General features: G+C 69.8%; 205 protein-coding genes (2 of these 205 only partly in view). 70 read left to right on the top strand and 135 right to left on the bottom strand.

The window, feature by feature from the left end:
- The 5 genes in view from ACFY3V_RS16835 to ACFY3V_RS16815 are tightly spaced (at most 1 nt apart) and all read right to left on the bottom strand, a layout consistent with a single transcriptional unit that may run on beyond the window.
- A protein-coding gene (locus ACFY3V_RS16835) for a type II secretion system protein (RefSeq protein ID WP_362896295.1) crosses the window boundary here: on the bottom strand, positions 1 to 336 show its 5' end (the start). It extends 600 nt beyond the left edge of the window; only the first 336 of its 936 coding nucleotides appear in the window; its start codon is at positions 334 to 336; its stop codon lies off the left edge, out of view.
- Complete coding sequence (locus ACFY3V_RS16830; RefSeq protein ID WP_350946397.1) at positions 329 to 1,216, bottom strand: type II secretion system F family protein; 888 nt, start codon at positions 1,214 to 1,216, stop codon at positions 329 to 331. Before ACFY3V_RS16830 ends, ACFY3V_RS16835 begins: the two co-directional genes overlap by 8 nt.
- Positions 1,213 to 2,514, bottom strand: a complete 1,302-nt coding sequence (locus tag ACFY3V_RS16825; protein WP_362896293.1) for an ATPase, T2SS/T4P/T4SS family — start codon at positions 2,512 to 2,514, stop codon at positions 1,213 to 1,215. Before ACFY3V_RS16825 ends, ACFY3V_RS16830 begins: the two co-directional genes overlap by 4 nt.
- Positions 2,511 to 3,350, bottom strand: coding sequence for a hypothetical protein (locus ACFY3V_RS16820; protein ID WP_389774113.1), 840 nt, complete (start codon positions 3,348 to 3,350; stop codon positions 2,511 to 2,513). The genes ACFY3V_RS16825 and ACFY3V_RS16820 overlap by 4 nt, the downstream gene beginning before the upstream one ends.
- Position 3,351: 1 nt before the next feature.
- Entirely contained in the window at positions 3,352 to 4,053 is a 702-nt protein-coding gene (locus ACFY3V_RS16815; RefSeq protein WP_362502529.1) for a hypothetical protein, read from the bottom strand.
- Between the two features lie 562 nt (positions 4,054 to 4,615).
- On the opposite strand from ACFY3V_RS16815, the gene ACFY3V_RS16810 reads away from it, so the two are divergent.
- Positions 4,616 to 9,220, top strand: coding sequence for an FtsK/SpoIIIE domain-containing protein (locus tag ACFY3V_RS16810; protein ID WP_389774110.1), 4,605 nt, complete (start codon positions 4,616 to 4,618; stop codon positions 9,218 to 9,220).
- Positions 9,221 to 9,350: 130 nt separating this feature from the next.
- On the opposite strand, the gene ACFY3V_RS16805 is transcribed toward ACFY3V_RS16810, so the two are convergent.
- Complete coding sequence (locus ACFY3V_RS16805) at positions 9,351 to 9,623, bottom strand: WXG100 family type VII secretion target (RefSeq protein ID WP_350946392.1); 273 nt, start codon at positions 9,621 to 9,623, stop codon at positions 9,351 to 9,353.
- Between the two features lie 463 nt (positions 9,624 to 10,086).
- On the opposite strand from ACFY3V_RS16805, the gene ACFY3V_RS16800 reads away from it, so the two are divergent.
- Both ACFY3V_RS16800 and ACFY3V_RS16795 read left to right on the top strand, forming a co-directional pair.
- Positions 10,087 to 11,844 (top strand): acetyl/propionyl/methylcrotonyl-CoA carboxylase subunit alpha, encoded by a 1,758-nt coding sequence (locus ACFY3V_RS16800; protein ID WP_389774107.1) that lies wholly within the window; start codon positions 10,087 to 10,089, stop codon positions 11,842 to 11,844.
- A gap of 263 nt (positions 11,845 to 12,107) precedes the next feature.
- Positions 12,108 to 13,478, top strand: coding sequence for a hypothetical protein (locus ACFY3V_RS16795; protein WP_389774104.1), 1,371 nt, complete (start codon positions 12,108 to 12,110; stop codon positions 13,476 to 13,478).
- Positions 13,479 to 13,828: 350 nt separating this feature from the next.
- Here ACFY3V_RS16795 and ACFY3V_RS16790 read toward each other — a convergent pair whose 3' ends face one another.
- From ACFY3V_RS16790 to ACFY3V_RS16780, 3 genes are all read right to left on the bottom strand, one after another.
- Positions 13,829 to 14,818, bottom strand: coding sequence for a LacI family DNA-binding transcriptional regulator (locus ACFY3V_RS16790; protein WP_362896283.1), 990 nt, complete (start codon positions 14,816 to 14,818; stop codon positions 13,829 to 13,831).
- 11 nt (positions 14,819 to 14,829) lie between these two features.
- Complete coding sequence (locus tag ACFY3V_RS16785; protein WP_389774100.1) at positions 14,830 to 17,625, bottom strand: glycoside hydrolase family 3 C-terminal domain-containing protein; 2,796 nt, start codon at positions 17,623 to 17,625, stop codon at positions 14,830 to 14,832.
- A 325-nt stretch (positions 17,626 to 17,950) separates the two neighbouring features.
- Positions 17,951 to 19,156, bottom strand: coding sequence for an ROK family transcriptional regulator (locus tag ACFY3V_RS16780; protein WP_350946387.1), 1,206 nt, complete (start codon positions 19,154 to 19,156; stop codon positions 17,951 to 17,953).
- 214 nt (positions 19,157 to 19,370) lie between these two features.
- On the opposite strand from ACFY3V_RS16780, the gene ACFY3V_RS16775 reads away from it, so the two are divergent.
- From ACFY3V_RS16775 to ACFY3V_RS16765, 3 genes are read left to right on the top strand one after another with little or no spacing between them, the layout of a single operon-like run.
- A complete protein-coding gene (locus ACFY3V_RS16775) occupies positions 19,371 to 21,065 on the top strand; it encodes an extracellular solute-binding protein (RefSeq protein ID WP_389774097.1) in 1,695 nt (564 codons plus the stop codon).
- Entirely contained in the window at positions 21,058 to 22,092 is a 1,035-nt protein-coding gene (locus ACFY3V_RS16770) for an ABC transporter permease (protein WP_389774094.1), read from the top strand. Before ACFY3V_RS16775 ends, ACFY3V_RS16770 begins: the two co-directional genes overlap by 8 nt.
- Positions 22,089 to 22,988 (top strand): carbohydrate ABC transporter permease, encoded by a 900-nt coding sequence (locus ACFY3V_RS16765; RefSeq protein ID WP_362896275.1) that lies wholly within the window; start codon positions 22,089 to 22,091, stop codon positions 22,986 to 22,988. The genes ACFY3V_RS16770 and ACFY3V_RS16765 overlap by 4 nt, the downstream gene beginning before the upstream one ends.
- A gap of 78 nt (positions 22,989 to 23,066) precedes the next feature.
- Here the strand turns inward: ACFY3V_RS16765 and ACFY3V_RS16760 are convergent, their stop codons facing one another.
- The 11 genes from ACFY3V_RS16760 to ACFY3V_RS16710 all read right to left on the bottom strand — a co-directional run bounded on the left by ACFY3V_RS16760 (position 23,067) and on the right by ACFY3V_RS16710 (position 33,334).
- Entirely contained in the window at positions 23,067 to 23,390 is a 324-nt protein-coding gene (locus ACFY3V_RS16760) for a MerR family transcriptional regulator (protein ID WP_350946384.1), read from the bottom strand.
- 154 nt (positions 23,391 to 23,544) lie between these two features.
- Entirely contained in the window at positions 23,545 to 24,000 is a 456-nt protein-coding gene (locus tag ACFY3V_RS16755) for an Hsp20/alpha crystallin family protein (protein WP_362896273.1), read from the bottom strand.
- A gap of 125 nt (positions 24,001 to 24,125) precedes the next feature.
- Positions 24,126 to 24,992: an aldo/keto reductase gene (locus tag ACFY3V_RS16750; protein WP_362896271.1), complete on the bottom strand. Its 867-nt coding sequence runs from the start codon at positions 24,990 to 24,992 to the stop codon at positions 24,126 to 24,128.
- Positions 24,993 to 25,143: 151 nt separating this feature from the next.
- Positions 25,144 to 25,578: a DUF86 domain-containing protein gene (locus ACFY3V_RS16745; protein ID WP_362896269.1), complete on the bottom strand. Its 435-nt coding sequence runs from the start codon at positions 25,576 to 25,578 to the stop codon at positions 25,144 to 25,146.
- Positions 25,568 to 25,864: a nucleotidyltransferase family protein gene (locus tag ACFY3V_RS16740; protein WP_362896267.1), complete on the bottom strand. Its 297-nt coding sequence runs from the start codon at positions 25,862 to 25,864 to the stop codon at positions 25,568 to 25,570. The genes ACFY3V_RS16745 and ACFY3V_RS16740 overlap by 11 nt, the downstream gene beginning before the upstream one ends.
- Before the next feature lie 129 nt (positions 25,865 to 25,993).
- Positions 25,994 to 26,809, bottom strand: coding sequence for a carbohydrate ABC transporter permease (locus ACFY3V_RS16735; RefSeq protein WP_362896265.1), 816 nt, complete (start codon positions 26,807 to 26,809; stop codon positions 25,994 to 25,996).
- The gene (locus tag ACFY3V_RS16730; RefSeq protein WP_362896263.1) at positions 26,806 to 27,684 is read right to left on the bottom strand and encodes a sugar ABC transporter permease; all 879 of its coding nucleotides are present in this window, start codon (positions 27,682 to 27,684) and stop codon (positions 26,806 to 26,808) included. The genes ACFY3V_RS16735 and ACFY3V_RS16730 overlap by 4 nt, the downstream gene beginning before the upstream one ends.
- A 216-nt stretch (positions 27,685 to 27,900) precedes the next feature.
- Positions 27,901 to 29,205, bottom strand: a complete 1,305-nt coding sequence (locus tag ACFY3V_RS16725) for an extracellular solute-binding protein (protein ID WP_350943503.1) — start codon at positions 29,203 to 29,205, stop codon at positions 27,901 to 27,903.
- 10 nt (positions 29,206 to 29,215) lie between these two features.
- The gene (locus ACFY3V_RS16720) at positions 29,216 to 31,531 is read right to left on the bottom strand and encodes a TIM-barrel domain-containing protein (protein ID WP_389774085.1); all 2,316 of its coding nucleotides are present in this window, start codon (positions 31,529 to 31,531) and stop codon (positions 29,216 to 29,218) included.
- A 284-nt stretch (positions 31,532 to 31,815) separates the two neighbouring features.
- Complete coding sequence (locus ACFY3V_RS16715; protein ID WP_389774082.1) at positions 31,816 to 32,640, bottom strand: permease-like cell division protein FtsX; 825 nt, start codon at positions 32,638 to 32,640, stop codon at positions 31,816 to 31,818.
- Between the two features lies 1 nt (position 32,641).
- A complete protein-coding gene (locus tag ACFY3V_RS16710; protein ID WP_389774079.1) occupies positions 32,642 to 33,334 on the bottom strand; it encodes an RNA polymerase sigma factor in 693 nt (230 codons plus the stop codon).
- A 239-nt stretch (positions 33,335 to 33,573) separates the two neighbouring features.
- Here ACFY3V_RS16710 and ACFY3V_RS16705 point away from each other — a divergent pair, with 239 nt between their 5' ends.
- Positions 33,574 to 35,583: a beta-galactosidase gene (locus ACFY3V_RS16705; RefSeq protein ID WP_389774076.1), complete on the top strand. Its 2,010-nt coding sequence runs from the start codon at positions 33,574 to 33,576 to the stop codon at positions 35,581 to 35,583.
- 65 nt (positions 35,584 to 35,648) lie between these two features.
- Here ACFY3V_RS16705 and ACFY3V_RS16700 read toward each other — a convergent pair whose 3' ends face one another.
- Complete coding sequence (locus ACFY3V_RS16700; RefSeq protein WP_389774073.1) at positions 35,649 to 36,449, bottom strand: hypothetical protein; 801 nt, start codon at positions 36,447 to 36,449, stop codon at positions 35,649 to 35,651.
- 316 nt (positions 36,450 to 36,765) lie between these two features.
- Here ACFY3V_RS16700 and ACFY3V_RS16695 point away from each other — a divergent pair, with 316 nt between their 5' ends.
- The 3 genes from ACFY3V_RS16695 to ACFY3V_RS16685 all read left to right on the top strand — a co-directional run bounded on the left by ACFY3V_RS16695 (position 36,766) and on the right by ACFY3V_RS16685 (position 40,366).
- Entirely contained in the window at positions 36,766 to 36,912 is a 147-nt protein-coding gene (locus ACFY3V_RS16695; RefSeq protein WP_362896251.1) for a hypothetical protein, read from the top strand.
- A gap of 144 nt (positions 36,913 to 37,056) precedes the next feature.
- The gene (locus ACFY3V_RS16690; protein WP_362896249.1) at positions 37,057 to 38,304 is read left to right on the top strand and encodes a YcaO-like family protein; all 1,248 of its coding nucleotides are present in this window, start codon (positions 37,057 to 37,059) and stop codon (positions 38,302 to 38,304) included.
- A 259-nt stretch (positions 38,305 to 38,563) separates the two neighbouring features.
- Positions 38,564 to 40,366 (top strand): hypothetical protein, encoded by a 1,803-nt coding sequence (locus ACFY3V_RS16685; RefSeq protein ID WP_362896247.1) that lies wholly within the window; start codon positions 38,564 to 38,566, stop codon positions 40,364 to 40,366.
- A 143-nt stretch (positions 40,367 to 40,509) separates the two neighbouring features.
- On the opposite strand, the gene ACFY3V_RS16680 is transcribed toward ACFY3V_RS16685, so the two are convergent.
- Both ACFY3V_RS16680 and ACFY3V_RS16675 read right to left on the bottom strand, forming a co-directional pair.
- Positions 40,510 to 40,839: a hypothetical protein gene (locus ACFY3V_RS16680; protein ID WP_389774069.1), complete on the bottom strand. Its 330-nt coding sequence runs from the start codon at positions 40,837 to 40,839 to the stop codon at positions 40,510 to 40,512.
- A gap of 116 nt (positions 40,840 to 40,955) precedes the next feature.
- Positions 40,956 to 42,002, bottom strand: a complete 1,047-nt coding sequence (locus tag ACFY3V_RS16675) for an SIS domain-containing protein (RefSeq protein ID WP_389774066.1) — start codon at positions 42,000 to 42,002, stop codon at positions 40,956 to 40,958.
- Positions 42,003 to 42,103: 101 nt separating this feature from the next.
- Here ACFY3V_RS16675 and ACFY3V_RS16670 point away from each other — a divergent pair, with 101 nt between their 5' ends.
- The 5 genes from ACFY3V_RS16670 to ACFY3V_RS16650 all read left to right on the top strand — a co-directional run bounded on the left by ACFY3V_RS16670 (position 42,104) and on the right by ACFY3V_RS16650 (position 46,682).
- A complete protein-coding gene (locus ACFY3V_RS16670; RefSeq protein ID WP_389774245.1) occupies positions 42,104 to 42,865 on the top strand; it encodes an ATP-binding cassette domain-containing protein in 762 nt (253 codons plus the stop codon).
- Positions 42,866 to 42,975: 110 nt separating this feature from the next.
- A complete protein-coding gene (locus ACFY3V_RS16665) occupies positions 42,976 to 43,878 on the top strand; it encodes an ABC transporter permease (RefSeq protein WP_389774063.1) in 903 nt (300 codons plus the stop codon).
- 24 nt (positions 43,879 to 43,902) lie between these two features.
- Positions 43,903 to 44,886 carry an ABC transporter substrate-binding protein gene (locus ACFY3V_RS16660; protein ID WP_362896237.1) on the top strand — a complete coding sequence of 328 codons (984 nt, stop codon included), beginning with the start codon at positions 43,903 to 43,905 and terminating at the stop codon, positions 44,884 to 44,886.
- Between the two features lie 127 nt (positions 44,887 to 45,013).
- Entirely contained in the window at positions 45,014 to 45,778 is a 765-nt protein-coding gene (locus ACFY3V_RS16655) for a DeoR/GlpR family DNA-binding transcription regulator (RefSeq protein WP_362896235.1), read from the top strand.
- A gap of 1 nt (position 45,779) precedes the next feature.
- A complete protein-coding gene (locus ACFY3V_RS16650) occupies positions 45,780 to 46,682 on the top strand; it encodes an ROK family protein (RefSeq protein ID WP_389774058.1) in 903 nt (300 codons plus the stop codon).
- A 76-nt stretch (positions 46,683 to 46,758) separates the two neighbouring features.
- On the opposite strand, the gene ACFY3V_RS16645 is transcribed toward ACFY3V_RS16650, so the two are convergent.
- Positions 46,759 to 47,562, bottom strand: a complete 804-nt coding sequence (locus ACFY3V_RS16645) for an ABC transporter permease (protein WP_362896231.1) — start codon at positions 47,560 to 47,562, stop codon at positions 46,759 to 46,761.
- A 67-nt stretch (positions 47,563 to 47,629) separates the two neighbouring features.
- Entirely contained in the window at positions 47,630 to 48,607 is a 978-nt protein-coding gene (locus tag ACFY3V_RS16640; RefSeq protein ID WP_389774054.1) for an ATP-binding cassette domain-containing protein, read from the bottom strand.
- Between the two features lie 100 nt (positions 48,608 to 48,707).
- Here ACFY3V_RS16640 and ACFY3V_RS16635 point away from each other — a divergent pair, with 100 nt between their 5' ends.
- From ACFY3V_RS16635 to ACFY3V_RS16625, 3 genes are read left to right on the top strand one after another with little or no spacing between them, the layout of a single operon-like run.
- Complete coding sequence (locus ACFY3V_RS16635) at positions 48,708 to 49,853, top strand: TetR/AcrR family transcriptional regulator (RefSeq protein WP_389774051.1); 1,146 nt, start codon at positions 48,708 to 48,710, stop codon at positions 49,851 to 49,853.
- The gene (locus ACFY3V_RS16630) at positions 49,850 to 50,482 is read left to right on the top strand and encodes a transcriptional regulator (protein WP_362896225.1); all 633 of its coding nucleotides are present in this window, start codon (positions 49,850 to 49,852) and stop codon (positions 50,480 to 50,482) included. The genes ACFY3V_RS16635 and ACFY3V_RS16630 overlap by 4 nt, the downstream gene beginning before the upstream one ends.
- Positions 50,479 to 52,161, top strand: a complete 1,683-nt coding sequence (locus ACFY3V_RS16625) for a pyruvate, phosphate dikinase (RefSeq protein WP_389774048.1) — start codon at positions 50,479 to 50,481, stop codon at positions 52,159 to 52,161. Before ACFY3V_RS16630 ends, ACFY3V_RS16625 begins: the two co-directional genes overlap by 4 nt.
- Before the next feature lie 140 nt (positions 52,162 to 52,301).
- Here the strand turns inward: ACFY3V_RS16625 and ACFY3V_RS16620 are convergent, their stop codons facing one another.
- On the bottom strand, positions 52,302 to 53,027 hold the full coding sequence (locus ACFY3V_RS16620; RefSeq protein ID WP_389774045.1) for an alpha/beta hydrolase: 726 nt from the start codon (positions 53,025 to 53,027) through the stop codon (positions 52,302 to 52,304).
- A gap of 309 nt (positions 53,028 to 53,336) precedes the next feature.
- A complete protein-coding gene (locus tag ACFY3V_RS16615; protein WP_389774043.1) occupies positions 53,337 to 53,924 on the bottom strand; it encodes a histidine phosphatase family protein in 588 nt (195 codons plus the stop codon).
- A gap of 367 nt (positions 53,925 to 54,291) precedes the next feature.
- Here ACFY3V_RS16615 and ACFY3V_RS16610 point away from each other — a divergent pair, with 367 nt between their 5' ends.
- Positions 54,292 to 55,488: a pentapeptide repeat-containing protein gene (locus ACFY3V_RS16610; RefSeq protein ID WP_362896217.1), complete on the top strand. Its 1,197-nt coding sequence runs from the start codon at positions 54,292 to 54,294 to the stop codon at positions 55,486 to 55,488.
- 43 nt (positions 55,489 to 55,531) lie between these two features.
- Here the strand turns inward: ACFY3V_RS16610 and ACFY3V_RS16605 are convergent, their stop codons facing one another.
- A complete protein-coding gene (locus ACFY3V_RS16605; RefSeq protein ID WP_362920193.1) occupies positions 55,532 to 56,926 on the bottom strand; it encodes an NAD(P)H-quinone dehydrogenase in 1,395 nt (464 codons plus the stop codon).
- A 153-nt stretch (positions 56,927 to 57,079) separates the two neighbouring features.
- On the opposite strand from ACFY3V_RS16605, the gene ACFY3V_RS16600 reads away from it, so the two are divergent.
- The 4 genes from ACFY3V_RS16600 (at position 57,080) to ACFY3V_RS16585 (ending at position 61,693) form a co-directional block, all read left to right on the top strand.
- The gene (locus tag ACFY3V_RS16600; RefSeq protein WP_350943474.1) at positions 57,080 to 57,532 is read left to right on the top strand and encodes a gamma-glutamylcyclotransferase; all 453 of its coding nucleotides are present in this window, start codon (positions 57,080 to 57,082) and stop codon (positions 57,530 to 57,532) included.
- Between the two features lie 310 nt (positions 57,533 to 57,842).
- Positions 57,843 to 59,042: a chromate efflux transporter gene (gene chrA, locus ACFY3V_RS16595; protein ID WP_362896215.1), complete on the top strand. Its 1,200-nt coding sequence runs from the start codon at positions 57,843 to 57,845 to the stop codon at positions 59,040 to 59,042.
- 189 nt (positions 59,043 to 59,231) lie between these two features.
- Entirely contained in the window at positions 59,232 to 60,035 is an 804-nt protein-coding gene (locus tag ACFY3V_RS16590) for a purine-nucleoside phosphorylase (protein ID WP_362896213.1), read from the top strand.
- A 14-nt stretch (positions 60,036 to 60,049) separates the two neighbouring features.
- Positions 60,050 to 61,693: a phospho-sugar mutase gene (locus tag ACFY3V_RS16585; RefSeq protein WP_389774036.1), complete on the top strand. Its 1,644-nt coding sequence runs from the start codon at positions 60,050 to 60,052 to the stop codon at positions 61,691 to 61,693.
- 55 nt (positions 61,694 to 61,748) lie between these two features.
- On the opposite strand, the gene ACFY3V_RS16580 is transcribed toward ACFY3V_RS16585, so the two are convergent.
- The 11 genes from ACFY3V_RS16580 to ACFY3V_RS16530 all read right to left on the bottom strand — a co-directional run bounded on the left by ACFY3V_RS16580 (position 61,749) and on the right by ACFY3V_RS16530 (position 73,674).
- The gene (locus tag ACFY3V_RS16580) at positions 61,749 to 62,546 is read right to left on the bottom strand and encodes a hypothetical protein (protein ID WP_362896209.1); all 798 of its coding nucleotides are present in this window, start codon (positions 62,544 to 62,546) and stop codon (positions 61,749 to 61,751) included.
- Between the two features lie 32 nt (positions 62,547 to 62,578).
- Positions 62,579 to 63,658, bottom strand: a complete 1,080-nt coding sequence (locus ACFY3V_RS16575; protein WP_389774032.1) for an adenosine deaminase — start codon at positions 63,656 to 63,658, stop codon at positions 62,579 to 62,581.
- 179 nt (positions 63,659 to 63,837) lie between these two features.
- On the bottom strand, positions 63,838 to 64,194 hold the full coding sequence (locus ACFY3V_RS16570; RefSeq protein ID WP_389774029.1) for a cupin domain-containing protein: 357 nt from the start codon (positions 64,192 to 64,194) through the stop codon (positions 63,838 to 63,840).
- Between the two features lie 56 nt (positions 64,195 to 64,250).
- On the bottom strand, positions 64,251 to 64,889 hold the full coding sequence (locus ACFY3V_RS16565; RefSeq protein ID WP_389774026.1) for a hypothetical protein: 639 nt from the start codon (positions 64,887 to 64,889) through the stop codon (positions 64,251 to 64,253).
- 165 nt (positions 64,890 to 65,054) lie between these two features.
- Complete coding sequence (locus ACFY3V_RS16560; protein ID WP_389774023.1) at positions 65,055 to 66,335, bottom strand: thymidine phosphorylase; 1,281 nt, start codon at positions 66,333 to 66,335, stop codon at positions 65,055 to 65,057.
- 2 nt (positions 66,336 to 66,337) lie between these two features.
- Positions 66,338 to 66,814, bottom strand: coding sequence for a cytidine deaminase (locus ACFY3V_RS16555; protein WP_389774020.1), 477 nt, complete (start codon positions 66,812 to 66,814; stop codon positions 66,338 to 66,340).
- Between the two features lie 36 nt (positions 66,815 to 66,850).
- Positions 66,851 to 68,134 (bottom strand): ABC transporter permease, encoded by a 1,284-nt coding sequence (locus ACFY3V_RS16550; RefSeq protein WP_362896197.1) that lies wholly within the window; start codon positions 68,132 to 68,134, stop codon positions 66,851 to 66,853.
- The gene (locus tag ACFY3V_RS16545; RefSeq protein WP_362896195.1) at positions 68,131 to 69,279 is read right to left on the bottom strand and encodes an ABC transporter permease; all 1,149 of its coding nucleotides are present in this window, start codon (positions 69,277 to 69,279) and stop codon (positions 68,131 to 68,133) included. The genes ACFY3V_RS16550 and ACFY3V_RS16545 overlap by 4 nt, the downstream gene beginning before the upstream one ends.
- A 127-nt stretch (positions 69,280 to 69,406) precedes the next feature.
- Positions 69,407 to 70,930, bottom strand: coding sequence for an ABC transporter ATP-binding protein (locus ACFY3V_RS16540; RefSeq protein WP_362896417.1), 1,524 nt, complete (start codon positions 70,928 to 70,930; stop codon positions 69,407 to 69,409).
- A gap of 122 nt (positions 70,931 to 71,052) precedes the next feature.
- Positions 71,053 to 72,132 carry a BMP family ABC transporter substrate-binding protein gene (locus tag ACFY3V_RS16535; RefSeq protein WP_362896193.1) on the bottom strand — a complete coding sequence of 360 codons (1,080 nt, stop codon included), beginning with the start codon at positions 72,130 to 72,132 and terminating at the stop codon, positions 71,053 to 71,055.
- A 300-nt stretch (positions 72,133 to 72,432) separates the two neighbouring features.
- Positions 72,433 to 73,674, bottom strand: coding sequence for a M20 family metallopeptidase (locus tag ACFY3V_RS16530; protein ID WP_362896191.1), 1,242 nt, complete (start codon positions 73,672 to 73,674; stop codon positions 72,433 to 72,435).
- 537 nt (positions 73,675 to 74,211) lie between these two features.
- Here ACFY3V_RS16530 and ACFY3V_RS16525 point away from each other — a divergent pair.
- Positions 74,212 to 75,627: a peptide ligase PGM1-related protein gene (locus ACFY3V_RS16525; protein WP_389774014.1), complete on the top strand. Its 1,416-nt coding sequence runs from the start codon at positions 74,212 to 74,214 to the stop codon at positions 75,625 to 75,627.
- Here the strand turns inward: ACFY3V_RS16525 and ACFY3V_RS16520 are convergent.
- Entirely contained in the window at positions 75,586 to 75,804 is a 219-nt protein-coding gene (locus ACFY3V_RS16520; protein ID WP_350943452.1) for an SCO4848 family membrane protein, read from the bottom strand. The two genes, ACFY3V_RS16525 and ACFY3V_RS16520, sit on opposite strands and share 42 nt — an antisense overlap.
- 87 nt (positions 75,805 to 75,891) lie before the next feature.
- Between ACFY3V_RS16520 and ACFY3V_RS16515 the strand changes: the two genes are divergently transcribed.
- Entirely contained in the window at positions 75,892 to 77,100 is a 1,209-nt protein-coding gene (locus ACFY3V_RS16515) for a D-alanyl-D-alanine carboxypeptidase (protein WP_362896189.1), read from the top strand.
- A 233-nt stretch (positions 77,101 to 77,333) separates the two neighbouring features.
- Here the strand turns inward: ACFY3V_RS16515 and ACFY3V_RS16510 are convergent, their stop codons facing one another.
- The 5 genes from ACFY3V_RS16510 to ACFY3V_RS16490 all read right to left on the bottom strand — a co-directional run bounded on the left by ACFY3V_RS16510 (position 77,334) and on the right by ACFY3V_RS16490 (position 82,408).
- Positions 77,334 to 78,515: a hypothetical protein gene (locus ACFY3V_RS16510; protein ID WP_389774010.1), complete on the bottom strand. Its 1,182-nt coding sequence runs from the start codon at positions 78,513 to 78,515 to the stop codon at positions 77,334 to 77,336.
- Positions 78,512 to 78,865 (bottom strand): PadR family transcriptional regulator, encoded by a 354-nt coding sequence (locus ACFY3V_RS16505; RefSeq protein ID WP_362896185.1) that lies wholly within the window; start codon positions 78,863 to 78,865, stop codon positions 78,512 to 78,514. The genes ACFY3V_RS16510 and ACFY3V_RS16505 overlap by 4 nt, the downstream gene beginning before the upstream one ends.
- 64 nt (positions 78,866 to 78,929) lie before the next feature.
- Complete coding sequence (locus ACFY3V_RS16500; RefSeq protein WP_362896183.1) at positions 78,930 to 79,862, bottom strand: YihY/virulence factor BrkB family protein; 933 nt, start codon at positions 79,860 to 79,862, stop codon at positions 78,930 to 78,932.
- A 182-nt stretch (positions 79,863 to 80,044) separates the two neighbouring features.
- Positions 80,045 to 81,049, bottom strand: a complete 1,005-nt coding sequence (trpS, locus tag ACFY3V_RS16495) for a tryptophan--tRNA ligase (protein WP_362502675.1) — start codon at positions 81,047 to 81,049, stop codon at positions 80,045 to 80,047.
- 45 nt (positions 81,050 to 81,094) lie between these two features.
- Complete coding sequence (locus ACFY3V_RS16490; protein ID WP_362896181.1) at positions 81,095 to 82,408, bottom strand: hemolysin family protein; 1,314 nt, start codon at positions 82,406 to 82,408, stop codon at positions 81,095 to 81,097.
- Positions 82,409 to 82,530: 122 nt separating this feature from the next.
- Between ACFY3V_RS16490 and galE the strand changes: the two genes are divergently transcribed.
- A complete protein-coding gene (gene galE / locus ACFY3V_RS16485; protein ID WP_350943445.1) occupies positions 82,531 to 83,490 on the top strand; it encodes a UDP-glucose 4-epimerase GalE in 960 nt (319 codons plus the stop codon).
- A 94-nt stretch (positions 83,491 to 83,584) separates the two neighbouring features.
- On the opposite strand, the gene ACFY3V_RS16480 is transcribed toward galE, so the two are convergent.
- From ACFY3V_RS16480 to ACFY3V_RS16470, 3 genes are all read right to left on the bottom strand, one after another.
- A complete protein-coding gene (locus tag ACFY3V_RS16480) occupies positions 83,585 to 84,433 on the bottom strand; it encodes a hypothetical protein (RefSeq protein ID WP_389774004.1) in 849 nt (282 codons plus the stop codon).
- Positions 84,434 to 84,684: 251 nt separating this feature from the next.
- Positions 84,685 to 85,662, bottom strand: a complete 978-nt coding sequence (locus tag ACFY3V_RS16475) for a malate dehydrogenase (protein WP_362896175.1) — start codon at positions 85,660 to 85,662, stop codon at positions 84,685 to 84,687.
- A gap of 292 nt (positions 85,663 to 85,954) precedes the next feature.
- A complete protein-coding gene (locus ACFY3V_RS16470; protein ID WP_389774001.1) occupies positions 85,955 to 88,408 on the bottom strand; it encodes a protein kinase in 2,454 nt (817 codons plus the stop codon).
- 248 nt (positions 88,409 to 88,656) lie between these two features.
- Between ACFY3V_RS16470 and ACFY3V_RS16465 the strand changes: the two genes are divergently transcribed.
- On the top strand, positions 88,657 to 90,258 hold the full coding sequence (locus ACFY3V_RS16465) for a hypothetical protein (RefSeq protein ID WP_362896171.1): 1,602 nt from the start codon (positions 88,657 to 88,659) through the stop codon (positions 90,256 to 90,258).
- 151 nt (positions 90,259 to 90,409) lie between these two features.
- On the opposite strand, the gene ACFY3V_RS16460 is transcribed toward ACFY3V_RS16465, so the two are convergent.
- From ACFY3V_RS16460 to ACFY3V_RS16450, 3 genes are all read right to left on the bottom strand, one after another.
- A complete protein-coding gene (locus ACFY3V_RS16460; protein WP_350943440.1) occupies positions 90,410 to 91,624 on the bottom strand; it encodes an NADP-dependent isocitrate dehydrogenase in 1,215 nt (404 codons plus the stop codon).
- A gap of 113 nt (positions 91,625 to 91,737) precedes the next feature.
- Complete coding sequence (locus ACFY3V_RS16455; protein WP_362896168.1) at positions 91,738 to 92,028, bottom strand: DUF3017 domain-containing protein; 291 nt, start codon at positions 92,026 to 92,028, stop codon at positions 91,738 to 91,740.
- Between the two features lie 147 nt (positions 92,029 to 92,175).
- On the bottom strand, positions 92,176 to 93,297 hold the full coding sequence (locus ACFY3V_RS16450) for a citrate/2-methylcitrate synthase (protein ID WP_389773997.1): 1,122 nt from the start codon (positions 93,295 to 93,297) through the stop codon (positions 92,176 to 92,178).
- Between the two features lie 181 nt (positions 93,298 to 93,478).
- On the opposite strand from ACFY3V_RS16450, the gene ACFY3V_RS16445 reads away from it, so the two are divergent.
- Positions 93,479 to 94,135: an FHA domain-containing protein gene (locus ACFY3V_RS16445; RefSeq protein ID WP_350943436.1), complete on the top strand. Its 657-nt coding sequence runs from the start codon at positions 93,479 to 93,481 to the stop codon at positions 94,133 to 94,135.
- A 302-nt stretch (positions 94,136 to 94,437) separates the two neighbouring features.
- Here the strand turns inward: ACFY3V_RS16445 and ACFY3V_RS16440 are convergent, their stop codons facing one another.
- The 3 genes from ACFY3V_RS16440 to purN form a co-directional block, all read right to left on the bottom strand.
- Positions 94,438 to 94,620 (bottom strand): hypothetical protein, encoded by a 183-nt coding sequence (locus tag ACFY3V_RS16440; protein WP_350943434.1) that lies wholly within the window; start codon positions 94,618 to 94,620, stop codon positions 94,438 to 94,440.
- Between the two features lie 151 nt (positions 94,621 to 94,771).
- Positions 94,772 to 96,316: a bifunctional phosphoribosylaminoimidazolecarboxamide formyltransferase/IMP cyclohydrolase gene (gene purH / locus ACFY3V_RS16435; RefSeq protein WP_362896164.1), complete on the bottom strand. Its 1,545-nt coding sequence runs from the start codon at positions 96,314 to 96,316 to the stop codon at positions 94,772 to 94,774.
- 46 nt (positions 96,317 to 96,362) lie between these two features.
- The gene (gene purN, locus ACFY3V_RS16430; protein ID WP_362896162.1) at positions 96,363 to 96,983 is read right to left on the bottom strand and encodes a phosphoribosylglycinamide formyltransferase; all 621 of its coding nucleotides are present in this window, start codon (positions 96,981 to 96,983) and stop codon (positions 96,363 to 96,365) included.
- Between the two features lie 79 nt (positions 96,984 to 97,062).
- Between purN and ACFY3V_RS16425 the strand changes: the two genes are divergently transcribed.
- A complete protein-coding gene (locus ACFY3V_RS16425) occupies positions 97,063 to 97,473 on the top strand; it encodes a hypothetical protein (protein WP_389773992.1) in 411 nt (136 codons plus the stop codon).
- A gap of 240 nt (positions 97,474 to 97,713) precedes the next feature.
- Here ACFY3V_RS16425 and ACFY3V_RS16420 read toward each other — a convergent pair whose 3' ends face one another.
- The 4 genes from ACFY3V_RS16420 to ACFY3V_RS16405 all read right to left on the bottom strand — a co-directional run bounded on the left by ACFY3V_RS16420 (position 97,714) and on the right by ACFY3V_RS16405 (position 102,292).
- Positions 97,714 to 99,375, bottom strand: coding sequence for a DUF6350 family protein (locus ACFY3V_RS16420; RefSeq protein ID WP_362896158.1), 1,662 nt, complete (start codon positions 99,373 to 99,375; stop codon positions 97,714 to 97,716).
- Positions 99,376 to 99,562: 187 nt separating this feature from the next.
- Entirely contained in the window at positions 99,563 to 100,438 is an 876-nt protein-coding gene (gene sucD / locus ACFY3V_RS16415; protein ID WP_350943426.1) for a succinate--CoA ligase subunit alpha, read from the bottom strand.
- The gene (gene sucC, locus ACFY3V_RS16410) at positions 100,438 to 101,619 is read right to left on the bottom strand and encodes an ADP-forming succinate--CoA ligase subunit beta (protein WP_350943424.1); all 1,182 of its coding nucleotides are present in this window, start codon (positions 101,617 to 101,619) and stop codon (positions 100,438 to 100,440) included. The genes sucD and sucC overlap by 1 nt, the downstream gene beginning before the upstream one ends.
- 265 nt (positions 101,620 to 101,884) lie before the next feature.
- Positions 101,885 to 102,292 carry a cobalamin B12-binding domain-containing protein gene (locus tag ACFY3V_RS16405; RefSeq protein WP_350943422.1) on the bottom strand — a complete coding sequence of 136 codons (408 nt, stop codon included), beginning with the start codon at positions 102,290 to 102,292 and terminating at the stop codon, positions 101,885 to 101,887.
- Positions 102,293 to 102,756: 464 nt separating this feature from the next.
- On the opposite strand from ACFY3V_RS16405, the gene ACFY3V_RS16400 reads away from it, so the two are divergent.
- On the top strand, positions 102,757 to 103,638 hold the full coding sequence (locus ACFY3V_RS16400; RefSeq protein WP_350943420.1) for a hypothetical protein: 882 nt from the start codon (positions 102,757 to 102,759) through the stop codon (positions 103,636 to 103,638).
- A gap of 472 nt (positions 103,639 to 104,110) precedes the next feature.
- Positions 104,111 to 105,019, top strand: coding sequence for a hypothetical protein (locus ACFY3V_RS16395; RefSeq protein WP_350943419.1), 909 nt, complete (start codon positions 104,111 to 104,113; stop codon positions 105,017 to 105,019).
- 277 nt (positions 105,020 to 105,296) lie between these two features.
- On the opposite strand, the gene pcrA is transcribed toward ACFY3V_RS16395, so the two are convergent.
- The gene (pcrA, locus tag ACFY3V_RS16390) at positions 105,297 to 107,561 is read right to left on the bottom strand and encodes a DNA helicase PcrA (RefSeq protein ID WP_389773985.1); all 2,265 of its coding nucleotides are present in this window, start codon (positions 107,559 to 107,561) and stop codon (positions 105,297 to 105,299) included.
- A 118-nt stretch (positions 107,562 to 107,679) separates the two neighbouring features.
- Here pcrA and ACFY3V_RS16385 point away from each other — a divergent pair, with 118 nt between their 5' ends.
- Positions 107,680 to 108,399, top strand: a complete 720-nt coding sequence (locus ACFY3V_RS16385; protein WP_350943416.1) for a PIG-L deacetylase family protein — start codon at positions 107,680 to 107,682, stop codon at positions 108,397 to 108,399.
- Between the two features lie 102 nt (positions 108,400 to 108,501).
- Here the strand turns inward: ACFY3V_RS16385 and ACFY3V_RS16380 are convergent, their stop codons facing one another.
- The 6 genes from ACFY3V_RS16380 to ACFY3V_RS16355 form a co-directional block, all read right to left on the bottom strand.
- Entirely contained in the window at positions 108,502 to 109,521 is a 1,020-nt protein-coding gene (locus ACFY3V_RS16380; RefSeq protein ID WP_389773981.1) for a CPBP family intramembrane glutamic endopeptidase, read from the bottom strand.
- 127 nt (positions 109,522 to 109,648) lie between these two features.
- Positions 109,649 to 109,927, bottom strand: coding sequence for a WhiB family transcriptional regulator (locus ACFY3V_RS16375; RefSeq protein ID WP_362896150.1), 279 nt, complete (start codon positions 109,925 to 109,927; stop codon positions 109,649 to 109,651).
- Positions 109,928 to 110,186: 259 nt separating this feature from the next.
- On the bottom strand, positions 110,187 to 110,861 hold the full coding sequence (locus ACFY3V_RS16370) for a neutral zinc metallopeptidase (RefSeq protein ID WP_362896148.1): 675 nt from the start codon (positions 110,859 to 110,861) through the stop codon (positions 110,187 to 110,189).
- A 55-nt stretch (positions 110,862 to 110,916) separates the two neighbouring features.
- Positions 110,917 to 112,386, bottom strand: coding sequence for a glutamate-cysteine ligase family protein (locus ACFY3V_RS16365; protein ID WP_389773976.1), 1,470 nt, complete (start codon positions 112,384 to 112,386; stop codon positions 110,917 to 110,919).
- A gap of 51 nt (positions 112,387 to 112,437) precedes the next feature.
- Positions 112,438 to 113,076, bottom strand: coding sequence for a response regulator transcription factor (locus ACFY3V_RS16360; protein WP_350943408.1), 639 nt, complete (start codon positions 113,074 to 113,076; stop codon positions 112,438 to 112,440).
- 67 nt (positions 113,077 to 113,143) lie between these two features.
- Positions 113,144 to 114,358 (bottom strand): PspC domain-containing protein, encoded by a 1,215-nt coding sequence (locus ACFY3V_RS16355; protein ID WP_350943406.1) that lies wholly within the window; start codon positions 114,356 to 114,358, stop codon positions 113,144 to 113,146.
- Positions 114,359 to 114,500: 142 nt separating this feature from the next.
- Between ACFY3V_RS16355 and ACFY3V_RS16350 the strand changes: the two genes are divergently transcribed.
- From ACFY3V_RS16350 to ACFY3V_RS16325, 6 genes are all read left to right on the top strand, one after another.
- Positions 114,501 to 116,159: a PspC domain-containing protein gene (locus ACFY3V_RS16350; RefSeq protein ID WP_389773972.1), complete on the top strand. Its 1,659-nt coding sequence runs from the start codon at positions 114,501 to 114,503 to the stop codon at positions 116,157 to 116,159.
- Positions 116,149 to 116,355 (top strand): hypothetical protein, encoded by a 207-nt coding sequence (locus ACFY3V_RS16345; RefSeq protein ID WP_350943403.1) that lies wholly within the window; start codon positions 116,149 to 116,151, stop codon positions 116,353 to 116,355. The genes ACFY3V_RS16350 and ACFY3V_RS16345 overlap by 11 nt, the downstream gene beginning before the upstream one ends.
- 156 nt (positions 116,356 to 116,511) lie before the next feature.
- On the top strand, positions 116,512 to 117,087 hold the full coding sequence (locus ACFY3V_RS16340; RefSeq protein WP_350943401.1) for an ABATE domain-containing protein: 576 nt from the start codon (positions 116,512 to 116,514) through the stop codon (positions 117,085 to 117,087).
- Between the two features lie 450 nt (positions 117,088 to 117,537).
- Complete coding sequence (locus tag ACFY3V_RS16335) at positions 117,538 to 117,981, top strand: VOC family protein (RefSeq protein WP_362896135.1); 444 nt, start codon at positions 117,538 to 117,540, stop codon at positions 117,979 to 117,981.
- On the top strand, positions 117,982 to 118,962 hold the full coding sequence (locus ACFY3V_RS16330; protein WP_389773967.1) for a pyridoxamine 5'-phosphate oxidase family protein: 981 nt from the start codon (positions 117,982 to 117,984) through the stop codon (positions 118,960 to 118,962).
- 179 nt (positions 118,963 to 119,141) lie between these two features.
- The gene (locus ACFY3V_RS16325; RefSeq protein WP_362896131.1) at positions 119,142 to 120,152 is read left to right on the top strand and encodes an SRPBCC domain-containing protein; all 1,011 of its coding nucleotides are present in this window, start codon (positions 119,142 to 119,144) and stop codon (positions 120,150 to 120,152) included.
- Between the two features lie 115 nt (positions 120,153 to 120,267).
- Here the strand turns inward: ACFY3V_RS16325 and ACFY3V_RS16320 are convergent, their stop codons facing one another.
- The 5 genes from ACFY3V_RS16320 to ACFY3V_RS16300 all read right to left on the bottom strand — a co-directional run bounded on the left by ACFY3V_RS16320 (position 120,268) and on the right by ACFY3V_RS16300 (position 123,380).
- Positions 120,268 to 120,474, bottom strand: a complete 207-nt coding sequence (locus tag ACFY3V_RS16320) for a DUF397 domain-containing protein (protein ID WP_362502782.1) — start codon at positions 120,472 to 120,474, stop codon at positions 120,268 to 120,270.
- A gap of 154 nt (positions 120,475 to 120,628) precedes the next feature.
- The gene (locus ACFY3V_RS16315; protein ID WP_362896129.1) at positions 120,629 to 121,117 is read right to left on the bottom strand and encodes an AAA family ATPase; all 489 of its coding nucleotides are present in this window, start codon (positions 121,115 to 121,117) and stop codon (positions 120,629 to 120,631) included.
- Positions 121,118 to 121,378: 261 nt separating this feature from the next.
- Complete coding sequence (locus ACFY3V_RS16310; protein WP_389773962.1) at positions 121,379 to 122,008, bottom strand: DUF4276 family protein; 630 nt, start codon at positions 122,006 to 122,008, stop codon at positions 121,379 to 121,381.
- Positions 122,005 to 123,168: an AAA family ATPase gene (locus ACFY3V_RS16305; RefSeq protein ID WP_389773959.1), complete on the bottom strand. Its 1,164-nt coding sequence runs from the start codon at positions 123,166 to 123,168 to the stop codon at positions 122,005 to 122,007. Before ACFY3V_RS16305 ends, ACFY3V_RS16310 begins: the two co-directional genes overlap by 4 nt.
- A complete protein-coding gene (locus tag ACFY3V_RS16300) occupies positions 123,168 to 123,380 on the bottom strand; it encodes a hypothetical protein (RefSeq protein WP_362896123.1) in 213 nt (70 codons plus the stop codon). Before ACFY3V_RS16300 ends, ACFY3V_RS16305 begins: the two co-directional genes overlap by 1 nt.
- A gap of 314 nt (positions 123,381 to 123,694) precedes the next feature.
- On the opposite strand from ACFY3V_RS16300, the gene ACFY3V_RS16295 reads away from it, so the two are divergent.
- Both ACFY3V_RS16295 and ACFY3V_RS16290 read left to right on the top strand, forming a co-directional pair.
- A complete protein-coding gene (locus ACFY3V_RS16295; protein ID WP_389773955.1) occupies positions 123,695 to 126,490 on the top strand; it encodes a CDP-glycerol glycerophosphotransferase family protein in 2,796 nt (931 codons plus the stop codon).
- Positions 126,487 to 127,662, top strand: coding sequence for a glycosyltransferase (locus ACFY3V_RS16290; protein ID WP_389773952.1), 1,176 nt, complete (start codon positions 126,487 to 126,489; stop codon positions 127,660 to 127,662). The genes ACFY3V_RS16295 and ACFY3V_RS16290 overlap by 4 nt, the downstream gene beginning before the upstream one ends.
- A 114-nt stretch (positions 127,663 to 127,776) precedes the next feature.
- Here ACFY3V_RS16290 and ACFY3V_RS16285 read toward each other — a convergent pair whose 3' ends face one another.
- The 4 genes from ACFY3V_RS16285 to ACFY3V_RS16270 all read right to left on the bottom strand — a co-directional run bounded on the left by ACFY3V_RS16285 (position 127,777) and on the right by ACFY3V_RS16270 (position 134,497).
- Positions 127,777 to 128,820, bottom strand: coding sequence for a sulfotransferase (locus ACFY3V_RS16285; RefSeq protein WP_350943384.1), 1,044 nt, complete (start codon positions 128,818 to 128,820; stop codon positions 127,777 to 127,779).
- 1 nt (position 128,821) lies between these two features.
- On the bottom strand, positions 128,822 to 129,832 hold the full coding sequence (locus ACFY3V_RS16280) for a sulfotransferase (RefSeq protein WP_350943382.1): 1,011 nt from the start codon (positions 129,830 to 129,832) through the stop codon (positions 128,822 to 128,824).
- A gap of 25 nt (positions 129,833 to 129,857) precedes the next feature.
- Positions 129,858 to 130,844 (bottom strand): CDP-alcohol phosphatidyltransferase family protein, encoded by a 987-nt coding sequence (locus tag ACFY3V_RS16275; RefSeq protein ID WP_389773947.1) that lies wholly within the window; start codon positions 130,842 to 130,844, stop codon positions 129,858 to 129,860.
- 164 nt (positions 130,845 to 131,008) lie between these two features.
- Complete coding sequence (locus ACFY3V_RS16270; RefSeq protein ID WP_389773944.1) at positions 131,009 to 134,497, bottom strand: CDP-glycerol glycerophosphotransferase family protein; 3,489 nt, start codon at positions 134,495 to 134,497, stop codon at positions 131,009 to 131,011.
- Positions 134,498 to 134,987: 490 nt separating this feature from the next.
- Between ACFY3V_RS16270 and ACFY3V_RS16265 the strand changes: the two genes are divergently transcribed.
- The 3 genes from ACFY3V_RS16265 (at position 134,988) to ACFY3V_RS16255 (ending at position 140,643) form a co-directional block, all read left to right on the top strand.
- On the top strand, positions 134,988 to 136,505 hold the full coding sequence (locus ACFY3V_RS16265) for an NAD(P)/FAD-dependent oxidoreductase (RefSeq protein WP_389773941.1): 1,518 nt from the start codon (positions 134,988 to 134,990) through the stop codon (positions 136,503 to 136,505).
- 122 nt (positions 136,506 to 136,627) lie between these two features.
- On the top strand, positions 136,628 to 139,510 hold the full coding sequence (locus ACFY3V_RS16260) for a CDP-glycerol:glycerophosphate glycerophosphotransferase (protein ID WP_389773938.1): 2,883 nt from the start codon (positions 136,628 to 136,630) through the stop codon (positions 139,508 to 139,510).
- Positions 139,507 to 140,643 carry a glycosyltransferase gene (locus tag ACFY3V_RS16255; protein ID WP_362896108.1) on the top strand — a complete coding sequence of 379 codons (1,137 nt, stop codon included), beginning with the start codon at positions 139,507 to 139,509 and terminating at the stop codon, positions 140,641 to 140,643. The genes ACFY3V_RS16260 and ACFY3V_RS16255 overlap by 4 nt, the downstream gene beginning before the upstream one ends.
- 201 nt (positions 140,644 to 140,844) lie before the next feature.
- Here the strand turns inward: ACFY3V_RS16255 and ACFY3V_RS16250 are convergent, their stop codons facing one another.
- Positions 140,845 to 142,389, bottom strand: a complete 1,545-nt coding sequence (locus ACFY3V_RS16250) for a hypothetical protein (protein WP_389773935.1) — start codon at positions 142,387 to 142,389, stop codon at positions 140,845 to 140,847.
- 275 nt (positions 142,390 to 142,664) lie between these two features.
- On the opposite strand from ACFY3V_RS16250, the gene ACFY3V_RS16245 reads away from it, so the two are divergent.
- Positions 142,665 to 143,501, top strand: coding sequence for a polysaccharide deacetylase family protein (locus ACFY3V_RS16245; protein ID WP_389773932.1), 837 nt, complete (start codon positions 142,665 to 142,667; stop codon positions 143,499 to 143,501).
- 10 nt (positions 143,502 to 143,511) lie between these two features.
- Here the strand turns inward: ACFY3V_RS16245 and ACFY3V_RS16240 are convergent, their stop codons facing one another.
- From ACFY3V_RS16240 to ACFY3V_RS16215, 6 genes are all read right to left on the bottom strand, one after another.
- On the bottom strand, positions 143,512 to 144,717 hold the full coding sequence (locus ACFY3V_RS16240) for an acyltransferase (protein ID WP_362896102.1): 1,206 nt from the start codon (positions 144,715 to 144,717) through the stop codon (positions 143,512 to 143,514).
- Positions 144,718 to 144,798: 81 nt separating this feature from the next.
- Complete coding sequence (gene guaA, locus ACFY3V_RS16235) at positions 144,799 to 146,370, bottom strand: glutamine-hydrolyzing GMP synthase (RefSeq protein ID WP_389774241.1); 1,572 nt, start codon at positions 146,368 to 146,370, stop codon at positions 144,799 to 144,801.
- Positions 146,371 to 146,521: 151 nt separating this feature from the next.
- Entirely contained in the window at positions 146,522 to 147,421 is a 900-nt protein-coding gene (locus tag ACFY3V_RS16230; protein ID WP_389773929.1) for an SDR family NAD(P)-dependent oxidoreductase, read from the bottom strand.
- Between the two features lie 202 nt (positions 147,422 to 147,623).
- The gene (locus ACFY3V_RS16225; protein WP_389773926.1) at positions 147,624 to 148,379 is read right to left on the bottom strand and encodes a hypothetical protein; all 756 of its coding nucleotides are present in this window, start codon (positions 148,377 to 148,379) and stop codon (positions 147,624 to 147,626) included.
- 213 nt (positions 148,380 to 148,592) lie between these two features.
- Entirely contained in the window at positions 148,593 to 149,138 is a 546-nt protein-coding gene (locus ACFY3V_RS16220; protein ID WP_389773923.1) for a GNAT family N-acetyltransferase, read from the bottom strand.
- The gene (locus ACFY3V_RS16215; RefSeq protein ID WP_389773920.1) at positions 149,135 to 150,457 is read right to left on the bottom strand and encodes a helix-turn-helix domain-containing protein; all 1,323 of its coding nucleotides are present in this window, start codon (positions 150,455 to 150,457) and stop codon (positions 149,135 to 149,137) included. The genes ACFY3V_RS16220 and ACFY3V_RS16215 overlap by 4 nt, the downstream gene beginning before the upstream one ends.
- A 60-nt stretch (positions 150,458 to 150,517) precedes the next feature.
- Here ACFY3V_RS16215 and ACFY3V_RS16210 point away from each other — a divergent pair, with 60 nt between their 5' ends.
- The 4 genes from ACFY3V_RS16210 to ACFY3V_RS16195 all read left to right on the top strand — a co-directional run bounded on the left by ACFY3V_RS16210 (position 150,518) and on the right by ACFY3V_RS16195 (position 154,339).
- On the top strand, positions 150,518 to 151,057 hold the full coding sequence (locus ACFY3V_RS16210; protein WP_389773917.1) for a hypothetical protein: 540 nt from the start codon (positions 150,518 to 150,520) through the stop codon (positions 151,055 to 151,057).
- Between the two features lie 763 nt (positions 151,058 to 151,820).
- Complete coding sequence (locus ACFY3V_RS16205; protein WP_389773914.1) at positions 151,821 to 152,921, top strand: radical SAM protein; 1,101 nt, start codon at positions 151,821 to 151,823, stop codon at positions 152,919 to 152,921.
- Positions 152,922 to 152,929: 8 nt separating this feature from the next.
- Positions 152,930 to 153,523, top strand: coding sequence for a dTMP kinase (tmk, locus tag ACFY3V_RS16200; protein ID WP_389773911.1), 594 nt, complete (start codon positions 152,930 to 152,932; stop codon positions 153,521 to 153,523).
- 12 nt (positions 153,524 to 153,535) lie between these two features.
- Entirely contained in the window at positions 153,536 to 154,339 is an 804-nt protein-coding gene (locus ACFY3V_RS16195; protein ID WP_389773908.1) for an endonuclease/exonuclease/phosphatase family protein, read from the top strand.
- Here the strand turns inward: ACFY3V_RS16195 and cyaB are convergent.
- The 3 genes from cyaB to ACFY3V_RS16180 all read right to left on the bottom strand — a co-directional run bounded on the left by cyaB (position 154,336) and on the right by ACFY3V_RS16180 (position 157,477).
- Positions 154,336 to 154,890 carry a class IV adenylate cyclase gene (gene cyaB / locus ACFY3V_RS16190; protein ID WP_362896090.1) on the bottom strand — a complete coding sequence of 185 codons (555 nt, stop codon included), beginning with the start codon at positions 154,888 to 154,890 and terminating at the stop codon, positions 154,336 to 154,338. The genes ACFY3V_RS16195 and cyaB overlap by 4 nt on opposite strands.
- 170 nt (positions 154,891 to 155,060) lie before the next feature.
- Entirely contained in the window at positions 155,061 to 156,596 is a 1,536-nt protein-coding gene (locus ACFY3V_RS16185; protein WP_362896088.1) for a DUF885 family protein, read from the bottom strand.
- A 47-nt stretch (positions 156,597 to 156,643) separates the two neighbouring features.
- On the bottom strand, positions 156,644 to 157,477 hold the full coding sequence (locus tag ACFY3V_RS16180) for an NAD(P)H-binding protein (protein WP_389773903.1): 834 nt from the start codon (positions 157,475 to 157,477) through the stop codon (positions 156,644 to 156,646).
- Positions 157,478 to 157,561: 84 nt separating this feature from the next.
- Here ACFY3V_RS16180 and ACFY3V_RS16175 point away from each other — a divergent pair, with 84 nt between their 5' ends.
- Positions 157,562 to 157,969, top strand: coding sequence for a helix-turn-helix domain-containing protein (locus tag ACFY3V_RS16175; protein WP_362896084.1), 408 nt, complete (start codon positions 157,562 to 157,564; stop codon positions 157,967 to 157,969).
- Between the two features lie 50 nt (positions 157,970 to 158,019).
- Here the strand turns inward: ACFY3V_RS16175 and ACFY3V_RS16170 are convergent, their stop codons facing one another.
- The 4 genes from ACFY3V_RS16170 to ACFY3V_RS16155 form a co-directional block, all read right to left on the bottom strand.
- Positions 158,020 to 158,655 carry an RloB family protein gene (locus ACFY3V_RS16170; protein ID WP_389774238.1) on the bottom strand — a complete coding sequence of 212 codons (636 nt, stop codon included), beginning with the start codon at positions 158,653 to 158,655 and terminating at the stop codon, positions 158,020 to 158,022.
- 213 nt (positions 158,656 to 158,868) lie between these two features.
- The gene (locus ACFY3V_RS16165; RefSeq protein ID WP_362896080.1) at positions 158,869 to 159,993 is read right to left on the bottom strand and encodes an AAA family ATPase; all 1,125 of its coding nucleotides are present in this window, start codon (positions 159,991 to 159,993) and stop codon (positions 158,869 to 158,871) included.
- A 341-nt stretch (positions 159,994 to 160,334) separates the two neighbouring features.
- Positions 160,335 to 162,026 carry a GMC family oxidoreductase N-terminal domain-containing protein gene (locus tag ACFY3V_RS16160; RefSeq protein ID WP_389773899.1) on the bottom strand — a complete coding sequence of 564 codons (1,692 nt, stop codon included), beginning with the start codon at positions 162,024 to 162,026 and terminating at the stop codon, positions 160,335 to 160,337.
- A 161-nt stretch (positions 162,027 to 162,187) separates the two neighbouring features.
- Positions 162,188 to 163,735, bottom strand: coding sequence for a succinic semialdehyde dehydrogenase (locus ACFY3V_RS16155; protein WP_389773896.1), 1,548 nt, complete (start codon positions 163,733 to 163,735; stop codon positions 162,188 to 162,190).
- A gap of 122 nt (positions 163,736 to 163,857) precedes the next feature.
- Between ACFY3V_RS16155 and ACFY3V_RS16150 the strand changes: the two genes are divergently transcribed.
- A complete protein-coding gene (locus ACFY3V_RS16150) occupies positions 163,858 to 166,074 on the top strand; it encodes a beta-propeller domain-containing protein (protein WP_389773893.1) in 2,217 nt (738 codons plus the stop codon).
- 204 nt (positions 166,075 to 166,278) lie between these two features.
- The gene (locus tag ACFY3V_RS16145) at positions 166,279 to 169,191 is read left to right on the top strand and encodes a M36 family metallopeptidase (protein WP_362896072.1); all 2,913 of its coding nucleotides are present in this window, start codon (positions 166,279 to 166,281) and stop codon (positions 169,189 to 169,191) included.
- 174 nt (positions 169,192 to 169,365) lie between these two features.
- On the opposite strand, the gene ACFY3V_RS16140 is transcribed toward ACFY3V_RS16145, so the two are convergent.
- On the bottom strand, positions 169,366 to 171,108 hold the full coding sequence (locus tag ACFY3V_RS16140; protein ID WP_362896070.1) for a glycerol-3-phosphate dehydrogenase/oxidase: 1,743 nt from the start codon (positions 171,106 to 171,108) through the stop codon (positions 169,366 to 169,368).
- Positions 171,109 to 171,438: 330 nt separating this feature from the next.
- On the opposite strand from ACFY3V_RS16140, the gene nagA reads away from it, so the two are divergent.
- The gene (gene nagA / locus ACFY3V_RS16135; RefSeq protein WP_362896068.1) at positions 171,439 to 172,575 is read left to right on the top strand and encodes an N-acetylglucosamine-6-phosphate deacetylase; all 1,137 of its coding nucleotides are present in this window, start codon (positions 171,439 to 171,441) and stop codon (positions 172,573 to 172,575) included.
- Between the two features lie 31 nt (positions 172,576 to 172,606).
- Here the strand turns inward: nagA and ACFY3V_RS16130 are convergent, their stop codons facing one another.
- From ACFY3V_RS16130 to guaB, 3 genes are all read right to left on the bottom strand, one after another.
- The gene (locus tag ACFY3V_RS16130; protein ID WP_389773888.1) at positions 172,607 to 172,750 is read right to left on the bottom strand and encodes a hypothetical protein; all 144 of its coding nucleotides are present in this window, start codon (positions 172,748 to 172,750) and stop codon (positions 172,607 to 172,609) included.
- An 89-nt stretch (positions 172,751 to 172,839) separates the two neighbouring features.
- A complete protein-coding gene (locus ACFY3V_RS16125; protein ID WP_362896063.1) occupies positions 172,840 to 173,955 on the bottom strand; it encodes a GuaB3 family IMP dehydrogenase-related protein in 1,116 nt (371 codons plus the stop codon).
- 206 nt (positions 173,956 to 174,161) lie between these two features.
- Positions 174,162 to 175,643 (bottom strand): IMP dehydrogenase, encoded by a 1,482-nt coding sequence (gene guaB, locus ACFY3V_RS16120; RefSeq protein ID WP_389773885.1) that lies wholly within the window; start codon positions 175,641 to 175,643, stop codon positions 174,162 to 174,164.
- 482 nt (positions 175,644 to 176,125) lie between these two features.
- Between guaB and ACFY3V_RS16115 the strand changes: the two genes are divergently transcribed.
- On the top strand, positions 176,126 to 177,136 hold the full coding sequence (locus ACFY3V_RS16115) for a helix-turn-helix transcriptional regulator (RefSeq protein WP_362896056.1): 1,011 nt from the start codon (positions 176,126 to 176,128) through the stop codon (positions 177,134 to 177,136).
- Positions 177,137 to 177,333: 197 nt separating this feature from the next.
- Positions 177,334 to 177,711, top strand: coding sequence for a DUF5319 family protein (locus ACFY3V_RS16110; RefSeq protein WP_350943341.1), 378 nt, complete (start codon positions 177,334 to 177,336; stop codon positions 177,709 to 177,711).
- On the opposite strand, the gene ACFY3V_RS16105 is transcribed toward ACFY3V_RS16110, so the two are convergent.
- The 4 genes from ACFY3V_RS16105 to groES form a co-directional block, all read right to left on the bottom strand.
- The gene (locus ACFY3V_RS16105) at positions 177,672 to 177,875 is read right to left on the bottom strand and encodes a hypothetical protein (protein WP_350943339.1); all 204 of its coding nucleotides are present in this window, start codon (positions 177,873 to 177,875) and stop codon (positions 177,672 to 177,674) included. The two genes, ACFY3V_RS16110 and ACFY3V_RS16105, sit on opposite strands and share 40 nt — an antisense overlap.
- Before the next feature lie 82 nt (positions 177,876 to 177,957).
- Positions 177,958 to 178,596: a sigma-70 family RNA polymerase sigma factor gene (locus tag ACFY3V_RS16100; protein ID WP_329090055.1), complete on the bottom strand. Its 639-nt coding sequence runs from the start codon at positions 178,594 to 178,596 to the stop codon at positions 177,958 to 177,960.
- Between the two features lie 279 nt (positions 178,597 to 178,875).
- On the bottom strand, positions 178,876 to 180,495 hold the full coding sequence (groL, locus tag ACFY3V_RS16095) for a chaperonin GroEL (protein ID WP_350943337.1): 1,620 nt from the start codon (positions 180,493 to 180,495) through the stop codon (positions 178,876 to 178,878).
- 90 nt (positions 180,496 to 180,585) lie between these two features.
- Complete coding sequence (groES, locus tag ACFY3V_RS16090; RefSeq protein ID WP_030912806.1) at positions 180,586 to 180,897, bottom strand: co-chaperone GroES; 312 nt, start codon at positions 180,895 to 180,897, stop codon at positions 180,586 to 180,588.
- A 244-nt stretch (positions 180,898 to 181,141) separates the two neighbouring features.
- On the opposite strand from groES, the gene ACFY3V_RS16085 reads away from it, so the two are divergent.
- Together ACFY3V_RS16085 and ACFY3V_RS16080 are read left to right on the top strand one after the other, a co-directional pair.
- Positions 181,142 to 182,308 carry a methyltransferase domain-containing protein gene (locus ACFY3V_RS16085; RefSeq protein WP_389773879.1) on the top strand — a complete coding sequence of 389 codons (1,167 nt, stop codon included), beginning with the start codon at positions 181,142 to 181,144 and terminating at the stop codon, positions 182,306 to 182,308.
- A 214-nt stretch (positions 182,309 to 182,522) separates the two neighbouring features.
- On the top strand, positions 182,523 to 183,800 hold the full coding sequence (locus ACFY3V_RS16080) for a hypothetical protein (RefSeq protein ID WP_362896045.1): 1,278 nt from the start codon (positions 182,523 to 182,525) through the stop codon (positions 183,798 to 183,800).
- 182 nt (positions 183,801 to 183,982) lie between these two features.
- Here ACFY3V_RS16080 and ACFY3V_RS16075 read toward each other — a convergent pair whose 3' ends face one another.
- A complete protein-coding gene (locus tag ACFY3V_RS16075; RefSeq protein WP_362896042.1) occupies positions 183,983 to 184,585 on the bottom strand; it encodes a MarR family transcriptional regulator in 603 nt (200 codons plus the stop codon).
- A 110-nt stretch (positions 184,586 to 184,695) separates the two neighbouring features.
- Between ACFY3V_RS16075 and ACFY3V_RS16070 the strand changes: the two genes are divergently transcribed.
- Positions 184,696 to 185,754, top strand: coding sequence for an alkene reductase (locus tag ACFY3V_RS16070; RefSeq protein WP_362896039.1), 1,059 nt, complete (start codon positions 184,696 to 184,698; stop codon positions 185,752 to 185,754).
- A gap of 284 nt (positions 185,755 to 186,038) precedes the next feature.
- Here ACFY3V_RS16070 and tsaD read toward each other — a convergent pair whose 3' ends face one another.
- From tsaD to glmS, 12 genes are all read right to left on the bottom strand, one after another.
- Positions 186,039 to 187,070 carry a tRNA (adenosine(37)-N6)-threonylcarbamoyltransferase complex transferase subunit TsaD gene (gene tsaD, locus ACFY3V_RS16065; protein ID WP_350943328.1) on the bottom strand — a complete coding sequence of 344 codons (1,032 nt, stop codon included), beginning with the start codon at positions 187,068 to 187,070 and terminating at the stop codon, positions 186,039 to 186,041.
- Positions 187,063 to 187,515, bottom strand: coding sequence for a ribosomal protein S18-alanine N-acetyltransferase (rimI, locus tag ACFY3V_RS16060; protein ID WP_389773874.1), 453 nt, complete (start codon positions 187,513 to 187,515; stop codon positions 187,063 to 187,065). The genes tsaD and rimI overlap by 8 nt, the downstream gene beginning before the upstream one ends.
- Positions 187,512 to 188,195, bottom strand: coding sequence for a tRNA (adenosine(37)-N6)-threonylcarbamoyltransferase complex dimerization subunit type 1 TsaB (gene tsaB, locus ACFY3V_RS16055; RefSeq protein ID WP_350943568.1), 684 nt, complete (start codon positions 188,193 to 188,195; stop codon positions 187,512 to 187,514). The genes rimI and tsaB overlap by 4 nt, the downstream gene beginning before the upstream one ends.
- 31 nt (positions 188,196 to 188,226) lie before the next feature.
- On the bottom strand, positions 188,227 to 188,787 hold the full coding sequence (locus tag ACFY3V_RS16050) for a class F sortase (protein ID WP_362896031.1): 561 nt from the start codon (positions 188,785 to 188,787) through the stop codon (positions 188,227 to 188,229).
- Positions 188,788 to 188,793: 6 nt separating this feature from the next.
- Positions 188,794 to 189,450, bottom strand: a complete 657-nt coding sequence (locus tag ACFY3V_RS16045) for a hypothetical protein (protein ID WP_350943324.1) — start codon at positions 189,448 to 189,450, stop codon at positions 188,794 to 188,796.
- A gap of 169 nt (positions 189,451 to 189,619) precedes the next feature.
- Positions 189,620 to 190,072 carry a tRNA (adenosine(37)-N6)-threonylcarbamoyltransferase complex ATPase subunit type 1 TsaE gene (tsaE, locus tag ACFY3V_RS16040; RefSeq protein ID WP_362896026.1) on the bottom strand — a complete coding sequence of 151 codons (453 nt, stop codon included), beginning with the start codon at positions 190,070 to 190,072 and terminating at the stop codon, positions 189,620 to 189,622.
- 134 nt (positions 190,073 to 190,206) lie between these two features.
- Positions 190,207 to 191,280: an alpha/beta fold hydrolase gene (locus ACFY3V_RS16035; protein ID WP_389773868.1), complete on the bottom strand. Its 1,074-nt coding sequence runs from the start codon at positions 191,278 to 191,280 to the stop codon at positions 190,207 to 190,209.
- A gap of 20 nt (positions 191,281 to 191,300) precedes the next feature.
- Positions 191,301 to 192,428: an alanine racemase gene (alr, locus tag ACFY3V_RS16030; protein ID WP_389773865.1), complete on the bottom strand. Its 1,128-nt coding sequence runs from the start codon at positions 192,426 to 192,428 to the stop codon at positions 191,301 to 191,303.
- Positions 192,425 to 194,053: an NAD(P)H-hydrate dehydratase gene (locus tag ACFY3V_RS16025; protein WP_389773862.1), complete on the bottom strand. Its 1,629-nt coding sequence runs from the start codon at positions 194,051 to 194,053 to the stop codon at positions 192,425 to 192,427. Before ACFY3V_RS16025 ends, alr begins: the two co-directional genes overlap by 4 nt.
- Before the next feature lie 10 nt (positions 194,054 to 194,063).
- Positions 194,064 to 194,414, bottom strand: a complete 351-nt coding sequence (locus ACFY3V_RS16020; protein ID WP_350943315.1) for a holo-ACP synthase — start codon at positions 194,412 to 194,414, stop codon at positions 194,064 to 194,066.
- Between the two features lie 46 nt (positions 194,415 to 194,460).
- Complete coding sequence (locus tag ACFY3V_RS16015) at positions 194,461 to 195,876, bottom strand: alkaline phosphatase PhoX (RefSeq protein ID WP_362896018.1); 1,416 nt, start codon at positions 195,874 to 195,876, stop codon at positions 194,461 to 194,463.
- A 177-nt stretch (positions 195,877 to 196,053) separates the two neighbouring features.
- Positions 196,054 to 197,901 carry a glutamine--fructose-6-phosphate transaminase (isomerizing) gene (glmS, locus tag ACFY3V_RS16010; protein WP_350943566.1) on the bottom strand — a complete coding sequence of 616 codons (1,848 nt, stop codon included), beginning with the start codon at positions 197,899 to 197,901 and terminating at the stop codon, positions 196,054 to 196,056.
- Between the two features lie 306 nt (positions 197,902 to 198,207).
- Here glmS and coaA point away from each other — a divergent pair, with 306 nt between their 5' ends.
- Positions 198,208 to 199,143, top strand: coding sequence for a type I pantothenate kinase (gene coaA / locus ACFY3V_RS16005; protein WP_389773857.1), 936 nt, complete (start codon positions 198,208 to 198,210; stop codon positions 199,141 to 199,143).
- Positions 199,144 to 199,425: 282 nt separating this feature from the next.
- Positions 199,426 to 200,199 (top strand): MerR family transcriptional regulator, encoded by a 774-nt coding sequence (locus ACFY3V_RS16000; protein ID WP_389773854.1) that lies wholly within the window; start codon positions 199,426 to 199,428, stop codon positions 200,197 to 200,199.
- 157 nt (positions 200,200 to 200,356) lie between these two features.
- Here ACFY3V_RS16000 and ACFY3V_RS15995 read toward each other — a convergent pair whose 3' ends face one another.
- Together ACFY3V_RS15995 and ACFY3V_RS15990 are read right to left on the bottom strand one after the other, a co-directional pair.
- Positions 200,357 to 201,136, bottom strand: coding sequence for a class I SAM-dependent methyltransferase (locus ACFY3V_RS15995; protein WP_362896012.1), 780 nt, complete (start codon positions 201,134 to 201,136; stop codon positions 200,357 to 200,359).
- A 179-nt stretch (positions 201,137 to 201,315) separates the two neighbouring features.
- Positions 201,316 to 202,506 carry a cytochrome P450 gene (locus ACFY3V_RS15990; protein WP_389773850.1) on the bottom strand — a complete coding sequence of 397 codons (1,191 nt, stop codon included), beginning with the start codon at positions 202,504 to 202,506 and terminating at the stop codon, positions 201,316 to 201,318.
- Between the two features lie 552 nt (positions 202,507 to 203,058).
- On the opposite strand from ACFY3V_RS15990, the gene ACFY3V_RS15985 reads away from it, so the two are divergent.
- The 8 genes from ACFY3V_RS15985 to ACFY3V_RS15950 all read left to right on the top strand — a co-directional run bounded on the left by ACFY3V_RS15985 (position 203,059) and on the right by ACFY3V_RS15950 (position 210,079).
- On the top strand, positions 203,059 to 203,640 hold the full coding sequence (locus ACFY3V_RS15985) for a hypothetical protein (protein WP_389773847.1): 582 nt from the start codon (positions 203,059 to 203,061) through the stop codon (positions 203,638 to 203,640).
- A 112-nt stretch (positions 203,641 to 203,752) separates the two neighbouring features.
- Complete coding sequence (locus ACFY3V_RS15980) at positions 203,753 to 204,703, top strand: DUF389 domain-containing protein (RefSeq protein ID WP_350943306.1); 951 nt, start codon at positions 203,753 to 203,755, stop codon at positions 204,701 to 204,703.
- An 84-nt stretch (positions 204,704 to 204,787) separates the two neighbouring features.
- Positions 204,788 to 205,693: an ABC transporter ATP-binding protein gene (locus tag ACFY3V_RS15975; RefSeq protein WP_350943304.1), complete on the top strand. Its 906-nt coding sequence runs from the start codon at positions 204,788 to 204,790 to the stop codon at positions 205,691 to 205,693.
- A complete protein-coding gene (locus tag ACFY3V_RS15970; RefSeq protein ID WP_362896006.1) occupies positions 205,686 to 206,576 on the top strand; it encodes an ABC transporter permease in 891 nt (296 codons plus the stop codon). The genes ACFY3V_RS15975 and ACFY3V_RS15970 overlap by 8 nt, the downstream gene beginning before the upstream one ends.
- Entirely contained in the window at positions 206,573 to 207,487 is a 915-nt protein-coding gene (locus ACFY3V_RS15965) for an ABC transporter ATP-binding protein (protein ID WP_350943301.1), read from the top strand. The genes ACFY3V_RS15970 and ACFY3V_RS15965 overlap by 4 nt, the downstream gene beginning before the upstream one ends.
- Before the next feature lie 2 nt (positions 207,488 to 207,489).
- A complete protein-coding gene (locus tag ACFY3V_RS15960) occupies positions 207,490 to 208,206 on the top strand; it encodes an ABC transporter permease subunit (RefSeq protein ID WP_362896003.1) in 717 nt (238 codons plus the stop codon).
- A gap of 62 nt (positions 208,207 to 208,268) precedes the next feature.
- Complete coding sequence (locus ACFY3V_RS15955; RefSeq protein WP_389773840.1) at positions 208,269 to 209,609, top strand: AAA family ATPase; 1,341 nt, start codon at positions 208,269 to 208,271, stop codon at positions 209,607 to 209,609.
- Positions 209,610 to 209,611: 2 nt separating this feature from the next.
- A complete protein-coding gene (locus ACFY3V_RS15950) occupies positions 209,612 to 210,079 on the top strand; it encodes a hypothetical protein (protein WP_389773837.1) in 468 nt (155 codons plus the stop codon).
- A gap of 69 nt (positions 210,080 to 210,148) precedes the next feature.
- Here the strand turns inward: ACFY3V_RS15950 and glmM are convergent, their stop codons facing one another.
- The 3 genes from glmM to rplM all read right to left on the bottom strand — a co-directional run bounded on the left by glmM (position 210,149) and on the right by rplM (position 212,543).
- Positions 210,149 to 211,504 (bottom strand): phosphoglucosamine mutase, encoded by a 1,356-nt coding sequence (gene glmM, locus ACFY3V_RS15945; protein ID WP_362895997.1) that lies wholly within the window; start codon positions 211,502 to 211,504, stop codon positions 210,149 to 210,151.
- A gap of 3 nt (positions 211,505 to 211,507) precedes the next feature.
- Complete coding sequence (rpsI, locus tag ACFY3V_RS15940) at positions 211,508 to 212,029, bottom strand: 30S ribosomal protein S9 (protein WP_350943295.1); 522 nt, start codon at positions 212,027 to 212,029, stop codon at positions 211,508 to 211,510.
- A gap of 70 nt (positions 212,030 to 212,099) precedes the next feature.
- Positions 212,100 to 212,543, bottom strand: coding sequence for a 50S ribosomal protein L13 (gene rplM, locus ACFY3V_RS15935; protein ID WP_344746717.1), 444 nt, complete (start codon positions 212,541 to 212,543; stop codon positions 212,100 to 212,102).
- Between the two features lie 564 nt (positions 212,544 to 213,107).
- Between rplM and ACFY3V_RS15930 the strand changes: the two genes are divergently transcribed.
- From ACFY3V_RS15930 to ACFY3V_RS15920, 3 genes are all read left to right on the top strand, one after another.
- Positions 213,108 to 213,857 (top strand): CAP domain-containing protein, encoded by a 750-nt coding sequence (locus ACFY3V_RS15930; RefSeq protein ID WP_362895995.1) that lies wholly within the window; start codon positions 213,108 to 213,110, stop codon positions 213,855 to 213,857.
- A gap of 35 nt (positions 213,858 to 213,892) precedes the next feature.
- Positions 213,893 to 214,831, top strand: a complete 939-nt coding sequence (locus ACFY3V_RS15925; protein ID WP_362895993.1) for a hypothetical protein — start codon at positions 213,893 to 213,895, stop codon at positions 214,829 to 214,831.
- A gap of 94 nt (positions 214,832 to 214,925) precedes the next feature.
- The gene (locus ACFY3V_RS15920; protein WP_389773830.1) at positions 214,926 to 217,565 is read left to right on the top strand and encodes a hypothetical protein; all 2,640 of its coding nucleotides are present in this window, start codon (positions 214,926 to 214,928) and stop codon (positions 217,563 to 217,565) included.
- Here the strand turns inward: ACFY3V_RS15920 and truA are convergent.
- The 21 genes from truA to rplE form a co-directional block, all read right to left on the bottom strand.
- Positions 217,555 to 218,475: a tRNA pseudouridine(38-40) synthase TruA gene (truA, locus tag ACFY3V_RS15915; RefSeq protein ID WP_389773827.1), complete on the bottom strand. Its 921-nt coding sequence runs from the start codon at positions 218,473 to 218,475 to the stop codon at positions 217,555 to 217,557. The genes ACFY3V_RS15920 and truA overlap by 11 nt on opposite strands.
- 277 nt (positions 218,476 to 218,752) lie before the next feature.
- Positions 218,753 to 219,292 (bottom strand): 50S ribosomal protein L17, encoded by a 540-nt coding sequence (rplQ, locus tag ACFY3V_RS15910; protein WP_362762924.1) that lies wholly within the window; start codon positions 219,290 to 219,292, stop codon positions 218,753 to 218,755.
- A gap of 153 nt (positions 219,293 to 219,445) precedes the next feature.
- A complete protein-coding gene (locus tag ACFY3V_RS15905; protein ID WP_089210160.1) occupies positions 219,446 to 220,462 on the bottom strand; it encodes a DNA-directed RNA polymerase subunit alpha in 1,017 nt (338 codons plus the stop codon).
- 101 nt (positions 220,463 to 220,563) lie between these two features.
- Complete coding sequence (rpsD, locus tag ACFY3V_RS15900; RefSeq protein ID WP_350943285.1) at positions 220,564 to 221,190, bottom strand: 30S ribosomal protein S4; 627 nt, start codon at positions 221,188 to 221,190, stop codon at positions 220,564 to 220,566.
- 20 nt (positions 221,191 to 221,210) lie between these two features.
- The gene (gene rpsK, locus ACFY3V_RS15895; protein ID WP_012887860.1) at positions 221,211 to 221,615 is read right to left on the bottom strand and encodes a 30S ribosomal protein S11; all 405 of its coding nucleotides are present in this window, start codon (positions 221,613 to 221,615) and stop codon (positions 221,211 to 221,213) included.
- Between the two features lie 45 nt (positions 221,616 to 221,660).
- On the bottom strand, positions 221,661 to 222,041 hold the full coding sequence (gene rpsM / locus ACFY3V_RS15890; RefSeq protein WP_306859572.1) for a 30S ribosomal protein S13: 381 nt from the start codon (positions 222,039 to 222,041) through the stop codon (positions 221,661 to 221,663).
- Positions 222,042 to 222,251: 210 nt separating this feature from the next.
- Positions 222,252 to 222,365: a 50S ribosomal protein L36 gene (gene rpmJ / locus ACFY3V_RS15885; protein WP_003956441.1), complete on the bottom strand. Its 114-nt coding sequence runs from the start codon at positions 222,363 to 222,365 to the stop codon at positions 222,252 to 222,254.
- A gap of 25 nt (positions 222,366 to 222,390) precedes the next feature.
- Positions 222,391 to 222,612, bottom strand: a complete 222-nt coding sequence (infA, locus tag ACFY3V_RS15880; protein ID WP_012887858.1) for a translation initiation factor IF-1 — start codon at positions 222,610 to 222,612, stop codon at positions 222,391 to 222,393.
- A gap of 596 nt (positions 222,613 to 223,208) precedes the next feature.
- Positions 223,209 to 223,688 (bottom strand): hypothetical protein, encoded by a 480-nt coding sequence (locus tag ACFY3V_RS15875; RefSeq protein ID WP_350943283.1) that lies wholly within the window; start codon positions 223,686 to 223,688, stop codon positions 223,209 to 223,211.
- A 111-nt stretch (positions 223,689 to 223,799) separates the two neighbouring features.
- Positions 223,800 to 224,246, bottom strand: a complete 447-nt coding sequence (locus tag ACFY3V_RS15870) for a DUF1707 domain-containing protein (RefSeq protein ID WP_362895984.1) — start codon at positions 224,244 to 224,246, stop codon at positions 223,800 to 223,802.
- A gap of 32 nt (positions 224,247 to 224,278) precedes the next feature.
- Entirely contained in the window at positions 224,279 to 225,097 is an 819-nt protein-coding gene (gene map, locus ACFY3V_RS15865; protein ID WP_350943281.1) for a type I methionyl aminopeptidase, read from the bottom strand.
- Between the two features lie 142 nt (positions 225,098 to 225,239).
- The gene (locus ACFY3V_RS15860) at positions 225,240 to 225,890 is read right to left on the bottom strand and encodes an adenylate kinase (protein ID WP_350943280.1); all 651 of its coding nucleotides are present in this window, start codon (positions 225,888 to 225,890) and stop codon (positions 225,240 to 225,242) included.
- Positions 225,890 to 227,209, bottom strand: coding sequence for a preprotein translocase subunit SecY (secY, locus tag ACFY3V_RS15855; protein ID WP_350943279.1), 1,320 nt, complete (start codon positions 227,207 to 227,209; stop codon positions 225,890 to 225,892). Before secY ends, ACFY3V_RS15860 begins: the two co-directional genes overlap by 1 nt.
- Positions 227,210 to 227,388: 179 nt before the next feature.
- Positions 227,389 to 227,844: a 50S ribosomal protein L15 gene (gene rplO, locus ACFY3V_RS15850; protein WP_350943278.1), complete on the bottom strand. Its 456-nt coding sequence runs from the start codon at positions 227,842 to 227,844 to the stop codon at positions 227,389 to 227,391.
- 2 nt (positions 227,845 to 227,846) lie between these two features.
- Positions 227,847 to 228,029 (bottom strand): 50S ribosomal protein L30, encoded by a 183-nt coding sequence (gene rpmD, locus ACFY3V_RS15845; RefSeq protein WP_012887849.1) that lies wholly within the window; start codon positions 228,027 to 228,029, stop codon positions 227,847 to 227,849.
- A 3-nt stretch (positions 228,030 to 228,032) separates the two neighbouring features.
- Positions 228,033 to 228,665 (bottom strand): 30S ribosomal protein S5, encoded by a 633-nt coding sequence (gene rpsE / locus ACFY3V_RS15840; protein ID WP_329089955.1) that lies wholly within the window; start codon positions 228,663 to 228,665, stop codon positions 228,033 to 228,035.
- Positions 228,666 to 228,738: 73 nt separating this feature from the next.
- On the bottom strand, positions 228,739 to 229,122 hold the full coding sequence (rplR, locus tag ACFY3V_RS15835) for a 50S ribosomal protein L18 (protein WP_344913778.1): 384 nt from the start codon (positions 229,120 to 229,122) through the stop codon (positions 228,739 to 228,741).
- A 2-nt stretch (positions 229,123 to 229,124) separates the two neighbouring features.
- Complete coding sequence (rplF, locus tag ACFY3V_RS15830) at positions 229,125 to 229,667, bottom strand: 50S ribosomal protein L6 (RefSeq protein ID WP_350943277.1); 543 nt, start codon at positions 229,665 to 229,667, stop codon at positions 229,125 to 229,127.
- 17 nt (positions 229,668 to 229,684) lie between these two features.
- The gene (gene rpsH / locus ACFY3V_RS15825) at positions 229,685 to 230,083 is read right to left on the bottom strand and encodes a 30S ribosomal protein S8 (protein WP_350943276.1); all 399 of its coding nucleotides are present in this window, start codon (positions 230,081 to 230,083) and stop codon (positions 229,685 to 229,687) included.
- A gap of 146 nt (positions 230,084 to 230,229) precedes the next feature.
- Entirely contained in the window at positions 230,230 to 230,415 is a 186-nt protein-coding gene (locus ACFY3V_RS15820; RefSeq protein WP_068896544.1) for a type Z 30S ribosomal protein S14, read from the bottom strand.
- Between the two features lie 2 nt (positions 230,416 to 230,417).
- Positions 230,418 to 230,686 carry the final stretch of a 50S ribosomal protein L5 gene (rplE, locus tag ACFY3V_RS15815; RefSeq protein WP_350943275.1) on the bottom strand. It continues 310 nt past the right edge of the window, so only the last 269 of its 579 coding nucleotides appear in the window; its start codon lies off the right edge, out of view; the stop codon is at positions 230,418 to 230,420.

Raw genomic sequence — 230,686 nt, 5'->3', positions numbered from 1 at the left:
CGGGAACGCGAGCAGCCCGGAGACCGCGAGCAGCACCTTGGTGGCGAGGAAGCCCTCGAACGACCTGCCGAGCAGCGCGAGGTCGGCTCTCGCCGAGCGGGCCTCCCAGCCCCGCGCGGCGTAGAAGCGGGCCATCCGCTCCCCCAGGCCGCGCCGGAACGCGCTCACCTCCTCGTCGGGCAGGATGAGCCGCGCGCGGGGCGCGTCGGTGCCCTCCCTGGCGGCATCGAGCGCCATCAGGCGCGTCACCAGCCCGGGACGGGCCGGAAACAGCGCCCGCAGCAGCAGGAACAGGCCCATCCCGAGCACCGATCCCGCGAGCAGCGCCTCAGTCATCGCGCACCTCGCCTCCGGAGGGCAGGCCGAGCAGGCGTGCGGGCTTGTCGAAGCGGGCCAGGCGGCGCATCCAGGCGAACCCGGCGCCGAAGAATCCCGCGACCACCACGAGCACCGCCTGGCCGAGCGTGTTGTCGTACTCCTCGACGTAGGAGGGGTTGAACACGACGAGCATGACGGCGAAGGCGAGGGCCGTACCGACCACGATCTGCACGCTGCGACGGGTGGAGCGGCGCTCGGCCTCGACCCGGCGGCGCATGTCGAGCTCCTCGCGGGCCGACACGGCCAGCGCGCCGAGCACGTCGCGCAGGCCGGGGCCGCGCAGCTTGGAGTTGAGGATGAGGGCGGCCACGACCAGGTCGGCCGAGGGGTCGTCGAGCTCGTCGGCGAAGAGCCTGAGCGCGTCGGGCAGCGCCATCCTGGTATGCAGGCGGTCGACCATGGACCGCAGGTGCGGGCGCAGGGTGGGGGCGGCCGCCCGGATCGAGGACGGGATCGCCTGTTCCAGTCCGGACGCCCCGGCGATGGTGTCGCGGAGCGACTCGGTCCAGGCGGCCAGGGCCTCCAGCCGCCGCATCGCGGTCCGTTCCTCCGCGGCGCCGCCGGACAGGCCGCGCCAGGCCAGCGCGAGGAGCACGGCCCCCACCGCCATGACCGGCCACCCGGTCACCACGAGCACGAGCACCCCGGCGATGACCCCCACCGCCGACCGGGTGGACAGCGCGCGCAGGAACTCGCGCCTGCCCGCCGACCTGCCGGGGGTGGCCGGCCGGACGGGCACCCCGTACAGGGAGAGGAAGAGCAGGAAGAGCCCGGCGCCGAGCGCGAGGCCGGAGAGCAGCACCAGCGGGTCGAACAGGCCCGGAGGCAGGGAGGTCATGTCCAGCCTCCCGGGTCGTAGCCGAAGTGGGCGAGCTCCTCCAGGCACGACAGGGGAGCGTGCGGTATCACCCGGCCGTCGGGCGCCGTCGCGAACACCTCGGAGGAGAGCACCCGCCCGTCCACCCCGGCCACCTCGCGCACGCTCGACACGAAGCGGCGCAGCCTGCCGCCCACCGCGTAGTCGTTGCGCTTCTCGATGAACACCACGAAGTCGATCGCCCCGGCGATGAGCATGTGGGTGGCCTCGATCGGCAGGCGCTCCGAGGCCTGGAGGGCGTAGGTGGCGATGCGGTTGAAGACCTCCATCGAGGAGTTGGCGTGGATGGTCGACAGCGAGCCGTCGTTGCCCTGGGTCATCGCGTTGAGCATGGTGACGATCTCGTCGCCGAGGACCTCACCGACGATCACCCTGGACGGGTTCATGCGCAGGGAGCGGCGGACCAGCTCCGCCATGCTGATCTCGCCCTGGCCCTCGGAGTTGGGGAGCCTTTGCTCGAAGGCGACCACGTTGGGGTGCAGCTCGGGAAACTGGTCGAGGCCGAGTTCCAGCGCGCGTTCGACGGTGATGAGGCGCTCGGACGGCGGGATCTCGTTGGCGAGCGCGCGCAACAGGGTCGTCTTCCCCGCGTTCGTCGAACCGGAGATCATGATGTTCTTCCTCGCCGCCACCGCGGCCGCGAGGAACCGTCCCAGCTCGGGGGTGAGGGTGCCGTTTCCCACGAGGTCGCTGAGGAACACCTTGCCCAGCCGGGATCGGCGGATGGAGATGGACGGGCGCACCGTCACGTCCATCACGGCCGAGAGCCGGGAGCCGTCGGGCAGGCGCAGGTCGAGCTGGGGGTTGGCGGTGTCGAACGGCCTGCTGGACAGACCGCTGTATGCGGCGAGGATCTGGATCAGCTCGACCAGCTCCTCGTCGGATTCGGCCACCGGCTCGCGCATGAGCTCCTGGCCGTCGGCGTAGCCGACGAACACCCGGTCGCAGCCGTTGATGTCGATGTTCTCGACCTCGGGGTCGTCGAGCAGCGGCTGGAGGCGGCCGACGCCGAACAGGGCCGCGTGGATCCCCGCGGCCAGCGCCTCCTCCTCCTCGGCGGTGGGCGGCGTCCTGCCGACGCCGATCTCGCCGCGGGCGAACTCCTCGAGGATCTGGGCGATCAGCGCGCGGGCGAACTGGCGCTCGTCCTCGCCGCTCATCGGTGGCAGGCCACTCGCCTGGTCGAGGCGGCGCTGGTGGGCGAGCCTGTCGCCGACGTCCTGCCGGAAACGCTTCACCAGCGTGTGGTCGATGGTCACGGCCTCGCTCCGCTCGACGGCTCGGCGGGCTCGGCGGGCTTGACCGGCGAGCGTGCGGCCTGCTCCCGTGCGCGGAAGGCCGACTCCGCCGACTCCTGGGCGCGGAGCTGAGCGTCGAGACGGCCGCCCAGCTCCCTGGCGGTGCGGATCAGCAGGGAGCGGTCCAGACGTCCGCCCCACTGGCCGCGCAACAGCTCGGCGCCCTTGGGGTCGTGCGCGAGCCCGCTCACGAAGGCGATGTGCCTGCCGGTGCCCGCGACGATCCGGCGCACCTCGTCGATGGTCGTGCGGTACTGGCGGGGGTCGGCGATCACCACCACGCCCACCTGGGGCTCGCGCGGCATGATCTGCAGGCGTTCGCGCAGGTGGGCGACGTGGTCGAGGCTCGCCCTGGTGAACAGCACCACCAGCGCGGCCTCAGCGGTCAGCTCGGCGAGCTGCGGGTGTCCGCCGAGACGCCCGCAGTCGGCGAGCACGTCGGCGTCGGGCAGTGTGGCCAGCGCCCGGCCGAGCGGACCCCAGAGCCAGGTCAGCCCGGACGCCTGCTCGCCGTGGGTGAGCCCGGCCAGCACGTCCAGACCACCGACGATCTTCTGGGTGTGCTCGTGGATCTGGTCGGGGTGCAGGCCCCTGCGGGCCGTGGCCCCCAGGGTGAGCAGTCCGCGCGCGGGGTTGAGCACGCCGCCGTCGGCGGCGGGCAGGCGGTAGGCGAGGTCGCCGCCCGCCGGGTCGCACTCGGCGAGCAGCACCGGGCGCGGCCAGATCGCGCCGAGCGCGGTGGCCGCCGTGGTCACGCCGGGCGCGCCCTTGTCGGCGGCCAGCACGATGAGCGCCACGTCAGCGCGCTCCCGGCAGCTCGGCGAGGGCGATCTCACCCGCGGAGGCGTACGCGACGATCTGCGGCGAGACGGAGCTGTCCACGATGATGGTGACCAGGCCGTTCGCCCCCGTCCTGCCCGGCGTGCCGATCTGGTGGACGAGGGCGCTCTGCGCCAGCACCCGGCTCTCCCGGTCGGCGCCGCCGCCCTTGCTCGGCACGTGGACGACCTGGACCCGGTCGCCGCGCTCCAGGGTGCCCGGTGTCTGGCCGGGTTTGAGCGCGAGGCCGACCTGGGCCTTGCCCGGGCCGAGCTCCCTGCTGGAGGAGACCACCATGTCGCGGGTGAGGAGCGTGCCGGGCAGGAGGGTGACGCGGGCGAAGTTCTCGGTGACGCGGGCGCGCTGGGACCAGGCCACGTAGCCGATGCCGGTGTCGGCGATCTGGACCTCCTTGAGCATCGCCTCGGTGAAGGGCTGTCCGGCGCCGATCTGCTGGGAGACGGCGATCGCCGAGACGCGGTCGCCGCTGCGCAGGACGAGCAGCGTGGTGGCGAGGGCGCCGCCCAGGATGAGGAGGACGGCGAGGGCGGCGAGGGCGGGTTTGCGCTCGCGTGGGGGCACGGGGAGCTTGCGCGACGCCGGACCCGACAGGGCGCCCGCCGAGGTCTGACGCTCGGCGTTCACCGGGACGCGGCCCGTTGGCTTCTCACTGGTCCTCATGGGTTAGGGGGACTCCCAGAGTGATCAAAATATGGGGAACTACTGGTCGAATTTACGCCATTATGCGCACCATGCGGACGGGCTGTAGGACAAAAGCCAGGACCCATGCTCGTTTGATAGGAACACCGCTGTCAACGCCACTTCAGAAGAAGATGTCCGTTTGGCTAGCTGACGGGAGGCTTATCCGGGTGATATGGACGGTAATTAACTCTCGCACCAATCACCCCAGCTTTTTCACCCCTCATTCCCGTGTCCGGCATGCCCGCCCCGCAAGGGGATGCCGCCGGTTTCCGGATCCGGAGCGGAGCGCGCGACTTCCCCCCGGTTCTCCGAACAGGTTTTCCACAGCCCCGCATCACGAGCAGGTCACCGCCCCGAAGCCTCTGCGGCGACAAATGCCCACTTGAGACGGTATAACCGGCCATCATCCCCAGGCAGTTATCCACAGGCTTTACCGTTTTCCACATACCGGCGGTGAGTCACGACATTGCCGCGAACACTCCCACCGGGATGGTTTTCCCTCTGTACGGTGGACCCGCGGCCCGACCCGAGGAGAGCGGCGATGCGAATCATGCTCACCGTGCTCAGCGAGCACGCCGACCGCGATGTCGTGGTCGAGGGCGACGAGACGACCACGGTGGCACGACTCGCGGAGTCCCTGGCGGGCCAGGGCGGCGAGCGACCGAGCAACGTGGTGCGGCTGACGCGCAGCAAGGCCCCGTACGGGCTGGATCGCGACTCCGCCGGGGCCGAGCCCCCGACGCTGTGGATGGACGGCCGCCCCCTCGACCCCGCCGCCCCCGCGCTCGGCCTGCTCCGCGACGGCGACCTCGTCACCCTCGACCGCTCCCTCGCGACGGCCACCCTCGCCGAGGAACCCGGCGGGATCGTGGAGATCCGGGTGGTCGGCGGACCCGCCGCGGGCTCCGTGCACCGCCTCAGCCTGGGCGTGCACACCATCGGCTCCGACCCCGCCTGCTCGGTCTCCGTGGCCGACCCCCGGCTGCCCGCGCGGGCCGCGGTGGTACGGCTCACCCCGGACGCCATCACCGTGGAACCCGGGGAGGGCACGGCGCCCCTGCTGGGCCGCGACCCCCTGGAAGGCCCGCTGCCCTGGCCGGAACACGCCCTGCTGAGCTGCGGCGGCACCGTGCTCACCCTCAAGGCGGTGGAGCCGCCCGACGCCCACCTGGACGCGCAACCCGACGGCGGGCTCGCCTACAATCGGCCGCCCAGGTTCCGGCCACCGGGCGGCGCGCGGCGCTTCGAGGTCCCGGCCGAGCCCAGGCGGGCGGAGACGATGCGGCTGCAGCTGCTCACCGCGTTCCTGCCCGCCGCGCTGGGCGTGGGCCTCGCCATCGCCCTCAAATCGCCGTACTTCCTGCTGTTCGCGTTCATGACACCACTGATCATGATCGGCCAGTGGTGGAGCGACAGGCGGCACGGCCGCAAGCAGTACCGCCAGCAGCTCAAGGAGTACAAGCAGCGGCTGGAGGTCTTCGAGGCGGCCGTGGACCGGGCGCGCGCCGACGACGAGACCGCCCGCCGCGCCGCCGCGCCCGACCCCGCCGAGGTGCTGCTCACCGTGACCGGCCCCCGGCGGCGGCTCTGGGAGCGGCGCGACCACGACCCCGACGCGCTGCGGTTGCGGGTCGGCCTCGCCGACCTCCCCGCCGACCTGGAGTTCACCCCCGAGCGCTCCGCACCGGCCGACGCCCCGCTGCCCGCCCCGCCCACCTGCCAGGCGGTACCGGTGGCGCTGGCCATGCGCCGCCTGGGCGTCGCCGGCCTCACCGGGCCGAGGAACACGACGGCGGGGGTGGCGCGCTGGCTGGTCGGCCAGGCCGCCGCCCTGCACAGCCCGCGTGACCTGGCGATCGTCGTCCTGTCCGCGCACGGCGACGGCGAGGAACGCTGGAACTGGGTCCGCTGGCTGCCGCACTGCGCCCCGCGCGGCGGCGAGGACTGCGTGGCCCTGGTCGGCGCCGACCCGGAGAGCGCGGCCCGCCGGGTGAGCGAGCTAGCCGCGCTGATCGACGAGCGCCTCGGCGACGACGCCGCCGCGGGTCCCGCGGCCAAGCTGGGCCGCATCCCGGCCGGCTGGGGCGACCTGGGCGGCGGCGCGGGCACCGGCGCCGACCAGTTGTACGCCGCCCCCGTCTACGACGAGCGCCCCTACGACGTGCTGGTCGTGCTCGACGGCGCGCAGGCGCTGCGCGCCCTGCCCGGCATGCCCCAGGTGCTGCGCCAGGGGCCCAGGGCGGGCGTCCACACCCTGGCCGTCGACGGCGACCAGCGGCTGCTGCCCGAGGAGTGCGCCACCGTCGCCGCCGTGGAGGCCGACGGCACGGTGCGGCTGCGCGGCGGCGGCCTGGACGACCTCGGCGAGATCCTCGCCGACCAGGTGACGTCCGCCTGGTGCGACAGGCTGGCCCGCTCGATGGCGCCGATCCGCGACGTCAGCCGCGACGACGCCGGACTCGCCCTGCCGGACTCCGCGCGGCTGCTGGACCTGCTGGAGCTGCCCTCGCTCTCCGGCGCGGCCCTGACCGGGCGCTGGGGACGGGCCACCGAGGCCGTGGTGGGCGTGGGCCCCGAGGGGCCGTTCTCCGTCGACCTGCGCAGGGACGGGCCGCACGCGCTCATCGCGGGAACCACGGGCGCGGGCAAGTCGGAACTGCTGCAGACCCTGATCTCCTCGCTCGCGGTGGCGAACCGGCCGGACGAGATGACGTTCGTGCTCATCGACTACAAGGGCGGCGCCGCGTTCAAGGAGTGCGTGCGGCTGCCGCACACCGTCGGCATGGTGAGCGACCTAGACGGCCACCTCACCCAGCGGGCCCTCGCCTCGCTCGCCGCGGAGATCCGCCGCCGCGAGCGCCTGCTGCTCGCCGCGGGGGCGAAGGACATCGAGGACTACCACGAGCTGCGCGACACCCGCACCGCCCGCGCCTCCCGCGACCTGCTCGTCGCCGGAGGCGGCCCCCAGGTCAGGGCGCTGCGCGGGCGCACAGCGGCCTCGGCGACCTCTGCGTCCTTGGAGCCCCCGCCGCCGCTGCCCCGGCTGGTGCTGGTCATCGACGAGTTCGCGGCCATGGTGAGCGAGCTGCCCGACTTCATGACCGGGCTGGTCGACATCGCCAGGCGGGGACGCTCGCTGGGCATCCACCTCATCCTCGCCACCCAGCGGCCCGGCGGTGTGGTGACCGCCGACATCCAGGCCAACACCTCCCTGCGGATCGCCCTGCGGGTCACCGAGGCGTCGGAGTCGGCCGACGTCATCGACCGCCCCGACGCCTCGTACATCCCCAAGTCCGCGCCCGGCCGCTGCTACGTGAAGTCGGGCGCGGGAGCGGCGACGTCCGTGCAGACCGCGCGGATCGGCGGCCGGAGTCCCGGCGCCTCCGGAGGCGAGGTGAGGGTACGGGTGACGGAGGTCGGCTGGCAGGCCCTGGGACGGCCCAGGCCGGTCCACGCCGGGGCCGAGAGCGGCCACGTCACCGACCTCTCCCTGCTCGTCGACGCCCTGGTCGAGGCGGCCCGCCTGGAGGGGGTCGCCGAGCAGCCGAGTCCCTGGCTCGAACCGCTCCCCGACCTCGTGACCGTCCCCGTCCTTCCCGCGACGCCCGTGCTTCCCGATGAGGCGCCCCGCGCCCTGCCGTACCGCGCGGGGGTCGAGGAGGTGCCGCCGCTCGCCTTCGGGATCACCGACCTGCCCTGGGCACAGGACCGGCGCGCGCTCGCGCTCGACCTCGCCCACGGGGGGCACCTGCTCGTCGCGGGCGCCTCGCGCAGCGGTCGCTCCACCGCGCTGCGCACGCTGGCCGGGGCGATCGCCGCCGGAGCCTCCCCCGACGACGTCCACCTGCACGCGATCGACTGCGGCTCGGGATCACTGCTGCCCCTGGTGGCGATGCCGCACTGCGGGGCGGTGGTGACCCGCGACCAGCTCGACCGGGTGGAGCGGCTGCTGGCCAGGCTCCGCGCGGAGGTGGGACGGCGCCAGCAGCTCCTCGCCGAGGCCGGGTACGCCTCGCTCGCCGAGCTGCGCGCCGCCGAGGACGGGCCGCGGCTGCCGTGGCTGGTCCTGATGCTCGACCGGTGGGAGGGGTTCGTCGCCGCGTTCGAGGCGTACGACTACGGGCGGCTGATCGAGTCGCTGATGCAGCTGCTGCGCGAAGGCCCCGCGGTGGGACTGCGGGCCGTGGTGACCGGCGACAGGTCGGCGCTGATCGGGCAGATCTCCACGGTCTTCGACGACCGGCTGATCCTGCGGCTGGCCGACCCCACCGACTACGGCCTGGCCGGGCTGTCCATCAAGGACCTGCCGGCCACCCTCGCGCCGGGCCGCGCGCTGTCCACCGGCGAGCACGGCACGATCGAGAGCCAGATCGCGCTGCTGTGCGACGACCCCTCGGGACCGGCGCAGGTCGCCACGCTCCAGGCACTGGCCCGCTCGGCGCCGAAGATCACCGCGGAGCCGCCGATGCGGGTGGACGCGCTGCCGATGCGCGTCACCGCCGCGCAGGTCCTGGACCTCGTGCCCTCCTTCCGGCCCCCCTCACCGCTGTGGGCGCTGCTCGGCGCGGGAGGCGACTCGCTGGCACCGCTCGGCGTCGACCTGCTCGCGCACGGCCCGGCGGCGGTCGTCGCCGGTCCGCCCAGGTCGGGCAGGTCGACGGCCCTGCTGACCGCCACCCACTCGCTGCTCTCCCACGGCACCCCCGCGGTCCTCGTCACCCCTCGGCGCAGCCCCCTGTGCACGCTGGTGGACACCCCCGGCGTGCTGGCCGTGCTGGACTCGAACGGCGACCTGCACGAGGCCGTCGCGGGGCAGGACCGCTACGTCGTGATCGTCGACGACGCCGAGCTGATCTCCCCCGACTCCCCCCTGGGTACCGCGCTGGAACAGGTGCTGCGCAGCGGCAGGGACGGCGAGCACGGCCTGCTCGTCGGCGGCACCACCGGCGATCTGACCACCGCCTACCGGGGGTTCGCGGCCGAGGCCCGCAAGGGTAGGACGGGCCTGCTGCTCGCGGTCCAGAGTCCCGCCGACGGCGACCTGTTCACCGTCCGCCTGCCCCGCGGCGCGGTCGGCGGCCCTCCCGGCCGCGGCCTGCTCGTGACCCTGGGCTCGGTCACCCCCATCCAGGCCGCCGTCACATGAGAGGCCGCCGTCGTACGACGGTTCGTCATCGCACGAGAGGCCCTCGTGTCGGCGCACTCTCCGCTGCCGATGCGTCCAGTGCGGAAATGCCCCGTCCCTTGTGGGACGGGGCATTTCGGCGGACCGTTTTCTAGCGCGTGGCGGACTCGATATTGCCGCGGTAGGTGTTGATGACCCGAGAAGCCTCGGACAGCTCCTCGGACATGCGCTGGAAAGCGGCGCGGTAGTTCTGCCAGGCCTCGCTGAAACGCTGGGCACCGGGCCCCGTCCAGGCGGTGCCGACCTTCGCGGCCTCCCGGTCGAGGGCGGCCACGGTGGCCCTCACCTGGTCGGCCTGCTGGGTGAACTGGGTGGCCATCTGCTGCATTTCCGCGGGATTGCCGCCGAGCAAGTTCTGGCTCATGCCAGTCTCCTTAGGATCGGTGTCGGGGAGAGTCGGTCGCCAAACGAAAACACGATAGGCGCAAGGATCACAGAGGTGCCCGGGTTATGCCAAGCGGCTATGGACGTTCCCTCGGTGGCCGAGAGGCTAAACGTTCTCCATTGCTGTGATTTTTCGTAATTCAGATGGGTTATAGGACTGTTATGCGAGATCGCGGTGAAGGGCAGTACCTCGGGAGCGGCCGGGCGGGGCTCCTCCGCGCCCCGGCCGGGGCCGAGACCGGGACGAGGACCACGACCGAAGCCGAAACCGGGGCCGGGGCTGAGAGCAGGGGCAGGGGCAATATCGGAAACGGGACCCGGGGGCATGACCAGGACTGCGGGACCCACCCACCCCTTGCCGTCAGGCGACGCCTACACTCCGTTGAAGGCCCGCCAGTCCTCTCCTCCGCACGTACTGGCACGTACTGAAGGGAACGACGTCGGTGCACAAGGTCCTGATCGCCAACCGTGGTGAGATCGCCGTACGAATCGCCCGTGCCTGCAAGGACGCCGGGCTGGCCAGCGTCGCCGTCTACTCCGACCAGGATCTGGACGCGCTCCATGTCCGGGTCGCGGACGAGGCCCGCGCGCTCGGCGGCGAGACTCCCGCGGAGACCTACCTCGACGTCGGCAAGCTGCTGGGCGTCGCCGCCGAGGCCGGGGCCGACGCCGTGCACCCCGGCTACGGCTTCCTCGCCGAGAACGCCGCCTTCGCCCAGGCCGTGATCGACGCGGGTCTGACCTGGATCGGCCCGCCGCCGGCCGCGATCACCGCGCTCGGCGACAAGGTGCAGGCCCGGCACATCGCCCAGAAGGTCGGCGCGCCGCTCGTGGCGGGCACCACGGATCCGGTCTCGGGGAGCGAGGAGGTCGTCGCCTTCGCCGCCGAACACGGCCTGCCGATCGCGATCAAGGCCGCGTACGGCGGCGGCGGGCGCGGGCTGAAGGTCGCGCGCACCCTGGAGGAGATCCCCGACCTGTACGACAGCGCGGTCCGCGAGGCCGTCACCGCCTTCGGCAGGGGCGAGTGCTTCGTCGAGCGCTACCTGGACCGGCCCCGGCACGTGGAGACCCAGTGCCTCGCCGACGCCCACGGCACCGTGGTCGTGGTGTCCACCCGCGACTGCTCGCTGCAGCGCCGCCACCAGAAGCTGGTCGAGGAGGCACCGGCCCCGTTCCTGTCGCCCGAGCAGCTCGACCTGCTCTACACCAGTTCCAAGGCGATCCTGCGCGAGGCGGGTTACGTCGGCGCCGGCACGTGCGAGTTCCTGGTGGGCCAGGACGGCACGATCTCCTTCCTGGAGGTCAACACCCGTCTGCAGGTCGAGCACCCGGTGACCGAGGAGGTAGCGGGCATCGATCTCGTACGGGAGATGTTCCGCATCGCCGACGGTGAGGAGCTCGGCTACGGCGACCCCGTGGCGCGCGGCCACTCGATCGAGTTCCGCGTCAACGCCGAGGACGCCGGGCGCGGCTTCCTGCCCGCCCCCGGCACGATCACGAGCATGAGCACCCCCTCGGGTCCCGGGGTGCGCCTGGACGCCGGCTACGAGGCGGGCATGACCGTCCCGCAGTCCTTCGACTCGCTGGTCGCCAAGCTGATCGTGACCGGTGCGACCCGGCGGCAGGCACTGGAGCGCTCGCGCAGGGCCCTGGCGGAGTTCGAGATCGGCGGCATGCCGACCGTGCTGCCCTTCCACCGGGCCGTGGTGGACGACCCCGCGTTCACGGGCGAGCCGTTCTCGGTGCACACCCGGTGGATCGAGACCGAGTTCGACACCGTGATCCCGCCGTACGAGGGAGAGCCGGGCACGGCCGGGGAGCCGGGCGAGCGGGAGCGGATCACCGTCGAGGTGGGCGGCAAGCGGCTTGAGGTGGTGCTGCCCTCGGGATTCGCCGTCGGCAACGCCGCGGGGGCGGGCCGCGCGGCCTCGAAGGCGCCGCGCCGGAGCGGCGGCGGGGTGGCGGGGAAGGCCGCGAGCGGCGACTCCCTGATCAGCCCGATGCAGGGCACGATCGTCAAGATCGTCGTCGCCGACGGCGACACCGTCGCGGCCGGTGACACGATCGTCGTGCTCGAGGCGATGAAGATGGAGCAGCCGCTCGCCGCCCACAAGGCGGGCACCGTCACGGGACTGGCGGCGTCGGTCGGCCAGACCATCTCCTCCGGCGCCACGATCTGCGAGATCAAGGACACCTGAGCGCGCCCGCGGGCCACGGCCCGGTGGGCCGCGGTTCGGTGGAGCGGGAAAAGGGGCCCCGCGAACCCGCGCCGGGCCGGGGACGCGTGCGCGTACCGGGTCGAACCGGGCGAGGACGGGCGCCAGGCCGGGAGGGGCAGGGTGACGATCCCCTACCGAGGTGGGCGGGGGACGCCTGACCCGGCCCTGAAGGGGATACGGTCGATGAGTAGGGAACTCTGTCGTCCACTCATTCGTCTTCAGGACGAAGGAGGCTTTCTGCCGTGACCATCACAAAAGCCGCGCCAGGTCGTTTCGGTGCCATGATCATGGCATTGTTCGTCGGGCTACTGGCCATGTCCATGATCGCCCCGGCGGCCCACGCCGCGGCGCCAGACCCCAGTGCGATCGTCTCTGAGCTGACGGACGGGGACAACTTCTACGCCGATCCCGCTGCGGGTCTGCCCACCGATGCCGTCGACGCCATGCGCAAGGCTGCCGACGAGACTTCCTCCGTCTACGTGGCGCTGCTGCCCAAGGGCTCGATCAGCAGCCAGTCCCAGGCGAGGACTCTGTTGAGTTCGATCCTCAAGGGCGTCGGTTCCAAGTCCGTCGTCCTGGTGATGAGCGGCACCACGCCGTTCGGCGTCACCAACATCAAGGGCGTCGACGTCGACGAGCTGCTCGGGCGGGCGAAGACCGCCTCCAGCCCGACCGACAACGTGATCAACTTCGTCAAGCTGGCCGACGCGGCGGCCGTCGGTGGCGGTGCCCCGTCCGGCTCCTCTGACTCCTCCTCCGCTTCCTCCAGCCCTTCCGGCGGTTCCAGCACGGGCGTGCTGGTCGGCATCCTGGTGCTCGCCCTCGCCGGTGGCGCGGGCATCTTCTTCTACTCCCGCAAGAAGAAGAAGCAGCGCGAGGAGCGCGAGGCCGCCGAGCTGGCCGCGGTCAAGCAGACCGTGGACGAGGACGTCACCAAGTTCGGTGAGGAGATCACCGACCTCGACACCGACGTCAAGCTGCTCAACGACGGCGCCGACCACCAGCAGGACTGGCAGCGCGCCCTCGACTCCTACGAGCGGGCCAAGCTGGAGCTCGCGGCGGTCAACCGCCCCGACGAGCTCCGTGGCGTGACCACCGCGTTGGAGGAGGGCCGCTACGCCCTCGCCTGCGTGAAGGCGCGCGTCAACAACCAGCCGCTGCCCGAGCGACGCTCCCCGTGCTTCTTCAACCCGCAGCACGGCCCCTCCGTCCGCGACGTGCGCTGGGCCCCGCCCGGCGGTGCGCTGCGCGACGTGCCCGCCTGCGCGGCCGACGCGGAGGCCGTCGAGCGCGGCTTCGAGCCGCAGGCGCGTGAGGTCATGGTCAACGGTCAGCGCCGCCCGTACTACGACGCGGGCCCGGCCTACCAGCCCTACGCCCAGGGCTACTACGGCGGCTTCGGCGACGTCATGACCGGCATGCTGGTCGGCACGATGATCGGCAGCATGATGAGCGGCGGCTTCGGCGGCTACGGCTATGGCGGCTACGGCGGCGGCGACAGCAGCGGCGCCACCGACTTCGGCGGCGGAGGCGACTTCGGCGGTGGGGGCTGGGGTGACTTCGGCGGCGGAGGCGACTTCGGTGGCGGTGACTTCGGCGGCGGCGACTGGTAGTCGTTCCGCGCGGAACACCCGGCAGAAGCCGAACAGGTAGGACAGTACGCACGCAAGACCGGCGGGCGCGTTTCCCTTGGGGGAGCGCGCCCGTCGCCGTTGAGAGGAAACAGGGGGTTCGCCGGGAAAACCTTGGCGGGAAGCCGCCGGGTCGGGCGCCTCAAGAGCCGTCGAGGACGGTGAGAACCTCGGCGCAGGGCGCCTCGGATGCCGTCGCGGGCGGTGGGGCCTCGGGGTGCGGGGAAACCGTCGGAAGGCAGCGCCTCAGATGCCGTCGTGGATGGCGATGACCTCGGCGAAAGACACCTCAGGAGCCGTCGGGAACGGCGAGGACCTCGGCGAAAGGCACCTCAGGTGCTGTCGCGGACGGTGAGCCTCGGCTGGAGCAGGGTACCGTCGGGGACGGCGCGGCCTTCGAGTTTCTCCATGAGCAGCCGGACCGCCTGGCGGCCCACCTCCTCGGCCGGGATCAGCACCGAGGTGAGCGGCGGACTGGAGCGTTCCGCGATGTCGTCGGGGCAGATCGCCACCACGGCGACGTCGTCGGGCACCCGCCTGCCGTACTGGCGCAGCGCCCCCAGCACGTGACCGACCGCGGCCTCGTTGTGCACGACCAGCCCGGACAGGCCCGGCCTGCTGTCGAGAAGCTCGGCGATCGTGGCGGAGACCTGGTCGAAGTTCTCCTCGCACGGCAGGGCCACCCCGGTCAGGCCGGTCTCGTCCACGGCCGCGACGAAGCCCTCCCTGGTGCGGCGGGCGAAGCCGGTGCCCCGGTCGTAGACGACCGAGGGGGCGCCGAGCAGCGCGACCTCCCGGTGCCCGCGCTCGGCCAGGTGCTCCACACAGAGCGCGCCCGCCCGCGCGAAGTCGAGGTCGACGCAGGTGAGGCCGGCCGAGTCGGCGGGGAAGCCGATCAGCACGCTGGGTTCCGCGAGATCCCTGAGCAGCGGTACCCGGCTGTCGTGGAGCTCCACGTCCATCACGACCAGCCCGTCGACCAGGGCGCTCGCCGCCGCCCTGCGCAGCCCGTCGGAGCCCTCGTCGGCGGTGAGCAGCAGCACGTCGTGGTCGTACCTGCGCGCGGCGGTGACCACCGAGGTGGCGAACTGCATCAGCACCGGGACGTGCACGCCCGCCCGAAGGGGCAGTACCAGTGCGATGACGTTGGCCCGCTTGCTGGCCAGGGCCCTCGCACCGGCGTTGGGGTGGTATCCGAGGACCCGCACGCTGTCGAGCACCCGGCGCCGGGTGTCGGCCGAGATCGCGCGCTTCCCGCTGAGCACGTACGAAACCGTGCTCACGGCCACTCCGGCGTGCCTGGCGACCTCGCTGATCGTCACCGCCCGCCCGCTCACGTGACCGCGCCGAAGCTCAGGGAGGCGAGGGTGATCCCCGCGTTCTCGAACACCACATAAAGATCGTGGACTCCTCCGGCCTCCGCAAGCCCGGCGCGTATCTCGGCGAGGTCGTAGCGGCCCGCGCGGGGAACGGGGAGGTCGCCGACGACGGGCCCGTAGAGGGGGTCGTCCAGGCGCAGGGTGAGCACGCCGCCCTCGGCGCTGGTCGCGGTGGCCGAGCAGGACGCGGCCCCCTCCCCCAGGTCGACCGAGCGGAACACGATCCACGCGCCCTCGGCGGTGGACCGTACGGCGTCACCCGAGACCCTGGCCGCGTCCACGAACGCCACCGAGTCGTACTCGTCGTGGTCCACGGCGGCGATCGGGCCCGCGAAGGCGTCGCGCGGCGGGATCCGCTCGCCGTCCACGTGGAAGGGGGCGCACAGCCGGATGTCCCGCGCGGAGCCACCGACCATGACCTTGTGGGGTGCGTCCTCGACGACGAACCGGCCCCTGGTGACGTCCCAGAAGGCCAGTTCCGCGATGTCGAGCCCCCAGTCGACCCGGGTGCTCTCGCCGGGGGCGAGACGCACCTTGACGAAGCCCCGCAGGTGGCGCAGCGCCTGCTTGACCCGGGAGCGCCGCTGGCGGGTGTAGATCTGGACGACCTCCACCCCTTCGCGGGAGCCGGTGTTGGTGACGGTGACCGAGGCGGTGAGCCTGCCGCCCTCCACCGAGACGGCCAGGTCGGCGTACTCGAAGGTGGTGTAGCCGAGACCGTGCCCGAAGGGGTAGAGCGGGGTCCCCCTGAAGTACTGGTAGGTCGCGTCGGTGGCGATGATGTCGTAGTCGAGCAGGTCGGGCAGCTCGCTCGCCGAGCGGTACCAGGTCTGGGTGAGTCTCCCCTCGGGGTCGGCGTCGCCGAACAGCACCTCGGCCAGCGCGTGGCCGTACTCCTGGCCCCCGTGCGAGGACCACAGCACCGCGGGCGGGTCGTCGCCGTCCCAGCTCACCGGGTAGCCGCTGCTGATCACCATCACGGTTCTCGGGTTCGCCTCGCGCACCGCCCGCACCACGGCCTGCTGCGCGGCGGGCAGCGCGAGGTCGAGGCGGTCCTCGGTCTCCCTGCCGTTGACCAGGGGGTGGTCGCCGACGACCACCACGGCCACGTCCGCGGTCGCGGCGAGCGCGGCGGCGGCCTCGGCGCCGCTCACCACCCGCTCCACGGTGAGCCAGGCCGCGGCGTCGGCGTCGTCGGCGAGACGGAAGGCCTCACCGTCGAAGGCGAGGTAGCGGCCGGTGGAGATGTGCCGGAGCGCGAGCGCGCCTCGGGGGCGGTCCTCGGTGCGGAAGGTCTGGCGTACCTCCCAGCCGTTGGGACCCGGCTGGTCGTTGACCAGCACTCCCTCCTCGTCGACGGACAGGTGGCGGCCGGTCGTCACGGCCCGCAGGGCGTAGCAGCCGCCGCCCCAGTCGAACAGGTCGAACAGGTCGGGCTCGCCGCCGAGCCCGAGCGGCCCGCCGTCGGGGTCGGCGACGACGAAACGGCCGTTCGTTCCTTCCGCGCCACCGTCCACCGAGATGGTGATCCGGTCCACGGCCTCGCAGAAGACGGTCTCGCACCGCTCGGCGAGCCCGGCGCGGGCGGTGACGGCGTACGGGAGGGTCCCCGAGTACCAGTCCTCCATGAGCGTGTCGCCGAGCTGGCCGATGACCGCGATCCTGCGCACCGAGGCGTCGAGCGGCAGGAGGCCGTCGTTGCGCAGCAGCACGATCGAGCGCCTGGCGGCCTCGCGGGCGAGGCTCTGGTGCTCGGGGCAGTTGACGACCGCCTCGTCGATGTCGTCGTGCGGGGTGGTGGGGTCGAACTCGCCCAGCCGGAAGCGGACGGACAGCGCGTGCCCCACGGCGGCGTCGACGTCCTCCTCGGTGAGCAGGCCGCGCTCCAGCGCGGCGCGGATGTGGCCGAGGGTGGCCTCGGAACGACCGTCGTCCTGGGTGAAGCTGTCGAGCCCGGCCCTGATCGCGTGGGCGTACGCCTCGGGCAGGTCGTCGTGGTATCCCTGCGCGCCGGTGAGGTTGCCCGGCGCGTACGCGTCACTGACGACGAGGATGTCGTCGGGCGCCCATGCCCGCAGCACCTCCTCGATCAGCGGGCTGAGGTGGGCGGGGCGGCCGTTGACCAGGTTGTAGGAGGGCATCACGGCGACCGCGGCGCCGCTCTCCAGCGCGGGCCGGTAGGCCGGGAGTTCGTACTCGCGCAGCACCCGGGGCGGCAGCTCGCTGGAGGTGACGCAGCGGTCGGTCTCGTTGTTGTAGCCGAGGAAGTGCTTGAGGGTGGGCGCGGTCTTCAGCACCGCGGGATCGCTCCCCCGAAGGCCGGACGCGTACGCCGTCGCCATGAGGCCGGTCAGCCACGGGTCCTCGGAGTAGCCCTCCTCGTTGCGGCCCCAGCGGGGGTCGCGCAGCGGGTTGACGACCGGAGCCCAGACGTTGAGCCCCGCCCCCGTCGGATCCTTGTGGTGGAAGGCGAGGACCTCGTCGCTCGTGGCCTCGCCGACCCGCCGGACCAGATCGGGGTCCCAGGTGCTGGCCAGCCCGATCGCCTGCGGGAACACCGTCGCCGGACCGAGCCAGGCGAGGCCGTGCAGCGCCTCGGTGCCGGTGCGGAACGGGCCGACCCCCAGGCGGGTCACCGGCTGCTGGTACTGGTGCAGCAGCCCGACCTTCTCCTCCAGGGTGAGCCTGCCTCGCAGGTCTGCGATCCGCCGCGCGAGGGGGAGTTCCGGGTCACGGAACGGTTCGTTCATCGGGGACCATCCCTTTGAGAGCGTCGAAGCGCTTCGACTTTCCGGCGTGGAAGGGCGCTTCAGTCGAAGCGCTTCGATAATCGGTCCGGGAAAACTCCGTCGTCACCCGCGCGCCCCGGTCTTCGTTACGCGCGTGTTTCGAACGGAGCTTCCCTGAAGGGTGCACTCCTGTGCGGCCGAGGTCAAGAGTTACTCGGCAAACGGCCCGAATCCACCCGGATCCGGATCGAAAGAACGCCTGCCGACGACCGGAAATCCCCGGATCCGGGTCAGCGGATCTCCTGAAAACAGCATGAATCCAACGGGCCGTCCGCCCGGACGCGGATCACGAGACCCGCGGCAGGTGACCGGCGTCCACGGAGTCGAGCACCCGGGCGGCGCCCCCCAGCGCGGCCGCCCCGTACCCGAGTGTGGAGGCCACCACCCGGCAGCCCCCGGCGTCCGGCGCGATCGTGCGTCCCGCGATCTCCGCCTCCACCGCGGGCAGCAACCACGGCGCGAGCGGCACGTAGTAGCCGCCCAGGATGACCACCTCGGGGTTGAGCAGGTTGGCCAGCAGGGCCACGCCCTTGCCGAGGTTGTGGCCCACGGTGCTCAGCACGGCGAGCGTGCGCTCGTCGCCCACGCGGGCAAGTCGCGCCACCTCTTCGAGCTCGGTCTCGACCTCGGCGGGCGAGATCGCGGCGTGTTCCAGCACGGCGCCGATCCCGGCGACGGCCTCCAGGCAGCCCAGGCGTCCGCAGCGGCACTCGGCGCCGAGCGGGTCGATCTGGATGTGACCGATCTCCCCGCCGTATCCCTGGCCCCCGCGGCGCAGCCGTCCGTCGAGGATGATCCCGGCCCCGACCCCGATCTCGCCGGTGAGGTAGACCAGGTTCGCCGTCCCCGCGTGCGGGCCGAAGCGGTGCTCGGCCAGGGCCGCGAGGTTGGCGTCGTTGTCGACCTGCACGGGGAAGCCCGGGTCGCGCAGGGCCTTGGTGAGGTCGCCGCAGAGGTCGGCGTCACGCCAGCCGAGGTTGGGGGCGACGCGCACGGCGCCGTCGGTGCCGATCAGTCCTGGCACGCCCACGGTGAGCCCCAGGACCTGGCGCTCCTCCTTCGCCATCCGGCTCACCACCCGGCGGACGATTCCGGCGACGGTGGCCATCGCCTGGCCCGCCGTACCGGCCGCGCCGGGAAAGGACCGGCGCCAGGACAGCAGCTTCTCCCCCGACAGGTCCACCGCGACCGCGGTGACGTAGTCGACGTTCACCTCGATGCCGATCGCCGCGTACGGCGAGCCGTCGAGCACGAGCATCGTGGCGGGGCGGCCGACGCGGTTCTCCGTCAGGCCGGTCTCCCTGACCAGCCGGCGGTCGATCAGATCGGCGACCAGGCTCGACACGGTCGCCTTGTTGAGACCGGTGGACGCCGCGATGTCGGCCCGCGAGCACGGCGCGTGCCCGCGTACGAACCTCAGCACGACGGCGAGGTTGGTGGCCCGCACGTCGGCGAAGTCCGCCGGCCGCGGGTCAGTCGTAGATGTGATCAAGGTGAGTCCCGCTCCCGCTCGGCCAGGCTGGCCCCATCATGCCCCATCGTTCACCAATCCGTGACCGCTCCCCCGTGCCCCGCGATCGGCGGTCCCTTGTGGCGGCGGCCACCCTCGACTAATTTGTTTGGTCGAAAGACGAACTAATTCTACCCCGGAGCCATCCTCCACGACACCCCCCCGATCCACCACGAACCAACGAAGGGAGCGCCCCGTGAACGACCTTCCCCAGGGCGCGTTGACCAGCCGCCGCGGATTCCTCGGGCTGGTGGGGCTCACCGCCGCGATGACCGCGGGCGGCGGCCTGCTCGGCGCGTGCTCCGCGCCGAGCGGCCCCCGGCCCGGCAGCGGAGGCGCCACGGCCGCCGCGGCGGACAAGCTCACGTCCCTCACCCCCACCTACACCGCCTTCCCCGGGCTCAAGCCCGACATCCCCGGCACGATCTCCACCCATCCCGGGGTACCCGACGTCAGCGGCGGCTTCACCTCCTACCCGGCCACCCCCCTCCCGGCGCTCACCCAGAAGGCGGGCAAGGGCGGCACCTACAAGGCGATGACCCCGCTGTGGGGCCCGCCGCCGCCCGGTCTGTCGAGCAACTCCTACTTCCAGGCCGTCAACGCCGACATCGGCTCCACCGTGGAGTTCCAGATCGCCGACGGCAACGTCTACGTCGACAAGGTCATCGCCAGGCTCGCCGCCGGGGACATCCCGGAGATCATGTGCATCCCCAGCTGGGAGATCGACAAGATGGCGGACTTCAACACCGCCGTCGACAAGGCCTTCGAGGACCTCACCCCCTACCTGCAGGGCGACAAGGTCAAGCCCTACCAGCTGCTGGCCAACCTGCCGACCGCCGCGTGGCAGTGGTCGGTCTGGAACGACAAGCTCATGGCGGTGCCGTTCCCGACCGAGCCGTACCCCCTCGCGCTGCTCTACCGCAAGGACCTGTTCGACAAGAACGGCTGGAACACCAACCCCAAGACCGCCGACGAGCTGTTCGAGCTCGGCAAGGAGATCACCGACGCCAAGGCCAAGCGCTGGGCGTTCGGCGCCATCCACGAGATGATGTGGCCGACCTTCCGCATCCCGCAGGAGTGGCGGTACGAGGGCGGCAAGCTCGTCCACAAGTACGAGACCCCCGAGTACGAGCCGATGCTGGAGTTCATGCGGAAGGTCTTCAAGGAAGGGCTGGTCCACCCGAGCGTCGTCGGCAGCAAGGGCGCCAACGAGAAGGAGCTGATGGGGAGCGGGCAGATCCTGATCTACCGCGACGGGCTGGCCGGCTGGAAGGAGCTCCTGCAGCAGCACCGCGGCAGGAACCCCGACTTCGCCCTGGACGCCTTCCCGCTCTTCGCCCACGACGGCGGCACCCCGCTGATGTACCACAACAACGCGGCGGGCCTCTTCACCTTCGTCAAGAAGGGCCTGCCGAAGGAGCAGGTGGAGGAGATCATCTCCATCCTCAACTGGTGCGCGGCGCCGTACGGGACCAGGGAGTACGAGCTCGCCAACTTCGGTGTGGAGGGCAAGCACTTCAAGCGGGACGCGAAGGGCATCCCCGAGGCGACCGACCTCGGCCGCAAGGAGGTCGCCTACACCTACGGCTTCCTCGGCGGGCGCCCGATCTACGTGGACTGGGCCTTCCCCGACGCCGTCAAGCTCAACATGGAGTGGCAGAACGCGAGCTTCCAGTATCTGGAGAAGGGTCCTTTCGACGGGATCAGGATTCAGAAGCCGTCGAAGTACTCCGGGCTGCAGGTTCCCACCGAGGACAAGTTCACCGACATCATGCGGGGCCGGCGACCGGTGAGCGACGCCAAGCAGATCGTCACGGAGTGGCGGCGGGACGGCGGGGACGAGGCCCGCGAGTTCTACATGAAGGTCCTGCGGGACAACGGCCGTGCTTAGGACCGCCCCCGAAGACAGCGAAGGGACCGGGCCGGCGGGTGACCTGACCTCACCCGCCGGCGCCGGCACCTCCAAGGATGTCCGCAAAAGGGGTCCGAGGACAAGCCGGGCGCGCCCGCAACCCTTCGGATCGCGACTGAAACGTGACTGGCAGCTGCTGCTGATGACCCTGCCCGCCATCGGGCTGCTCATCCTGTTCCACTATGTCCCGCTGCTCGGCAACGTGATCGCGTTCCAGGACTACTCGCCGTACGTGGGCATCGGGGACAGTCCGTGGGTGGGGTTCGCCAACTTCCACTGGCTGATGTTCGACGCGAGCTTCTGGGACGCGACGATCAACACCCTCACGATCACCACGTTTCAGCTGATCTTCTACTTCCCCATACCGATCCTGCTCGCCGTACTCCTGGACAGCGTGGTGCGGCCCCGGCTGCGGCTGTTCATCCAGAGCATCGTCTACATGCCGCACTTCTTCTCGTGGGTGCTGGTGGTCACGCTGTTCCAGCAGATGTTCGGCGGCGCGGGCCTGCTCGCGCAGACGCTGCGGGACCACGGGTACGACGGCATCGACATCATGACAAATCCGGATACGTTCATCGTGCTGGTCACGGCGGAGACGGTCTGGAAGGACGCCGGCTGGGGAACGATCATCTTCCTCGCCGCGCTCGCCGCCATCAACCAGAACCTCTACGAGGCCGCCGCCGTCGACGGCGCGAGCCGCTGGCGACGGCTGTGGCACATCACCCTGCCCGGCCTGCGCCCGGTCATCGTGCTGCTGCTCATCCTGCGCCTCGGCGAGGCGCTGAACGTCGGCTTCGAGCAGTTCTTCCTGCAACGCGACGCGGTCGGCAGGGAGGCCGCCGAGGTGCTGGACACGTTCGTGTACTGGCGCACGCTGCTCACCGGCGAGTGGAGCTACGGCGCGGCGGCCGGTCTGGTGAAGGGCCTGGTGGGACTGGTGCTGATCCTGGTGGCCAACAAGGTCGCCCACCGATTCGGCGAGCAGGGAATCTACAAACGATCATGACGACTCTTCCCCCCTGGGCCGAGCGGCCCAGCCGCGTCGGCGGGCTCCTCAAGGGGTTCGTCCTCACGCTCATCGTCGCGTGCGTGCTCTTCCCGATCTACATGGTCGTGCTGACCAGCCTGTCCACCCAGGAGGCGGTGACGGAGGCCGGCGGCCTGGTCACCGTGCCGAACGGGCTGTCCTTCGCCGCGTACGAGGAATTGTTCGCGGGCGGCGTGGTGACCAGGTCGGTGATGGTGAGCCTCGGCGTCACCCTCGTCGGCACCGCGATCAGCCTCACCGTCACCGTGCTCGCCGCCTACGGCCTGTCACGGCCCGGCTCGCTGCTGCACCGGCCGATGCTGTTCCTGGTCCTGCTCACCTTCCTGTTCGGACCGGGGCTGATCCCCAACTATCTGCTGGTCAGCTCGCTGGGACTGATCGACACCTACTGGTCGCTCATCCTGCCGGGCGCGGTCACCGCGTTCAACCTGGTGGTGATGCGGGCGTTCTTCATGAACATCCCCGACGAGGTGACCGACAGCGCCCGCATCGACGGCGCGAGCGAGTTCCGCATCCTGCGGACGATCGTGCTGCCCATGTCGAAGGGCGTCACCGCCGTCATCGGCATGTTCTACGCGGTCGGCTACTGGAACTCGTTCTTCAACGCCGTCCTCTATCTCAACGACAACGCCAAGTGGCCGCTGCAGGTGGTGCTGCGGCAGTACGTGCTCCAGGGCCAGTCGCTGATCGTCGGACAGACCGGCGTCGGCACCATCGCCGGGCAGTCACCACCGCCGAGCCTCGCCATCCAGATGGCCATCGTCGTCCTCGCGCTGCTGCCGGTGCTGTTCCTCTACCCGTTCGTCCAGCGGCACTTCACCAAGGGGGTCATCATCGGCGCCATCAAGGGCTGAGCGGATCCTGCCGCCCCTGCCGCTCGGCGGAGCGCTCCTCTCCTCGGGCGGCACGCCCCCTGGCAGGCTCCTCCCGTCCTACCGCTCGGCGGAGCGCTCCTCCTGCCGGGCGGCACGCTCCCTGGCCAGTTCCTCCTGCAGGTCGCGGACCTGCTGCTGCAGGGTGAAGATCCGGCGTACGGCGGCGAGGCTCATACCCTCGCCGACGAGCCGGATGGCGTCCTGCAGGTCACCGATCTCGTGGCGGGTGTAGCGCCGCTGGCCGCCGGTGGAGCGGGCCGGGCTGACCACGTCGTGCTCGTCGAGCCTGCGCAGGAACGCCTGCTCGACCTCGAGCATGTCGGCGACCTGGCCGACGGAGTACAGCGGGGCGTGCTCGTCGTCGAAGGGTAACCGGGCCATCACCGCTCCTTTCCCTTGCGGGGTCATGGGGTTCCCTTACGGGGTCGTGGGGTTCGTGGATGGTTCCCCAGGAGGGGACGGGGCGGGAAACGCGCGGGGTGGGTGCCGGAACCGGCACCCACCCCGAGGAGGTTCTGCGGTCAGACCCTGGACCTCACGCCTTGATCGACTTCTGGTCGGCCGTGCTCTCGGCCTTCTGGATCGCGACCTTGCGGGGCTTGGCCCGCTCGATGACCGGGATGCGCACCGCCAGGACCCCGTTGGAGTAGGCGGCGTCGACCTTGTCGCTGTCGAGGTGCTCGGACAGGTAGACGCGGCGGGTGAAGGTGCCCATCGGGCGCTCGCGGACGAACAGGCGGTCCTCCTCCCCGTACTCCTCCTCACGACCGGCGCTCACCGAGAGCACCCCGCGGTCGACGGTCACCTCGATGGTGTCGGGGTCGATGCCCGGGAGGTCGAACTTCAGGAGGACGTCGTCCTTGCGGCGGACCCCGTCGAGCGGCATGGCCACCCGCGCGGCCCCCTCGCCCGACCCCAGGACCTGGCGGGAGAGCCGGTCGAACTGGCGGTCGAACTCCTGGATGAACGGGTCGATCGACGTCAGCAGCATCGGTAACCACCTCCGTGTGAACTGGCAGGTATCCTCAAGCCTGCCTTCTCGGAAACCTCTTACTCCAGTTATAGGTTAGCGGCTCTTCGGTTCGCAAGTATCCTCGGGAAAATTCTCAGCAATCCTCAGACGCCCCTGGTCAGAGCGTTGAACTCCTCGTCGGTCAACCGGACGGCCGCGGCGGCGACGTTGTCCTCCAGGTGGGCGACCGTCGAGGTGCCGGGGATCGGCAGCATCACCGGGGAACGGCGCAGCAGCCACGCCAGGGCGAGCTGCGAAGGGGTGGCGCCGTGCTCCCTCGCCGCCGCGGCGAGCGGGCCGCCCTCCGCCGCCAGCCTGCCGGTCGCGAGCGGGAACCAGGGGATGAAACCGATGCCGTTCGCCTCCGAGTACTCCAGCAGGGGCTCGGCGTCGCGGTGCGCGAGGTTGTAGAGGTTCTGCACCGAGACGATCGTCGCGGACTTCCCCGCCTCCTCGACGTCCTCGACGCTCACCTCGCTGAGGCCGATGTGGCGGATCTTGCCCTCCCGCTGCATCAGCGCGAGCTCCCCGACCTGGTCGGCGACGGGGACGGCCGGGTCGATGCGGTGCAGCTGCAGCAGGTCGATCCGCTCGACGCCGAGGTGGCGCAGGCTCAGCTCGACCTGCTGGCGCAGGTACTCGGGACGGCCGACCGGCGTCCAGAGCCCGGGACCCTGCCGGGTGAACCCCGCCTTGGTCGCGATCACCAGGTCGTCGGGGTAGGGGTGCAGCGCCTTCTTGATGAGCAGCTCGGCGACGAACGGGCCGTAGGAGTCGGCGGTGTCGATGAGGTTCACGCCGAGCTCGACCGCCCTGCGCAGGACCCGGACGGCCTCGTCGGGGTCGCGTGGGTCTCCCCACACTCCCTCGCCGGTGAGCTGCATCGACCCGTAGCCCAGGCGGTTGACGGTGAGGTCGCCCCCGATGGTGAACTGCCCGGAGGCCTCGGCGGGACGCGTCGTGGTCGTCATGATGTCCTCCTGGAATTCGGTCTGCGTTCATGATTCGCAACAGGGTGTCGAAGTGACCGATTCCCCCCGCACCCCGCGTCACTCGTAAACCTTCCGGCACGCACTCGCAAAGCACCTCGGATGAGGATGCGGCAGCGATTTTGCCGGAGAGCTAAGAAGCCGAACCCGTTGAGGGTTCGGTGCGCGCATCCTCAGGAGGAGCGGATAAGGTGCGTGCCTCCTCTTGCTCCAGACGCTCGAAGAGGTCCGGGTAGGCGCGCTGAAGCAAGTTTCGTACTTGGCGCTCCAGGTCGGGGACGTTCACCGTGGCGGCGCTGTGCACGATCTTCCAGTCGACGCTGAAGTAACGGTGAACCACGTTGTTACGCAACCCTCTGATCAGTTTCCACGGGATCTCAGGGGTGGAAGCTCGGGTCTCGTCCGAAATCCCTCCGACGGCCTCACCGATGATGGACAGCTGCCAGATGACCGCATCACGGCGCATCGAGTCAGCCGACCACATCTCAGGCGAGACACCTTCGAGGTACGAAGCGATCTTTCTGGCGGCTTCCACGATGTCCACCAGATACAGGCCCTCACGCTGCATACAACACCTGGGCGTCGTTGAGGACCTGATCACGAATGACCCAGTGGAGCCCTTCCTTGGAGACCACATCGACCTTGCGGCCCAGAAGCTCCTCCAACTCCTCCTGGAAGCCGAAGAACTCGATCCCAATGTCACTGCCAGGTTTCAGAACATAGAGGAGGTCGACGTCGCTCCCCTCCCCGTCCTCACCACGGGCGACTGAGCCGAAGACAGCCAACTCGACGACACCGTACTTCTCGCACAATTCAACTAACCCTGTGTAGACGGTTGTGAAGTCAACGCTCATGACACCTCCCGCCCTTCATGCTGTCACCTCAGTCGGGCCACCGCACCATTTGGAGCTAGCCTTCCCCCATCTCGACATCCCGAAATCCGTAAAAAGGAAGCATGAGGTCGAACGGGAGGCGAGGTGCGGTCATTTGACGGCGCCCACGGTCACGCCGCGGGTGAGGGTCCGCTGGAAGATGAGGAAGAAGGCGACCGCGGGCAGGATGCCGAGCAGCGCCGAGGCGCTGGACATCGTGGCGTCCATCATCTTGTCCCCCTGCAACACCCCGAGCGCGACCGGGACGGTCTGGTTCTCGTTGGAGATGAGGAAGACGAGAGGCAGGAAGAACTCGTTCCAGGTCCAGATGAAGAAGAAGATGAGCAGCACGCTCAGCGTCGGCCTGCTGATCGGCACGACGACCTGCCACAGGGCCCGCCATTTGCCCGCGCCGTCCAGGGCCGCCGCCTCCAGGATCTCGCGCGGGAAGCGGCCGAGCACCGAGGCGAGCAGGTACGTCCCGAAGGCGCTCTGGATCACCGTGAAGATGATGATCACACCGAGCCTGGTGTCGTACAGTCCGACCTGCTTGGCCAGGTAGTACAGCGGGTAGACCAGCGCCTCCTGCGGCAGCGTGTTCGCCACCAGGAAGACGACGAGGATCCACACCCGCCCGCGCACCCTGCCGATGCCGAGCGCGTAGGCGTTGAGCACAGAAAGGACCGTGGCGAACACCGCGACCGAGCCGCTGATCAGCAGGCTGTTCCACAGCTTGCCGCCGAAGTCGACCCGGTTCCAGAAGTCGACGATCCCGTCGAGATACAGCTCGCTCGGCAGTCCCAGCGGCCCGCCCGAGGAGTAGTCGGCCGGGGACTTCACCGCGTTGAGCGTGACGATGGCGAACGGCACCAGCATCGCGACGGCCAGCACGACCAGCGAGACCAGGACCGAGTATTTCCGGATCATGATTCCCTGTCCTGAACCCGCAGGAAGAACACCGTCACCGCGATGATCACGAGGGTGAGCACGGTGGCGATCGCCGCCCCGTACCCGACGTTGGCCTTCTCGAAGAAGTTCTGGTAGCTGAAGTAGGACGGCACGAGCGTGGCACCGCCGGGACCGCCCCTGGTCAGCACGAAGATCGGCCCGAAGACCTTGAGCGCGGCGATCGTGCAGGTGAGCAGGACCACGTAGATCTCCGGCCGGATCTGCGGGATCGTGATGTGCCAGAACCGCCGCCACCACGAGGCGCCGTCCATCTCGGCGGCCTCGTACAGCGCGGGATCGACCCGCTGCAGCCCCGCCATGAAGATGACGACCGGGTAGCCGATCTGGAACCACACCATGATCGCCATCACGCTCGGCAACGCCCAGGCCGGGTCACCGAGCCAGTTCCTCGGCTCCATCCCCAGCAGCCCGAGCAGGTCGTTGAGCGCCCCGAAGCGCGGGTGCATGATCCAGCCCCAGACGATCCCGGCCACCGCGACCGGCAGCACCTGCGGCAGGTAGTACGCGGCCCGCAGCACGCTGGCCGCACGGGGACCGACCTTCTTGCCCACGTAGTCGAAGAGCGTGGCGGCCAGGACGAGGCCGATGAGCGTCGGGACGATCGCCATCGCCACGATGAGCGCGACGTTGTTGCGGAAGGAGGACCAGAACCGCTCGTCGGCGAGGAGGCGGGTGTAGTTCTCCAGCCCGATCCACCTCGGGTCGCCGATCCCCTGCCAGCGGGTGAAGCCGATGCCGACGTTCATCAGGAACGGCACGACGATGACCGCGGTGAAGAGCACGGCGCTCGGCAGCAGGAACACCCAGTACCCGCGGTCGCGAGACCTCGGCATCGGAGGTCTCCTTTCTCTGTTCTGTGCGTACGGCTTTCTCTGTTCCGTGGGCACGCTCTGCTCCGTGCGCGTGTCCCGCGCACGTGTTCTGTGTTCTGCGCGCACGCTCTGCTCCGTGCACTGCTCCGTGCACTGCTCCGTGCGCGGGCCGCGTGTTCGGTACGCGCGGCCCGCGCCGTGACACCGTGATCGTCACGGCGCGGGCCGTGGGAGACGTCAGTTGCCGATGTCGGCGAGGTTCTCCTCGTACGGAGCGGCGATCTCGTCCAGGACCGCGTCGGGGGTCTTGGTGCCGTTGATGAGGTTCTGCACGCCCGAGACGAGCACGTCGTAGTAGCCCGGCGCCGGCCAGTCGGGGTAGAAGGCCAGCCCGTCGGAGGTCGAGAGCCTGTTGAAGTTCTCGATCAGCTCCTTGCTCTTCTCGTCGGTGATCGCGTCCGTGTCGGCGGCGACCGGGATGCCGCCGGAGTTGCCGAGCAGGTTCTGGATGTCCTTCTTCATCGTGATGTCGATGAAGTCGTAGGCGAGATCCTTGTTCTTGGCGTTCTCGGGGACGACCCAGATGTTGCCGCTGGATCCGGCGCTCATCGTGTTACCCGGCCACAGGAACGAGCCCCACTCGAAGTCCTTGACGTCGCTGGCGAAGCGTCCGTACCACCAGCTGCCGGAGACCAGGATCGGATACTTGCCGCCGATGAAGGAGGTGCCCATGTCCTCGGCCTTGATCGCGGCGGAGTCCTTGTCGACGTAGCCCTTCTTGACCCAGTCGGCGAAGGTGTCGGCCGCGTACTTGAACTCGGGTCCCTTGAAGTCGACCTTGCCCTTGTAGAGCTGGAAGGCGTCCACCCACGGTCGCTGCGCCTTGCTCAGCGCGAGCTGGTAGAAGATCTGCTGCGCGGGATACTCGGCGCCGCCGACCGCGATGGGGGTGGTCCCCGCCTTGACGAACGTGTCGAGCGCGGCGGTGAACTCCTCGAAGGTGGTGGGTACCTCGACGCCCGCCTTCTTGAAGGCGTCCTTGTTGTAGTAGACCATCACGTACTCGGCGTAGTTGGGGACGCCGTACCACTTGCCCCCGCCCATCACCCCGCGCTCGTCGTATCTCGCGGTCGTCTGGATCGAGGGGCTGAGCAGCTTGTCCCAGCCGCGCTTGGTCACCTCGGGGGTGAGGTCGGTGAGCAGACCCTGCTTCGACAGCAGACCGGCCGTGGCGTTGCCCTTGTTGTACTCCATCACGTCGGGGGCCTCGTCCGAGTTGAGGATCATCCCCGCCGACTGGCGGATCTGCTCGAACGCCTTCTCCTCGAACTTGACCGTCACGCCGGGGTGCGAGGCCTCGAACTGCTTGACGGCCTCGGCCCACGCCTTGCCCATCGCGCTGTCGGCGCCTTCGTAGTGCCAGAGCTTCAGGACACGGGGGCCCTCCGCGGCGGGGGTGTCCGCCGCGGGTTCGGTGCCGCCGCAGGCGGCGAGCGCCATGAGCGCCGCCACCGCGGCGACACCGACTTTCAGGTTGAACATGGTCTTTCTCCTAGATGGTGGTGATGACGAGTGGTATGTCGGCCCCCACCAACTCGACGCCCGCGATCCGCGCGCTCCCCGAGACGGTCACCCGCAGGCCCTCCCCCTCGGGGACCGCGGTGATCACGGTGTCCCCGTCGAGGTCGGAGACGACGGTACGGATCTCGCCGCTGTCGGCTCCGACTCCGTACGCGATCAGGGTGATCTCCCCGAACGGCCCGTCCCCGACGGTCCCGCCCGCCTCGGTCCCACCCCGCTCGGTGAGAACGGGGACGACGGCCCCGCGCCGGACGTACAGCGGAACGCGGTCCAGCGGCGTGGCGGCCGTGACGTACCGGCCGCCGGACAGGATCTCGCCCGTCCAGTGGTCCACCCACTCCCCCTCGGGCAGGTAGACCTTCCTCACCTGCTCGGGCGAGGTCATCGGCGCCACCAGCAGGTCGCGGCCAAGGAGATACTGCAGGTCCGCCTGCCAGGCCACCGGGTCGTCCGGGTAGTCCACGCACAGCGCCCGCATCATCGGGGCCCCGGTCCTGGCCGCCTCGACGGCCGCCGTGTAGATGTACGGCATGAGCCGGTAGCGCAGCCTCAGCGCCTCGACCGCCTCCGCCTCGACCTCGGGAAACTCCCACGGCTCCCTGCTGGTGGTGCCGTGCAGGCGCAGCAGCGGGGAGAGCGCGCCGAACTGGGTCCACCTGACGTACAGGTCGTCGGTGGGGCGGCCGGTGAACCCGCCCGCGTCGTGGCTCCAGAACGGGACGCCGGACAGGCCGTGCGCCAGCCCGCCGCGCAGCGTGCTGCCCATCGCGGCGTAGCTGGTGTAGGTGTCGCCGCTCCACTGCGCCGAATGCCGCTGCCCGCCGAGGAACGACGAGCGCGCCCAGACCATGCCGTGCCCCGCGACCTCCTTGGTCACCTCGGAGACGGCGTCGTTGAACAGCAGCGTGTAGACGTTGTGCAGGTCGGTGCCGGACATGCCGTTGGCCGCGACCGCGTCGTGCGGCACGCCCTCGGCGAAGTCGGTCTTGAAGACCTGGACGCCCTGTTCGAGCAGCGGGCGCAGCAGTCCCTTGAACCACTCGGTGGCGGCCGGGTCGGTGAAGTCGACGATGCCGCAGGCCGGGTAGGAGCCGTGCCAGCAGTCGGCGACATAGACCTCGCCATCAGGCTTCTTCAGGAAGTATCCACTCTCGGCCGCTTCAGCGAAGATCGGGCTGAGGTGGGAGATGTACGGGTTCATCCACAGGCAGACCTTGAACCCCATCTCCTTCAGCTCGGCCAGCATGCCGGTGGGGTCGGGGAAGCCCTCGGCGTCCCAGCGCAGGTCGGACCAGTGGCCGTCGGTCTGCCAGTACGTGTCCAGGTGCAGCACGTCACACGGGATGCCGCGCTCGCGGATCCTCCGCGCCCGCGCCATCACCCGCTCCTGGGTGTCCACGAAGAACCCCGAGGAGATCCAGGTGCCGAACGCCCACTTCGGCGGGAGCAGCGGCCGGCAGGTCAGCAGGTCGAACCGCTCCAGCACCTCCGACGGGGTCGGCCCGGCGATCACGTAGTAGTCGATCAGGTCGTCCGGGACCACGATCTGCACGCAGCTGTGCGTGGACTGGCACACGTCGAACTCCACCGGCGTCCCGCTGTCCACCAGCACGCCGTAACCCCTGCTGGACAGGTAGAACGGGATGTTCTTGTACGCCCGCTGCGACTCGGCGCCAAACGCGTCGAAGTTCCACATCACCGGCCGCTGGCCGCGCTTGTCGAGCCGGGTGAACGACTCGCCGAACCCGCTGAACGCCTCGTCGGCGGGGGCCACGAAGCTCTCGTGGTAGCCGACCACCGCGCCACCCGAGCTGGAACGGCCGAACGGCAGCGTGCGCAACCGGCCGCTGATGTCGGTGTGCCCCCGGTCCTGCTCGAGCAGCGGCGCCCCGCTCGCGTCGGTGAACCTCAGGTGCCAGGGAGCCAGGGTGATCTCCGCGCGCAACGAACCCGCGTCCAGCAGGATCGTCCCCTCGCGGCTCTCCACCCGAGCCCCGGCGAACTCGCCCGGCGTGACCATCGAGATCGCCGCGGCCGACCGGGTCCGCGCGTCCGCGTCCTGCCCGAGCCGGACCCGGATCACCCCCTCGCCCGCCACACTCAACTGGACTAAAAGCGTCTCCTCGGCCGATGTCACGGCCTTCAGGATCACCCCTGCCGCATCGGAGGCGACCGGCTCAGCCGAGATCAACGCCGACAGGCCCCCCTCACCGTGCGAGCGTACGGGCAGCTCAGGCGGGTCGGCGACGAAGTACTCGTGCGCGACCAACGGGGGACGGTAAGGCATGGGAACTCCAGCGCTCGGGCCTGCATCTGCCGAGTTAGTTTTACGTCCAAACCAACAAACGTCAATGCCTGCACCTGCCGGAGCTCACCTGGACCCCCCTCTTCGGACCCGTACGCACCTCGCCTCGAATGCGACCCGTCATCCCCGAAGCCGCGCCTCACGGGCAGGACGGGCGGGCCGGATGCCCGTCCGGCCCGCCCGTGACGCCCCCTGGCACCGCGACGTCATCGAACGCCGCGCTCACCCACCGGCACGGGTTCGGTCGGTCCTCGGTCGGTCCTCGGTCAGTCCCCGTAACCACCCGAAGCGCACAGGGTCCTGTCCCTCTCGACGATCTCCCGGGCGTTCTCGGTGCGGCACTTGCGGTTGACCACGTTGGCCACTCCCCGCAGCGTCTCGGCCTTCTCGATCACGGCATTCCAGTCGGTGCCGGGCCGCATCTTCAAGGTGAACGACTCGTTCATGTCCTCCACGTCGAGGATCTCGGACAGCTTCCCGGACGGCCCGTCCTCGCGACGCAGGTCGGCGTAAGCCTCCTGCTTACTCACGAAGGAGATCGCCTCCACCTGCGGCATGGCCCCGAGCGTCCGCTCGATCACCGCCACGTCCCGCGACGTGGCGGCTTTGCCACCCAGGATGGGTTCCGGCGGCGGACCGAGGCCACCGTCGTCCACGGCGAAGCCACCGCCACCGCACAACAGGAAGGGCGAGTCGTCCTTGCAGAGGAACACCACGATCTCGGGGTCCCCCTCGCGCCACACCTCCCGATCACCCGTGGCGGCGGGCGTGGGCGGCCGCTCCTCACCTGGCCCCCGTGCGATCACCGTCGTCGTCGTCACCACCGCGACGACGGTGGCCGCGACACCGACCGTGGCCATGAGGTGCGAGAGCGGGCGCGACCATCGCCGTCGCGAGGCCGGCGGGCCCGCCACGGCGAGCCTCCGGCGCGATCCTGGCAGCCGGATCGAACGCCGGGCTACCCGCCTGAGCCACCCGGAGACGCCGCGTTCGGACTCCTCGGCGACGCCACGAAGGCGGTTGAGTGCGGAGGCGACCGCCTCTGGCCGCGGAGCGGGCTGGGCCTCGGCTCGGTCACGAAGCAGGTTCATCTCATCCATCGTGTCGTCTCCCCTTGCTTGCGACGTCCCTGTCCAGAACCTTCCTGACCTGCCTGCGGGCCCGGTTCAGGCGGGACCCGACGGTGCCAACGGGGATGCCCAGGGCGTCGGACACCTCCGCGTAGCTGAGCTCGCCGTACGCGACCAGCAGGAGTGCCTCCCGGTCACCGGCTTTCAACACGGCGAGCGCACCCGCCAGGCGGCGCTGCGCGAGGTCGGCGTCGGCGCGGTCCACCGGTGACACTCCCGAGTCGGTGACGGAGGCGTCCCTCGCCCGCTCCAGCGCGCGGTACAGGCGCACCTCGTCCCTGCGGTGCCGCCTGATCAGGTTGGTGGCGATGCCGAACAGCCACGCGCGCGCGTCGTGACGGGACAGGTCGTAGCGCTCCCGCTGCCGGAAGGCCGCGAGGAACGTCTCCGCCGCGACGTCGTCCGCGGCGTCGGCGCCCAGTCTGGCGGAGGCGTACCGATGGATCGCGGCGAAGTATTTGTGGAAGACCTCGGCGAACCGTTCCGGATCGCGCAGCGACATCCGGATCACCTCGGCGTCACTCGCGACCGCGGCCTCCACCGGCACGGCGTCCCCTGCCACGTCGTCCCCGACCGCCTCGTCCGTGAGGAACGATGCCGGCAAGGCCAGGCCGGGAAGGACGCGATCGGGCGGACGATCGCTGTTTACTCTCATGCGGAGGATGCCTTTCGTGGGGCAACGGACGTGGTTATTGCCCGCACCCCGCCGCCGTCTTCACGAGAAGGCTCACATACCGCCGCCAATCCGTACCCGACAACCCCGACGAATCCTGTCCCTCGCGCGGACCGTCCGTGGGCAAGAGGATACAAAGGCGCGGGCCAGAGCCGCCCTCTTGAGCCCGGCCCGCCGCACGTGGATAATTAGTTTAGTTTCCATCCAAACAAAGGGGAGCCGTGGACTGGTCGGAACGGCTCGGCGGGCTGTGTTACGGCGGGGACTACAACCCCGAGCAGTGGCCGGAGGATGTCTGGAAGGAGGACGTCGAGCTGATGCGGCGGGCCGGGGTGAACCTGGTCAGCGTCGGCGTCTTCTCCTGGGCGCGCCTGGAGCCCGCACCCGGCGTCCACGACCTCGGCTGGCTCGACCGCGTCCTCGACCTGCTGCACGACGGCGGGATCCGCGTCAACCTCGCCACCCCGACCGCCTCGCCACCCCCCTGGTTCGGCCTCGCCCACCCCGACGCCCTCACCGTCACCCACGACGGCACCCGCCTCACCCACGGCAGCCGCGACACCTACTGCGTGCACTCCCCCGCCTACCGCGCCGCCTGCGCCGGAATCGCCCGCACGCTCGCCGAGCGCTACCGCGACCACCCGGCGCTCGCCATGTGGCACGTGCACAACGAGTACGGCACCACCTGCCACTGCGACCACGCCGCCGACGCCTTCAGGACCTGGCTGCGAGCCCGGCACGGCACCCTGGAGGCGCTGAACGACGCCTGGACCACCTCGTTCTGGAGCCAGCACTACTCCGCGTGGGAGCAGATCACCACCCCCCGCGCCACCCAGTACCTGCCCAACCCCTCCCAGGCCCTGGACTTCCGGCGGTTCGTCTCCGACGCGATGCTCGACCACTTCCGCGAGCAGAAGGCGGTGCTGCGCGAACTCACCCCGAACGTCCCGGTCACCACGAACTTCGTCCTCGGCGACTGGGTGCCGGTGAACCACCGCCACTGGGCGGCCGAGGTCGACCTGGTGGCGATCGACCACTACCCGTCCACCGACCCGCCCGCCGAGACCGCCTTCGCCGCCGACCTGGCCCGCGGCTGGGCCACCGGGAAGCCCTGGCTGCTGATGGAGCAGGCGGTGGTCACCTACACCGGCCCCCGGATGCGCGCCAAGCACCCCGGTGAGATCACCAGGCTGAGCCTGTCGCACATCGCGCGCGGCTCACGGGGAGCCATGTTCTTCCAGTGGCGGGCCTCCCGGGGCGGCGCCGAACTCTGGCACGGCGGCATGGTCCCGCACGCCGGACCCGACTCGCGGATCTTCCGCGAGATCTGCGACCTGGGCGCCCTGCTGCCCACACTGGAGGACGCCTGCGCGGCTCCCGTCGAGGCCGGGGCCGCGATCCTCTGGGACGCCGAGGCGAACTGGGCACTCCAGGCACCCGGGCTGCCCTCCACCGAACTGAACTACACCGAGGCCGTACGCCAGGCCCACCGGGTCCTCTACCGGCACGGCGTCACCGCCGACGTCGTCCACCCCTCCGCCGACCTGTCGGCCTACCCGCTCGTCCTCGTCCCCAGCCTCTACCTGATCTCCGACGCCGACGCCGACAACCTGCGCCGCTACGTCTCCGGCGGCGGCACCCTCGTGGTCTCCTACCTCAGCGGCATCGCCGACGAACACGCCCGCGTCCGCCTCGGCGGCTACCCCGGCGCCCTCCGCGACCTGCTCGGCATCCGCGTCGAGGAGTTCCACCCCCTGCCCCCCGACGTCGCCCTCACCCTGTCAGCTCCTGACGTCCTCGCCCCCCGGAGCACCTCCCCCCGGGCCGAAATACCCGCACGTCCCCCGACCGACGAGGCGACGTTTTCCGATGAAACGACGTTCCCCGGCGACCGGCCGGAGACCGGCACCTTCTGGAGCGAACACGTCCATCTGGAGGGCGCCGAGGCGCTGGCCGTCTACACCGGCCCGCACACCCTCGCCACCCCCCTCTCCGGCCAACCCGCCGTCACCCGCCACCCGTACGGCTCAGGAACGGCCCTCTACATCTCCACCCGCCTGACCGACGACGCCTACGCCCGCCTGCTCGGCCTCTCCCCCACCCCCGTGGAACTCGTACGACGCGGCGACTGGCTCTTCGCCATCAACCACGGAGACGAGGAACACGAACCGGGCGACCTGCTCCTACCCCCGGGCGGTTTCGCCGTACGACCACACGTTGAGCGAGAGTGACAACGGCGGCCACCTCGATGCCGAACCGCCCGACGATCAGCGCCCCGTCAGGCCGCCGACCGCTGTCACAACCCGTCCCTGTCCTCAAGCTTGGTCGTCACCTTGTTCGCGGGCGGCGCCTTGATGGAGACCCTGCTGCCCCAGCCGGTGAAACGGGTCTCGACGCTGATCGTCTTGCCCTCCCACCCGGTGCTGTCGAAGATGCCGACGACAGGGAAGGACGTGGTCAGGTGCTGTGGCAGGTGGTTTCTGTCCACGGTGAGCTTGAACGTCACCACGGTCTTGTCGCTCGACCGGAGCGGCAAAGTGGCGCGGAACCAGGGCGAGACTTTGGCGAGCCTGCCGAAGGTGGTGGTGCCGCTGTAGGTGGTACGGGACTTCTTGGCGCCCTTGAGCAGGCTGGTGAGGGTCGCCGGCTCTGCGACGTTCACCAACTGGCTGAACCAGCCGTCCGTACCGCCCGTCATGCCGCTCGGGTCCTTGTACCAACTCTTGCCTCGCGGCATTTTGTCGCGATAGGTGCCACCTTGGGAGTAGCTCGTGGTGCCGACCCGGATCGTCCGTTCGGGGACGGGCGGATTGAGGCGATCGTCGGCCGGGCGGGCACTCTGCGAGCTGATGTCGGAGGCGACGACCCCGCCTCGGCCGAACTGGAAGGAACCGGTGCGCCGCAGGTAAGGCTGGCCCTCGCCATCTTCGATCATGGTGCTCCGGTCGCTGAACCTCACCCCCTTGCCCGGAACGAACTGGCTCTTCACCGCCTTGACCGGATCGGCGAGGGCTGCCTGAGCCTGGGCTTGGGCCGGTGCCCCGGTCACGAGCGCGACGGCCGTGACCGCGGAGATGCTCGCGATCATTCGCTTCATAGGGGTTCCTTGATAGTCCGGGAAAGAAGGAGCAATCTTTCCCGATCTTGATCACGGACGTGTCTCATCTCTCTGCGGGAGGTCATGGCCGAGCACCGGGAACACCGCTCGTTTCGAGGAGTCCGAAGAGCCGGCCGACGACCACGACATTGAGCACGAAGACGCAGGCCGGCCCCCTGTACCAAACGATGAAACTCTTCGGAGAGATGAGGAGGCATGTATCTATCATCTACAAATGGGAGATTTTAGGATCTTTTGCAACGCATGCGCCATCCATGGTGTTCGCTGGACCCGTTTCCGGGCACCATGAGCGCACTTGCGTGAAGGGATGGTGAGCCTCATGGGCCACGGTGCGGACTACATGAAATCCGAGTCGTTGGACAGAAGCCGCCAGGAACTGACCGAAGCCGAACGTGAGCAGCTGAAAGAACTGCTTCGCACGGCGAAGGTCGACGGTGAGTAGATGCGGAAACCAAACAAAGGGCACGGGACGGCCTCTCCCGCACCTACCGTCTGTTGCCTGAATTAACCGGCGACAGAAGACGGCAAGGAAATGGAGCCGAAAGCAGAGCGTACATGTGCTCCACCATTCGAGAGGGAGCGCACGGTGCCACTGCCGGAGGCCATGAGGCGGGTGATGGTCGCGCTGGCGGAATTGGGCTTGGAGCCGGAGCTCATCGATCTGGGCCAGGGCGGAGATCCAACCGCCTGGTCGTGCCGAATGCTCACCGACGGCGGAGTCATGCCGCCGATGGCTCAGGGGATGGGCAAGGGCCGGCGTGAGGAGGCACGCGTGGGAGCGCTGTACGAGGCGCTCGAGCACTACCTCACCGGCCCGGCCCTGTTCGACCCCACAGCCGTGGAGCCGGCTGAATCCACTCAGATAGCGGCCGGGCCGCTGCGGAACGAGGCCTGCGGCATGCTACTGGCCCAGACACCCGGCCGACAGCTGGCCTGCCATCGCTATCACCCCCTGGGAGGAGGGCAGGAGACGCTGGTGCCGCTGTTCTTGTCGGCCCCCTGGTATGTCGAGACCCACGCCGGTCGGCTGCGCGAACAGATCGCGGATACCTACGACTACCGCCATCTGATGCGCTACAGCTGCAACAGCGGCTCGGCGGTCGGCGTCACCGAAGACGAAGCGCTGCTGCACGCCCTCAACGAGACCATCGAACGCGACGCCTTGTCCCTACTTCTGGTGCGGTCGTTCCTGTGCACCGCCGACTTCCGGCCCACCGTGATCGATCCGGCCACTCTCCCGGCCGAACCGGCGCACGCGTACTCGGCAGCCGAGCGGCTCGCCGACTCTCCGGTGTATCTGCTGGACATCACCAGCGACTTCGGGGTGCCCACCATGCTCGCCTACACCGCCCCCACCCCGCACCACCCACACCGGCGCGGCGCCGGCACCTCACTCAGCCCCGTCTATGCCGCCTGGCGCGCCCTCACCGAACTGCTTCAGACCACCTTGGGGGAAACCTCGTCGTGGTCCGACGCCCCACTGCGCGGTGAACTCGCGGGGCTCGCCCCCTATCCCGCCCTGCACGCGTGCGGGCGGTTCGACCTCACCGATCACCTGCGCGGCGCCCGCACGATCCCCTTCACCTCGGTCGGCGGGACGCCCGATCAGCCCCATGCGCAGTTGCACCGGCTGATAGCCACCCTGACCGCGCACGGCTATCCGCCCTACCATCGCACAGTGGCCAGACTTCCAGGCGCTATCACCGCCGTACACGTGATCGTGCCTGGCTTGGAACGTTTCCTACTGATCACCGACGGCAACCTCATCCTTCCCGGACCCCGTGGACAAGCCACCGCTCAAGGTCACGAAGGTCGACCGGCTCCTCAACAGTGACCCCCGAGGTCTATCGCCCGTCAAGGAGGGCTGGGACGGCCTTTGTCTGGCGGGCAGCAGATTTGCGAAGGGTTAGAACCGGCCGGAGCCAAATCCCCTAGCCGATGAATCGCCACAGTATGCACGGTGGCAGTAGGGAAGACAGCCAGGTCGGCCGCCGGAAACACGGGGACCCTGCCTCCTCGGCGTCGTATACGGCTTCGCTGACTGCGGCAAGGTACGCCTCGCCTCCCGCGTGAGTGGAGGGGAAGGGGGACGGATGCGAAAACCCATCCCCGTATCTCAGAAAATTCCCGACAACGAGGTGCACCGACTCCTTGAGTTCTACGATCGGGCGATGCTGCAGGCGACCTTGTTGCCGTTGATCGAGTGGCTGCCCTGTCGTCCTTCCCGGTGGCGGCTCCTCCGACCGTTTTCCCGGTTGCCGCGGCTGACCTTGGGTACGCGGACGCTGATTATTCGACATATCGATCAATCCCTCTCCGCGCTCGGGCATCGTTACACGGCTCGAGAGGCTCTCGACACGTCCTCGCCCAGGCCGACAGAAGACCGCGACACATGCGTGCGATACCGCGAGTCCCTGCCGATCGGACGACACAGGTGGATGGTGGTCGGTTTCGCGGTGCCGGCACTGTTCCTCACCGCGGTGCTGATCGAGGCGGCCAGTCGCTGGACCTCGGAGGGGAGGAAGATCAAAGAGCTCCTGGCGGCGATGCTCGCGTACTTTGCCGTCGGTTCGCGGTCGGCCGATGCCGAGAAGATCATCACCAAGGCCTTCGAACTGGGAATTACCGGCCTGCTGGCATCCCTGGCGATCCTGTTGATCGGTTGCTACGTGCTGACCCGGCCGTTCGTTCCGGCGTTTCGGCTCAAGCGTCAGATCCTCAACCTCTCCGATCAGGACGACCACGACATTCGTGAGTCGGCGAGTAGCTGGCACGTCACCAAGTCGGTCGGGGCCTACCAGCAGGAGCGGAAGGTCTTCACCGATCTCGGTTACCGACCCCCCCGGGAGTTCCCGCTCGATCTTGTGGTCCTGATCTTCCCGATCGCCTGCCTGACAGTAGCGGCGATAGCTCTGGCGTGGAGTGCGGCTGTCCCGGTGACCATCCGGTGGTGGGCCCTGTGGCTCGCAGGTTTGGCCGGGCTACGTGCGGTGTGGCTGTGGTCGGTTTGGCGTGGCCGCCAAGACCAGGACCGGACACCACCTGCGGCCGGCGTCGCGAAAGGCACCGGCCGCTATGTGGAGTCCCGGCCCATCACCGAAGCCGTGGCCCTGCCGTTTCTGATCTTCACAGCCCTCTGGCTGTATCCACTGCTGGGGGCGGTCACCTTCTATCGCTTCGCCCTGACCGCAGACCGATTACGTGCCGCGGCAGCCATCCGCGACGAACGCCTTCCACGTGGTGGCCGGCCCCTGCTGGCAGTTGGGGCATTCGCCATCGCCACACTGATCTATATTCCGATCCGCTTCGTATGGAAGAGGATGCCCGAGCTTCTCCAGGTAACAGCTTGGGCCTTGGTCGTCGCCGCACCCATCGTTGTTCTGGTCCTCCACCTGTGGCGGTTGACCGAACTTTTCGATGTCGACCGGCCGGCGCGCCGTCGGTATCGGAGATGCGCCGCCGTGGCCTGTTCACTCCTGCTGGTCCTGCTGGTCTCGTGGTTCCTGCAGAGGATAATGACACCGGAGCAAGAACTCCAGAAATTAGTGCTGGTCGGGACCATCTCTTCCGGCATTCTCGCGCTGTATGCGCTGCTAATGGGAGCGATTCAACGTTGCCAAAACCGTCTTGTGACGGAAGAACGCCTAACCATACCGGTCCCGAACGGTATCTGCGAGGGCAGTACTACTCTCGATCAGATATCGACATCTTCACACGAAGCTCTCGGACGCTTGGTCCCACCCCGCCATCCAGCGAGTCGGCGTCATATGTCGGGTCGATTGTCTTGGCCTGTTCAGGTATTCATCGAGTATCGTCACGGCGATGTCGACCGACAGCGGAGGAGACATCACGCCTCCAATGTGATGGATAAATCGGGTGACAGTCACCCTTCGTAGCGGACTAGCCAGGCCGACGTTCACCTGTCGCGTGTGACGGCGTACCGCTCTCCGCGTTCCAGTCCATCCACCTGCGTCCTTCGGCGCAGAAGGCGGAACCACAGAGCGGGTGCCCATCCACGCACGGATGGGCACCCGTTCCGCTACTTAAGGATCCAGAGCTCGTACTTCGGGTTACCGTTCCAGCCCTTTGCGTAGTAGCGGCATTCGTAGGAGCCACCCCACAGCTTGCCGTCGGCCCGGCATTTGGACGCACCGGCAGAGGTGCCGGGATACGTCGCGACGTATTCCCAGCCGAGGGCGGTCGCTGCCCCGGCGACCGCGCCCGCCGGGGCCGCGGCCGCCCCGATGCCCGCGACCACTGCGGCCGCCACCAAAAGGGAGCCCATTCCATGCTTGAGACTGATCATGTGCCTCCGTTCGCCCTCGAACATGATCTTCTCTGTTTTGCCTAACAAGTCAGCACGTCGCATGGGTTATGGGTAAAAGCCGGAGTACGCCAGGCAGAGGTCATGCACCGTCCTCCGCGACTCGCCTCTGCCGTAGGCACGGCGGTAAGAGCCTTAGGGTCGTCGTTGACGTGCTGGTTTCACAGGACGCGGGTCACGCGGCTGGCATGGCGGAACGCGCCCGGCTGCAGCCCGTTGTCCAGGGCACTCGCAACGCTCAGCATCTGCAGCGGCAAGATCTCGGCGATCGGCCGGGCCGCACCGGTGAGGGCGGGGGCCGCGAGGTTCACCCCGGGCCCCTCTCCCGGCCCGACCCAGAGCACCTGCCCGTCGCGGTCGAGGATGTCCTGCGCCATGCGCCGGTTGAGTGACGCCGTCGCCCGGGCCCCCGCCAGCATGACGGCCGTGAAGCGGTCGTCCACCAGGTCGAGCGGGCCGTGACGGAACTCGCTGGCGGCCAGCGCCTCCGCGTGCACCTTGCCCGCCTCCTTCACGAGCAGCGCCCCGGTGCGCGCCGACGCCAGCGACGGGCCGCGGCCCAGCACCACGAATGTGCGACTGGCCAGCTCCAGCGGGCGGGCGATGTCAAGGTGATCGTCGAGGGCCTCGACGTACCGCCGCACCTCGGACACAGCGGGCGCGAAGTCCGCCGAATGATCTTCGCCGAGCGCGGCGTCCACCAGGCGCGCGCCGGCCACGATCGTGTTGATGTACGTCCCCGTGCCGGCGGTGTCCTCGCGCGCGGCCCCTACGTGGAGGGGATAGACGACGTCCGCGGCGCGGGCGAGCGGCGAGCTCAGGTTGTTCACCACCGCCAGGATCGTGGGGCGCTTCGGACCGAGCGTGTCGAGCAGGGCGAGCACCTCCGCCGACTCGCCCGACTGTGAGACGACCACAAGCAGCTTGTCGGGGGTCAGCAGGCCGGGCGCGTAGTTGATCAGCTCGGCGGTCTCGACGACCCAGGCGGGCACGCCGGCCGATACGAGCCGCAGCCACGCCGGGTAGGACGCGAACGGCCCCGAGCCCATGCCGGTGAACACGATGCCGTTGTAGCGCGCCAGCCGGTCGCGCACCAGGCGGCCGACGTCGTCGGGGATCGGAGCGTCGAGGATGGCGCGGAGGGTGTGGACCTGTTGGGCGATGCCACGCACATAGGGAGGCGTCATGTCGGAGGAGGAGGAGTTCACGCGGTCAACTTATCACCTTCCTGTTACATCCAAAATTTTTTCTGTTCGCTTCTTGCCATAAATGTTTGAATGAACATAACCTCTCCGCCATGACATCCTCACTGGCAGAGCCGTTGCTTGAGGCACGCAACGTCGCGAAGACGTTCGGTCACGTGCAGGCGCTGCGCGGCGCCGACTTCGCGGTCGGTGCGGGCGAAGTGGTCGCACTGATGGGCGACAACGGCGCGGGCAAGAGCACCCTCATCAAGATCCTTTCTGGTGTCCAGCCCCCGACCAGCGGCGAAGTCCTGATGGACGGCGAGCCCGTCGAGCTGCGAAGTCCCGACGCCGCTCGCGCCCTGGGGATCGAGACCGTCTACCAGGACCTCGCGCTCGCCGACTCCCTCGACGCGGCCAGCAACCTGTTCCTCGGAAGGGAACACATGCGCTCCGGACTACTCGGGCGCCTCGGCTTTCTCGACAAGAAGGCCATGCGCAACGAGGCCGCACGGGTCTTCAGCGAGTTGTCGGTGACGGTCACACCAAGCGGGCAGACGGTCCGTGGCATGTCCGGCGGCCAGCGTCAGGGGGTCGCCGTCTGCCGCGCCGTCATGTGGGCCAACCGCGTCGTTTTCATGGACGAGCCCACGGCCGCGCTGGGCGTGGCCCAGACCAGGAACGTCCTCGACCTCATCAAACGGGTGCGTGACCGGGGCATCGCGGTCGTCCTCATCAGCCACAGCGTCCCCGACGTGCTGGATGTCGCCGACCGGATCGAGGTGCTGCGGCTCGGGCGGCGCGTCGCCCGGCTTGACGCCCGCGTCACAAACACCCAGGAAGTGGTCGCCGCCATCACCGGCGCGCGCCAGGAGGAGATGAGATGAGTCCCCCAAGTGCCGTCACGGCGGCCCCGGCTACCGGGACGGAGTCCCCGCGCGCTCGGCTGACCGGCCTCCTGCTACGTCCGAGCACGGTCACGTTCATCATTCTGTTCGTGATCGTCGCTGTGTTCGCGACCATCGCGCCCGTCTCGTTCACCGGTGCGAGCAACACACGGGCCATCCTCACCGACGCCTCGATCCTGCTCATCCTCTCCATCGCGATCAACTTTCCGATGATCACGGCAGGCATCGACCTCTCGACCGGCTCGGTGCTGGTGTTCTCCGGAGTGATGTCGGTCAAGGCCATGCAGGCGTTCGGCGGCGACGGCCCCGGGGTGGCCGTCCTTGGTGGCGTCGTCGCGGTCGCCAGCGGCCTGGCCTGGGGTGTGCTGCACGGCGTGCTCGTCGCGTACGGGCGAATCCCGGCCTTCATCGCGACACTGGGCACTCTCGGTGCGGCGCTCGGGCTCTCCTACATCATCACGGGCGGGTTCGACCTGCAGGACGTGCCGTCCTCGGTCACCGCCATCGGGTCGCAGCGCCTGCTCGGAGTGCCGTGGCTCGTGGTGGCGGCCGCGGCCGTCGCCATCGTCTTCGGAGTGTTGCTGCAGGCCACCCGCTTCGGCCGCCACACCTACGCCATCGGCGCCAATGAGGAGGCCGCCCGACGCGCCTCCATCAACGTCAACATCCACCTCGTGAAGGTGTACGTCATCGCGGGCGGGCTCACCGGCCTGGCCGGGTTCCTGTCGCTCGCCCGGTTCGCCACCACCACCCTCGCCGGGCACGCCACCGACAACCTCCAGGCCGTCACCGCCGTCGTCCTCGGCGGCACCAGCCTGTTCGGCGGAACGGGCGCCATCGTCGGCACCGTCGCCGGCGTCTTCATCCCCACGGTGCTGCAGAACGGGTTCGTCGTCACGGGCGTGACGCCCTACTGGCAGCAGGTCGCCGTGGGCATCGTCCTCATCGCCGCCGTCTACCTCGACAAGATTCGCCGCAGCCGCTCCGTCTGAACGGCCATACCTCGAAGGAAACCCATGAAGCCGTCCCTGCGTGCCCTCGGACACGCCGCCCTCGTCACGTCGGTGATCGCGGGCCTCACCGCCTGCGGCGCCGCGGAACGCTCCAACGACACGGCCACGGCCACCGCCTCCGCCAGCATGTCCCTCATCGTGGGCAACCTCGGCGACGCCTACTACCAGTCGCTCATGTGCGGGGCCAAAAAGGAGGCCGCGGCCAAGGGCGTCGCGCTCGATCTGCTGGGGCCGAAGGCGTTCGACACCTCGCAGCAGGTGCCTATCGTCAACGGCGCCACCGCGAAGAAGCCCGACGCCATCATCATCGCGCCGACCGACTCCAAGGCTCTCTTTCCACCGCTCCAGCAGGCGCACCAGGACGGCTCCAAGATCGTCACAGTGGACACGACGCTCGACGACACCTCGTTCCTGTCCTCTCAGATATCCGCCAACTGGACGCAGATGGGGACGCTCGGTGCTCAGGAGCTCGCCAAGGCCGTCGGTGACAAGGGAACCGTCCTGGCGATCTTCTCGCCGCCCGGCGTCACCACCAACGATCTGGGACGCAAGGCCTTCCTCAAGGAGATGGCGGAACACCCCGACATCGAGCCGGTCATCCAGTACAGCCAGGGCGACGCGGGCAAGTCCGCCTCGATCGTGGCCGCGGCGCTGGCCCGGCACCCCGGGCTGGCAGGTGTGATGACCTTCAACGGCGGCGACGCCGAAGGCGCGGTCACCGGCCTCCGTGAGGCGGGGAAGGCCGGAAAGATCCCCCTGGTGGCCGGAGGCGCCCGCGAGTATCAGGTCGGGTTGCTCAAGGACGGCATCGCCAAGGCACTCCTCGTGCCCGCGCCGTCGAAGATCGGCGCCGCCGCGGTGGACCAGGCGCTGGCGGCGGCGAAGGGCTCGGCCACGCAGCCGACCGTCGACACGGACATCGTCGTCGCCACCCGCGACAACATGGACGATCCCGCCATCGCCCAGTCGTTCTACGTGCCCTGCTGACCCGGCCGATGACGGCGCGGGCGCACCTTCGACGCGCCCGCGCCGTCATCGGACAGCCACCGTGCGCTGCCCCCGCATCCCGCCGACCGGCACTACGCTGAACACGATCACTCACCGGAGGAACGTGATGAAGAAGTCCGACCGGCACCGCCTGATCCTGGACGTGATCCAGCGGACCGGCCGTCTCCGCATCTCCGACATCGCCCGAGAGAGCGGCATGACCGAGATGACCATCCGCCGCGACCTGGAGGCGCTGGAGCAGACCGGTGCGCTCAGCCGTGTTCACGGCGGAGCCGTCTCCATCGTCTCGCAGAGCCACTCGCCGCGCTATCAGGCGCGCATCCTCAGTAACGCCGAGAACAAGCAACACATCGGCAAGGCCGCCGCCGAGCAGATCCGCGAGGGCGAGACGATCATCCTCGATGCCGGGTCCACCACCGCGAACGTCGCCCGCGCCCTCCTCGGAAGGCGCAACATCCGCGTCCTCACCGTGGACCTGCGCATCGCCTCCGAACTCGCCGACGACCCCGGCCTCACCGTCCTGCTCGCGGGCGGCGTGGTGAGACCGGTGGAGCACACGCTGTACGGCACCGAGACGCAGCGCGCGTTCGCCGAGTACAACTTCGACACCTACATCATGAGTGCGAGCGGCCTGGACGCGGTCAGCGGCGTCACCGAGTACAACCCCGACGACGCGTTCGTCAAGCGTTCCGCCCTGGCCAGCGCCCGCCGCACCATCCTGGTCGCCGACGGCGGCAAGTTCGGCGTCACGACGTACGCGAAGGTGTGCGGTCTGGACGACGTCGACATCGTCGTCACCGATGAGCAGGGCGCCGCGACCGAGACGGCCCGCGCGGCCGAGAGCGCCGGCACCCGGATCGTGAGCACCTGACATGAGCCGGCCCACAGCCATCGCGGGCGTCGACGTCGGCGGCACGAAGATCGCCGTCGGCGTTCTGCACGCCGACGGCACCAGTACCCGGATAGGGGTCGAGCCGACCGTCCGCGGCACGGGCGAGGTCAACGCCGCCACCGTGCGCACGCTGCTCCGCCGGGCCTGCGACACCTTCGCCATCGCGGCCGTCGGCCTTTCCGTCACCACTACGGTCGACGGCGACGGCCGCTTTCGCGACCTCACCTCCTGGATCGGCTGGCGCGGCTGGACGCCCGCCGACGTCCTGGGCGACATGCCCCGCGAGCTCCGGGACGGCGGCTCCGTCATCGCCGCGAACGACGCCGCCTGCGGCGCCCTGGCCGAATGGTCGCTCGGTGCCGGGCGCGGCGCGAACGAAACCCTCTTCGTCAGTCTCGGCACCGGCCTGTCGCACTCGCTCGTGCACGACGGTCGAGTACTGACCGGCGCACACGGCGGGGCGCTCTTCAGCGGGTACGCGCCTCCGGCACGCTGCCCCTGGTCGACGTGCGAGGCAGGCACCGTGGAAGACATCTGCTCCGGTCCCGCACTGGCGGAGGCGTACCGGGGGCCGGGCGCGAGAGACGCCAGACCCGTCCTGGACGACGCCCGTGACGGAGTTCCCGCCGCCGGAGACGTCGTGGACCACGCGGCCTGGCACCTCGGCGCGTACCTCGCCGGACTGGTCCAGTCGTACGACCCCGAGGTGGTCGTCATCGGCGGAGGGCTTGGCACCGGCGCGCCCGGCTACGTCGAGCCGGCCGTGCGTATCGCCCGTGACCTCATCCGGCTGCCCTTCGCGTCCCGCGTTCCCTTCACGCCCGCGGCACTCGGCGCCGACTCCGGCTGGCTGGGCGCCGCCCTCACCGCTGCTCACGGGTGAGATCCCGCGTAGCGGTGGGTGGCCGAGGTCCGACGGGCCGAGGCTCGCGCTCCGCCACGTACGAAAACCGCCGGGGTCATTGCCGGCGGCTGTAGGCGCGGATGGCGAGGGGGCAGAACACCACGAAGAGGACCGCGCACCAGATGAGCGTGGTGGTGACGGTGCCGCCGACCGGGGTGCCGTTGAGGAGAGCGCGGCAGGCGTCCATGGCGTGGGTGACGGGGTTGATCTCGGCCCAGGCTCGCAGCCAGCCGGGCAGGGTCTCGACGGGAGCGGCGAGGCTGGTGCCGAGCTGCAACGGCAGGAAACTGATGAAGCTGATCGCGAGGACGGTGTCGGCGCTCCTGACGAGGACGCCGAAGAACACGGTGACCCAGCTCAGGCAGAAGCCGAAGGTGATGGCGAGGCCGGCGGCGGCGAGGACCGCGGGGAGACCACCGTGGGCGCGGAAGCCGAGGAGCGTGCCGATGGCGAAGAGGATGGCGACGGCGAGCAGATAGCGGACGATGTCGGCCAGTACCGAGCCGAGCAGGGGCGCGAGGCGGCTGATGGGCAGGCTGCGGAACCGGTCGGTGACGCCGTTCTTGAGGTCGAGGTTGATGTTGGTGCCGGTCGAGACCAACCCGGCGAGGCCGGCGCCCATGACGAGGATGCCGGGGAAGAGGTACCGCAGGTAGTCGGCGGTGGAGCCGGCCACGGAGCCGCCGAAGAGATAGAGGAAGAGCACCATGAACAGGGCGGGTGTGACGACCCCGTTGACGATCGGGCCGGGGTTGCGGGTGGTCTTGGCGAGGCTGCGGCCGGCGAGCACGAAGCTGTGCCGTAGCCAGGCGAGGGGCCGGGTGCGCGGTGGTTCGATGCTGGACACGGTGGCGGTCATCGGGCGGCCCTCGTCGGTTCGTCGGCGGCGGTGGTAGGTATTCCGGTACGCGATCGTTCGGTGGCGGTCATCTGGCGGCTTTCGTCGGTTCTTCGGCGGAGGCGGCAGGGGTGGCGGGTGTTCCGGTCAGGGCGAGGAAGACCTCGTCGAGGCTGGGCAGGCGCAGCGACAGTTCGGAGACGCCGATACGGCGTTCGCGCAGCCGGGCGGCGATCTCGAAGAAGTCCCCGTCACCGGTGACGGGCACGACCAACTCGTGGCGGCTGGAGCGCTCCGGGGCCCGGCCCGCGACGTCGGCCAGGATGCGGGCGGCCACGTCGGTGTCGGCAGGGTCGTTCGGCCGCACGGCGATGGTGTGCCCGCCGACTTCTCGTTTCAGCTCGGCGGGGGTGCCGGAGGCGATGACCCGTCCCTGGTCGATGACGGCGATGGCGTCGGCGAGGGCGTCGGCCTCTTCGAGGTACTGGGTGGTGAGCAGGACGGTGACGCCGTCCGCGCTCAGGCCCCGGATCATCTGCCACAGCTCGTCGCGTTTGCCGGGGTCCAGTCCCACCGAGGGCTCGTCGAGGAAGACCACCTTGGGGTGTCCGACCATGCTCGCGGCGAGATCGAGGCGGCGGCGCATGCCACCGGAGTAGCCGGCCACCGGTCTTTTCGCCGCGTCCTCCAGGCCGAAACGGGCGAGCAGGTCGGTGGCGCGCAGGAGAGCCTGCGGTCGGGACAGGTCGAGGAGCCGGCCGATCATGACCAGGTTCGCCAGGCCGGTCAGCTCCTCGTCCACGCTGGTGTGCTGGCCCGACAGCGCGATCCGGCGACGCACCTCCGCCGGTCGGCGTGCCACGTCGAACCCGGCCACGGACGCGCGCCCGCTGTCGGGGCGCAGCAGGGTCGCGAGGACGCGGATCACGGTGGTCTTTCCCGCGCCGTTGGGGCCCAGCAGGCCGAGCACCTGCCCGCGCGGGGCGGCCAGACCGACACCGTCCAGCGCGGTGACCTTGCCGAACGCCTTGGTCAGCCCTTCGGTCTCGAACCCATGATCGCTCACCTTCACCATCCCTCATCTCGATCGTCTCGCGATTCAGATGTTTATAACATCTGAATTTTGAGAGTATCCTAATGCCGATGGTTCGCAGAAAGGAACGGTGATGGTTCGACTGACGCGGGTGCAGCAGCAGGAGCGCACCCGGAGGTTCGTGCTGACGGCGGCGAGGGAGGAGTTCACCGAGCACGGCTACGCGGCGGCCAAGGTCGACCGGATCGCCGATCGGGCCGACCTGACCCGCGGGGCGGTCTACTCGAACTTCCCGAGCAAGCGTGCGCTGTATCTCGCGGTGCTGATCGACATGGTCGAGAACCCCACCGCGGACGAGCCGCCGACGCCGCCACCCCCACCGACGACGGCCGATGCGCTGGGCGCGTTCGCCAGGACCTGGCTCGAACGGCTGCCTCTGGTCGGCGACACGGCCTCCGGAGGGCGCCTGCACCTGCGCTCGCTCGGCGGCGTCCTCGACGACGAGCGGGGGCGCACGGTGCTGGCGCAGGTCGTCAGGGTGGAGGCGTTGCTGCTCGCCCTCGCCCTGGAGTCGTGCGAACCGGCCCGCGCGACGCCGGTGCGGCGGGTACGGCTCGCCGAGCTGGCGCTGACGCTACTGGACGGTTCGGGTCACCTGGCCGAGAGCGCACCGGGATTCGGCGACCCCTTCGACCTGGCACGCGCGTGTGAGCATCTGGCCGGGATCGAGCTCACCGACACCTGGGAGCCGCCGTATCTTCCCTATGTCACTCCGGCGCGACCGTGCGAGGACGCGTGGGATCCGCCCACCGAACTCACGGATCGGATCAGCGGGGGTCGGGTCGACCTCGGCGCCGACGGGCTGATCACGGTGCTGGGAGCCGGCCGTCTCGCCGCCGTCGAGGAGGCCGTCCGTTCCGCCCGGCCCGGCGAGCAGGTGACGGTGATCGTCGTCACGGACGACGCCGCCGAGACGGGCCGCCTCGTACGGCTCAGGATCACCGATCTCGTCGGCTGCCTGCGGCGGGTCTTCGCTCCCGACGCCTGGCGGCGTGTCCGGCTCGTCCTCGACGACGACGCCTTGGTGGCGTCGGCGATCGGCCTGACGGACCTCGACGACGAGACGGAGTCCGCCGTACGCGTCCGGAACGGCGCGATCGTCGCCCGAGCCCACGGACGAGGCGCCGCGTACGCGGCCTCGACCTCCGACGTCTCGACCTCCGGCGCCTCGAACGCCGGCACCTCGAACGACACCCGGCCGAAGGGGCCCACGTCATGACCCGATCGGAGTCTTTCGCGACCGACACCGGCCTGTCGGTGCTCCACGCCCTGCGCTGCAGCGGCGCCTCCGGCCTCACCCGCCTCGCCGGCACCACGGGGCTCGGTGAATCCGACGTCGAGTCCGAGCTGATCGATCTCGCGGTCGCCGGTCTCGTCACGTATGCGGGCGGCGACTTCGGCGGATGGAGTCTCACCGACGTCGGCCGTGCCGTGAACGCCGAACGCCTCAACGCCGAGTTGGAGTCGGCCGGAGCCCGTGCCGCCGTGCAGGCGGCGTTCGACGACTTCCTCGTACTCAACCCGGAACTGCTCGAACTGTGCACGGCGTGGCAGATCCGGTCCGTCGACGGTGTCATGGCCGCCAACGACCACCGCGACGCCTCCTACGACGCCCGCGTCCTCGCCCGGTTCGTCGACTTCGACCGGCGTGCCGCCGTCGTCGGCGCCCGGCTGTCCGCGGCGTTGCCCCGCTTCGGCCGCTACCGGGTTCGTCTCACCGAGGCACTCGAGCGTGCCGCCGCCGGCGAGTTGGCGTACGTGGCCGACGACTTCTCGTCGTACCACATCGTGTGGGCGGAGCTTCACGAGGACCTGCACGCCACACTCGGGATCCCCCGATGGGTATGAGATGGGTTCGCCCGCTCTCTCCGCGTGTCGAGGAGACGGCGGAGACGCTGGGCGGCAAGGCACACGGTCTCCTGGTCCTGAGGCGTCTCGGGTTGCCGGTGCCTCCCGGGTTCGTCGTCACCACCCACGCGTGTCGCGCGTTCCTGCGCGACGGGCGTCTTCCCGACGGACTCGACGACGAACTCGCGGCGGCCGTCGCCGATCTCGAAGCCTCCACCGGGCGTCGCTTCGGGGGATCACGGACGCCGTTGGCGGTCTCCGTTCGCTCCGGGGCCGAGGTGTCGATGCCCGGCATGATGAACACGATCCTCAACCTCGGCCTCACGGCCGAGGCCACGGCCGCCTTGGCGTCCGAGACGGGCGACGCGCGGTTCGCGCTGAACTCACGGTTGCGGTTCCTGGCCGGCTTCGCCGCCGCGATCGTCAACGTGGACGACGGAGCCCTCGCACGAGGGGCAGGCGACGAGCAGGCACGGATCGAGGCGGTCGAGGATCTCATCCGGCGACGGTGGGGCCGGCCGATCCCGGACGACGCGGCGCGGCAACTGGAGTCGGCGGTCGAGGCCGTGTTCTCGTCGTGGGACACGCCGCGCGCCAGAACCTACCGCGAGCTGCACGACATCCCGCACGACCTCGGTACGGCCGTGATCGTGCAGACGATGGTCTTCGGGAACCGCGATGCCCACAGCGGCACCGGGGTCGCGTTCAGCCGCGACCCCAACACCGGGGAGAACGTCCCGTTCGGCGAGGTCCTGTTCGGGCACCAGGGTGAGGACGTCGTCTCCGGCAGCTCACTCACCCGGCCCCTGCGCGAACTCGCCGACCGGGAACCGGCGGTGTGGACCGGCCTCCTGGACGCGCTGCGCCGGGTCGAGGGGCACTACCGCGACGCGTGCTATGTCGAGTTCACCTTCCAGGCCGGGGAACTGTGGATTCTGCAGGTCCGGCCGGGAAGGTTCGCCGGGGGTGCCGCCGTCCGCGTCGCGACCGACCTCGCCGACGAGCGGGTGATCGGGCGGCACGAAGCGCTGCTCAGGATCTCACCGCGGCATCTCCCGCACGTCCGCACACCCCGGATCGCGGGAACCGCCGACATCCTGGCCAGGGGAATCGGCGCCTGCCCCGGTGTCGCGGCCGGCAGGGTGGCGACCACCTCGGACGGAGCGGTACGCATGGCCGCGGACGGCCCGGTCATCCTGGTACGGCCGGAGACCTCCCCGCACGACATGCACGGTCTGGCGGCCGCCGCCGGGATCGTCACCGCCCGCGGCGGGCCGGCCAGCCACGCCGCGGTCGTCGCGCGATCGATGGGAAAGCCCGCTGTGGTGGGGATCGGCGACCTCACCGTCGACGTCACCGGCGCCTCGGTGCGGGCCGGTGGACGCACCGTCGGTGAGGGCACCCTCGTCACCATCGACGGGACCGGCGGTGAGGTCGCCCTCGGCAGTCCCGGTGTCGTCACGACCGGGGCCGACATCCACCTGCGCCGGCTCCTCGAATGGGCCGACGAGGTGTCGGGCGACCACTCGGAACGCGACGAGGCCCTACGCCTCGGCGCCGCCCATGCCGTACTCCGTCACGGCCAGGACCTTGGGTCCTCGGGTGGGCGAGAGACCGACGCGTCCCGTCACGGGGGCACGGGTCGATCGCGATTGGGAGACGGTGACTCTTCGACGTGACCGCTCGCCGCGCGGGCGTGAAGCCTCATCTTCCCGTATCCGCACGAACCGGCCTTGGGAGTCCGGTCCCGTCCGGGCCCCTCACATGGATCAACGGTCATCCATCCGGGTGAGGAGCCCGGGGAACGCGTCAAACGGTTCTATCCAAAGTGCCGGGCGAAGAAGCGCAGCGCGGTGTCGGTTTCGAACTCGGGGACTCCCCCGTGGTCGCCGGGGTTGGCGTGCAGCGTCTTCTCGGTCGAGCCCAGGGCGTCGAACAGCGCCAGCGCCTGGTCCCTGGGAACCCGCGTGTCGTCCCACTGGAGCAGGAACTGCACCGGCACGGTGACCCGGGCGGCGCTCTCGGCCAGCCCGTGCACGCCGAGCAGGCCCAGCACCGCGGCGCGGATCCGGGGCTCGACGGCGAGGAGCGGCACGCCGAGCCCACAGCCCATCGACACCCCCCAGTAGCCGACCGGGCCCGCGCCCACATGGTCGAGTTCCTGGACCGCGGTCAGAACGGCCTGCCAGTCGGCGACGGCCTGCTCTGCCAGCAGGTCGTGCATGGCCGCGACCAGCCCGGCCGGATCCTCGCCGGCGGCCATGCGGGCCCGCATGTCGCCCGCGAACCGGAGGAACCGTTCGCTTTTCCGCCGCTCGCCGTGGTTGGGAGCGTCGATCGCGGCGACGGCGAAACCTCCCTCGGCGGCGAACCGGTACGCGCCGGCCAGGACGCCGGGTGCTCTCCTGTGCTGGCCGCCGCCGTGTCCCATCAGGATCAGCGGGCGGGTTCCGGTGGCGCCTTCCGGCGTGAACAACACGCCGGGGATCTCGCCGAGGGTGAAGGACTGTTCGGTGACGCCGTCGGTCGACGTCTGAGAGGTCAAGCTGAAGCGCATGGCGTTTCGAAGCCTTTCGGGGGTGCCTTGTCGGGCGCTCCCTAGACCATGCGAGGGAGGGAGCCCCGATCTGTCGTCACAGCGTTGATCGGTCTCACCTCCTTTGGTCGTATTGCCGCACGGCGCCGCCGAACGTATCACACGGACCTCTGCGGGCACAGGCCGCCCGACGCGGCACCCGGCCTGGCCCGCTCCGGTCCGGCCTCGCCGGGCAACCGGCACGTCGGAGCGGTCGTGCATGCTCCTCGCTCGCCCCGCGCCGTCGAGCGTCCGGGACGGTCCTGGTCGATCGTATGCTCAGGGTCGCGTGCCCGGCCCGAATCCCGTCCAGCGCAGGTCGGGCGGGAGGTGGCCCATGTCGTTGTACAACAGCACCGTCGGCGCCACGGCGTCGCGATACTCGATCGCCGTCAGCGCCGTGTTTCCGCAGTTCAGCCCCAGCCATCGCACCGGTGGCGCGTCGAGGGCGTGCCGCAGCAGCCAGGCCACCGGATAGGCGTGGGTGACCAGGACCTCGTGGGTCTCGGTCTCCGCCGGGCGCGCGAACCTGTCGACCAGCGCGTCCGCGAGGGCCGCGCCCGCGGCGGCCTCCTCCGCGTCGTACCCGTCGAAGAACCCCGCCCACGCGGGGGGCATCTCGTCCGGCACGTACGGCACATGGTCGATCAGCTCGGCCGCTTCGCGCACGGCGACGCCCGGCAGGTGCTCGCCGACGATCTGGGCGGAGCGCACCGCCCGGGGAAGGGGCGAATGCCAAACGACGTCGACAGGCAGGGCGGCCAGGCGCTTCCCGACCAGCTCGGACTGCCGCTGCCCGACGTCGGTCAACGTGCCGAACGCGTCCGCCGCGCCGTGCCGTATCACGTACAGGTGCCGAGTCGCCATCGTCAGCTCCCAGGTCTCGGAGTGTGGGCACCGGATCCTCCTACGGCTCCGAGGCGCCGTACGGCGAGGGCCGACGCTCCTCTCCGCCGGCCGGTGCGGGCCTGCTCGGAGAGGTCCGAGCACACCGCACCCCGAATCAGCCGAACCATCGCCACCCCCTTTCCCAGAACAACAGAAATCAGGATACTAACAAAATCCAAATGTCTTCAACATCTGAAAAACGAGAAGCGCGAGCCCTGCCGTCACGCGACGGAGGTAGCCCCGCCGGGAGGTCGTCCACGAACCCCGGCGCGAAAGGTGCAAGTGGGTGTCTAGCGTGATGCAATGGTCCGCTGCCACGATCGGGGCTGCTTTGAAGGAGGCTCCCGTGCGTCGTCCCATCCCCCTGGCTCTCATTGTCGCGATCTTCGCGCTCTCGGGGACAGTCATCTCTCCAGCCCAGGCCGCGGCCGGGCCGTGCAAGCCCGGTCAGGGCGTCAACCTGCGCGGCAAGGACTTCACCAGGGGCGCCCAGCTTCCCGTCACCCTGCGCTGCGCCGATCTGACCGGGGCGAAGCTGAACGGTGTGGAACTCATCCAGAAGGACCTCACCGGAGCGATCCTGCGCGGCGCCTCGCTCAGGCAGGCCAACCTCACCCAGGCCACGCTGAAGTACGCCGACCTGCGGGGCGCCAACCTCACCGAGGCCGACCTGGGGCAGATGCACGCCGACCACGCCGACCTGCGCAAGGCGATCCTGGTCGACGCCGAGGCCGGACAGGCGGAGTTCCCGCACGCGGACCTGACCGGGGCGAAGCTGACCAGGGCCGAGCTGACCCAGGTCAACTTCACCAACGCCAAGCTGGTCGACGCCGACCTGGAGGAGAGCACCCCCGGTCAGCTCAAGGCGCGCAAGGCCGACTTCACCAGGGCCAAGCTCCGCGAGGCCAAGATGAGCCAGGCGAACCTGCGCAACGCGACGTTCAAGGACGCCGACGTGCGCGAGGTCGAGTTCACCCAGGCCGAGCTGGACGGCGCCGACTTCACCGGCGCGCTGGTCGAGGCCGCGTCCTTCATCCAGGCCGACGACGTCGACCTCACCGGCGCCAAGGGCACCCCCACCGGTCTCACCGTCCCGCTCCCGACCTCGCTGCCCGACCTCGACATCTTCGGAGCCAGGGAAACGAACGCCCCGCAGGACGACCCCATCCAGAGCGGCGGCCCGTCCGTCGGACTCGTCATGGTCGTGCTCAGCGCGGTGGGCCTGGCGCTGACCGTGGTGGCCTGGGGTGTCAGCGCCCAGCGGCGGAGCCGGCGCAACGCCCGGTTCGTGCTGATGCGGAACGGCGCGGAGGAGAACATCACCCGGCTGGGCGAGGAGATCGACCAGCTCGACTACGAGTTCCAGGTGAGCGGGCGCGGCGGCATGACCGCCGACCGCGACTGGCGTCTCGCCCTCGACGCCTACGAGGCGGCCAAGCAGGCCCTTCTCGTCGCCCGCCGCGAAGAGGAACTGCACTTCGTGGCCCGTGCCGTCCAGGACGGCAGAGCCGCCCTGGACCGCCTCCGCCCCCGCGTCCACTGACACCGCCCGGCGGGACAAACGGAGCGGGATCCGAAGTACATGATCAGATGCCGCTGGGGGTCATCGGCTGCATGAGGCGGCGGGCGGCCTCGGTGACGGAGCCGGACAGGGAGGGGTAGACCGCGAAGGTGTGGGCGATCTGGTCGACGGTCAGCCGCTGCTGCACGGCGACCGAGACCCCGAGGATCAGCTCGGAGGCGCGGGGGGCGACCACGACGCCGCCGAGGATGATGCCGGTGTTGGGGCGGCAGAAGAGCTTCACGAAGCCGTCGTTGAAACCCTGCATCTTGGCGCGGGCGTTGGTGGCGAGCGGCAGCTTGACGATGTTGGCCTCGATCTCACCGTTCTCGATCGCCCGCTCGGCGATGCCCACGGCGGCGATCTCGGGGTCGGTGAAGATGGCGGAGGCCACGGTCGCGAGGCGGAGCGGGTGCACGGCCTCGCCGAGGGCGTGCCAGACGGCGATCCGGCCCTGCATGGCGGCGACCGAGGCGAGCATCAGGACACCGGTGCAGTCTCCGGCCGCGTAGACGCCGGGCGCGGAGGTGCGGGAGACCTTGTCGACCTGGATGAAGCCGCCCCGGTCAAGGGTGACCCCGGCCTCCTCAAGGCCGATCCCCGCGGTATTGGGGACCATGCCGACCGTCATCAGGCAGTGGCTGCCCTCGGCGGTCCTGCCGTCCTCCAGGGTGACGACCACGCCGTCCGGGGTGCGCTTGACGGACTCGGCGCGGGAGCGGCCCATGACGTTCATGCCACGGCGCCGGTATACCTCTTCGAGGACCTCGGCGGCGTCGGCGTCCTCGTTGGGCATCATGCGGTCGCGGGAGGAGACGAGCGTGACCTCCGAGCCCAGCGAGCGGTAGGCCCCGGCGAACTCCGCGCCGGTGACGCCGGAGCCGACCACGATGAGGTGTTCGGGCAGCTCCTCCAGGTCGTACAGCTGGCGCCAGGTGAGGATGCGCTCGCCGTCGGGCTCGGCGCCGTTGAGGATGCGCGGGGTCGCGCCGGTCGCCACGATGACGACGTCCGCGCGGATCGTCCGGTCTCCGGCCCTCACCACCTGCGGGTCGACCAGCCGCCCGGGGGCCTTGATCACCTCGACGCCCTCCGCGGCCAGCCGGGCGGCGATGTCCGCGGACTGGGCGCGGGCGAGCTCCTTGACGCGCCTGTTCACCAGTGGCATGTCGGCGATGACGCCGCCGACGTCGCCGTCGGGGCCACCGGTGTAGTGGACTCCCAGCATGCTGGCGTCGAGGAGCGCCTGCTTGCGCACCGAGGTGGCGATCAGCGTCTTGGACGGCACGCAGTCGGTGAGGACGCAGGCCCCGCCGGGGCCGTCCTGTTCGACCACGGTGACCTGCGCTCCGAGCTGGGCGGCGACCAGCGCCGCCTCGTATCCGCCGGGACCGCCACCGATGATCACTATCCTCGTCACATGGCCCATTCTCCCGCATGACGGGACCGGGCATCGCTGGGCACCCCTCCCAAACCACGAAACCACCACAAAACCATCGAGATTCCACCAGTCATCGGCGTGGCCTCGAAGCCGGGTGAGCGTCTCGCGGATCTTGGATTAGTGTTTGTCTCCGTGCCTGTCTACGCCGCTTACGGCAGCAACATGGACCCGAAGCAGATGGCCCAGCGGGCCCCTCACTCCCCGATCAGGGGGACGGGCTGGCTCCAGGGCTGGCGTCTGACCTTCGGCGGGAACGATCTCGGCTGGGAGGGCGCGCTCGCCTCCATCGTCGAGGACCCTGACGACCAGGTCTTCGTCGTCCTCTACGACGTGCCCGAGTGGGACGAGAGCTCCCTCGACCAGTGGGAGGGCGCGGCGCGCGGCCTCTATCACAAGGTCAAGCTCCGGGTGCAGACCATGGAGGGCGAGGTCGTGGCGTGGTTCTACGTGCTCGACGGGTACGAGGGCGGGCTGCCCTCGGCCCGCTACCTCGGCATCCTGGCCGAGGCCGCCGAGCGCGCGGGTGCCCCCGACGACTACGTCAGGGAGCTGCGCGGGCGTCCCTGCACCTCGCTGGGAAGCTGACCTCCCTGCAGAGACCCTCGGGCTCCCTGCGAGCCGAGGCACTCCGGGCGCGCACATGACGATCTCCCGGGGGAACTCCCCCCCCCCCCGGGAGCCTGAGGACATCGCTCGTCACCTCCCGCACAGGGACACGCGGATCGCCGTCACGCGGAAGGCCGGCGTGAGCAGGCCGCACGCGGGCACGCGCGGGAGGTGGGCCTGACCGAGCCTGACCCGCTCGAACGAGTTCGCCGCACGCGGGCACGCGCGGGGGGTGGAGTTAACCTGGAGGCCACCCCGCCTTCACCTGGAAAAATGTCATGATTCCCTGGTGAATGACGTACCTCCCGAAGATGGCGAAACCGGGCGCGGTTCATCCCTGCGCGAGGTGACCTGGCTGTTCCTGCGGCTGGGCGTCATCGCCTTCGGAGGACCCGCGGCGCACATCGCGATGATGCACGACGAGGTGGTACGGCGGCGCGGCTGGCTGACCGAGCAGCGTTTCCTCGATCTGATCGGCGCGACCAACCTCATCCCCGGCCCCAACTCCACCGAGCTGGCCATCCACATCGGCCACGACCGCGCCGGGTGGCGCGGCCTGGTGTCGGCCGGGGTCTGTTTCATCCTGCCCGCCGCGCTCATGGTCGGCACGCTCGCGGCCCTGTACGTCCACTACGGCCACACCCCTGCGGTGAGCGGGATCCTTTACGGCATCAGGCCCGTCGTCATCGCGATCATCATCTGGGCCCTGCTCTCCCTGGTCCGTACCGCGCTGGGGACCACCTATCTGTGGATCCTGGCCGTGGGTGTCCTGACGGCCTACCTGCTCGGCGTGAACGAGCTGCTCCTGCTCGCCGCCGGAGCCCTGTTGACCGTGGCGGTGCGGACGGCCTCCGCTTGGCGCTCCCGCCCGCGCGGGCCGGGTGAGAAACCTCACGGGAACGGCGCGCGGGCGCTGCTGGCCGCACCGCTGGTCCTCACCGGTGGCCAGGACCCCGACCAGTTGCTCCGGCTCTTCCTCACCATGCTCAAGATCGGGGCCGTCCTGTACGGGAGCGGCTACGTCCTGCTCGCCTTCCTGGAGGGCGACTTCGTCCATCGGCTCGGCTGGCTCACCAGCACCCAGCTCACCGACGCCGTCTCGATCGGCCAGTTCACCCCCGGTCCGGTGTTCACCACGGCCACCTTCGTCGGCTACCTGATCGCCGGGGTCCCCGGCGCGATCGTCGCCACCGTCGCGATCTTCCTGCCGAGCTTCCTGCTGGTCGGGCTGCTCACCAAGATCACCGACCGGATCAGGGCGAGGACCTGGTCGAGCGCGCTGCTCGACGGGGTGAACGCCGCCTCGCTCGCCCTGATGGCCGGAGTCGCGTTCCAGCTCGGGCGCATCTCCCTGGTCGATCCGCTCACCTGGGCGCTCACCGCGGGAACACTGCTCGTGCTGTGGAGGACGAAGCTGAACTCGGCGTGGTTGATCGCGGCCGGAGCGGCGGTCGGCCTGGTCTCGGTGGCCGTCACCGGGCTCGGCTGAACGTCCCGGGCGCGTCGCGTCCTTCACTGGGCGGCCCGGACGCGTCACCCCCTCCGCCGGGCGGGGACGGGCCTGAGCGGGAAACGGATCCGAGGAGGAGACGGACTTGAGCAGGGGAGGGATCGTGCACTCCCCCTGAGCAGCGGACACAACGCTGTGTGAAGGCGAACGACCGGTACGCTCACTGACGTGACCAATGACCCGTATGCACTCGCCACCGACGCCGCGAACGCGCTGAGAAGCGCCGTCGGCGTGGACTCCTTCGATGTCGCGCTGGTGATGGGCTCCGGCTGGGTCCCGGCCGCCGACGTGATCGGTGAGACGGTCGCCGAGGTCCCGGTGACCGATCTGCCCGGCTTCGCGCCGCCCGCCGTGCAGGGCCATGCGGGCCGGATCCGCGCCGTACGAACCGAGTCGGGCAAGAACGCACTGATCTTCCTGGGCCGTACCCACCTCTACGAGGGCCGCGGCGTGGACCCGGTCGTGCACGGCGTACGGACCGCGATCAAGGCCGGGGTGGGCACGGTCGTGCTGACCAACGCCGCCGGGGGCCTGCGCCCCGAGACCCAGGAGGTCGGCGAGGCGGTGCTGATCAGTGACCACATCAACCTGACCGGCGCCAGCCCGATCACCGGCGCCACCTTCGTCGACCTCACCGACGTCTACACCCCGCGCCTGCGCGAACTGGCCCGCGAGGCCGACCCTTCGCTGAAAGAGGGCGTCTACGTGGCCTTCCGCGGCCCGACGTACGAGACTCCGGCCGAGGTTCGCATGTGCCGCATCCTCGGCGGCGACATGGTCGGCATGTCCACCGTGCTCGAGGCGATCGCGGCCCGCGAGGGCGGTGCCGAGGTGCTGGGCATCTCCCTGGTCACGAACCCGGGCGCCGGACTGGTGGGCGAGCCGCTCAACCACGAGGAGGTGCTGGAGGTCGGTCGCGCCACCGCCGCGCGCATGGGCGGCCTGCTGGCCGGCGTCGTCGGCAAGCTGTGACCCGGGAGGTGACGATGAGCAGCGATCTCGCGGGGCTCGCCCGTTCCTGGCTCGCCCAGGACCCCGACCCCGACACGCGCGCGGAGCTGAAGAAGCTGTTGGAGAGCGGTGACGGCGACGCGCTGCGCGAGCGGTTCGGCTCCCGGCTGGAGTTCGGCACCGCAGGGCTTCGGGGCGAGCTGGGCGCCGGCCCCAACCGGATGAACCGGGTGACGGTCATGCGCGCCGCGGCCGGGCTCGCCCGCGTACTCGGCCCCGGCAAACACGTCGTGATCGGCTACGACGCCCGGCACAAGTCGGACGCCTTCGCCCACGACACCGCGGCCGTGCTCACCGGGGCCGGGCTGCGCGCCTCGGTCCTCCCCCGGCCGCTGCCCACCCCCGTGCTCGCCTTCGCCGTCCGCCACCTCGGCGCCGACGCGGGCGTGACCGTCACCGCCAGCCACAACCCGCCCCGCGACAACGGCTACAAGGTCTACTGGGGCGACGGCTCCCAGATCGTGCCGCCGGTCGACGCCGAGATCTCCGCCGCCATCGACGCGACGGGGCCCGTCTCCGAGCTGCCCCTCGGCTCCCCCGGCGACCCGGCGTGGAACGAGCTGGACGACGGCGTCGTGGACGCCTATCTGGAGGCGGTGACCGCGCTCCCGATCGGTGACGCCCGCGAGCTGCGGGTGGCGTACACCCCGCTGCACGGTGTGGGCGGCGACACCTTGGCCCGGGCCTTCGCCGCCGCGGGGTTCGACGCGCCCACGACCGTCGAGGCACAGGCCGCGCCCGACCCCGACTTCCCCACCGTCGCCTTCCCCAACCCGGAGGAGCCGGGCGCGATGGACCTCGCCCTGGAGCTCGCCGAACGCGTCGGCGCGGACCTGGTGCTGGCCAACGACCCCGACGCGGACCGCTGCGCGGTGGGCGTGCCGCTGCCCGGCGGCGGCTACCGGATGCTGACCGGCGACGAGGTGGGTGCCCTGCTGGGCGAGCACGTGATCCGGCGGACCTCGGGTGACGGCCGCCTGGTGGCGACCACCATCGTGTCGTCGTCCCTGCTCGGCAAGATCGCCGCCGAGTACGGGGTGCGCTGCGCCGAGACCCTCACCGGCTTCAAGTGGATCATGAAGGCAGGCGAGGGCCTGCGGTTCGGGTACGAGGAGGCGCTGGGATACAGCATCGGCTCCGACCTCGGACTGCCCGTGCACGACAAGGACGGCATCGGCGCGGCGCTGACCGTGGCCGGGATCGCCGCGCAGGCGAAGCTGGAGGGTCGCGGCCTGCTCGATCTCCTGGACGACCTGGCCCGCCGTCACGGCCTGCACGCCACCTCCCAGCTGTCCTTCCGGGTGGCCGACCTGTCGCTGATCACCGGGGCCATGTCCCGCCTGCGGGACGCGCCGCCCGCGCGGCTCGGCGGTCGCGAGGTCGAGGCCGCCGACGACCTGAGCCTCGGCGCGGGCGGGCTGCCGCCCACCGACGGCCTTCGCTACCACCTGGCGGGAGGAGCCCGGGTCGTCGTCCGCCCTTCGGGGACCGAGCCCAAGCTCAAGTGCTACCTGGAGGTCGTGGTCCCGGTGACCGGCGAGGTCTCCGAGGCCCGCACGCGGGCGGTGCGGGATCTCGAAGCACTGAAGGCCGACCTCACCGAGGCCCTCGGCCTCTGACCCGGCCAGGACTCCCGGCCGCTGACCCCATCACGGCTCCCGGCCTCCGACCCCGTCAGGCGAGGAAGGCCGCGATCACCAGCAGGGCGGCGGCGGCCAGCGCGGCCAGGGCGCCCGGCGACCAGGTGATCGTGAGCCCGCCGGTTCCGGGCGCGGCACCCGCTTCGGACGCGGCACCGGCTTCAGGTATGACGCCCTCCTCAGGCGCGGCTCCGGCCTCGGACACGACGCCCGCCTCGGACACAGCACCCGTTCCGGGCTCGGCTCCGGTTCCGCCGCTACCCTCGGTCGCCGCCCCCGGCCCGGTCGCGTCGTCCTTCGTGGTCGCGGCGAGTGAGGCCGCGCGCCTGGCGGATTCCGCGCGTTCGGTGATCTGCTCGGCCACCCAGTCGGCGTGGGTCCTGCCCGCCAGCGCCTCGGCGGCGGCCTGCTCGGCCTTCGAGCGGACCGGCTCGGTCCTGAAGCGCCCCCGGGCGGGCGTGGCCGCGGCCCTCCCCCTGCGCGCGGCCGCCGCCCGCTCGCGGGCGGAGGTCTGCGGCACCCAGCAGCGGATGCTCTCATCGCCGGAGGTGATCGTGATCGAGTGGGAGACCGTGACCTCGTCCACGCCCAGCCAGGGCACGAAGGCGTTTCTCAGCGGGTTGCGGACGTGGACGCCCTCCTCGGTGAGGAGGATCGCCGGGCGCAGGCAGCCGACGAAGACCAGCGCGGTCAGCACCGCCAGCACCGCCGCGGCGATCATCGACATCCGCCCGCTGTAGCGGACGACCAGATCGACCGCGTTGACCGCGGCGAAGGCCATCCAGACCCAGCCGACGATCATCGCGAGGTTGGAGCGGAACACCTGCTTCATCGGAAAAGCTCACTTCACTCGGGCGAGCCCGTTCACACCTGCCACTTGAGGCGGGCGAACCCGGGCTTGATGACGCCGTTGATGAGCGACAGGCGCTCGTCGAACGGCAGGAACGCCGACTTCATGGCGTTGACGGTGAACCACTGCATGTCGTCCCAGCCGTAGCCGAACGCCTCCGACAGCTTGGCGAACTCCTCGGAGACGGACGTACCGCTCATCAGCCGGTTGTCGGTGTTGACCGTGACCCGGAAGTTCAGGCGGCGCAGCAGGCCGATCGGGTGCTCGGCGATGGAGGCCGCCGCACCGGTCTGCAGATTGGACGTTGGGCACATCTCCAGGGGGATGCGCTTGTCACGGACGTAGGCCGCCAGGCGGCCCAGCTTGGGCTCGGCGTCGTCCTGGACGGAGATGTCGTCGATGATCCGGACACCGTGACCGAGCCGGTCGGCGCCGCACCACTGGATCGCCTGCCAGATCGACGGCAGGCCGAACGCCTCGCCCGCGTGGATGGTGAAGTGGGCGTTCTCCCGCTGGAGGTATTCGAAGGCGTCGAGGTGGCGGGTGGGAGGGTAGCCCGCCTCCGCTCCGGCGATGTCGAACCCCGCCACCCCGGCGTCGCGGTAGCGGACCGCGAGTTCGGCGATCTCCATGGACCTGGCCTGGTGGCGCATCGCGGTGAGCAGCGTGCCCACCCGGATGCCACGGCCCGCCGAACCGGTGTCGAAGCCCTCCTGCACGGCCTCGATGACCTCTTCGAGGCTCAGGCCCGCGGAGGTGTGCTGCTCGGGCGCGTAACGCACCTCGGCGTAGACGACGCCGTCGTTCGCCAGGTCCTCGGCGCACTCGGCGGCGACCCTCACCAGCGCCTCGCGCGTCTGCATGACGCCGACCGTGTGGTCGAAGGTCTCCAGGTAGCGCTCCAGCGAGCCGGAGTCGGCGGACTCCCTGAACCAGGCGCGCAGACTCTCCGTCTCGGTCGCGGGCAACCTGTCGTAGCCCGACTCGCGGGCCAGATCGATGATGGTCTCCGGCCGAAGGCCACCATCGAGGTGATCGTGGAGCAACACCTTCGGAGCCAGGCGGATCTGCTCGAAAGTGGGTAGCTGACTCATTCGGCAACCTTACCGTCAGGGGCCTGACCGGTCGGTCTGCGCGAAGGCGCCGTCACGGCCTGGCCTGGGAATGTTCATACGGGTGTCCCGCGCGGGGGACCGCGAGAGGCCACAGCGTCGATCCCGGTACGGAGACAACAGGATCGACGCGCGACGAACCGTCATCGGGTGCCGCCCCTTCACTCACCCTCGCGGTTGACGGTCTCCGGGGAGAAGGCCGGAAGGCAGACGGCGATGTACTCGGCGCCGTCTGGACCGGAGCTGTAGCGGATCCGCTCCCCCGGCTCGCACAGGAACGCCTGCCCCACACCGACCTCGGTCGTGCCCTCGTCGTGCTCCACGATGACGGCGCCCTTGAGCACCAGCGTGTATTCGGCGAACTCCGGCGTCTGGGCGGGTTCGTCCCACCCGGCCGGGGCCTTCATGTACGCGATCGAGATCCGAGGGTCGCCGCTGTTGGCCAGACCGACGTATTCGTCGATCGTCTTGCCACCGGGGACGGGAATCCGTGTCGCGCTGTCGATTTTGCGTACCATCAGACCAGTCTGTCACCCGGTCTCGGGGCCGTGCGCCACCCGGTTCCCCGGCGCTCTCAGTGTGAGATGTCGACGACCAGCCGGTTCGGGCTCTTCTGCTCCAGGACCCGGAACGGCGCCTTGCGGTCGAGGACGACGCCCACGCTCACCACGCCCTCGAAATCGCCGACCTTGACCACGTTCTGGACGTTGCCCAACTGGGCCTGGAAGATCGGGCCGCCCTTCCAGGTGGACTGGCCCGCCTCGGTGTGCGCGACGGCCGGGGTGATCGTCAGTTGCAGGTAGGCGCCGCCCTTGACGTCGACCTTGTCTCCCGAGCCGTCCTGGACGAGTTCGGAGACCCACCGTGCCCGGTAGCCCGGCAGCTCGCCCTTGAGATCTATCACCACCCGGTCGAACCCCTGGTGCTGGGCGAACCGGGCCCCGGTGACGATCGGCTGGGTGGAGATGGCGCGGTCGACCTCGATCTCCTTGGTGCTCGTCGGAGGAAGGAGGGCTGCGGTGGCGGCGGAAGGTGTGGGGGACGCGGTGGTCGAAGTGGAGGACGGATCCGCCGGGGCCGTGGTCGGCGTGTCCGCCGGGGACGGGGTCGGCGTGTCCGCCGGGGACGGGGTCGCGGTCTGCGTGGCCGAGCCGCAGCCGGCCGCGAACAGGAGCACGGGGACGAGCGCGAGAGGAACGAGGGTGCGGTTCATGATGAGCCTCCTGCCCCGTTAGATGCTCAGATCCCCGAAGAGGTTCACCCTCCGGCCGACCACATGCGCCCTCGCCGGATCGTGACATCTTGTCGAGGTAGGAGTCAAGCACCGCGACGTCCCCCTGGCGGCGGAGGCGTTCCGGACGCGAGGACGTACCGGACGTCAGGCGGTGATGCGGTCGATCACCAGCGGCAGCAGGCCGGGGTCGGTGGTCTCGCCGACGGTGTAGGCGCCTTCGAGGGCGGCGAGCGCCCGCTCGAAGCGCGAGGTCTCGTCGGCGTGCAGCGTCATCAGCGGCTGCCCCTCGCGGACCGGGTCCCCGGGCTTGGCGTGCAGCACGATGCCCGCGCCGAACGACACCGGGTCCTCCTTGCGCTCCCGGCCCGCGCCGAGCCGCCAGGCCGCCAGGCCCACGCCGTACGCGTCGAGCCGGGACAGCACGCCCGAGGAGGGAACGGTGATCTCCATGGTCTCGGCGGCCCTGGGCAGCGGGGCGTCGGGGTCGCCGCCCTGTGCGGTGATCATCCGGCGCCAGACGTCCATCGCGGAGCCGTCCGCGAGGGCGGTCTCGGGGTCCTTGCCGCCGGAGATGCTCGCGGCCTGGAGCATCTCCCGCGCCAGCCGTACGGTCAGCTCGACCACGTCGGCGGGTCCGCCTCCGGCGAGCACCTCCACCGACTCGACGACCTCCAGGGCGTTGCCCACCGCCCGGCCCAGCGGCCGGTCCATCGCGGTCAGCAGCGCGACCGTCTCGACCCCGGCGTCGGTGCCGAGCTCGACCATGGTCGTGGCCAGCTCGCGGGCCTGCTCCACGTTCTTCATGAAGGCCCCCGAGCCGACCTTCACGTCCAGCACGAGCGCGCCGGTGCCCTCCGCGATCTTCTTCGACATGATCGAGGAGGCGATCAGCGGGATCGCCTCGACGGTGCCCGTGACGTCGCGGAGGGCGTAGAGCTTCTTGTCGGCGGGGGCGAGACCGTCGCCCGCCGCGCAGACGACCGCTCCGGCCTTGCCGAGTACGTCGAGCATCTCGTCGGTGGACAGCGACGCCCGCCAGCCGGGGATGGACTCCAGTTTGTCCAGGGTGCCGCCGGTGTGACCGAGTCCCCTGCCGGACAGCTGGGGGACGTATCCCCCGCACGCGGCGACGAGCGGCGCGAGCGGCAGCGTGATCTTGTCGCCGACACCGCCGGTGGAGTGCTTGTCGGTGGTGGGTCCCGGCAGCGACGACCAGTCCATCCTCGCCCCGGAACGGATCATGGCCTGGGTCCACTCGGCGATCTCCCGCCGGTTCATGCCGTTGAGCAGGATCGCCATCGCGAGCGCGGACATCTGCTCGTCGGCGACGACGCCCTTGGTGTAGGCGTCGATCGCCCAGTCGATCTGCTCGGCCGACAGCTCCCTGCCGTCCCGCTTGGTGACGATGACGTCGATGGCGTCCATGTTCAGGCTCCCCGGCTCAGGTCGTGGGGCCCGAAGGCGTAGGGCAGGATCTCCGCCATCGGCTTCGGGCCGTCGATGGTCTCCAGCAGCAGTTCGGGGCCGCCGAACTCGTACAGCAGCTGGCGGCACCTGCCGCACGGCATGAGGAGCTCCTCATGCCCGTCGACGCAGGTGAACGCGACGAGACGGCCGCCGCCGGTGGCCTGGAGCGAGGACACCAGCCCGCACTCGGCGCACAGCCCGATGCCGTAGGAGGCGTTCTCGACGTTGCAGCCGGACACGATCCGCCCGTCGTCCACCAGCGCGGCGGCGCCGACGGGGAACTTGGAGTAGGGGGCGTAGGCGTGCCCCATCGCCCGTACGGCCTCGGCCTTCAGCGCCGCCCAGTCGATGCCCTGGCCGCCGCCCGGCTCAGTGTCCGGAATGCCCTGCTCACCGGTCGGGCCGGTGTTCGCTTCGCTGCTCATCTCGGTGCCCATCGAATCAGATTCGCTCGTGAGGTGCGCGTGTCACGATCACTTACTCTGTCCCCTGCGGTACGTCAGGCCGATCGCCGCAGGCGCGCGGAGCCGCTGCGCCGCCAGCGAGAGCACCAGCAGCGTGGTGATGTGCGGGGTGGCGGAGGTGAACTCCGAGGGAACGCTGTCGGTCAGCGCGAACACGACGAACACGGCGACCGCTGCGACCCCGGTGATCAGCGCGGCCCGCGTCCGGTTCTGCCGTACGAGCTGGTAGACGGCGACCCCGACGAGCAGGATCGTCACCACGAGCAGCAGCGCGTGCACCGACTCGCCGCCCCTGCGCAGCTGGAGCGCGTCGGTGTAGCCGAACAGCACGGCGCCGCCGGCCAGCCCGCCCGGCCGCCAGTTACCGAAGATCATGGCGGCGAGGCCGATGAAGCCGCGCCCGCCGGTCTGCCCCTCGCGGTAGGCGCTCGCGGCCACCTGCGACAGGAACGCGCCGCCCAGGCCCGCCAGGGCGCCGGAGACGAGCACCGCGATGTACTTGTAGGTGTAGACGTTCACGCCCAGCGACTCGGCGGCCACCGGGCTCTCCCCGCAGGAGCGCAGGCGCAGGCCGAACGCGGTGCGCCACAGCAGGTAGTACGAGAGCGGGACGAGCAGGATCGCCAGGATCGTGAGCAGCGAGACGTTCGTGGTCAGGCCGCGCAGGATGCCCGCCACGTCCGACAGCAGGAACCACTGCTTGGCCTCCAGTGCCCTGAGCGGGTCCCCGATCCGGTCCCACGGCACGCTCACCACCTCGGGCTTGGGCACCGGGGGCGACTGGGAGTCGCCGCCGCCCGGCATCTCGGCGAAGGTGACCTTGGACAGGAACTCGGTGACGCCCTGACCCAGGATGGTGATCGCGACACCGGAGATGATGTGGTCGACGCCGAACGTCACGGTGGCGATCGCGTGCAGCAGGCCGCCCAGGGCCCCGCCGATCGCGCCCGCGACGACGCCCGCCCACGGGTTGCCGAACTGGATCGCACCCCAGGCTCCGCACCAGGTGCCCATGATCATCATGCCTTCGAGGCCGATGTTGACCACTCCGGCCCGCTCGGCCCACAGGCCGCCCAGACCGGCCAGGCCGATGGGGATGGCGAGCGCGATGGAGGCGTTGATCGCTCCCGCGGAGGTGAGGTCGACGGCGCCGGTGACGGTCCGCGTGAACGAGAGCAGCAGGACGAGCGCGCCGAGGGCGAGCAGCAGGACCCGCCAGGTGACCCTGAAGCGGGCGGGGGCCTTCGGCTCCAGGAAGGGAGCCTCCGGCGTGGTGAGGGCGCCCTGGCTCATGCCGGCGTTCCTTCCCTGGTCGGGGTGGCGTCCGCCAGCTGGCGGCTCACCCGGCGCTGCTCGGCGGAGATCTGGTAGCGGTGGACCAGCTCGTAGGCGATGATCACCGAGAGCACGATCGTGCCCTGCATGATGGTGACGATGTCCGGGGAGATCTTCTGGATCTGCAGGATGCCCGCCGAGGTGTCGAGGAAGGCCCACAGCAGGGCGCCGAACGCGATGCCGACCGGGTGGTTGCGGCCGAGCAGCGCGATCGCGATGCCGGTGAAGCCGAGGCCGGGAGGAAAGTCCAGGCTGTAGCTGTAGGAGGCGCCGAGCAGCTGCGGCATGCCGACCAGGCCCGCCACCCCGCCGGACAGGATCATCGAGATGAGGATCATCCGCTTGACGTTCACGCCGCTCGCCACCGCGGCCGACTCCGAGCGGCCGGTGGCGCGCAGGTTGAAGCCGAAGCGGGTCCGGTTGATCACCACGTGGTAGAGGACGCCCATCACGACCGACAGGATGATCAGTCCGAACACCTTCGTCTGGGTGCCGGAGATGATCGCCAGGCCGGGCACCTGGCCGGAGGGGCCGATCGGGCTGGTGCCGATGTTGTTGCTGCCCGCGACCTCGACCGCGAGGCGCTCCTTGTTGAGCAGCCAGGCGCCGAGCGAGGTGGCGATCGCGTTCAGCATGATCGTGGAGATGACCTCGCTCACCCCGCGCCGCACCTTGAGCAGAGCGGCGATCGAGGCCCATCCGGCGCCGACCAGCACCGCGACGAAGATGATCAGCGCGACGTGCAGCGGGGCGGGCAGGGTGACCGCGCCGCCGACGGCCGCGGCGGTGAGCGCCGCGAGACGGTACTGGCCGTCGACGCCGATGTTGAAGAGGTTCATCCTGAACCCGATCGCCACCGCGAGCGCGGACAGGTAGAAGTAGGTCGCGGCGTTCAGGGTGAGCGCGATCGAGCGCGGCCGGATGCCGTACTCGCCCATGCTGACCAGCGTGTCGAGCGGCGGGGCGCCGATGATCGAGAGAATGACCATGGTGATCGCCGCGGCGAACGCGATGGCGACGAGCGGGGCGGCGAGCGAGAGCAGCCCCGCCGGGGAGACCCTGCCGAGCAACCGGTCGGCGAAGGTGGACTTTTCCCGGCTCATCCGCGCGTCCCGGGGTGCGTGTGCGCCGTCTGGGTGTTCGTGCCGCGCGTCCCGCGCGTCCCGGAGGGCGTGTGCGTCTGGGGGTTCATACCGCGCGCTCCCGGGGGCGTGTGCGCTACGTGGGTGTTCATGCCGCCTCTCCAGCACCCGTCATGGCCGAACCGAGCCGCTCGGGTGTCACGTCCTTGGGATCCACCTCGGCGACGATCCGGCCGCGCAGGATCACCTTCAGGGTGTCCGACAGGCCGATGAGCTCGTCGAGGTCGGCCGAGATCAGCAGGACCGCGAGGCCCGCGGCGCGCGCTGCGCGCAGGTGGTCCCAGATCGCGGCCTGCGCGCCCACGTCGACGCCGCGCGTCGGGTGGGAGGCGATCAGGAAGACGGGCTCCCCGCTCATCTCCCGGCCGACGATCAGTTTCTGCTGGTTGCCGCCGGACAGGGCCGAGGCGTCCACGTCGATGCCCGGGGTGCGGACGTCGTACGCCTCGACGATGCGCCGGGTGTCCTCTCGCGCTCCCGCGCGGTCGATCCAGGGCCCCTTCACGTTGGGCCGCCTGGTCTGGTGGCCGAGGATCCGGTTCTCCCAGAGCGGGGCCTCGAGCAGCAGGCCGTGCCGGTGGCGGTCCTCGGGGATGTAGCCGATGCCGGCCTCGCGGCGGCGCAGCGTCGTCCAGCCGGAGATGTCGTGCTCGCCGAGGCGGATCTCGCCGTCGGCCGGGCGCATGCCCATGATCGCCTCGACCAGCTCGGCCTGGCCGTTGCCCTCGACCCCGGCGATGCCGAGCACCTCGCCCCTGCGGATCACGAAGCCCACGTCGTCCACGACGCGGCGGCCGTCGGCGGACAGGACGGTGAGGTCGCGCACCGACAGTGCCACCGTGTCGGTGACGGTGGACTCGCGGGTCTCCGGGCTGGGCAGCTCGCTGCCGACCATCAGCTCGGCGAGCTGCCTCGCGGTCACGTCCTTGGGGTCCACGCTGGCCACGGTCGTGCCGCGCCGGATGACGGTGATGGCGTCGGCGACCGAGAGCACCTCGTCCAGCTTGTGCGAGATGAAGATGATCGTCAGCCCTTCGCGGACCAGCTCGCGCAGGTTGGCGAAGAGCTCCTTCACCTCCTGCGGCACGAGCACGGCGGTCGGCTCGTCCAGGATGAGGATCCGGGCACCCCGGTAGAGGACCTTCAGGATCTCCACCCGCTGGCGGGCCCCGACGCCCAGGTCCTCGACGGTGACGTCGGGGTCGACGCCGAGTCCGTACGAGTCGGAGATCTCCTTGATCTTTCTTCGCGCGGTGCCGAAGTCGAGGGCGATCCCGCCCTTTCTGGGCTCGCTGCCGAGGACCACGTTCTCCAGGACGGTGAGGTTGTCGGCCAGCATGAAGTGCTGGTGGACCATGCCGATGCCCACGGCGATCGCCTCGCCCGGGGAGCGGAAGCTCACGTCCTCGCCGTTGACGCGGATCTTCCCCTCGTCCGGGCGCTGCATGCCGTACAGGATCTTCATGAGGGTGGACTTGCCCGCGCCGTTCTCGCCGACGACGGCGTGCACGTGGCCCTGTCGCACGGAAAGGGAGATGTCGCGGTTGGCGACGACGCCGGGGAATCGTTTGGTGATGCCCGAGAGTTCGACGGCCGGTGCCGAGGTGCTGATGACGGCCTCCTCCGTACGGATGCCCCGATACGGAACGTGGTGGTGAAAGTGGAACAGATGTTGATCAAGGTAGGACAAAGGGCCCGGGGGAAATGTCCGCCGGGCCCCTCATTAGTACCAGGTCAGGAGGTCTTGTCCGGAACGGTGATCTCGCCGGAGATGATCTTCTGCTTGTACTCGTCGAGCTGGGCCTTGATGTCGTCGACCTGGCCACCGGTGGTGGAGTAGTCGACGCCGTCGGCCTTGAGGTCGTAGATCGTGCTGCCGGCCTTCACCTGGTTGGTGGTGAAGCTCTTCAGGAAGTCGAAGACGGCGACGTCGACCTTCTTCACCATGGAGGTCATGATGACGCTCTGCAGGTCGGCGGCGGCGGTCTTCGCCTGGTCGGAGTCGACGCCGATGGCGAGGCCCTTGGCCGCCTTCGCCGCCTCGAACACGCCGCCACCGGAGCCGCCCGCGGCCTGGTAGACCACGTCGGCGCCCGCGTCGAACATGCCCTCGGCCGCGGTCTTGCCCTTGGCCGGGTCACTGAAGCCGGTGAAGTCCGGCGGCTGGGTGAGGTACTTGACCTCGATCTTCACGTCCGACTTGACGGCCTTGGCGCCCGCGGCGAATCCGGCCTCGAACTTGTTGATCAGCGGCACCTGCACGCCGCCGACGAAGCCCACGTGGTTCTTCTTGCTCTTCAGCGCCGCCGCGGCACCGACCAGGAAGGAGCCCTCGTGCTCGGCGAACAGCAGGTTCGAGATGTTGGGAGCCTCGGCCGCCGCGTCGTCGACGATCGCGAACTTGACGTCGGGGAACTCGGTCGCGACCTTCTTCACCGGGTTGGAGTACGCGAACCCCACGGCGATGATCGGGTTGAAGCCGCCGTCGGCGAGCAGGCGGAGCCGCTCCTCCTTGGCCGCCTCGGTCTCGCCGTTACCGGCCTCCAGCTCGCTGACCTCGGCCAGGTTCAGCTCGGCCTTGGCCTTGTCGATGCCCGCCGCCGCGGAGTCGTTGAACGACTGGTCGCCACGCCCGCCGATGTCGTACGCGAGACCGACCTTCGGTCCCGTCGCCGCCGACGCCTCACTGCTGGCGGCCCCGCTCGGCTGCGCCGACGTGGCCGGTTCCTCGCTTCCACCACACGCGGCAGCTCCCATGAGCATGCTGCCCGCCAGTGCGGTCGCGGCCAGCTTGCCGAATCGGTTCTGAAGCAAGATGGACTCCCTTCGCGTTTCAGTGCACGCGCGAAGAGACGCACGGCAACCCTGCACGGAAGATAGTTGGTCCATCAGGGTTGACCAAACCAACGCATGAGTCCGCAACAGGTCCGTTATCCAGCTCAGGCCACCTTGTGACCCAAAAACCGGGCAGGGTTACCTGTCGGTAGCTCCGGACGTCCGCCACGGCCCGACGCCTGCGCGTCCGCCCGGGAGCCGATGATCTTCTTCGGGGACCATCGGCTGGTTCCTCAGGATATGTCCGGACTTTTCGTCTGACTAGATGTCAGGAACCCGCTACTTGTCGGCGTTCACGGCCATGAGCGTGTCGCCCGCGACGGGGCGCTGCCCCTCCCACAGGGCGGTGAGCGCGGTCGCCGCGAGGAAACGTACCCCGGTGCCGATCGCGCTCTCGTCCACGTCGAAGGTGCCCTGGTGGATGTCGGCCAGGTGCGCCGACCCCGGCTCGCGGGTGCCGAGCCTCGCGAACGCGCCGGGGATGGACTCCAGATACCAGCCGAAGTCCTCACCGCCCAGACTCTGCTCCGTCGGCACGGGGGCACCCTCGCCGAGCACGCCTTCGGCGGCCTCGGCGAGCATCTGCACACTCACCTTGTCGTTGACCACCGGCGGCACGCCGCGCACGTACTCCATCTCGGCCTCGACGCCGTACGCGCCGGCGACCGACTCGAGCAGCGACTTGATCATGTCGGGGGCCGCGTGCCAGGCCGCCTCGTCCAGGCAGCGCACGGTGCCCTCGGCGACGCCGTCGTCCGGGATGGCGTTGGCCACCGAGCCCGCCTCGACCCGGCCCCAGACCAGGCTGAGCGAGGAACGGGGGTCGATCCGGCGCGAGAGCGCGGCGGGGAGCTCGGTGAGGATCTTGGCGAGCGCGAAGACGAGGTCCGCGGTGAGGTGCGGCCTGGCGGTGTGCCCGCCGGGACCGCTCACCCGGATCGTGACCCTGTCGCAGGCCGAGGTGATCGGACCGACCTTGAGGCCGACCTTGCCGACGTCCAGCCGGGGGTCGCAGTGCAGGCCGAAGATGCGGTCCACGCCGCTGATGCCGCCCGAGGCCATCACCTCCAGCGCGCCGCCGGGAAGCTCCTCGGCGGGCTGGAAGATCAGCCGGACCCTGCCGGGCAGCAGACCGGCCTCGGCCTGCTGGGCGAGGAAGAGCGAGGTGCCGAGCAGGATCGTGGTGTGCACGTCGTGCCCGCAGGCGTGACACACGCCGGGGACCGTCGAGCTGTAGGGGACGTCCTTCTCGTCGGGCACGGGCAGCGCGTCGAGGTCGGCCCGCAGCGCCACGGTCGGGCCGTCGCCGCTGCCGACGTCACAGAGCAGGCCGGTGCCGCGCGGCAGCACCGAGGGGACCAGCCCCGCGGCGGTGAGGCGCTCGGCGACGCGCTGCGTCGTGCGGTATTCGGCGAACGCGAGCTCGGGATGCATGTGCAGGTCCCGGCGGAAAGCGATGAGCTCCTGCTCACGACCGGCGAGGAACGTGTCGAGCTCTCCCCGCAAATTACGCCCCCGCATTGCACACCGTCCCATCCGCGCCGGCGGGCTCTGGATCCTCGACGCACCGTGCAACTGCCCAGGATCTCGAAACCCATGAGGCAGTCTCGAAAAAAGCGATCGCCGCACCGACGGACCGGAGTGGGGTCTCACGGGCCGCGTCAGCACGGGCTGGTCGGTCACCGACGCGTGAGCGGCAGGCCGGTGCCCCGGGGAAGCCGTCGCGTTGGCGATGACAACGACTTTATCCCTCCTCCCGAGCAGCTCGCCGACATCCAGGCCAAATGTTTTGGCACCCCATGCCCCACTCGTACACCTTCCGACCCGGGATGACCAGGAAAGATAGCCCAAATTGACTATGAGACGATGGTCGTATCGGGGGAGGGCGGGTACCGGGGGGACGTCACCACCGGACCATTCCCAAACATCGCCGACCTGGCAATTTACGTGACCTCAGGTGCCGGTCATCGAACCCGGCGGAGTGATGCAAACGGGAGGAATGCGTGTTTCACTCCTCACATGATCACTAACATCCCATTCGGGGAGAGGCAGTCGCGTTTGAGCATATTCGAACCGGACGAGGGCACCCTGGTGGTCCTCCCCTCGCTGTCGCTTCCCCAGGATGAGCTGCGCAGGATCACCGGCGCCCTCTCCTACGAGGAGCGGCTGCTGTTTCTCCTCCTCACCCTGAGGAAGCCGAAGGTCGAGGTCGTCTACCTGACCTCGACGCCGGTGGACAGCGCGGTCGTGGACTACTACCTGGGCTTCCTCGACGATCCCGACGAGGTCCGTACCCGCCTGCGGATGATCAGTTTGGATGATCCTGACACGCATCCGCTCACCGAGGCGCTGCTGCGCCGCCCGGACGTGATCGCGCGCATCCGTGCCGCCCTCGGCGACCCCCCGCAGGGCGACGTCCCCTCGGACGCGGGCAGGAACGACAGACCCGCCTGGATGGTGCCGTTCGTGGTGAGCGAGTACGAGGAGCGCCTCGCGGGGATCCTCTCCCTGCCGATCTACGGCCCCGCCACCTCCCTCGCCCACCTGGGTTCCAAGAGCGGCGGGCGCGTGATCGGCGACGAGGCAGGGGTGCCGCTGGTCAGGGGCTTCGGCGACCTGCGCTCGCTGACCGAGGTGGAACACGCCGCCCGCGCGATGAAGCCCGCGAGCAGGCTCATGGTCAAGCTCAACAACAGCTACTCGGGGCTCGGCAACGCCATCGTGACCAAGGACGACCGGCCACTCGCCTCCTGCCCCACGAGCTTCTCCGCCTCCGACGAGAACTGGACGACGTTCGCCGAGAAGGTCGCCGAGCGGGGAGCGGTGATCGAGGAGTTCATCGAGGACCGGCCGCTGCGCTCCCCCAGCGCGCTGGCCCGGATCACCCCCGGCGGCTCGTACGACGTGGTCGCCACCCACGAGCAGGTCCTCGGCGGCCCCAACGGCGACGTCTACCAGGGCTGTTGCTTCCCCGCCCGGCAGGAGTACCGGGCCGAGCTGGGCGAGTACGCCGAGCGGATCGCCAGGATCCTCGCGGGCCGCGGGGTGGTGGGGCTGTTCGGCATCGACTTCTTCGCCGTCAAGACCGACGGCGGCTACCGGACGCTGATGTGCGAGATCAACCTGCGCATCGGCGGCACCACCCACCCGTTCGGCGCCGCCCTCCTGACCACCGGCGCGTCGTACGATCCGGAAAGCCACACGCTCGTGCACGCGGGCCGGCCGAAGCACTACGTGGCGACGGACAACTGCGCCTCGCCCTCCCTTCGGGGCCGTCTGCCCGGTGAGGTGGTCAAGCTGATCCACGACGAGGGCCTCGGCTTCGACCGCGAGCGCCGCACCGGGAACGTGCTGCACATGCTGGGCGGGGTCACGAAGTACGGCAAGCTCGGGTTCACCAGCATCGGCGACTCCGCCGAGGAGGCCGCCGAGCTACACGGAAGGACGCTCGTCACGCTTCGCCAGAGCGCGTAGGCCGATCGCACCGAGCACGATCGCCAGCACGATGTTGACGGCGATCAGGATTCCGTGGACCACGTAGAAGGCCGTCGGATGACCATCCGCCAGGTTGAAGCCAAGGGTGATCCATTCGAAGATCATGAAAGCGGCAAGGCCGATCAGGAAAGCGGCTGTCTTTCGCGTTATTCGCATGGTGTCAGTATTCCGCCGAGTGGTTCGCAGCTGGTCAGGGCACCTGTAACTCCATGCGAACCGGTACGAAGCTACCCTGAGCTCATCATGGGGATCAAACATGTCGCACCCGTCGGGGTGCTGCTCGCGGCGACCGCCCTCCTCGGCGCGCCCGCACAGGCCCGGGTCGCGGACGCGCCCGCGGCGGCCGGTTCGCCGGACCTGCGCACGGGTGCCGTTCCAGTGGCCGCGCGCCACGAGAGGGAGCCGGTCGGCGGCTCCCGGCTCGGGGGGCGAGGTCTCATCCTCCCGGCGGGTGTGAAGGCCCCTCCCAAGACGGCCGCGAAGTCGTACGTGATCGCCGACGCCGAGACCGGTGAGGTGCTGGCCGCCAAGGACGCCCACGGGCGCTACCTTCCCGCGAGCACGCTGAAGGCGCTCACCGCCCTCACCCTCATCCCCAAGCTGGACAAGAAGCTGAAGATCACGCCGAGCAGGCGCGCGGTGAACGAGGAGGGCAGCGCGGTCGGCCTGGTCCCCAAGCCTCTCTACACCGTCGAGGACCTGTTCAAGGCGCTGATGCTGGTCTCGGGCAACGACTGCGCGATGGCCCTCGCCGAGGCCAACGGCGGCCTCGCCACGACCCTGGCGGACATGAACGCCGAGGCCAAGCGCCTGCAGGCGTTCGACACGGTGGCCAAGACCCCGAGCGGGCTGGACAAGCCCGGCCAGAGCAGTTCGGCCTACGACCTGGCACTGATCGCCCGCGCCGGCCTGGCCAACGCCGATTTTCGGCGATATATCAGCACAAAGACCGACAAGTTCCCGGCGCCCAAGGGCTACTACGAGATCGGCAACCACAACAAGCTGCTCTGGCGCTACAAGGGCATGATCGGCGTCAAGAACGGCTGGACCTCCAAGGCCCTGGGCAGCTTCGTCGGCGCGGCGAAGCGCGACGGCCACACCGTCATCGTGTCGATCATGCGGCATGACGGCTACTTCTGGGAGGAGGTCGCCGACCTGCTCGACTGGGGATTCGCCAACCGCGGCAAGGTCGTCCCGGTCGGCCAACTGGTCGACCCGGTCCCCGAGCCCGCCCCGCTGCCCACCGGGCCCGCCGCCTCGGCGCCCCCTGCCGCGGCCCCCGAACTCCCCGCTCCGGTCTCCGCGCAGGACCCGGCCGCGGCCACGAGACCCGCCGACGAGGGAGTCCCCGCCACCTACTACGCCCTCGGCGCCGTCCTGCTCACCGTCCTGCTCGGTGGCCTGACCTGGCTGGCGTACGGCCTGCGCGGACGCTCCCGCCGGGCACGCTGACGAGAGCCCTCAAGAGAGCCCGCACGAGAGCCGGCGCCGCCCGGAGCGACCCGCTCCGGGCGGCGCGCACGATCCCGCGCATCGGAATCGGCGCCGGCGCCTCCACTCCGGCGAACGTCCGCTCCGGGCGGTGCGTGCGACACCACGCCCCTCGGAGAGATCCGCTCCGGACACGCGTACGCCCCGGAGCGACCCGAGGCGGCACGCACGGCCCCGCCGCGAAGGGCGGCCCTTCACCCCTCGACCGGCCCCCGGCCGCTCCTGGCCGGTGCCGCCGGAAGGATCCTCATCCCCAGGACGACACCCCCGACGACGAGGGCGAGGAGCAGCACCGCCTGGCCGACCATGCCGAGGGTGATGGTCCGGCTTATCCCGTCGGCGAAGCCGAAGTGGTGGCTCAGCCCGACCAGGCGAGCACACAGCGTCGGCAGCGCCAGGATCGCGAGAGCCAGCGGCCACGACGGGGTGCGCCGCGCGGGTGCGTACGCGTGCACGCAGACGTACGCGACGCCGGCCCCCAGGACGAACGCGCTTCTGAGGCCGAGCTCGTCCAGCCACGGCCATACCCAGGCGACGGTCGCGGCGGGAGACGCGATCACCTCGTACAGCGCGGCGACGGCGACACCGGCGGCGAGCGGAGGGAGCAGAAGCCACGGTGACCGCCGCGCGGGGCGCGAGTCCCGCTGGAAACCGGCCCACAGGGCCGTCACGGTGACCAGGGGGGCCAGAAGGCCGGCGAGCGCGAGCCCGGGGAAGCCGTTCAGGGACGTCTGGACCAGAATCGGCAGCCCCGCCGCGAGCGCGACAAGCGCCGGCGTTCTGGCCGCGCGGGGGTGACCGAGGAGGAGCGCCGCGAACGGGGCGAACCACAGGGGGCCGGTGAGAACCCCCAGGATGTTCGCGAGCCGCTCAGGCGACCCCGCCGGACCCGCCGCCTGTGCGAGCAGGGGCTCGGCCGTGCCGATCATCCCGTACGCACGCAGGGCGACCACGGCGGTCAGGGTGCCGAGGAACGCCTGGAGGCCCAGTCCCAGCAGGGCCGTCAGGCGGACCGTCTCGCCCCACGCGAGGAATCTGGGCTCCGCGCCACCCGCTCCGCCGAGGCGGACCCGGACCGCGAGCACGGCGATACTGGCGATCTCCGACCAGCGCGGCCGGGGCCCGTCGGCGTCGGAGACGCCGGGCGAGCCCTCCAGGAACACCGAGACCATCTCCTCCTCGCGCTCGGCGCGGTAGGAGGCGGGCAGCAGGCGCAGCCAGTGGCGGTAGCGCCTTTCCAGCAGGCTCGTCGGCGCACCGTCGTCCCCGCCCTCCCTCACGCGGGCGTCCTCGCCCTCTTTCGCGTAGGCGTCCCCGCTCCCCCTCACCTGGGCGCCCTCGCCCTCTTTCACGTGGGCGTCCTCGCTCTCTCTCACGCGGGGCCTCCCGCGACGGAGGGGCGGCCCTGCCGGGCGCGGAGACGGTCGACGGCGGTCCTCGCGTTCTCCGCGAGCCGGACGGCCTCTGCCTCCAGCGTCCGTGAACCGGAGTCGGTGATCCGGTAGTAACGGCGCAGCCGTCCCTGCTGGACCTCCTCGCGGTCGAGGGCCACCAGCCCGTCGCCCGCGAGCCGGTCGAGCACGCCGTAAAGCGTGCCGACCTTGAGCCGAACCCGCCCGCCGGACAGTTCCTCGACCTCCCGCACGATGCCGTAGCCGTGACACGGCTCGGCGACCAGCGCGGTGAGGATGAGAAACGCCGGCTCCGTCATCACTCTCGGAGTCATGCCTGACAACATATATCGGGGAACAAGATATAGCGAGCGGCGGAGCTCGCGGGATTGCGGGGGATCAGGCGCGGAGGGCGGTCGTCGGGACCGGGGTGGGATCGGGCGGGGGGCCGAGGGACGCGGTGGCGGTCCAGGCGGCGGCGTACATGATCACCCGAGCCGAGAGGTTGAGCCAGACCAGCAGGCCGACGACCACGGCGAACACCCCGTAGACGGGATTGTTCAGGGTGCCGGAAAGGATGAGCACGGCGAGTTGCTTGAGCAGGGCGAAACCGACCGCGCCGAACAGCGCGCCGCGCAGCAGCACCCGCAGCGGCTGCCTGGAGCGGCCCAGCCAGCGCAGGATGACCAGGAAGACCACGACGTCGGTGAGCACGCTCACCGTCAATCCCGCCAGCCAGATCGTGACGGTGGCCACCGGCGAACCCGCCAGACCGAGCCACCCGGCCACGACCCCGCTCGCCTGGGTGGCGAACCCCCCGATCAGCACCGACAACACCAGCGTGGTGCCGATGAGCAGGAGCGCGGCCAGATCCCTCAGCTTGGCCAGGACGAAGTTGAGCGGCGCCTCGGTCGTCATGAAGATCTCGCGCAACGCGCCGCGCAGCGCGTCGATCGCGCCGAGTCCGGCGTAGAGGAGCCCGAGCAGGCCGATGATCCCGGCACTGGTCCGGGACTCGGCGATCTGCTGGATCGGCAGCTTGTCGGCGAGGCCCGGCAGATACTGGTTGATCGCCGTCTGCAGGGTCACGATGGCGTCGGGCCTGACGGAGAGGAAATAGCCGAAGACCGCGAAGGCGAGCGCGATGATCGGGAAGAACGACAGGAAGGCGAAGTAGCTGACCGCTCCGGCGAGCCGGTCACCGGACTGGATCTGGTAGCGCTGGAAGGTCCTGACCAGATGATCCAGCCATCGCCACCTGATCCGGGCCGCACCAAACGCCCTCCCGAACCGCTCACGGGCCGATTGGATACGTTCCAGCACGCTTGTCACGTGCGCCCCCTACCCAATCACCGCCGTCCCGATCGTGAACGGCGGCGAAAAAACAGCCGTGCGTACACGAGAGATCACGCAGCGGGCGGGAGGTCGCCCGAACCCGTACGAAGGAAGGTCGTCAGGGCCGTGTGGAGGCGTCGCGGTCCGGCTGAGAACACCGCCCGGACCGCGACGGAAGATCATGAAGTGGGCAGGAAGCCCACCCGGTCACGCACCTTGGCCATGGTCTCGGCGGCCACCGCGCGGGCCCTGGTCGCCCCGACGGCGAGCATCCGGTCGAGCTCCGCCTCGTTGGCGAGCAGCTTCTCGGTGCGCTCGCGGATCGGGGTGAAGGTGTCGATCACCACCTCGGCCACGTCCTTCTTGAACGTGCCGTACCCCTGCCCGGCGTAGCGCGCCTCCAGCTCGGGGATCGGGACGCCGCTCAGCGCGGACTGGATGCGCAGCAGGTTGGTGACGCCGGGCTTGTTCTCGTCGTCGGCGAGGACCTCGGAGCCGGTGTCGGTCACCGCACGCATGATCTTCTTGCGGAGCGGCCCCGGCTGCTCCAGCAGGTCCAGGATCCCGGTGGGCGAGGAGGAGGACTTCGACATCTTCGCCGTGGGCTCCTGGAGGTCGGTGATCTTCTCGACCCCCTTGACGATGTGCGGGTCCGGCAGCGTGAAGGTCTCGCCGAAGCGGTGGTTGAAGCGCTGCGCGAGGTCGCGGGTGAGCTCCAGGTGCTGCTTCTGGTCGGCGCCGACCGGCACCTGGTTGGCCTGGTAGAGCAGGATGTCGGCCGCCTGCAGGATCGGGTAGGTGAACAGCCCGACACTGGCCGAGCTCTCACCGGCCTTCGCCGCCTTGTCCTTGAACTGGGTCATCCGCCCGGCCTCGCCCATCCCGGTGAGGCAGATCAGCACCCAGGCCAGCTCGGTGTGCTCGCGGACGTGGCTCTGCACGAAGACCGTGGAGCGCTCGGGGTCGAGACCCGCGGCGAAGAGCTGGGCCGCGGCGACCCTGGAGCGCCTGCGCAGCACCTCCGGCTGGTAGTCCACGGTGATCGCGTGCAGGTCGACGACGCAGTAGAACGCGTCGTACCCCTCCTGCATGGCGACGTACTGCCTGATGGCACCGAGGTAGTTTCCCAGGTGGAAGGAGTCTGCGGTCGGCTGGATTCCCGACAGGACACGAGGACTGGCCATAGCAGCCAATTCTGTCAGCTGTCGGGAGTGCTTGGTTCGCGAGGCTCAGCCCTCGGAGGCGGGCGGCACCTCCTGGCGCGGCGCGCTCCGCTTGATCCTGACCCGGGAGACCCTGCGGCCGTCCATGTCGGTGACCGTGAGGTCGAACCCCGGGATCTCCACCCGATCCCCCAGCGCGGGAAGGTGTCCGAGCGCTCCCATGACGAACCCGCCGAGGGTCTCGTACGGACCGTCGGGCAGGCGGATCCCGGTCTCGGCCGCCACCTCGTCGAGGTTGGCCAGACCGTCGAGCTCGACCTCTCCCGCGGGCAGTGCGACGTGCTCGTCCGCCACGTCGTGCTCGTCGCGGATGTCGCCGATCAGCTCCTCGACGAGGTCCTCCAGGGTGACGATGCCCGCCGTTCCGCCGTACTCGTCGACCACGATCGCCAGGTGGTGCCCCTCCTTGCGCATCTCCGACAGCGTCGCCATCAGCCGCTTGCTGGTGGGGACCAGCTTGACCGGGCGGATCGGCACCAGCTCGCTGATCGGCTCGATGGACCCGGTCAGCACCGGGTCGAGCAGGTCGCGGATGTGGACGAAGCCCACGATGTCATCGTAGGAGTCGCGATAGACGGGAAAGCGGGAGTGCGGCATGGCCGCGGCCAGGACCGCCGCCTCGGCCAGCCGCGTGTCGACGGACATGAACTCCACCTCGGTGCGCGGCAGCATCACCTCGCGTAGCTGCCGCTTGCCCGCCGCGAAGACCTCCCCGATCAGGTGGCGCTCGTCGGCGGTGAGTTCGTGGTGCCCCACCACCATGTCGCGCAACTCCTCGGTGGAGATCTCCTCGCGGTCGGCACGGGGGTCGCCGCCGAGCAGCTTGACGACCCCGTCGGTGGACTTGGACAGCGTCCAGATGATCGGCCGCGACAGCAGGGCCATCCGGTCGAGGAACGGCGCGACCAGCAGGGAGATCCCCTCGGCCCGCTGCCGGGCGATGCGCTTGGGGACCAGCTCGCCGAGGACGAGCGAGGCGTACGAGATCGCCAGCGTCACCAGCACCAGGGAGAGCGGGGCCGCCACGGCCTCGGGCGTCCCCCAGCCGGTCACCACGGGGATGAGGTCCTGGGCGAGGGTGTCGGCGCCGAAGGCGGCCGAGAGCATGGTCGCCACGGTGACGCCGATCTGCACGGCGGACAGGAAGCGGTTGGGGTCGCGAGCGAGCTTCGCCGCCCTCGCCCCCCTGCGGCCCTGGGCGTCGAGCCGCCTGACCTGGCTCTCCCTGAGGGAGACCATGGCCATCTCGGCCGCGGCGAAGAATCCCCCGATCAGTACGAAGAGCATGACCAAGGCGATGTTCGCCAGGACGCTGTTCACGAGATCGTCTCCGTCATGGCGGTCGCCCGTTCCGGCGGTGGTCGATATTTGATGTGCCAGCATATGCTGGCAATAGACTTACAAAAGTAAACAAGTACAAACATCATCAAACAGGAGGCCCCGTGAAGCTGCTCGTCACCGGAGGCGCCGGATACATCGGCGGCGTCGTGGCGGCGCGACTCGTCGAGGCGGGCCACGAGGTCACCGTGCTGGACGACCTCTCCACCGGCCACGCCGACGCGGTGCCACCGGGCGCCCGTTTCGTCGAAGGGTCGATCACCGAGGCCGCCGGCCTGCTGACCGGCATGGACGGCGTGCTCCACTTCGCGGCGAAGTCCCTCGTCGGCGAGTCGGTGGAACGGCCGGACCTCTACTGGGCGCACAACCTCGGCGGCACCCTCGCCCTGCTCGACGCCATGCGGAGCGCGGGAGTGGGACGGATCGTCTTCTCCTCCACCGCCGCGACGTACGGCGAGCCGGAGCGCTCCCCGATCGAGGAGACCGACCCGACCCGGCCGACCAACCCCTACGGCGCGTCCAAGCTCGCGGTCGACACCGCGCTGAGCGCGTTCGCCGGACTGTACGGCCTGGCCGCGGTGAGCCTGCGCTACTTCAACGTGGGCGGCGCCTACACCGCCGCGGACGGCGGCGTCTACCGCGAGCGTCACACCGTGGAGACCCACCTGATCCCCAACGTCCTCGCCGTCGCACTCGGCGGTCGCGAGTCGGTCAGCGTGTTCGGCACGGATTACCCCACTCCCGACGGCACATGCGTGCGCGACTACATCCACGTGGCCGACCTCGCCGAAGCCCACCTGCTGGCACTGGACGCCTGCTCGGCGGGCGAGCACAAGATCTACAACCTGGGCAGCGGGACGGGCTTCTCCGTGCAGGAGGTGCTGTCGGTCTGCCGTGAGGTCACCGGCCACGAGATCCCCGCGGTCGTGCGCGAGCGCCGCGCCGGCGACCCGGCCGTGCTGGTCGCCTCGTCCGCCAAGATCCAGCGTGAGCTCGGCTGGAAGCCCGAGCACCCGTCGATCCGCGACGTCGTCGCCGACGCCTGGGCCGCCCTGCGCGGCTGACACAGCGCCCTCGTCTGCCCTCGTCTGCCGTCGTCTGCCCTCGTCTGCCGCCGCCTGCCGCCGTCCATGGGAACGTGCGGCCGGGCGGCCACGCCTACCTCAAGCGGAGGCGAGCCGTGTTGTTGGCGGGACGGCGGTCGCCCAGCCGAAGAGAGTAGACGGTCGCCTCGGCCCTGGGCGCGTGCGCGCGGGCCACGAAGGCGAGCGTGAAGCTCACCCGCCTGCCCGCGCCGACCGTACGAAGCCTGCACCCGACATAGGCGGGGAGGGAGTCGCAGCGCGCCCCCCTCGCCGACATGAGGCGCGCCCCGCCGGTGTCGAAGAGGACCCCCGCGTCGTGGACGCGCCGCGGTCCCCGGTTGCGCACCACCGCGGCCACGGTCACCAGGCGGCCCGCCCGCGTCGTACGCGCCACCCGCGACAACCGGACCGCCAGATCCGTACCCTCGTCCACCTCGGTCAGCGTCTCGGAGACATTGTCCGTCTCGTCCTCGTCCACGACCTCGGAGGAGATCGTCGCGCTCGCCCTCAGCGGCCCCCTCGCGCCGGACCTCACCAGCCCCGTGATCGTCACCCCACCGGCCTGACCTGCCATGACATCCTTCACCGAGGGGCAGACCACCTCCCCTGCCACCGCGCCGGGACGGCACTCGGCGACGTTCACGCCGATCACCGCCACCTCTTCCGGCAGCCGGACGGTCAGCAGCGGAAGCACCGCGTCCCCCGGCCCGTCGTTGCGCACCTCGGCCCGGTAGGTGATCGGCTGCCCCGGCTGCGCGCGCTTCGGGGAGGCCGTGAGCCGAACCGACAGGTCGGCGGCCCCCCAGGTGTCGTCCCCTGGCGAGGCGAACGCTCCCCGAGGTGTCGCGACGAGCGCGAGACAGATCACCCCGGCGACGACCCTCACCGCGGCGTACTCCCTGAACACCGATCCCCCGGCCACAAGTGATCATTGAACGCCGGGTCACGCCGCTCCGCGACGATCGACACGCCGCTTTCTCCCCTCGCCGTCCGCGCCGCGAAGGTGCGGAGGAGCCTCCCGACGCCGCGCGGAGAAAGGGCCGGGAACGCGAACGGGGCCCCGGCATGCCGGGGCCCCGTTCGCGGGGCGGCTCAGGTCGAAGAGCGCGTGACGGGCTCGGACCGGAGAACGTGCAGGTGCTCGGATCGAAAACCGCCTGGCCGCGTGGCCGCTCAGACCAGACCGAGCTCGCGCACCGCGGAACGCTCCTCCTCCAGCTCGCGCACCGTGGCGTCGATGCGCTCGCGCGAGAAGGCGTCGATCTCCAGCCCCTGGACGATCTCCCACTTGCCGTCGCGCGAGGCGACGGGGAAGGACGAGATGAGCCCCTCGGGAACGCCGTACGAGCCGTCGGAGGGGATCGCCGCCGAGGTCCAGTCGGTGCCGTTGACCCAGTCGAAGACGTGGTCGATCGCCGCGTTGGCGGCGGAGGCGGCCGAGGACGCGCCCCGGGCCTCGATGATCGCGGCGCCGCGCTTGGCGACGGTGGGGATGAAGGTGTCACGCAGCCAGGCGTCGTCGACCAGCTCAGCGGCGATCTTGCCGCCGACCTCGGTGTGGAAGAGGTCGGGGTACTGAGTGGCGGAGTGGTTGCCCCAGACGGTCATCTTCTTGATCTCGGAGACCGGGACCTGGAGCTTGGCGGCGAGCTGGGAGATCGCGCGGTTGTGGTCGAGACGCATCATCGCGCTGAAGCGCTCGGCCGGGACGTCCGGGGCGTGCTGCTGGGCGATGAGCGCGTTGGTGTTGGCCGGGTTGCCGACCACCAGCACGCGGATGTCGTCCGCCGCGTTGTCGTTGATCGCCTTACCCTGCGGGCCGAAGATGCCGCCGTTGGCCTGGAGGAGGTCACCGCGCTCCATGCCCTTGCTGCGGGGACGGGCCCCGACCAGCAGCGCGATGTTGGCGCCGCTGAACGCCACGTTCGGGTCGTCGGTGACCTCGATGCCGCTCAGCAGCGGGAACGCGCAGTCGTCGAGCTCCATCGCGGTGCCCTCCGCGGCCTTCACGGCCTGCGGGATCTCCAGGAGGCTCAGCTTGACCGGGACGTCCGCGCCCAGCAACTGGCCCGAGGCGATGCGGAAAAGCAGCGCGTAGCCGATCTGACCGGCGGCGCCGGTGACGGTGACCTTTACGGGAGTCTGGGCCATGACCTTCCCCCACTCGAAGGATGAATTGTGACGCTCGGATGCTACCCGTCCACCGTGGACGACCGTCCGGCGAGTGCCTTGATCGGCCCTCCGGGTGGCGGGACCGGTGCGACGAACGCCCCGCCGACCGCGGGTGAGAGCACCTCCTACGTCCATCCGCCGATGGACGCCGATGGACGCCGGTGCCCACCGGTGGACCGCCGGCCCGTCTCCGGACGTCGGCCGAATGTCACGACCGGGTGACCGGCTCCCTCCGGGTCCGGTTCCCCCGGCAAGGTCGTGTGACGGCGCGTCAGGAGCAGGGGGCCATGGTGGGGAGGTTGTTCTCCCGCTCAGAGAACTCGACCTTGGAGAAGTGCTTGTCGAGCAGCTTACGGACCGCGCCGCTCCGGTAGAGGTCGGCGATCGCCCCCCTGACTGCCTCGCAGGTGCGCACGTCGCCCCTCTTGAGCGCCACCGCGTAGCGCTCGTCGGTGAGCTTCAGGCCGAGCAGCTTGTAGTGGATGCTCTCCCGGTTGCCGAAACCGGCGAGCAGCAGGTCGTCGCCGGGGATCGCGTCGACCTCGCCGGCGGCCAGCTTGTTGACGCAGTCGGAGTAGGTCTCCACGGGAACCAGCGTGAGCCGCTCCACCGCCCCCTGCAGGACCGCCACGGCCGCGCTGAAGGCGGGCTGGCACATCCGGCTGCCCTCCAGGCCCTTCACGGTCACGATCGGCGAACCGTCCTTGACGAGCGCGTCGACGTGGGCGAGGTAGTACGGCCCCGCGAAGGTGACGTCGTCGGTGTCGTTGATCGAGTACGTGGCCAGGACGAGGTCGACGTCACCGTTCGCCAGCAGTTTCGGCCGGTCGGGACGGGCGGTGGCCCGGAAGGTGACACCGCTCTCCGGCACCCCCAGCGCCTTGGCGATCTCAAGGGCGAGGTCGACCTCGAAGCCGCTCCACCTGCCCTGGTTCTTCAGCGCGATGCCGGGCAGGGAGTCGCGCAGGCCGATGACGAGTTTGCCGGTCTTGGCGGCCTTGTCCGCCACAGAGGTGAACGCCGTCGGGACCGGTTCTTTCGGCCCGCCCTTGTCGACGGGCCTCGGCCACCACTGGTAGGCGGCGACCGCCCCGGCGGCGAGCAGCAGCACGGCCACCGCGGCGGCGATCCAGCGCCTCCCACGCGGGCGGCGCGGCGTCTTCTGCGTCTTCGGTGTCCCGTCGGGGATCGTGGCCGCCTGCCAGCTGGGCGGCGGCACCTCCCCGGCGTACCCCACGTACCCGGGAGACCCCGGAGACGGGGACCGGTCCCAGTGGTCGGGAGACGGCGGGCGGTCCCGGTGGTCGGGAGAAGCCGGATGGTCGTGACGGCCCGAGGAGCGGTGCTCCTGCGGGCGGTGGTCCGGGAGGCGCCGCTCCGAAGGATACGACTCGGGAGCCCGGTGGCCGGGGAAGGACGGATACTCCGGGGGATACGACTCGGGAGCGCGGTGGTCCGGGAGGGACGGGTACTCCGAGGATGTGGGGACGTGTGAGGGCCCGCCGTGGTCGGTGGGTGCGCGGCGCTCGTCCTGGCCGGCCCCGGTCCGGCTTCCCTGCCCCGGGTGAGTCCCTCCGCTCTGATCGCCGTGGCCGGGGTGGGTACGCCGGTCGTGGGCGGGATGCCGGACCTGGAACCCCGTGGACGGGAGAGGCGGGTCGTTCGGGAGACCGCCCGTCCTGGGGTTCGGAGTCCGCATGGGACTGGTGGCGTCGTCGTCACGGCCCTGACCGCCGACGTCGCGGGCATACCCCCGCTCACGGCCCTGCCCGTCGGAAAGGCCCTGCCCATGGGAACGGCCCTGGTCACCGCTTCGGTCACCGTCCTGGGTACGAGGCCGAGGCTCGTCGCGGGAGGACTTGGGGACGGCGACCTGGGCGCCCTGGGTGAGGATCGCGGGCGAGGCGTTCGCCGTCTCGGGATGGCCGAGCAGCCGGAGCAGGAGCTGGTCGGCCGAAGGTCGCATGGCGGGCGACTTGGCCAGCGCCGAACCGACCACGCCGCGCAGCGGCTCCGGCAGCATGCCGAGGTCGATCTCGTGGTTGAGGATGCGGTTGAGCACCACCGCGATCGAGCCGCCCGCGAAGACGGTCTCGCCGGTCGCGGCGAACGCGATGGTCGCCCCCCAGGCGAAGACGTCGGTGTGCGGCCCGACCTCGGCGCCGGAGATCTGCTCGGGCGCCATGTAGGCGGGGGTGCCGATGGCCCGGCTGGTGATCGTTCCGGTGGAGTCGAGGATGCGGGCGATCCCGAAGTCGACGACCCTCGGGCCGTCGGCGGCGATGAGCACGTTGTCGGGCTTGAAGTCGCGGTGCACGATCGCGGCGTGGTGGATCGCGGTGAGCGCGGTGGCCGTGCCGATCGCCAGCCGCTGCAGCGGGGCGCCCCTGAGGGGGCCGTCGGTCTCCACGACCTCGCGCAGCGACCTGCCCTCGATGTACTCGCTCGCGATGTAGGGGGTGTCGCCTTCGAGGTCGGCGTCCATCACGCCCGCCGTGCAGAACGAGGCGACCCGCTGGGCCGCCCTCGCCTCCCTGGCGAACCGGGATCTCGCGATGGCGTCGCCGGAGAACTTCACGTGCAGCAACTTGATCGCCGCCCGCTCCCCCGCGGCGTTGATCCCGAGGTAGACGACGCCCTGCCCGCCCTCGCCGACCCGCCCGACAACGCGGAACGGCCCGAGCTGGCGCGGCTCTCCCGCTTCCAGTGGCGCGATATCCGGCATCATCGTCCCCGCGGTCTCGTAATCTTCGACGTGGCAAACTTTACGGCGCCATGACCCGCCCTCTCCCGCTGTTATCCCGACGTGACCCCACATTCCTTCCGGGAACGACCGGTCTTCCGGTCGTGTCACGCCGAGAAACAACGGGCATCCCACCCACCCAATTTCCGACATTAACCCCAATCTGGCGCTCCAGCCGCTTAGATCGCTACCGTTGTACGTCCCTCAGGCAAGCCGGAGCAAAAACTTCCATGCGCCGATATATCGGTTATCGCGAGTTCGTACAGCGCGATCAGCGTTCCCTCGTCGGCACCGCCCTTCTCCTCACCGGCAGCCACGAGCAGGCCATCCGCCTCACCCTGCGCTCCTTCCACACCGTCGCCCTCTCCTGGCCGCCGCCGCTGTGGGAGAACCCCACCACGCACGCCCAGATCGCGCTCTACCGCCGCTTCCTCCAGCGGCCGAGCGCGGCGGGGCCGACGGCGCTGGTACGGATCCCGCCCCGGCAGCGGCTTCTCGTGGTCGCCTGCCTGCACGACGGCAGGTCCCGCGCGGAGATGGCCTCCCTTCTCGGGCTGCCGGAGAAGACCGTGGAGGCGGAGATCGCCGAAGCGGTCGACACCCTCACCAAGGGCAGTGAGAGCCGCCTGATCACCAGGATGGCCAACGCCGCGGGTGAGGCCTCCGTCCCCGATCTCTCCGCCCGGTCCATGCGCACGCTCAGGCGACGCCGCGCCAGGGGGATCCTGCTCACCGTGGCCGCCGCGCTCGTCCCGGTCGGACTGGTCGCCGCCTTCATCGTGCTCCAGCAGGGCGAGGTGTGGAACTCGGCGCTGGGCGAGCGCAACCAGGCCCGCGCGGCGCAGGAGCCCGTACGGGCGGTCTCCAGCCCCGAGCCCGACGGCCGGGAGCCGGACGGTTCCGCGCCCGACGGCCGGGAACAGGCCGGCGGGGAACCCGGCGGCGCCCCGGCGCCGTGGCAGGCTCCGCGGACCTCCTCGGTGATCCGCTACGCGGTCCCGGCACCGTGTCCCGAGGGCGACGCCGCACCCCCGGCGCGGGCCGGAGACGTCACCTGCGCGGGCTGGACGCTGACACTGGCTCCCGGCGGCCCCGAGAGCCCCGCTCCCGGCCCCAACGCCTGCGAGGGCCGGAAACCCTGCGAGTCGACGCTGAGCGTCCCCGACGCCGCCCAGCGCCTCGCACACGGGGACGAGGGGGAGCGCCCCCGGCTCGTCCCCGCCGTCAGCCGCGACGGGCGCCGCATCGCCTACCTCAGCGCGGCGGAGCGCCGCTATGTCGCCCATGACCTCGGCAGCGGCGTGAAGCGCCATCTGTCGCCGGTCCTCGTTCCCGCCGACACCGAGAACGGCACCGCGGTGAGCGTCTCCCCCAACGGCCGCCACTTCACCGTCACCCTCGGCGAGCGGCGTCTGCGCACCGACTTCACGACCGGCACCCTGACATCCCTGCCCGCGGAACAGATGTCCCCGGCGGAGAAGATCTCCCCCTGGCTCCGGGAGCGGTACGGGACCTGGTCGGACTCCCCCAGCGGGAGATACTCCGCCGCGATCGTCGCCGGAAAGAGCGAGAAACCTCACCGGCTCCACATCGTCGACGCCACATCACGAGATGTCTTCAAACGGCTCCCGCTTCCCGAGGTGAAGCGGCCCGCCGAGGCCGAGGTCGTGAGCTGGCTGAACAACCGCGAGGTGGTCGTGAGGATGAGCGCGAAGGCGGGAGGCGACCTCCTCGGCTTCTTCCGCGTGGACGCCGTCAACGGACGGGCGCACCGCGTACCCGGCCTCCCGGCCGACGCCTCGCTCGTCCTGGGGGCCGCGACGGCGTCGTGACCGGCCCCCCTGTGCCGGGCCATGGCCGCAACGGGAAAAGGGCCGCCGTGGGGCGGCCCTTTTCCACAGGTCCTGCGGGTTCTGCGGGTTCTGCGTGCGACGGTGCCGGCCGGGTGAGGGCCGGTGCCGCCGGAGACCGGTCGGGTGCCGGTCAGCCCATCTTCTTCTTCAGGTTCTCGTCCAGGGCCGCCAGGAAGTCCTGGGTGGTCAGCCACTTGGCGTCGCCACCGACCAGCAGGGCGAGGTCCTTGGTCATCTGGCCGCCCTCGACGGTCTCGACACAGACCTGCTCGAGCTTCTCCGCGAAGTCGATCAGCGCGGGGTTGTTGTCGAGCTTGCCGCGGTGCTGCAGACCCCGGGTCCACGCGAAGATCGAGGCGATCGGGTTCGTGGAGGTGGGGTTGCCCTTCTGGTGCTCACGGTAGTGGCGGGTCACCGTGCCGTGGGCGGCCTCGGCCTCGACGGTGCGGCCGTCGGGGGTGAGCAGGACCGAGGTCATCAGGCCGAGCGAGCCGAAGCCCTGCGCGACGGTGTCGGACTGGACGTCGCCGTCGTAGTTCTTGGCGGCCCAGACGTATCCGCCCTCCCACTTGAGCGCCGCGGCGACCATGTCGTCGATGAGGCGGTGCTCGTAGGTGATGCCGGCGGCGTCGAAGTCGGCCTTGAACTCGGTCTCGAAGACCTCGGCGAAGATGTCCTTGAAACGGCCGTCGTAGACCTTCATGATCGTGTTCTTCGTGGAGAGGTAGACCGGGTAACCGCGCGACAGGCCGTACCGCATGGAGGAGCGGGCGAAGTCGCGGATCGATTCGTCCAGGTTGTACATCGCCATCGCGACGCCGGGGCCGGGGAAGTCGTAGACGTCGAGCTCGATCGGCTCCGAGCCGTCCTTGGGGGTGTAGGTGAGGGTGAGGCTGCCCTCGCCGGGGATCTTCAGGTCGGTGGCGCGGTACTGGTCGCCGAACGCGTGACGGCCGATGATGATCGGCTTGGTCCAGCCGGGAACGAGCCTCGGCACGTTGGACATGATGATCGGCTCACGGAAGATGACACCGCCGAGAATGTTGCGGATGGTCCCGTTCGGGGACTTCCACATCTTCTTGAGGCCGAACTCCTCCACCCGAGCCTCGTCAGGGGTGATCGTGGCGCACTTGACGCCGACGCCGTACTGCTTGATCGCGTTCGCGGCGTCGATCGTCACCTGGTCGTCGGTGGCGTCGCGGTGCTCGATCCCGAGGTCGTAGTACTTCAGGTCGACGTCGAGGTAGGGAAGGATCAGCTGGTCCTTGATGAACTGCCAGATGATCCGGGTCATCTCGTCGCCGTCAAGCTCGACGACGGGGCCCTCTACCTTGATCTTGGGCATGCGTGTGGTTCCCCTTCTGAACTAATTTGGCCAGACAGTCCTTTTTGAGGCTCACTGGCCGTTGAGGCTATCGGACCGGGCCCGTCGCCTGGCGACGCACCCGTTCCTCCGACCTATCGCATCGGCATGAGCGCCGGATATTCGAGGATCAGCCCGCCCACCATGAGCGCGATTCCGAGACCCGCGAGGGTGAGGACGTCGGTCGCCTTGCGGCGCACGGCGAGCCGCCCGCCTCCGGCCAGCCTGGCCAGCGCCCCCAGCGTCATGACGGCACCCAGGGCGAAACCGCCCCACTCGGGCATGTCAAGCAGCACCGCGAAGACAATGGCGGCGACCGCGCCGACCGCCACCAGTGGGTACGCGCCCCAGCGCTCCTCGTTCGCGTTCACCGCTCGCGCGTTCACCGGCCCATCACTCGCTCTCGCCTCCGACTCATCGATTCCGACCTGTCCGATCCCGGTTCTTCTGATTCGGGGTCACATGATCCCGGTGCGCATGATCCCATTTCCTCTGATTCCAGGTCATACGATCCCTGATCACCTGATCCCGGCTCATCGCTCGGTGATCGGCTTCCACTTCTGGTCACGCTCGCCGATGTACTCGCTGTCCGGACGGATCAGCCGGTTGTCGGCGTGCTGCTCGATGACGTGCGCGGTCCATCCTGACATGCGGCTCACGGAGAAGACGGGAGTGAACAGGTCCGTCGGGATGCCGAGATAGTGGTAGACGGTCGCCGCGTAGAAGTCGACGTTCGGGTAGAGGCCCTTCGTCTCGAAGACGACCTCCTCCATCTCCTTGGACATCCGGTAGTACGTGTCGTCGCCGGACGCCTCGCCGAGCTCCCGCGACATCCTGCGCAGGTGCGTGGCCCGCGGGTCCTCGGTCTTGTAGACGCGGTGCCCGAAGCCCATGATCTTCTCTCCCGCGGAGAGCCTGTCCCGTACGGCCTGGGCGACGGCACCCGCGTCGAGCGACTCCAGGGTGCGCATGACCTGCTCGTTGGCGCCGCCGTGCAGGGGGCCCTTGAGGGTGCCGATCGCCGCCACCACGGCCGAGTGCATGTCGGACAGGGTCGCGGCGCAGACGCGGGCGGCGAACGTGGAGGCGTTCATCGTGTGGTCGGCGTGCAGGACCAGGCAGGCGTCGAAGATCTCGACCTCGCGCTCACCGGGGGTACGGCCGGTGATCTGGAGGAGGAAGTTCGCGGCCACGCTCAGCTCGGGGTCCGCGTCGGGAACGGTGGTGCCCGTCCTGGCCGCGTGGTAGCGGGCGACGAGGATCGGCTGCTGCGCGGTCAGCCTGGCGGCCTTGCGCAGGTTCGCCTCGGGGTCGTTGGTGTCCTTGTCGGGATCGTCGCCTCCGGCCAGCGAGACCAGCGTGCGCAGCGCCTCCATGGGGGCCTGCTTCTCCGCGATCTCCGGGATGTTGGCCTCGACGAGCGCGCCGAGCGTGCGCCCTCGAACCAGCTCCTCGCCGTACGCCGCCAGCTGGTCCCGGGTGGGGAGGGTGCCGTACTGGAGCAGGTGGGCGGTCTCTTCGAAGGTGGTGCGGCCCGCCAGATCGTGGATGTCGTAGCCACGATAGAAGAGGCGACCGGCCTGACCGTCGATGTCACTGAGCGCTGTGGATGCGGCTACGACATCGGCGAGACCTTTGGTGGGTTTGTCCGCCATAAGTGTTTCCTCCGCTTATCTGTGCCCGAAGTCTACCTGTGAGCAGCGGAAACCCTCCCGAGAGGTGCACGCCAATTTCACGTGGGATTCTCCTTCTGGCAAAGGCGATTCCCCATCACCTCGTCTGGGTAAGCCGGAGCTGTAGGAATAGTTACGGCGGGCTACCTGGGGAGGAACTGCCGTGGAGGGGCCGTTCATACGCATCGAGGACACAGGCGAGGTGGTCCCGTTGCGCCCCGAGATCACGACGATCGGACGTGGCCGGGGAGTGGACATCCGGCTCACCGATCCGAGTGTTTCCCGGCTGCACGCGGAATTCGTCCGGCGCGGACCCTACCTGTACGTCGTTGACCTGGGCCTGTCCCGCAACGGCACTCGGGTCAACGGTCGGCCGATCGCCCGGAGGGTGCTTGACGACGGTGACGTGGTGTCCTTCGGTGCGGCACGAGGCAGGATCGGCGGAGTGCCACGCGAGGACTTCGCCCCGGAGATCGAGCTCCGCCGCGCCGCGGCGCCGGAGCTGACCAGGCGGGAGGTTGATGTCCTGACGTCACTGTGCCGTCCGGCGCTGTCGGACGAGGCGTTCGTCGCGCCGGCCACGGCCAGGGAGATCGCCGACGATCTGGTGGTGACGGAGGCGGCTGTCAAACAGCACCTCCTGCGCCTCTACCAGAAGTTCCGGATCCCGGAGGGCACCAACCGGCGCACCAGGCTGGCGAACGAGGTCGTCGCCCTGGGACTGGTCAGGCCCACCCCCGTGGTGCCGCCGCAGCGCGCGGCCGGCGCTCCCGAGCCTCAGACCGCGTCGTCCACCACAGCGAACCGCAGGGCCTCGTGAGCGAGGCCCTGTGGCCGCGGGTTCTGTGAGCAAGGTCTCATGGACGGGCGCACCGAATGGGTCGGGCGGGTCCGGTGAGTGTCGGGCGGGTCCGGTGAGCAAGGTCTCGCGAACGAGCGAGCCGAATGTCTCGGGCGGGTCCGGATGATCCGGTCCTGCCCGAGACATTCGGTGTCGCCCGCGCTGTCAGGCGCCACCCGTACCGTCAGGCGCCGCCCGTGCTGCCAGGCGCCGCCATGACCGTCAGGCGTCGCCGGGGCCTGCTCCGCGTCCCCGAGGGAGAAGGGCCCGAGATCGCGGGGTCAGCCGCGCTCCGCCTCCCTCGCCTCCTTACGCTCGATGATCCTGCGGGTGAAGGGGATCCACTCCATCGCCCGCCCGCTGAGGTAGGCCGCGCCGAGCGCGAGGATGATCATCATCCAGGGGCTGATCCAGACACCATGCATGATCACAAAGGCGTACAGGGCGTGGTCGAGCAATGGCATGAGGAGGCTCCACGACTGTGACGAAAGGGATGCTTCAGACTAACCGCAGGTCAAAGCTTTTTCATCCAGGTGGTCCTGTCTAATCCGCCACTTTCCTATCTCCTGTGCGCAGCCGCCACAGTCGTCGCGACGGCCGCGCAGCGGGAGCGGGTCAGTGGAAGAAATGGCGGGTTCCGGTGAAGTAGAGGGTCACCCCGGCCGCCTCGGCGGCCGCGACGACCTCCTCGTCCCTGATCGAACCGCCCGGTTCCACGACCGCCTTCACACCCGCGTCGATGAGGATCTGCAGACCGTCGGGGAAGGGGAAGAACGCGTCGGAGGCCGCGGCGGCCCCTGAAGTTCGCTCGCCCGCCCGGGAGACCGCGAGCCGCGCCGAGTCGACCCGGTTGACCTGACCCATGCCGACACCCACCGACGCGCCGTCCGAGGCGAGCAGGATCGCGTTGGACTTCACCGAGCGGCACGCCCGCCAGGCGAAGGCGAGGTCGGCGAGCACCTCCGCGGAGGCGGCGGGTCCGGCCTTCAGCTCCCAGTTGGACGGATCGTCGCCCGGGGCGTCGACCCGGTCGGCGGTCTGCACCAGCAGGCCGCCGTCGATCCGGCGGAACTCCGCCGGGTTGGACGGTCCCGCGGGGCAGGACAGCAGCCGGATGTTCTTCTTGGCGGTGAGCACCTCCAGCGCCTCCGCCGTGAAGGAGGGCGCCACCACGACCTCGGTGAACACCTCGGCGATCTGCCGGGCCAGCTCCCCGGTCACCTCCGCGTTGACCGCGATCACCCCGCCGTACGCCGAGACGGGGTCGCAGGCGTGGGCCTTGCGGTGCGCCTCGGCGACGTCCGCGCCGATCGCGATGCCGCACGGGTTCTGGTGCTTGATGATCGCCACGGCGGGCGCGTCGAAGTCCCACGCGGCCCGCCACGCGGCGTCGGCGTCGAGGTAGTTGTTGTAGGACATCTCCTTGCCGTGCAGCTGCTCGGCGTTGGCCAGGCCGTCCTTCTGCCCCGAGTACAGGGCGGCACCCTGGTGCGGGTTCTCGCCGTAGCGCAGCGACGACCGCAGCTCCCAGGCCGCGCCCATGTAACGCGGCCACGCCCCCTCCTCGGCGGCGTAGACGCTCGCGAACCAGGAGGCCACCGCGGTGTCGTAGGCGGCGGTGTGGGCGTAAGCGGCGGCGGCCAGGCGGCGGCGCTCGGCGAGGGTGAAGCCTCCGTCGGCGATCGCGGCGAGCACCTCACCGTAGAAGGCGGGGTCGACGACCACCGCGGCGGTGCCGTGGTTCTTCGCCCCGGCCCGGATCATCGCGGGGCCGCCGATGTCGATCTGCTCCACGCACTCGGCGTCGGAGGCGCCGGAGGCCACGGTCTCCTCGAACGGGTAGAGGTTCACCACCACCAGCTCGAACGGCTCGATCTCCAGCTCTTCGAGCTGCTTGGTGTGCGACGGGTTGCCGCTGTCGGCGAGCAGCCCGGCGTGCACGCGCGGGTGCAGCGTCTTGACCCGGCCGTCGAGGCACTCGGGGAAGCCGGTCAGCGACTCGACAGGAGTGACGGGGACGCCGAAGGAGGCGATCTTCGCGGCTGTGCCCCCGGTGGAGACGATCTCCACACCCGCGGCGTCGAGCCCACGGGCCAGCTCCTCCAGCCCGCTCTTGTCATACACCGCGATCAACGCGCGCCGGATGGCGATGCGGGTCACTTCATGCTCCTCGTGGTTGGTTCCGGGTTTCCCCCGGGAACCCGGCTCATCCGCCGGGTCGTCCGAATCGAACAATCCTGCCGGTGACGGTCCAGCCCTCGCGGGCCATCCGGCCGACGGTGTCGACGAGCAGATGACGCTCGACGGTCTTGATGCGCTCGTGCAGGGTCGGCTCGTCGTCGCCGTCCAGCACGGGCACGGCCTCCTGGGCGATGATCGGCCCGGTGTCGACGCCCGCGTCGGCGAGCATCACGGTGCAGCCGGTGACGCGCACGCCGTACGAGAGTGCGTCACGGACGCCGTGCGCGCCGGGGAAGGAGGGCAGCAGGGCGGGATGGGTGTTGAGGACCGGGAAGGCGTTCAGCGTCGGCGCGCCGAGGATCTTCATGAATCCCGCGCAGACCACGAGGTCCGGCCGGTACTCGGCGATCCGGGCGGCGAGCCCGTTGTCCCACTCCTCGCGGGTGGGATGATCGGCCAGCCTCTCCACGAAGGTCGGCACCCCCGCGCGCTCCGCACGGGTCAACCCCTCGATACCGCCGCGATCGGCGCCCACGGCCACGATCCGGGCACCGTAGGTCTCGTCTGCCACAGCGTCCAGCAGGGCCTGTAGGTTGGTTCCAGAACCGGACACGAGAACCACAAGCCGAACGGCCTGGGATGACACCGACGCACTCCATTCGGACGGGGACTCACGCCGCTGCAAGGGTATCGGCCTGTCCGTACGAACAACGCAAGGAGGTCAGGTGACACCACCGGTCGAGGTCCGGCCCACTGAGAGCGCCGGTCGCAGGGCGCTGTGGCTCGCGGTCGCCGCGGCGGTGATGACGCTGCTACTCCCCCTCGCGGGAATCGTCATGGCGATCTTCGCCCTCGCCACCTCGATCCGCGCGATCAGGACGCTCCGCGCCATCCCCAAGCCGGCGGGCACCGCCGTGGTGGGCGTCGTGCTGTCGGCCACGGCGTTGCTGATCTCGATCGCAGTGACGTCGCTGCAGTTCTACTTCGGTGACGAGCTGGCCGCCTACACCGAGTGCGGCAGGGGCGCGGGCACCGTGGCGGCGCAGAACGAGTGCGTGGAGCAGCTCGAACGGGCGATGGAGAAGAAGCTGCCCTTCCTGGAGCCCGGCCAGGTGCGCTTCCCCTTCCCGCCCTGACCGGCGCGGCTCTCATCGCCCGGTCCTGACCGGCACGGGACTTCACCCGGCGCGACTCTGACCGGCTTGGATCCGTCGGCCCCTGTTCGGCGCGAGGCTTCTCCCGGCGCCTCCCTGACCGGCTCGGACCGGGCTCGGACCTGCTCGGCTCTCATCGCCCGGCTCTGACCCGCCCAGAGCTTCACCGGCGTCTCCCTGACCGGCTTGGATCCATCGCTCGGCCCGGGCCGGCGCGGAGCCTCAGTCGCGGTCCCAGGCGTAGGGGTCGACGTAGATGACGTGGCCGCCCTTGTCGTCGCTCTCGTCGACGATGTCGCGCCGGGGCGGGCGCGGCGGGTCGGGGCGGCGGGCCTTCTGCGGGTTCTCCGCCGCGGCCGAGGCGTGCTCGTCCTCCCAGTCGTCCCTGATGACCGGGATCGGCTGGGTGTCGCACTCCGTGGCGTCCAGCCAGTAGCCGGGGAGTTTCTGGAGTTCCTCCGGCTCGGCGAAGCCGACCTTTCCCGCCGCCGAGGCCGCCGCCTTGGCGATCTTGACACCCGCCTTGCGCACCGGCGCGGTGGCGGTGCCGACCTTGGCCGCCGCCTTGGTGACGGCCGTGTTGTGCCCGCGGAAGATCAACCACCAGTTGGCCAGTCCCGCGGCGATCCCGGCCGCGACGCCCACCTCCAGGGTCACCGAGACCATCACCTCCCAGCCAGAGGGACCCAGCGCGGCCAGCCGCGCGCCGCCGAGCGAGCCACCGGAGAGCGCGGCGAGCAGGCCCGCCACCGTCCCTGTCGCGAGCCCGCAGGCGAACCCCCACAGCGGCGCCCCCTCGTACGAGGGGGAGGGCGAGATCCGGACGACCAGGACACCCGCCACGGCCCCGGCCAGGAAAGGCACCGCGATCACGATCATCACCCAGGCCGGCGTCGGGCCCGCCTCGGGCAGCGCGCCCAGGATCGGCAGGCTCGGGACCGTGCCGAGCTGCACGCCCGTCGGCGCGACCAGCGTGCCGGTGCCGACCGCGAACCCCGGACCCGCGATGTAGGCGAGGCCCCAGATGACGGCGTTGAGCAGGTAGAGGCCCTGCACCAGCAGGAGCAGCGCACCTCCGACGAACCCCGGCGCCAGGATCCCGGAGAGCTCCCGCACCTGCCCGAAGTTGACCACGACGGCCCCGACCACCACGACGGCACCCGCGACGAGCATGATCCCCAGCGCGGCGGACGTCCCGGCCACGACCGAGCGCAGCCGCTCGGGCAGCAGGCGCAGCATCGAACGCCAGGGGCCGATCGTCCTGGCGACGGCCACCGAGCCCGCGAGGAAGGCCAGCACCAGATGGCTGGCCAGCACGTCGCCGAGGAAGGGCTGGGTGATCTCGTTCCTGGTGACCAGCGCGATCAGCCCGGCCAGCAGCGCGTACGGCGCCGCCAGCGAGATGCCCGCCTGCGCGATCAGAACCAGCTGCGCCCTGCGGCGGGCGTTGGACACCTCCTTCGGGGTGTTCTTGGGCAGCCTGGCGGGCAGCCGGAGCCGCAGATCCGCGTCGCGGGCCATCCACATCCCGGCGCGGTACAGCAGGAAGGCGGGCAGGATCGTCAGCCCGAGCGGAAGCAGGCCCACCGAGCCGCCGGGGATCGCGAAGCCCGCGTGGTGCGCGGCGAGCCAGAGCTGCGACGCGGTGCGGAACACCGCGGGCAGTCCCGCGCCGAGCGCGCCGCGGGGAGCGGCGATCCAGCCGACCAGGGTGAGCGTGGTGAGCACCGCCAGCCCCACGCCGAGGGTCCACGCGGCGGCGAGCATCCCGGAGACGGGAAGCGGCCGACGGGCGTCGTCGTCGTCACCCGTGAGGCCGGGCAGGGGGATACGGCTGAGGACGTTACGGGGAGCCGTCCGTAGCTGATCGAAAAGGGCCGTCACAGTAGTCGATGCTCTCAGGATCTTCGGTGCGGAAGGGACTCCCTCGCCCGCGTGTCGCGCACCGCGTCACGGGATCCCCCTGTGGTATCCGGGTGACGCCGACACGGAAACCGCATGGCGAAGGGCGCCCGGCGGGATGCCGGACGCCCTTTGAAAGTGGGTGGGGCCGTGGCCCCGGAGCCGTGCGTCAGAGCGACTTGACGACCTCGCGCATCAGGCGGGCGGTCTCGCTCGGGGTCCTGCCGACGCGGACGCCGACCTTCTCCAGCGCGTCCTTCTTCGCCTGGGCGGTGCCGGCCGAGCCGGACACGATCGCGCCCGCGTGGCCCATGGTCTTGCCCTCGGGGGCGGTGAAGCCCGCCACGTAGGCGACGACCGGCTTGGTGACGTGCTGCTCGATGTAGGCGGCCGCGCGCTCCTCGGCGTCGCCGCCGATCTCGCCGATCATCACGATCGCCTCGGTGCCCGGGTCGTCCTGGAACGCCTGCAGGGCGTCGATGTGCGTGGTGCCGATGACCGGGTCACCGCCGATGCCGACCGCGGTGGAGAACCCGATGTCGCGCAGCTCGTACATGAGCTGGTACGTCAGCGTGCCCGACTTCGAGACCAGGCCGATGCGGCCCGCGCTGGTGATGTCGGCCGGGATGATCCCCGCGTTCGAGGCGCCGGGCGAGGCGATGCCGGGGCAGTTGGGCCCGATGATCCGGGTCTTGCCGCCCTTGGCGACCGCGTACGCCCAGAACTCGGTGGTGTCGTGGATCGGGACGCCCTCGGTGATGACCACGCAGAGCGGGATCTCGGCGTCGATCGCCTCCTTGACGGCGTCCTTGGTGAACGCCGGGGGCACGAAGACGACCGACACGTCGGCGCCGGTCTCCTTGATCGCCTCCGCGACGGTGCCGAAGACGGGCAGGCCCTCGTGGACGGTGCCGGCCTTGCGGGCGTTGACGCCGCCGACGACGCGGGCGCCCGAGGCGAGCATCCGGCGGGTGTGCTTGGTGCCCTCACCGCCGGTCATACCCTGGACGATGATCTTGCTGTTCTCGTTCAGCCAGATGGCCATTACGCACCTACCGCGGCGAGTTCGGCGGCGCGCTTGGCCGCATCGTCCATGGTGTCCACCAGTTCGACGCCGGGGAGCTTCGCGTCGGAGAGAATCTGACGCCCGAGTTCGGCGTTGTTGCCGTCCAGGCGGACGACGAGCGGGCGGCTCACGCTCTCGCCCCGGGCCTCCAGCAGCTGGAAGGCCGAGACGATGCCGTTGGCGACCGCGTCACAGGCGGTGATGCCGCCGAAGACGTTGACGAAGATCGACTTCACCGCGGGGTCGGAGATGATGATCTCCAGACCGGCCGCCATCACCTCGGCCGAGGCGCCGCCGCCGATGTCGAGGAAGTTGGCGGGCTTGGGCGTGCCTGGGAACGCCTCGCCGGCGTAGGCGACGACGTCCAGGGTCGACATGACCAGGCCGGCGCCGTTGCCGATGATGCCGACGGAACCGTCGAGCTTGACGTAGTTGAGGTCCTTGGCCTTGGCCGCGGCCTCCAGCGGGTCCTCGGCGGCCTTGTCCTCGAAGGCCGCGTGGTCCGTCTGGCGGAACGCCGCGTTGTCGTCGAGGGTGACCTTGCCGTCGAGGGCCTTCACCTGGCCGTCGGCGGACAGGATCATCGGGTTGACCTCGACGAGAGAGGCGTCCTCGTCGACGAAGGCGCACCAGAGCTTCTCGATGAGCTCGGCGGAGCCGTCGAGCGCGGCCTCCGGCAGCCCGCCGGCCTGGGCGATCTCACGGGCCTTGGCCCGGTCGACGCCGTCCAGGGGGGAGATCGGGATCTTCGCGACCTTCTCCGGGGTGCTGTGCGCGACCTCTTCGATGTCCATGCCGCCCGCGGCGGAGCAGATGGCGAGGAACGTACGGTTGGCGCGGTCGAGCAGGAAGGAGAAGTAGTACTCCTCCGCGATCGCGCTCGCCTCCTCGATCAGGACCTTGTGGACCGTGTGGCCCTTGATGTCCATGCCGAGGATGTCGGTGGCCTTCCGCTCGGCGTCGGCGGCGTCGTCGGCGACCTTCACGCCACCGGCCTTGCCGCGACCACCGGTCTTGACCTGGGCCTTGACGACGACACGGCCGGTCAGCTCCTCGGCTGCCGCCCGTGCCTCCTCCACGGTGTGCGCGACCACGCCGCGCGGCACCGGGATGCCGTACTCCGCGAAGAGCTCCTTCGCCTGATGTTCGAACAGGTCCACGAGGGTCCGTCCTTGCTTGTCCGGCTGGTGTACAGATGAGAGCGGGCCGACTCCATGATCCAAGGGGAGCCCGACGGTTTTGCGCCAATGAAGCCTAGCCCGCCTGATGACATGACCAGGTAACCGGGTTCCAGATCGTACGCCTCGAACGCTGTGAGCGCCGAACCGACAGGCCCTGCCGCCGCCCCGTGAGATCGTTCACCGGAGCGGCGAGCGACCTGTCAGAGGTCCGTCGGAGTGGCGAGAGACCGGCCCGAAGGGGATGTCAGACGGGCGAGGGGATCGCGCTGCGCACCCAGTCGACGATCTCCTGGGTGGTGGCGCCCGGGGTGAAGACGCGTGCGACGCCCATCTCCTGGAGCGCGGGCATGTCGTCCTCGGGGATGATCCCGCCGCCGAACACGACGATGTCGCTCGCGTCGTTCTCCTTCAGCAGCTCCAGCACCTTCGCGAAGAGCGTCATGTGCGCGCCGGACAGGATGGACAGCCCGATCGCCGCGGCGTCCTCCTGGATCGCGGTGCGCACGATCTGCTCGGGCGTCTGGTGCAGGCCGGTGTAGACGACCTCCATCCCGGCGTCCCGCAGCGCCCGCGCCACGATCTTCACACCCCTGTCGTGGCCGTCCAGCCCCGGCTTGGCGATGACGACGCGGATTCTTGACACGGCATCCATCCAGACCTCCTTGTCTGCGCTCCCCTCGCGACGTGGGAACTGTCGGAAGCGTAACCGGCCACGTCTCACCGGGGTCGGCGGGCCACCGCGACCGGCACATCTCGCCGGAGTCGGCGGGCCGTCGCGAACCACATTACAGCGGCGCCGATTTCATCGTTTTTTCTCGTACGGCGCCACGGCCGCCGCCCGAACGACCGTGCCCCGGTTAAACCGGCGGGAATGCGCGGGAGGGCCGAGGTCCCGCGAAAAACCCACGAAAAAAGGAAACCGACCGTCCGTGGTCGACCGGAAACAGACCCGTGTCTCCGTAGGGCCCCCAAAGGTCCAGAGGACGCCTCTGCACCGAATATGCACGTTTAATTCAAGGCGATCCTCCAAATGCGCTACCATTTCGTGATCTTGCCCCGCAAGAATGTGTTTCCCCTCCCCAGCGGGGTGGAGGGATCAATCAGGAGGATCTTCCTTTGAAGCGATACATCGCCGGTCTGGCGTGCGCCGCGACGGCCATGCTGGGCGTTCCGGCGCTGGCATCGACCGCGCACGCGCAGGCCGCCGACCCGGTCAGTGCGCTGAAGAAGCAGTTCAAGAGCGGCCTTGGCGTCACCTACGTCGACACCACGAAGGTGCGGGCCTCATACGGCAGCGCGGTCACGGCCCAGCGAAAGGGGGTGTTCCAGTTCGGCGCCTCCGGAATCAACGCGTCCGACCAGACCACCAAACTGCGCTTCAAGGCGAGCGACATCGCGGCGATTTCCGAGGAGCTGAGCGAGGAGGACGCCAAAGTTCTGGCCGGGCTGACCTCGCCCGAGCGGGTGATTCGCGTCAAGAACACCTCCTACATCTCCGGCGGAATCTTCGGCCAATTCCTGCCCGACGACAAAACGTGGCTGAAGACTCCCAGCGGCATCCTGGGCAACAACGGCCGGTTGAGCCAGCTTGTCAACCCGGCCGAACCCGCGACGCTCAAGGCCCTGCTCGCGCGCGCCACGGTCAAGCGTCCGACCGCCTACTCGGGGAAGATCACCTTCGGTGAGCTCTACAAGGTCTCACCGTGGTTCCGGGCGGGCATCTTCATTCCCCCGACCGCCAAGCAGTCGAAGACCGTGGTGCAGTGGAAGCTGGTTCTCGGTTCCGACCTGCTCGCGAGGAAACTGACCACCAGCTACTCCGCCGGCGCCCTGGGCGCCCCGGGAGGGACGACCCTCTCGGTCGAGACCCGATACACCGGTTGGGGCTCCAAGGTCACGGTCAAGGCGCCGCCCGCCGACCAGGTCGCCCAGCCCGGTGACCTCGATGAGGGCGTGGAGGCCGACGCCCCCATCCAGCTGCTGAGTGGCGCCAGCTGATCGTCTTTCTTCGGTCGCCGCGTCGGTCACACCACGCCGATCGCTTCGTACCGATCGCATTTCGCCGGTCGCCACACGATGATCACACCGCGTTGACCGTCCCGCGCTGACCACCCCGAACCACACGAGCCGCGCCCGGTGGGCCTCACCCGCCGGGCGCGGCTCGCGGCGTTTCCATGTGCGCGGGATCCGACACATGTGAGACCTGACGTACGCGGGAGCCGACGTGCTCGGGAGCTGAAGGGCTCGGGACCCGGCGCGTCGAAGGATCCTCCCACCGCCTGGGACGATCGGCTGTCCGGCATGTTCGGCTCCCGGTATGGTTCGGCAGGCGGTCGGCGCCCTCCGCGTTCTTCGGTCACACGGGACTCGCCAGCTTCGGCGGTTCTTGATCCGATATTTCGGGATATAGGCAAGAATCTTCTTCCGCCCTCAGCGACGACGCGAGGACACATACGGGAGGACCCCCTCGATGAGGCGAATGATCGCCGCCCTCACCGGCGCCACCGTGGCAGCTCTGATCGCTCCCACGCTGGTCGCCGTCACTCCGGCGAGCGCGAAGACCACCCCGGCCGCGACGGCCTCGGCGGCCGACCCGGTCTCGGCATTGAAGCGCCACTTCAGGACCCACAGGGGCGTGAAGCTCACCGAGAACACGAAAGTCGTCGGTGAGGGCAAGAAGCACCGGGCGATCTTCACCCGGCGGAGCGGCGTGCTGGAGTTCGGCAGGACCGGCCTGGTCGCCTCGGACCTCACCACCAAGTTCAACCTGCCCGCAGAGGATGGCGAGCTCAAGGGCCTGTTCACCCCGTCGCGGACGATCTCACTGAAGGGCGTCTCCTACACCTCGGGCGGCATCTTCGCCGAGTCCATGCCCGAGGGCAAGAAGTGGCTGCGCACTCGCGGCGACACGGCCTACCTGGTCAGCGCCGTCCAGCAGATCATCAGCACTGTCGAGCCCGCCACGCTGCGGGCGACCCTGGCCCGCACCACCGCCAAGCGTCCCGGCGGGACGTGGGACGGGACCCGGACCACGGTCCACTCGGGCACGATCACGCTGGCCGAGCTCTTCAAGGTCTCTCCCGCGGTGCGCGCGATGCTGGTCAAGAAGCCCACCGGCAGGTCCGCGACGCTCCCGGTGACCTGGAAGATCTACGTCGGCTCCGACCAGCTGGTCCGCCGGGTCGTGTCGTCGTACACGGAGTCGACCCGGGGCCTCAACAGCACCGAGCTGTCCTACGTCAACGACACCCGCTACACCGGCTGGGGCACCAAGGTCACGATCAAGGCGCCGCCCGCCGGCCAGGTGGTCGAGTTCGACGAGCTCATCGGTGACACCTCCCCGCCGGAGGACCCCATCGGAGAGATCTTCAAGGGCTGAACCGCACGCCGCCCGAGGTGATCGACGACTCGGAGACCGGTCCGAGGCGATCACCGAGGGCATCTCGGACGGGATGAGTGCCCGGCGCGCGACAGCCGGGCACTCATCGGACACCTCCGACGTGGACACCCCGGCTCCCGGCACCTCTCGCCCGATTACGGTCGGTCGACGTCCGGCATCGTCATCCGGTGCCGGACACGCGGGTCCCGAAGATCGAAGCAACGGAGCTCTCCGGGCCGTGGAGCAAGTCAGCCCAGCGTGGATCGCCGGTCGCGGGTCAGAGCTTCTCCAGCGGCGCGTACGCCAGCAGCAGGGTCTTCTCTCCCCCGCCACCAAAGTCGATCTTGACCTTGGTCTTCTCCGCGACGCCGTCCACCGACACCACCGTGCCCAGACCGAACTGGTCGTGGGTGATCCGGTCACCGGGGGTGAGGTTGGGGATCTGCCTGCCGCCGGGCTTCCTCGCCGGGGCGGGGCGGGAGTCGCGGCGGGTGGCGGCGCTCCAGGCGCTCTTCTCCGGGTCGCTGCGCCAGTCGACCAGCTCGGACGGGATCTCGGCGACGAACCGGGACGCCGGGTTGAACGCGGGTGAGCCCCAGGAACTACGGACGGCCGCCCTGGAGATGTAGAGGCGCCGCTCGGCCCTGGTGATGCCGACATAGGCCAGGCGACGCTCCTCCTCCAGCTCCTTGGGCTCGCCGAGAGAGCGCATGTGCGGGAAGACCCCGTCCTCCATGCCGGTGAGGAACACCACGGGGAACTCCAGCCCCTTGGCGGTGTGCAGCGTCATCAACGTCACCACGCCCTGGCCGCCGTCGGCCGCCGGGATCTGGTCGGCGTCGGCGACCAGGGAGACCTGCTCCAGGAACTCGACCAGCGTGCCCTCGGGATTCGCCTCCTCGAACTCTGAGGCGACCGAGATCATCTCGTCCAGGTTCTCCAGGCGGCTCTCGTCCTGCGGGTCGTTGGAGGCGGTGAGCTCCAGGCGGTAACCGGTGCTCACCAGCACCTCCTGGGCCAGCTCCGAGGGCGTCATGTCGTCGGCCTTCACCATGAGCTCGTCCATCAGCGCGACGAACTCGCCGATGGCCTTGAGCGAGCGGGTGGCCATGCCCGGCGCCTCGTCCGCCCGGCGCAGCCCCTCCCAGTAGGGGATCCGCTCCCTGGTCGCGAACGCCTCGACCATCGCCTCGGCCCGCTCGCCGATGCCGCGCTTGGGCACGTTGAGGATGCGACGCAGCGAGACCACGTCGTTCGGGTTGGACAGGAAGCGCAGGTAGGCGAGCAGGTCGCGGACCTCCTTGCGCTCGTAGAAGCGCACCCCGCCCACCACCTTGTAGGGCAGACCGGTCCGGATGAAGATCTCCTCGAACACCCGGGAGGCGGCGTTGGTCCGGTAGAACACGGCGACCTGGCCGGGAACGACGTCCTCGTCGTCGGTGAGCCTGTCGACCTCCTGGGCGACGAACATGGCCTCGTCGTGCTCGTTGTCGGCGACATAGCCGATGATCTTCGCCCCGGCGCCCTGGTCGGACCAGAGGTTCTTGGGCTTGCGGCTCGCGTTGCGCGAGATCACCGCGTTGGCGGCGGACAGGATCGTCTGGGTGGAGCGGTAGTTCTGCTCCAGCAGGATCGTCCTCGCCTCCGGGTAGTCGCGCTCGAACTCCAGGATGTTGCGGATCGTCGCACCGCGGAAGGCGTAGATCGACTGGTCGGCGTCACCCACCACGCACAGCTCGGCCGGAGCGACCCTGCTCTCGCCGCCCTCCCTGACCACGTCACCGTCGGCGGTGCGCGGCTCGGGACGGCCCGCGATCTCGCGGATCAGGGTGTATTGGGCGTGGTTGGTGTCCTGGTACTCGTCGACCATGATGTGGCGCCAGCGGAGCCGGTAGTGTTCGGCCACGTCGGGGAAGATCTGGAACAGCGTCACCGTCAGCATGATGAGGTCGTCGAAGTCCATCGCTCCGGCCTCGGTGAGCTTCTGCTGGTAGTTGCGGTACGCCTCGGCGAGCTTGCGCTCCAGATGGGTGGACGCCTGGGCCGCCGCCGTCTCGTAGTCGATCAGCTCGTTCTTGAAGTTGCTCACCTGGGCGGAGAACGACCTCGGCGGGTAACGCTTGGGGTCGAGGTCCATCTCGCGGCAGACCATCGCCATCAGGCGCTGGGAGTCGGCCTGGTCGTAGATGGAGAAACCCGAAGGGAAGCCGAGGCGCTTGGCCTCGCGGCGCAGGATCCGCACGCACGCGCTGTGGAAGGTCATCACCCACATCGCCGCCGAGCGCGGGCCGATGAGCCGGTCGACCCGGTCCTTCATCTCCCTCGCGGCCTTGTTGGTGAAGGTGATCGCCAGGATCTCCTGCGGCTGCACGCCCCGCTCACCCAGCAGGTAGGCGATGCGGTGGGTGAGCACCCGGGTCTTGCCGGAACCCGCACCCGCGACGATGAGCAGGGGGCTGCCGTGGTGCACGACGGCCTCGCGCTGCTGAGGATTGAGCCCGTCGAGCAACGGATGGGTCAGGGAAGAGGCTGGGATCGACACGTCCCCTAGGTTAGAACGACCGACCGACAACCGGGTCCAGTCGTCGTCAAGGAATGCGGGTGGACTCGCCCACGGTTGTGATGACCGAGCGGTACGCGGAAAACGAAAGGGTCCTCCCATGCTTTCGGAAAACGAGATCAGCCGCGTGCTCGCGGTCACCGCGCATCCCGACGACGTGGACTTCGCCGCCGCGGGAACCATGGCGCTGTTCACCGCGCGAGGTGTCGAGGTGACGTACTGCGTGGTCACCGACGGTGACGCCGGCGGCTTCGACCGCGAGCTGGACAACACCGGGATGGCCGAGCTTCGCCGGACCGAGCAGTCCAACGCCGCCAAGGCCGTCGGGGTGACCGACGTGCGCTACCTCGGCCGCCACGACGGGACCGTGGTGCAGAGCCTGGAGCTGCGGTGCGAGATCACCCGGGTCATCCGCCAGGTCAGGCCCGACCTGGTGATCACCCACAGTCCCGAGCGCAACCACCGGTTCATCGCCCCCAGCCACCCCGACCACCGGGCGGTCGGCGGCTGCACCCTCGACGCCGTCTATCCCGACGCGCGCAACCCGTACACCTTCCCCTCGCTGCTGCTCGACGAGGGACTTGAGGCGTGGACCGTCCGCGAGGTCTGGCTCAACGGCGGCCCGACGCCCGACCACTACGTGGACGTCACCGACACCTTCGACCGCAAGCTCGCCGCCCTGCGCGCCCACGCCAGCCAGATCGACCACCTGGATGACTTCGAGGACTTCCTGCGGGGCCGCTTCTCACAGATCGCCACCGAGGCGGGCTTCGGCGAGGGTCGCTACGTCGAGGCCTTCCAGCGGGTCATCACCGTCTGATCTCCCCGCGCGCAGGCCGGGAGGGCACGGCCCGGGAAGAGCCGGGAAAGCACGGCCGGAGGCCGAGACCGGGAGAGCACGGCCGGACCCGCCTGCGCGGGGTCACCTCGGCAGCGGTCCGCGGCCCGAGGCCGGCTCCTCCGGCGGGGCGAGGCGGGCGAACAGGTAGCCCAGGGAGTTGGTCGCGACGTGGAACAGCGCGGGAGCGGCGAGACCGCCCCTCCTGCGCAGCTCGGTGAAGAGCACCCCGGCGAGGCCCGTCGTGACCACCGACCCGGCCACGACGCGCGCCACCTGCCACGCGGGCGCCCTCCTCGGGCCCTGCGGTACGCCCGGTGCGTCCGGTCCGGCGGGCACAGCCGGTACGCCGGAGCCCTCCTCGCCTCCCGTTCCCCGCGCGCGAGAGGCGAGGACGACCGGTACGCCGGGGCCTTCGCCTCCCGTCCCCTCCGTACGAGAGCCACGGGAGCCACCGGAGCCCGCGGCGTCGGGGACACCGGGAACGTCAGGGGCGCCGGGGGCGCCGGGGGCGCTGAGGGCCTCCCCCGTGGCCAGGCGGCTCAGGGCGGGGTTGGCGGCCATCATGTCGACGGCGGGCAGGATGTGCCAGAGACCGAAGAGGACCGAGGAGACGGCGGTCGCCGTACCGTGGCCGTGCGAGCGGGCGACGAGGGCGTGCGTCACCCCGCGAAAACCGACCTCCTCCAGCAGGACCGTGCCGAACGGCACCTGGATCAGGGCCTCCTCCAGCGCGCGGGCGCGCGACAGGGACAGGGCGCGCTCGTCGCGGAAGAACCTGCGGGTGGCCGGCACGGCGATGCCGGCGGCGTAGGCCCCGGCCACGGCGGAGGCGAGCGCGCCACCGATCCGCAGGCCCCGCGAACGCCGGTGGAACCCCAGCTCGGCCCAGGAGAGCCCGGAACGGCGGGCCATGACGACCAGCGCGCCGGTGGCCGCGGCCGAGGTCAGCGGTGCCAGCCTCGGCGCCAGGCGGTTGTTGAGCACGTTCGCCGCCACCAGTACCGCCACCGTGCCCGCCAGTGTGCCCGCCCGTGTGCCCGGTAGAGCGCCGGGCACCGCCTCGGATCCGGCACGGGCGGCTCGCCCCGGCTCGCGTTCCATGCCCACGACTCCCTCGGACGTCGTCTCGCGCCCCGCCTGCCGGGCCGCGCCGGGGATCGCGACCTCGGGCCCGCCCCGCGCCTTCGATGATCCCCGCCGATCCGGCACGAATCCGGTTGGTTCGAGGCTACGCGACGGGGGCCGGGCCCGTGGCGGCCTGGCGCCACCCGTCGGGAAAGCGCAGGCCGCGTCGTTCCTTCACCGTCAGGCCACCCCAGATCCCCTCCGGCTCGGCCGCGCGAAGCGCGTAGGCCCGGCACTCCTGCAGCACCGGACACCGCTCGCAGACCGCCTTCGCCCGCGCCTCGTGCTCGGCTGACTGCGTCAGCGGGAAGAACAGCTCGGGATCGCTCGTACCGCAGGCACCTCGCGCGGCCCAGCCGATCTCTCGCACCGTCATCCGCATGCCATCACCCCCTGGTCGCTCCCCGCCCTCAGCGTAGGTGGACCGGGACGGCCCGGCATCAACCTCCCGGCGGATTCATGCGTACTCATCGCGGCGTACTTTCGTCGCGGCCTGGTCAGGCGGGTGCCCCCCCGGTGACTTCTCCGGCTCCCACGCGGCGGCTCCGGACGCCCGGGCGTGAAACCGAGCGAGACCATCGCGGACGTGGTCCCCGGCCCCGGCCCTCTCGGCTCCCGCGTGATGGGGCTCCCGGTGCGCCTCAGCAGGCGCTCGTTCCCTGGTTGTAGCCCTTGACGAACAGTTCCTGGCGCTGCCCCGCCGTGCCGTGGGCGTCCGGGCGCAGCCAGTCGTCGGTGGGATCGCCGGCCGCGGCGAGGTTGAGCAGGAGTTCGTCCTCGTCGCCCGGCTCGGTCTGCAGCGCACCGCCCTTGACCAGCGCTCCCAGGGTTCCCCCCGCGTAGCAGTCGGCCTGGAGTTCCTGCTCGATGCTCAGCCGGAAGGCGGTATTCAGCTGTGCCTGCACCGCGTGGCCGAACTCGTGCGGGATGATCACGTAGACCGAGCCGTCGCCCATCCGCTCGTAGAGATCGTTCATCCAGTTCTCGTCGTAGGCGATGAAGTGCCCCACCGGGCAGTAGAAGGCGTTGTTCGGCACCGAGGGCTGCCCGCCGCAGTCGGGCCCGTTCTCTCCCTGGTAGGCGGTGAACGCGGCGACCGGGCGGTAGGTCAGCCCCGCCGCGGAGAAGGTCTGCTTCCAGTAGGCCTCGGTGAGCTCCCTGGCCAGCTCGACGTCCGACTCGAACGTCTCCCCGCGCGTGCTGGGCGTGGCCCGCTCACCGGCGGGACCGGCCTCCGGTTCCGGCCCCTCCCCGACGCTCCCGCAGGCGGTGACGGCCGCGAGCACGAGCACCAGGAGAAAAGAGAACGCTTTCATGAATCCATCGTGACGGAGTCTCGCTCCCCGCGCGCGGAATCGCCACGACCGGGGTTCAGGGGGACGGCCAGGTGTGGACGGGCTCGTTGGTGTGCATGTTCTCGATGTACCGCAACGTCATCCGGCGCAGCGCCTCGTGCCTTTCGAGGTCGCCGAACGCGTTCACCGCGTCGATCTGCCAGCTCGCCCCGGTCGTGCCCGTCAGGCAGCGCTGCTCGACGATCCCCAGCAGCCGGTCCCTGGACTCGGGGGCCACGCCCCACAGGTCGAGTCCCTCGTGGGCGAGCGGCAGCAGGCGGCGCAGGATCAGTTCGGACGCGGCCACCTCGCCGAGCCCCGGCCAGAAGAGCCTGGCTTCCAGGCCGTACCGTGCCGCGGCGTGCAGGTTGTCCTCGGCCGCGGCGAACGACATGCGCGTCCACACCGGGCGCTCGGCGTGCGGCAGGACGCGCATGAGCCCGTAGTAGAAGGCGGCATTGGCGGCGACGTCCGCCACCGAGGGCCCGGCCGGCAGCACCCGGTTCTCCACCCGCAGGTGCGGGGTGCCGTCCACGACCGCGTAGATCGGCCGGTTCCACCGGTAGACGGTGCCGTTGTGCAGGGTCAGCTCACCGAGTTGCGGGGTGATCCCGCGTGCCAGTTCCTCGCGCGGGTCCTCCTCGTCGCACAGGGGCAGCAGCGCGGGGAAGTAGCGGGCGTTCTCCTCGAAGAGGTCGAAGACCGAGGTGATCCACCGCTCGCCGAACCACACCCGGGGCCGGACGCCCTGGGTCTTCAGCTCCACCGGGCGGGTGTCGGTGGCCTGCTCGAACAGCGGGATCCTGGTCTCCTGCCAGAGTCTGCGGCCGAACAGGAACGGCGAGTTGGCCGCCAGCGCCACCTGAGGGCCCGCGATGGCCTGGGCGGCGTTCCAGTTGGCGGCGAACGCCTCGGGGCTGACCTGGAGGTGCAGCTGCAGGCTCGTGCAGGCGGCCTCGGGGGTGATGCTGTCGGCGTAGGTCTCCAGGGACTCGTCGCCCTCGATCGACAGGTGCAGGTCCTCGCCCCTCGCCGCGAAGATCTGCTCGTTGAGTAGTTTGTAGCGGGGGTTGGCCGACAGGGTGCCCTCGTGGACGTCGCTCTCCCGCAGCGTGGGCAGGATGCCGACCATCACCATGTGCCCGCCGACGGTGCGGGCCTGTTCCTCCGCGTGGTTGAGACGGTCCCTGATCACCTTCTCCAGCCGGGCCGCGCCGTCTCCCTCCAGCGACTCCGGCAGGACGTTGATCTCCACGTTGAACTGGCCCAGCTCGGTCCCCCAGTCGGGCTCGGCGATCGCCTCCAGCACCTCGGTGTTCTTCATCGTGGCCTCGGCGCGCTCGTCCACGAGGTTGAGTTCGATCTCCAGCCCGGCCCGGGGCCTGTCGAACTCGAACCTGGACTCGCGCAGCAGCTGCGCGAAGACGTCAAGGCACCGCCGAACCTTGTCCCGGTAGCGCCGCCGGTCCTCGCGGCTGAACACCATCGCGGGTACATCGCGTCCCATACTTCGCAGAGTCGCACATAAGTAACTGCTCGTACAGGAGGGGGTGAAGGTTCAGACCAGGCGGCGCGCCGTGGCCCAGCGGGACAGCTCGTGACGGTTGGAGAGCTGCAGCTTGCGCAGCACGGACGAGACGTGGGTCTCCACGGTCTTCACCGAGATGAACAGCTCCTTGGCGATCTCCTTGTACGCGTACCCCCGGGCGATCAGCCGCAGGACCTCGCGCTCGCGCTGGGTGAGCGAGTCGAGTTCGGGGTCGATCGGCGGGGCCTCGCTGGAGGCGAACGCGTCCAGCACGAACCCCGCCAGCCTCGGCGAGAAGACCGCGTCGCCCTCGGCCACCCTGCGGATGGCGTCGGTGAGCTCCCGCCCGCTGATGTTCTTGGTCACGTATCCCCGCGCGCCGCCCCGGATCACGCCGATCACGTCCTCGGCCGCGTCGGAGACCGACAGGGCGAGGAAGCGCACCGTGGAGCCGGAGCCGAGGACCCGGCGCAGCACCTCCTGGCCTCCGCCACCGGGCATGTGCACGTCGAGAAGGACCACGTCGGGCCCGAGGGCGGCGATCGCCTTGACCGCGGACTCCACGTCCTCGGCCTCCCCGATCACCTCGATGGAGTCTCCGAGCTCGGCCCGTACCCCGGAACGGAACAGACGGTGGTCGTCGACGATCAGGACCTTCACCACGCTCATCGGACTTCCCCTCGCGGTCCCGAGGTCCGCCTTCCGGCCGGCCGCACGACTTCGGCTCGCTCGATACTCACGTCTTCTCCAGCTTCATGGTCAGCATCACTTCCGTGCCCTCGCCGGGCTCGGTCCGCACCCGGGCGCTGCCCCCGTGGCGTTCCATCCTGCCGATGATCGACTGGCGGATACCCATACGATCCTCGGGCACCTCGCTCATGTCGAACCCGGCCCCCCGGTCCCTGACGAAGACGGTGACCTCGTCCGGCTCCGTCTCGGCGTACACGGAGACGACCTCGGCACCGGAGTATTTCGCGGCGTTGACCATGGCCTGCCTCGCGGCCTGCATCATCGCGGACAGTTCGGGGGTGAGCGGGCCGTCGCCGACACAGACGACCTCGATCGGCACCCCGTGCGCGTCCTCCTCCTCGGCCGCGACCCGCCGCACGGCCGCGGCCACCGACGCGTCGGCGTCCTGCTGGGGCTGGTAGAGCCAGTTGCGCAGCTCCCGCTCCTGGGAGCGGGCGAGCCGCATCACCTCGCGCGGGTCCTGGGCGTTGCGCTGGATGAGCGTCAGCGTGTGCAGCACCGAATCGTGCACGTGGGCGGCCACCTCGGCGCGCTCCTCCTGCCGGATGCGCTCGCGGCGCTCGCGCTGAAGCTCCTTCCACAGGGCGGCGAGCCAGGGCGCCGCGATCAGCGCGACGCCGCCCACGACCACCATGGTGAACACGATGCCGGGACGGGCCTTGCCCAACTCGTCGTTGGCCACCAGGAAGCCGATCGCGCCGACCACGACGAGCACGAGCCCGAGGAACGTACGGACCCGGTTCTGGCGGACCTGCCCGACCGTGTGGTTCATCCAGCGCTGCCGCCGGTCGGGGTCGGCCTGCTGCCACAGGATCAGCGAACCGATGCCGCCCACGGCGAGCGGCCAGGCCCCGATCCCGGTCTCCGAGGCGCCGGTGAGCCAGCCCAGGGCCGTCAGCGCCAGCCCGATCGCGCCGTACGCGGCGAGCTGGCTCCAGTCCCTCGAAGGCTCCCTGCCCTCGTGCGGCTCGCGCGGGGTGAACATCCACAGCGCGGCGTACGCCAGGGTGCCGAACCCGCCCAGAACGGTGAGCAGCACGAAGGTCAGCCGCAGCACGACCGGGTCGAGCCGGAGCTGGGCGGCGGCGCCCTGGGCCACCCCTGCGATCAGCCGTCCTTCCACCGGCCGCACAAGGCGGGGGAAAGGGGCTTCTTCGGGTGTCACGGGCGCCGAATCACGAACTGTCTGTCGGTCAGCCATATCGTCAGCATCGTCACATGAATCAGCCTGCCACTGCATCAGGCGTTCCCCTGAAGCGACCCTGAGAGAGGCATCCCCCCTCCGGGACGACTCAGGGGTCTCCCGGATGCGTCACGGACCGGGAAAGGCCACGATTGACCATATGAACGACACCGGGCGGGCCCATGGTCCGGCGAGCTCGCCGTCCGCCTCCTCCTTCTCGGCAAAGCGCTCCGAGGAGCGTTTCGAGGAACACGGCCTGAAGCGCAGCAACGAGGGACGGATGCTCACGGGCGTCTGCGCGGGGCTGGGGAGATACGCCCAGATCGATCCCGTGGTGCTGCGGGTCGGCTTCGCGGTCCTGGTGCTCGGCTCCGGTATCGGCATCATGCTCTACCTCGCGGCGTTCCTGCTGATGCGCGAGACCGACGGCGGCCCCGGCTACTTTGAGCAGTGGACCCGGCGCGACTTCGACAGCGAGACGGTCCTGACCCTGCTCACCGGCCTGTTCGCCCTCGGGCTGATCGTCAACGTCTCCTCGGACGGCATCGGCACCGGCACGGTCGTGGTCGGCACGGTGTTCGCGATCGCCCTGCTCGCCGCCCACTCCCGCGGGGTCGACCTGCTGGCCGTGGCCAGGTCCCTGCCCGATCGGCTGCGCAGGCGCCGCACCCCGCACCCGCCCGGCCGGTGGCCGGGCCCGTCCACCCCCGCAGGACCGCCCGGAGTCGGCGAACGGGACCCGGCCGCCCACGCCGCCGCGCCCTGGGCCACCGGCCCCACCGCGTACGCCGAAGCTCCGACGGCAGGCCCTCCCGGCACCACCTCGGGAGACACCGCTCACGCCGGCACCACCGCGGAAGACGCCGCTCACGCCGCGCCGCGGCCGGGTGGTGAGACGGTCACGGAGCCGTACGCGCCCGAGGCCGGACCGGGCTCCACGACGTCCCATCCGCTCTCCACCCCGCAAAGCCCCACCGAGCATGCGCCGGGTATGCCCCCCGGTCCCGCCATGCCACCGCGGGAGGCACGCGGCGAGACCCCGCAGGACCCGTACTACGCCCACACGAGGCCGTCCTTCGACTCCTCCGGCGCGCCCTTCTCGCCGTACGGCCCCTACCAGCCTCTGGATCCCCGGAGGCGGCAGCCCTACTCCCCCTACGACCCGGCCGCGTACGGCGGGCCGGTGGTGGCACCACCCGGCCCGCGACGGCCCAGGTCGCTCGTCGGGAGCATCACCATCTGTCTGGCCATGATCGTTGGAGGGGTCATCGTGGCGATCCAGTCCGCCTCGGGATCGGTCAACATGACGGTCGTCGGCGGCGCGGTACTCGTCGTCATCGGCGCCGGCCTGCTGGTCGCCACCTGGTTCGGCCGGGGAGCGGGACTGGTCGCGACCGGCACGATCCTGTCGATCGCCCTGGTCGCGGGGCCCACGCTGGGCGGCATGCCGAAGAAGTTCGGCGACTTCGACTGGCGGCCCGTCACCCTGTCCGAGGTGGCCCGCGACTACTCGGTGGGCGTGGGAGCGGGCAGACTCGACCTGAGCGACCTGGTCCTGCCCCAGGGCTCACGGACCATCGTGGACGTCTCGATCTCGGTCGGCTCGATAAGCGTGATCCTGCCCGCGACGGCCAGAGTCGAGGTGAACAGCGCCACCAGGTTCGGCGACATCAAGATCGACCACGCGGTGGAGGGAGGGGCGGACATCGCGCACAACAAGATCCTGGAGCCCGAGGTGCCCCCCAAGGGCGACGTGGCGACCATCGTGCTGAACGTGAAGGCCGGCATCGGGGACGTGGAGGTGCGCCGTGCGGCCTGACATCGACAGGGCCGAGCAGCGTCGCGTACACCGCACCGACTGGATGGCCCTGCTCAGCGGCGTGGTCTTCATCGCGGCCGGGATCGTCTTCATCAGCGAGCCGTCCGTCTCGCCACTGGTCATGCTCACGATCCTGGTGGGCGGCCTGGGCTTCGCGGGCCTGGTCACCATCCTGGTCAAGTCCGTCCGGCGTTAGAAGGCCGGCGTCTCATCCGGCGGCGGGCGCTCCAGGGTCGCCACAGCAGGCGCACCCACGCCGAGCGGCACGCGGGGCCGCGGCCGACCCGGCTGAAGATCCGCCCCTGAACAGGACCTAACGGTGAAACGCCAGATCAGGCATTAGAGTCGGAGCATGTCCGCCCTGGAGTTCGTCAGCACCGTCCGCGCGACGCGGGCCGGCCTCACGGACACGCTCGCCGACGTGGCGGGCATGACCGCGTGGGGCCGGGCGCACGCCGCCGAACTGGGGATCGACTCGGACTTCGTCGCCTCTGAGCGGCTGCGGGTCGAGGTGGTGGAGCTGCGGCAGGCCGTACGGGCGCTCTTCGCCAGGGCGGTGAAACCGGGGGCCGCGAGCGGCGCGGACGCGCACCGGCTTCCCGGTTTCGCCGAGTCGCTCGACCTGGTCAACGCCGCGGCTCTCGCCGTGCCGCTCGCCGCGCGGCTGGAGTGGCCCGCCGAGGGCGTCCCCCGGGCACGCAGCGTCCATGGCGACGGGGTCACGGAGTCGGAGCGGATCCGGGCGGCCCTCGCGACGTCGGCGATCGAACTGCTCGCCGGGCCTCAGCGGGAGCGGCTCCGCACCTGCCCCGCGCCGCGCTGCGTGCTCTACTTCCTCAAGGACCACGCCCGGCAGGAGTGGTGCTCGGTCGGCTGCGGCAATCGTGCCCGCGCGGCCCGCCACTACCACCAGCACCGCGACGGCTGATCCCTCTCCGGATTCCCTCACGAGTGACACGTGAGCCGTCACCGCGGCGGCTCCCCCTTTCCCCAGGCACGGGTGCGAGGTGGCGCGGAACCGGCACCGGAACTTCGGCCACGAAACAACGCGAACCAACACCGAGACCCCGGGCGCGGAATGACATGAGGCGGCACCGAGCCCTCCGCCACGGAACGACGTGAGGTGGCACCGGACCCCGGCCACGGAACGACGTGGGCCGGTGCCGGGACGACCCACCTCACGTCCGCGTCCAAGGCGGGCCGCACCCGCGACACCCGCGCCGAACTCACACCCGCCGCCGCGATCTCACATCGAGGTCTTCTCTATTGTGATTTACACCACAAATTTATAATGGGAAAAATGCTAGTTATGCGTTAGATTCATCCTGCAGCCAAACTAACGGACCGATCCGTTAGAAAACCTGACGGGAGAGATCAGATGACCTTCCAGACCGGCCATGTCGGCCTCAACGTCTCCGACCTCGACAGGTCCAGGGACTTCTACCTGAAGATCTTCGGCTTCGAGGTCCTCGCCGAGTCCGGTGAGGCCGACCGCAGGTACGCCTTCCTCGGTCTCGACGGCACGCTGATGCTCACCCTCTGGCAGCAGAGCGAGGGCCGCTTCGCCACCGGTCTGCCCGGCCTGCACCACCTGTCCTTCCAGGTTCCGGACCTCGATGCGGTCCGCCGGGCCGAGGACGCGATCAGGGAGGCCGGCGCCACGCTCCACCACGACGGCGTGGTGGCGCACGGCGAGGGCGCGTCCTCGGGCGGCGTGTTCTTCGAGGACCCCGACGGGATCCGGCTGGAGATCTACACGCCCACGGGCGTCGAAGGCTCTCCCGTACCGGTGGCCGCCGCTCCTACCTGCGGCTTCTTCTAGATGCCCGTGGAACACGCCGGAGAGCTCGCGGTCCAGCGAAGGGCCGGGGTCCGCGCGGTGGCGCTGGGCTCGGCCAGGACCCGGCCGGAGATCCCGACGGTGGCGGCCGAGTTCCTGGGGCGACAGCGGATGCTGCTGATCGGGGCGACGGGACGGGACGGGCTCCTGTGGGCGTCCGTCCTGACCGGGCCCGAGGGATTCGCGGAGGCGGTGGACGAGCGGACGGTCGTGATCGACGCGGTGCCCGGCGAGCACGACCCGCTGACCGGGCTGGACGGGGGCCAGATCGGGATGCTCGCGATCGAGCCGCGGAGCAGACGCAGGATGCGGATCAACGGCACGGTCTCGCGGCAGGGCGACCGGCTGATCGTCCGTACCGAGCAGACGTACGCCAACTGTCCCAAGTACATCCAGGCACGAGAGATCGTCACGGAACCGGTGGGACCCACCTCCCGAACTCCCGGCTCCGCCGATCCCCACGGAGACTCCCCGGAAACTCCCGGCTCACCCGATCTCCATGAAGGGACCTCCGCTTCTCCCGACGCCGCCCCCGCCGGTTTCTCCTCGGCGACGGCGTTCGGCGACGACGACCGGGCCTGGATCGAGGGCGCAGACACGTTCTTCGTCGCCACCACCGCGCCCGGCCTCGGCACCGACCTGTCGCATCGGGGCGGCAATCCCGGGTTCGTCCGGGTGCTGGACGACCGGCGGCTGGTCTGGCCGGAGTACGTCGGCAACTCCATGTACATGACATTGGGGAACCTGGAGCTGGACGACAGCTGCGGCCTGCTCTTTCTCGACTGGGAGGGCGGCGACGCCCTGCACCTGACCGGACGTGCCCGCATCGACTGGGATCCGGGGAGCGTTCCGGGCGCGGAGCGATTGGTCAGGTTCGAGGTGGGCCGGGTCGTCCGCGTACCGGAAGCCAGCCCGCTCCGCTGGAGGTTCACCGAGTACTCCCGCCACAACCCGCCGGTCTGACCGCACGGCTGGACGCATCGCCCTCGCCAACGCGGGCAGTAGGAAGGAAAGGACACGAATCCGGAGCGTGGACACGGACCGCCGTGAGGGCCCAACGGGACTCCAGGGCGGCATACTGGCGATACGCCCCCGTGTAGTCGTAATGTCGCGACAGCGGCCGACCGGCAAGGAGCGGAGCGATGGCGATGCGGTTCGAGCACGAGTTCACGGTTCCCCTGCCTGTCGAGCAGGCATGGCCGGTGCTGCTCGACGTCGAGCGGATCGCGCCCTGCCTGCCGGGTGCCGCCGTGGACAAGGCCGAGGGCGACTCCTACACCGGCCGGATGAAGATGAGGATCGGCCCGGTCACGGTGACGTACCAGGGTGACGTCGCCTTCGAGAAGGTGGACGAGGACACCCACACCATGACCATCAGGGCCTCAGGCAAGGAGGCCAAAGGTCCGGGCACGGCCGGTGCCACGGTCGTCGCGCGCCTGCACCCCCAGGGGCGCGACACCCGGGTCACCGTCGACACCTCCTTCGACGTGACCGGCCGCCCGGCCCAGGCGGGCCGGGGCGTGCTGACCGAGGTGGGCGGGAAGCTGATCGACAAGTTCGAGGCCAACCTCTCCCGTCTGCTGGGCGAGGGCTCCGCCACGGAAACGACCGGCGTGGGCGGCCGGAGCGCGGCCGGGAAGCCGGAGGCGGCCGACGACGTTCCGGCGATCTCGGAGAGCTGGGGTCCCGGCCCGGCACGTCCGGCCGACTCGGACTCGACGGGCTCGACACCCCCCGGCGCCGGGAGCCCTGACGCGGAGAGCGGCACCACCGGCTCGGCGTTCCCCGGCCCCGCGGGCTCCACCGGCCACGGCGCGGAAGGCCCCGGTGGCCCGGCGGCCCCTGAGGCGGCGTCCGGACTGGGTGGCCCCGGCGGCCCGGAAGGACTGAACGCCCCCGGCGCCCCGGCGGCACCGGGACGTCACCTCAGTGCGGTGCCCACACCGCCCGGCCTCTCCGTCAACGAGGAGGCCGAGTCCCGACAGAGCCACCCCGCGGGCACCTCGCGCACCTCGCTCAGCCCAGAAGAGGAGGCCCTGAACCTCCTGGAGGTGGCGGGCATGCCCCTGCTCAAGCGCATCGGCCCCCTGGTCGCCGCCCTGGCGGCCCTCATCCTGCTCACCTGGCTGATCCGCCGCGCCCTACGGCACTGACCAACTGGCAGAGCGTCTCCCGCGATTCTCAGTAGACGCACTTTTCGACGTCGTCCGACGTCCTGCCGGAGCAGAAGGTCCTGGTCTTCGATCGAACAGGCCCGTACCTCTTTGGTTAAGAGTCGAACTCGTGACTCTTGACGCGATCGATGAAGGCCGTCCACACGGCGGGGGTGAACACCGCTGTTCCGGCATCGGGATGGTTGGAGTTACGGACGGCCACAGCGCCACCGCTCAGGAAGGCGACCTCCACACAGTTGTGGTCGCTACCGCTGAGACTGCTCTTGCGCCAGTTGACATTGGACAGATCTGATCGGGACACGCCGCTGTCATCTCCTGTCGTCATAGCTGCTTGGCTATGTCCTCAATCATCACCCGGGAAGCCGCAGCGGACTTCGCCGAAGCACGTAAATGGTTGAAAATAGCCCTATAGCGGCGGACTTCTTCTAGTACTTTCAGTCTGCCGGTCGATCGTCTCATCCACGCCGACCCAGAAGCGGTTCATCGAAAAGAGCGAGTTCGGCGGCGTCCGGAGCCTGGAAGATCTCCGCATACTCCTCAAGCAGCTCGCGGTTGATCGGGACCGTCCCGGGTGCCCCTTCCCGGTTGCGGGCCTCCAGACGGCGGCACAGCTCGTCGACCGGCGCGGCGAGATAGTGCAGTTCGACGGGAAGACCGAGTGCGCGGGCCCCCAGACGCTTCTCGTCGCGCTCGGCACGCGCCCAGAAGCCGAACTCCAAGATCACACTCTGTCCCAGCCTCAGCAGATCCTGAGCGTGCTCCCAAAACCGCCGCTCAAGCTGGTCGCGGGTATTCTCGTCGAACAGGTCGACGCCGAGATCGGCCATCCATTCGTCCGGACACAGCCGCACCGCTGGAAGCTCTCTCGCCAAGTGCCTGGCCAGTGTCGTTTTCCCCGAGCCGGGCAGCCCGCACAACAAGATCAGCCTAGATTCTGGACTCATGTCCTCCCTCAAGAGTCATGGCGAACCTGGGCCGATAGAGGCCCTGGAAGCCGTGTAGGCCATCAGAGCGGGCGAGTTCCCCGACGGAGATCACGCACCCAGAACACCCGGCGAGCCATCAAACGCGGGCGTCAGCCCCTATACCGATTCGTGTTCCCCCTTGCCGGTCGCGAGCGGGGCGGCACTCGCGGAGACGAGAAAGATCCCGGAGGCGTCGGCTCGGAAACACACGTCGGTGTCGGCCGGGGCTTCCGCGATCGGTCAGACCTCGCATCGCAGAAGCCGTTCGATATCGCGCCAGAACTTGTCGAAGGAAGGAGCGGCTTTACGGTCCTGCTCCAGATCGAAGACGTCGGTCAGCTCTGCCTGGTCCACAGTCGGCCGGTACGACGTGCCGTCGTTCTTCCTGGAGGAGAGCCATTCTTTGGCACCACGAATCCCCTCCGGATTCGAAGGCGGATCCAAGGGGTCGACGAGACCTCGGCAGCCGGACAGCGACGCCGCGGCGGCCAGGAACCACGCCTCGAACTCCCGATGAGCGAGCACGACCGAGATCTCCCGGTCACCACGCGCTTGACGGGCCCGTTCCAGGAGCGCGGGGCCGAGGGAGGCCGGGCAGTCGTCGTCCGAGTCGATCAGCAGCAGGATCCCGCCGGCACCGGTCACCTGATAGGAAGCCTGGAGAACGGCGCTCTCGACTCCGCCGGGAGCGATGAGCTTGCTCCGCGGGATACGGCGAGGCTGAGGAATCCGTAGGTTCCACACCGAGAGCGTTGCAGCGATCCTGCGGAGCAGGACGGGAAGCGCGGACACCTCGCCGTCGCCCTCCACGATGGCGGCGATCGTGACCGGACCGGTCACCTGGGGGGACACGGTGATCGGATCGGTCATTCGCCCGCCTCAGGTCGGAGTTGGCCGCCGCGCATCAACTCACCCAGCGTGGTTCGTTTTTCTTCGACGAGACGGCGGCTGACCTCGTCGATCTCGCCGATCACGGTGACCCCGCTGTTCATCGCCACCACCCGCACACAGGCCGGATCGAAGTCGTCACGGTCGAGCAGGTCGGCGCTCTGCGTGGTGATCACGACCTGGACACGCTCGCTCGCCTCGGTCAGCGCGTCGAACAACGCACCGGCGGCGGCAGGGTGGAGCGCGGTCTCCGGTTCCTCGATCACTACCAGTTTCGTCTGCCCGTCCAGCACAAGGGGCTGGAACAGCGCGGCGAGCACACCCGCCGCGTGTAAGGTCCCGACCGAGATGGCCTCAGGGCCGAACGGTCGCTCCCCTTCCCGAGTGCGAAGCTCCACGGTCGAATATCTGTCGATGAGCCGCTCGTCCACTCCCAGCGCATCCGGCACGATCGCTTTGAGATAATCGTCCACGCGAGCCTTGAACACGGGATACCTGAAGGCGAGTTCTCCTAGCACGGATCCGATGTGCTCTCCGGAGTAGCCGATCCCCCCAGTCCGCTGATCCGACTGTGGTTGCCGCATCTCATTGATATCCAAGTGGTGAAAAAGCATATCCCGGAGGTCGTAATACACATCACTGAAGTTTCCCCGAGTAGCGGCTAACGGTAGGTAGAGCCGATCCTGCTCGATGTTTCCTTCACCTGTGACCAGCCCTGCCGCCACATCGAATCGGGTCTCCCCGGATCCGGGCTCTCCCTCGCCCCTATGAATGACGCAGCACTCCTCCTTGACCACTACCTGTCGGCGTCCCGTGGAGTCCCGGCCAATGGTGAATCCGTACTCGACCGGCGTCAGCGTGCCCGCCATCTCGATCACGCACTCCAGATAGATGGTGAACTCGTCCACGGGTTCAGGCACCTGCCGGAACACGTCATCCAACCCACCGTGTTTGGCCACAGCGTCGGCCGGGGTCGAATTCAGCGCGTCCGCCACAAACCGGAGCGCGTCAACGAAATTACTCTTCCCAGCCCCATTGGGACCCAGCAGTACCAACAGCGGGGTGAAAACGACCTCGCACGAGGCGATGCTCTTATAGCCGGTCACCCGCACCCGCCTCAGGAACGGCACCGCCTGCTCCATCACACCCTCCGCGCCGTCGCCATACAGATCTGCTCGAATACCTTGGGTGCCCTGGTGCGCTCCTCGGTCACGCCGAGTATGCCACCGACTCCGCAGGCGGAGTCCGGAACATCGATGGCGGCACCTGGATTACTCCTGCCCAGCTCGGGAGCGAGCAGCAGACCGATCGCCTTCCGGTTGAGGTCCGTCGACTGTCCATGGGTGGTTCTCATGTCACTCGCCTTCCGAAAACGGGTCGAATGCCCAGGTTGTCAGACCCTTGTACGCAAGCCTTACAACATCATCGAGCTGGGCCGTGCTCGGGATGCCCGGCGTCGAATCGGGGGACATCGGGAGACAAGGTCAGGTCGGGTAGCGGGCGCGACGTCCTCGCCACCTTGCGGCCCGTCACAGCCCTGACGCCGTGGCTACGCCTCGGCGACCAGAGGACCAGAACTGAGTTACTCGTTCCACACAACGCCAAAAACAGTGTCATCAGTGGACAAGTAGGACAACTGCCTACTTTTTCCCGGGAATATCTCGAGTCGTGATCAATATCCCGGAATGCAGCGTTGTGGTCATCACCTACAACGATGCCCCACGGCTGGCCAGGGCCGTGCGGTCCGTACTCCGGCAGTCCCTGCGCGACATCGAGGTGATCATCGCGGACGACGCGAGCACCGACGACACCGAGCGGGTGGCCCGGCAGTTGCAGCGTAAGGACCCGAGGGTCCGCTACCTGCGCGGGGAGGTCAACAGCGGGGGGTGCGGGGTCCCGCGCAACAGGGGCGTGGCGGCGGCGCGGGCGCCGTACGTGATGTTCCTGGACAGCGACGACGAGCTGACGAGACACGCCTGCAAGAGCATGCTGCTGGAGATCGAGAGGACCGGCGCGGACTTCGTCACCGGGCAGATCACCCGGCTGTACGAGCGGAGCGGGAAGACCGCGCGCTACTATCCCGCGCTGTTCGCCAGGCGCAGGACGGTCGAGGGGATCGCCCAGGAGCCGGAGATGTTCCTCGACTCCTTCAGCACCAACAAGCTGTACCGGGCCGAGCTGCTGCGGCAGGTGCCGTTCCGCGAGGACATGCACTACGAGGACCACGTCTTCACCACCGCCCTGTACTGCGCGGCGCGGCGGTTCGCCGTGGTCCCCTGGGTGGTCTACGTCTGGCACCGGGCCTCGGCGGAGAGCGAGGCCCGGTTGTCGATCTCGCTGTGCCTGACGGAGATGACGAACGTCCGCTCCAGGATCAGGGCGGCCCGCCTCAGTGACGACATCCTGCGGGCCAACGGCCTCGGCCACCTGGTGCACGAGCGGCAGCGCCGCTTCATCCGCCAGGACCTGCGGGTCTATCTCAACCCGCTGCCCTCGCGCGACCCGGCGTGGATCGAGGAGTTCGTCTCGGTGGTCCGGCCCTACCTGGCGGAGCTCGACCCGGTGGTGTTCGAGACGATCGACCCGCTGATGCGGGTCTGCTGCAGTTTCATCCTCGACGGCAGGCCCGACGAGCTGCTGGTGGCCGCCCGGTCGCTGAACGGCCCGAAGGCCCCGCCGCGCGTGGCCGTACGGGAGGGGGGCCGCACCTACTGGGGCGCGGTCCCCGACGAGAGGCGGGAGATCACCTCGCTCCGGATGGCCGAGCTTCCCTACAGCGCCTCCCGGCTGCGTCACGAGGCGGTCCTCACCGGCAAGGGCTCGCTGATCAGGCTCGCGATCACGACGTACGACCCGTTCGGCGTGCTCGCCGCCACGCCCGGCTGGACCGCGTACCTGCGGTTCAGGAACCATCGGCTGCGGCTGGACCCGCGCGAGCAGCCGGACGGCGGTTACCTGAGCGAGGCGACGATCGACCTCACCACGATCCACCACGGCCGGCTGGGCTTCGAGGGCCGCTACGACCCGGTGATCGAGATCCTCAACCCCGACGGGCGGGTCACCGCCGACCGGTTGCTCGTCGACCCGTCCACCGCGCCGTTGGGCACGACCGTCCTGTGCCACGAGGTCGTCGTCAAGGCGGAGGGGAACGCCGCGTTCCTGCGGGTGCTCTGGCGCCGTCAAGGGCTGCTGCGGCAGCTGCCCCGGCTCAAGCGGGCCGCCGCCCGCCTGCTGCGGAAGGTGAGCGGGCCGGAGGTGAAGCTCCGTGTCTACAGAAGCCTGATCTCCGTGCTGCCCGCGCGCAGGGACCTCGCCCTGTTCGAGTCCGATGTCGGCACCGGATACACCGGGAACCCGCGCTACATCTACGAGGAGCTCAGGCGACGCGGCGCGCCGCTGAAGATGGTGTGGTCGGCCGCCACGGCGCGGGGGCACTTTCCCTCCGGTGTCCGGCTGGTACGGCGGATGAGCTGGCGCCACATCTGGACCATGGCGAGGGCGGGCTACTGGGTCGACAGCCACGGCATGCCGCTCGCCTATCCGAAACCGCCGGGCACCCGATATCTGCAGACCTGGCACGGCCAGGGCATCAAGTCGGTCGGCTTCGACGCGCCCGACCTGCGCGCCGACTTCGACGGACCGAGGGCGACCTGGCGGGCCGCGGTGGATCGCTGGGACGCGCTGGTCTCGCCCAGCGCCGAGTTCGAGCGGGTCTTCGTGCCCTCCAACGGCTACCGGGGGCGGTTGCTGCGGCACGGTTCTCCCCGCTGTGACGTGCTCGTGCGCGGCGACCGGGAGGCGGCGGGGCGGGCGAGGAGGCGACTGGAGATCCCGCACTGGTCCAGGGTGCTGCTGTACGCCCCCACCTACCGCGACCGGGCCAAGGGGTCCGGGCAGTCGGTCAGGGCCGACCTGGACGCGATGGCCGAGGCCCTCTCCGGCGACTGGACGGTGATCCTGCGGACCCACCCGGTCGAGCGGTTCGAGGTGCCCGAGCACCTGCGCCACTTCGTCCGGCACGCGGGCTCCTATCCGGAGGTGAACGACCTGATCCTGCTCTCGGACGCGCTGCTCACCGACTACTCGTCGCTGATGTGCGACTACGCGGTCACCGGGCGGCCGATGCTGTTCCTGATCGACGACTGGGACGAGTACCGCAGGGTGGAACGCGGCGTCTACCACGACCTGCCCGCGATCGCCCCCGGCCCCTGCCTCACCACGACCGAGGAGCTGATCGAGGTGCTACGCGATCTCGACGGGACAACGGCGGCGTTCGCCTCCAGGTACATCGCGTTCCGCAGGACGTGGTGCGCCGACGAGAAGGGGAACGCCTCGGCGAACGTGGTGGACGCCTTCTTCGACCCCCGGCACGCCCAGGCCCCTCTCCCATCCGACGTGCGGGAACGTCCCCCGATCGTGCCACGGCACCTGGCACGCCTGCCGCTGCTCGGACGGTCGCGGTGACCGGCGGGCGCGGTGGGGCGGTGGTGTTCGCGTGCCTGGACGCCGACACCCTGGGCGGCGTCCAGCGCGTCACCCACACCGTGGCGCAGGGCCTGGCGGAACGGGGCCGCGAGGTGCACGTGATCGGGCTGCATCGGTCGGAGAAGCCGTTCCGCTATGTGGAACGGCCTCGCTACACCAGTCACGTGATCCACCGGGCTCCGGTGGGAAGGCTCTCCCGACTCGGCAGGCGCCGCGAGCGGCAGGCGCTCGACAGGCTGCTGCGGGAGGTGGGGCCGGGGTTCGCGGTGCTCTCCTCGCCCAGCGTGGTCACCCGGATCGGGGACCTGCTGCCCGAGCGACTGCTGCCGATCGGGCAGTACCACGGGTCGTACGAGCACGCGCGGGGATCGTGGCACCTCGGCTCGGTCCGCGGCCACTACGGCGCCCTGGAGAAGGCGGTGTTCCTCAGCGAGGAGGACGCGTGGCTGTTCTCCGAGCACGCGTTGCTGCCCAACACCTGGTCCATCCCGAACCCGCTGCCCGTCTGGCCTTCGCGGACCGCGGACCTCACCGCCCGCCGGGTGCTCGGGGTCGGCAGGCTGGAGGGCGTGAAACGGTTCGACCGGCTGATCTCGGCCTTCGCGCGGGCGTGCGGCCGTCCGGGTCCCGGAGGCATAGAGGGCGCAGAGGGCGACGGCGATCACCCGGATCTCGTGAAGGCCCGTCGCGAGGCGAGCGAGGGCTGGGATCTGCACCTGATCGGCGAGGGGGCCGAGCGGGAACGGCTCCTGTCGCACGCCGCGGAGTGCGAGGTGAGCGACCGGGTGGTGTTCCGCGGCGCGGTGCCCGCCGCCCGGATGGCGGACGAGTACACGGGCGGGTCGCTGCTCGCGCTGTCCAGCGAGCACGAAGGGCTACCGCTGGTGGTCGGCGAGGCGGCCTCCTACGGGGTGCCCTCGGTGGCGTTCGACGTGTCGAGCGGGCTCAGGTCACTCGTACTGGACGGGCAGACAGGGGTGCTGGTGCCCCCGGCCGACGTGACCGGGCTCGCCGCCGCGCTGGCCGGGCTGATCGCCTCGGCCGCGGAGCGGCGGCGGCTGGGAGCCGCCGCCCGCGCGCACGTCGAGGCGTTCCGCCCCGACCACGTCCTGGACCGCTGGGAGGCCCTGTTCGACCAGATCACCCGCTGAGTTTCCCCCGGACCGGCGGAAACCCCTGTCCGGATCACCCTCTGACCGCGTACCACCGGCGGGAAGCCCTCTTCGGCCGGATGCCGATCACGTACCGGATCGGCGAGAAGCCCCTCACCTGCCGGCCGCGACGGGCTCGGTGCGCGGCATGGGCACCCCGGCCAGCACGATCTGGGCGGAGGTGAGCCGTGCCCCCAGCGGATTCGGCTCGCGGAGCCGGATCAGCCGGTCGAACGTCACCCTTTTCACCCGGGTCAGCTTCCGCCTGGCCGCCGTCCGCTCGTAGGACATCAACCGCGAGGTCTCGGCCTTCGGCGCCCCGGTGAGCTCGTACCCGTACGTCTGCAGCCGGTCCCCGAGCACGCTCTCGCACAGCGAGATCTCGCCGGGGTCGAGCCGGTCACGCCACGAACCGGCCCGCGCGGTGGTCACCTCGCCGAAGGTGCGCGCGTGCCAGGTCTTGCGTGCGGGTACGGCGATGCCGGCCATCGCGCCCGGGTCGCACATGGCGGGGGCGAAGTCCTCACCGAGGAACTCGCACAACCTGCGCAGGTGGGCCTCCGGCTCCGCGGTCAGGTCCTCGTAGCGCAGCTCGTGGTAGCTGCCGCCCGGCAGTTTCGGCGCGCCGTGCCTGGCGAAGTCGATCGCCTCGGCCCAGGCGGAGACCGCGCTGTAGACGGTCCCGTTGTACCAGGGCATCTCCTTCAGCGACGCCACACAGTCGCGGCCGTCCCTGATCAGGTGCACGAACTGGGCGTCGGGGAACAGCCGCAGCAGCACGTCGGTGTACTGGAAGTACGAGGGCCGCTTGTCACCCCAGCGCGGCTTGCCGTGCCTGGCCGCGTAGGCGCGCAGCACGATGCCCAGCGCGGAGCCGAGCGTCGGCGGCCCGCCGACGATCTGGTCGAGCACCTCGTCGCGGTCCAGTTCCAGCTCGTGGAAGCGTGACTGGCGCCGGTCGACCACCCATTCGCCCAGCTCACGCCGGTGCGCGGCGTCGTTGAGGTCGCCGAACTGGAGCCGCCGCTGGTAGGCGGAGACCATGAACCGGGTCTCCGGCGGGATGGCCACGCGCGGGTGGGCGTGCAGCATCAGCTGCAGCATCGTGGTCCCCGAGCGGGGACAGCCCAGGATGAAGATCGGGCGATCGGGCTTCATCTCAGACCTTCGCAAGCTCGCCGAGTTGCCGGCTGGTGAGCCTCGCGGCCACCGGGCTCGGCTCGCGGAACCGGTTGACGCGGTCGCGCATCTCCTTGCGCCTGCGTGCCCAGCGCCGCTTGGACGCCGCCTTCTCGCACGCCTCGACGTGGGTCTTGCTCGCCTTGGGGGCGCCGCTCAGCTCGTAGCCGTTCGCGGTGAGCCGGTCGCCGAGCACCGTCTCGCACACCGAGATCTCCCAGGGCTCCAGCCTGGCCTTCCACGACCCCGCCCTCGCCGTCGTGACGTCGCCGTGGGTGTGGCTGTGCCAGACCTTGTGCTGCGGGATCGCCACCCTGGCGACGTGGTACGGCTCGGTCATCGCCGGGTCGTAGTCCTCGCCGAGGAAGTCGCAGAGCTTGCTCAGCTCGGTCTCCGGGTAGGCCGTCAGGTCCTCGTAGCGCAGCTCGTAGTAGCTGTCGGCGGGGAGCCTCTTGGCGTGGCGGCGGCCGTAGTCGATCGCCTCGCTCCAGTTGACCGCCGCGTGGAAGACGTCCTTGGTGTACCAGGGCATCTCCTTCAGCGACGCCACGCAGTCGCGGCCGTCCCTGATCAGGTGCACGAACTGGGCGTCGGGGAACAGCCGCAGCAGAAGGTCCACGTGGTGGTAGTAGCTGGGCCGCTTGTCACCCCAGCGGCTCTTGCCGTACTGCTCGGCGTAGGAGCGGAAGGTGATTCCCATCGCCGACCCCAGCGTGGGCGGACCGGCGACGATGTCGTCGATCAGCCTGTCCCCGTCGAGCTTGAGCTCCTTGAACTTGGTGTCCTTGTCGCTCACGATCCACCGGCCGACCCTGCGCCGGTTGCGTTCCTCGCGCAGGTCCCCGAAGGAGAACCTGCGGTAGTAGCCGGGCACCACGAACCGTGTCTCCGGAGGCACCGCGATGCGCGGGTGCGAGTGCAGCATGAGCTGCAGCATCGTGGTGCCGGAACGCGGACAACCGATCACGAAGATCGGGCGGTCGGACTGCATGACAACGAACCCCCGTAAAGCTTGGTCAAACAGATATGCGTGGCGCCTTCCCGACGAGCGGTACGACGGGCACCACCCGGGCGAAGAGCCACATTCGGTAGATCAGAACGACCTCGTTCAGCAGAAGCAGGACCCCCGCCGCGACCGCGAGGGGTACCAGGGCGACCGTCCCGACCAGCGGGGCGACCACGAACACGGCGGCGTGGAACTCGATACCGCTGATCAGGTGGGTCCGCACCCGGTGGCGGGCCAGGAGGCGGGTGAACCTGCGGGGCAGCCTCGGGCGCCTGCCTTTCCTGGGCCCCCGCCGTCCGGCCCCGTCCTCTGCCCGGTTCCCGCCGCGCACCTCTTCACGGTCTTCTTCCCGGTCCTCGAATCCGGCGACTCGCAGCGGCTCGCGGGGCGTGATGACCTCGACGGGCCTGAGGCGTCCCGCGTGGGCGGTGTGCCCGGCGGCCATCGGCGCCTCCCCCGCCCTGGGGGATCCCACGGTCACCACGGACTCGACGGGTACCGGCCGTCCGAGCCGGTTCTCCCTGACCACCTCGCGCACGCGCTTCATCTGCGGCGCGTTCACATAGCGGAACAGGTCGAGGACGGCCACCCCGGCGCCCAGCAGGATGTAGGAGACGTCGCCCGTCGCCACGTACTGCCCGGACGCCAGCCCCGCGGCGCAGCAGAGCACCCTGATCCGGTCGCCGACGTAGTCGAGCCAGAGCCCGAACGCCGTCCCCGTCCCCTTGAGCCGGGCGATCTTCCCGTCCATGCAGTCGACCATGAAGCTCACGTAGAACAGCAGTGCCCCCGCGGCGAGCCGTCCTGACGCGAAGCAGATCGCCGAGCACATGCCGAGGATCAGGGAGAAACGGGTGAGCCCGTTGGGGGTGATGGACGTGTGGTTGGCGACGAGCAGGGTGAGCCTGCACGCCACCGGGTCGACCAGGAAAACGGTCCACCAGGAGTCTTTTCGTTTCCGGGTCGCGAGAACGTCGTCCAACGAATAGGCCCTCATGCGTTCCAGCATGGCCACGCGGTGTCTCCTGTCATCTACGCTCTGTAACTACTAGAAGATCTCCATGCCACTTCTTGACCGACCCGCGCCATGGGGCTCCGGCGCTTGAAGGACACGAAAGGCCGAGGAGGGTCTCCCCGGCCTTTCGTGAGGACGACGGGCGGCTACCGGAAGATCCGGTCCACGGCCCTGGCCGCCGCGCCGCCGTCCTCCAGCGGGCAGAACCTGGCGGTGAAGGCGTCGTACAGCTTCCGGTACTTACCGCGCACCTCGTCGGCGTCCCGCACGGCCGTCACGACCTCCTCGGTCGTGCGCAGCAGCGGCCCGGGGGCCTCGGCCTCGAAGTCGAAGTAGAAGCCGCGCACCTCGTCGCGGTAGCGCTCCAGGTCGTAGGTGAAGAAGAACATCGGCTTGCCGGTCACCGCGAAGTCGAACATCGCCGACGAGTAGTCCGTGATCAGCATGTCCGCGACCAGGTAAAGCTCCTGGATGTCCGGATATATCGAGACATCGAAGAGGAAGTCCGTGCCGACCCTGGGCAGCCTGTCCGTGACGTTCGGGTGCTTACGGATCATGAGCACATGGTCCTCGCCGAGCTTCTCCGCCATGTGCCGAACGTCGAGGCGCAGGTCGAGCCGGTAGCGTCCCCTGCTGTAGAGCTTGTCGTCGCGCCACGTCGGGGCGTACAGGATGACCTTCTTGCCCTCGGGCAGGCCGAGACGCTCCCGGATCTCCCCGATCCGCTCGGCTCCGGCACGACGCAGCAGGTCGTCGCGAGGAGAGCCGATCTCCAGGATCTCCCCCTCGAACCGCAGAGCACCGTCCAGGATCGAGGTGCACCAGGGACTCGGCGAGATGAGGTGGCTCCACCGGGCGACGGCCCTGGCGAGCCGCTCGTGCTGGTCGGGCCTGGCGAACGGCACCTTCTCGACGTCGAACCCGACGCGCTTCAACGGCGTGCCCCGCCAGGTCTGCAGCACCGTCTGCCCCTGCCTGCGCTCGAACCAGGAGGGCAGGTGGCTGTTGGTCACGATGTACCTGCAGCGGGCGAGGGCCTCGAAGAACTCCCGCCCGTACCGGCGGACCGGCGTCACCCCCTCGGGCAGTTCCACCTGCCCGTCCCGCACGACCCACATGAACTCCAGGTCCGAACCCCGCCGCACGAGCTCCTCGTAGATCGCCTTCGGGCTGTCGGAGAACTGCCTGCCCCCGTAACTGTCGAAGAGGACGGCGGGCCGCAGCGGTTCCTGGCACCTCGCGGGGTAGAGGTCCTCGCGCAGCAACCGCTGCTGCTTCGGCCTGCCCGAGGCGCGCAGGTCGTCGCTCACGGTGAAGACGGCCTCGTTCATCAGGTCGGTGTCGAAGACGAACGTACGGGTGGCGGAGATGTGCTCCAGCGGCGCGGACAGCCGGAACTCCATGCGCATGTCACCGGTGCCGGCGCCGGTACGGATCGCGAAGCCGTGCGTGCCCGCCGGCAGCGGCAGCCACCCACCGAGCGTCTCGCTCCCCTCGGGCGTCACCGTGGCACTGCCGTCGACGAGCGGGAAGAGCCGCTCGGTGAGCCGGTTGCGCGAGGTGACGACCAGCCACGCCGGGCCGTCGATCGGGCGCATCGGGGCCCCGGTCACCCTGAGGTGGCCCAGGTCGGTCCACTCCACCCGCTCCACGTAGAACGTCGGCCGCTGCTCGCGCAGCACGAGCCCACCGGCCTGCGACCGGTTCAGCACCACGTCGCGCCCGCGGAGCCGGTAGAGGCCACGCTCCACGTCGCGGGCGACGAGCAGCGGCCGGGCCTTTCCTTCGGCGGGGACGACCTCGAAGTGCCACTCGGCTCCTGGGTTGAGCGCGCTCATCTCCAGGCCGGCCGGGTCAAGCTCCGGCCAGCGCTCGGACAGCACCTCGTCGAGGTCGACCACCGCCTCGAAGGCGCCGTCCGACACGGTCATCGGGTAGCGCCGGTCACGGCCCCCCTGCGGCCGGATCAGCCGCAGCGTCGGTGCGGCGCCGAGGTCGTCGTCGCACCGGCCGCCGATCCTCAGCTTGCCCTCGGCCACCCGGTGGCCGGTGACCCAGCCCCCCGGCCGCTCCACCTGGAGCCTGAACTCCTCGGCGGGCGTCCACTCCGTCCACGCCACGGTCCCCGGCTCGCGCTCGGTGAACTCCAGCCGCCGTGCGGCCGGGCTCGGCTGCCCCAGCCTTCCCCGGCGCAGGAGTCCTCGGGACAGTACGCACAGGTCGATCCGCCAGGACGAACCGGCCGGGAGCTTGGCGGGATCGACGGTGAGCCGGAACCCGCACCAGTCCTTGCGCCTGCGCGGGCCGGTGTCGACCAGCGACAGGCCCCGCCTGACCGTGACGGGGAGCCGGATCCTGCGCCGGCGACCTTCGAGTCCTTCGGTGCCCTCAGCGCCCTTGGCGTCCCCGGTGCCCTTGGCGTCCCCGGCGCCCTCGGGGACGAGCCAGGCGAGGAGGTGCTGCTGCATCCGCCTGCGGGGACGCAGGTAGCGCAGCGAGATCCGGCCCTCGACGACCAGCTTGTCGTCCTTCCATTCCAGGCTGTCCACCCGCTGGCGCAGGTCCAGTTCCTCGCGCATCCGCGTGGCGGACCGCTCGACCTGCACGGGCACGTTGAGGTGGTACCCGCGCAGGCTGCTCCCGACGACGCGGGCGGTCGGCTTCACCGTCCTGTCCCACTCCAGCAGCTGGAGCAGGTCGCTCATCCTGCGTTCCTCGACGAGGATCCACTTCGCCCTGCGCTGCGCGGGGATGAGCGGGAGAACCTTCGGCCCCGCTGTGTCGAGATAGGCGCACGCCAGGTCGAGGAAGCGACTCCGGAACTCCTCCCCCGCCTGGTCGAGCACCTGCAGGAAGTTCGGCAGGTCACTGTCGAGGACCATCCGGTCCCACGCCCTCAGGTGCTGGGTCCGCCCCGTGTCGACGAGGAAACTCCGCACGGAGTCGACGGCGGCGAACCGGTCCTCGATCCCCTTGAGGTGCCCCCGGTTCTGGGTGATCGAGACGCTTTCCCCCTCCCGCTCCCGCCACAGGTAGACCGGAGTGGACAGCACGTCCACCGCCCCGGCGAGGAAGTGGGCGGGCAGGGCGACGGCGATGTCCTCCCACAGGACCCCCTCGGGAAAGCTCAGCCCCCGCTCGTCCCAGAAGGAGCGCCGCCAGAGCTTGTTCGTGACCAGCCGGTCCTTGAGCAGGATCTCGTCGGCGGTCACGTGGGTCCGCCTGGCGGAGTTGGCGAAGATCGCCTTGTGCATCGCCGACTGGCGCACCCCCTGCCCGCTGAAGCGCAGGACGTTGCCCGTGACGAGATCGGATCCGCTCTCCGTCAGAGAGCACACCATCGTCTCGACGGCCGTCAACGGGAGCATGTCGTCGCTGTCCAAAAAGGCGAGGAAATCACCGCTGGCGTGCCTTATGCCGGTGTTGCGCGCGGTGCCAAGGCCCCCGTTCTCCTGCCGGATCAGCCGGAACCGGGCGTCACGCTCGACGAAGGTCTCGGCGATCTCCGCACTGGAGTCGGGAGAGCCGTCGTCCACCATGACGACCTCGATGTCACTCCAGGTCTGCGCGACCAACGACTCCAGACACGCCTCAAGGTACGGCTCCACGTTGTATATGGGCACGATGATGCTCACTGGGGCCACGATCGGTCCTCCGGTAGTCGAAAGCTCACAGTCCGGTCCATCGGCGTGAACGCCGGACATAGCACGCGGGTGAAGATCCACTCAGCGTGGAAGACGTCACGGGCGCGCGGCGGGAAGCCCAGTGGTCGCCGGAAAGCGGCGGAAGGAGCCCGTGTGCCCGTCGACACAACCTGGCGGCCATGAACGCGACGTAGACGTCACGTCAGCAGCATGGCTCCGCGCCGGGCCGGGCGAGCCCAAAATATGACCGCGATGGAGTGAGCTGACCGAGACTTGACCATCTCCGGCACATCTCCCCCGGCCGGCCGATCCGCCCTCGGGTCCGTGACGCGGCAACGCCTCCCCCAAGCCCAGGTCAAGGCTGGGAATGCACACGTCCTAGTAAGACGTGATGACCCTTCGATCCCCCCTGACCGTCCGACACGATCGGGTGACCGAGACGGGCGAGATCGCGGCAAACGGCATTCGCGGGGGGAAACGCATGGACTCAACAGTGGTCGTGGGAGCGGGGCCCGCCGGGCTCACCGCGGCCTACGAGCTGGCCCGGCGAGGACACCCGTGCGAGGTCTTCGAGGCCGACCGCGTGGTCGGCGGCATCAGCCGGACGGAGGAACGCGACGGCTGGCGCTTCGACATCGGCGGGCACCGCTTCTTCACGAAGGTGCCCCGGGTGGAGGACTTCTGGAACGAGATCCTCGGCGAGGAGGACTTCCTGCTCCGCCCGAGAATGAGCCGCATCCACTACGGGGGCCGTTTCTACGACTACCCGCTCAGGGCGTCCAACGCCCTGCGCAACCTCGGTGTCCTGGAATCCCTGCGCTGTGTCAGCTCGTACGCCTGGGCCAGGATCAGGCCGCCCGCCGACCAGTCCACCTTCGAGGGCTGGGTCGCGGCCAGGTTCGGCCGGCGGCTCTACGGGATCTTCTTCAAGACCTACACCGAGAAGGTGTGGGGCGTTCCCGCCGCGAGTATCCAGGCCGACTGGGCCGCGCAGCGGATCAGGGACCTCTCCCTGGGCAAGGCCATCGCCGCCGCGCTGACGCCGGGGAGGAACCGCAGGGAGATCACGAGTCTCATCGAGGAGTTCCGCTACCCCAAACTGGGGCCGGGCATGATGTGGGAGGCCTGCGCCGACCGGGTCCGCGAGCGGGGTTCCACCATCCACCTCGGCACCCGGGTCGAACGGATCCGCCGCCACCACGGCCGCCTCGCCGTCACCGTCCGCCACGACGACGGCGAGAACGAGAGGCCCGGTGTCGGGGGCGCCGTCCGCGAGGTGCACTGTGACGACCTCATCTCCTCGATGCCGCTCAACGCCCTGATCCGCGCGTTCGGGCCGGACGTGCCAGATGTCGTCGCGGAGGCCGCCGCGGGGCTGAAATACCGCGACTTCCTCACCGTCGCGCTGGTCGTCCCCGAGCGGTTCTCCTTCCCCGACAACTGGATCTACATCCACTCCCCCGAGGTCCGGCTCGGCCGGGTGCAGAACTACGGTTCCTGGTCGCCGTACCTGGTGCAGGCGGGACGGACCTGTCTCGGCCTGGAGTACTTCGTCAACGAGGGCGACGACCTGTGGCGCGCTCCGGACGACGACCTCATCGCGTTCGGCACCCGGGAGCTGGAGCGGCTGGGCCTGGTGACCCCCGGCTCGGTCCGGCAGGGCTACGTGGTGCGAATGCCGAAGGCCTACCCCGTCTACGACGCCGGCTACGCCGGCAACGTCGAGGTGCTCAGGAAGTATCTCGACGTGGAGTGGCCGGAGATCCACCCGGTCGGCCGCAACGGCATGCACCGGTACAACAACCAGGACCACTCCATGCTCACCGCGATGCTGACCGTGGAGAACGTCGTCGACGGAGCCGGGCACGACGTCTGGCAGGTCAACGTCGACGCGGAGTACCACGAGGAGCACACGGGACGGCCGGGGACCCCGAGGGTCACGAGGGGCACCGGCCGCGACGCCCCCGTCCTCCTCGCCGACACGCCCGCCTCGGGCTGAGTGCCCACATCCAACACCAGCGATCCCATGACGCCTTGCCCTGCCGTTGCCGCCTCCGCCCCGCCGAGCGCGGACCACCGCGGGTCAAGGCTCTCCTCCCAGCCGCCTTGGAGTTGCGCGCCATGACAACACAGCCGTACACGGTCCCGGACGTCAGCGTGATCGTCATCACCTACAACGACGCGGCCCGGTTACCCCGGGCCGTGCGCTCCGTTCTCGGCCAGACGCTCAAGAACCTCGAAGTGATCATCGTGGACGACTGTTCCGGTGACGACACCCCGGCGGTGGCCAAGGCGCTCACCGAGGAGGACGGCCGGGTCCGCTACCTGCGGCTGCCCGCCAACAGCGGCGGCTGCGGCGCGCCGCGCAACGCGGGCATGGACGCCTCCCGCTCGCCCTTCCTGATGTTCCTCGACAGCGACGACGAGCTGCCCAGACACGCCTGCAAGAGCCTCCTGCTCGAAGCGGAGGCGACCGGCGCCGACTTCGTCATGGGCACCGTGGAGCGCGTCGACGAGGCGACCGGCGCCGTCACCCTCTGGTACCCCCAGCTGTTCGCGGAACGACGGGTCGTGGACGGCATCCGCGCCGAACCCGAACTCCTCTTCAACTGCCTCGCCACCAACAAGCTGTACCGGCGGACCTTCCTCGACGTCACCGGCATCCGTTTTCCCGAGGACATCCACCACGAGGACATCGTCTGGTCGACGGAGCTGTTCTGCCGCAGCAAGCTGTTCGCCGTCGTGCCGTGGCCCGTCTACCGCTGGCTGCTCGCCGCCACCCCGGCCACCAGGTCGATCTCGTCGCGGCGGCACGAGCTGGAGAACGTTCGCCAGCGCGTCGCCGCCGCCGTCCTGAGCGACCGCGCCCTCGCGAACACCCACTCCCTCGACCTCAAGGAGGACAAGGACTTCCGCTTCCTCTCCCACGACCTCCGCCTCTACCTGGGCGACCTGCCCCAGCGTGACCCGGCGTGGATCTCCGACTTCGCCGACATCGTCATCCCGTACGTGGACACGCTCGAACCCGCCGCGATCGAGCGGCTGACCAGGGCGGAGCGGGTGTGCCTCCAGCTCGTCCGCGAGCGGCGCGGAGCCGAGGCGGCGCTCGCCGCCGTCGAGCTGGGGGGCAGGCACTCCGTCCCGCCCCGGGCGGTCACGGCGGACGACGATCGGGTGTTCTGGGGGACGGTGCCCCCTCAGGACGAGCGGGCCAGGAGCGAACTGGACGTCACCGAGCTGCGCCTGGCTGAGCAACCGCTGTCCGGAGCGCTGCTGCGGCACGAGCTCATCGACCTGCAGGCGTCGAGGGACCGGATCCGGTTGCGCCTGCGAACCTACGATCCCGGCCGGGTGCTCGACGGCCGCACGCTGACCGCGTGGCTCCGCGTCGGCGGCAGGAAGAGGACGATCACCTCGATCCCCGTCCAGATGGCCCCCGTCGTGATCGAGTCGCTGGAGGAGCGGGAGAAGAAGAGCCCGAGAGGGCTCGAAGGGCAGTGGGAGCCGGAGGAGCCGGAGCGGACGAGGATCCCGCGGATGACGGGAGGTCCTCCCGAGGGGACGGGAATCCTGGAGGGGACGGTGACGATCTCCCTGCCGGAGCTGGAGTGGCCGGACAACGCCGTCAGGCCGCAGGCGGTCATGATCTCGCTCCAGGAGGGCGAGCGCGGGAACCTCAGGCCCCTCCTCGCGGTCCCGGGGTTCTCGTTCACCTCCGTGGGCACGGTGGGCTCCGGCCGCCTCGTCCTCGAGGCGTCCGCCGACCTCCCGTTCCGCCTCATGGCGCGCAGGCTCGGCCCCGCGGCCAAGCGGCGTTTCCCGAGCGTGCCGGAACTCTGGCGTGGCCTGCTGGCCGACCTCGCCACCCCCCGCAACCTGGGCCGCTTCTACCGGCTGGTCAGCATGACGGTGCCGGTGAACCGGAACCTGGTGCTGTTCGAGTCGGCCGAGGGCACCGGCTACACCGGCAACCCGCGCTACATCCACGAGGAACTGCAGCGGCGCGCCACCGGCCTGCGGGCGGTCTGGTCCCACGCGGACGTTCCCGAACGTTTCCCCGAGGACGTCGGTCTCGTCCGGCGCGACACCTTCCGCTACGCCTGGACCCTGGCGCGCGCCGGGCACTGGGTGGACAGCCACAACCTGCCCTACTGCTACCGCAAGCGCGGGAGCACCCGCTACCTGCAGACCTGGCACGGTCAGGTGCTCAAGAAGATGGGCCTGGACGAGCCCAGGCACCGGACGCAGCCGGCCCTCGCCAGAAAGTACGCCGAGGCGGTGGCGCGCTGGGACGCGCTGCTCACCCCGGGCCCCGACTTCCTGCGCGACTTCGCCGAGGCGAGCGGGTTCAGGGGCGAGCTGATCCACGCCGGATACCCGCGCACCGACGTGCTGGTACGGCACATGGAACCGGCGCAACGCGAGCGGGCGCGGCAGGTGAGGGAGTTCTTCGAGGTTCCCGCGGGAAAGCGGGTGATCCTCTACGCGCCCACCTACCGCGACAACAGACGCTTCAGCGGCGACTCGATCCGGCTCGACCTGCCCGCCCTCGCCGGCGCGCTGCCCCCGGACTGGGTGATCCTGGTGCGCGCCCACCGGTACGACCGCTTCACGGTGCCCGACCCGCTCGGCTGGCTCGTCCGGGACGCCTCGGCGTTCCCCGAGGTCAACGACCTGATGCTCGCCTCGGACGTCCTGGTGACGGACTACTCCTCGATCATGTTCGACTACGCCTGTCTCGGCAGGCCGATCCTCTACTACGTCGACGACTACGAGCGCTACGCCTCCGCCCAGCGGGGGGTCTGCTTCGACCTGGCCGAGATCGCCCCGGGGCCGCTGCTGCGCGAACCGGGCGAGCTGGCCGAGGCGCTGGAGCGGCTCACCGAGATCACCGAGAGGTACCGGCGGCGCTACGCGGAGTTCCGCGACCGCTGGTGCGGCCTCGACGACGGGCAGGCGAGCGGCAGGGTCGTGGACGCGTTCTTCCCGGAGGTCATGCGTTGAGATCGCGAGACGTCTTCTTCCTCAGCACCGACGGCGACTCGATGGGCGGGTCCCAGCGGGTCATCCACACCCTGGCCCAGGGCCTCGGCTCGCGGGGGCACAGGGTGACCCTGATCAGCATCAATCCCTCCCGGCAGCCGCAGAGCTACATCGCCGACCCCGTCTACCGGCACGCCACGCTGTACGACACGCCCGCCCCCGAGCCCGCCGCCCGCTCGCTGCCGTGGCGCAGGGGCAGGCAGAGAAGGAGCCCGGAGGAGGTCGCCGCCGCGAGGCGGAAGCTGCTGCGGCTGACGGACCGGATCGACGGCGGACACGGCGGATACATGGTCATCGCCTCGCCCTGGGCCGCCCACTGGATCGCCGACCTGCCCATGCCGCACATCGCCAAGATCGGCCAGTACCACCAGTCGTACACCGAGGCGGTGGACTCACCGAACCTCAAGCTCATCAAGAAGCACTACGCGCACCTCGACAAGGCGCTGTTCCTGTGCGACGACTACGCGGCGTCCTTCACCGCGCACCGGCTCGCCAACTGCGGCACCATGCTGAACCCGGTCAGCGTCTTCCCCGAGGAGGCGGCCCCGCTGCGCAACCCGCGGATCGTCTCGGCCGGACGGCTGGTCAGGGTGAAGCGGATCGATCTGCTGATCGACGCCTTCGCCGCCGCGGCCCCGGCCGTCGCCGAGCCGTGGGAGCTGCACGTCATCGGCGACGGGCCGCTTCGGGCGGCCCTGGAGGCGCAGGCCGCCCAGACCGGCCTCGGCGACCGGATCGTCTTTCGCGGACAGGTCGAGAACGTCGAGGCCGAGTACCTGGACGCCTCCATCGTCACCCTGAGCAGCGACTTCGAGGGATGGGGGCTGGTCCTCGCCGAGGGCGCGGCCTGCGGGCTGCCCGCCGTGGCCTGCGACGCCTCTGCGGGGGTGAGGACCCTGGTCGAGGACGGGGACAACGGCATACTGGCCGAGCCCGGAGACACCGGGAGCTTCGCCGCCGCCCTGGAGCGCCTCATGTCCGACGCCGAGCTGCGCCGCAGGATGGGGGCGAGGGGCAGGGAACGGATGAGGAGGTACCGGCTGCCGCGCGTCCTGGAACGCTGGGAGGCGCTCTTCGACGAGCTCGACCGCTGACGGCTGCCCGCACCCCGCGGGTCCGGCCACTGACGGCTGCCCGCACCCTACGGACCGCTGACGGCTGCTCGCGCCCTGCGGATCGGAACGGGCGTGGTGCCCAGGAGACGCCTCCGGCATCTCACACCCGGTGACGGGCCGGATCCCGGGCGGCCCACCGGGACCTTCGGCTCTCCTGCGGAGCGGCTCGGGGAGCACCGCTCATCGGCGGGAGAGCAGGATCCCCGCCTCCCGCAGGAGCAGCGGAACGAACAGGACGCCGACAAAGATCGGCGACACCATGAACCGGAAGTCCGGCGCGGTGTTGGTGAGGATCACCCCGATCTGCTGCCCCGCGACCACGGCCGCCCCCGCGAGTGCCGCCCGGCTACCCGTCCGCCACCAGGCGAGCGCGGCCGTGGCGTAGGTGAGGTAGCACCAGAAGGGCGCCCGCCAGAGCAGCCATTCGAACTGCCTCACGGTGCTCGCGTCCAGCGCGAACAGCCCCGCGGCGAGCAGCCCTTCGGAGATCGGCCGCTGCCGCATCACCGAGGCCGCCGGGGAGCCCTCCCAGCCGTCGGGGAGCCGTGGATCTCCCGGGGAGAAGCGGTAGAGCTCACCGCCGGGCTCGTCCGAGGTCGATCCGGGCTGCCAGGCGAGCGCGGCGCGGCAGATCCTGGCGCTCAGGATCGTGCCCGGCGCGCGGACCAGCAGTCCTCGCCACAGCTCCAGGATCTCGGACATCCGCTGTTCGGCCCGCGCGTGGCCGAACCCGGGATCGAAGAAGACCCGCGCCATGGTCTGGCAGGTCGCCCCCCGCCGCCAGACGTCGAGCGGGGCGATCTCCGCCAGGAGTTCCCGCTGCTCGCGGTCGAAGAGGTGGGGTCTCTCCCCGTACGCCACGGCGAGGTCGCCGAACACCGTCTGGTAGGCGAACGAGCGGGACGGCGACGCGATGCCCATCGCCGGGTAGCCGACGCTCAGCAGGAGCGGCGGCGCCGCCACCGCTCCGGCCGCGAGCGCCGCGACCCGCCGGCGGGCTCCCGGGCGGCCGGCCAGGAGCGCGACGAGCGCGACGGCGGCGACCAGCGCCACGAGGAAGCCGTTGTTACGGAAGAGCCCCAGGCCGAGCAGTTCGGCCCCGAGGGCGGCGAAGCGCGGGTCCCACGCCCACCGGCCGCCCCCGCGTCCGGCCATCCTCCGCCCGCCGACCCCGGCTGCGTCCCGCACCCGGCCCTCACCTCGCACGACAGATCCAGACCGCAGCCCCGACCGGGCCATGAGCCGTACCGCGGTGCCGGCGGCCAGTACGGCGCACACGGTGAACGGCACGTCCTTCCACATCGACACCGTGAAGGCGCCGAGCGGCGGTGACAGCGCCGCGCACCCCACCGCCACGAGCAGCGGGCGTCCCCGTACCCCCAGCGGCCGGATCGCGCCCGCGAGGTGGGCCAGGGCGGCGGCCATCGCCGCCGTCTGCAGAAGGGTGACCGCGGACAGGTCGCCGGTCACCTTCAGGGAGAGCCCGAGCAGGGCGTCGTAGGCGACCGACTGCCCGGCCACCCAGGGGCCCGTCGTGACGTGCGCGACGTAGGTGACGGAGTCGGGGCTCATCAACCCGGGGTGGAAGCCGAGCCACCAGCCGAGCAGCGCGAGCTGGGCGGTGGCGTAACAGGCGAGCGTGAACCGCCGGTCGCGGGCCGGCGCCCCATCGGTCGCTCCGAGCCCTTTATCGACCGGTTTCAAGCTCGCCGTACTGATCGTCATTTTTTCCCAGCGCGCTCCTCCGGGGGACCGACGCCCATCATCGAATACGCCCGAGGTGCGACCCGCACGCCCACGACCCGCTATACGCACTCATGACCTGGGGAAACGTCAAGTTTGTGCTGAGCGAAGACGGCATGCCCCGGCCGCGGGAGAGCGTGCCTTTCACAGGACATCGTGACGCTTCTGCCCCAGGAGGCATCAGGCACCTCGATAGGATGCCCATTCGACCGACGTCGATTTGACCCGGAGCTCCCCTCATGAAGTCTCCTGTCCGAATGTTGCTGGCCACATCCTGTGCGCTGGCCATGATTTCCGTCCCGACCACCGCGTGGAGCGCGGAGAAGCCCGAACCGAAGGCCACCACGGCGAGCAAGGCCAAGCCCGCCCCCAAGGCCAAGCCCGCGCCGAAGCCGAAGCCCGTGGACTGCGCGAAGGTGAAGTGCATCGCGCTCACCTTCGACGACGGCCCCGGCAAGTACGCGGACAAGCTGCTCGACACCTTCAAGAAGTACAAGTCCAAGGCGACGTTCTTCCTTGAGGGCCAGTACGTGAAGTCCCGCCCCGCGTTCGCCAAGCGGATGGTCACCGAAGGCCATGACATCGGTAACCACAGCTACACCCACCCGCACCTGCGGGAGATCTCGGAAGACAAGATCCGCGAGGAACTCACCAAGACCCAGGACATCGTCAAGAAGGTCACCGGCAAGTACCCGACGACGATTCGCCCGCCCTACGGCGAGTTCGACGAGCGGGTCTCGGCGATCGCCACCCAGATGAACATGCCGATCATCCTGTGGAACGGCGGTTCACGAGACTGGGCGACCAAGAACGAGAAGGCCATCTACGACGAGGTGCTCAAGAACGCCAAGCGTGACGGGGTCATCCTCATGCACGACTGGGTGGAGCAGACCGTCAAGGTGATGCCGAAGCTGCTGACCGCGCTCCAGAAGCAGGGCTACCACGTGGTGGCCGTCTCCTCGCTGCGCGGCGCCAAGGCCACCCAGCCCGGGGACGTCTACCCCGTCGGCTCCGAGAAGGACAAGGACCTGCCCTCCGAGTCGCCCACCGGCGACCCCGAGGACTACGCCCAGTCCCCCGAGGACGGCTCCTGAGCCGAAACCCTCACCGCGCGGGGGCGACCTCGCTGGAGGACGGCCTCCGGGCCACCCGCCTGCCCAGCCGCTGCATGGGAAGCTCCACGTAGCGGTAGGTGAGCAGGCTCAGGCCGAGCACCACCAGCACGAACGCCACCGACAGTGAGACCTGCACCACCTGCCCCGCGTTCCGCACGTCACCGACGACGACGTGCGCGATCCGCAGGAGCGGGTGGTGCAGCAGGTAGACCGAGTAGCTGACCAGGCCCAGCCAGACGAGGAACCTGGGCAGCCGGCGCTCGCGCAGGGCCATCGCACCCGCGAACGACGCCCCGGCCAGCGCGATGGTGGTGAACCACGGCCCCGGCTGCACCCACCACCAGCCCGCCTGCTCCGCCCAGACCGGCGCCAGCGCCACGAGCACGGTCGCCGCCGCCACCGGCCAGAGCCCACCCGAGCCCTGCTCCCAACGGCGGATCGCGGTCCCGGCGAACATCACCGACAGGATCGCCGCACCGAACCACGGCACGAAACTCGAAAAGATCAGAAGCACCAGCGCCGTCGCGCCGAGGACGTACGCGGCGGTCCTCCTGAACCGGCCGCCGATCAGGCCCGCCAGTCCCACGAAGAACAGCACCCCGGACACGTACGCGGGCCAGGGGCCCTGTAGCAGCGGTGCCGTCAGCACCAGCCCCACCGCGACCGCGACGGCACCGAAGCCCACCGCGAAGGTCCCGCTCGCGCGGTGCAGCCCGCCGACGAACAGCGCGGTGACGACCAGGTAGAAGACCATCTCGTAGGAGAGCGTCCACATGGTGTCGGCGAGGCCGCCTCTGCCCACCACGTCCAGCAGCATCGTGGCGTGCGCGGCCACCGACGACAGGTCCCTGGGCACCTGCTCGCGGACGGGCATCCAGAACGCCGTCACCAGGACGAACGCCGAGACCAGCAGGTAGATCGGGTAGAGCCGGAACACGCGGCTGATCCAGAACGCCCTGACATCGCCGTGCCGCTCCAGCGAGACCGGGATGATGTATCCGCTGACCAGGAAGAACACCAGGACGCCGTACATCCCGAGGTTGAACCAGTACGGTCTCAGGGCGGGCATGAACCAGGGCAGCATGTGCTCCAGCAACACGGCGACCGCGCCGATGCCACGCAACGCGTCGAGCCACGCCAGGCGGGCGACGGCGGTCTTGGGGGAGTCTGCGCCGATGGGGGTGGTGGAAGACACCCACCCCAACTTACCTTCCGGCCCACCGCCAAACGGCGCCAACCGCCGAGGAGATCCCTCCCCCGTCGCCCGCCGAGGCGGCTACTCCCACTCGATGGTGCCCGGGGGCTTGCTGGTCACGTCGAGCACCACCCTGTTGACCTCGCGGACCTCGTTCGTGATGCGGGTGGAGACGCGGGCGAGCACGTCGTACGGGACACGCGACCAGTCGGCGGTCATCGCGTCCTCGCTGGAGACCGGGCGCAGGACGACCGGGTGACCGTAGGTGCGGCCGTCGCCCTGGACGCCCACCGAACGGACGTCGGCGAGCAGGACGACCGGGCACTGCCAGATGTCCCGGTCGAGACCGGCGCGCGAGAGCTCCTCGCGGGCGATGGCGTCCGCCTCGCGGAGGATCTCCAGACGCTCGCGGTTCACCGCGCCGATGATGCGGATGCCCAGCCCGGGGCCGGGGAACGGCTGGCGCCAGACCATCGCGGCGGGCAGGCCCAGCTGCTCCCCCGCCCGGCGCACCTCGTCCTTGAACAGAGCCCGGAGCGGCTCCACCAGCGAGAAGCGGAGATCGTCGGGGAGGCCGCCGACGTTGTGGTGGGACTTGATGTTGGCGGTGCCGGTGCCGCCGCCGGACTCGACCACGTCGGGGTAAAGAGTGCCCTGGACGAGGAAGTCGACGGGGCCGTCGGCGAGGATGGCGCGCTGCTCGTCCTCGAAGACCCTGATGAACTCGCGACCGATGATCTTGCGCTTCTCCTCGGGGTCGGTGACCCCGTCGAGCGCCTTCAGGAAGCGCTCGTGGGCGTCGACCACGCGCAGCTTGACGCCGGTGACGGCCACGAAGTCGCGCTCGACCTGCTCCGCCTCCCCCTTGCGCAGCAGCCCGTGATCGACGAAGACGCAGGTCAGCCGGTCGCCGATCGCCCGCTGGACCATGGCGGCGGCCACCGCGGAGTCGACGCCGCCGGACAGACCGCAGATGGCGCGACCCTTGGGGCCGATCTGGGCGCGGATCGCCTCGACCGCGTCCTCGACGATGTTGACCATCGTCCAGGAGGGGCGGCAGCCCGCCGCGTCCAGGAAGTGCTTCAACACGGTCTGGCCGTGCTCGGAGTGGAGGACCTCGGGGTGGAACTGGACGCCGTACAGGCCCAGCTCGGGGTGCTCGAAGGCGGCGACGGGCGTCTGGGCCGTCGCGGCGGTGACCGTGAACCCCTCGGGGGCGGCGGAGACGCTGTCACCGTGGGACATCCAGACCGACTGCGCGGCGGGCAGCCCCGCGAAGAGCACACCCTCCTCCTCGACGTCGAGGTGGGTGCCGCCGTACTCGGCGGTGCCGGTCCTGGCCACCTTTCCGCCCAGTTCCTGGGCCATGACCTGGAAGCCGTAGCAGATGCCGAAGGTCGGCACGCCGGTCTCGAACAGGCCCGCGGGGGCGGCGGGGGCGCCCTCGGCGTACACCGAGGAGGGGCCGCCGGACAGGATGATCGCCTTGGGCTTCTTCGCCATCATCTCCTCGACCGGCATCGTCGAGGGGACGATCTCGGAGTAGACGTGGCATTCACGCACCCTTCGCGCGATCAGCTGCGCGTACTGCGCGCCGAAGTCGACGACCAGGACCGTGTCGAACTCAGACACCAAGACCCCCAAAAGGAACAGAGCGGTGTCCCCAGTCTATCGGCGCCCGTCAGCCCGCCCGCTCACAGCCGAAAAGATCTCCCGCCGCCCCGCTCACCCGGACCGGGAAGGACTCCTGCCTGCCCGCAACGGGAAAGACTCCTCCCTGTCCGCGCCGGAAGGGGATTCCCCTCTACCCGCGACCGGGAAGGACTTCCCCGCCGTCGTGCCCATCCGCACGGTCCCCTCGGCCGGAGAACGAGGGCAGCGTCCCGGCGATCAGTGCCTCGGTCTGCTCGCGCAGGATCTCGGCGTAGCCCGGGTGGGTGAGGACCAGGAAACGCTCCTCGCGGATGGCGGCCACCGCGGCGCGGGCCACCTCGGCCGGGTCGATGCCCTCCTCCACCAGGCCGCCGATGATCGCGGCGGAGACCTCCTCGTCCTCGTCCTCGGCGCGTCCGGCGGCCACCAGGTTCTCCGGCCGGTGGCGGCCGGAGCGGTTGAGGCCGGTACGCACCCCGCCGGGGCACAGCGCGGTCACCCGGAGCCTGGAGCCGGCCGCCGCGAGATCCTGGGCGAGGGACTGCGAGGCGGCGAACGCGGCGTACTTCGAGACCGAATAGGGCCCCAGGTAGGGGATGGCGAACAGTCCCGCGGCGGAGACGGTGTTGAGGATGTGCCCCTCGGTGTCCTGGTCGATCATGCGGGGCACGAAGGCCCGGACGCCGTGGAGGATGCCCCACAGGTTCACCCCGAGCGGCCAGGCGAAGTCCTCCGGCTCCCTCGTCCACATCCGGCCGCCCTGGAAGACCCCCGCGTTGTTGCACAGCACGTGGACCGCACCCAGCTCGCCGAACGTACGGTCGGCGAGGTGCTCCACGGCCACCGGGTCGGAGACGTCGGTGATCTCGGTGAGGACCTTGCCGCCGTCGGTGCCCGCCTCCACCAGCGAGGCGGTGTCCGCGAGATCTCCCGGCTCGACGTCGGCGAGCATGAGGGACATCCCCTCCGCGGCCAGGCCCAGCGCGAGCGCTCTCCCGATCCCGCCGCCCGCCCCCGTGACGACCGCGACCTTGCCCGAAAACTCCCGCATGGCGCTTCCTCCCAGCCCGATGGTTCACGGATCGTCGTACCTCCAGGCCGCTGATTCACACCTCGCGCTCCTCCGGTTCGTGCTGTCCCTGACGATCGTTGCTGAGGTTGAAGGGCGGATGTTACGACGGGGTGCGGTTACCGGTGGTTGCTGGGGTGGCCCCGCACCAGACCGTGATCGCCGTACTGTCATTGATCTTCAGTCATGTCTGTTTTTCGAGTTCCGCCACTCCCTGACGAAACCGCGCTACAACCGCGGCATTGGGATAGGCGCGCTCCAGCGTGACACCGAGGTCATGGCTTCGGGTGACGATCGCCGCGGCATAACGCGACCCGGAGATCGCGGACAGACCATGGGCGACCGCCTGCTCGGGGTCACCCAGCCGAGCACAGGCGACCCCGAGGTCCAAGGCGGTGATCGCTCGTCTCGTCGGAGACACCTGTGGAGACTGCTCGTACACCTCCATCGCCTGCTCGGCGAAGTCACGAGCCTGCCCGTCGTGACCGAGCCACAGACTGGAGGTCGCGGCGATCGACCAGACCCGTACGGCATCGGCGCTGAACAGTCCGTTCGCATGCGGCGAATGCCGCCCTGCCTGATCCCGGAGCGCTTCCAACGCTTCAGCTGCCGGAACTACGTGACCAAGCCGTGCGTGGGTCCGAGCGAGTTGTCCGGTCAGGCGCGTCTGAGCAGCACTTCCCACCGGGGCCTGGCCCGCTCCCCGCTGGGCCGCACGGAGCGCCTCATACGGCCGGTCGCCGTAGAGCCAGGTCGTCGCCTCCACGTCCCACGCCCACGCCGCCGTCTCATCGTGATCGGCCTCGCTCGCGTGATGACGAGCATCGGCTGCGTACGCGAGTGCTGCCCGCACATCCCCTCGATCATGAGCCGTCCACGCGAGGATCAGCGACAGCCAGGCCGCGGCGACGTACAGCTCACGGCGCTGCTTGAGCGTCATACGCAGCTGAAGCAACTCCGCGACGTGGCGGCGATCCGTAAGCGCGGCCTGCCACAGCTCGTCCGCGTCGTACCGAGAGTAATCAGTGCCGTAGTCACCGATGGCCCGATGGAGATGCTCCAGGCTGCTTGAGCATCCCCCAGTAGTCCGGACACCGGTTGATGGATCTGTTTCTCGGCGAAGAGGGCGGGATGCCACCGGCGCTCCTAACGGCTACTGCCCGTCCAGCTCCAGCAGCAGGGCATCGTTGGCTCTGGCGTCGGGTGCGGACCGTACGGTGCCTATCAGCTTCCACCCCCACCGCTGGTACATGGCGTGCGCGGCGGCGTCGGGGTCGGACAGCAGCGTCGCGTACCGGGCGTCCTGGTGAGCCAGCAGCATCTCCAGAAGGAGCCGGCCGATGCCGCGCCGCCGATAGTCGCGGTGGACGTCCAGCTCGATCACCGCGAACGTGGGTGCGGCGACCACTTCGGGTAAGGGGCGTTTCGCCTCCCCTCCCCACCACCGGCCTGCTGGGAACGTGAAACCGAAGCTGAAGCCCACGAGCTGCGCCCCGGATCGCGCCGACACCAGGGTGAAGCCGTCGCTTTTCACCTGCTGGGCTGTGCGCTCAAGGAACCTTTCGCGGCTGTAGAGCGGTCCGGATAAATAGGGCGGTTCTGCGTAATTCTCCAGGTACAGGCGCACATACTCGTCGGTGAGTACCACGGCTGCGGCGTCACCGGTCAAGCACTGGTATTCGATATCAGTATCAGTCACATGTCCTCTTTCGACGTTGTCAGCGCGAGCTGCTCTCGATATGCGGTTATGGCTGGTTGTTTCTTATGCCCCGGCGGGGCGGCGTCAGCCACGCCGCGAGCGATGTGCAGCACAAACTGGGACATGTGCTCGGGTGCGATGCTCCGCACAGTTTCGGCGGCGTGGTTCAGTCCTTCGGAGATGTCGCCCTTCAGGACTGCCGTTGTCGCCTGGTGCAGGTGGATCTGCGCGATTTGCCGTCCGTGGCTGGGCGGATAGGAGCGGAGTGCTTCCTGCTGCGCGGACGCTGCCGAGGAGTCCTTGGTCAAGGTCATGATGAGAGAGCGGGTGTGCAGCAGCCGGGGCTCCGGCCAGCCCTCCAGGGTCTCGTTGCCGGTGACGGAATCATGGAGCGTGGCGAACACGTCAGCTTGCCGATCCAGGCTGGCACGCGCCCCTGTGCGGTCTCCCATGAGCGCGAGTGCGTGAGCACGGGCACTGAGCGCTTCGGCTGCGGCCCGGCCCGGCCGGTCGGCGGTGAGAGCGAGAGCCTTATCCGCGCGTGACACCACCAGCGCCAAAGGCCGGCCTTCGTGGAGCGCTTGGACGGCTTCGTAGGCGTGGGCTGCGGCCACGAACTCGTCGTCGCCGGTCTGAGTAGCTGCTCGGCGAGCAGATGTCCACCAGTCCCGTGACTCGCGAACGTGTCCGGCCAGCCCAAGCGTCAGGGCCAATATGAACGTGAGGCGGGCGTTGACCCGTGCCCAGGCGGCCGCTTCGCGGCTGGGCACGGAGGCCAGGACTTGGTGGAGGTTCAGAATGTCCATCGACAGGTCGCCGATCACCTGGGCCAGGGGCCGGGAGGTGATGTTGTGGGCGTGCTCCCATGCGATGTCTTCCCACGCGTCCAGGTCGGGTCCGCCGAGCCGGTCGTCCACGATGGTGCGCAGCTGCTCCAGACCTGGGAGTAGAGCAGTTGACACGCCTATCCCCGCGGCCCCCAAGAGCAGACGTCTTCGTGCTGAGTCCATGACGACAGGATCGGACACGGGGGAGGTTCCCGCCAGCGGCACCGAGCCGGTTTTGGCTGCGTATACGAGCGCATGGAGAGAGGTCAGAAAACCGCCAGCGCGATAGAGCCGGTCGAGGCGTTCCACGGCTTCGATCGGCGGTAAACGCACGCCGCGCTCCCACCGGCCGAGCACCGAAAAATCAGTGTTGATTTCCGCCGCGACGCTGATGAGAGATCCTCCATGGGATTTTCTCCACTGCCGGAGGGACGCACCAAAAAGGGCATTAGGGGACGTTGTGGGGTCAACTGGGTCCGGGCGACGAGGCATGACGACCTCCCAGCGTATTGGCCATATTGGCTAATACGATCAGCCAATACAGATCTCTAGATGGGCGATGAACGTCCCTCCACTATGGCACGTAAGGCAATACCGATCGCGCCTCCTATGCCCGGCTGGCGCATCATGCATCTTTTCGAATTTTTGTCTTTCCTGCACCAAAAAGGGCCATTGTCGACTTCTGCTCCTTGCTGCTATGGCAACGAACAGCCTGCCGCCGTCGCCCCGGCACGAGAGGAACTGGTGATGACCTACCGCACGACGGTCTTGCCCTACGGCACAACGGCGGCAGATCGGGTCATGGGCCTTGTCCAGGCCAGCGACGCCCTCAACCGCCTCCGTGACCGCCTGCACGCGCGCCAGGTCTACCCGTCCATCAGCCACCACAGCGGATCCCGCCTGCACGTGGCCAACACCATCACGGTGTGCGTCAAGCCGTCCGAGGAGCAGCCGATCTACTGCTGGCGCCTGGCCAAACGAGGCGCTGCCCCTGAGGAGTTCGAGGCGCCCGCCGCCGCTGAGATAGACGATGTGGCTGCCCAAATCGCCGCCACCCTGTGCCAGCCACACGATCAGCAGCCACCCCTATGAGCCCAGTGCGGTGACCTGCGGAGCGCAGTCCCGGGTCACCGCACTGTCCTACCCGTGCGTCCCAGCCGGCAAGGCGAGGGGGACGCACGACGCGGTGCGGGCCCGCCAAGAAGTGCCCTCGGGAAAGGGCCCGCACCGCACACCCTCTTCGACCTTTTCGCAAGGAGACGAAAACTATGGCGGCCGTTAAAATTCACTCCACCCTCACCTGGGAAACCTCCCCTTCGAGGTGCGCAGAGCCATCGAAACCGAACTGGGCCAAGTCCTCCACGCCGAATCCGGTCAAGCTCTGGTCGCGGCACTGTCGGCACACCTGCGCACCGAGAAAGGCGACTTCTTCGTCAAGCCTTCCCCGTCGTCTGGTGTCGAGGACGAGCAAGCCGGGAGCCCGCCTGCCCCTGTCGGGCTCCCGGCCGTCCGGCTCTGGCAGACCCCGCCCCCACGCTGATCGGCTCATGCCCCTGGAGCCGGTCGGGTCTGTCAGGCGGAACCGCGCCCCGGGCCTCAGCCGGCCACTGCCGCAGGTCCGAGGCGCGGGATCCACCCGAGTTCACGCTGAAAGAAGGGGCGGCGGTGCCCGCATCAACACCTGACGCGGCCGCCACTGGCCTCGCCGCACCAGCCGCCGTTGCCTGATGAGGTACCCCCGCCCCCGTGAGGAGGTGGTCACCGCCCCCCCTTGGTACGACGTCCTTCGCACGCCCGGGAAGCCGGCTTTCCGACCGGCTCACCGGTCCGCAGAACCCCGTGGAAAGGGATCACTGTGAGGCGTCCACTCATCATCGACACCCACGCCAGCTCCTGCTACTTCCGTACCTCCGTCGAAGGGAACGAGCGCAAAGCACTCGTTCAGATCACCGAACGCTGCAACCTGCACTGTGCGCACTGCTTCGTCTCCTCGGGCGACTGGGGAGATCACATGCGGCTGGAGGACCTCACCGGCCTGGTGTTCCCGCGGCTGCGCCGGGCCCGGGTGGAGCGCCTGACCCTGACCGGCGGAGAGCCGTTCGTTCACCCGCACCTTATGGAGATCTGCCGCGCCGTCGCCGACATGGGGTTGCCCCTGGGCATCTGCACCAACGCCACACAGACCACCCCTGAGCAGATCACCGCGCTGGCCGCCCTCGGCAACGTCCACATCAACGTCAGCTTCGACGGGTTCCGGGCGGCGAGTCACGGCAAGTTCCGCGGCTCCGTCGCCTCCTTCGACACCACCGTGGCCACCACCCGCGCCTTCGCTGAGGCCGGGCTGCTGCAAGGGCTGCTGTCCACCCCGAACGCGCTCACCGACGTGGAGGAGTTCGCCGCGCTGTGCGAGTTCGCTGTTGAGGTCGGCGCGGAGTATGTGCTGATGAATCCGCTGTCGTCGTTCGGGCGCGGGGTGAAGAGTCAGGGCCGTCTCGCGGCCAACGACGACACGATGCGCTCGATCCGGGCAGTGACCGAGCGGTTCCGCAAGCGCGGCATCGACGTGGTGCACATCCGCTTCCCCAACGATGACAAGCCGCTCGCGGGCTGCGATGCGGGCAAACTCATCTACGTCTTCGCCGATGGCGCCACCGCGGTCTGCCCGTACCTGGTGTTCGCGGCCCGCACCCCGCAGTCGCCGTACGCCGACAGCGACTTCCTGGTCGGCAACATCCTGCGCCAGGAGGTCGCCGACGCACTGGACGGCTACGACCTGGCCGGCACCCTGGCGATGGGCACGAACTCCACGTGCGGCAGCTGCTCGATGAACGCCTCTTGTGGCAAGGGCTGCCCGGCTGCGCTGATCTCGCGCGGCCGGCGCATCGGCGATGTCGATGCCGAGCAGTGCCCCGTGGTGGAGTCCCCGCTGTTGCAGATCACGCCCCGCCGCCGGTGAGCGGCGGCGTGTTCGTCGTCGTGGAAGGCCCTAACGGGGTCGGCAAGACCACCACCACGGCGCTGCTGGCCGACCGGCTCCGCAGGTGCGGATCAGCTGTGCATGTGACCACCGAACCGTCCGGCACACCGCTGGGCAGGTTGATCCGCGCCAGCGAATCCGCGCTGACCGGGCGGGCCCTGGCGTTGGCGGTGGCCGCCGACCGGGCCGCCCACGTCGAGCACGAGATCCTTCCGGCGCTCGCGGCCGGGCAGGTCGTCATCAGCGACCGGTACGTGCAGTCCTCCCTGGTCCTGCAACGCCTCGACGGTCTACCGCTGATAGACATCTGGCATTACAACGCTCACGTGCCTCCTGCGTCCCTATCCTGCTACCTGCACCACGATCCCCACGTGCTTCAGGAGCGGCTCGCTCAGCGTCCCCGCCGGTCCCGGCTGGAACGCGTCGGCTCCCCCCAGCGGGAGCTCACCTTGTACGAGGACGCGTTCGCTTTCCTGGCCGCTCGCGGCTGGCCGCAGGCGCGGATCGACTGCCGCGGCCTGGACGTGGAGGGGGTGGTGGCCCAGCTGCTCCAGCACCTGGAGCAGACCGAAACGATATGAGGTGACACCCAGGTGGTTACAGCGCTGACGGTCAACATCGGGGCCGCGTCACGCGTCCGCGCCGAGCTGCTGCTGCGATGGCTCGCGGCCCGGCCGGAGGAGATTTTCCTCCTCACCGAGACGAGCGCCGGCGCTGGCACCACCTACCTGCTGGAGCAGTTCCGGGCGGCGGGCTACGCCGTGGTGCATACCCCGGATGTGGGCGGGGAGCGGGGAGCGGCGATCGTCAGCCGCATCCCGCTCGTGCAGGAACAGCCGACCTCGTTCGACGGGGTGAGCATTCCGTGCCGGGTCGCCATGGCGGCGCTCGATACCCAGCCGCGGACGTGGTTCCTGGCGGTGTACGTGCCCAGCCGCGACCGCGGCCAGACCAAGACCGTCCGCAAGCAGACGTTCATCGCGTCGCTGCTGGAGGCGCTGGAGGCTCTACCGGCCGAACAGCACGACCACCTGGTGATCGGCGGCGACTACAACGTGATCGCCGCCGACCACGACCCGCTGCACCCGGGGTTCCTGCCGTTCGAGTTCGCCATGCTGGCCACCCTGGAGGCCCGGGGATTCCTCGACGCTCATAGCCATTGTTCGCCGGGCGTGCATGCCTACAGCTGGATCGGCCGCACCGGCGACGGCTACCGCTACGACTACTTCCACGTCGGCCCGACCCTGGCCGGCCTCGTGCGCTCGTGTACGTACCTGCACGAGACCAGGCAGGAGAAGCTGACGGATCACGCGGCGGTCCAGCTCGTCATGGACGTGAAAGCGGCCCTCTTGCCGTGCACCGACCCGACCGGATCCGGCGAGCTGCCGCTGTTCTAGGCCGGGGTCAGCGCGGCGCGTACCAGCGAGTCGTAGGTGTCGGTCATTCGCTCCAGGGCGACGCCGAGCGACCGCGCGAAGCCGTCCAGCTCGGCCTGCACGGCGGTGCCGGACTCCTGCCCGCTCACCGTGCGCTCGATCTCCACGAAGGCCCCGGCGTGCTCCACCTCGTCAACGCAGATCGTCATGTCCCCCAACGCCGCGGTGCGGCGGGTCTTCACGATCCGGACCGTGGGGTGGAATCCCATGAGGGTGATGGCGTGGTGCATCTGTTCACGGTCGGCGACCGCGGTTTCGTGCTCCAGGCATGCCATGGAGTTGTCCACGGGCCGCTTCACAGTGAACAGGTGTTGGCCGCTCTGGGTGCGTAGCCGGGCGAACGACCGGCCGATCTTGGAGTCGGCGTAGGTCCACCCGTCTTCGGCGTACGCCTGGTCGTCCTGGTGCGTGGGCGCCGACAGCAGCGCTCCCCGTTGCGCGAGAGCGTCCTCCAGTGCCGCCAGGTCACTCACCCGGTATTTGACCTCGATCTCCTGCACCCCGTGCGTCACGGCTGCCTCCCTGGTCTCTGTAGTGACTCAGGGAGCCTACGGGAGCACCGAGACCCTTACCTGGGGAACGATGCCGACCCCACCAAACTGGTGGGATCGGCCGCCGTTCCGATCGTCGTCGATGGTCGAGCGGCCCTCGACCCCGACCTGTGGGGTGAGGCCGGATGGAGCTATCGGACGTTGGGGCGGGCCTGAAGGGCGTGGCCGAGGAGGCCGAGGGGCGGGGAGCCGAGGTCGAGCATCGCGGTGTGGAAGCGGTTGAGACCGAAGCCGGGACCCCACTCGGCCCTGGCGCGGTCACGCAGGTCGAGGATCTCCAGCTTGCCCCAGGTATAGCGGCCGTAGGTGGGGTCGAAGGTGGCCCGCGCCGCCTCCGACAGGGCCGCGGGACCGGCGAGGTGGGTGTCGGCGGCGAACCGGCGGGCCCCCTCCTCGACGGTCATCGCACCGGAGTGCACGCCGATCGCGCAGGCCAGCCGGGTCACCCTGATGAGCGCCTCCAGCCACACGCCGATCTCGAAGCGCGGGTCACCCGGAGCGAAGTCCTCCTCGACGCAGAGCTCCTCCGCGTAGTGCGCCCAGCCCTCCGCGAAGGAGAGCGACATCAGCGTCCGCCGCACGTCGGAGCGGGCGTGGCGCAGGGCGCGGCCGTGGGAGAAGTGCCCGGGGGCGACCTCGTGCACGTTGATCGCGGGAAGCGTGGTCTCGCTGAAGACCTCCAGCCACTCCTCGATGTCGCGCTCGGGCCACGAGGGGTCGGGCGGGGTGACGTGGTACCACGAGGGACCGTCCGGCTCGCCGGGTGCCGACCAGTTCATCATCGCCATGCCCCACCGGCGCGACTCGGGCGCGATGCCGACCAGGCACTCCCCGTCGTGATAGGGCACCAGGTCCTTCTCCCTGGTGAAGGCGATCGCCCTCTCGGTGCCGATCCTGGCCGCCTCGACCACACCGTCGGGGTCGGGGTGCTGCCTGACGAGCTCGCGCGCGACCTCAAGCGGCGGCCGTCCCGCGAATCCCAGCGCGGCGCACGCCTCCGCCAGCCTGGCCATCAGGCGGTCGCGCTCGGCGTCGGCGCGCTCGGCGAGCCGTCCCAGGTCGACCGGGAGCCCTTCACCACCACTCATGAGCCTGGCGAGCCCCTCGGCGCCGAGGGAGGCGTCCGGGTCGCCGTCGTGCGCGGCCTTCTCGACATGCTGCACCAACCTGGCATGTGCCCTGAACGCCGCCTCACGCACACTCTCCTCGGCGTCCCCGGGAACCCCGGAGGCCAGACCGCGCACCACTCCGAGCAGGGCGGTCGCGACGGGCGCGCTGAGCAGGTCGAGTGAGGCGATCGCGCCGTCCACCGCCTCCGGCCAGCGGGCCAGGTGCGCGAGCTTGGCGGCGTTCCGCTCGGCCTCGGGGGCGTACTCGCGGTCGTAGGTGGCCAGGTCGAGGTTGCCCACATGCTCCAGAGGGTTGCGGCGGTGCAGTTCCAGCTCGCCGAACTGCACCCGTACGGCCTCCTCGAAGATCTGCAGGTGCGCCGCGTCGTACGGATCGGCGGGCAGCGGTCCCCGGCCCAGCGCGGCCAGCCCGGTGCGCACCCCCTCGGGCGAGAGGTCCTGGATGAGGCCGTCGTACTCGTGCCGCCCGGCCATTTCCCTGACGCCTGAGACGGTGAGGTCGCACACCGCACGAAGGCGGCCGTCGAGTTCGCTCATGACCGCGACGCTATCTCAGCGAACCCTCCCGAACCCGGGAGTAAGCACTATCCGGACGACTTCCCGGTGATGATCTCCAGGGCGGGGCGGGGTGCCGTACCGAGCAGGCTTCGCAGGTCGCCGTCCGTGCCCTCCATGAAACCGTTCGCGATCGAGGAGTAGGTGCCCACCAGCATCGGGACCTGGAAGAACGCCAGGCCCAGGGCGGTGAACGCCTCGCGGGCCTCGGCGAGGGTGCTCGGCTCGTACGAGACGGTGCTCCCGGTGGCCTCGGTGAGAGCGGCGGCCAGCTCCGCGCCGCCGACCGCCTCCTCCCCGACCAGCTCGTAGGTCCGGCCCGCGTGCGCGGAGGCGTCGGTCGCGACCAGGGCGGCCACGTCCGCCAGGTCCTCGCGGGCCACCGCGGCGAGCCGTCCTGAGCCCAGCGGCGCGGTGATCCTGCCGTCCACGACGGGCGCGAGCGTCGCCAGCAGCTCGGCATAGAGCCCGTTGCGCAGGATCGTCCAGTTCGCGGTCCCCTCACGGAGCCTGCGCTCGGTCCAGCGGTGGGCGAGCGCGTAGGCCAGGTGGTCACCGGCTGCGCTGAGGCTGGTGTAGACGATGTGCGAGACCCCGGCCTTCTCCGCCGCCTCGATCGCCGCGCCGTGCCTGGCGATCACCACGTCGTCCTCACCGTAGCCCGCGGAGATCAGCAGCAGCGTGTCGACTCCGGTGAAGCCCTCCCGCAGCGAGGCGGGGTCCTCGAAGTCGATCAGGCGGCTCGGTGTCCCCGCGGGGACCGCCTCGGGGGCGCGGCTGCCGATCACCACGTCGTCCCGCCCCGCCAGCCGCGCGGCGACGAGCCGCCCCAGTGCGCCCGTCGCCCCTGTCATGAGAATCATGGAATCTTCCCCGTGTGAGTGGTTCTCTTCGGTAACCGGGTCCATCATCGATAACCAGGACGCGTGGCATAAGGAGGCACTTCGATGTCAGTGGGGCACACCGCGGTAACCACGGAGCCGGTCGTCTCCTGCGGGGACGAGGACTGCGGCATCCGCGAGGTCCTCGACCGGATCGGCGACAAGTGGTCGGTGCTGGTGATCGTGGAGCTGGCCCAGGGGGTGCGCAGGTTCCGCGAACTCCAGCGGGCCGTCCCCGGCATCTCGCAGCGGATGCTCACCCTGACCGTACGCCGCCTGGAGCGCGACGGCCTGATCTCCAGGACCGTCCACGCCGTCGTCCCGCCACAGGTCGACTACGAGCTGACCTCGACCGGGCACAGCCTCACCCACCTGGTGCGGGCCCTCGCCGACTGGTCGGCCGAGCACCGCGACGGCATCGCCGAGTCGCGCCGCCGCTGGGACGCCACCCACCCCGACTCCGGCATCCGCTGAGATCCGCCGGAATTTCCGGTCTTACGTGCATCCGAGATGCACGTAATGGCCTAGACGGATGTGGAAGAGATTGCTTCCGTCTCTGCAGGCGCGCCTTTGCCGGGTTTCCGCCCGTCGATTCCCAGCGTGACCAACAAGCGCCACATGTCGGTGGACGGATCGCGTTGCAGGACCTGGCACTCCGGGGCATGTCCGGAACGAGCTGCCCACTCTTGAGGAGGCTCAGGTTCGGTCTTGAGGTCGACCGGCCCGATCTTCGCACGATCGGGCGCGCAGAACCCCTGTGGGCAGGAGGTCACCAAACTTCGGGCATGCATCACCGCCTTGCCCTCCCGTCCTTTCAGGGCGTCGCGCCGAGCACCCTTGGTGCTCTTCTCTCCCTTCTTGCCATAGTCCTTGAAGGCGTCCGTGCCCCTGGCCTGCCGCAGCTTCCCGACCACGATCTTGCCATTGCCACTCTGTGCCCCTCCGAACATCTGGAAGTGCAGCAGTAACCACAGATCGAATGACGGGTGCGAGAAGGCGAGCTCGACCTTGGATGCGGCGGCAGCCTTGACCGCCTGCGGGATGTCATTCCACCGATCACGGTCGAAGAGCGCCCATGCCTCATCCTCACCCGCGACTTTCCGTACGGCTTCGACGATCCCCGAAGGCGTCCTTCCATCCCTGCGAGGGACGAGCTGGATTCGGAAGGATTGCCGCCCCTGACCGCCGTCCCCGAACTGGTCGGTTCAGGTAATCCAGGTAATCCGGTTCGGTGGATTCGCCCTCGCAGGCCACGTACAGCACCCGTACCTCACGCGAGTGCGAGCCGAGTCTCGGAGTCAGCGGACGCTCGTCTTCCAGGCGTCCGCGTCTTCTCCGCCTTCCCGGCTCGCGCTCTTTCCCCGCCCGTTTGCTCACGCCGTCGCCTTCGCCTCTTGCCTGGACAGTTCACGGACGATTTTTCCGGCGGTTACCCGAGGCACTCCGCCATAGCGGCCACGCAGGTAACCGCGCTCCAGGTTCTCTTCCTTACGTGGCTTGGCCTCTGTCAGCGGGTACAGCTCGGTCTCTCCTGAGCGCTGTTTCACCGTGATCCACACCTGATCACGATTGAGCGGCCTGTCGAGCACCTCGCTGCCCAGCAAGGTCGCGTCGTGCGTCGTGAAGATGAGTTGTGCACCGTGTGGGTTGGACCCGGGGTCCTGGAAGACCCGTACGACCTCGGCCGCGAGTGTGGGGTGCAGACTCGAATCCAGCTCGTCCACCAGCAGGACCGACCCCTGGTCCAGCACGGTGAGCATGGGTCCGAGAAAGGCGAACCAGGCATGGGTGCCCAAGGACTCCTCTGTGTGAAAGTCCAACGCGGTCTCTCCGCCATCCGGTGTGCGATGCCACAGTCTGATCTCCCCGGTCTCGGGGTCCGTGTCGAGGCGGGTGACCCCCAGGTCGGCCGATTGCAGCAACCGAGTGATCCGCTGGTGGTAATTCGTCTCCTGATCCGAGCGGGTGAGGAGCCGCTTGGTCCAGTCCACCCGGGCGTTGAGATCTCTTCCCGGTGTCACCAACCACAGGTTGTCGAGGAACCATCTGTGTATCGCGGACAGCTGCGGGTCGTTGAGAGTCGCGCCGACGGACAGGAACAGGGCGTTGGGGCGGGTCAACCTGACCAGGGATTCCCGTTCTCCTCTGAATCCCTCTCCCCTGAAGATGAACTCCCCTCCTTCCGACTCGGGGCGGCCCGCCTCCCGGTCGAACCAGACGTTGCGGCGACCATGTGGATATGAGTGAAGCCACTCCGCCTCCACCCGCTCGTCCGACAGCTCGAAGCCATAGGTGTAGCGGACAGGATCCCTGCCCAGGGCGAGATCCACCTCGAACAGGGTCGTCTCCTCGCGACATGCGGGATCGAGCTTGAAGGACTGCCGGGGAACCACCTCCGGCGTCTTGGCCCAGTCGGCGAACGAGTCTCGCACCGCATCGCGCATGAGCCGGAAACCACTGAGCAGGTTCGACTTCCCCGACGCGTTGGCTCCGAACACGCCCGCCACGGGTTGCGCAGAAACATCTCGCCCACGGTGTTTGAGGCCGGTCCTGCGTCCCGCGCTCTCATCGAACTCAGTCGCGATCAGGGACAGCTCATGCTCATTACGGATGGACCGGTGGTTGGCCATCCGGAAACGGATAAGCACCGTAGACCTCCTACCGGGACAGGGCTTTTCGCACTGTCATCTGCGTTCTGGTGCACAAAGTCTGCACGTAACAGCCTATGACGCTCCCCTGACGGATGCCAGCACAGAATTACCATGTTCTCTGGAGTCCGGCCCGATGGTTGTCGAATCCGCGGTAGATCACCCGGCGCGTCGAATCGCGCGGCGACCCGTCAGGTGATGTCGACGACGGGAAGGCGGAGGGCGCCGGGGGCGGCGGTGGGGACGGCGGGGTTCGCCGGGGCGACGGGTGTGAGGCGGGCGTACGGGGAGCCCTGGGCGGGGCGGGTGTCGGGCTCTCCCCGGTTGGGCCACAGCGCCATCGCACGTTCGGCCTGTGCGGTGATGGTGAGGGAGGGGTTGACGCCCGGGTTGGCGGAGACCGCGGAGCCGTCGACGACGTGCAGCCCCGCGTAGCCGTGGACGCGGTGGTAGGGGTCGATCACCCCGGTGTCCGGCCCGGCGCCGATGGCGCAGCCGCCCAGGAAGTGGGCGGTGGCCGGGATGTCGAACAGGTCGAGCCAGGAGCCCGCGGGCACGCCGCCGACCTCCTCGGCCGCGTGCCGGACGAACTCGTGACCGGCCGGCAGCCAGGTGGGGTTGGGGTCGCCGTGGCCCCGCTGCGAGCGCAGCCCGCGGCCGAACACGCCCCTGCGCGAGGACAGGGTGATCGAGTTGTCCTTGGCCTGCATGACCAGCGCGATGATGCCGCGCTCCGACCACCGGCGGTGGTCGAACATCCTCGCGGCCCGACGTGGCGCGCGCATGGCCTCGCCGAGGAACCTGAGCCAGCGCGGGGCGCCGCCTCCGTCGACGAGCAGGGTGCGGAGCATGCCCATCGCGTTGGAACCGTCGCCGTAGCGGACCGGCTCGATGTGCGTGTGGGCGTCGGGGTGGATCGAGGAGGTGATCGCCACTCCCCGGTTGAGCTTCTCCCCCGTGACCGAGAGGCGCTCGAATCCGAGCAGCGCCTCGGAGTTGGTCCTGGTGAGGGCGCCCAGACGGTCGGAGAGGCCCGGCAGCGTGCCCGAGGATTTGAGCCGGTGCAGCAGGCGCTGGGTGCCGTACGTCCCCGCGGCGAAGATCACGTGCTCGGCGGTGAGCACCCGGCGGCGCCAGGGCGTCCCCGTCCTGCGCACCTCGACCCGGTAGCCGCCCTCGACCGGGGCGACCGAGGTGACCGTGGTCTCGGCGAAGATCCTCGCCCCCGCCCGCTCCGCGAGGTGGAGGTAGTTCTTGACCAGCGTGTTCTTGGCGCCGTGGCGGCAGCCCGTCATGCACTCGCCGCACTCGGTGCACCCCCTGCGGCGCGGCCCCGCGCCGCCGAAGTAGGGGTCGTCCACCTCGACGCCGGGGGTGCCGAAGAAGACTCCGACCGGCGCGAGGTGGAAGGTGTCGCCCACGCCCATCCGTTCGGCGACCGCGCGCACCACCTCGTCGGCCGGGGTGACGGTCGGGTTGAGCGTCACGCCCAGCATGCGCGAGGCCTGGTCGTAGTACGGGGCGAGCTCGGCCTTCCAGTCGGTGATGGACGACCACTGGGCGTCCTGGAAGAACGCGTCCGGCGGCTCGTAGAGGGTGTTGGCGTAGACCAGGGAGCCCCCGCCGACCCCGGCGCCCGCCAGGACCATCACACCGGTGCCCTTCTCGCCCCGCAGCACGTGGATGCGCTGGATGCCCTTCAGACCCAGCGCCGGAGCCCACAGGAAGTCGCGGACCCGCCAGGAGGTCCTGGGGAGCGTGGTCTCGTCGAAGCGGCGGCCCGCCTCGAGCACGGCGACCCGGTAACCCTTCTCCGTCAGGCGCAGCGCCGAGACGCTCCCGCCGAACCCCGATCCGATCACCAGCACGTCGTGGTCGAACACGGCGGCTCCCTTCGAACGACGACCTCCGACGGCCCCGGCCGGCCCGGCGACCTTGACGGCCCTCGGCGGCCCAGGCTCCGCGTCTTCGGCGCGGCCGCCCGGGAAACCTCGTGCCCCGGACGGCCCAGGCGACTCCGCGCTCCCGGGCGGCCCCGTGACGCTCACTTCAGGCGGAGCGTCTTCATCAGCTTGAAGGCGGTCGCGAGGGTGTCGGCGTACTTCTCGTACGCCATGCCGAGGACCGGTTCGAAGCCCAGCCAGGGCGCCTGGCTGGAGACGGTCTGTCCCTCGGTGTATCTCAGCAGCCCCTCGGTCCCGTGGCGGCGGCCGAGGCCCGAGGACTTCATGCCGCCCATGGGCGCGTCGTAGGAGGCGTAGGCCGAGGCGTACCCCTCGTTGATGTTGACCGTGCCCGCCCTGATCCGGGAGGCGAGCGCCCGCCCGCGCGGCACGTCGCGGGTCCAGACGGAGGCGTTGAGCCCGTACGCGGTGTCGTTGGCCCGCTCGACCGCCTCGTCGTCGTCGCCGAAGCGGTAGATCGCGACGACGGGGCCGAAGGTCTCGGCGCGGCACATCTCCATGCTCTCGTCGACGCCGGACAGGACGGTGGGCTCGTAGAACAGCGGGCCGAGGTCGGGGCGGGCCTTGCCGCCCGCGAGGAGGGTGGCGCCCTTCGCGACGGCGTCGTCCACGTGAGCGCCGACCGCCTCCAGCTGCCGCGCGGAGGAGAGCGAGCCCATCTGCACGTTCCAGTCGAGCCCAGCGCCGAGCCGCATGTTGCCGACCTGCCGGACGAACCGTTCCACGAACGCGTCGTACGCGGAGTCGTGGACGTAGAGCCGCTCGACCGAGAGGCACAGCTGTCCGGCGTTGGTGAAGCAGGCGCGCAGCGCGCCCTGGGTGGCGGCGTCGAGGTCGGCGTCGTCGAGCACGAGCATCGGGTTCTTGCCGCCGAGTTCCAGCGAGCAGCCGATCAGCCGCTTCGCCGCCTCCTCGGCGATCTTCCTGCCGGCCCGGGTCGAGCCGGTGAACGCCAGGTAGTCGGCGTCGTCGAGCAGTGCCTCGCCCACCTCCGCGGGGTCGCCGAGGACGACCTGCCAGATGTCGCGGGGCATGCCGAGGGAGACGAGCAGGTCGATCGTCCACAGCGTGGACAGCGCGGTCTGGGTGTCTGGCTTGTGGACCACGGCGTTGCCCGCGAGCAGCGCGGGGACGGCGTCGGTGACGCCGAGCGAGAGCGGGTAGTTCCACGGCGAGACCAGGGCCACCGTTCCCCGGGGCCGGCGCGCCTCGACCGTCCTGGTGGCGACGGGCAGGATCCCCGCCCGTTTCTTCGGCTCCAGCAGGCCGGGGGCCCGCCGCGCGTAGTACAGGGTGCAGCCCGCGACGTCGAGGACCTCCTCGAAGGCGTGCCTGCGGGCCTTGCCGGTCTCCCACTGGACCACGTCGAGGATCTCCTCGCGGCGGTCGAGGATGGCGTCGTGCAGGCGCAGGAACGGCTCGGCACGCTCCCGCGCGGACCTGGCCGCCCACTCCCGCTGTGCCTGTCGCGCCGAGGCGTGGGCGGCGCGGACGTCGTCGGCGGTGGAGACGGGCATCTCGGCGAGGACCTCGCCGGTGAACGGCGCCGTGATCTCCCGCGTCCTGCCGCCGGAGGTCACGTGCCGTAGGACGCGCTCGATCATGCGGGGGTCGAGGACCCGTGTCATCTCTGCCCGTGTCATTTCAGGGGGAACGGCCATGTTCGCAGCGTAATCGTGGGAGGCGTGCCGTGACTACCGGCGAGTAGCACGGGGTTGAACCACATGCTCCCCCGATCCGTCGTAGGGGCATGAGGACATCGATTCGTACGGCCGGCGCGGTCACCCTCGCCGCGGCCCTGCTCGCCACGGCGTGCAGCTCGACGGAACCGAAGACCGCCGCGGGTCGTACGGCACCGGTCGAGCTGGGAGACGTCAAGCTGGTCTCCTACCGCGGCTGCGACGACATGCTGGCCGGTCTGCGCGCGGCGACGGCCGAGAACGTCGGCCCCTGGGGGATCGGCGGCCCCGCGGTCATGTACGCGGAGGCGCGGTCGCTCGCCTCCGACGCCGCGGCCAAGAGCGGGTCCGGCGCGCCCGAGCACTCCACCACGAACACGCACGAGGCCGGGGTCGACGAGCCCGACCTGGTGAAGACCGACGGCGAGCGGGTCGTCGTCGTGAACCGCGGCGTGCTGCGGGTGGTGGACGCCGCGACCAGGAAGGTCACCGGCACGCTCAGGCTCGTCGACGCCGAGCAGGCGTGGGTTCCGGCCGATCTGCTGGTCAGCGGCGACCGGGCGCTGGTGCTGTTCTCCGGCGGCGGGATCATCCCGTACGGCGCGACGGCCAAGCGCGCGGCGAGCCCCGGACCGCGCTACGTCCTCGTCGACCTGTCGGGGAAGCCGAAGGTGATCGGCTCGCTCACCCCCGACGGCGCCCACGTGGACGCGAGGATGGTCGGCTCGACGGTGCGCGTCGTGGTCCGCAGCCAGCCGCGGATCGAGTTCCCCGACCCCGGCCCCGACCTGTCGGAGAACGAGCGCACCCGGCGCAACGCGGAGATCGTCGCGAAGGCGCCGATCGAGGCGTGGCTGCCGAAGTACGAGCTGACGACCGCCGACGGCGTGACCTCGGACCGTACGGTCGACTGCGGCCAGGTCAGCCACCCCGCGGAGTACACGGGGACGTCGATGCTGACCGTGCACAGCCTCGACCTGTCGCAGACCCTCGCCGAGACGTCCCCGATCAGCGTCGCGGCCGACGGCGACACCGTCTACGGGACGGGCTCCAGCCTGTACGTGGCGAGCAACCCGCGCTGGTGGTGGCCACGGCCGGTCGATCTGCCGATCGTCGAGGACGCTCCCGCGACCTCCGAGCCGTCCGACTCCGCGACCGTCACCGCCGTCCCGGGGACGTCGACCGGCGCGCCCGACTCGGCACCGACCGCCGCGCCCTCCCTGACGCCGAACGCCGCGTCGACCTTGACACCCACCCCCGCCGTCACCCCGGCGTCCGTCTCGAACGCCGAGCCGGCCCCGAGCCTGCTCCCCGAGCCGCCCGCCTCACCGGTCCCCGACCCGTCGGTGACCGGCGCGACCCCACCGAGCGACCCCGCCGCACCGACCGTCGCCTCGCCCACCCCGGTGCCCGCGACGACCCCGGAACAGCCGCCCGAGGAGACCGAGGTCCACCGGTTCGACATCACCGCGGCCGGGGCACCCCGCTACGTGGCCTCGGGCAAGGTCTCCGGCAGGCTGCTCAACCAGTACTCCCTGTCGGAGCACGAGGGACACCTGCGGGTCGCCACCACCTCGACGAACGGGCAGGACAGTTCAAGCGCCGTCTACGTGCTCGACGCCGACACCCTGGCCAAGACCGGCGAGGTCGGCGGGCTCGGGCGGGGCGAGCGGATCTACTCGGTCCGCTTCATCGGCCCGGTGGGCTACGTGGTGACGTTCAAGCAGGTGGATCCGCTCTACACGCTCGACCTGCGCGACCCCGCCGCACCGAGGAAGACGGGCGAACTGAAGATCACCGGCTACTCGGCGTACCTGCACCCGGCGGGTGACGGGCGGCTGATCGGTGTGGGCCAGGAGGCGAGCGAGCAGGGCCGTACGCTCGGCACCCAGGTCTCCCTGTTCGACGTGAGCGACCCGGCGAACCCGCGCCGCCTGTCGCAGATGTTCCAGAAGGACTCGGGCTCGGAGGCCGAGTGGGATCCGCACGCCTTCCTGTACTGGGCCAGGACGGGCATGGCGGTCCTCCCGCTGAGCTCGTGGGGAGGTTCCGAGCCGACCAACGGGACCGCCCTGGTCCTCAGGATCGACGACTCCGCGGTCACCAGGACCGGCACGATCAGTCACCCCAGGCCCAAGCCGGTGGAGAACACCCGCTTCGCCGCGTACGATCCCGGCATCCGCCGCTCGGTCGTGATCGGCGAGAGCCTGTGGACGGTCTCCGACCTGGGCCTCAAGGTCAGCGACATGAAGGACCTCGCCGACCAGGCGTGGATCCCCTTCTCCTGAGCCCGGCTCCCGAAGCCTCGGATCCGCGCCCCCGGCCCACCGCCGGGGGCGCGTCCTGTTATGTGCCTTGCGAGCCCCTATAACACCGATATACACACCTTTACAAGATCTTGTCAGGACACTTGAATCGGTGTTACCTCTTGCCCACCACACGTGATCCGCGTGTGCCATGGCCGACGACGGCCAGCTTTCGCAGGAGGATCGGTGTCGACCAAACCCTGGTCACGCGTTACCGTCATCGCCGCCGCCACAGCGGCGCTCTTCATTCCCCTGCCGGGGGTCGCCCAGGGCGAACCCGGTGGCCAGCCTCCCAAGCCCCACGACTTCCAGTCGGAACACAGCGCCAAGCCCGACCTGGACAACCGGCGCGGCAGCGTCGCACCCCCGGCCTCGCTCTCCAGATCCGCGACCGCGAGCACCGCGACGATCCGGTGGAACGCCCTCGGCACCCCGGCCGTCATCACCGACTCCGCCCCCCTCGCCGAGGGCCTGGACGCCGACCCCGAGCGGGCCGCGCGAGCCTACCTCAAGGCGAACGAGAACCTCTTCGGGCTCTCCGGCGAGGCCGTGGACGCACTGGAGAAGATCGCCGCCAACCCCATCGGTGACGGGTACGCCGTACTGCTGCGGCAGAGGTTCGGCGACCTGCCCGCGGGTGTGGACGGGCAGGTCGTGATCGGAGTGAAGGGCGGCAAGGTCCTCCACGTCACCTCGACGCTCTCGCGCTCCTCCGAGGCGCCTCCCGCCGCCAGGCTCACCGAGCAGCAGGCGCTGGAGATCGCGGCCAGGGACGGCGGGATCGACCTGGCCACGGCCACCGTGAAGAAGGTCACCGCCACGGCGGTGCCCGCACCCGACGGGACGCACAACGCGTTCCAGGTCGTCCTGATCGGCGGCGGCGAGGGCGAGCCCGCCGCGTACACGACGCACGTGGACGCGGTCAGCGGCGAGATCCTCACCCGCGAGAACCTGGTGGACCACCACAGCGCGCCGGACGACCCCAGGTGGAAGGCGTTCACCGCCAATCCCCCCGCCGACTACTCCTCCACCGACACCCGCGCGACGTGGTGCGCCAAGGCGGGCCCCGGCTGTGACGTGATCGGCGCCGACCCGGCCACCGGCAAGGCGTGGGACGTCGACCACGCCACGAACACCCCGACGAACACGAGCGTCGGCAACGCCGCCAAGACCGTGGAGAACCGGGCCAGCGGCGACGCGTTCTCCGTGGGCACCCGCAGCAACGTGGCCACCCCGAGCCGCGACTACGTCTACCCGTGGACCAACAGGTGGTTCACCGCCAAGTGCGACCCGGCCGTCCTTGACCAGCCGGGCGAGGCCGACCTCGAAGCCGCGATGTCCAACCTGCACGTCATGCACAACCGCATGCACGACTGGTCCTACCGGCTCGGCTTCACCGAGACCGCCTGGAACATGCAGAACGACAACGGCGAGCGCGGCGGCCTCGGCGGCGACCCCGAGCAGGGCAACGCCCAGGCGGGCGCCCGGGTGCTCAGCGTGCGCGACAACGCCAACCAGATCACCGGCCCCGACGGTGTCGCCCCCATCACCAACATGTACATGTGGCAGCCGATCGCGGGCTCGTTCTACTCGCCCTGCGTGGACGGCGACTACGACATGTCGGTGATCGGGCACGAGTACACCCACGCGATCTCCGGTCGCATGATCGCCGGCCCGAACGCCGGGTGGAGCGGCGCCCAGGCCGGGGCGATGAACGAGAGCACCTCCGACCTGTTCGCGATGGAGTACCTCTCCGAGTACGGCTACCGTCCCGCGGGCGACACCCCCTACGTCACCGGCGGCTACGTCACCGGCGACAGGAAGGCGGGCATCCGCAACTACGACATGTCCAGGTCCCCGCTGAACTACAGCGACATCGCGTACGACATCGTCGGCCAGCAGGTGCACGCCGACGGTGAGATCTGGTCGGCGACCCAGTACGGCGTGCGCAAGGCCTTCGTCCAGAAGTACGGCGAAGGCACCCCCGCCAAGCAGAAGGCGTGCGCCGAGGGCAAGACCCCGCTCGGGCAGTGCCCGGGCAACCGCCGCTGGGCGCAGGTCTCCTTCGACGCGCTGCTGCTGATGGCCTCCGGCTCGGTCAGCTACGTCGACCACCGCGACGCGATGCTCGCGGCCGACGTGATCCGCTTCGGCGGCGCGAACCAGGCCATCATGTGGCGCGCGTTCGCCGAGCACGGCCTCGGCCAGGGTGCGGCGAGCGCGGGGAGCAACGACCCGGACCCGACGCCGAGCTTCGTCGACCCGGTCGGCAAGAACGGCAGGATCCAGCTCAAGCCGCTGCTTGAGGCGAAGGACGCGGCGCTCCGGCTGTACGTCGGCGACTACGAGGGCCGCGTGGTGCCGGTGGCCGACACCGACCCGGCGACCGAACTCGGCGACACCGTCGAGATGACCCCGGGGGTCTACGACTTCGTGGTCGTGGGCAACGGGTTCGGGCACACCCGGGTGAAGTTCGCGGTGCTGCCCGGCGTGAAGCTGCCGCTGCCGCTCGCGCTGCCGAAGAACCTCGCCTCGGCGGCGCTGGGTGCGACCGCGACCGGTGACGGCGTCAACCAGGCCAAGCTGATCGACGAGACGGAGGCGACGAACTGGGCCTCGCTCACCGCTCCGGTCAAGGGCAGGTCCGTCACCGTGGACCTGGCCGGCACCAAGCCGGAGAAGATCCGCCGCGTGCAGGTCAGCGCCATGCTCAGGCCGCCCGCGCCGAGCGACCCGGCCGACCCCGGCACCCAGAACCGCTTCAGCGCCCTGCGCGCCTTCGAGGTCCTGGCCTGCGACGCCACCAAGAAGGACTGCTCGTCACCCGCGTCCTTCTCGGTCGTCTACACCAGCCCGTCCAACGCCTTCGAGACGCGCAGGCCGCGTCCTCGCGGCGCCGACCTGCTCATCGAGTCCTTCAAGATCCCCACGACCACCGCGACCCACCTCACCCTGCGGGCCGTCTCCACCCAGTGCACCGGCAACCCCGTCTACGCCGGTGAACAGGACGCCGACCCCAACTCCGCCACCGACTGCGCCACGGCGAGCCCCGCCAGGGACCACCTGCGCGCGGCCGAGTTCCAGGCCTTCACCCGCTAGTCCCGCTCCCGGAGTCCCCGGATCCCGAGCTTCTCGGGACCCGGGGACCTCCCGGTTTCCGGGTGCCGGTTCCGCGATCTCCCGGTTCGAGGTCCTCCTTCGCGAGGGCCGGTTGCGGAGCCCTCCGGTTCGAGAACCTCCGTCGAGGAGGTCCGCTTCCCGGTTTCCCCGAGGCTAGACGGAGTCCGTCTCGGGAACGGCGACCGGCACGATCTCCGGGGCGCCGAGGCGGATGGCGTCGGCCTCGTGGTCGGTGTCCTGCTCCTGGGACAGCCGTTCCGACTCGACGCGCTTGGTGTAGTACTCCACCTCGCGCTTGATCTGCTCGGCGTCCCAGCCCAGTGGCCCGGCGAGCAGCTGGGCCGCCTCCTGGACCACGCCCACTCCTCGGTGGAAGGTCTCGATCGAGATGTGCGTACGCCGGGTCAGCACGTCGTTCACGTGCCGGGCACCCTCGTGGGTCGCCGCGTAGACCACCTCCGCCCGCAGGTAGTCGTCGGCCCCGGTGAGCGGCTTGCCCAGCGACGGGTCCTGCTCGACCAGCGCCAGGACCTCGTCGATCATCGACCCGTACCGCTGGAGCAGGTGCTCGATCCTGGCCACGTGCAGCCCGGAGGACTGGGCGAGCCGCTGCCGGGAGTTCCACAGCGCCTGGTAGCCCTCGGCCCCGGCCAGCGGGACGCGATCGGTGCAGGAGGGCGGGACCCGCTGGTCCAGGCCGTGTGCCACGGCGTCGACCGCATCCTTCGCCATAACGCGATATGTCGTGTATTTTCCGCCGGCCACCATCACCAGCCCCGGCACGGGATGGGCCACCACGTGCTCGCGGGAGAGCTGGGACGTCTCCTCCGACTCCCCCGACAGCAGCGGGCGCAGCCCCGCGTAGACACCCTCGACGTCCTCGCGGGTGAGCGGGACCGAGAGCATCTCGTTCACGTGGTCGAGGACGTAGTCGATGTCGGAGCGCGACGCCGCCGGGTGGGCCCGGTCCAGCTCCCACCGGGTGTCGGTGGTGCCGATGATCCAGTGCCGGCCCCAGGGAATGACGAACAGCACCGACTTCTCGGTGCGCAGGATGATCCCGGTGAGGGAGTGGATCCGGTCGCGCGGCACCACCAGGTGGATGCCCTTGGAGGCCCTCACGTGGATCTGCCCGCGCCCGCCGACCATCTCCTGGATGTCGTCGGTCCACACCCCGGTGGCGTTCACCACCTGCCGTGCCCGCACCTCGAACTCCTTGCCGCCCTCCAGGTCACGCACCCGGACCCCGGTGACCCGCTCCCCCTCGCGCAGGAAACCCACCACCTGCGCCCGTGAGGCGACGTTCGCCCCGTACATCGCCGCCGTCCGCAGCGTGGTCATCACATGGCGGGCGTCGTCGACCTGGGCGTCCCAGTACTGCACCGCACCCGAGAACGCCGTCTTGCGCAGCGCGGGCGCGAGCCGCAACGCCCTCGTACGCGACAGGTGCCTGTGGCCCGGTACGCCCCTCGCGAGCCCGGTGGAGAAGCCCATCGTGTCGTACAGCACCAGACCCGCGCCGACATAGGGCCGCTCCCAGCCGTAATGCGTCAGCGGGAACAAGAACGGCACCGGCCTGACCAGGTGAGGGGCGATCCGCTGCAGCAGCAGGGCCCGTTCCTGGAGCGCCTCCCTCACCAACTCGAAATTGAGCTGTTCCAGATAGCGCAGACCGCCGTGGATCAGCTTGGACGACCTGGAGGAGGTGCCGGAGGCGAAGTCGCGCGCCTCCAGCAGCCCGACGGACAACCCCCTGGTCACCGCGTCCAGGGCGACCCCCGCTCCGACGACCCCGCCTCCGATCACCACCACGTCGAGTTCTTCGGCGCCCATCTGCGCCAGTGCGGCGGACCGCTCGGCAGGACCAAGTCGTCCGGTGCCCATTCGCGCCGTCATTGTGCGACCCCCTGGGGTGCGTCTTGTCGCCTTACGTGAGGTATCTACCCATCTACCCTAGGCATTACTACTGACCGGTAGGGAAGGCGGGCAGCACTCAGGCCGTACCCCATGAACATCAGGAAACCAAGTTCTCGGCAGCATTTCACCAGCAACTCACCGGAAAGCGGACGCGCCCGGTATATCACCGGTCACCTGAGGACGGCGCACCGGCCATCCGAAGTCGAGCGCGAGCACCACGTCGCTTCACAGGGAGAAGATCCCTGCCCCCGTGGTCCCGACGGCCGTGCCGGGAGCCGGTTCTCCCGGGGACCCGCAAGGATGGGCAGCATGAGCATCACACTCGCCGACGCCCGCGTCGTGACCCCCGAAGGTGTCCACGAAGGCTGGCTCACCATCGAAGACGGCCGCATCACCCACGTGGGCCAGGGCTCGGCCCCCGGCGCCGGGCTCGGTCTCGGCGGCCGGTACGTCGTGCCCGGTTTCGTCGACATCCACAACCACGGCGGGGCAGGCGCTTCCTTCCCCACCGGGGACCCCGACCAGGCGAGCCTCGCCGTCGACCTGCACGCCCGTCACGGCACCACCACGCTCATGGCCAGCCTGGTCACCGCCTCCACGGACGATCTGGCCAGGGCCGCCGCCTCCCTCGCCGACCTGTGCGAGGACGGCCTGCTCGCCGGTATCCACTTCGAGGGCCCCTACATCTCCACCGCCCGCTGCGGTGCGCACAACCCGGCCCTGCTGCGGGACCCCTCACCGGCGGAGCTCGCCGGGTTGCTCAAGGCCGGACGCGGCCACGTACGGATGATCACCATCGCCGCCGAACTGCCCGGCGCGCTGGAGACCGTACGGGAGGCGACAGCCAACGGGGTGATCGCTGCCCTCGGCCACAGCGACGCCACCTACGAGCAGACGATCTCGGGCATCGAGGCGGGCGGCAGCGTCGCGACCCACCTCTACAACGCGATGCCGCCGCTGCACCACCGCGATCCCGGGCCGATCGCCGCGCTGCTCCAGGACGAGCGCGTCACGGTGGAGCTGATCAACGACGGCGTGCACCTGCACCCGGCCATGACGCGCCTCGCCTTCGAGGTCGCGGGGCCCGGCAGGACCGCGCTGATCACCGACGCCATGGCGGCGGCGGGCATGGGCGACGGCGTCTACGAGCTCGGCCCGATGACGGTGAACGTGGTGAACGGTGAGGCCAGGCTCGCCGGGAGCGGCACCATCGCGGGCAGCACCCTCACCATGGACGTCGCGTTCCGCCGCGCCGTGCGCGAGGTGGGCCTGTCCCTGGCCGAGGCGTCCGAGATCGCCTCCCTCACCCCCGCTAGGGTTCTGGGACTCGCCGACCACCTGGGATCCGTCTCGGTCGGCAAGCGGGCCGACCTGGTGGTGCTCACCGACGACCTGGAGGTCTCCGGCGTCATGCGCGGGGGCACCTGGATCACCGAGCCCCGCTGACCCAGCGGATCAGAGCCGCATCAGGACCGGATCAGGGCCGGTCCCGGCGGATGCCGACCAGGCCGGGTTCCAGCGACCCGGCCATCAGGTGCACGGCGTGGTGGGCGTTGAGGGAGAGCTCACCGAGATCACGCTCCACGGCCCCGGCGCCGTGCCGGGCGAACCGCCGGACCACACCGGGAGGGCCTGCCGCGCGAAATCCACCCTGCCTCGATCGACCTCACGGGGGCCGGCGTGAGGTCCGGCCCCGCCCTCGCGAGAAGGTCAGCCCTGCGGAGCGACGACGACCTCGACCCGCTGGAACTCCTTGAGGTCGGAGTATCCGGCGGTGGCCATCGTGCGCTTGAGCGCGCCCATCAGGTTCATCGAGCCGTCGGCGACCGAGGAGGGGCCGTGCAGGATCTGCTCCAGCGTGCCGACCGTGCCGAACTCGACCCGCTTGCCCCTGGGCAGCTCGGGGTGCTGCGCCTCGGACCCCCAGTGGAAGCCCCGGCCGGGAGCCTCGACGGCCCTCGCCAGCGGCGAGCCGACCATGACCGCGTCCGCGCCCACGGCGATCGCCTTGGCGATGTCACCGGAGGTGCCCATGCCGCCGTCGGCGATGACGTGGACGTAACGGCCACCGGACTCGTCCATGTAGTCGCGGCGGGCGGCGGCGACGTCGGAGATCGCGGTGGCCATCGGCACCACCACGCCCAGCACCGTGCGGGTGGTGTGCGAGGCACCGCCGCCGAAGCCGACGAGCACCCCGGCCGCGCCGGTCCGCATCAGGTGCAGCGCCGCGGTGTAGGTGGCGCACCCCCCGACGACGACGGGCACGTCGAGCTCGTAGATGAACTGCTTGAGGTTGAGCGGCTCGGCCCTGCCGGAGACGTGCTCGGCCGAGACCGTGGTGCCGCGGATCACGAAGATGTCCACGCCCGCGTCGATGACGGCCTTGTGGTACTGGACCGTGCGCTGCGGGGACAGCCGGACGGCCGTCGCCACCCCGGCGGCGCGGATCTCCTCGATGCGGCGGCCGATCAGCTCCTCCTTGATCGGCGCGTCGTAGATCTCCTGCAGCCGCTTCGTGGCGGGCGCGCCCTTGAGCTCGGCCACCTCTTCCAGCAGGGGCGTCGGGTCGTCGTACCTGGTCCACAGCCCTTCGAGGTCGAGCACGGCGAGACCGCCGAGCCTGCCGACCTCGATGGCGGTCTTCGGTGAGACCACGCTGTCCATCGGGCTCACCACGACGGGCAGCTCGAAGCGGTAGGCGTCGATCTGCCAGGCGATCGAGACCTCCTCCGGGTCGCGGGTGCGACGGGAGGGAACGATGCCGATCTCGTCGAGCGCGTAGGCACGGCGGCCGTTCTTGCCGCGGCCGATCTCTACCTGAGTCATATGCCTGTCTTTCCCGTTCCGTGCGCGCACAGCGCACGCCGTGTTCCATGCGTGCGCCCGGCACGCCGTGTTCCGTGCGCGCACAGCGCACGCTGTGTTCCCTGCGTGCGCCCGACACGCCGTTCCCTGCGGTACGGCCGTACGCGCGGCGTCTCGTGCGTGCGGGGCGCACGCCACGTTCTCCCGCGTGAGCGGCGCGCGCCGCTCTAGCGACCGTGGTAGTTGGGAGCCTCGACCGTCATCTGGATGTCGTGCGGGTGGCTCTCCTTGAGGCCCGCCGCCGTGATCGGCATCAGCTCGCACCGCTCGTGCATCTCGGCGACCGTACGGCACCCGGAGTACCACATGCCCTGGCGCAGACCCCCGATGAGCTGGTGGGCCACCGCGGCGACCGGGCCGCGGTAGGGGACCTGCCCCTCGATGCCCTCGGGGATGAACTTGTCCTCGTGGCCGACGTCGCCCTGCGCGTAGCGGTCCTTACTGAAGGAGGCGCCGCCGCGCTCGCGGTTGCGGACCGCGCCGAGCGAGCCCATCCCCCGGTACGACTTGAACTGCTTGCCGTTGATGAAGATCAGCTCACCCGGGGACTCCTCGCAACCCGCCAGGAGCGAGCCGAGCATGACCGTGTCGGCTCCGGCCGCGATGGCCTTGACGATGTCACCCGAGTACTGCAGGCCGCCGTCGCCGATCACCGGAACCCCGGCGGGACCCGCGGCCAGCGAGGCCTCGTGGATCGCCGTCACCTGCGGGGTGCCGACACCGGCGACCACGCGGGTGGTGCAGATGGAGCCCGGCCCGACGCCGACCTTGACCGCGTCGACCCCGGCGTCGACGAGCATCTGGGCGCCCGCGCGGGTGGCGATGTTGCCACCGATCACGTCGACCCGGCTGTTGGACTTGATCTTGGCGATCATGTCGGCGAGGCCCTTGGAGTGACCGTGCGCGACGTCCACCACGATCACGTCGACCCCGGCCTCGATCAGCGCCATCGCCCGCTTCTCCGCGTCGCCCCCGACGCCGACGGCCGCCCCCACGACGAGCCGGCCGTCGGCGTCCTTGGTGGCGAGGGGATACTGCTCGCTCTTGGTGAAGTCCTTGACGGTGATGAGCCCGCGCAGCCGCCCTCCGGCGTCGACCAGCGGGAGCTTCTCGATCTTGTTCTGCTTGAGCAGGTCGAACGCGTCGTCGGTGGAGACCCCGACCGGCGCGGTGACCAGCGGCATCGGGGTCATGACCTCGCGTACCGGACGGTTCTCGTCGGTCTCGAAGCGCATGTCGCGGTTGGTGACGATGCCGACGAGCACACCGGTCTCGTCGGTCACCGGGACCCCGGAGATCCGGTACGTCGCGCACAGGCGCTCGACGTCGGCCAGCGTGTCGTCCGGGGAGCAGGTGACCGGGTTGGTGACCATCCCGGCCTCAGAGCGCTTGACGAGGTCGGCCTGCTGGGCCTGGTCCTCGATCGACAGGTTGCGGTGCAGGACGCCGATGCCGCCCTGGCGTGCCATCGCCACCGCCATACGGGCCTCGGTCACCGTGTCCATCGCCGCCGAGACCAGCGGGATCCGCAGGGTGATGCCCCGAGACAGCCGCGTGGTGGTGTCGGCCTGCCCCGGCTGCAGGTCCGAATACGCGGGAACGAGGAGCACGTCGTCGAACGTGAACCCCGGCTCGGTGAACTTGGCCATCTGCAATCCTCCTGCCGCGGCGCTCTCATGACGGGGAAAGGCGCCGACCCCCGGGTCACAGTTTAGAGTCTGGCGCCAAACCCGGTGGACCCGGGGGAAAAAGGCGAGACAGGTGGACCGCGGAGAGAAGAGGGGTCCGGGGGGCCCGGGGGAAAGACGGGCCCCCCAGGTAAAACGGGGAGGAAAGGGAAAGCGAGGGACCGAGCGGTCGGTGATCCGCTCGGTCCCCCGGATCACCGGCGTCGGCGCGGGGACGCCTTGACACCACCCGAACCCCCCTCCACATCCGGATGGCGGTGTGATCCGCGCCTTTGCCGACGCTGCGTCAAGGGTGCGTCACGATGCGTTCGCCACGCAATGTCCGAACGTGCAATTGCACGAAGCTGCACACGAGGGCATGCGAGTAGAAGCAACGCCCGGACAGGGATGATTCGCCGGGTTATCCTCGCCAGACCTCGTGTACCTGCAGGAGTCCCTCACCGATGCGCACAGACACCCCCGCACTGCCCGATCCACTGGAAACCCTGGGGCTCACCCCGGCCCAGACGACCCTTTACAACGCGGTCCTGCGCCTGCACCGCGCCACCTGCGCCGAACTCGCCCAGGCCACCAACGGCTCGCCCGAGCCGATCGGCCGCGAGCTGGCCACCCTGGTACGGCTGGGAGTCGTCGACGAGCAGGGGGGTGAGTACCTCGCCCGTCACCCGGCCGCGGCCCTCGGCCACCTGGTCGCGGAGAGGCTGGACCGGCTCGCCGCCGAGAGTCGCAGGATCGACACCGTGCTCGGCTCGATCCGCGGCTTCATCCACCAGTACGACGCCGGGCGCGACTACCAGACCGGCCAGTTCTCCGTGGACCTGGTCGGAGGGGCGGACGAGCTCTACGAGAGCGTGATCGGCATGGCGGTCCAGGCCCCGCCGCTGAAGCTGATGTCGGGCATCCCCGACAGGCGGACGATGAGCGACTTCGCGCACCGCTACGCCGACCAGTGGATCGCGGCCCAGCGCGACGGCCTGCTCTCCTGCCGGGTCACCATCCCGGTGCACACCCTGGAGATCCCCGGTCTGCGCGACAAACTGGACCAGTTCGAGCGGGCGGGGGCCGAGGTCCGCACCCTCGACACGGTGCCGAGCTGGTTCCTCATCGCGGGGGACGACGCCGCGGGCATGCCCGCCCAGTGGGGCGGCACGCTGCCCGAGAACGCCTACAACTTCCACCTGGTGAGGGCTCCCGTCGTGGTGGCCGCGCTGCGCTCACTCTTCGAGGAGCTGTGGGCCCGCGCCGCCCGCCTGCCCTGGACCCACCGCGACGACGGGGTGGTCCGGGTGCTGCGACTGGCCGGCCAGGGCGTCACCGACGAGATGATCGCCCGGCAGCTGGGCGTCTCGGTCCGCACGGTGCGTGCCAGGTTCGCCGACGCCATGTCCGAACTGGGGGCGCAGTCGCGGTTCCAGGCGGGGGTGGAGGCCGCCCGGCGCGGCTGGCTCGCCTAGGCTCCCCCGGGCCACCCGGGCTCCCGAGGCTCCCCGGGGCCTACCGGCACGGCCGCCGCCCTCGGGCTCCCCTGTCACCTGGACCTTCCCCCATCGCCGGGGACCTTCGGCATCTCCGAGTTGCCCGCACTGTCCTAAAGCGTCCCACTCATACAGTTCGGAACTCGTCTGTCACATCCAGGCCATAAGGTGGGATCGTGCTCGACGATGTCCCTCGCGACCCATTCGCGGATGACCCCGACGACCCGGCGGCGGCGCTGGGCGATGCCGACGATCCCGAGCCCTTGACGACGGACGAGCGCGACGAGGCCATGACCGACCTCGCCGACGTGGAGGTCTTCCGCTCGCTGCTGGAGCCTCAGGGCGTGCTCGGCCTGGTGCTCGACTGTCCGGAATGTGGAGAGCAGCACTACTTCGACTGGGAGCTGCTGCGCGGCAACCTGCGCCAGATGATCGAGAACGGCCAGCCCCAGGTGCACGAGCCCGCCTACCAGCCCAACCCCACCGACTACGTGAGCTGGGAATACGCCCGTGGTTACGTGGACGGCGTGATCGACACCGAAGAACACCGCTGATCCACGTCGTCGACCAGGGCCGCCAGCAGCGCGACCGCGACGTCCGAGGTGGAGACGGGCGTCCTGCCCGAGAGGGCCTCCACGAGCTCGTCGGTCTCGGCTACCGCCGGGTCCTCGTCCGGCCCGTATCTACGAACCGGACGGCGCGGGTGAACCGTTGTCATGATCGTTCTCGCTCCGGGTCGTCGCGATCCCCGTCCCGCGGCTCGGGCTTGCGCTCGCGCCCCCTCTTCGACGGCTCCGCGGTCAAGCTATCGACTCCAGCTCCGCCATCGCTCGCAACCGGGCGAGCGCCCTGTGCTGGGCCACACGAACCGCACCTGGTGACATGCCGAGTACATTACCGGTCTCCTCGGCGGAAAGACCCGACACCACTCGGAGCATGAGCAGCTCGCGTTGGTTGTCGGGCAGCCTGGACAGCAGCCGGCGGGCGTGTTCGGCCTCGATGTAACGCACCACCGTCTCCTCGGGCCCCGGCCCCTCGTCGGGCCCGTCAGGAAGATCCTGGGTGGGCACGGCGGATCGCACGGAGCTGCGCAGCGCGTCGGCCACCTTGTGAGACGCGATACCGAAGACGAAGGAAGCGAACGGGCGTCCCATGTCACGGTATCGGGGCAGCGCGGACAGCACCGCTATGCATACTTCCTGGGCCACGTCGTCCGCGATGTGATACTGGCCGGAAACCCGGCCCAGACGACCACGGCAATATCGGACGACCATCGGCCGCAGTTGCGCGATCAGAGATTCGATCGCGGTGCGATCCCCCTGAACGGCGAGGCTTGTCAGATCCTTGAGATCATCCCTGTGGGCGACCCCATCAGACCTCGTCGCAAGCCTCACCCCATTTTTGGCGTCGGCGACGCATCCCTCGGTCACGTTAGGCATGATGCCCGCCCCGATAGTGACTGTCGTCATCGCAAACGGCTACGGATTGGTCACATTGAGGCGGAGTAACGGGGCGTAATCAAACAGCGACGGCAACGACTACAGAATGTGCAAATATTTCATTCGATTGCCAAATACATCGTCTATTCGCTAGAACCGCGTTTGGTCTTCCGTCCGACATGACGCTTGAGATCGTTTTCGGTTTACCGCGAAACACGAACGGCTCGCGCCTCCTGCGAGACGCGAGCCGTTCGGAACCGCTTCGGAACCGCTGAGGAATCAGTGGCCGTGGCCGTGGCCGTGACCCTGGCCGGCGGCCGGGGCCTCCTCCTCGGGCTTGTCCACCACGAGGGCCTCGGTCGTCAGCAGCATGCCGGCGATGGAGGCGGCGTTCTGGACGGCCGAGCGGGTGACCTTGACCGGGTCGATGACGCCCTGGGCGATCAGGTCGCCGTACTCGCCGGTGGCGGCGTTGAAGCCCTGGCCGACGGACAGCTCGGTGACCTTCGCCGTCACGACGTAGCCCTCAAGGCCGGCGTTCTCCGCGATCCAGCGGGCCGGCTCGACGAGAGCCTTGCGGACGATGGAGACACCGGTCGCCTCGTCACCCGTCAGGCCCAGGTCGTCGAGGACCTTGGAGACGTGGATGAGCGCGGAGCCACCGCCGGAGACGATGCCCTCCTCGATCGCCGCACGCGTCGCCGAGATGGCGTCCTCCAGGCGGTGCTTCTTCTCCTTCAGCTCCACCTCGGTGGCCGCGCCGACCTTGAGCACGCAGACGCCGCCGGAGAGCTTGGCGAGGCGCTCCTGGAGCTTCTCGCGGTCCCAGTCGGAGTCGGACTGCTCGATGGCGAGCTTGATCTCCTTGACGCGGTCGGCGATCGCCGCGGCCTCACCGGCACCGTCGACGACGGTGGTGGAGTCCTTGGTGATGACGACGCGCCGGGCGGTGCCCAGCACCTCCAGGCCGACGTGCTCCAGCTTGAGGCCGATCTCCTCGCTCACGACCTGGCCACCGGTGAGGATGGCGATGTCCTGCAGCATGGCCTTGCGGCGGTCACCGAAGCCCGGCGCCTTGACGGCGACGGAGGTGAAGGTGCCACGGATCTTGTTCGTGACGAGGACCGCGAGGGCCTCGCCCTCGACGTCCTCGGCGATGACCAGCAGGGCCTTCTTCGTCTGCGCGATCTTCTCGAGCAGCGGCAGGAAGTCGGCGACAGAGGCGATCTTGCCCTGGGTGATCAGGATGTAGGGGTCCTCCAGGATCGCCTCCATGCGCTCCTGGTCGGTCACCATGTAGGGCGACAGGTAACCCTTGTCGAACTGGAGACCCTCGGTGAACTCGAGCTCCAGGCCCATGCTGTTGGACTCTTCGACGGTGATGACACCGTCCTTGCCCACCTTGTCGAACGCCTCGGCGATCAGCTCACCGATCTTGGCGTCCTGCGCGGAGATCGTCGCCACATTCGCGATCTCCTTCTTGTCCTCGACCGGACGGGCCGACTCGATCAGCCGGTCGCTCACGGTCCTGGCCGCGATGTCGATGCCGCGCTTGAGGGAGAGCGGCTGCGCTCCGGCGGCCACGTTGCGCAGACCCTCGCGGACCATGGCCTGGGCCAGGACCGTCGCGGTGGTGGTGCCGTCACCGGCGACGTCGTTGGTCTTGGTCGCCACTTCCTTGGCCAGCTGGGCGCCCAGGTTCTCGTACGGCGTCTCCAGCTCGACCTCGCGGGCGATGGTGACACCGTCGTTGGTGATGGTGGGCGCACCGAACTTCTTGTCGATGACGACGTTGCGGCCGCGCGGGCCCAGCGTCACCTTGACCGCGTCCGCGAGAGCGTTCACGCCGCGCTCGAGAGCTCGGCGCGCGTCCTCCTCGAACGACAGGGTCTTCGGCATGACAATCCTCTCTATAAGTACGTCGGCGCATCAAAGCCCCGGGCGCTGACGCGACCCGGGGCTCGATACGTCATCTTTGTGAAGCGAGAACTACTTCTCGATGATGGCGAGCACGTCACGGGCGGAGAGCACGAGATACTCCTCGCCGTTGTACTTCACCTCGGTGCCGCCGTACTTGCTGTAGAGGACCACGTCGCCCTCCTTGACGTCGAGCGGAATCCGCTTCTCGCCCTCGTCGTCCCAGTTGCCGGGACCCACCGCGAGGACCTTGCCCTCCTGCGGCTTCTCCTTGGCGGTGTCCGGGATGACCAGACCGGAAGCGGTGGTCTGCTCGGCCTCAAGCGGCTGGACCACAATGCGGTCGCCGAGCGGCTTAACGGGAACCTTGGTGGCGGTCGTCACGTCGGACCTCCCCTTCAGATATGAATGATCTAGAAGAGGCGACCAGCGGTCTGCCGTCGCGGGTGTCAGACCTGCCTCGTCGCATGTATTTGGCACTCTCACCGGGAGAGTGCCAATACGGAACAGTATGCAAGGTGGCCTTGACAGTCAACACGAAGCACCCCTTCTCCGCTTCACGCGAACGTCAAGCCAGGTGGAAGCCCTACGGCGAAGCCCTACGGCCGAGGCGGTAGCGTCGGCCGATGTGAATCTCGACGCATTCCGGGAGCTCCTCACCCAGCGCGGCCAGGAGGCTCTGGGCGCCGCGGCCGAGACCGCCGCCGACGACCCGGTGACGGCGGTGACGAGGTTAAGGAAGATCTACGACGCGGACCTGACCTCCGCGGCGCTCACCCAGGCGACGCTCAGGCTGCGCGCGAGGGAGAAGTTCGGCGCCGACGCCGATCTCATGTACTTCACCCGGACCGGCCTGGAGCAGGCCACCCGCCGCGAGGTCGCCGACCACAGGGCGCGGCGCCTCCCCCCGGGCTCGCGGGTCGCCGACGTCTGCTGCGGCATCGGCGGCGACCTCCTCGCCCTGGCCAGGGCCGGGTGCTCCGTCGAGGCCGTCGACGCCGACCCGCTCACCGCCGCGATCGCCCAGGCCAACGCCGACGCCCTGGGCTTCGGCGACCGGGTCTCGGTCCGCGCCGCCGACGCCTCCACCCTGGACCCGGCCGCCTTCGACGTCCTGTTCGCCGACCCCGCGCGCCGCGGCGCGCGGGGCCGGACCTTCGACCCGATGGGATACTCACCGCCCTGGCCCGCCGTGCTGGAGATGGTGGCCCGAGCCGGGGCCGCCTGCCTGAAGGTCGCCCCCGGGATCCCGTACGAGTTCGTCCCCGAGGGCGCGGAGGCCGAGTGGGTCTCGTACAAAGGCGACGTCAAGGAGGCCGTGATCTGGTGCGGTGCGCTGGCGGGCGAGGCGGCGCGCAGGGCGACGATCCTGCCGTCGGGGGCCACGATGACCCCCGACCCCGCCCTCGGCGATCCCGCCACCGGCCCCGCGGGACGCTACATCTACGAGCCGGACGGCGCGGCGATCCGCGCCCACCTGGTCGCGGAGATCGCCGCGTCGGTCGGCGGGCACCTGCTCGACCCGCAGATCGCCTACATCACCGGTGACACCGCGACGCCGACGCCGTGGGCGTCGCGGTACGAGGTCCACGAGACGCTGCCGTTCTCGCTCAAGCGGTTGCGGGCGGCGCTCCGCGAGCGCGGCGCCGGCAATGTGACGATCAAGAAGCGTGGCTCAGCGGTGGACGTCGACCGCCTCAGGAAAGACCTCCGACTTTCCGGCGGGGAATCCGCGGTGGTCATTCTCACCCGAATCGGTGACCGGCCGTTCGCCTTCGTGTGCACCCCCGACTGACCGGCGGATCATCACCATCTGACCAGCCAAAATAGTCAATTCTTCCAGCCAACCGGCAATTCCTTTCTTTTATTCTCGCTGCCAGAAAACCCTGATCCAGGGGCTAAGGTTGCCGGGCGGGAGTTCTCTCTCGCCTGCGTTTCCCTCTCGTTCATCAGCAAATCCCATCAAACCCAACCGCGCGGCTGAGCGTCGGCGAGCGAAGGAGCTCTCGGTGGATCACTCCGACCACACCCTGCTCCAGGCAGGCGGCCAGGCCGCCATCTCCGACCGGATGCGTGAGCTCCTCGCCCGCGCGGCACAGGACCACGTCTACGAGCAGCGCACCCAGGGGGCCGTGCTCGACGAGATCCGGCGGCGCCTGGAGGGCATGGAGTGGGTGCTTCGCGAGGTCAGGGAGCGCGAGATCGGCGGGCTGAACGGCACGCTGGAGTCCGTCCACGGCCGGCTGGACGACATCGCCGCCCGCCCGCCCTCCTGGGCCGAGGGCCTGGCCCAGCACGTCGAGGCGATACGCGACCACGTCGACACCGTCGGCGAGCGGGTCGACTCCCTCGGCCGCCGCGTCGACACCGTCCGCGACCGGGTCGTCCCCCTGGGCGAGCTGCCGAGCCTGTGGACCGACCTCGGTTCCGTGGGCGAGAGCATGGACGAGGCGCTCACCCGCCTACGGGCGATCTCCGACGGCACCCAGGGCCTCGACGAGCAGGTGGGGCAACTGGCCGAGCACCTGGGCAGGCTCCAGGCCGACATGGGCGTCGCGGCGCACCGGTTCAGCCGCCTCGACCGGGCCGTGGCCGACCTCTCCCAGCGCACCGGGCGCGTCGAGGCGGGGATGCTCGACCTGGTGGCGAGCGTCCAGCAGGCCGTCGGCACGGCCACGGACCGGATGCTCGCCGCCGTCGAGCAGGTGAACGGCAAGGTCGACCTGGTGAGCGGAAGAGTCGAGCAGGTGGGCGCCGGGGTCGACCTGGTCGCGCCGAGGATCGACGAGCGCACCGCCGCCGTCGAGAGCCGCATCGACAGGCTGGACGGCCATCGCATGACGGCCGGTGGCCGCTTCGACACCCTCGACGAGCGCCTCGACGACATCGAGGGGCGCCTCACCTGCCGGATGGACGTCATCGACTCCCGGCTGTCCACGCTGGACGGGCGCGCGGAGAAGTCCGCAGAGCGCCTGGAGAGCCTGGACGAGCGCCTGGAGGACCTGCCGGCCGTGCTCGGCGTCGGCGCGCTCATCGGCGTTCAGACCGCCGAGCAGCGCGAGCGCTTCGACTCCCTGGACGAGCGCGTCATCAGGGCGGAGGCGGCACTCTCCCCTCTCGCCGAGACGCTCCGCGCCCTGCCCGACCGCGACGAGCTCTCCGAGGCCCTGAGCGAGACCGTGGAGCCCGCGCACGCCGACCTCACCCGTCGTCTGAGCGCCCTGGAGGAGACCATGCTCGCCCTGGCCGAGGCGTTGCTCCGTCCCACCAGGGGCGACAAGGACTGACCTCGGTTCTCCGCCGGGGGCCGCTCCGGGCCCTCCCCGGTCCCGCTCGGCCTTCGCGAAAATCCCGCCCGGCCTCACCGGTCCCGCTCGCCCTTCGCGGAAGATCCCGCCCGGCCCTCACCGTGTGGGGAGACCCGGGCCTCACGGGGAGAGGACGAACCGCGCGAGAAGCACGGACGCCGTCAGCCGGAGCGGGTGGCATCGGCCGCCGGGCGCCTCCCCTCGCCTTCGACGACCTTCGCCTCGCGGCACAGGTTGTTCCTGACCACCGAGAGCAGGGACGACAGCTCGTCGGTCTGCTCGGCCGTCAGTCCGTTGGTCATCCGCCGGTGCACCTCGGCGAGGACCCGGTCCACCTCCGGGCGGAGCGCGTGCCCCTTGGGCGTGATGTCGACGATGCTGATCCGCCGGTTGGCGGGGTCGGGCCTGCGACTGACGAAACCGCTGCGCTCCAGGCGCTGCAGGGTCTTGGTCATGGTGGACACGTCGACGCCGACGATTCTCGCCAGGGCGTTCTGCGACTGGGGGCCGTTGTCCCACAGCGCGCCCATCACACGCTCCTGGCCCGGGTAGAGGTCGATCTCGCCGAGGAGGTCGGCGAGCAGCACGCGGTGGCCGCGAGTGGCGTAGGCCATCAGGCAGTTGAGGTCGTTGTCGTAGTCGCCGCACTCGCCGGCGGACGAGGGACACGCCCCGGCCTCGTCACCTCCTCCGGAGAGGGCCTCGGGTGTCGTGCCGCGCTCTTCGGTCACGTCGCGCTCTTCGTCGATCGACAACTCCGCCATGGTCGGGTCCTTCCGCTCTCCCCGAGACTACCCGCTTGCATGTTGGCCGACCAAGTTGTAGAACTACTTATTGGCTAGCCAAGTTGGCCAGCCAACAAAAGGAGTTCACCATGCCGTTCTCACCGTTCACGCTCGCCGGCCTCCAGCTGCCCAACCGCCTGGTGATGGCGCCCATGACACGCTCTCGGGCCTACGTCGACGGAATCCCCTCGTCGCTCACCGCCCTGTACTACGCCCAGCGGGCCTCGGCGGGCCTGATCATCACCGAGGGGGTCCAACCCAGCCAGGCCGGCAAGGGCTACATGAACACCCCGGGGTTGCACACCGACGAACAGGTGGCCGGGTGGCGTGAGGTCACCGACGCCGTCCACGCGGCGGGCGGCAGGATCTTCGCCCAGATCATGCACGCCGGCCGGATCGGCCACCCCGACAACACCGGCGCGCTCCCCTTGGGGCCGTCCGCCGTACGGCCGGCGGGGCAGATCTTCACGCCCACCGGCCTGCAGGACTACCAGACCCCGCTCGAACTGACGACCGCCCAGGTCGAGTCCACCGTCCAGGACTTCGCCGACGCCGCCGCACGCGCCGTGGAGGCGGGCTTCGACGGGATCGAGTTGCACGGCGCCAACGGCTACCTCATCCAGCAGTTCCTGTCGCAGAACGCCAACCTGCGCGACGACCACTTCGGCGGCTCGCCGGAGAACAGGATCCGCTTCGCCGTGGAGACCGCGCGGGCGGTCGTGGACCGGATCGGCGCCTCCAAGGTCGGCATCCGCCTCTCGCCGGGCAACGGCGCGGGTGACCTGGTCGAGGACGACATGCACGAGATCTACCCGGCGCTCGTCTCCGAGCTCGCCGCGCTCGACCTCGGCTACCTCCACCTGGTGGCGAGTTCCTCCGAGGAGCTCAACCAGGAGATCCAGACGCTGTGGTCGAACGCCCTCATCGTCAACGACCCCTCGATCGACGCCCCGGTCGAAAGGGTCACGCGGTGGCTGGAGCGCGGCGCCGACCTGGTCTCGCTGGGCCAGTCGTTCCTGGCCAACCCCGACCTGCCGCTCCGCCTCCGCCTCGGCGCCGAGCTCAACCAGGCCGACTTCAGCTCGGCCTTCGGCGGCGACCACCGCGGCTACACCGACTACCCGGTGCTCACCCTGCACTCCGTCTAAGGCACCCGTGGTGAAGTGCCTCCGGGAGGAAGGAGCTCTCGAAGGAGAAATCCTCGGGGCGGCCCCCGGAGGAAGAACCCGCGGCAAAGGGGAGAGCCCCATGCGGCCGCCGCCCAACGGGGGCGCGACGGCCGACGGGCGCACACGGACACGCCGGCGGGGGTCCAACGCACGAACACCCCCGGCGGGATCGGCGGGGCGCGCGCGGACGCCCTCGGCGGGGGTTCGACGGAGCGCGCGGACGCCCTCGGCCGGGCGTCATCCCCTGACGAGGACGGGGCCCGTCAGACGTGGACGGTGGTGATGGGCATCGAGGAGTCGGCCGGGATGTCCAGCCGCGACGGCGTGATGCCGGCCGCGACCAGGTCCGAGCCCAGGGCCGCCACCATGGCGCCGTTGTCCGTGCACAGCCCGGGGCTGGGGACCCGCAACCGGACACCGGCCGCGTCACAGCGCTCCTGTGCCATCGCCCTCAGCCGGGAGTTGGCCGCCACCCCGCCACCGATCAGCAGGTCGTGAACGTCGTACTTGGCGCACGCCTGCAACGCCTTGCGGGTCAGCACGTCGACGACGGCCTCCTGGAACGACGCCGCCACGTCGGGCACGTGAACCGGCTCACCCGCCTTCTCCCTCGCCTCCACCCATCGGGCCACCGCGGTCTTCAGGCCGGAGAAGGAGAAGTCGAGCGTCCCGTCGTCGTACTTGCCGCGCGGGAACGCGATCGCCGCGCCGGAGCCGTCACGGGCCACCCTGTCGATGTGCGGCCCGCCGGGGAACGGCAGGCCGAGCACTCTCGCCACCTTGTCGAACGCCTCGCCCGCGGCGTCGTCCACCGTGGAACCCAGCGAGATGACGTCCCTGGCGACGTCGGGCACCAGCAGCAGCGACGAGTGCCCGCCGGAGACCAGCATCGCGATGCAGGGCTTGGGCAGCGCCCCGTGCTCCAGCTGGTCCACCGCGACGTGGGCGGCGAGGTGGTTGACGCCGTACAGCGGCACGCCCAGGCCCAGCGAGTACGCCTTGGCCGCGGCGACGCCGACGAGCAGCGCGCCGGACAGGCCGGGCCCGGCGGTGACCGCGATCGCGTCGACGTCGGCGAACCGCAGGCCCGCCCGCTCCAGTGCCCGCTCCACGGTCGGGGTCATCGCCTCCAGGTGCGCCCTGGAGGCGACCTCGGGCACCACCCCGCCGAAGCGGGCGTGCTGCTCGACACTGGAGGCGATGGCGTTGGCCAGCATCGTGTGCCCCCTGACGAGGCCGATTCCCGTCTCGTCGCAGGAGGTCTCGATGCCCAGGACCACCGGTTCGTCACGCATGGAGATCCTTCCTCATCATGATCGCGTCAGTGCCGTCCTCGTAGTAGCGGCGGCGCAGGCCGATCCGCTCGAACCCGAACCTGTCGTAGACGGCCTGCGCGCCCAGGTTGTCGGCGCGCACCTCCAGGAAGACCGACACGGCGCCCCTGCGGGCGGCCTCGGCCAGAAGATCGGTCAGCATCGCGCCGCCGACGCCGTTCCCGCGCCACTCGGCCAGGACGGCGATGGTCTGCACGTCGGCCTGGTCCCCCGCCGCGGCGAGGCCCGCGTAGCCGACGATCACGCCGTCGACCAGGGCCACCACGTAGTGCCTGGTCCTCGGCTGGTCGTCGAGCTCCCCCCGGAGCATGCCCTCGCTCCAGGCGTCGGCGGGGAAGGTCTTCCGCTCGACCTCCATCACCGCGGGCAGGTCGTCCGCGGTCATCCGGCGCAGGACGGCCGTCACGTGGAGACCTTCTTGGGCGCCGAGGGCACCTTGGCGTCGGGCCGGCGCAGGTAGATCGGCCTGGGCGGACCGAGCACGGGGTGGGTGCCGCTCTCCGCGGCCTCGCGGACGCCCGGCTCGCCGAGTCGCCCGGCGGCGAGCGCCGCCATCGCGCCCGCGCCGGGATACTCCGGCACGTCCAGGATCCGGGAGGCGCCGACGATCTCGGCGTACATCCGCGCGCCCGCGCCGACCAGCGGGAGCTCCCCCGGCAGGTCCTGGGGCCGGTCCACCGCGGGGCCCGACAGCCGGGTGCGCGGGTCCCGGTAGTGGCCCCAAAACACCTCCTTGCGCCGGGCGTCGGTGGCCACCAGGAACGGCTCGTCCGGTCCGCTGCCGTACGCGAGCGCGTCGAGGGTGCACACGCCGTACGCCGGGACGCCCAGCGACGTCGCGAGGGCCTGGGCGGTCACCAGGCCGACCCGCAGGCCGGTGTAGGGGCCGGGTCCCGAGCCCGCGACGATGGCGGTGACGTCGCGGAGCGAGGCCCCGGCCTCGCTCAGGACCGTCTCGATCGTGGGGACGAGCAGCTCGCCGTGGCGGCGCGCGTCGATCGTCGTCGACTCGGCGAGGACCCTCGCACCGTCGTGCAGAGCTGCGGTGACGGCGGGGGTCGCGGTGTCAAAGGCCAGGACCAGCACGAACACTTAGCCTAGCCCGTCCCGCGAGGGCTCAGGTCTTGACCAGGGTGGCGTAGACGATGAGGTTGTCGCGATACTCGTGGCTGTCCCAGTCGAAGGTCCCGCCGCAGGTGATCAGTCGCAGGCCGTCCTCAAGATAGACCTTGTCGGCGGGGAACCGGTTCTTGCTGATCTGCTCGACCGTGTCCACCCGGTACTGGGCGACCTTGCCGTCGCTGCGTACGACCTTGATCACCTGCCCCTCCCGCATCTCCTTGAGCTTGTAGAAGACCGCGGGCGCGGTCTTGGTGTCCACGTGCCCGAGGATCACCGCGGACCCCTCGTCGCCGGGGACCGCGCTGTCCTTCACCCAGCCCGCGACGTTCGGCTTCTCGTACGGCGGCAGGTCGACCCGGCCGTCGGTCACGCCGAGCTTCATCAGCGGCGCCTTGATCCCCAGTGAGGGGATGTCGATGCGGCTGGGCGAGACCGACGCGCGGGCGGGCGCCTTCTCCTTCTCGACCTCGCCGCCCCGGTTGCCGAACGCGACCAGGACGACGCCGGTGATGACCCCGGCCAGGACGATCCTGGACCAGCGGGTTGAATCGGCCATGGAGGACTACGAACGGCGGCGACGCACGACCGCGATGCCGATGCCGCCGGCCAGGGCGAGGGCGAGCAGGACGCCGGTCGTGCCGATCGGGGCGCCCGAGTCGTTCGGGCCTCCGGCGGCGGTGCCGCCGCCACCCGTCTCCGGCGCCTCGGTGCTGATGATCGTCCTGGTCGGCTTGGAGGTGGGGGTGGAGCTCGGCTCGGTGTCGGCCACGATCCTGAGGTTGGCCTTGCCGGTGTCGTTGGTCCCCTCGCACCTCGCGTTGACCTCGTGGATCCCGGGTTCGGTGCCCTCGGCGACGGTGGCCTGGCCACGGACCCACGGACGCGGTGCCGGGGTCGCGGTCGAGGCGGGGTCGGGCGTAGGCGTCGCGAGGATCGGGTCGAGGGTCACCGGGGTGCGGAAGATCTTGGAGGACGCGGTACCGCGATGCTCGGGGCCGCCCTGCGGGATCGGGCAGTTGGCCAGGATCCATACCTTCTGCCCGGCCTTGGCGCGGGCCGGTTGGAGTTGGACCTCGATGTCCTGCCGGCTGATGCCGGAATCAGGTGGGGCCGTGGTGGGTGTGCCCGACGGGTCGGCCGTTTCGGCACCCGCAGAGCACCCGACCAGTCCGAAAAGGAGGATGGCTCCCACAACCGCGACACGCTTGACGCTTGGCACCGTCGAACTCCACTTCGCCCTCCGGCCGACGACCCTCGCCCGGCACGATTTCCCACCTGTTCCCCATTAAACATGGGCAAACCCGCAAGAGTCGATCATCACGCCTGACGATCTAGACCAATGGTGCGTAGTCCGAGCGTGCCAGGATTTCTCTGTCTTTGTAGGCAGATCAGATGACGCCGTGCCAGCGCGGCCCGATTCCCCTGAGGGTGACGGTCCGCTCCTCCCCCGGCTCTTCGGACGCGCCCCTGCCGATGAGGATCTCCAGCCGGTCGTCGGCGAGCCCCTCCACCAGGCCCTCGCCCCACTCCACGACCGTCACCGACTCCTCGATCGAGGCGTCCAGGTCCAGGTCGTCGACCTCCAGATCACCCCCGAGGCGGTAGGCGTCGACGTGGACCAGGGCCGGTCCACCCGAGAGCGAGGGGTGCACCCGGGCGATGACGAAGGTCGGCGAGGTGATCGGGCCGCGCACCTTGAGCCCTTCGGCGATCCCCTGCACCAGGGTCGTCTTGCCCGCGCCGAGCGGGCCCGAGAGCACCGCGAGGTCCCCCGGGCGCAACAGGGCCGCCAACTCCTCGCCCAGCTCCCGCATCTCCTCGGCGGTCGCCACGATTCTCACCGCTTCGTCACTCCTGTTCCATGCCTTCCTGGGCCTCACGAGGTCTTCCAGGACCTTCCAGGGCTCAGCGCCGTCTTCACGGCCCCGGCGAACCCCGCTCAGGGCTCACCGTACGCCGTACGTGCGCCTGCGGCTCACCGGTCCTCGTCATCGATGTCGGCCGTGTCCACCCGCTTGAGCAGGTCGTGCAGGGCGTCGTTGACCACGGTAGGCCGCTCCAGCTGGACCAGGTGCGAACTTTCCGGAACCTCGGTGAACCGGGCGCTCGGCAGCGCCGCCGCCATCGCCCTGCTGTGCTCGACGGGGGTGAGCCAGTCCTTGTCGCCGACCATGATGGAGGTCGGGACCTCGTCCAGCACGCGTAGCGCGCTCAGCTTGTCGTGCGACATCAGCGCCGGGTAGAACTCGGCGATCACCTCGAACGGGGTGGAGCGGATCATCGACTCGGCGAAGTCGACGACCGTGGGGCTGATGTTCTTGGAATCACCGAAACCCAGGTGGCGCAGGACGAGGAAGGCCACATCGTTGCCGACCTGGCGGCTCTTGTCGACCAGCGAGCCACCGCGTCTCAGGATCGACACCGTGCCCGGCGTGACCTTGTGCACCGCCTTCGACAGCAGCGCGGGCAGGCCCAGGGAGATCTCACCGAGCTTGCCGGTGGAGGTGGAGATCAGCGCCACCCCTCTGATCCTGTCGCCGAACAGCTCCGGGTGCCTGTCGGCCAGCGCCATGATCGTCATACCGCCCATGGAGTGGCCGACGAGCACGCACGGGCCGGGCACCAGCGCCTCGATCACCTCGGCCAGGTCGTCGCCGAGCCGGTCGATCGAGCAGTCCTTCATCGGGATGCGTGGCGAGCGCCCGTGGGAGCGCTGGTCCCACAGGACCAGGCGGTGCTCGCCGCCCAGGTCGCGCCGCTGGTAGTGCCAGGAGTCGAGGTTGAGCGTGTAACCATGGCAGAACACCACGGTGAGCGGAGCCTCCTCCTGCCCGTCGACCTCGGCGTACAGGGGAACACCGTCGGAGGTGGTGACCGTGGTGGGGCGGCCGCGCAGCTCTCCGAGCGGCTCGCTCGCCTCCAGGTCGGGGCGGAGCCTGATGCGTCCGACGGCGTACCGCTTGGCGAGAGCCCCTGCGGCCACTCCGGCCGACGCGACACCGACGACCGCGCCCGCGATACCGACCTTGCGCCGTCTGGTACTACTCATGCGCCCCCCTGAGCTTCCTTTCACCGGTAAACGCGCGGGACCCGCGAACCGATCCTGGTCACGATCTCATGCGTGATCGTGTCGAGGGAATCCGCCCACTCCTGAGCGGTGGGCTCGCCACGGGAACCGTCGCCGAACAGGATCACCTCGTCACCCTCCGTCAGCGGGTCGTCTCCTACGTCGATCATGAACTGGTCCATGCAGACCCTGCCCGCGATCCGCCGTCTGCGGCCACCGGCCATCACCTCCGCCACGTTGGTGGCGTGCCGTAGGACCCCGTCCGCATACCCGAGGGGGACGAGGCCAAGCGTCGTCTCCCGATCCGTGACGTACAGGTGTCCGTAGGAGACGCCCGACCTGGCGGGCACCCGTTTGACCAGAGCGATCCGCGCGACGAGCGTCATCGCCGGATGCAGCCCGAAACCTCCGAGCCGGGGCACGGGGCTCAGGCCGAAGGTCGCGATGCCCGGACGGACCAGGTCGTAGCGTGCCTGCGGCAGCGTCAGGATCGCCGCCGAGTTGGCGATGTGCCTGATGACGTGGGAGCCTCCGGCCCCGGCCTTCTCCGCGATGTGCAGCGCCTCGTCGAAGGCCGCCAGCTGGGCCGCGATGGACGGGTCTCCCGGTATGTCGGCGCAGGCGAAGTGGGACCAGAGCCCGACGATCTCGATCACGCCCTCGGCCTGGTGCCGCAACGCCCGCTGGACCAGGGCCGCCCATTCCGCCGCCGTCGCGCCGCCGCGTGACATGCCGGTGTCGACCTTCAGGTGCACCCTCGCCGCCCCACCGGCCTCCGCGGCGGCGTCGGCGATCGCGTCGATCATCGAGACGGAGCTCGCCGAGAGCTCGATGTCGTGCCCGACGGCCTGCTCAAGCGGCTCTCCCGGCGGGATGATCCACGCCAGGATCGGCGCGGTGATCCCGGCGGCCCTCAGATCCAGGGCCTCGCGGATGTAGGCGGTGCCCAGCCGTCCCGCGCCGGCCTCCAGGCAGGCGCGGGCCACGGGAACCAGCCCGTGCCCGTAGGCGTCGGCCTTGACAGCGACCATCATCTCGGCGCCGGGAGCGTGGCTCGCGAGCTGCCTCACGTTCTCACGAATCGCCGAGAGATCCACCCGTGCCTCGGCGGGAGTCATCGGGAAACTCATGACCCCAGTTTGGCAGGTGGGAGGCGATGCCGAGGCCCGTCGAGCAGGGAGCGCGCCACCTCCGGCAGGGCCTCGGCGACGTCCCAGGCGGTGAGAGGGCCCTGACGACCGGCGATTCCGTGCAGATACGCGGCACAGGAGGCCGCGTCGTACCCGCTCAGCCCCGCGGCCAGCAGCGCGCCGGCCAGACCCGCCAGCACGTCGCCGGTGCCGCCGGTCGCGAGCCAGGGGCTGCCGGTGAGGTTGATCCCGACCGGCCGGTCCTCCTCGGCGACCAGCGTGGTCGAGCCCTTGAGCAGCACGGTCACCCCCAGTTCCGCCGCCGCCCGCCGTACGCTCTCCAGGCGCCGCGCCTCGATCCGCTCCCTCGGCACACCGATCAGGCGGGAGAGCTCGCCCGCGTGCGGGGTGATCAGGACCGGCGCGTCCCTGCGGAGCAGCGCCCTGTCCTGGGCCACCAGGGTGAGCGCGTCGGCGTCGACGAGCACGGGGACCTCGCTCGACAGCACGGAACGGGCGACGGCGCGGGCCTCGTCGCCGGTGCCGAGGCCGGGGCCGAGCACCCACGCCTGCACGCGGCCCACCCTCTCGACCCCCTCCCCGGGGGCGAGCGTGGTGATCACGGCCTCCGGCCAGCGGGCCCGCACCTGGGCCACCGGCTCCGCGCCCCCCGTGTAGCGGACCATGCCCACCCCGGCCCGCAGTGCCCCGCCCACGGCCAGCACCGCGGCGCCGGTGTAGAGCTCGCTGCCCGCCGCGACCCCGACGACGCCCCGGCGGTACTTGTCGGACGAGGCGTCGGGTCTGGGCAGCATCGCGGCCACGTCGGCGTCCGTCGGCGCGACCGCCTCGGGGTCGGGCAGGTGGGGGCCGAGGCCGATGTCCACGAGTTCCGTCCGGCCCGCGTGCCGGGAGCCGGGATCGACGAGCAACCCGATCTTCCACGCCCCGAACGTGACGGTGGCGTCCGCGACGACCGCGGGACCCTCCACCCGGCCGCTGCTCGCGTCCACACCGCTGGGCACGTCCACCGCGACGACCTCGCCGGGCGCGTCGTTCGCGAGCCGGGCGAGGGTCGCGTACGGCTCCCTGAGTGCCCCGGCCCCGCCGATCCCGAGCATCCCGTCCACGATCAGGTCCGCCGCGTCGAGCAGGCCGCGAACGCGCGCACCCGCGGGATGATCCGCCGTGGCCACCGCGATACCGGGCCCGTTTCCCGCGCCGTGACCGGGACCGGGGTCGGGACCGGAACCGGGATCGGGACCGGAACCGGGATCGGGGTCGGGACCGGATCCGGGACCGGGATCGGGGTTGAGCCGGGTGACGCGGCCGCCCGCGCGGCGCAGGGCCTCCAGACCCCCCGCGTGGACGCGCGTACCGGCGAGGAGCGCGTCGACCCTCGCCCCCCTGGCCGCGAGACGGGCCCCGGCGTGGAGGGCGTCACCGCCGTTGTCCCCACCGCCGACGAGCAGCACGACGCGGGAGCCGTACACGCCGCCGAGCATCCTGGCGCAGACCACCGCGAGCCCGGTGGCCGCCCTCTCCATCAGGGCGCCCTCGGGCAGCGTCGCCATCAGTGCCGCCTCGGCCGCCCTGATCTGGTCGGAGGTGTACGCGGTCCGCATTCCACCGAATCTATCCCTCGGCGATCACGTAGGCGATCGCGACGCCCCCGTCGTGGGTGAGGGAGACGTGCCACCGGGCCACGCCCAGGGCCTCGGCGACGTCCGCCACCCGGCCGGTCACCCGCAGCTCGGGCCGCCCGTGCTCCCCGCTGAGCACCTCGGCGTCCAGGTGACGCAGCCCGGGAGGGGCGCCGAGGGCCTTCGCGACGGCCTCCTTCGCCGCGAACCTGGCGGCGAGGGACTCCGTGGCCAGCCCGCTCTCCCTATCGGTGAACAGGCGTCCCCGCAGCGCGGGCGTCCGCACCAGCGTCGCCTCGAACCTCGCCACGTCCACGACGTCGACACCGATACCAACGATCACCCTCCCAGGCTAGTGGCGTCGCGCCGTCGGCCCGCGTTCCCGCCGGTCAGAAGCCGCCGCGCTGCCAGGGGCCCCAGATGGCGAAGCTCGTCCCCTTGGTGGACTGGACGTTGACGTAGAGGGTGTGACCGCCGGGGCCGAAGGTCGAGCCGGCGAACTCGGCGCCGGAGTCGCCGCGGACGGGGGTGAGGCGGGAGAAGTCGAAGATCTCGCCCTGGCGGGTGAGGCCGCGCAGGTAGTTGTCACCCGCGCCGTCCTCGCACAGGACCAGGGTGCCTCTGGGGCTGGCGGTGACGTTGTCCGGCAGGTCGAGGGTGACCGCGCCCGGCGACTCGTAGACGAGTTTGAGCCGCCCGCTCCACGTCTCGTACGCCCACACCTGGCCGCGTCCCTTGCCGAAGCCGCCGGGCGGGGTGTCGCCGGACGCGGTCGCGCCGCCCTGGGTGGAGACGAAGTAGATCGTGCCGTGGTGGTTGATCGCCCCCTCCAGCCGGGAGAAGAGCGCCGCGCCCTTCGCCCTGCCCTGGTTGCCGACGGCCTGGAGGGCGAGGCTGTTGGCGGGGGTGCCGATGAAGGTGGGGTCGGGGTCGTCGATGTCCACCCAGGTCGTCGAGTACGAGGCTCCCCTGGGCTGGCCGAGGGAGAGGTTCTTGCCGGGCGCGCCCCGCACGGCCAGCATCTGGAGCCGGCCGCCGTCGAGGATGCGGCGGGCCGTCAGCGGGTTCTTCGGGGGCAGGTAGCGGTAGAAGCCGGAGGCGAAGCCGAAGTTGTCCTCGGTGAGGTAGAGCGCGCCGGTGAACCCGTCGAACGCGACCGACTCGTGGGCGAACCGCCCGGCGTTCCTGATCGGTCCTCCGGCCTGGCCGTCGAGCGGGACCTCGAAGATGTAGCCGTGCTTGCGCGTGAGCTTGCCGTTGTCCTGGCCGGTGAAGTCGTCGCCCACGTCCGGCCCGTTCACGGTCTCCTCGCAACTCACCCAGGCGCCCCAGGGCATCGGGCCGCCTGAGCAGTTCATCTGGGTGCCGGTCAGGCTGGGGGCGGAGGTGAGCACCTTGCCGTAGCGGGTGACCCTGAGCGTCGAGGTGCCGCCGCCGGCCGCCGGATCGTAGGCCTTGGCCGGGTTTCCGAACGCGCCGACCGGGCCGTTGACCTCGTGGTTGCGGATGAGGATCGCGCTGCCGCCCGGCCCGCGGAACGCGGCCATGCCGTCGTGCCTGGAGGGGACGGTGGATCCGTCGCTGTACTTGTCGCCGGCCGAGCTGAAGGACCGGTAGTGGAAGCCGTCGGGCAGGTGGAGGCGCACCACGCCGTCCCGCTCGTCCTTGACCGGCTTCAGCGGGCCGTACCCGGCCCCCGGGAGAAGCTCCCCGTTCGCCCCCGCCCGCGCGACCCCCGCGAACGGCCCGGCCACCCCCAGCGCGGCCAGTGCGCCACCTCGGGCGAGGAAACGACGACGGTCCATCTTGCGGCTCCCTTGGATCCGGTGGATTCACGCCACGTTGATGCGCCTCAGTAAACCGTTATATGGCATATATCGACACTTAATGGGACAAGAAGAAGGGCAGACCCTATACCCACTTACGGGTGTGGGTAATCCATAGACTTTATCCACAGGCTGTGGACAACGCACGGGGAGGGCTTACTCCACCGTGACCGACTTGGCGAGGTTGCGGGGCTGGTCGACGTCGTGCCCCTTGGCCGTGGCCAGCTCGCAGGCGAAGACCTGGAGCGGCACCGCGGCGACCAGCGGCTGGAGCAGGGTCGGCACGACCGGGATGTGGATCAGCGTGTCGGCGTAGCGCCCGACCGCGACGTCCCCCTCCTCGGCGACGACGAGGGTCCTCGCGCCCCTCGCCCGGATCTCCTGGATGTTGGACACGATCTTGTCATGGATCATCCGCTGGCCCGACGGCGAGGGGACGACGACCACGACCGGGAGCCCTTTGTCGATCAGCGCGATCGGGCCGTGCTTCAGCTCGCCCGCCGCGAAGCCCTCCGCGTGCATGTACGCCAGTTCCTTGAGCTTCAGCGCCCCCTCCAGCGCGACGGGAAAGCCCACGTGCCGCCCGAGGAAGAGCACACACCGCTCGTCGGCGAGCGACCTGGCCAGCGCGCGGACCGGCTCGACGGTCGAGAGGACCTCGCTCACCTTCGACGGCGCCTCCGCCAGCCGGTCGACGATCTGGGTGATCTCGTCGCCGTACTTCGTCCCCCTGACCTGGGCGAGATAGAGCGCCACCAGGTAGCACGCCACCAGCTGGGTGAGGAACGCCTTGGTGGAGGCCACCGCGACCTCCGGGCCCGCGTGCGTGTAGAGGACGGCGTCGGACTCGCGGGAGATCGTGGAACCGTTCACGTTGCAGACCGCCAGCACCCGCGACCGCTGCCCGCGCGCGTGCCGTACCGCCATGAGGGTGTCCATGGTCTCGCCCGACTGGCTGATCACGATCACCAGCGTGTCCCGGGTGAGGATCGGGTCGCGGTAGCGGAACTCGCTCGCCACCTCGACCTCGCAGGGCAGCCTCGCCCAGTGCTCGATGGCGTACTTCGCGATGAGCCCGGCGTGGTAGGAGGTCCCACAGGCGACCAGAATGATCTTGTTGATGTCACGTAGCTCCTGGTCGGACAGTCGCATCTCGTCCAGCACCAGCCGGCCGTCCTCGCCGACCCTGCCGAGCAGCGTGTCGGCGACGGCCCGGGGCTGCTCGGCGATCTCCTTGAGCATGAAGTGGTCGTAGCCGTCCTTCTCCGCGGCCGAGGCGTCCCAGTCGACGTGGTAGTCGCGCGTCACGGCCGGGAGGCCCTGGAAGTCGGTGACCGTGATCTTCGAGGGACGCAGTTCGACCACCTGGTCCTGGCCCAGTTCCACCGCCTCGCGCGTGTACGCGATGAACGCCGCCACGTCCGAGCCGAGGAAGTTCTCCCCCTCGCCCCTGCCGATGACCAGCGGTGAGTTGCGCCGCGCGCCCACCACCACGTCGGGCTCGTCGGCCGAGATCGCGAGCAGGGTGAACGCCCCCTCCAGCCGCAGGCAGACCCGGCGCATCGCCTCCATGAGCCCTCCGGCGGCGAACCGCTCCAGCAGGTGCGCCACCACCTCCGTGTCGGTCTCGGAGACGATCCTGTGCCCCGCGTTCTCCAGCTCGGCCCTGAGCGCGGCGAAGTTCTCGATGATCCCGTTGTGGATGACCGCGATCCGTCCCTCGCAGTCGGTGTGCGGATGGGCGTTGCGGTCGGTGGGGGCCCCGTGGGTGGCCCACCGGGTGTGCCCGATCCCCGTCGTCGCCGCGGCCGGCGGTGTGGGACGTGAGACCAGCGCCGAGCGCAGGTTGGCCAGCTTCCCCGCCCGCTTCTCCACGACCAGGCCGTCCGCCCCGACCAGAGCGATCCCCGCCGAGTCGTATCCCCGGTACTCCAGGCGGCCCAGCCCCTCGACCGCGACTTCGATCGCCTGGCGCTGTCCCGTATATCCCACTATTCCGCACATTGTCATACCCCCTCCCTGAGAAGTCGTCCGGTGCGTCTATGGAGAACCCCCCGGACAGACCAAGAATCCCGCCCGGTGCCCGTCGGGAAGCGCTCCCGACGCACCACCCCCGTCGGGAAGCGCTCCCGACGCACCACCCCCGTCGGGAAGCGCTCCCGGCACACCAGCACCCACCGGGAAGCGCTGCCAGCACACCAGCACCCACCGAGAGGCCGCCCCCGGCACACCGACACCCGCCAGAACCCCGTCCCACGGACCAACACCCGCCAGGAACCCGCTCCCGACAGATCAGTAGGCTCTCTGAACATGGCCAACGGTTTGGACACCGCGACACCGTACGTGCAGCTCAGCCGGGCTCAGTGGAGCGAACTCCGCAAGAACACGCCCCTCACGCTCACCGAGGACGAGCTGGAGGAACTGCGCGGCGTCGACGACCCGATCGACCTGGCCGAGGTCACCGACATCTACCTGCCGCTCACCCGGCTGCTCAACCTCCACTTCACCGGGGCCAGGCAGCGCAGCGCGGCGCTCAACACCTTCCTCGGCGGCGGGCGCAGGACGGCCCCGTACGTCCTGGGCATCGCGGGGAGCGTCGCGGTCGGCAAGTCGACCACGGCCCGGCTGCTGCACACCCTGCTGGCCCGCTGGCCCGAGCACCCTCGGGTGGACCTGATCACCACCGACAGCTTCCTCTTCCCCAACGAGGTCCTCACCGCGAGGGACATCATGCACAGGAAGGGCTTTCCCGAGAGCTACGACCGGCGGGCCCTGGTCAGGTTCGTCGCCGACGTCAAGGCGGGCCTTCCGGAGGTGACGGCCCCGGTCTACAGCCACCTGGAGTACGACATCGTGCCCGGCGCGACCCAGACCGTGCGCCGACCCGACATCCTCATCGTCGAGGGCCTCAACGTCCTGCAGCCCGCACCGCCCACCGCCCTCGCGATCAACGACTACTTCGACTTCTCGATCTACGTGGACGCCAAGGTCGAACACATCCGCGACTGGTACGTGGACCGCTTCCACAAGCTCCGGCGTACGGCCTTCGAGGACCCGAAGTCCTACTTCAAACATCTCGCGAGTCTGTCGGAGGAGGAGGCCACCGACTTCGCCAGGAACATCTGGCGAGACATCAACGAGCGCAACCTCGTCGAGAACATCGCCCCCACCAGGGGCCGGGCCGACCTCGTCCTCCACAAGGACGCCAACCACTCCATCCAGCGCGTCCGCCTCCGCCGGATCTGACCCTCCCGGCGCTCCGCCCCACTCCCGGGAGGCCCCTCACGCTCCCCGATCATCAACCGACTCCTGACTTCGAGACGTGGCGGCGCCGGTCCCTCCAGATCCCGCGCCGCCACGTCGGCCTATCAGGCCCTCCCGGACAGCAGGGCCGTCCAGATCGCTGGAGTCTCGGTGATCGATCACCGATGGCTCTCGTCCACCCGGTGATCGCCGTCGAGTCGCGTGGGGCGCCGGATCCGCAAGGGACTTGAACCCGCCGCAACGGCAGGTCCTAACGTTGCGGACGTGATCGGGAAAGACGACGCCGGGCGTCGGTGGAGCATCGGCGAGGTGGCGCGGGCGAGCGGGATGACCGTGCGCGCGCTGCGTCACTACGACGCGATCGGCCTGCTGAGCGCGAGCGAACGTACCGTGTCGGGGCACCGCCGCTACACCGGGGACGACGTGCGGCGGCTGTACCGGGTGCGGGCCCTGCGAACGCTCGGGCTGTCCCTGGAGGAGATCGCGAACGTCCTCGCGAACTCCACGGACGACCTGGCCGCGATGCGCGACCTGCTGGCGGCGCAGCTTCGCGAGTTGGAGGCGCACGGCGCGCGGATCCAGCGGCTCACCCGCCGGCTGCACGGCCTGCTGGGACAGATCGACAGCGCGTCGATGCCCGATCCGGACCAGTTCATGACGACCCTGGAGATGATCTCTATGTTCGAGAGCTCGTTCACGACGGAGCAGCGGGAGCAACTGGCCCGGCGCAGGGCAGACCTCGGCCCGGAGGCCGTCGAGGCGGCCAGGACCGAATGGGCGGGGCTCGTCGAGAAGCTCCTGCGGCACGTGCGGGACGACACTCCGGTTGACGACCCGCGCGTGCGGGCCCTGGTCCACCGCTGGGACACACTGGCGAACCGGTTCCACGACGACGGCGACGACGGGGAGGGAACCAAAGCCACCGCGCGGCGGATGTGGCGGGAGAACAGCGAGGAGATCGGCCGGAGCCTCCCCTGGCCTGCCGACCGCATGCGCGACCTGGTCCTCTATCTGGAGCGCTGCCGCCAGGCCGGTTGACCACGACCTGACCGTGGGGAACGACGCGGGGCATGAGCGGCGCGGGGACGCAGGGACGCGGCCGAGGATCCCTTCCGCATCGGGATCCCCTGTCCGGGGCCGACGACTCCCCTGGGGTGGCGAGAGTGCCGCCCACGACAGGGGACACATCCGGCGCTCAGTCGGCCCTGCGGGCGACGTACAGGATCCGGTCGTGGTCGTCCTCGTCGGCCGGCTCCCGCGCCGACGTCCCCACCAGCCCGCGGGTGGCCACCACGCGTAGCCCGGCCCGCTCGGCCACCCGGCGCACCGTCCGGTCGGAGCGGTGCCGCTGCACGTGCCGCATCGACACCCGCTCCCAGCCCGCGCCGGCCCGCTCGAACAGGTCGAACTGGGTGACCACGACCGCGTCGGCCTCGATCCGCGGTGACGCCGCGAACCACGCCACGTACCGGTCCCCGCGGTCGGCGACCGTCGGGACGCCGAACGTACGCCGGTAGTAGCCGATGGTGCTCAGGTCGAAGATCAGCACCCCGCCGTCCGCGAGCTGGTCGCGCGCCGACGCCAGCGCCCACCGCAGCTCGTCCGTGCCGGTCAGGTACGCCATCGGCAGGTCCACGCAGGCGACCACGTCGAAGCCGGTCAGCCCAGGCGGGGGCTGCTGCAGCCGTCCCACCAGGAACCGGACGTCCTCGGCTCCGGGTCTGCTCCCGGCCATCGCCACCATCGCCGGCGACAGGTCGTAGCCGGTCACCTCGAACCCCCGCTCGCGGAAGGCCACGCTGCTGCGGCCGGTTCCGCACCCGGCGTCCAGCAGCCGCCGCCCGCCCGTGCCGTACAGGTCCGCCATCTCCACGTAGCGGTCCACCAGGGCGGCGGTGTCCATCCGCGCGTTCAGCTCGTCGTACCGTGCCGCGACGCTCTCGTACGCCGCCAGCGTCTCGTCCACATGCGTCATGAGCGCCTCCCTGAGCGCGGACCCGTCGGGGCCGCGCCGGGCCGTCGGAGGCCAGGCGCGGCCGGAGGGGGAGAGGGTCTTACCAGACGAACCATGCCTGCCGGTTGACCCGGCGGCCGGTAACACGGCGCAGCAACTTCCTCATGGAGTTCACCTCCCTTCCTGGTGGCCGCTGGCGGTCAGGGTCTGATGGGGGTCCGGCGCAGTTGGAACGAGGGCGGGGTGATGATGCCCGCGACGTGGGGGCGCCCGTGGCCGCCGCGCACCTCCAGGCGGGCACCGTCGCTCACGGCGGCGAGCAGGCCGGTGGCCAGGGTCTGCGCGACAGCGGCCCCGGCACAGGTGAACGGGCCGCCGCCGAAGGGCAGGTAGGCCCCGCGAGGGCCGGGGCCGTCGTCCCACCGTCCTGGCCGGAACCGGGCGGCCTGCGACCAGTACCGCTCGTCGCGGTGCAGCAGGTAGACGCAGACCGACACGCTCTCCCCCGGCTCCAGCCGCACGCCGCCGATCCGGTGGGCGCGGTGTACCGGGCGGCCCAGCAGCCACGCCACCGGCCACAGCCGCAGCGACTCCCGTACGGCCGATTCCGCGGGCACGTCCGCCAGGTCGACGCCGTGGGCGGCGGCCGCCAGCAGCGCCCAGCCGACCACGTGGCCGACCGGCGCCACCGAGGTACGGAACAGCAGGAGATACACCTGGGCGACCTGCGCGGCGGGCGTGTCGGGCGGGGTGGATCCGAGCACGGCGTCCAGCAGGTCGCCGGGGCGACCGGGCCCCTGACCGGCCGGACCGGTCACACCGGCCCGGCGGGCGCGCACCTCGCCGGCGACCGCCCGCACCACGCGCGCCCACAGCGCCGCCCGCGCCACGCGTGCCAACCGGCCGCCGGGACGGATCAGGACGTCACGCTCCACCACCCGCGTCATCAGCTCCCGCAGCGCCGACGGGCTGTCCGGGCGCAGCAGCGCCTCGGCCAGGAACCGGTGCGCGGCGGTGCGCCCGGCCGACGGCCACTCGCTGACCTCCCCCAGCCCCGCCACGACGGCGGGCAGCCGCTCGCGGTGGGCGGCCAGGTGGGCGCGCACCGTCGCCCGCGCCGCACGCCCGATGGCGACCTGCGTCTCCCGCGACCCCAGCCGCCCGCCGCGGACATGGAAGAAGTCGGACACCTCGTCGTAGTGACCCTCCTCGTTGTGCAGCACCCGCAGGGCCTCGACCGGGTCGGCCACGCACAGTGACCCGTCGTCGGGCAACCGGAACACCGGGCCGTGCTCGCGGGCCGCCCACTCGACGAACCCCAGCGGGTCACGGCGGTACCGGCGCGCCGCTCCGGCGGAAGCGGTCCGATCCGATTCACCGGCCGTCGCCATCCCACCCCCATGCCGTCCGTGACCTCGGGCGCACGCGCGGGTGGTGCCGCCCGCGCGCCCCGCCGGGAGAGGGCGCCGCCCGCCACCTTCGCCGGGCGGGCGACCGGATCGTGGGCCCACCGGCAGGCGGCGACGACGAAAAAGGCCGACACCACACCAGGAACAGCGGAAGCCTATACCTGCGAGTCATTCTCGATGGTCATTGAGTGAACGATGGGGAATATCAGTGTTTTATTGACAGAATTGGTTGAATAAACGCTGCGGAGGTATCCCGTGAATAGGTCGTCCGTTCCCGCTCCAGCATGGCGAGAACGCACACCCACCCCTTCCCCGAAACCGTGAACCAGGACGCGACCGGTAACCGTCCGACTACAAATCCGCATGTCAGGGCCATGATCATGACGTAGCGGACCTCCGGCGTCACACCTCGTTACCTTTCCGGGCCCCGTTTCGGCCACTCACCCATCGTAGGTAAAAAACTTCCCCGCCTGCGGTTATGCATGCCGTAACAGCACCAAGCGCTCGCCAGAAGAGTGGATTAGTGTCTTATGTGTGAGCATCTCATCTCATGGTCCGCTGAAGCTGAGCGTCGGCGCGAGCACCGGCATGAAGATCGCTGCCATACTCCTCGCCGTCCCCTTCGTCGGTTTCCCGCTGTTCGCGATCTCGGAGATCGGGCGGGCCGTCGAGCTCTCCCTCGACGACCCCTCTCTGATCCTGACGCTGCCCCTCGCCCTGGTCATGGTGGTCTTCCTCATCGTCCTCCTCGGCGTCCTCCGCTTCCGCGCGGAGATGGAGGGAAGCGTCGTGGAGGTCCACAGCGCGTTCACGACGCGCAGGGTGGATCTCGCGCGGGCCCACGTCTGGCTGGACTCCTTCCCCGAGTGCTCAAGAGCCCGTGACCTGACCGGCCACCGGCTCCCCTACCTGTACCTGTACGCCCAGGAGCCGGGCGGCCGCAAAATCCTGCTGCGACTGCGCGCGGCGCACGCCTTCCTGCCGCCGCGGGAACTGGGCGCCCTCGCGGACGCCATCGAGTCGGACCACCGGACCGGCCAGGACGCCGAGCGGGCCTCCCGCACAGCCGACCTGCTCCGGCGCCTGAGCGCCGACCCCGCCCTCAAGGTTCCCTGACGGGCTCCGCTCCCGCACCGGCCCGGGCAGTCGGGAAGCAGGAAAGGGGCGGACGACGACCGTACGGCTCCCGGGCTTCAGCCGGCCGGGATCCAGGTCCTAGGGTTGGCCCGTGCTGCATCTACGTGTGATCACTCCGGCGGAGCTGACGGACAAGGTGCTGAAGGTGCTCGACGAGTGCGTCGGCGTCCTCAACATCGTCCTGTTCCCCGGTGTCGCGCGCTCCCCGGCCGGGGACCTCGTCCAGTTCGACATCGCCCGTGAGGCCGCCAACCAGGTGATCGAGCGACTCCAGGAGCTCGGCCTCCACACGGAGGGGTCGATCGCGGCCGAGCAGATCGACCTGTCGATCTCACAGGCGGCCGAGCGCGCCCAGGAGGAGGCACCCGGCGACAGCGAGGACGCCGTGGTCTGGGCGGAGTTCGCCCAGCGGGTCGACGAGGACACCCGGCTCACCTGGGCCTTCCTCGCGTTCCTCACGATCGCCACGCTGCTCGCGGCGATCGGCGTGATCGTCAACTCACCGATCCTCATCATCGGCGCGATGGTGCTGGGGCCCGAGTTCGGCGCGATCGCGGCCATCTGCTTCGGCCTGCTCCGCACCGACGGGAACCTCATCGGCCGCGCGGCCAGGACCCTCGTCCTGGGCTTCGCCGCCGCCCTCACGATCACCTTCGTCTGCGCGCTGGCCGCGCGAGGGCTCGGCTGGATCGGCGTGGGCACGCTCGCGACCGGGCACGAGGAGATCGAGTTCATCGTGAAGCCCGACAGGTGGTCGTTCATCGTCGCGCTGCTCGCGGGGGCCGCCGGGGTGCTCTCGGTCACCGCGGGCAAGTCCTCGGCCCTGGTCGGCGTCTTCATCTCGGTCACCACGGTCCCCGCCGCCGGATACTTCGCGGTCGCCGCCGCGCTCGCCCGCTGGGGCGACATGGCCGCCTCGGCCGTCCAGCTCGGGGTGAACGTCGCGGGCATGGTGATCTCCGGTGTGGTGACGCTGCTCGTCCAGAGGGCCTACTGGTCCCGGTTCGGCATGCGGCTGCCGGCGCGCCCGGGTGGGAGATAGCGGCTGAGAATTGACCTTTTGGACGAGGGGAGACTCCTTCGCATGACGGAGGTGCGCACCTGCGGCGACGGATAGTGTCCGAGCATGACTATCCTCGCCACCGAGGGACTAACCAGACGTTTCCCCCGGGTGACGGCGCTCGACCAGCTCACCGTCACCGTCGGCTCCGGTGTGACCGGCCTGGTCGGCGCCAACGGCGCGGGCAAGTCCACGCTGATCAAGATCCTCCTCGGCCTCCTCGAACCCAGCGCGGGCGGTGCCCAGGTGCTGGGCATGGACGTGACGACCAAGGGCGCGGAGATCCGCCGGATCGTGGGCTACATGCCCGAGCACGACTGCCTGCCACCCGACCTGTCCGCCACCGAGTTCACCGTGCACATGGCCCAGATGTCCGGCCTGCCGCGCACCGCGGCCCGCGAGCGCGCCGCCGACGTCCTGCGCCACGTCGGGCTGTACGAGGAGCGCTACCGGGCGATGGGCGGCTACTCCACCGGCATGAAGCAGCGCGTCAAGCTCGCCCAGGCCCTGGTGCACGACCCGCGCCTCGTCCTGCTCGACGAGCCCACCAACGGCCTCGACCCCCGGGGCCGCGACGAGATGCTCGCGCTCATCCGCAGGATCGGCTCGGAGTTCGGCATCAGCGTGCTCGTCACCTCCCACCTGCTGGGCGAGCTGGAGCGGGTCTGCGACCACGTCATCGTGATCGACGGCGGCAAGCTGCTGCGCTCCTCCTCCATCGGGGACTTCACCCAGAGCACCCAGACGGTGACCGTCGAGGTCGAGGAGGGCCAGGACGCGCTGGCGGCCCGCCTCACCGAGCTGGGCGAGACCGTCACCCCGCACGGCAGGATGCTGCTCGTCCACGTCCGCGCGCCGGAGACCTTCGACGTGCTCCGCGACGCCGTCTGCGAGCTCGACCTCTCCCTCGTACGCGTAGAGCAGGGCCGCCAGCGCATCGAGGACGTCTTCAGGGAGCCCGCCAATGTCTGAGTCCGTCTCCGAACCCACGGGTGTCATCCACGACATCGGATACCGCCACTACGAGGGGGCACGGCTCGGTCGACGCCAGGCCGCCGTCGCACTCACCGTGCACAGCCTGCGCGGGATCTTCGGGCTCGGCCGCACCGCCCGCTCGAAGATCATCCCGTTCGTGCTCCTGGGCGTGATGCTCCTGCCCGCGGTCGTCTCCATCGCGGCCATGGCGCTGATCAAGCAGGAGGGGATGCGCTACAGCGAGTACGCCATCGTCATGCAGGCCGTGCTCGCGATCTTCCTCGCCTCGCAGTCGCCGTACACCGTCGCGCCCGACCTGCGCTTCCGGGTGCTGCCGCTCTACCTGTCGCGACCGGTGACGATCTGGGACTACGTCGGGGCGAAGCTCGCGGCGATGGCGAGCGCGATGTTCCTGCTGCTCGCGGTGCCGCTCACCGTGCTCTACATCGGCGAGGTGGTCATCGACCTGCCCGGCGACACGCACACCTTCGAATACCTCACCGCCATGGTCGGCGCGGTCGGCTACGCGCTGCTGCTCGCCTGCCTCGGCGTGGCCATCGCCTCGTTCACCCCCAGGCGCGGCCTGGGCGTGGCCTCCGTCATCGCCTTCTACCTGCTCGCCTCGGCCGTGTCGACCGTGCTGTTCGCGACGCTGGAGTCGATGGGCAGCGACGGCGCCGCCGCGTGGGCCTGGCTGATCAACCCCTTCTTCCTGGTGGACGCCGCCGTCCATGTCGGGATCTTCGGGGCCGAGCCCAGCGCGGGCGTCATCTACCCCGCGAGCGGCGGAACCCTGGTCGCGGGAGCGATCATGATCGCACTCATCGCCCTCTCCCTCACGGCCCTGATCGCGCGCTACCGTAAGGCGGCCTCCCGATGAAGATCGAACTGGCCCAGGTGTCCCGGTGGTACGGCAACGTGGTCGCCGTCAACGACATCACCATGACCGTCGGCCCCGGCGTCACCGGACTGCTCGGCCCGAACGGCGCGGGCAAGTCCACCCTGCTGCACATGATGGCCGGCTTCCTGCCCCCCTCGAACGGCACCGTCACCCTCGACGGCGACCGCATCTGGCGCAACCACCAGATCTACCGCTCCATCGGCCTGGTCCCCGAGCGCGAGGCCGTCTACGGCTTCCTCACCGGCTGGCAGTTCGTGCTGTCCAGCGCCAGGCTGCACCGCCTGCCCAACCCCGACGACGCGGCGCGCAAGGCCCTCGCCCTGGTCGAGATGGAGAGCGCCAAGGACCGCAGGATCGAGACGTACTCCAAGGGCATGCGCCAGCGCGTCAAGGTGGCCGCGGCCCTCGTCCACGACCCGCAGGTCCTGCTGCTCGACGAGCCGTTCAACGGCATGGACCCGCGCCAGCGCCTGCACCTGATGGACCTGGTCCGCTCCATGGGCACCGCGGGCAAGACCATCCTGTTCAGCTCGCACATCCTGGAGGAGGTGGAGCGGGTCGCCCAGCACATCGAGGTCCTCGTCGCCGGACGCCACGCCGCCTCAGGGGACTTCCGCGAGATCCGCCGCCGGATGACCGACCGCCCCCACCTGTTCAAGGTCCGCTCCAGCGACGACCGCCGCCTCGCGTCCGCGCTGATCGCCGACGCCTCCTCGGGCTCCGTCTCGCTGACCGAGACGGGCCTGGAGGTGCACGCCGTCGACTTCCGGCGCTTCACCTGGCTGCTGCCCAGGGTCGCCAGGGACGCGAACGTCCGGATCATGCAGGTCTCCCCCGCCGACGAAGACCTGGAGAGCGTCTTCTCCTACCTGATCAACAGGAGCAGCTGACCATGAACGGTGTCATCGCCGGAATCTCCTACCGGGCGCTCCTCGGCCGCCGCCGGATCTGGCTGCTGATCATGCTGCCCGTCGTGCTGATCGCCATGGCCGCGCTGATGAGGTTCATCGGCGCCGCCGACGAGCGGACCGCCGTCGCGCTCATGCAGACCTTCGCCATCGGCACCATGCTGCCGCTGCTCGGCCTGATCGCGGGGACCGGGGTGATCGCCCCCGAGATCGACGACGGCACGATCATCCACCTGCTGTCCAAGCCGATCTCCCGCTCGGTGATCGCCCAGACCAAGTTCGTGGTCGCCGCCTCGATGCTCGCGCTGTTCGCCGCCGTACCGACCTTCGTCGCCGCCTATCTCCTGGTCAACCTCGAATCCGGCATCGCGTACGGCTTCGCGCTCGGCTCCCTCATCGGCGGGATCGCGTACGCGGCGGTGTTCATGCTGCTGGGCGTGCTGACCCGGCACGCGGTCACGATCGGCATCGTCTACGCGCTCGTCTGGGAGGGCGTGGTCGGCAACTTCGTCCCCGGCGCCCGCAGGTTCTCCATCCAGCAGTGGGCCCAGACGATCGCCGACCAGCTGTCGTCCTCCGCGTTCTTCTCCACCGAGATCACCCTCGGCTTCGCCGTCCCCGCCCTGATCGTCGTCACCGTCGGCGCGGTCGTCTGGGCGGGCATCCGCCTGCGGAGCTTCTCCCTCACTGGCGACGAGTAGGCACTCACGTGCGTCCCACCTGGCCGGGGGCGCACGTGTACCGTTCGAATATGAAGCCGTACTTGAGCGAGCTGCGCCTCACGGAGTTCAAGACGTTTCGCGACGCGAAGCTCCCGCTGGGCGGCATGACAGCGCTCATCGGTCGCAACAGCAGCGGAAAGTCGAACGCGCTCGACGGGCTCGAAGTGCTCTCCCGGCTGGCGACCGGTGCGGACATCGTGGACGCGCTCGACAGCAGGCGCGGCGACGAGGGGCCCCTCCGCGGGGGCATCGAAGGATGTCCCCCGCACGGAGCGGACCGGTTCAGTCTGGGCTGTACGATCTTCCCTTTCAACCACGAGCCTGGCAGCTACATGATCGTGGGACTCGATATCACGATCCAGGTTCGTCCCGAACCAGAGATCATCAGCGAAACGCTCTGGGGCATATCGGGCCACAGACGATCCACGAAAAACCTTCAGGAGCGGCTTCGTCACAAGCTGCTCGCGACCGAAAGCGCCTCTCCGGGGTCGGGCAGCATCGAGGCCACCTGGTACCGCGGCCGCCCAGGCCGGAGCCCTCGGGCCCCCTTCCGCTCCTCCCGGCTCCTGACCAGCCAGCTCGCCCTTCGACTGGAGGGAAAGACCGAGGTGGAGCGCTCCGTCGTCGCGGCGGCCGAAGCCACCCTGGAAGCTCTGCGCGGCGTCTTCCATCTCGATCCCGTCCCCCACCTGATGAGGCAGTACGTCCCCGGACGCGACATAAGGCTACGCAGAACGGCGGAGAACCTCTCCGCCGTCATCGGTCACATGGCGACACACGACACCGAACGATTCCGGCAGCTTCTCACCCGCGTGCAGAACCTCGTCGAGCACGAGGTGACGGGGATCGAAGCCATCCGTTCGGATCTGAACGATGTGATGCTCGCCCTGCGGGAAGGAACCGCGATCACCCCCGCACGCGAGATGAGCGACGGCCTGCTGAGATTCACGGCCATCGCCACGACGCTGCTGCGGCAGGGACGCGATCTCGACCTGGGCGGGCGCGATACGAGTGATGACGGGAAATCGCCCATGCTGGTCATCGAGGAGCTCGAAAACGGTCTCCATCCGTCCCAGGCGACGCAGGTGCTCGACCTCGTGAAGCAGGCGACCACGGGCAACTCCGCCCGCGTGATCTTCACCACGCACAGCCCCGCCCTCCTTTCCGCACTGAGTTCCGAAGATCACAAGAACGTCGTGGTGTGTTCCCGAGATCGTGCCACAGGCCTGTCGAACCTCCGGACGCTTCCCGAAATCGACGGTTACCCTAGCCTGATGGCTCAGGGGGATCTCGGCACGGTCGTCACGTCGGGCCTGCTTGAGCAGGCACCTCCCGGAAAGCGTGACTTCAGCGAGTTCGACCGCCTGATGGGAATCGGCTGACGATGGTCCGCAGGGTCGAGTTCGTCGACACTTCGGTGCTCTGCAACATCCTCGACGTTCCCGGAAGGAACCAGAACCGGGAAAGCGTGCTGCGGGCACTGCGGGACGAGAAACGATCATGTGATCTCATCCTGCCCGTCACCACGGTGATCGAGACCGGTAACCACATCGCCCAGCTCTCGGACGGCCGGCTTCGCAGGCAGCACGCCGACAAGCTGTCCGATCTGCTCGGACTCGTCATCACCGGACAGGCGCCCTGGGTCCTGCACACCGTCGAATGGGGTGAGGGCTTCCTGCGGTCACTCCTGTCAGGAGCCGGAACGGGAACACCGTTCTCCGACCACGTGATGGCCAAGCTGGGGCTGGGCGACCTCTGCATCCTGACCGAACGCGAGCTCTATCGAGCCAGAGTCAGTGGTGTGGACGTCGGTATCTGGACCCTGGACGCACAGCTCCGCTCACATTCCTGAGCATCCTCCGACGCCGCTCGAACGAAAGCACGGCCCGCACCCACAGGTGCGGACCGTGTTTCGATCGCTTCAGACGCAGGCGGTACGGACGACCTCGGCGAGGCGACCGGCCAGCTGCTCCGCCTGTTCCGCCGAGGCGGCCTCGACCATGACGCGGATCATCGGCTCGGTGCCGCTGGGCCGGATCAGCACGCGCCCGGTCTCGCCCAGCTCCGCCTCCGCGGCGCCGACCGCGGCGGCCAGCTCGGGAGCCGATGCCTTGGACCGGTCGACGTCCTTCACGTTGACCAGGACCTGCGGCAGGCGGGTCATCACCGAGGCGAGCTCGGCGAGCGGCTTCTTCTCCCGCGCCATGACCGCGAGCAGGTGCAGCGAGGTGAGCAGGCCGTCCCCGGTGGTGGCGTGGTCGAGCATCAGGACGTGGCCGGACTGCTCGCCGCCGAGGTTGTAGCCCCCGGCCCGCATCGCCTCCAGGACATAGCGGTCGCCCACGGCGGTCTCGACGACGTCGACACCGGCGTTCTTGAGCGCGATCTTGAAGCCCAGGTTGGACATCACCGTGGCCACCACGGTGTCGCCGATCAGCTTGCCCTCGGCGTGCATCGCCATGGCGAGCACGGCCATGATCTGGTCGCCGTCGACGATCTCACCGGTGTGCGAGACGGCGAGGCAGCGGTCCGCGTCACCGTCGTAGGCGATGCCCACGTCCGCGTTCCGGGAGACCACGATCTGCTGAAGCCGATCCAGGTGGGTGGAGCCGACCCCCGCGTTGATGTTGAGACCGTCGGGGCGCGCCCCGATCGTCTCCACGGTGGCCCCGGCCCGCAGCAACGCCTCGGGAGCCACCATGTGGGCGGCGCCGTGGGCGCAGTCGAGGACCACGTTCAGGCCGTCGAGACGGCCCTCCATGGTGGACAGCACGTGGGACACGTAGCGGTCGGCCTCACCGTACGCCTCGCGTACGCGGCCGACCGAGGCACCGACAGGACGCTCCCACTTCTCGCCGAGCCGCTGCTCGATCTCGTTCTCCACCGTGTCGGGCAGCTTGTAGCCGCCCCGGGTGAGGAACTTGATCCCGTTGTCGGGCGCGGGATTGTGGGAGGCGGAGATCATCACGCCCATGTCGGCTCTGAGAGCCGTCGTCAGATAAGCGACCGCCGGGGTGGGCAGCACGCCGAGCCGGAGAACGTCCACACCAGACGACGCGAGGCCGGCGACCACCGCGGCCTCCAGGAATTCTCCTGAAGCCCGGGGGTCCCGGCCCACGACGGCGACGGGACGGCCTCGCCGCCCGACGCTGGCGTTGAACGCCCCGGCATCGCCGAGGACATGAGCCGCGGCCACGGACAGGTCCATGGCGAGCTCGGCCGTGAGGTCGCGTCCGGCGACCCCACGTACCCCGTCGGTGCCGAAGAGGCGCCCCAACGCTTAACGCTTGCTGTACTGCGGAGCCTTACGGGCCTTCTTGAGGCCGTACTTCTTGCGCTCGGTGGCGCGGGCGTCACGGGTCAGGAAGCCGGCCTTCTTCAGCGGCGGGCGGTTGACCTCGACGTCCAGGGCGGTGAGCGCGCGGGAGAGACCCATGCGCAGGGCACCGGCCTGGCCGGTGACGCCACCACCGTTGATGCGGGCGATGACGTCGAACTGGTCCTCGGCGCCGAGCACCACGAAGGGCTCGTTCACGATCTGCTGGTGGACCTTGTTCGGGAAGTAGTTCTCAAGCGTACGGCCGTTGATCGTCCACTTGCCGGTGCCCGGAACGATGCGCACGCGGGCCACGGACTCCTTGCGACGGCCGGTGCCGTACGAGTTGCCGGTGGTGATGGGCTTGCGGACGGCGGCGTCGCCGCTGGCAGTGGACTCGGAGGTGTACTCGGAGGGGAACTCCTCCGCGGAGTACGCTTCCTGAGCGCCCTCGACGGGCGTCTCGACACCGGTGGGCTCAGCCACGGTTCTCCTCTTAACTTTCCTACTCGGCGTCGGCCGTCGGCCAACGCTGCTGGCGACAAGCAGCTAGTGACTACTGGGCGATCTGGGTGAGCTCGAAAGACACCGGCTGCTGCGCCTGGTGCGGGTGCTCGGAACCGGCGTAGACCTTGAGCTTCTTGATCATCTTCCGGCCGAGGGCGTTCTTGGGAAGCATGCCCTTCACGGCCTTCTCGACGGCGCGGTCGGGACGCTTGTCCATGAGCTCGCCGTAGGTCATGGAGCGCAGACCGCCCGGGTAGCCCGAGTGGCGGTAGGCCTTCTTCTGCTCAAGCTTGTTACCGGTCAGCGCGACCTTGTCGGCGTTGATGACGATGACGAAGTCACCGGTGTCGACGTGGTTGGCGAAGGTCGGCTTGTGCTTACCGCGAAGCAGGATCGCGACGTGGCTGGCCAGCCGGCCAAGCACGATGTCGGTGGCGTCGATGATGTGCCACTGACGCTCGACTTCGGCAGGCTTGGGTGTGTACGTGCGCACGGTCGTATGCCTTCTTTGGTCGCGTCTTCGGCGCTGTCGGACAGGACAGCAACATGGTCGGTAGGTGCGGGCACACGACAGCCCGGACCTTCCGTCTCCAGATAAAGAGGAGATGACGCCGGACGCGCCGCGTATCGGTCTGCTAGAGGAGACCAATTCGCACACAACGAACTAGCAGGATACCGGCGCGGAGGAGCGCATGCAAAACGACATGACTCTCCGGCGGTTCCCCCGGCAGTCTACCCGCCACCGGCCGGTGCCGGGAAACCGTCACGCACCGGGCGCCGAGATGATGATTTATCCCGATATACAGCGCTATATGCCGAATATCCAAGGTCACCGCGAGCGGGGCGCCGAGACCCGGACGACCACGGAAAGGGGCCGGTCACCGCGCCGGAACCCCTCCGGGAGCGGGCCTGAAACCGGGCGGCGCGACGTTCCCCGAGAGGGGGCGCCGAACGACGAGCCAAGGACGATAGCGCCGGAACCTTCACAGAACGGTTCCAACATGTTCTCAGCATTCCCTTCTTCCTCACCGCAAACATCTCTATCTTTGATAGCGGTATGTGGCAGCTTCCTCACCCCGGGCATACCCAGCGAGCGCGCCTGCGCCGCATGGGGGTGTTCGTGTGCCTGCTCGCGGTTCTGCTCGTCGGCTTCATCATCGGCCGGGGCAGCCGCGACGAGAAGGCCGCCGACCAGATCTACCTGAACGACACCGGGCCCGTACGCCCCACACCCAGCGGCGCACTCGCCGGCCAGGTCGAGCGCGCCCCGCTCTCCCGGGTCGCCCGCTCCACCCCCGCCCCCGAGGACCGGCGCCCGCGCCCCACCCCGACCCCCGGCACGTCACTCGGCGACTCCGGCGGCTCCGGCGAGGACGGCCCCTCCCGCCTCCTCCTCAACGGCGACGACGGCGGCGCCACCTCCGCCCTCGGCGCGATGGAGCGCGAGGTCGTCCGGCTCGTCAACATCGAGCGCAGGCGGGCCGGATGCGTACCGCTGCGGATCGACAGGAGGCTCACCGTCTCGGCCAGGAGGCACTCGGCCGGAATGGCGGCCACGGGCCGCCTCTCCCACAACTCCGCCGACGGCGCCTCCCCCTGGGAGCGGATGGAGGCGACCGGCTACCGCGACGGCGGCGCGGAGAACATCGGGCGCGGCTACACCTCCCCCGACGACGCGGTGCGCAGCTGGATGGGGACGAGCGGCCACCGGCGCAACATCCTCAACTGCGAGCTCAGGGCCACCGGCGTCGGAGCCGTGCGAGGGTCCGACGGCCCCTGGTGGACCCAGGACTTCGGATACTCCTGAGCCAAGCGGCCCCGATACCGGGCTACGCTCGGCGCATGGGTTTTCCCGTGGAGCCGCCGCGCCGCCAGCCTTACAACCGGCCTGACGCGTCGCCGCCCGCACAGGGCCAGCACTGGTTCGACGCCTCGCAGAACAACCGCCCCCCCGACTCCCCCTCCCAGGCCCCACAGGCCTCCCGGCCGCAGGGACGGCCCATCGAGGCGCCCAATGAGCGGCCTCGCAAGGAGATGTGGAGCCCGTACGACGAGGGGCCCCGCTCACGCCGCCCGATCTACATCGCGGCCGGGGCGTTCGCGGCGCTGGTCGCCGCGGGCGTCGGCCTCGCCGTGCTGGCCAACTCCGACCCCGACCCGGTGCCCGGCGCGACGGAGCCCACCGCCGCGGCCCCCCTCATCCCGCCCGCGAACACCGCGAAGGGCAAGTTCGGCTTCGCCTCCTCCCGCGCCACCGACCCGCACCCTCTCACCCTGAACGAGGTGTTCAAGAACAAGAAGATACGGATCGGCGGGCAGACCTACCTGATGACCACCCGCAGGACCGACAAGAAGTGCGACAAGGCCGTGGTCGGGGAGAAGCTCCAGAAGGCCCTCACCTCGGCGCGGTGCAACCAGCTCCTGCGCGCCAGCTTCCGCGACGCCTCAGGGAAGATCATCGGCACCGTGGGAGTCGCCAACCTCAAGACGTCGGCGGGAGCGTCCAAGGTCGTCTCGGCGAGCACCGGCAAGGAGCGCGAGGAATACATCAAACCGCTGCCAGGTAAGGATAAGGTCACCAAACTTCTCGGCACCGGCGAGGCATTCGTCGGCGAATGGCGCCACGGGCACTACGTGGTGATGGTCTGGTTCCAGTACAAAGACGGCCACATGCCAAAGAAAACCGAGGTCAAGAAGCTGAACCAGGCGGCCTTCGGCGCGGCGGACGCGACCGTCACCCCCGCCCTGGAGTCACGGACACTGACCGGAAAACGCCCCTGACCATGGGGTCATATCCCCACTTCGAGGCATGAATCCGACAGACGATACGGCCATACTCGCATGACGATCTCCGGCTGTCGCTAGGCTGCGTCGTATGCGTGGGCAGGAATCCGGGTCCGAGCACCAACGTGAAGCCGAGGGTTCGGCGACACCGGCGACGCCGCCGCCGAGTTTCGGCCAGCCCTCGCCCCACGTGCTGCGGACCGATCTCACAGACGACGAGCAACCCCCCGGCCCTTCCGGGTGGCCGGAGACGGCCCCGGGCGCGGCTCAGCCGTGGACGGTCCCCGGCGACGGCGCCCCCTACGACTGGTACGCCCAGCCGGAGGACGATCCGCCCGCCCCCTGGCCCGGCCCCGCGCACCCCGCGCCCCAGCCGGGACCGCTCTCATACCCGGAACCCTCCGGCCCCACGCGGCCCGGGTTCTCCTCCGACTCCGCGGGTCCCACCAGGCCCGAGTTCTCCTCCGACTCCGCGGGTCCCACCAGGCCCGAGTTCCCGCCCGGCCCCTCGCGGGACCCCCGACCGGATCTCCCCGGCCCACCCGGCTTCCCCTCCGGCCCGCCGCCCGGGTTCCTCCGGGGTCCCTCGCAGGACCCCCGGCCGGATCTCCCCGGCCCACCCGGCTTCCCCTCCGGCCCGCCGCCCGGGTTCCTCCGGGGTCCCTCGCAGGACCCCCGGCCGGAGTTCCCCCGCGACCCCTCGGGCCCGCCGCCCGGGTTGCACCCACAGACATCGGAATCCCTTCCCCGCGATCCCTCCGGACCGCCGGGATCTCCCTCCGGCCCCTCGCAGGCCCCCCGGCCCGAGTTCTCCCAGGACTCGGGTCCGCGCCCCGAGTTCTCCCGCGATCCCTCGGGTCCGCGGCCCGAGTTCCCCGCGGGTTCCTCGGGTCCCCGGCCGGAGTCCTCCCCCGGCTCCTCGGGCCCCACCTGGTCCGAGTTCTCCCGGCCGGAACCGGCCCCTCCGGCGTGGATCAACTCCCCCACCCCGCCGGAACCCTCACCTCCCGCCTGGCCCACCCCGGAGAACCCGAACGTCTCACCGCGGCCCGGTGGGACGCACGAGGGCGAGCGCCACGAGCACGGGGTTTCCTCGCCACGGGCCGACCAGCCGCTGTCCACCGCGCCCATCGTGCCGGGGGCACCCCCCTGGCAGCCGCCGCCCGCCTTCACGGCGGCGGCCGCGGGCATGCAGGTCTGGCCCTCCTCAGGTCAAGAGGCCCCCTGGCCCGCCGCCACCGGCGAGCCGGTGTGGACCGACCCCGAGGAGAGCACCGCTCGCCCGGGAGAGCCCGGCGACATCGCCGTCTGGCCGCCGGACGCCACTCCCCCGCAGGAGCCGGGCGAGAGCGACGACACCACAGCCGACGTCCGCGCCGCCGTGGCCGGCGCACCCGGACACCCCGAGGAGGGAGACCTCCTCGCCTCCGGCCCTCTCCCCCCGACTCGGCAGAACCCTCAGCAGAGTCCGCCCCGCCAGGAGCCTGCCCAGCAGGCCCTCGCGCAGCCCTCTCCCGGACAGGCCACCCATCAGGTCTCCGTGCCCTCACCGGCCACCGGTCCACGAGACGAGAGCCCTCCCGCCCCGTCCGGTCTCACTCCGTCCGGTCCCGCCCCATCAGGTTCCGCCCCGTCCGGCCCCGCCCCGGGGGCCCCGCCCCCCATGGCCGCGCCCACCACCGCGTCCATGACCCAGCCCTTCACACGCCAGGAACCGGAGCCGATCTCACAGGTGCCCGTGCCTCCCTTCGGACAGGACACCCGCGACCGGACACCGTCCGAGGCCGCGCAGCCCTTCCCCCTGTCGGACCACACCCCACCGGGCGGCATCCCCGTCGTGACCGGCATCGCCCCCTCGTTCCCCGTTCTCCCGCCCCCGCCGGTGACCTCCACACCGGCGGACGAGACCGCGGCGCTCCCCGAGAGCGGACCGGCGACGATGCGTGGGGCGTTCACCCCTCTCTCGGAGTTCACCCCCGAACCACCGCCCTCTCCCCCCGAGCCGACCCGCAGCAGGGCGAGTACGACCCTGCTCGCCGCCGTCGTCGCGGTCGTGGTGGTCGGCATCGGCACCGGGGCCTTCTTCGCCTACCAGTCGTTCAGCGCCAAGCAGTCGGCGAACGCGACGGATCCGATTCCCAGGTCGGGGACCCTCGACCCCACCGACGACCTGGACATCACCGGCGAGCCGGAGCCGATCAACACCACGATGCTCAACTCCGAGAAGACCGACCCCGGCACGATGACCGTGGCCGACGCCTTCGGCCAGAAGGTGTCCGTGGCCGGGACGACGTTCAAACGGGTCAAGACCGACGTCACCGAGCAGTGTCAGAAGGCCGCGTCCGGCAGGTTCGGCGGCACCCTGCGCAGCCAGGACTGCCGCCGCGTGCTACGGGCGACGTACGTGGACAGCAAGCGGAAGTACGCCGTGACCACGGGGATCGCCGTGCTACCCACCCGCGAGTCCGCGGTGGCGGCCGACAAGGCCAAGGATCTGGACAGCAACCTCTGGTTCCGCGGCCTTCCCTCCGCCGCCGGTACGGGAGGCGAGCGGGTGCACATCGCGGGCGGCTACGCGGCCGGGATGGTGTGGGGCCGCTACATCGTGTTCAGCTACGCCACCTTCAGCGACGGCCACACGCCGACCGCCAAGGAGAAGTCCCTGGGCAAGGTGAGCGGCGCCTTCCGCGACCAGACCGCGAAGGTCGTGGAGCGCCGCGTCACGAACTGATCGTCCGCACCCGGCGGGTCTCCGCGGCCCGCCGGGCGAGCTCGCCCGGCGCGGGGTAGCGCACCTCCTCCAGGCAGAGCCCGTGCGCGGGCGCGACGTGCACCCCCGAGTCCCGTACGGCCCGCGACAGCACCTCTCCGGGCCAGTCGACCGGGAGCCGGCCCTCACCGACGGGCAGCAGCGATCCGACGAGCGCCCGGACCATGGAGTGGCAGAACGCGTCGGCCATCACCGTCGCCACGACGAGGTCGTCCTCACGAACCCAGTCGAGCCGCTTGAGCTCCCGGATCGTGGTCGCGCCCTCGCGTCTCCGGCAGAACGCGGCGAAGTCGTGCTCACCGAGGAGAGCGGCGGCGGCCGCGTTCAACCTGTCCACGTCGAGGGGCCTGTTGTACCAGACGACCTCGCGGCGGCGGAGCGGGTCGACACCTCCGGGGGCGTCGGACACCCGGTAGGCGTAGCGCCTCGACAGCGCCGAGAACCGCGCGTCGAAGCCCTCAGGAGCCACCGTGACGTGATGGACACGGACATCGGGGGGCAGGACTCCAGCGAGTCTCCTGCGCATGGCAGAGAGCCTCTCGCCGAGCTCCCCCTCGGATCCCGGCTCGGGGTCCTCGCCCGCGGCCCCCCTTCGGCGCCCACGGCCGTCCAGCGCGCCGAACGCGCCGGGATCCAGGTCGACATGGGCCACCTGACCTCGGGCGTGCACGCCGGCGTCGGTCCGCCCGGCCACGGTCAGCGCCGGAGGCTCGGGAAGCCGCAGGATCCTGCCGAGCGCCCCCTCGATCTCCCCCTGGACCGTACGCCGCCCGGGCTGCTTGGCCCAGCCGGAGAAGTCGGTGCCCTCGTAGGCGAGATCCAGCCTCAGCCGTACCACGATGGTTCCCCATGAGACTTGGCGAGCCGCCATCCGGCGGACTCGGGAAGTGTTGACGTGCTCTTCGGCTCGCCGCGGGCCGGCGGTTGTCCGGCATCGGACGATCAGGTCGCGGGACCCGTAGCCGAAACGGGCGGCGGAGCCGTGAACACCGAGCGTTCCGCCCCCGCCCTCGCCACCGCCGCGACGGAAAAGGCCCGGCGCTCACCGGCGCCGCGATCCTTCGCGGTGGCGACGCTCGCGCCAGACGGAAAAGGGCCCGGCGCTCCCTGTGGAGGGAGTGCCGGGCCCTTTCACGGGGCCTGAGAGATCAGGCGTTGTCCTTCTTGGCCTCGGTCTCCTCGGCGGGAGCCTCGGTCGTCTCCTCGGAGGCCTTCGTCTCCTCGGTGGTCTCGGCCTTGGTCTCCTCGACCTCGGCCTCCTTGGCCTCTTCCGCCTTGGGCTCGGCGGCCTTGGCGGCGGCCGGGGTCCGGCTGGTCGTGACCTTGTTCAGCGGCTCGGACACCAGCTCGATCACGGCCATGGGGGCGGCGTCGCCCTTGCGGAGGCCGATCTTGGTGATCCGGGTGTAGCCACCGGGACGCTCGGCGAAGGTCGGGGCGATCTCGGTGAAGAGGTGGTGGACGACACCCTTGTCCCTGACGATCGTCAGCACCTGGCGACGGTTGTGCATGTCGCCCTTCTTCGCCTTGGTGATCAGCTTCTCCGCCACCGGACGCAGACGCTTCGCCTTGGCCTCGGTGGTCTTGATCCGGCCGTGCTGGAACAGCTGGGTGGCGAGGTTCGCCAGGATGAGCCGCTCGTGGGCCGGGCTGCCGCCGAGACGGGCACCCTTGGTGGGCCTAGGCATAACGTTCTCCTTGGGAGTAAACCCGCCCCGGCCGTACGAGGTACCGGGGTCGGGCCGGGGAGTCGCTCGATCCCCGTTATCGTGAAACTCGGTGACACCGGACGTGACGCGGAGTCACCCGGTGTCGCGGAACGCCGTGGGGCGTCCCGAGACTCAGTACTGCTCGGTCTCGACGTAGGCGCTGTCGTCGTCGTCGTAGCCGCCGCCGGCCACCGCGCTCGGGTCGAACCCGGGCGGGGAGTCCTTGAGCGCCAGCGTCATCTCGTGCAGCTTCTGCTTGACCTCTTCGATGGACTTGGCGCCGAAATTCCTTATATCGAGAAGGTCCTGCTCGCTGCGGGCCACGAGCTCACCCACGGTGTGGATGCCCTCGCGCTTGAGGCAGTTGTAGGAGCGGACCGTGAGGTTCAGCTCCTCGATCGGCAGCGCGAGGTCGGCGGCGAGGGCCGCGTCCGTCGGCGACGGGCCGATGTCGATGCCCTCGGCCTCGACGTTCAGCTCGCGGGCGAGACCGAACAGCTCGACGAGGGTCTTACCGGCGGAGGCCACCGCGTCGCGGGGCTTCATGCACGGCTTGGTCTCGACGTCCAGGATCAGACGGTCGAAGTCGGTGCGCTGCTCGACTCGGGTCGCCTCGACCTTGTAGGTGACCTTGAGCACCGGGGAGTAGATGGAGTCGATCGGGATGCGACCGATCTCCTGGCCCGGCTGCTTGTTCTGCGCGGCGGAGACGTAGCCGCGACCGCGCTCGACGGTCAGCTCCATCTCCAGCTTCGCCTTGCCGTTCAGGGTGGCGATGCGCAGTTCGGGGTTGTGCACCTCGACACCGGCCGGCGGCGCGATGTCGGCGGCGGTGACGTCACCGGGGCCCTGCTTGCGCAGGTACATCACCACGGGCTCGTCGTGCTCGGAGGAGACGACCAGGTCCTTGAGGTTCAGGATGATGTCGGTGACATCCTCCTTGACGCCCGGCACGGTGGTGAACTCGTGCAGCACGCCCTCGATGCGGATGCTCGTCACGGCCGCGCCCGGGATGGACGACAGCAGCGTGCGACGCAGCGAGTTGCCGATGGTGTAGCCGAAACCCGGCTCCAGCGGCTCGATGATGAACTTGGACCGGGTCTCCTCAAGGGATTCCTCAAGGAGGGAGGGACGCTGAGCGATCAGCATGTGCAAATCTCCCTTGCATGGCGGCGCCCGCTATTTGACGCCGCTCGAACAACAGCGTAGGTGCCGTACGGCGAATCGCCGTACGGCACCGACAGGAGCCGCTACTTGGAGTAGAGCTCGACGATCAACTGCTCCTGGACCTGGGTGTCGATCTGCTGACGGACCGGGAGCTGGTGAACCAGGACGCGCAGCGCGTCCGGGATGACGCCGAGCCACGCCGGGTACGTCTTGTCACCGGCGGTGGCGCGGGCCACCTCGTAGGGCAGGAGGTTGCGCGACTTCTCGCGGACCTCGACGATGTCGTGCTCGCGCACCCGGTACGACGGGATGTCGACCTTCTTGCCGTTCACCAGGATATGTCCGTGACGGACCTGCTGGCGGGCGGCGTCGCGCGACTCCGCGAAACCGGCGCGGTAGACCACGTTGTCGAGACGGCTCTCCAGGATCTGGAGGAGGTTCTCGCCGGTCTTGCCGGTCTTGCGGTTGGCTTCCTCGTAGTAGTTGTGGAACTGCTTCTCGAGGACGCCGTAAATGCGGCGGGTCTTCTGCTTCTCACGAAGCTGGAGCTGGTACTCAGACTCCTTGGGACGGCCGCGGCCGTGCTCACCCGGCGGGTAAGGGCGGATCTCGATGGGGCACTTCGCGGACTCGCACTTCTTGCCCTTGAGGAAGAGCTTGGTCTTCTCCCTGCGGCAGAGCTTGCAGTCCGCACCCGTGTAACGAGCCATTTTCTATCTTCTCCTGGGCGTCAGACGCGGCGGCGCTTGGGCGGGCGGCAGCCGTTGTGCGGCACGGGGGTGACGTCCTGGATGGACCCGACCTCGAGTCCGGTCGCCTGAAGCGAGCGGATCGCGGTCTCACGGCCGGAGCCGGGGCCCTTGACGAAGACGTCGACCTTGCGCATGCCGTGCTCCATGGCGCGGCGGGCGGCGTTCTCCGCGGCCATCTGCGCCGCGAACGGGGTGGACTTGCGGGAGCCCTTGAACCCGACGTGGCCGGCGCTGGCCCAGGAGATCACGTTCCCACTCGGGTCGGTGATCGAAACGATCGTGTTGTTGAACGTGCTCTTGATGTGGGCGTGCCCGTGAGCGACGTTCTTCTTTTCCTTGCGGCGCACCTTCTTGGGTGCACCCTGGCGGCTCTTAGGAGGCATTCTTTGCCTTCACTCCTGAGGTCTTCGGTCCTGCGGCTACGCGGACTACTTCTTACCGGGCTTCTTCTTGCCGGCCACGGTCTTCTTCTTGCCCTTACGGGTGCGCGCGTTGGTCTGCGTACGCTGACCGTGCACGGGAAGGCCACGGCGGTGCCGAATGCCCTGGTAGCACTGAATCTCGATCTTGCGACGGATGTCGGCCTGAACTTCGCGACGGAGGTCACCCTCGATCTTGAAGTTGGCCTCGATGTAGTCGCGCAGCGGCACCAGCTCTTCGTCGGTCAGCTGGTGAACCCGCAGGTCGCCGTTGACGCCGGTGGCCTTGAGGGTTTCGAGCGCACGAGTGCGGCCGATTCCGAAAATGTAGGTGAGAGCGATCTCCAGCCGCTTGTCGCGGGGGAGGTCTACACCAACCAGGCGAGCCATGGTCGGGCATTCTCCTTCGTTATGGCGGAGGTCCTGCGCCTCACTTCCCCTCCCCATGCCCGGGGTGAGGGCCCCGGCCTCCGACCGGGGGTCTCCTGCGGGGTACGGCGTGAGCCGCCTGCGCAGGTGTGAGACGCGATTACGTGAAAGCCCCACATGAATCGAGTCCGCCTCTTGGAGCGGACTCTCACGGGGCCTTGTCTGGAGCGACTAGCCCTGACGCTGCTTGTGGCGCAGGTTGTCGCAGATCACCATGACGCGACCGTGCCGGCGAATCACCTTGCACTTGTCACAGATCTTCTTGACGCTCGGCTTGACCTTCATAGTCCTATTCGTCCCTCAGACGCGCTTACTTGTATCGGTAGACGATCCGCCCACGACTGAGGTCGTAGGGGCTCAGTTCGACGACAACCCTGTCGTCAGGAAGGATTCGGATGTAGTGCATCCGCATCCGCCCGCTGATGTGGGCCAGGACCTTATGGCCGTTATCGAGCTGCACCCGGAACATCGCGTTCGGGAGCGACTCAACCACAGTGCCCTCGATCTCGATGGCGCCGTCTTTCTTGGCCATGTCCCTCGCGTTTCACTGATCGGTCGTCTGAGGCTTCGGAACACTAAGCAGCCGCGACCCAGCGCTTCGATGAGAGCGGCGGTTGCGACACCGCCGATGCGCAATGGTCATAGTGAACCGAAAAAGGAGTGTACGGCACCGGGCGAGGAAATGCGAAACACACGGCCGGTGCCTTGACACAACTGCTACGAAGGATACCGCAGATCCTGAGCGGGCTGGACGACACGACTCGGCACGCGAACACTCGCGCCCTCATTGTGGCACGTCGGACCAGGTCAGGCCAGCATCCCGGCGACCGGACCGAGCCGAGCGGCCCGGCATCCCGGCGGCCGAGCCGAGTTGGCCCGGCCGGTATCCCGGCGGCCGGACCGTGCGGGCGACACGGGAAGGCCCCCGGCGACGCCGCGCCGGGGGCCCGTTCGGCCGACCCTGTCGATCAACGTTCCTCGACCGGTTCTCCTTGATCAAGACTTCTCGGTCGACGCTCCTCGATCACGTCCCGCTGAAAGGCCCCCCGCCCTCACCGGGCGCCCCCGAGGACCGCCCCCGCGGAAGGCCCCCGAGGGCCACCTCCGCGGAAGGCGTCGGAAGACGCCTCAGAAGGCGTCACCCCAGCGGCCGCAGTCGTCGAACTTGTCGCGGCCCTCGCAGACCCTGATCTTGAAGTCGTCGAAGCCGCTGCTCTTCTTGAACCCGCCGAACTTGGTGAAGCCGGAGCGGCCGAAGGTGCTGAACACCTTGGTGTGCGAGCCGAACCTGTCGTGCCACTTGAACCACACGTAGCTGCGCTCACGATCACGGTCACGGTCGAACAGGTCGCCGTAGAACCAGTAGCGGCCGCCGCTGCTGGTCCAGTAGCCCTTGAAGTACGAGCGCCTGCCGAAGCTCTCGCCACCGCCGAAGCCCGAGTAGTACGGACCGAAGAAGTGCTTGCTCGACGCCTGGGTCTCCTGGGCCGCGACGGCGGACCCCGCGGAGGCCTGCGTGGCGGCCGTCGCGGACGGGGCGGCGACCACACCCGCGGCCAGCGAACCTGCCAGCGCCGCTCCGACCAGGGCTGTACGGATCTTGCTCATTGGATCTTCCTCCTGCGAACCGGGGTCCTGTCGTTCGGACACCGCTCACGTTAGGAAGATTCAACGCCATCATCTGTGGAGGAATGCACACTCAACGCCCAGAGTGCACTATTACCGCTTCCTGTCCCGCCCCTGGCCGCCGGCGATCGTGGCCACCAGCAACACCACGCCCCACGGGCCCATCACCCACAGGGGCCACGGGTAGGGGAAGTCTCCGGTCATCCCGATGATGAGCCAGATCACCCAGTTGACGCCGCTCGCCGTCGCCCAGACGGCCCAGGCCTCCGCCATGCCCTTGCCCTGCTTGTTCTTCCCCTCGGCCGCCTTGGAGCGCTCAGGGGCGCGTGAGGGGACCTCGGGGAGCCGACGCAGGTCGACGTCCGGAAGGTCGGAGGTGAGGACGGCGAGCTCGCCGTACGTCTTGCTCGTGTAGAGCTGCTCAAGGCGCTCGTCGAACTCCTCCGTGGTCAGCCGGCCCTGCGCGTAGTGCTCCCTCAGGACCGAGGCGACCTTGTCACGGTCTCCGTCGGAGGCTCGCATCTCCGGACCAGCCGCCATCTCAACCCCATCCGCTCGCCGACGGGCCGAAACTAGCCCGCGTTTCCCAACAGGTCGGCAAGCCGCTCTTTCCCCCCGTCAAGGGCGGTCAATACCCAAGGACCATTATGTGTCACGGCGACGCTGTGTTCGAAGTGCGCGGAGACCTTCCCGTCGATCGTGACCACGGTCCAGTCGTCGGCGAGCACCTTGGTCCTGTCCGTCCCGAGGTTCACCATCGGCTCGACGGCGAAGCACATGCCGGGCTCGAACTTCGGGCCCCGGCCCGGCTTGCCGTGGTTGGCCACCCACGGGTCCATGTGCATCTCGGTGCCGATGCCGTGACCGCCGTACTCCTGCGGGATGCCGTAGCGCCCCTGGGAGCGGATGTACTTCTCCACCTCGTGCCCGATGTCGGACAGGTGACGGCCCACGGTGAGCGCGGCGATCCCGCGCCACATGGCCTCCTCGGTGACCCTCATCAGCTCGGTCAGCTTGGGATCGACCTCGCCGACCGGGACCGTGACGGCCGAGTCACCGTGCCAGCCGTCCAGGATGGCTCCGCAGTCGATCGAGATGATGTCGCCCTCCCGCAGCGGACGGCGGTCACTCGGGATGCCGTGGACGACCTCGTGGTTGACCGAGGCGCAGATCGTCGCGGGAAATCCCTGGTAGCCCTTGAAGGAGGGGATCGCCCCCTCGTCCCTGATCGCCTTCTCCGCGATCGCGTCGAGGTCCAGGGGTGTCATACCCGGTCGGACGCTCTCCCTGAGCAGCTGCAGGGTACGGCCGACCACGAGGCCTGCCGCCCGCATCTTGTCCACCTGCTCGGGCGTCTTCAGCTGGATTCCGTGCTTGTTCTTCTTGAACACCTGCGCACCCCCTGGGGTGGTTCAACGGGCGGTCCGGGACCCCAATTCCCCCGATTCTGCCCTAAATGACAGCACACCACCCATGGGAAACCCATGGGTGGTGTGCACCGTGTCGTCGTTCGGCCGGCCAGCGAAGGGGTCGCTAGCCGATGAAGGGCCTCAGGGCCTCCATCGCGCGCTGGGTGACCTCTTCCACCGGCCCCGTGGCGTCGACCCCGACCAGGATGCCCTCGTCGGCGTAGAAGGAGACCAGGGGCGCCGTCTGCTCCTGGTAGACCTCCAAGCGGTGCCTGACGGTCTCCTCCTTGTCGTCGTCCCGCTGGTACAGCCGGCCCTCACAGGCGTCGCAGATGTCGTCCTTCTTGTCATCGAAGTCGACGTGCCAGATGCGGCCGCACTGGCTGCAGGTCCGGCGGCCCGCGAGCCTGCGGACGACCTCCTCGTCGTCGACCACGAGCTCCAGAACGATGTCCAGACCGACCTGGAACTCGGCGAGCATCTTCTTCAGGATCTCGGCCTGGGGCACGTTCCTGGGGAAGCCGTCGAGCAGGAAGCCGTCCTGCGCGTCGTTCTCGGCGAGGCGGTCGCGGACCATCGCGATGGTGACCTCGTCGGGCACGAGGTCACCGCGGTCCATGTATTCCTTGGCAAGCTTGCCGAGCTCCGTGCCGCCCGAGACATTGGCGCGGAAGATGTCACCTGTCGAAATCTTCGGGATCGACAGGTTCGATGCGACGAACTGGGCCTGTGTCCCCTTACCCGCTCCGGGGGGCCCGACCAGGACGAGGCGCACTACTTCAGGAAGCCTTCATAATTACGCTGCTGCAACTGGCTCTCGATCTGCTTCACGGTGTCGAGGCCGACACCAACCATGATCAGAATGCTCGTTCCTCCGAACGGGAAGTTCTGACTCGCGCCGACGAGCGCCAGCGCGACGATCGGCACCATGGAGATCAGGCCCAGATACAGCGCGCCTGGAGCGGTGAGTCGCGTGAGCACGTAGTTCAAGTACTCGGCCGTCGGGCGACCCGGGCGGATACCCGGGATGAACCCACCGTACTTCTTCATGTTGTCGGCGACTTCAACGGGGTTGAAGGTAATCGACACGTAGAAGTACGTGAAGAAGACGATGAGCAGGAAGAAGGTGATCATGTACGTCGGGGTGGTCCCGCCACCGCCGAACTCCTGCGAGATCCACTGGATGATCGGGTGCGGCTCTTCCTGGGTGTTCGAGAAGAGCGTGGTGATCAGCTGCGGGAGGTAGAGCAGCGAGGAGGCGAAGATGACCGGGATGATGCCGGCCTGGTTGACCTTGAGCGGGATGTAGGTCGACGTCCCGCCGTACATTCTGCGGCCGACCATGCGCTTGGCGTACTGCACCGGGATCCGGCGCTGTGCCTGCTCCACCATCACGACCAGGGCGATCATCGCGATACCGACCACGATGACCACGCCGAAGACGAAGCCACCCTTCTGGCGGGCGATGTTCAGCAGCTCGGACGGGAAGACCGCGATGACCTGCGTGAAGATCAGGATGGACATGCCGTTGCCGATACCGCGATCGGTGATGAGCTCGCCCAGCCACATGACGACGGCGGTGCCGGCGGTCATGGTCAGCACCATCGTGACGATGGCGAAGACGTTGTCCTTGTCGAGAAGGATCTCCTCGCGGCACTGCGGGAAGAGCTGGCCGCTGCGGGCGAGCGCCACGAAGGCGGTCGACTGCAGGACCGCCAGGCCGACCGTGAGGTAGCGGGTGTACTGCGTGATCTTGGTCTGCCCGGACTGTCCCTCCTTCTTGAGGGCTTCCAGTCGCGGAATGACCACGACGAGCAGCTGAAGAATGATGCTCGCGGTGATGTACGGCATGATGCCGAGGGCGAAGACTGAAAGTTTCAGAAGGGCGCCGCCGCTGAACAGCTGCACCATTCCGTAGATGTTGCCCGCGTCCCCCGCTTGCGCCTGGGTGAGACAACGGCTGATGTTCTCGGTATGCACACCCGGAGTCGGCAGGACCGACCCAAGTCGGAACAGCGCGATGATGCCCAAAGTGAAGAGCAGCTTCTTACGCAGGTCCGGCGTACGGAACGCTCGGGTAAATGCGGTCAGCACGGTCCCTCCTGCGCGCCTGAAAGGCGAGGTCGGTCAGCGATGGTGCGGGGGTGTTCCATCTTTGCCATATCCAGTCAATGAGCCCAAGGAAATGAGTCGAGGCCCACTGTCCAGCGAACTCTAACGCACTACGGGCGCGGGAGCCCATTACGAGCCCCCGCGCCGCGTGATGATAACGCCTACAGCTCGGAGACGGAGCCCCCGGCCGCGGCGATCTTATCCTTGGCGCTGGCCGAGAAGGCATGCGCCTCCACGTTCAACGCCACGGAGATGTCACCGGTTCCCAGAACCTTGACGAGTTGGTTCTTGCGAACCGCGCCCTTCGCGACGAGCGTGTCGACGGTGACGTCGCCCCCCTCGGGGAACAGCTCGCCGAGCTTGTCAAGGTTGACAACCTGGTAGGTCGTCTTGAACAGGGCGTTGGAGAAGCCCTTGAACTTGGGCAGGCGCCGCTGCAGCGGAACCTGGCCACCCTCGAAACCGAGGGGGACCGTGTTCCTGGCCCTCGTGCCCTTGGTGCCACGACCCGCGGTCTTGCCCTTGGACGCCTCGCCGCGGCCCTTGCGGACCTTCGACTTGTTGGCGCCGGGAGCCGGACGCAGGTGGTGGATGCGGAGCGGAGTGTTCTCTGCCATGTCTAGTCGACCTCTTCCACGGTGACGAGGTGCGTCACCACGGTGACCATGCCGCGGATCTCCGGGCGGTCCTCCTTGACGACGACATCGCCGATTCGCTTCAGACCGAGCGAGCGCAGCGAGTCACGCTGGTTCTGCTTGCCACCGATCTTGGAACGGACCTGGGTAATCTTCAGGCGTGCCATGGACTAGCTCACCGCCTTCGCGGCCGCGGCCTCCGCGAGGCCCTCGGCGCGAGCCTTGAGCATCCTCTTGGGGGCGACGTCCTCGATCGGGAGGCCGCGGCGGGCCGCGATCTCCTCGGGGCGGCTGAGGCCCTTCAGGGCCGCCACGGTGGCGTGCACGATGTTGATCGGGTTGTCCGAGCCGAGCGACTTGGACAGCACGTCGTGAATGCCGGCGCACTCCAGCACGGCGCGCACCGGACCACCGGCGATGACGCCGGTACCGGGCGAGGCCGGACGGAGGAAGACGACGCCCGCCGCCTCCTCACCCTGCACGATGTGCGGGATGGTGCCCTGGATACGGGGCACCTTGAAGAAGTGCTTCTTGGCCTCTTCGACACCCTTGGCGATCGCCGCGGGCACCTCCTTGGCCTTGCCGTAGCCGACACCGACCATGCCGTTGCCGTCACCGACGATGACGAGGGCGGTGAAGCTGAAGCGACGACCACCCTTCACGACCTTGGCCACTCGGTTGATCTTCACAACGCGCTCGATGTACGAGACGCCCTTGTCAGCGTTTCCACCGCGGCGATCGTCACGACGACCGTCACGCCGCTCGCCACCGGCGGCGCCACCGCGACGCGGAGCTCCGGCCATTAGTGGTTCCTCTTCTCATTCGTAAGACGGGCCATCGGGTGCGATCCTGGATTGCGATCCTGGGACGGAGTCATCAGAACTCCAGTCCGCCTTCGCGAGCGCTGTCTGCCAGCGCCGCGATGCGGCCCGCGTAGCGGTTGCCACCCCGGTCGAACACGACCGCGGTGATCCCGGCTGCCTTGGCCCGCTGAGCGAGAAGCTCGCCGACCTGCTTGGCCTTGTCGGTCTTGGCGCCCTCCGCCGAGCGCAGGGAGGCGTCCATGGTGGACGCGCTCACCAGCGTGTGGCCCTGGGTGTCGTCGACGATCTGCACGAAGAGGTGCTTCGTGGACCGGTTGACGACCAGGCGCGGACGTGTGGCCGTACCGGCCACCTTCTTGCGGACTCGGCCGTGGCGGCGGGCCCGCGAGACGGCGCGGGCGGCCGTGTGCTTGCCGAACGCAGTCTTGCCAGCCATGCCTACTTACCAGCCTTTCCGACCTTGCGGCGGATAACTTCACCCTGGTAGCGCACGCCCTTGCCCTTGTACGGGTCGGGCTTGCGCAACTTGCGGATGTTCGCGGCGATCTCGCCGACCTTCTGCTTGTCGATGCCGTCCACGTGGAACAGCGTCGGCTTCTCGACGCGGAAGGTGACACCCTCGGGGGCGTCGACGATCACCGGGTGGCTGAAGCCGAGAGCGAACTCAAGCTGAGTCGGGCTCTTGGCCTGCACGCGGTAACCGACGCCCACGATCTCCAGGGTCTTCGAGTAACCCTGGGTGACACCGGTCACCATGTTGGCGACCAGGGTGCGAGACAGACCGTGCAGCGCACGGACCTTGTTCTCGTCGTTGGGACGGGTGACGGACAGATTGCCGTCGTCACCCTTGGCGATCGCGATGGGTTCCGCGACCGTGTGTGAAAGCGTGCCCTTGGGGCCCTTGACCGTGACGTCCCGGCCGTCGATGGCGACGTCCACTCCGTTCGGTACGGGGATGGGCAGCCGTCCGATTCTTGACATGCTGTTCGTTCTCCCCTCTACCAAACGAAGGCGAGGACTTCCCCGCCCACTCCACGCTTGCCGGCCTGCTTGTCCGTCATGAGGCCGCCGGACGTCGAGATGATCGCGACGCCCAGTCCACCCAGGACTCGGGGCAGGTTGTCCTTCTTTGCATAGACCCGCAGGCCGGGCTTGGAGACCCGGCGCAGACCCGAGAGGGAACGCTCACGGGTCGGCCCGAACTTCAGCTCCACCACGAGGTTCTTTCCGACCTTGGCGTCTTCGACGCTCCAGGACTGGATGTAACCCTCCTGCTGGAGGATCTCGGCGATGTGCGCCTTGATCTTCGAGTACGGCATCGCCACGCTGTCGTGGTACGCCGAGTTCGCGTTTCGCAGACGCGTCAGCATGTCTGCGATCGGGTCGGTCATCGTCATGGCCGGTGGCCTTCCTCACCGCGGTTTCCACAGGGGACCTACGGTGCGGTCGTGGGCGCCTGTAGGCGGCGCCCGGTGAATACGACTTCTATGTGCGGCCGGTGCTTCGCGCGGGCCCGTGATCGCTCACGGGGCCGCGCGGAGGGCTACCAGCTCGACTTGGTGATGCCGGGCAGCTCGCCCCGGTGCGCCATCTCGCGGAAGCAGATGCGGCACAGGCCGAACTTCCTGAAGACGGCGCGGGGACGACCACAGCGCGAGCACCGAGTGTACGCCCGGACCTCGAACTTGGCCTTGCGAGCAGCCTTGACCTTGAGCGACGTCTTCGCCATGATCAGGCCTCCTTGAAGGGGAAGCCGAGCTGCTTCAGCAGTGCCCGGCCCTGGTCGTCGGTCTTAGCGGTGGTCACGACGGTGATGTCCATACCACGCTGGCGGTCGACCTTGTCCTGGTCGATCTCGTGGAACATGACCTGCTCGGTGAGACCGAAGGTGTAGTTGCCGTTGCCGTCGAACTGCTTGGGCGACAGACCGCGGAAGTCACGGATACGGGGCAGCGCCAGCGAGAGCAGCCGGTCGAGGAACTCCCACATCCGGTCACCGC

It is taken from the genome of Streptosporangium sp. NPDC000095 (genome assembly GCF_042899335.1).
In the GTDB taxonomy this organism is placed as follows: Bacteria; Actinomycetota; Actinomycetes; order Streptosporangiales; family Streptosporangiaceae; genus Streptosporangium.
This window is presented reverse-complemented; position numbering and strand designations above follow the sequence as displayed.

Coding starts and splice junctions, on each gene's coding strand:
- ACFY3V_RS16830 (WP_350946397.1), bottom strand. CDS start 1,216: ATGACCTCCCTGCCTCCGGGCCTGTTCGACCCGCTGGTGCTGCTCTCC.
- ACFY3V_RS16815 (WP_362502529.1), bottom strand. CDS start 4,053: ATGAGGACCAGTGAGAAGCCAACGGGCCGCGTCCCGGTGAACGCCGAG.
- ACFY3V_RS16810 (WP_389774110.1), top strand. CDS start 4,616: ATGCGAATCATGCTCACCGTGCTCAGCGAGCACGCCGACCGCGATGTC.
- ACFY3V_RS16805 (WP_350946392.1), bottom strand. CDS start 9,623: ATGAGCCAGAACTTGCTCGGCGGCAATCCCGCGGAAATGCAGCAGATG.
- ACFY3V_RS16785 (WP_389774100.1), bottom strand. CDS start 17,625: ATGAACGAACCGTTCCGTGACCCGGAACTCCCCCTCGCGCGGCGGATC.
- ACFY3V_RS16765 (WP_362896275.1), top strand. CDS start 22,089: ATGACGACTCTTCCCCCCTGGGCCGAGCGGCCCAGCCGCGTCGGCGGG.
- ACFY3V_RS16760 (WP_350946384.1), bottom strand. CDS start 23,390: ATGGCCCGGTTACCCTTCGACGACGAGCACGCCCCGCTGTACTCCGTC.
- ACFY3V_RS16755 (WP_362896273.1), bottom strand. CDS start 24,000: ATGCTGCTGACGTCGATCGACCCGTTCATCCAGGAGTTCGACCGCCAG.
- ACFY3V_RS16750 (WP_362896271.1), bottom strand. CDS start 24,992: ATGACGACCACGACGCGTCCCGCCGAGGCCTCCGGGCAGTTCACCATC.
- ACFY3V_RS16745 (WP_362896269.1), bottom strand. CDS start 25,578: ATGCAGCGTGAGGGCCTGTATCTGGTGGACATCGTGGAAGCCGCCAGA.
- ACFY3V_RS16740 (WP_362896267.1), bottom strand. CDS start 25,864: ATGAGCGTTGACTTCACAACCGTCTACACAGGGTTAGTTGAATTGTGC.
- ACFY3V_RS16735 (WP_362896265.1), bottom strand. CDS start 26,809: ATGATCCGGAAATACTCGGTCCTGGTCTCGCTGGTCGTGCTGGCCGTC.
- ACFY3V_RS16730 (WP_362896263.1), bottom strand. CDS start 27,684: ATGCCGAGGTCTCGCGACCGCGGGTACTGGGTGTTCCTGCTGCCGAGC.
- ACFY3V_RS16725 (WP_350943503.1), bottom strand. CDS start 29,205: ATGTTCAACCTGAAAGTCGGTGTCGCCGCGGTGGCGGCGCTCATGGCG.
- ACFY3V_RS16720 (WP_389774085.1), bottom strand. CDS start 31,531: ATGCCTTACCGTCCCCCGTTGGTCGCGCACGAGTACTTCGTCGCCGAC.
- ACFY3V_RS16715 (WP_389774082.1), bottom strand. CDS start 32,640: ATGAACCTGCTTCGTGACCGAGCCGAGGCCCAGCCCGCTCCGCGGCCA.
- ACFY3V_RS16710 (WP_389774079.1), bottom strand. CDS start 33,334: ATGAGAGTAAACAGCGATCGTCCGCCCGATCGCGTCCTTCCCGGCCTG.
- ACFY3V_RS16700 (WP_389774073.1), bottom strand. CDS start 36,449: ATGAAGCGAATGATCGCGAGCATCTCCGCGGTCACGGCCGTCGCGCTC.
- ACFY3V_RS16685 (WP_362896247.1), top strand. CDS start 38,564: ATGCGAAAACCCATCCCCGTATCTCAGAAAATTCCCGACAACGAGGTG.
- ACFY3V_RS16680 (WP_389774069.1), bottom strand. CDS start 40,839: ATGCGACGTGCTGACTTGTTAGGCAAAACAGAGAAGATCATGTTCGAG.
- ACFY3V_RS16660 (WP_362896237.1), top strand. CDS start 43,903: ATGAAGCCGTCCCTGCGTGCCCTCGGACACGCCGCCCTCGTCACGTCG.
- ACFY3V_RS16655 (WP_362896235.1), top strand. CDS start 45,014: ATGAAGAAGTCCGACCGGCACCGCCTGATCCTGGACGTGATCCAGCGG.
- ACFY3V_RS16650 (WP_389774058.1), top strand. CDS start 45,780: ATGAGCCGGCCCACAGCCATCGCGGGCGTCGACGTCGGCGGCACGAAG.
- ACFY3V_RS16645 (WP_362896231.1), bottom strand. CDS start 47,562: ATGACCGCCACCGTGTCCAGCATCGAACCACCGCGCACCCGGCCCCTC.
- ACFY3V_RS16635 (WP_389774051.1), top strand. CDS start 48,708: ATGGTTCGACTGACGCGGGTGCAGCAGCAGGAGCGCACCCGGAGGTTC.
- ACFY3V_RS16630 (WP_362896225.1), top strand. CDS start 49,850: ATGACCCGATCGGAGTCTTTCGCGACCGACACCGGCCTGTCGGTGCTC.
- ACFY3V_RS16625 (WP_389774048.1), top strand. CDS start 50,479: ATGAGATGGGTTCGCCCGCTCTCTCCGCGTGTCGAGGAGACGGCGGAG.
- ACFY3V_RS16615 (WP_389774043.1), bottom strand. CDS start 53,924: ATGGCGACTCGGCACCTGTACGTGATACGGCACGGCGCGGCGGACGCG.
- ACFY3V_RS16585 (WP_389774036.1), top strand. CDS start 60,050: ATGAGCAGCGATCTCGCGGGGCTCGCCCGTTCCTGGCTCGCCCAGGAC.
- ACFY3V_RS16580 (WP_362896209.1), bottom strand. CDS start 62,546: ATGAAGCAGGTGTTCCGCTCCAACCTCGCGATGATCGTCGGCTGGGTC.
- ACFY3V_RS16575 (WP_389774032.1), bottom strand. CDS start 63,658: ATGAGTCAGCTACCCACTTTCGAGCAGATCCGCCTGGCTCCGAAGGTG.
- ACFY3V_RS16570 (WP_389774029.1), bottom strand. CDS start 64,194: ATGGTACGCAAAATCGACAGCGCGACACGGATTCCCGTCCCCGGTGGC.
- ACFY3V_RS16565 (WP_389774026.1), bottom strand. CDS start 64,889: ATGAACCGCACCCTCGTTCCTCTCGCGCTCGTCCCCGTGCTCCTGTTC.
- ACFY3V_RS16560 (WP_389774023.1), bottom strand. CDS start 66,335: ATGGACGCCATCGACGTCATCGTCACCAAGCGGGACGGCAGGGAGCTG.
- ACFY3V_RS16555 (WP_389774020.1), bottom strand. CDS start 66,814: ATGGGCACCGAGATGAGCAGCGAAGCGAACACCGGCCCGACCGGTGAG.
- ACFY3V_RS16550 (WP_362896197.1), bottom strand. CDS start 68,134: ATGAGCCAGGGCGCCCTCACCACGCCGGAGGCTCCCTTCCTGGAGCCG.
- ACFY3V_RS16545 (WP_362896195.1), bottom strand. CDS start 69,279: ATGAGCCGGGAAAAGTCCACCTTCGCCGACCGGTTGCTCGGCAGGGTC.
- ACFY3V_RS16530 (WP_362896191.1), bottom strand. CDS start 73,674: ATGCGGGGGCGTAATTTGCGGGGAGAGCTCGACACGTTCCTCGCCGGT.
- ACFY3V_RS16520 (WP_350943452.1), bottom strand. CDS start 75,804: ATGCGAATAACGCGAAAGACAGCCGCTTTCCTGATCGGCCTTGCCGCT.
- ACFY3V_RS16515 (WP_362896189.1), top strand. CDS start 75,892: ATGGGGATCAAACATGTCGCACCCGTCGGGGTGCTGCTCGCGGCGACC.
- ACFY3V_RS16505 (WP_362896185.1), bottom strand. CDS start 78,865: ATGACTCCGAGAGTGATGACGGAGCCGGCGTTTCTCATCCTCACCGCG.
- trpS (WP_362502675.1), bottom strand. CDS start 81,049: ATGGCCAGTCCTCGTGTCCTGTCGGGAATCCAGCCGACCGCAGACTCC.
- ACFY3V_RS16475 (WP_362896175.1), bottom strand. CDS start 85,662: ATGGCCCAGACTCCCGTAAAGGTCACCGTCACCGGCGCCGCCGGTCAG.
- ACFY3V_RS16470 (WP_389774001.1), bottom strand. CDS start 88,408: ATGCCGGATATCGCGCCACTGGAAGCGGGAGAGCCGCGCCAGCTCGGG.
- ACFY3V_RS16465 (WP_362896171.1), top strand. CDS start 88,657: ATGCGCCGATATATCGGTTATCGCGAGTTCGTACAGCGCGATCAGCGT.
- ACFY3V_RS16460 (WP_350943440.1), bottom strand. CDS start 91,624: ATGCCCAAGATCAAGGTAGAGGGCCCCGTCGTCGAGCTTGACGGCGAC.
- ACFY3V_RS16450 (WP_389773997.1), bottom strand. CDS start 93,297: ATGGCGGACAAACCCACCAAAGGTCTCGCCGATGTCGTAGCCGCATCC.
- ACFY3V_RS16440 (WP_350943434.1), bottom strand. CDS start 94,620: ATGCCATTGCTCGACCACGCCCTGTACGCCTTTGTGATCATGCATGGT.
- sucD (WP_350943426.1), bottom strand. CDS start 100,438: ATGGCCATCTGGCTGAACGAGAACAGCAAGATCATCGTCCAGGGTATG.
- ACFY3V_RS16405 (WP_350943422.1), bottom strand. CDS start 102,292: ATGGATGCCGTGTCAAGAATCCGCGTCGTCATCGCCAAGCCGGGGCTG.
- ACFY3V_RS16395 (WP_350943419.1), top strand. CDS start 104,111: ATGAGGCGAATGATCGCCGCCCTCACCGGCGCCACCGTGGCAGCTCTG.
- ACFY3V_RS16385 (WP_350943416.1), top strand. CDS start 107,680: ATGCTTTCGGAAAACGAGATCAGCCGCGTGCTCGCGGTCACCGCGCAT.
- ACFY3V_RS16380 (WP_389773981.1), bottom strand. CDS start 109,521: ATGGAACGCGAGCCGGGGCGAGCCGCCCGTGCCGGATCCGAGGCGGTG.
- ACFY3V_RS16375 (WP_362896150.1), bottom strand. CDS start 109,927: ATGCGGATGACGGTGCGAGAGATCGGCTGGGCCGCGCGAGGTGCCTGC.
- ACFY3V_RS16370 (WP_362896148.1), bottom strand. CDS start 110,861: ATGAAAGCGTTCTCTTTTCTCCTGGTGCTCGTGCTCGCGGCCGTCACC.
- ACFY3V_RS16365 (WP_389773976.1), bottom strand. CDS start 112,386: ATGGGACGCGATGTACCCGCGATGGTGTTCAGCCGCGAGGACCGGCGG.
- ACFY3V_RS16360 (WP_350943408.1), bottom strand. CDS start 113,076: ATGAGCGTGGTGAAGGTCCTGATCGTCGACGACCACCGTCTGTTCCGT.
- ACFY3V_RS16355 (WP_350943406.1), bottom strand. CDS start 114,358: ATGGCTGACCGACAGACAGTTCGTGATTCGGCGCCCGTGACACCCGAA.
- ACFY3V_RS16350 (WP_389773972.1), top strand. CDS start 114,501: ATGAACGACACCGGGCGGGCCCATGGTCCGGCGAGCTCGCCGTCCGCC.
- ACFY3V_RS16340 (WP_350943401.1), top strand. CDS start 116,512: ATGTCCGCCCTGGAGTTCGTCAGCACCGTCCGCGCGACGCGGGCCGGC.
- ACFY3V_RS16335 (WP_362896135.1), top strand. CDS start 117,538: ATGACCTTCCAGACCGGCCATGTCGGCCTCAACGTCTCCGACCTCGAC.
- ACFY3V_RS16330 (WP_389773967.1), top strand. CDS start 117,982: ATGCCCGTGGAACACGCCGGAGAGCTCGCGGTCCAGCGAAGGGCCGGG.
- ACFY3V_RS16325 (WP_362896131.1), top strand. CDS start 119,142: ATGGCGATGCGGTTCGAGCACGAGTTCACGGTTCCCCTGCCTGTCGAG.
- ACFY3V_RS16315 (WP_362896129.1), bottom strand. CDS start 121,117: ATGAGTCCAGAATCTAGGCTGATCTTGTTGTGCGGGCTGCCCGGCTCG.
- ACFY3V_RS16310 (WP_389773962.1), bottom strand. CDS start 122,008: ATGACCGATCCGATCACCGTGTCCCCCCAGGTGACCGGTCCGGTCACG.
- ACFY3V_RS16305 (WP_389773959.1), bottom strand. CDS start 123,168: ATGGAGCAGGCGGTGCCGTTCCTGAGGCGGGTGCGGGTGACCGGCTAT.
- ACFY3V_RS16300 (WP_362896123.1), bottom strand. CDS start 123,380: ATGAGAACCACCCATGGACAGTCGACGGACCTCAACCGGAAGGCGATC.
- ACFY3V_RS16285 (WP_350943384.1), bottom strand. CDS start 128,820: ATGAAGCCCGATCGCCCGATCTTCATCCTGGGCTGTCCCCGCTCGGGG.
- ACFY3V_RS16280 (WP_350943382.1), bottom strand. CDS start 129,832: ATGCAGTCCGACCGCCCGATCTTCGTGATCGGTTGTCCGCGTTCCGGC.
- ACFY3V_RS16275 (WP_389773947.1), bottom strand. CDS start 130,844: ATGAGGGCCTATTCGTTGGACGACGTTCTCGCGACCCGGAAACGAAAA.
- ACFY3V_RS16265 (WP_389773941.1), top strand. CDS start 134,988: ATGGACTCAACAGTGGTCGTGGGAGCGGGGCCCGCCGGGCTCACCGCG.
- ACFY3V_RS16260 (WP_389773938.1), top strand. CDS start 136,628: ATGACAACACAGCCGTACACGGTCCCGGACGTCAGCGTGATCGTCATC.
- ACFY3V_RS16250 (WP_389773935.1), bottom strand. CDS start 142,389: ATGACGATCAGTACGGCGAGCTTGAAACCGGTCGATAAAGGGCTCGGA.
- ACFY3V_RS16245 (WP_389773932.1), top strand. CDS start 142,665: ATGTTGCTGGCCACATCCTGTGCGCTGGCCATGATTTCCGTCCCGACC.
- ACFY3V_RS16230 (WP_389773929.1), bottom strand. CDS start 147,421: ATGCGGGAGTTTTCGGGCAAGGTCGCGGTCGTCACGGGGGCGGGCGGC.
- ACFY3V_RS16225 (WP_389773926.1), bottom strand. CDS start 148,379: ATGACGCTCAAGCAGCGCCGTGAGCTGTACGTCGCCGCGGCCTGGCTG.
- ACFY3V_RS16215 (WP_389773920.1), bottom strand. CDS start 150,457: ATGCCTCGTCGCCCGGACCCAGTTGACCCCACAACGTCCCCTAATGCC.
- ACFY3V_RS16210 (WP_389773917.1), top strand. CDS start 150,518: ATGGGCGATGAACGTCCCTCCACTATGGCACGTAAGGCAATACCGATC.
- ACFY3V_RS16185 (WP_362896088.1), bottom strand. CDS start 156,596: ATGAGCGAACTCGACGGCCGCCTTCGTGCGGTGTGCGACCTCACCGTC.
- ACFY3V_RS16180 (WP_389773903.1), bottom strand. CDS start 157,477: ATGATTCTCATGACAGGGGCGACGGGCGCACTGGGGCGGCTCGTCGCC.
- ACFY3V_RS16175 (WP_362896084.1), top strand. CDS start 157,562: ATGTCAGTGGGGCACACCGCGGTAACCACGGAGCCGGTCGTCTCCTGC.
- ACFY3V_RS16155 (WP_389773896.1), bottom strand. CDS start 163,735: ATGACACGGGTCCTCGACCCCCGCATGATCGAGCGCGTCCTACGGCAC.
- ACFY3V_RS16150 (WP_389773893.1), top strand. CDS start 163,858: ATGAGGACATCGATTCGTACGGCCGGCGCGGTCACCCTCGCCGCGGCC.
- ACFY3V_RS16140 (WP_362896070.1), bottom strand. CDS start 171,108: ATGACGGCGCGAATGGGCACCGGACGACTTGGTCCTGCCGAGCGGTCC.
- nagA (WP_362896068.1), top strand. CDS start 171,439: ATGAGCATCACACTCGCCGACGCCCGCGTCGTGACCCCCGAAGGTGTC.
- ACFY3V_RS16125 (WP_362896063.1), bottom strand. CDS start 173,955: ATGACTCAGGTAGAGATCGGCCGCGGCAAGAACGGCCGCCGTGCCTAC.
- guaB (WP_389773885.1), bottom strand. CDS start 175,643: ATGGCCAAGTTCACCGAGCCGGGGTTCACGTTCGACGACGTGCTCCTC.
- ACFY3V_RS16115 (WP_362896056.1), top strand. CDS start 176,126: ATGCGCACAGACACCCCCGCACTGCCCGATCCACTGGAAACCCTGGGG.
- ACFY3V_RS16105 (WP_350943339.1), bottom strand. CDS start 177,875: ATGACAACGGTTCACCCGCGCCGTCCGGTTCGTAGATACGGGCCGGAC.
- ACFY3V_RS16100 (WP_329090055.1), bottom strand. CDS start 178,596: ATGCCTAACGTGACCGAGGGATGCGTCGCCGACGCCAAAAATGGGGTG.
- groL (WP_350943337.1), bottom strand. CDS start 180,495: ATGCCGAAGACCCTGTCGTTCGAGGAGGACGCGCGCCGAGCTCTCGAG.
- ACFY3V_RS16075 (WP_362896042.1), bottom strand. CDS start 184,585: ATGGCGGAGTTGTCGATCGACGAAGAGCGCGACGTGACCGAAGAGCGC.
- ACFY3V_RS16070 (WP_362896039.1), top strand. CDS start 184,696: ATGCCGTTCTCACCGTTCACGCTCGCCGGCCTCCAGCTGCCCAACCGC.
- tsaD (WP_350943328.1), bottom strand. CDS start 187,070: ATGCGTGACGAACCGGTGGTCCTGGGCATCGAGACCTCCTGCGACGAG.
- ACFY3V_RS16050 (WP_362896031.1), bottom strand. CDS start 188,787: ATGGCCGATTCAACCCGCTGGTCCAGGATCGTCCTGGCCGGGGTCATC.
- ACFY3V_RS16035 (WP_389773868.1), bottom strand. CDS start 191,280: ATGAGTAGTACCAGACGGCGCAAGGTCGGTATCGCGGGCGCGGTCGTC.
- alr (WP_389773865.1), bottom strand. CDS start 192,428: ATGAGTTTCCCGATGACTCCCGCCGAGGCACGGGTGGATCTCTCGGCG.
- ACFY3V_RS16025 (WP_389773862.1), bottom strand. CDS start 194,053: ATGCGGACCGCGTACACCTCCGACCAGATCAGGGCGGCCGAGGCGGCA.
- ACFY3V_RS16015 (WP_362896018.1), bottom strand. CDS start 195,876: ATGGACCGTCGTCGTTTCCTCGCCCGAGGTGGCGCACTGGCCGCGCTG.
- glmS (WP_350943566.1), bottom strand. CDS start 197,901: ATGTGCGGAATAGTGGGATATACGGGACAGCGCCAGGCGATCGAAGTC.
- coaA (WP_389773857.1), top strand. CDS start 198,208: ATGGCCAACGGTTTGGACACCGCGACACCGTACGTGCAGCTCAGCCGG.
- ACFY3V_RS15995 (WP_362896012.1), bottom strand. CDS start 201,136: ATGACGCATGTGGACGAGACGCTGGCGGCGTACGAGAGCGTCGCGGCA.
- ACFY3V_RS15990 (WP_389773850.1), bottom strand. CDS start 202,506: ATGGCGACGGCCGGTGAATCGGATCGGACCGCTTCCGCCGGAGCGGCG.
- ACFY3V_RS15975 (WP_350943304.1), top strand. CDS start 204,788: ATGACTATCCTCGCCACCGAGGGACTAACCAGACGTTTCCCCCGGGTG.
- ACFY3V_RS15970 (WP_362896006.1), top strand. CDS start 205,686: ATGTCTGAGTCCGTCTCCGAACCCACGGGTGTCATCCACGACATCGGA.
- ACFY3V_RS15965 (WP_350943301.1), top strand. CDS start 206,573: ATGAAGATCGAACTGGCCCAGGTGTCCCGGTGGTACGGCAACGTGGTC.
- ACFY3V_RS15960 (WP_362896003.1), top strand. CDS start 207,490: ATGAACGGTGTCATCGCCGGAATCTCCTACCGGGCGCTCCTCGGCCGC.
- ACFY3V_RS15950 (WP_389773837.1), top strand. CDS start 209,612: ATGGTCCGCAGGGTCGAGTTCGTCGACACTTCGGTGCTCTGCAACATC.
- ACFY3V_RS15930 (WP_362895995.1), top strand. CDS start 213,108: ATGTGGCAGCTTCCTCACCCCGGGCATACCCAGCGAGCGCGCCTGCGC.
- ACFY3V_RS15925 (WP_362895993.1), top strand. CDS start 213,893: ATGGGTTTTCCCGTGGAGCCGCCGCGCCGCCAGCCTTACAACCGGCCT.
- ACFY3V_RS15920 (WP_389773830.1), top strand. CDS start 214,926: ATGCGTGGGCAGGAATCCGGGTCCGAGCACCAACGTGAAGCCGAGGGT.
- truA (WP_389773827.1), bottom strand. CDS start 218,475: ATGGCGGCTCGCCAAGTCTCATGGGGAACCATCGTGGTACGGCTGAGG.
- rplQ (WP_362762924.1), bottom strand. CDS start 219,292: ATGCCTAGGCCCACCAAGGGTGCCCGTCTCGGCGGCAGCCCGGCCCAC.
- ACFY3V_RS15905 (WP_089210160.1), bottom strand. CDS start 220,462: ATGCTGATCGCTCAGCGTCCCTCCCTCCTTGAGGAATCCCTTGAGGAG.
- rpsD (WP_350943285.1), bottom strand. CDS start 221,190: ATGGCTCGTTACACGGGTGCGGACTGCAAGCTCTGCCGCAGGGAGAAG.
- rpsK (WP_012887860.1), bottom strand. CDS start 221,615: ATGCCTCCTAAGAGCCGCCAGGGTGCACCCAAGAAGGTGCGCCGCAAG.
- rpsM (WP_306859572.1), bottom strand. CDS start 222,041: ATGGCTCGCCTGGTTGGTGTAGACCTCCCCCGCGACAAGCGGCTGGAG.
- rpmJ (WP_003956441.1), bottom strand. CDS start 222,365: ATGAAGGTCAAGCCGAGCGTCAAGAAGATCTGTGACAAGTGCAAGGTG.
- infA (WP_012887858.1), bottom strand. CDS start 222,612: ATGGCCAAGAAAGACGGCGCCATCGAGATCGAGGGCACTGTGGTTGAG.
- ACFY3V_RS15875 (WP_350943283.1), bottom strand. CDS start 223,688: ATGAGCAAGATCCGTACAGCCCTGGTCGGAGCGGCGCTGGCAGGTTCG.
- ACFY3V_RS15870 (WP_362895984.1), bottom strand. CDS start 224,246: ATGGCGGCTGGTCCGGAGATGCGAGCCTCCGACGGAGACCGTGACAAG.
- rplO (WP_350943278.1), bottom strand. CDS start 227,844: ATGGCAGAGAACACTCCGCTCCGCATCCACCACCTGCGTCCGGCTCCC.
- rpmD (WP_012887849.1), bottom strand. CDS start 228,029: ATGGCACGCCTGAAGATTACCCAGGTCCGTTCCAAGATCGGTGGCAAG.
- rpsE (WP_329089955.1), bottom strand. CDS start 228,665: ATGGCCGGAGCTCCGCGTCGCGGTGGCGCCGCCGGTGGCGAGCGGCGT.
- rplR (WP_344913778.1), bottom strand. CDS start 229,122: ATGGCTGGCAAGACTGCGTTCGGCAAGCACACGGCCGCCCGCGCCGTC.
- rplF (WP_350943277.1), bottom strand. CDS start 229,667: ATGTCAAGAATCGGACGGCTGCCCATCCCCGTACCGAACGGAGTGGAC.
- rpsH (WP_350943276.1), bottom strand. CDS start 230,083: ATGACGATGACCGACCCGATCGCAGACATGCTGACGCGTCTGCGAAAC.
- ACFY3V_RS15820 (WP_068896544.1), bottom strand. CDS start 230,415: ATGGCGAAGACGTCGCTCAAGGTCAAGGCTGCTCGCAAGGCCAAGTTC.